The sequence below is a fragment of the Streptomyces sp. GQFP genome (genome assembly GCF_021545335.1).
GTDB lineage: Bacteria > Actinomycetota > Actinomycetes > Streptomycetales > Streptomycetaceae > Streptomyces.
The window spans coordinates 57,672-282,226 of record NZ_CP089312.1 but is presented as its reverse complement, the minus strand read 5'-3'; the positions used below and the strand labels follow the sequence as shown (position 1 = coordinate 282,226).

At 70.7% G+C, this 224,555-nt stretch carries 213 protein-coding genes and 5 pseudogenes (2 of these 218 cut by a window edge); 106 read left to right on the top strand and 112 right to left on the bottom strand.

Annotated features, from left to right (window positions below):
• Positions 1-744, bottom strand: partial view of an ABC transporter ATP-binding protein gene (locus LUX31_RS01345; protein WP_235472658.1) — the start only. 1,026 nt of this gene lie to the left of the window's left edge; 744 of the gene's 1,770 nt are visible here — the first part of the coding sequence; the start codon lies at positions 742-744; the stop codon falls past the left edge of the window.
• A gap of 92 nt (positions 745-836) precedes the next feature.
• Entirely contained in the window at positions 837-1,721 is an 885-nt protein-coding gene (locus LUX31_RS01340; protein WP_235472657.1) for an aminoglycoside phosphotransferase family protein, read from the bottom strand.
• Positions 1,722-1,877: 156 nt separating this feature from the next.
• Between LUX31_RS01340 and LUX31_RS01335 the strand changes: the two are divergent.
• Positions 1,878-3,338: pseudogene (locus LUX31_RS01335) on the top strand (ATP-binding cassette domain-containing protein); the annotation flags it as partial.
• Between the two features lie 158 nt (positions 3,339-3,496).
• Here LUX31_RS01335 and LUX31_RS01330 read toward each other — a convergent pair.
• From LUX31_RS01330 to LUX31_RS01320, 3 genes are all read right to left on the bottom strand, one after another.
• Positions 3,497-4,132, bottom strand: a complete 636-nt coding sequence (locus LUX31_RS01330; protein WP_235472656.1) for a DUF3105 domain-containing protein — start codon at positions 4,130-4,132, stop codon at positions 3,497-3,499.
• A gap of 112 nt (positions 4,133-4,244) precedes the next feature.
• Complete coding sequence (locus LUX31_RS01325; RefSeq protein WP_235472655.1) at positions 4,245-4,634, bottom strand: hypothetical protein; 390 nt, start codon at positions 4,632-4,634, stop codon at positions 4,245-4,247.
• Between the two features lie 85 nt (positions 4,635-4,719).
• On the bottom strand, positions 4,720-5,736 hold the full coding sequence (locus LUX31_RS01320; RefSeq protein WP_235479759.1) for a zinc-binding alcohol dehydrogenase family protein: 1,017 nt from the start codon (positions 5,734-5,736) through the stop codon (positions 4,720-4,722).
• Positions 5,737-5,855: 119 nt separating this feature from the next.
• Between LUX31_RS01320 and LUX31_RS01315 the strand changes: the two genes are divergently transcribed.
• From LUX31_RS01315 to LUX31_RS01295, 5 genes are all read left to right on the top strand, one after another.
• Complete coding sequence (locus LUX31_RS01315) at positions 5,856-6,656, top strand: VOC family protein (protein WP_235472654.1); 801 nt, start codon at positions 5,856-5,858, stop codon at positions 6,654-6,656.
• 46 nt (positions 6,657-6,702) lie between these two features.
• Complete coding sequence (locus LUX31_RS01310; protein ID WP_235472653.1) at positions 6,703-7,395, top strand: ribonuclease H family protein; 693 nt, start codon at positions 6,703-6,705, stop codon at positions 7,393-7,395.
• A 145-nt stretch (positions 7,396-7,540) separates the two neighbouring features.
• Positions 7,541-8,782 (top strand): FAD-dependent monooxygenase, encoded by a 1,242-nt coding sequence (locus LUX31_RS01305; RefSeq protein WP_235472652.1) that lies wholly within the window; start codon positions 7,541-7,543, stop codon positions 8,780-8,782.
• 106 nt (positions 8,783-8,888) lie between these two features.
• The gene (locus LUX31_RS01300; RefSeq protein WP_235472651.1) at positions 8,889-10,376 is read left to right on the top strand and encodes an MFS transporter; all 1,488 of its coding nucleotides are present in this window, start codon (positions 8,889-8,891) and stop codon (positions 10,374-10,376) included.
• Entirely contained in the window at positions 10,373-10,969 is a 597-nt protein-coding gene (locus tag LUX31_RS01295; RefSeq protein WP_235472650.1) for a TetR/AcrR family transcriptional regulator, read from the top strand. The genes LUX31_RS01300 and LUX31_RS01295 overlap by 4 nt, the downstream gene beginning before the upstream one ends.
• Positions 10,970-10,976: 7 nt before the next feature.
• Here LUX31_RS01295 and LUX31_RS01290 read toward each other — a convergent pair whose 3' ends face one another.
• A complete protein-coding gene (locus LUX31_RS01290) occupies positions 10,977-12,704 on the bottom strand; it encodes a cholesterol oxidase substrate-binding domain-containing protein (RefSeq protein WP_443045916.1) in 1,728 nt (575 codons plus the stop codon).
• Positions 12,705-12,977: 273 nt separating this feature from the next.
• On the opposite strand from LUX31_RS01290, the gene LUX31_RS01285 reads away from it, so the two are divergent.
• Positions 12,978-13,961: an aldo/keto reductase gene (locus tag LUX31_RS01285; protein ID WP_235472649.1), complete on the top strand. Its 984-nt coding sequence runs from the start codon at positions 12,978-12,980 to the stop codon at positions 13,959-13,961.
• A 28-nt stretch (positions 13,962-13,989) separates the two neighbouring features.
• Here the strand turns inward: LUX31_RS01285 and LUX31_RS01280 are convergent, their stop codons facing one another.
• Positions 13,990-14,337: a hypothetical protein gene (locus tag LUX31_RS01280; protein ID WP_235472648.1), complete on the bottom strand. Its 348-nt coding sequence runs from the start codon at positions 14,335-14,337 to the stop codon at positions 13,990-13,992.
• 152 nt (positions 14,338-14,489) lie between these two features.
• Between LUX31_RS01280 and LUX31_RS01275 the strand changes: the two genes are divergently transcribed.
• Positions 14,490-14,990, top strand: coding sequence for a DUF6328 family protein (locus tag LUX31_RS01275; protein WP_235472647.1), 501 nt, complete (start codon positions 14,490-14,492; stop codon positions 14,988-14,990).
• Here the strand turns inward: LUX31_RS01275 and LUX31_RS01270 are convergent.
• The 4 genes from LUX31_RS01270 to LUX31_RS01255 form a co-directional block, all read right to left on the bottom strand.
• The gene (locus LUX31_RS01270; protein WP_235472646.1) at positions 14,975-15,646 is read right to left on the bottom strand and encodes a DUF2238 domain-containing protein; all 672 of its coding nucleotides are present in this window, start codon (positions 15,644-15,646) and stop codon (positions 14,975-14,977) included. The genes LUX31_RS01275 and LUX31_RS01270 overlap by 16 nt on opposite strands.
• Before the next feature lie 92 nt (positions 15,647-15,738).
• A complete protein-coding gene (locus LUX31_RS01265) occupies positions 15,739-16,881 on the bottom strand; it encodes a hypothetical protein (protein ID WP_235472645.1) in 1,143 nt (380 codons plus the stop codon).
• Between the two features lie 169 nt (positions 16,882-17,050).
• Positions 17,051-18,733: a protein kinase domain-containing protein gene (locus LUX31_RS01260; RefSeq protein ID WP_235472644.1), complete on the bottom strand. Its 1,683-nt coding sequence runs from the start codon at positions 18,731-18,733 to the stop codon at positions 17,051-17,053.
• A 215-nt stretch (positions 18,734-18,948) separates the two neighbouring features.
• Positions 18,949-19,626, bottom strand: a complete 678-nt coding sequence (locus LUX31_RS01255; protein ID WP_235472643.1) for an AIM24 family protein — start codon at positions 19,624-19,626, stop codon at positions 18,949-18,951.
• Positions 19,627-19,807: 181 nt separating this feature from the next.
• Here LUX31_RS01255 and LUX31_RS01250 point away from each other — a divergent pair, with 181 nt between their 5' ends.
• Entirely contained in the window at positions 19,808-20,623 is an 816-nt protein-coding gene (locus LUX31_RS01250; protein WP_235472642.1) for an SAM-dependent methyltransferase, read from the top strand.
• 8 nt (positions 20,624-20,631) lie between these two features.
• On the opposite strand, the gene LUX31_RS01245 is transcribed toward LUX31_RS01250, so the two are convergent.
• The gene (locus LUX31_RS01245; protein ID WP_235472641.1) at positions 20,632-22,356 is read right to left on the bottom strand and encodes a CAP domain-containing protein; all 1,725 of its coding nucleotides are present in this window, start codon (positions 22,354-22,356) and stop codon (positions 20,632-20,634) included.
• A gap of 113 nt (positions 22,357-22,469) precedes the next feature.
• Positions 22,470-24,599, bottom strand: a complete 2,130-nt coding sequence (locus tag LUX31_RS01240; protein WP_235472640.1) for an alpha-galactosidase — start codon at positions 24,597-24,599, stop codon at positions 22,470-22,472.
• Positions 24,600-24,756: 157 nt separating this feature from the next.
• On the opposite strand from LUX31_RS01240, the gene LUX31_RS01235 reads away from it, so the two are divergent.
• The gene (locus LUX31_RS01235) at positions 24,757-25,938 is read left to right on the top strand and encodes an ROK family transcriptional regulator (RefSeq protein WP_235479757.1); all 1,182 of its coding nucleotides are present in this window, start codon (positions 24,757-24,759) and stop codon (positions 25,936-25,938) included.
• Between the two features lie 77 nt (positions 25,939-26,015).
• On the opposite strand, the gene LUX31_RS01230 is transcribed toward LUX31_RS01235, so the two are convergent.
• From LUX31_RS01230 to LUX31_RS01215, 4 genes are read right to left on the bottom strand one after another with little or no spacing between them, the layout of a single operon-like run.
• A complete protein-coding gene (locus LUX31_RS01230; RefSeq protein ID WP_235472639.1) occupies positions 26,016-29,015 on the bottom strand; it encodes a helix-turn-helix transcriptional regulator in 3,000 nt (999 codons plus the stop codon).
• 46 nt (positions 29,016-29,061) lie between these two features.
• Positions 29,062-29,412: a UBP-type zinc finger domain-containing protein gene (locus tag LUX31_RS01225; RefSeq protein ID WP_235472638.1), complete on the bottom strand. Its 351-nt coding sequence runs from the start codon at positions 29,410-29,412 to the stop codon at positions 29,062-29,064.
• Complete coding sequence (locus tag LUX31_RS01220) at positions 29,409-30,893, bottom strand: ATP-binding protein (RefSeq protein ID WP_235472637.1); 1,485 nt, start codon at positions 30,891-30,893, stop codon at positions 29,409-29,411. Before LUX31_RS01220 ends, LUX31_RS01225 begins: the two co-directional genes overlap by 4 nt.
• Positions 30,890-32,566: an FAD-dependent oxidoreductase gene (locus LUX31_RS01215; RefSeq protein WP_235472636.1), complete on the bottom strand. Its 1,677-nt coding sequence runs from the start codon at positions 32,564-32,566 to the stop codon at positions 30,890-30,892. Before LUX31_RS01215 ends, LUX31_RS01220 begins: the two co-directional genes overlap by 4 nt.
• Before the next feature lie 223 nt (positions 32,567-32,789).
• On the opposite strand from LUX31_RS01215, the gene LUX31_RS01210 reads away from it, so the two are divergent.
• Positions 32,790-33,662, top strand: coding sequence for a universal stress protein (locus LUX31_RS01210; RefSeq protein ID WP_235472635.1), 873 nt, complete (start codon positions 32,790-32,792; stop codon positions 33,660-33,662).
• A 1-nt stretch (position 33,663) separates the two neighbouring features.
• On the opposite strand, the gene LUX31_RS01205 is transcribed toward LUX31_RS01210, so the two are convergent.
• The 3 genes from LUX31_RS01205 to LUX31_RS01195 form a co-directional block, all read right to left on the bottom strand.
• Positions 33,664-34,917 (bottom strand): DUF4032 domain-containing protein, encoded by a 1,254-nt coding sequence (locus LUX31_RS01205; protein ID WP_235472634.1) that lies wholly within the window; start codon positions 34,915-34,917, stop codon positions 33,664-33,666.
• An 85-nt stretch (positions 34,918-35,002) separates the two neighbouring features.
• On the bottom strand, positions 35,003-35,743 hold the full coding sequence (locus LUX31_RS01200) for an MBL fold metallo-hydrolase (protein ID WP_235479756.1): 741 nt from the start codon (positions 35,741-35,743) through the stop codon (positions 35,003-35,005).
• 88 nt (positions 35,744-35,831) lie between these two features.
• Positions 35,832-36,461 carry an alpha-ketoglutarate-dependent dioxygenase AlkB gene (locus tag LUX31_RS01195; RefSeq protein ID WP_235472633.1) on the bottom strand — a complete coding sequence of 210 codons (630 nt, stop codon included), beginning with the start codon at positions 36,459-36,461 and terminating at the stop codon, positions 35,832-35,834.
• A gap of 125 nt (positions 36,462-36,586) precedes the next feature.
• Between LUX31_RS01195 and LUX31_RS01190 the strand changes: the two genes are divergently transcribed.
• Positions 36,587-37,228 carry a TetR/AcrR family transcriptional regulator gene (locus LUX31_RS01190; RefSeq protein WP_235472632.1) on the top strand — a complete coding sequence of 214 codons (642 nt, stop codon included), beginning with the start codon at positions 36,587-36,589 and terminating at the stop codon, positions 37,226-37,228.
• Positions 37,229-37,245: 17 nt separating this feature from the next.
• A complete protein-coding gene (locus tag LUX31_RS01185; RefSeq protein ID WP_235472631.1) occupies positions 37,246-38,919 on the top strand; it encodes an FAD-binding dehydrogenase in 1,674 nt (557 codons plus the stop codon).
• Here LUX31_RS01185 and LUX31_RS01180 read toward each other — a convergent pair.
• Positions 38,916-39,281 (bottom strand): DUF488 domain-containing protein, encoded by a 366-nt coding sequence (locus LUX31_RS01180; protein ID WP_235472630.1) that lies wholly within the window; start codon positions 39,279-39,281, stop codon positions 38,916-38,918. The two genes, LUX31_RS01185 and LUX31_RS01180, sit on opposite strands and share 4 nt — an antisense overlap.
• 160 nt (positions 39,282-39,441) lie before the next feature.
• On the opposite strand from LUX31_RS01180, the gene LUX31_RS01175 reads away from it, so the two are divergent.
• On the top strand, positions 39,442-40,866 hold the full coding sequence (locus LUX31_RS01175) for a M1 family metallopeptidase (protein ID WP_235472629.1): 1,425 nt from the start codon (positions 39,442-39,444) through the stop codon (positions 40,864-40,866).
• A 39-nt stretch (positions 40,867-40,905) separates the two neighbouring features.
• On the opposite strand, the gene LUX31_RS01170 is transcribed toward LUX31_RS01175, so the two are convergent.
• A complete protein-coding gene (locus tag LUX31_RS01170; RefSeq protein WP_235472628.1) occupies positions 40,906-42,123 on the bottom strand; it encodes a saccharopine dehydrogenase family protein in 1,218 nt (405 codons plus the stop codon).
• Between the two features lie 160 nt (positions 42,124-42,283).
• Between LUX31_RS01170 and LUX31_RS01165 the strand changes: the two genes are divergently transcribed.
• Together LUX31_RS01165 and LUX31_RS01160 are read left to right on the top strand one after the other, a co-directional pair.
• Complete coding sequence (locus LUX31_RS01165) at positions 42,284-43,024, top strand: TetR/AcrR family transcriptional regulator (protein WP_235472627.1); 741 nt, start codon at positions 42,284-42,286, stop codon at positions 43,022-43,024.
• A 33-nt stretch (positions 43,025-43,057) separates the two neighbouring features.
• Positions 43,058-44,359, top strand: coding sequence for an MFS transporter (locus LUX31_RS01160; RefSeq protein WP_235472626.1), 1,302 nt, complete (start codon positions 43,058-43,060; stop codon positions 44,357-44,359).
• Positions 44,360-44,377: 18 nt separating this feature from the next.
• Here LUX31_RS01160 and LUX31_RS01155 read toward each other — a convergent pair whose 3' ends face one another.
• The 8 genes from LUX31_RS01155 to LUX31_RS01120 form a co-directional block, all read right to left on the bottom strand.
• Complete coding sequence (locus LUX31_RS01155; RefSeq protein WP_235472625.1) at positions 44,378-44,833, bottom strand: cyclic nucleotide-binding domain-containing protein; 456 nt, start codon at positions 44,831-44,833, stop codon at positions 44,378-44,380.
• A 375-nt stretch (positions 44,834-45,208) separates the two neighbouring features.
• Entirely contained in the window at positions 45,209-46,102 is an 894-nt protein-coding gene (locus LUX31_RS01150) for a Gfo/Idh/MocA family protein (protein WP_235472624.1), read from the bottom strand.
• A gap of 102 nt (positions 46,103-46,204) precedes the next feature.
• Positions 46,205-48,112, bottom strand: coding sequence for an AMP-dependent synthetase/ligase (locus tag LUX31_RS01145; protein ID WP_235472623.1), 1,908 nt, complete (start codon positions 48,110-48,112; stop codon positions 46,205-46,207).
• A 172-nt stretch (positions 48,113-48,284) separates the two neighbouring features.
• Positions 48,285-50,501, bottom strand: coding sequence for a 1,4-alpha-glucan branching enzyme (glgB, locus tag LUX31_RS01140; protein WP_443045915.1), 2,217 nt, complete (start codon positions 50,499-50,501; stop codon positions 48,285-48,287).
• Positions 50,502-50,506: 5 nt separating this feature from the next.
• Complete coding sequence (locus LUX31_RS01135) at positions 50,507-51,883, bottom strand: maltokinase N-terminal cap-like domain-containing protein (RefSeq protein WP_235472622.1); 1,377 nt, start codon at positions 51,881-51,883, stop codon at positions 50,507-50,509.
• A gap of 28 nt (positions 51,884-51,911) precedes the next feature.
• The gene (gene treS, locus LUX31_RS01130) at positions 51,912-53,630 is read right to left on the bottom strand and encodes a maltose alpha-D-glucosyltransferase (protein WP_235472621.1); all 1,719 of its coding nucleotides are present in this window, start codon (positions 53,628-53,630) and stop codon (positions 51,912-51,914) included.
• Positions 53,631-53,634: 4 nt separating this feature from the next.
• Complete coding sequence (locus LUX31_RS01125) at positions 53,635-55,623, bottom strand: alpha-1,4-glucan--maltose-1-phosphate maltosyltransferase (RefSeq protein ID WP_235472620.1); 1,989 nt, start codon at positions 55,621-55,623, stop codon at positions 53,635-53,637.
• Positions 55,624-55,687: 64 nt separating this feature from the next.
• Entirely contained in the window at positions 55,688-55,984 is a 297-nt protein-coding gene (locus LUX31_RS01120) for a DUF5133 domain-containing protein (protein WP_235479754.1), read from the bottom strand.
• A gap of 256 nt (positions 55,985-56,240) precedes the next feature.
• Between LUX31_RS01120 and LUX31_RS01115 the strand changes: the two genes are divergently transcribed.
• Both LUX31_RS01115 and LUX31_RS01110 read left to right on the top strand, forming a co-directional pair.
• Entirely contained in the window at positions 56,241-56,744 is a 504-nt protein-coding gene (locus LUX31_RS01115) for a pep a2 (protein ID WP_235472619.1), read from the top strand.
• Positions 56,745-56,845: 101 nt separating this feature from the next.
• Positions 56,846-57,385, top strand: a complete 540-nt coding sequence (locus LUX31_RS01110) for a hypothetical protein (protein WP_235472618.1) — start codon at positions 56,846-56,848, stop codon at positions 57,383-57,385.
• Here the strand turns inward: LUX31_RS01110 and LUX31_RS01105 are convergent.
• The gene (locus LUX31_RS01105) at positions 57,368-58,183 is read right to left on the bottom strand and encodes a VOC family protein (protein WP_235472617.1); all 816 of its coding nucleotides are present in this window, start codon (positions 58,181-58,183) and stop codon (positions 57,368-57,370) included. The two genes, LUX31_RS01110 and LUX31_RS01105, sit on opposite strands and share 18 nt — an antisense overlap.
• Positions 58,184-58,348: 165 nt before the next feature.
• Between LUX31_RS01105 and LUX31_RS01100 the strand changes: the two genes are divergently transcribed.
• A complete protein-coding gene (locus LUX31_RS01100; RefSeq protein WP_235472616.1) occupies positions 58,349-58,696 on the top strand; it encodes an ANTAR domain-containing protein in 348 nt (115 codons plus the stop codon).
• Between the two features lie 154 nt (positions 58,697-58,850).
• On the opposite strand, the gene LUX31_RS01095 is transcribed toward LUX31_RS01100, so the two are convergent.
• On the bottom strand, positions 58,851-59,675 hold the full coding sequence (locus tag LUX31_RS01095) for a SigB/SigF/SigG family RNA polymerase sigma factor (RefSeq protein WP_235472615.1): 825 nt from the start codon (positions 59,673-59,675) through the stop codon (positions 58,851-58,853).
• A 309-nt stretch (positions 59,676-59,984) separates the two neighbouring features.
• On the opposite strand from LUX31_RS01095, the gene LUX31_RS01090 reads away from it, so the two are divergent.
• The 4 genes from LUX31_RS01090 to LUX31_RS01075 all read left to right on the top strand — a co-directional run bounded on the left by LUX31_RS01090 (position 59,985) and on the right by LUX31_RS01075 (position 62,906).
• Positions 59,985-60,440, top strand: a complete 456-nt coding sequence (locus LUX31_RS01090; protein ID WP_235472614.1) for a MarR family winged helix-turn-helix transcriptional regulator — start codon at positions 59,985-59,987, stop codon at positions 60,438-60,440.
• The gene (locus LUX31_RS01085) at positions 60,437-61,333 is read left to right on the top strand and encodes an ATP-binding cassette domain-containing protein (protein ID WP_235472613.1); all 897 of its coding nucleotides are present in this window, start codon (positions 60,437-60,439) and stop codon (positions 61,331-61,333) included. The genes LUX31_RS01090 and LUX31_RS01085 overlap by 4 nt, the downstream gene beginning before the upstream one ends.
• On the top strand, positions 61,293-62,144 hold the full coding sequence (locus tag LUX31_RS01080) for an ABC transporter permease (RefSeq protein WP_235472612.1): 852 nt from the start codon (positions 61,293-61,295) through the stop codon (positions 62,142-62,144). The genes LUX31_RS01085 and LUX31_RS01080 overlap by 41 nt, the downstream gene beginning before the upstream one ends.
• Positions 62,145-62,348: 204 nt before the next feature.
• A complete protein-coding gene (locus LUX31_RS01075; protein ID WP_235472611.1) occupies positions 62,349-62,906 on the top strand; it encodes a hypothetical protein in 558 nt (185 codons plus the stop codon).
• Positions 62,907-62,973: 67 nt separating this feature from the next.
• On the opposite strand, the gene hemC is transcribed toward LUX31_RS01075, so the two are convergent.
• Both hemC and LUX31_RS01065 read right to left on the bottom strand, forming a co-directional pair.
• Entirely contained in the window at positions 62,974-63,909 is a 936-nt protein-coding gene (gene hemC / locus LUX31_RS01070; RefSeq protein ID WP_235472610.1) for a hydroxymethylbilane synthase, read from the bottom strand.
• A gap of 31 nt (positions 63,910-63,940) precedes the next feature.
• A pseudogene (locus tag LUX31_RS01065) lies at positions 63,941-65,460 on the bottom strand (MFS transporter).
• A gap of 159 nt (positions 65,461-65,619) precedes the next feature.
• Between LUX31_RS01065 and LUX31_RS01060 the strand changes: the two are divergent.
• Together LUX31_RS01060 and LUX31_RS01055 are read left to right on the top strand one after the other, a co-directional pair.
• Complete coding sequence (locus tag LUX31_RS01060; RefSeq protein ID WP_235472609.1) at positions 65,620-66,270, top strand: TetR/AcrR family transcriptional regulator; 651 nt, start codon at positions 65,620-65,622, stop codon at positions 66,268-66,270.
• A gap of 89 nt (positions 66,271-66,359) precedes the next feature.
• A complete protein-coding gene (locus LUX31_RS01055; RefSeq protein WP_235472608.1) occupies positions 66,360-67,586 on the top strand; it encodes a cytochrome P450 in 1,227 nt (408 codons plus the stop codon).
• Between the two features lie 65 nt (positions 67,587-67,651).
• Here LUX31_RS01055 and LUX31_RS01050 read toward each other — a convergent pair whose 3' ends face one another.
• From LUX31_RS01050 to LUX31_RS01040, 3 genes are all read right to left on the bottom strand, one after another.
• Positions 67,652-68,689, bottom strand: a complete 1,038-nt coding sequence (locus LUX31_RS01050; RefSeq protein WP_235472607.1) for a zinc-dependent alcohol dehydrogenase — start codon at positions 68,687-68,689, stop codon at positions 67,652-67,654.
• A gap of 77 nt (positions 68,690-68,766) precedes the next feature.
• Positions 68,767-69,033 carry a hypothetical protein gene (locus LUX31_RS01045; protein WP_235472606.1) on the bottom strand — a complete coding sequence of 89 codons (267 nt, stop codon included), beginning with the start codon at positions 69,031-69,033 and terminating at the stop codon, positions 68,767-68,769.
• On the bottom strand, positions 69,030-69,419 hold the full coding sequence (locus LUX31_RS01040; RefSeq protein WP_235472605.1) for a hypothetical protein: 390 nt from the start codon (positions 69,417-69,419) through the stop codon (positions 69,030-69,032). The genes LUX31_RS01045 and LUX31_RS01040 overlap by 4 nt, the downstream gene beginning before the upstream one ends.
• A gap of 268 nt (positions 69,420-69,687) precedes the next feature.
• Between LUX31_RS01040 and LUX31_RS01035 the strand changes: the two are divergent.
• The 4 genes and pseudogenes from LUX31_RS01035 to LUX31_RS01020 form a co-directional block, all read left to right on the top strand.
• Positions 69,688-69,879: pseudogene (locus LUX31_RS01035) on the top strand (winged helix-turn-helix domain-containing protein); the annotation flags it as partial.
• A gap of 63 nt (positions 69,880-69,942) precedes the next feature.
• Positions 69,943-70,140, top strand: coding sequence for a ferredoxin (locus LUX31_RS01030; protein WP_235479753.1), 198 nt, complete (start codon positions 69,943-69,945; stop codon positions 70,138-70,140).
• Positions 70,137-71,324 (top strand): NAD(P)/FAD-dependent oxidoreductase, encoded by a 1,188-nt coding sequence (locus LUX31_RS01025; protein ID WP_235472604.1) that lies wholly within the window; start codon positions 70,137-70,139, stop codon positions 71,322-71,324. Before LUX31_RS01030 ends, LUX31_RS01025 begins: the two co-directional genes overlap by 4 nt.
• Positions 71,325-71,354: 30 nt before the next feature.
• Positions 71,355-71,876, top strand: coding sequence for a MarR family winged helix-turn-helix transcriptional regulator (locus LUX31_RS01020; protein ID WP_235472603.1), 522 nt, complete (start codon positions 71,355-71,357; stop codon positions 71,874-71,876).
• A gap of 427 nt (positions 71,877-72,303) precedes the next feature.
• On the opposite strand, the gene LUX31_RS01015 is transcribed toward LUX31_RS01020, so the two are convergent.
• Complete coding sequence (locus LUX31_RS01015; RefSeq protein WP_235472602.1) at positions 72,304-73,077, bottom strand: SDR family oxidoreductase; 774 nt, start codon at positions 73,075-73,077, stop codon at positions 72,304-72,306.
• A 112-nt stretch (positions 73,078-73,189) separates the two neighbouring features.
• Here LUX31_RS01015 and LUX31_RS01010 point away from each other — a divergent pair, with 112 nt between their 5' ends.
• From LUX31_RS01010 to LUX31_RS00995, 4 genes are all read left to right on the top strand, one after another.
• Entirely contained in the window at positions 73,190-73,903 is a 714-nt protein-coding gene (locus LUX31_RS01010) for a TetR/AcrR family transcriptional regulator (RefSeq protein ID WP_235472601.1), read from the top strand.
• A gap of 84 nt (positions 73,904-73,987) precedes the next feature.
• Positions 73,988-74,368, top strand: a complete 381-nt coding sequence (locus LUX31_RS01005) for a DoxX family protein (RefSeq protein ID WP_235472600.1) — start codon at positions 73,988-73,990, stop codon at positions 74,366-74,368.
• A complete protein-coding gene (locus LUX31_RS01000; protein ID WP_328285637.1) occupies positions 74,365-74,832 on the top strand; it encodes a peroxiredoxin in 468 nt (155 codons plus the stop codon). Before LUX31_RS01005 ends, LUX31_RS01000 begins: the two co-directional genes overlap by 4 nt.
• 127 nt (positions 74,833-74,959) lie before the next feature.
• On the top strand, positions 74,960-77,326 hold the full coding sequence (locus LUX31_RS00995; protein WP_235472599.1) for an ATP-binding SpoIIE family protein phosphatase: 2,367 nt from the start codon (positions 74,960-74,962) through the stop codon (positions 77,324-77,326).
• Positions 77,327-77,356: 30 nt separating this feature from the next.
• On the opposite strand, the gene LUX31_RS00990 is transcribed toward LUX31_RS00995, so the two are convergent.
• The 3 genes from LUX31_RS00990 to LUX31_RS37405 all read right to left on the bottom strand — a co-directional run bounded on the left by LUX31_RS00990 (position 77,357) and on the right by LUX31_RS37405 (position 79,655).
• On the bottom strand, positions 77,357-77,791 hold the full coding sequence (locus LUX31_RS00990) for a cupin domain-containing protein (protein WP_235472598.1): 435 nt from the start codon (positions 77,789-77,791) through the stop codon (positions 77,357-77,359).
• Between the two features lie 181 nt (positions 77,792-77,972).
• Complete coding sequence (locus tag LUX31_RS00985; protein WP_235472597.1) at positions 77,973-79,451, bottom strand: MFS transporter; 1,479 nt, start codon at positions 79,449-79,451, stop codon at positions 77,973-77,975.
• A gap of 81 nt (positions 79,452-79,532) precedes the next feature.
• The gene (locus tag LUX31_RS37405) at positions 79,533-79,655 is read right to left on the bottom strand and encodes a hypothetical protein (RefSeq protein ID WP_268828101.1); all 123 of its coding nucleotides are present in this window, start codon (positions 79,653-79,655) and stop codon (positions 79,533-79,535) included.
• Positions 79,656-79,764: 109 nt separating this feature from the next.
• Here LUX31_RS37405 and LUX31_RS00980 point away from each other — a divergent pair, with 109 nt between their 5' ends.
• Complete coding sequence (locus tag LUX31_RS00980; protein WP_235472596.1) at positions 79,765-80,394, top strand: MerR family transcriptional regulator; 630 nt, start codon at positions 79,765-79,767, stop codon at positions 80,392-80,394.
• A 170-nt stretch (positions 80,395-80,564) separates the two neighbouring features.
• Here LUX31_RS00980 and LUX31_RS00975 read toward each other — a convergent pair whose 3' ends face one another.
• A complete protein-coding gene (locus LUX31_RS00975; RefSeq protein WP_235472595.1) occupies positions 80,565-81,176 on the bottom strand; it encodes an HIT family protein in 612 nt (203 codons plus the stop codon).
• Positions 81,177-81,390: 214 nt separating this feature from the next.
• Between LUX31_RS00975 and LUX31_RS00970 the strand changes: the two genes are divergently transcribed.
• Complete coding sequence (locus tag LUX31_RS00970) at positions 81,391-82,392, top strand: TauD/TfdA dioxygenase family protein (RefSeq protein WP_235472594.1); 1,002 nt, start codon at positions 81,391-81,393, stop codon at positions 82,390-82,392.
• 13 nt (positions 82,393-82,405) lie between these two features.
• Here LUX31_RS00970 and LUX31_RS00965 read toward each other — a convergent pair whose 3' ends face one another.
• Together LUX31_RS00965 and LUX31_RS00960 are read right to left on the bottom strand one after the other, a co-directional pair.
• Complete coding sequence (locus tag LUX31_RS00965; protein ID WP_235472593.1) at positions 82,406-83,446, bottom strand: LLM class flavin-dependent oxidoreductase; 1,041 nt, start codon at positions 83,444-83,446, stop codon at positions 82,406-82,408.
• 137 nt (positions 83,447-83,583) lie between these two features.
• A complete protein-coding gene (locus LUX31_RS00960) occupies positions 83,584-84,468 on the bottom strand; it encodes an MHYT domain-containing protein (RefSeq protein ID WP_235472592.1) in 885 nt (294 codons plus the stop codon).
• Positions 84,469-84,701: 233 nt separating this feature from the next.
• Here LUX31_RS00960 and LUX31_RS00955 point away from each other — a divergent pair, with 233 nt between their 5' ends.
• The 7 genes from LUX31_RS00955 (at position 84,702) to LUX31_RS00925 (ending at position 93,157) form a co-directional block, all read left to right on the top strand.
• A complete protein-coding gene (locus LUX31_RS00955; protein ID WP_235472591.1) occupies positions 84,702-85,802 on the top strand; it encodes a substrate-binding domain-containing protein in 1,101 nt (366 codons plus the stop codon).
• A 102-nt stretch (positions 85,803-85,904) separates the two neighbouring features.
• Positions 85,905-87,254, top strand: coding sequence for an ABC transporter substrate-binding protein (locus LUX31_RS00950; RefSeq protein ID WP_235472590.1), 1,350 nt, complete (start codon positions 85,905-85,907; stop codon positions 87,252-87,254).
• 47 nt (positions 87,255-87,301) lie between these two features.
• On the top strand, positions 87,302-88,291 hold the full coding sequence (locus LUX31_RS00945) for a carbohydrate ABC transporter permease (protein ID WP_235472589.1): 990 nt from the start codon (positions 87,302-87,304) through the stop codon (positions 88,289-88,291).
• Positions 88,288-89,151 (top strand): carbohydrate ABC transporter permease, encoded by an 864-nt coding sequence (locus LUX31_RS00940; RefSeq protein ID WP_235472588.1) that lies wholly within the window; start codon positions 88,288-88,290, stop codon positions 89,149-89,151. The genes LUX31_RS00945 and LUX31_RS00940 overlap by 4 nt, the downstream gene beginning before the upstream one ends.
• A 65-nt stretch (positions 89,152-89,216) precedes the next feature.
• Complete coding sequence (locus LUX31_RS00935) at positions 89,217-90,248, top strand: hydroxyacid dehydrogenase (protein WP_235472587.1); 1,032 nt, start codon at positions 89,217-89,219, stop codon at positions 90,246-90,248.
• Positions 90,245-92,155: a DUF2264 domain-containing protein gene (locus LUX31_RS00930; protein ID WP_235472586.1), complete on the top strand. Its 1,911-nt coding sequence runs from the start codon at positions 90,245-90,247 to the stop codon at positions 92,153-92,155. Before LUX31_RS00935 ends, LUX31_RS00930 begins: the two co-directional genes overlap by 4 nt.
• 108 nt (positions 92,156-92,263) lie before the next feature.
• The gene (locus tag LUX31_RS00925) at positions 92,264-93,157 is read left to right on the top strand and encodes an IS982 family transposase (RefSeq protein WP_235472585.1); all 894 of its coding nucleotides are present in this window, start codon (positions 92,264-92,266) and stop codon (positions 93,155-93,157) included.
• A 77-nt stretch (positions 93,158-93,234) separates the two neighbouring features.
• Here LUX31_RS00925 and LUX31_RS00920 read toward each other — a convergent pair whose 3' ends face one another.
• From LUX31_RS00920 to LUX31_RS00910, 3 genes are all read right to left on the bottom strand, one after another.
• Positions 93,235-93,441 carry a hypothetical protein gene (locus LUX31_RS00920; RefSeq protein ID WP_235472584.1) on the bottom strand — a complete coding sequence of 69 codons (207 nt, stop codon included), beginning with the start codon at positions 93,439-93,441 and terminating at the stop codon, positions 93,235-93,237.
• Between the two features lie 80 nt (positions 93,442-93,521).
• Positions 93,522-95,045 (bottom strand): M81 family metallopeptidase, encoded by a 1,524-nt coding sequence (locus tag LUX31_RS00915; protein WP_235472583.1) that lies wholly within the window; start codon positions 95,043-95,045, stop codon positions 93,522-93,524.
• A gap of 17 nt (positions 95,046-95,062) precedes the next feature.
• The gene (locus LUX31_RS00910) at positions 95,063-96,268 is read right to left on the bottom strand and encodes an ROK family transcriptional regulator (RefSeq protein WP_235472582.1); all 1,206 of its coding nucleotides are present in this window, start codon (positions 96,266-96,268) and stop codon (positions 95,063-95,065) included.
• 184 nt (positions 96,269-96,452) lie between these two features.
• Here LUX31_RS00910 and LUX31_RS00905 point away from each other — a divergent pair, with 184 nt between their 5' ends.
• The 5 genes from LUX31_RS00905 to LUX31_RS00885 all read left to right on the top strand — a co-directional run bounded on the left by LUX31_RS00905 (position 96,453) and on the right by LUX31_RS00885 (position 103,376).
• The gene (locus LUX31_RS00905; protein WP_235472581.1) at positions 96,453-98,249 is read left to right on the top strand and encodes a peptide ABC transporter substrate-binding protein; all 1,797 of its coding nucleotides are present in this window, start codon (positions 96,453-96,455) and stop codon (positions 98,247-98,249) included.
• Between the two features lie 10 nt (positions 98,250-98,259).
• Positions 98,260-99,219, top strand: coding sequence for an ABC transporter permease (locus LUX31_RS00900; RefSeq protein ID WP_235472580.1), 960 nt, complete (start codon positions 98,260-98,262; stop codon positions 99,217-99,219).
• Complete coding sequence (locus LUX31_RS00895; RefSeq protein ID WP_235472579.1) at positions 99,216-100,100, top strand: ABC transporter permease; 885 nt, start codon at positions 99,216-99,218, stop codon at positions 100,098-100,100. Before LUX31_RS00900 ends, LUX31_RS00895 begins: the two co-directional genes overlap by 4 nt.
• On the top strand, positions 100,097-101,887 hold the full coding sequence (locus LUX31_RS00890) for a dipeptide ABC transporter ATP-binding protein (RefSeq protein WP_235472578.1): 1,791 nt from the start codon (positions 100,097-100,099) through the stop codon (positions 101,885-101,887). The genes LUX31_RS00895 and LUX31_RS00890 overlap by 4 nt, the downstream gene beginning before the upstream one ends.
• Before the next feature lie 532 nt (positions 101,888-102,419).
• Positions 102,420-103,376: an ROK family protein gene (locus LUX31_RS00885; RefSeq protein WP_235472577.1), complete on the top strand. Its 957-nt coding sequence runs from the start codon at positions 102,420-102,422 to the stop codon at positions 103,374-103,376.
• On the opposite strand, the gene LUX31_RS00880 is transcribed toward LUX31_RS00885, so the two are convergent.
• Complete coding sequence (locus LUX31_RS00880; protein WP_235472576.1) at positions 103,362-103,982, bottom strand: L-threonylcarbamoyladenylate synthase; 621 nt, start codon at positions 103,980-103,982, stop codon at positions 103,362-103,364. The genes LUX31_RS00885 and LUX31_RS00880 overlap by 15 nt on opposite strands.
• Before the next feature lie 58 nt (positions 103,983-104,040).
• Here LUX31_RS00880 and LUX31_RS00875 point away from each other — a divergent pair, with 58 nt between their 5' ends.
• From LUX31_RS00875 to LUX31_RS00860, 4 genes are all read left to right on the top strand, one after another.
• On the top strand, positions 104,041-105,585 hold the full coding sequence (locus LUX31_RS00875; RefSeq protein WP_443045914.1) for a helix-turn-helix domain-containing protein: 1,545 nt from the start codon (positions 104,041-104,043) through the stop codon (positions 105,583-105,585).
• 288 nt (positions 105,586-105,873) lie between these two features.
• Entirely contained in the window at positions 105,874-106,260 is a 387-nt protein-coding gene (locus LUX31_RS00870) for a DUF6479 family protein (protein WP_235472574.1), read from the top strand.
• Between the two features lie 18 nt (positions 106,261-106,278).
• Entirely contained in the window at positions 106,279-107,106 is an 828-nt protein-coding gene (locus tag LUX31_RS00865) for a methyltransferase domain-containing protein (protein WP_235472573.1), read from the top strand.
• A 95-nt stretch (positions 107,107-107,201) separates the two neighbouring features.
• Positions 107,202-107,834, top strand: coding sequence for a DUF6629 family protein (locus LUX31_RS00860; protein WP_235479751.1), 633 nt, complete (start codon positions 107,202-107,204; stop codon positions 107,832-107,834).
• 214 nt (positions 107,835-108,048) lie between these two features.
• Here LUX31_RS00860 and LUX31_RS00855 read toward each other — a convergent pair whose 3' ends face one another.
• On the bottom strand, positions 108,049-109,659 hold the full coding sequence (locus tag LUX31_RS00855) for a solute symporter family protein (RefSeq protein ID WP_235472572.1): 1,611 nt from the start codon (positions 109,657-109,659) through the stop codon (positions 108,049-108,051).
• A complete protein-coding gene (locus LUX31_RS00850) occupies positions 109,653-110,090 on the bottom strand; it encodes a DUF485 domain-containing protein (protein WP_235472571.1) in 438 nt (145 codons plus the stop codon). Before LUX31_RS00850 ends, LUX31_RS00855 begins: the two co-directional genes overlap by 7 nt.
• A 410-nt stretch (positions 110,091-110,500) precedes the next feature.
• Between LUX31_RS00850 and LUX31_RS00845 the strand changes: the two genes are divergently transcribed.
• Positions 110,501-110,824: a YkvA family protein gene (locus LUX31_RS00845; RefSeq protein ID WP_235472570.1), complete on the top strand. Its 324-nt coding sequence runs from the start codon at positions 110,501-110,503 to the stop codon at positions 110,822-110,824.
• An 84-nt stretch (positions 110,825-110,908) separates the two neighbouring features.
• On the opposite strand, the gene LUX31_RS00840 is transcribed toward LUX31_RS00845, so the two are convergent.
• Positions 110,909-112,273: an FAD-dependent oxidoreductase gene (locus tag LUX31_RS00840; RefSeq protein ID WP_235472569.1), complete on the bottom strand. Its 1,365-nt coding sequence runs from the start codon at positions 112,271-112,273 to the stop codon at positions 110,909-110,911.
• Between the two features lie 253 nt (positions 112,274-112,526).
• On the opposite strand from LUX31_RS00840, the gene LUX31_RS00835 reads away from it, so the two are divergent.
• Positions 112,527-114,530, top strand: a complete 2,004-nt coding sequence (locus tag LUX31_RS00835) for a DUF1996 domain-containing protein (protein ID WP_235472568.1) — start codon at positions 112,527-112,529, stop codon at positions 114,528-114,530.
• Between the two features lie 19 nt (positions 114,531-114,549).
• On the opposite strand, the gene LUX31_RS00830 is transcribed toward LUX31_RS00835, so the two are convergent.
• The 5 genes from LUX31_RS00830 to mhpD form a co-directional block, all read right to left on the bottom strand.
• Positions 114,550-114,831 carry a zinc-ribbon domain-containing protein gene (locus tag LUX31_RS00830; RefSeq protein ID WP_235479750.1) on the bottom strand — a complete coding sequence of 94 codons (282 nt, stop codon included), beginning with the start codon at positions 114,829-114,831 and terminating at the stop codon, positions 114,550-114,552.
• A gap of 309 nt (positions 114,832-115,140) precedes the next feature.
• Positions 115,141-115,503: a VOC family protein gene (locus LUX31_RS00825; protein ID WP_235472567.1), complete on the bottom strand. Its 363-nt coding sequence runs from the start codon at positions 115,501-115,503 to the stop codon at positions 115,141-115,143.
• A 166-nt stretch (positions 115,504-115,669) separates the two neighbouring features.
• Positions 115,670-116,713, bottom strand: a complete 1,044-nt coding sequence (gene dmpG, locus LUX31_RS00820; RefSeq protein WP_235472566.1) for a 4-hydroxy-2-oxovalerate aldolase — start codon at positions 116,711-116,713, stop codon at positions 115,670-115,672.
• Positions 116,710-117,669 carry an acetaldehyde dehydrogenase (acetylating) gene (locus LUX31_RS00815; RefSeq protein ID WP_268828097.1) on the bottom strand — a complete coding sequence of 320 codons (960 nt, stop codon included), beginning with the start codon at positions 117,667-117,669 and terminating at the stop codon, positions 116,710-116,712. Before LUX31_RS00815 ends, dmpG begins: the two co-directional genes overlap by 4 nt.
• Positions 117,666-118,508 carry a 2-keto-4-pentenoate hydratase gene (mhpD, locus tag LUX31_RS00810; protein WP_235472565.1) on the bottom strand — a complete coding sequence of 281 codons (843 nt, stop codon included), beginning with the start codon at positions 118,506-118,508 and terminating at the stop codon, positions 117,666-117,668. The genes LUX31_RS00815 and mhpD overlap by 4 nt, the downstream gene beginning before the upstream one ends.
• Positions 118,509-118,625: 117 nt before the next feature.
• On the opposite strand from mhpD, the gene LUX31_RS00805 reads away from it, so the two are divergent.
• Positions 118,626-119,348: an IclR family transcriptional regulator gene (locus LUX31_RS00805; RefSeq protein ID WP_235479748.1), complete on the top strand. Its 723-nt coding sequence runs from the start codon at positions 118,626-118,628 to the stop codon at positions 119,346-119,348.
• A gap of 96 nt (positions 119,349-119,444) precedes the next feature.
• Here the strand turns inward: LUX31_RS00805 and LUX31_RS00800 are convergent, their stop codons facing one another.
• On the bottom strand, positions 119,445-119,882 hold the full coding sequence (locus LUX31_RS00800) for a hypothetical protein (RefSeq protein ID WP_235472564.1): 438 nt from the start codon (positions 119,880-119,882) through the stop codon (positions 119,445-119,447).
• A 119-nt stretch (positions 119,883-120,001) separates the two neighbouring features.
• A complete protein-coding gene (locus tag LUX31_RS00795) occupies positions 120,002-120,859 on the bottom strand; it encodes an aldo/keto reductase (protein ID WP_235472563.1) in 858 nt (285 codons plus the stop codon).
• Between the two features lie 257 nt (positions 120,860-121,116).
• Here LUX31_RS00795 and LUX31_RS00790 point away from each other — a divergent pair, with 257 nt between their 5' ends.
• Positions 121,117-122,493 (top strand): DEAD/DEAH box helicase, encoded by a 1,377-nt coding sequence (locus LUX31_RS00790; RefSeq protein WP_235472562.1) that lies wholly within the window; start codon positions 121,117-121,119, stop codon positions 122,491-122,493.
• A gap of 115 nt (positions 122,494-122,608) precedes the next feature.
• On the opposite strand, the gene LUX31_RS00785 is transcribed toward LUX31_RS00790, so the two are convergent.
• From LUX31_RS00785 to LUX31_RS00735, 11 genes are all read right to left on the bottom strand, one after another.
• A complete protein-coding gene (locus tag LUX31_RS00785) occupies positions 122,609-123,277 on the bottom strand; it encodes a response regulator (RefSeq protein WP_235472561.1) in 669 nt (222 codons plus the stop codon).
• Positions 123,274-124,632, bottom strand: coding sequence for a sensor histidine kinase (locus tag LUX31_RS00780; protein ID WP_235472560.1), 1,359 nt, complete (start codon positions 124,630-124,632; stop codon positions 123,274-123,276). Before LUX31_RS00780 ends, LUX31_RS00785 begins: the two co-directional genes overlap by 4 nt.
• A gap of 26 nt (positions 124,633-124,658) precedes the next feature.
• The gene (locus LUX31_RS00775) at positions 124,659-125,495 is read right to left on the bottom strand and encodes an ABC transporter permease (RefSeq protein ID WP_235472559.1); all 837 of its coding nucleotides are present in this window, start codon (positions 125,493-125,495) and stop codon (positions 124,659-124,661) included.
• A complete protein-coding gene (locus LUX31_RS00770) occupies positions 125,495-126,424 on the bottom strand; it encodes an ABC transporter ATP-binding protein (RefSeq protein ID WP_235472558.1) in 930 nt (309 codons plus the stop codon). The genes LUX31_RS00775 and LUX31_RS00770 overlap by 1 nt, the downstream gene beginning before the upstream one ends.
• A 181-nt stretch (positions 126,425-126,605) precedes the next feature.
• Positions 126,606-127,484, bottom strand: coding sequence for an SDR family oxidoreductase (locus LUX31_RS00765; RefSeq protein WP_443045913.1), 879 nt, complete (start codon positions 127,482-127,484; stop codon positions 126,606-126,608).
• Positions 127,485-127,615: 131 nt separating this feature from the next.
• Entirely contained in the window at positions 127,616-128,188 is a 573-nt protein-coding gene (locus LUX31_RS00760; RefSeq protein WP_235472556.1) for a hypothetical protein, read from the bottom strand.
• 25 nt (positions 128,189-128,213) lie between these two features.
• Complete coding sequence (locus LUX31_RS00755; RefSeq protein ID WP_235472555.1) at positions 128,214-129,137, bottom strand: STM4011 family radical SAM protein; 924 nt, start codon at positions 129,135-129,137, stop codon at positions 128,214-128,216.
• Between the two features lie 10 nt (positions 129,138-129,147).
• Positions 129,148-130,503 (bottom strand): STM4012 family radical SAM protein, encoded by a 1,356-nt coding sequence (locus tag LUX31_RS00750; RefSeq protein ID WP_235472554.1) that lies wholly within the window; start codon positions 130,501-130,503, stop codon positions 129,148-129,150.
• Entirely contained in the window at positions 130,500-131,306 is an 807-nt protein-coding gene (locus LUX31_RS00745) for an STM4013/SEN3800 family hydrolase (protein ID WP_235479747.1), read from the bottom strand. The genes LUX31_RS00750 and LUX31_RS00745 overlap by 4 nt, the downstream gene beginning before the upstream one ends.
• A gap of 31 nt (positions 131,307-131,337) precedes the next feature.
• Positions 131,338-132,459: an STM4014 family protein gene (locus LUX31_RS00740; RefSeq protein WP_235472553.1), complete on the bottom strand. Its 1,122-nt coding sequence runs from the start codon at positions 132,457-132,459 to the stop codon at positions 131,338-131,340.
• A gap of 41 nt (positions 132,460-132,500) precedes the next feature.
• Positions 132,501-133,463, bottom strand: coding sequence for an STM4015 family protein (locus tag LUX31_RS00735; RefSeq protein WP_235472552.1), 963 nt, complete (start codon positions 133,461-133,463; stop codon positions 132,501-132,503).
• A gap of 246 nt (positions 133,464-133,709) precedes the next feature.
• Here LUX31_RS00735 and LUX31_RS00730 point away from each other — a divergent pair, with 246 nt between their 5' ends.
• The 3 genes from LUX31_RS00730 (at position 133,710) to LUX31_RS00720 (ending at position 135,983) form a co-directional block, all read left to right on the top strand.
• The gene (locus tag LUX31_RS00730) at positions 133,710-134,036 is read left to right on the top strand and encodes a hypothetical protein (protein ID WP_235472551.1); all 327 of its coding nucleotides are present in this window, start codon (positions 133,710-133,712) and stop codon (positions 134,034-134,036) included.
• Between the two features lie 95 nt (positions 134,037-134,131).
• Entirely contained in the window at positions 134,132-135,157 is a 1,026-nt protein-coding gene (locus LUX31_RS00725; protein ID WP_235472550.1) for a DUF6745 domain-containing protein, read from the top strand.
• A 58-nt stretch (positions 135,158-135,215) separates the two neighbouring features.
• The gene (locus tag LUX31_RS00720) at positions 135,216-135,983 is read left to right on the top strand and encodes a hypothetical protein (protein ID WP_235472549.1); all 768 of its coding nucleotides are present in this window, start codon (positions 135,216-135,218) and stop codon (positions 135,981-135,983) included.
• On the opposite strand, the gene LUX31_RS00715 is transcribed toward LUX31_RS00720, so the two are convergent.
• The gene (locus tag LUX31_RS00715) at positions 135,973-136,791 is read right to left on the bottom strand and encodes a PaaX family transcriptional regulator (protein WP_235472548.1); all 819 of its coding nucleotides are present in this window, start codon (positions 136,789-136,791) and stop codon (positions 135,973-135,975) included. The genes LUX31_RS00720 and LUX31_RS00715 overlap by 11 nt on opposite strands.
• 160 nt (positions 136,792-136,951) lie before the next feature.
• Here LUX31_RS00715 and LUX31_RS00710 point away from each other — a divergent pair, with 160 nt between their 5' ends.
• From LUX31_RS00710 to LUX31_RS00695, 4 genes and pseudogenes are all read left to right on the top strand, one after another.
• Positions 136,952-137,929 (top strand): ABC transporter substrate-binding protein, encoded by a 978-nt coding sequence (locus LUX31_RS00710; RefSeq protein ID WP_235472547.1) that lies wholly within the window; start codon positions 136,952-136,954, stop codon positions 137,927-137,929.
• Complete coding sequence (locus tag LUX31_RS00705) at positions 137,926-138,411, top strand: ABC transporter permease (RefSeq protein ID WP_443045912.1); 486 nt, start codon at positions 137,926-137,928, stop codon at positions 138,409-138,411. The genes LUX31_RS00710 and LUX31_RS00705 overlap by 4 nt, the downstream gene beginning before the upstream one ends.
• A pseudogene (locus LUX31_RS00700) lies at positions 138,354-138,746 on the top strand (ABC transporter ATP-binding protein); the annotation flags it as partial. The gene LUX31_RS00705 and the pseudogene LUX31_RS00700, both read left to right, overlap by 58 nt.
• Complete coding sequence (locus LUX31_RS00695; protein WP_235472546.1) at positions 138,746-139,258, top strand: hypothetical protein; 513 nt, start codon at positions 138,746-138,748, stop codon at positions 139,256-139,258. The pseudogene LUX31_RS00700 and the gene LUX31_RS00695, both read left to right, overlap by 1 nt.
• 12 nt (positions 139,259-139,270) lie before the next feature.
• Here LUX31_RS00695 and LUX31_RS00690 read toward each other — a convergent pair whose 3' ends face one another.
• Genes LUX31_RS00690 through LUX31_RS00670 form a run of 5 tightly spaced genes read right to left on the bottom strand, consistent with a single transcriptional unit; the run spans position 139,271 to position 144,529 of the window.
• A complete protein-coding gene (locus tag LUX31_RS00690) occupies positions 139,271-140,290 on the bottom strand; it encodes a Gfo/Idh/MocA family protein (RefSeq protein WP_235472545.1) in 1,020 nt (339 codons plus the stop codon).
• The gene (locus LUX31_RS00685; protein ID WP_235472544.1) at positions 140,287-141,312 is read right to left on the bottom strand and encodes a Gfo/Idh/MocA family protein; all 1,026 of its coding nucleotides are present in this window, start codon (positions 141,310-141,312) and stop codon (positions 140,287-140,289) included. The genes LUX31_RS00690 and LUX31_RS00685 overlap by 4 nt, the downstream gene beginning before the upstream one ends.
• 42 nt (positions 141,313-141,354) lie before the next feature.
• Positions 141,355-142,206, bottom strand: a complete 852-nt coding sequence (locus LUX31_RS00680; protein WP_235472543.1) for a carbohydrate ABC transporter permease — start codon at positions 142,204-142,206, stop codon at positions 141,355-141,357.
• On the bottom strand, positions 142,203-143,186 hold the full coding sequence (locus LUX31_RS00675; RefSeq protein ID WP_235472542.1) for a carbohydrate ABC transporter permease: 984 nt from the start codon (positions 143,184-143,186) through the stop codon (positions 142,203-142,205). The genes LUX31_RS00680 and LUX31_RS00675 overlap by 4 nt, the downstream gene beginning before the upstream one ends.
• Entirely contained in the window at positions 143,183-144,529 is a 1,347-nt protein-coding gene (locus tag LUX31_RS00670) for an ABC transporter substrate-binding protein (protein WP_235472541.1), read from the bottom strand. The genes LUX31_RS00675 and LUX31_RS00670 overlap by 4 nt, the downstream gene beginning before the upstream one ends.
• A 204-nt stretch (positions 144,530-144,733) precedes the next feature.
• Here LUX31_RS00670 and LUX31_RS00665 point away from each other — a divergent pair, with 204 nt between their 5' ends.
• Positions 144,734-145,960 carry an ROK family protein gene (locus LUX31_RS00665; RefSeq protein ID WP_235472540.1) on the top strand — a complete coding sequence of 409 codons (1,227 nt, stop codon included), beginning with the start codon at positions 144,734-144,736 and terminating at the stop codon, positions 145,958-145,960.
• A gap of 25 nt (positions 145,961-145,985) precedes the next feature.
• On the opposite strand, the gene LUX31_RS00660 is transcribed toward LUX31_RS00665, so the two are convergent.
• From LUX31_RS00660 to LUX31_RS00650, 3 genes are all read right to left on the bottom strand, one after another.
• A complete protein-coding gene (locus tag LUX31_RS00660; RefSeq protein WP_235472539.1) occupies positions 145,986-146,594 on the bottom strand; it encodes a DJ-1/PfpI family protein in 609 nt (202 codons plus the stop codon).
• Between the two features lie 24 nt (positions 146,595-146,618).
• A complete protein-coding gene (locus LUX31_RS00655) occupies positions 146,619-147,629 on the bottom strand; it encodes a Dyp-type peroxidase (RefSeq protein ID WP_235472538.1) in 1,011 nt (336 codons plus the stop codon).
• A 132-nt stretch (positions 147,630-147,761) separates the two neighbouring features.
• Positions 147,762-148,013, bottom strand: coding sequence for a hypothetical protein (locus tag LUX31_RS00650; protein WP_443045911.1), 252 nt, complete (start codon positions 148,011-148,013; stop codon positions 147,762-147,764).
• Between LUX31_RS00650 and LUX31_RS37765 the strand changes: the two genes are divergently transcribed.
• The 14 genes from LUX31_RS37765 (at position 147,906) to LUX31_RS00580 (ending at position 162,415) form a co-directional block, all read left to right on the top strand.
• Complete coding sequence (locus LUX31_RS37765) at positions 147,906-148,154, top strand: helix-turn-helix domain-containing protein (RefSeq protein WP_443045910.1); 249 nt, start codon at positions 147,906-147,908, stop codon at positions 148,152-148,154. The two genes, LUX31_RS00650 and LUX31_RS37765, sit on opposite strands and share 108 nt — an antisense overlap.
• Before the next feature lie 217 nt (positions 148,155-148,371).
• Positions 148,372-148,677 (top strand): MSMEG_0570 family nitrogen starvation response protein, encoded by a 306-nt coding sequence (locus tag LUX31_RS00645; protein WP_235472537.1) that lies wholly within the window; start codon positions 148,372-148,374, stop codon positions 148,675-148,677.
• A complete protein-coding gene (locus LUX31_RS00640; RefSeq protein WP_235472536.1) occupies positions 148,674-150,005 on the top strand; it encodes an MSMEG_0569 family flavin-dependent oxidoreductase in 1,332 nt (443 codons plus the stop codon). The genes LUX31_RS00645 and LUX31_RS00640 overlap by 4 nt, the downstream gene beginning before the upstream one ends.
• A 16-nt stretch (positions 150,006-150,021) precedes the next feature.
• On the top strand, positions 150,022-150,837 hold the full coding sequence (locus LUX31_RS00635) for an amidohydrolase family protein (RefSeq protein WP_235472535.1): 816 nt from the start codon (positions 150,022-150,024) through the stop codon (positions 150,835-150,837).
• A gap of 56 nt (positions 150,838-150,893) precedes the next feature.
• On the top strand, positions 150,894-151,424 hold the full coding sequence (locus tag LUX31_RS00630; protein WP_235472534.1) for an MSMEG_0572/Sll0783 family nitrogen starvation response protein: 531 nt from the start codon (positions 150,894-150,896) through the stop codon (positions 151,422-151,424).
• Positions 151,425-151,434: 10 nt separating this feature from the next.
• Entirely contained in the window at positions 151,435-152,517 is a 1,083-nt protein-coding gene (locus LUX31_RS00625; protein WP_235472533.1) for an MSMEG_0568 family radical SAM protein, read from the top strand.
• Complete coding sequence (locus LUX31_RS00620; protein WP_235472532.1) at positions 152,514-154,070, top strand: MSMEG_0567/sll0787 family protein; 1,557 nt, start codon at positions 152,514-152,516, stop codon at positions 154,068-154,070. Before LUX31_RS00625 ends, LUX31_RS00620 begins: the two co-directional genes overlap by 4 nt.
• Positions 154,067-154,927 carry a carbon-nitrogen hydrolase family protein gene (locus LUX31_RS00615; RefSeq protein ID WP_235472531.1) on the top strand — a complete coding sequence of 287 codons (861 nt, stop codon included), beginning with the start codon at positions 154,067-154,069 and terminating at the stop codon, positions 154,925-154,927. Before LUX31_RS00620 ends, LUX31_RS00615 begins: the two co-directional genes overlap by 4 nt.
• A complete protein-coding gene (locus LUX31_RS00610) occupies positions 154,924-155,760 on the top strand; it encodes a carbon-nitrogen hydrolase family protein (protein WP_235472530.1) in 837 nt (278 codons plus the stop codon). Before LUX31_RS00615 ends, LUX31_RS00610 begins: the two co-directional genes overlap by 4 nt.
• Positions 155,757-156,842 carry an MSMEG_0565 family glycosyltransferase gene (locus LUX31_RS00605; RefSeq protein WP_235472529.1) on the top strand — a complete coding sequence of 362 codons (1,086 nt, stop codon included), beginning with the start codon at positions 155,757-155,759 and terminating at the stop codon, positions 156,840-156,842. The genes LUX31_RS00610 and LUX31_RS00605 overlap by 4 nt, the downstream gene beginning before the upstream one ends.
• A gap of 96 nt (positions 156,843-156,938) precedes the next feature.
• Complete coding sequence (locus tag LUX31_RS00595) at positions 156,939-157,541, top strand: TetR family transcriptional regulator (RefSeq protein ID WP_268828095.1); 603 nt, start codon at positions 156,939-156,941, stop codon at positions 157,539-157,541.
• A 364-nt stretch (positions 157,542-157,905) separates the two neighbouring features.
• Entirely contained in the window at positions 157,906-160,686 is a 2,781-nt protein-coding gene (locus LUX31_RS00590; protein WP_235472528.1) for a cation-translocating P-type ATPase, read from the top strand.
• Between the two features lie 48 nt (positions 160,687-160,734).
• The gene (locus LUX31_RS00585) at positions 160,735-162,087 is read left to right on the top strand and encodes an NAD(P)/FAD-dependent oxidoreductase (protein WP_235479746.1); all 1,353 of its coding nucleotides are present in this window, start codon (positions 160,735-160,737) and stop codon (positions 162,085-162,087) included.
• Complete coding sequence (locus LUX31_RS00580; protein ID WP_235472527.1) at positions 162,074-162,415, top strand: hypothetical protein; 342 nt, start codon at positions 162,074-162,076, stop codon at positions 162,413-162,415. Before LUX31_RS00585 ends, LUX31_RS00580 begins: the two co-directional genes overlap by 14 nt.
• Positions 162,416-162,436: 21 nt before the next feature.
• On the opposite strand, the gene LUX31_RS00575 is transcribed toward LUX31_RS00580, so the two are convergent.
• Entirely contained in the window at positions 162,437-162,880 is a 444-nt protein-coding gene (locus LUX31_RS00575) for a hypothetical protein (protein WP_235472526.1), read from the bottom strand.
• A gap of 173 nt (positions 162,881-163,053) precedes the next feature.
• On the opposite strand from LUX31_RS00575, the gene LUX31_RS00570 reads away from it, so the two are divergent.
• Positions 163,054-163,974 (top strand): sigma-70 family RNA polymerase sigma factor, encoded by a 921-nt coding sequence (locus LUX31_RS00570; RefSeq protein WP_235472525.1) that lies wholly within the window; start codon positions 163,054-163,056, stop codon positions 163,972-163,974.
• Positions 163,975-163,983: 9 nt separating this feature from the next.
• Here LUX31_RS00570 and LUX31_RS00565 read toward each other — a convergent pair whose 3' ends face one another.
• The gene (locus LUX31_RS00565) at positions 163,984-164,853 is read right to left on the bottom strand and encodes an RNA polymerase subunit sigma (protein ID WP_235472524.1); all 870 of its coding nucleotides are present in this window, start codon (positions 164,851-164,853) and stop codon (positions 163,984-163,986) included.
• A 211-nt stretch (positions 164,854-165,064) separates the two neighbouring features.
• Here LUX31_RS00565 and LUX31_RS00560 point away from each other — a divergent pair, with 211 nt between their 5' ends.
• Positions 165,065-165,358: a WhiB family transcriptional regulator gene (locus tag LUX31_RS00560; protein WP_328285636.1), complete on the top strand. Its 294-nt coding sequence runs from the start codon at positions 165,065-165,067 to the stop codon at positions 165,356-165,358.
• A gap of 41 nt (positions 165,359-165,399) precedes the next feature.
• Positions 165,400-166,989, top strand: a complete 1,590-nt coding sequence (gene qcrB, locus LUX31_RS00555; protein WP_235472523.1) for a cytochrome bc1 complex cytochrome b subunit — start codon at positions 165,400-165,402, stop codon at positions 166,987-166,989.
• A gap of 20 nt (positions 166,990-167,009) precedes the next feature.
• Here qcrB and LUX31_RS00550 read toward each other — a convergent pair whose 3' ends face one another.
• Positions 167,010-167,699: a sigma factor-like helix-turn-helix DNA-binding protein gene (locus LUX31_RS00550; RefSeq protein ID WP_235472522.1), complete on the bottom strand. Its 690-nt coding sequence runs from the start codon at positions 167,697-167,699 to the stop codon at positions 167,010-167,012.
• A gap of 218 nt (positions 167,700-167,917) precedes the next feature.
• Here LUX31_RS00550 and LUX31_RS00545 point away from each other — a divergent pair, with 218 nt between their 5' ends.
• The 7 genes from LUX31_RS00545 to LUX31_RS00515 all read left to right on the top strand — a co-directional run bounded on the left by LUX31_RS00545 (position 167,918) and on the right by LUX31_RS00515 (position 176,621).
• Positions 167,918-168,901 (top strand): alpha/beta hydrolase, encoded by a 984-nt coding sequence (locus tag LUX31_RS00545; protein WP_235472521.1) that lies wholly within the window; start codon positions 167,918-167,920, stop codon positions 168,899-168,901.
• A gap of 113 nt (positions 168,902-169,014) precedes the next feature.
• Positions 169,015-169,974, top strand: a complete 960-nt coding sequence (locus tag LUX31_RS00540; protein ID WP_235472520.1) for a patatin-like phospholipase family protein — start codon at positions 169,015-169,017, stop codon at positions 169,972-169,974.
• Complete coding sequence (locus tag LUX31_RS00535) at positions 169,971-171,194, top strand: macrolide family glycosyltransferase (RefSeq protein WP_235472519.1); 1,224 nt, start codon at positions 169,971-169,973, stop codon at positions 171,192-171,194. The genes LUX31_RS00540 and LUX31_RS00535 overlap by 4 nt, the downstream gene beginning before the upstream one ends.
• A gap of 6 nt (positions 171,195-171,200) precedes the next feature.
• Complete coding sequence (locus LUX31_RS00530) at positions 171,201-171,686, top strand: hypothetical protein (RefSeq protein ID WP_235472518.1); 486 nt, start codon at positions 171,201-171,203, stop codon at positions 171,684-171,686.
• On the top strand, positions 171,683-172,624 hold the full coding sequence (locus LUX31_RS00525; protein WP_235472517.1) for a cutinase family protein: 942 nt from the start codon (positions 171,683-171,685) through the stop codon (positions 172,622-172,624). Before LUX31_RS00530 ends, LUX31_RS00525 begins: the two co-directional genes overlap by 4 nt.
• Positions 172,625-172,739: 115 nt before the next feature.
• Positions 172,740-175,511: an ATP-binding protein gene (locus LUX31_RS00520; protein WP_235472516.1), complete on the top strand. Its 2,772-nt coding sequence runs from the start codon at positions 172,740-172,742 to the stop codon at positions 175,509-175,511.
• Positions 175,512-175,628: 117 nt separating this feature from the next.
• A complete protein-coding gene (locus LUX31_RS00515; protein WP_443046040.1) occupies positions 175,629-176,621 on the top strand; it encodes an IS630 family transposase in 993 nt (330 codons plus the stop codon).
• A 17-nt stretch (positions 176,622-176,638) separates the two neighbouring features.
• Here LUX31_RS00515 and LUX31_RS00510 read toward each other — a convergent pair whose 3' ends face one another.
• The 8 genes from LUX31_RS00510 to LUX31_RS00475 all read right to left on the bottom strand — a co-directional run bounded on the left by LUX31_RS00510 (position 176,639) and on the right by LUX31_RS00475 (position 185,707).
• The gene (locus LUX31_RS00510) at positions 176,639-176,818 is read right to left on the bottom strand and encodes a hypothetical protein (RefSeq protein WP_235472515.1); all 180 of its coding nucleotides are present in this window, start codon (positions 176,816-176,818) and stop codon (positions 176,639-176,641) included.
• Between the two features lie 77 nt (positions 176,819-176,895).
• On the bottom strand, positions 176,896-177,642 hold the full coding sequence (locus tag LUX31_RS00505) for an SDR family oxidoreductase (RefSeq protein ID WP_235472514.1): 747 nt from the start codon (positions 177,640-177,642) through the stop codon (positions 176,896-176,898).
• A gap of 106 nt (positions 177,643-177,748) precedes the next feature.
• Positions 177,749-179,479, bottom strand: a complete 1,731-nt coding sequence (locus tag LUX31_RS00500; protein ID WP_235472513.1) for an L-aspartate oxidase — start codon at positions 179,477-179,479, stop codon at positions 177,749-177,751.
• Positions 179,480-179,572: 93 nt separating this feature from the next.
• Positions 179,573-180,808: an NAD(P)/FAD-dependent oxidoreductase gene (locus LUX31_RS00495; protein WP_235472512.1), complete on the bottom strand. Its 1,236-nt coding sequence runs from the start codon at positions 180,806-180,808 to the stop codon at positions 179,573-179,575.
• A gap of 70 nt (positions 180,809-180,878) precedes the next feature.
• Positions 180,879-181,376 carry an Ohr family peroxiredoxin gene (locus LUX31_RS00490; RefSeq protein ID WP_235472511.1) on the bottom strand — a complete coding sequence of 166 codons (498 nt, stop codon included), beginning with the start codon at positions 181,374-181,376 and terminating at the stop codon, positions 180,879-180,881.
• A gap of 99 nt (positions 181,377-181,475) precedes the next feature.
• Positions 181,476-182,225: a class I SAM-dependent methyltransferase gene (locus LUX31_RS00485; RefSeq protein WP_235472510.1), complete on the bottom strand. Its 750-nt coding sequence runs from the start codon at positions 182,223-182,225 to the stop codon at positions 181,476-181,478.
• Between the two features lie 64 nt (positions 182,226-182,289).
• Positions 182,290-184,941: a pyruvate dehydrogenase (acetyl-transferring), homodimeric type gene (aceE, locus tag LUX31_RS00480; protein WP_235472509.1), complete on the bottom strand. Its 2,652-nt coding sequence runs from the start codon at positions 184,939-184,941 to the stop codon at positions 182,290-182,292.
• 7 nt (positions 184,942-184,948) lie between these two features.
• Entirely contained in the window at positions 184,949-185,707 is a 759-nt protein-coding gene (locus tag LUX31_RS00475) for an SDR family oxidoreductase (RefSeq protein ID WP_235472508.1), read from the bottom strand.
• A 175-nt stretch (positions 185,708-185,882) separates the two neighbouring features.
• Here LUX31_RS00475 and LUX31_RS00470 point away from each other — a divergent pair, with 175 nt between their 5' ends.
• On the top strand, positions 185,883-186,269 hold the full coding sequence (locus tag LUX31_RS00470) for a cupin domain-containing protein (RefSeq protein WP_235479743.1): 387 nt from the start codon (positions 185,883-185,885) through the stop codon (positions 186,267-186,269).
• 80 nt (positions 186,270-186,349) lie between these two features.
• On the opposite strand, the gene LUX31_RS00465 is transcribed toward LUX31_RS00470, so the two are convergent.
• The 5 genes from LUX31_RS00465 to LUX31_RS00445 all read right to left on the bottom strand — a co-directional run bounded on the left by LUX31_RS00465 (position 186,350) and on the right by LUX31_RS00445 (position 191,687).
• Positions 186,350-186,823 (bottom strand): carboxymuconolactone decarboxylase family protein, encoded by a 474-nt coding sequence (locus tag LUX31_RS00465; RefSeq protein ID WP_235472507.1) that lies wholly within the window; start codon positions 186,821-186,823, stop codon positions 186,350-186,352.
• 87 nt (positions 186,824-186,910) lie between these two features.
• Positions 186,911-188,119, bottom strand: coding sequence for a globin domain-containing protein (locus LUX31_RS00460; RefSeq protein WP_235472506.1), 1,209 nt, complete (start codon positions 188,117-188,119; stop codon positions 186,911-186,913).
• 114 nt (positions 188,120-188,233) lie between these two features.
• Entirely contained in the window at positions 188,234-188,674 is a 441-nt protein-coding gene (locus tag LUX31_RS00455; protein ID WP_235472505.1) for an RrF2 family transcriptional regulator, read from the bottom strand.
• Positions 188,675-188,711: 37 nt separating this feature from the next.
• Positions 188,712-189,995 (bottom strand): alginate lyase family protein, encoded by a 1,284-nt coding sequence (locus LUX31_RS00450; protein ID WP_235472504.1) that lies wholly within the window; start codon positions 189,993-189,995, stop codon positions 188,712-188,714.
• A 48-nt stretch (positions 189,996-190,043) separates the two neighbouring features.
• Complete coding sequence (locus LUX31_RS00445; protein WP_235479742.1) at positions 190,044-191,687, bottom strand: glycoside hydrolase family 55 protein; 1,644 nt, start codon at positions 191,685-191,687, stop codon at positions 190,044-190,046.
• A gap of 416 nt (positions 191,688-192,103) precedes the next feature.
• Here LUX31_RS00445 and LUX31_RS00440 point away from each other — a divergent pair, with 416 nt between their 5' ends.
• Positions 192,104-192,613 carry a DinB family protein gene (locus LUX31_RS00440; protein WP_235472503.1) on the top strand — a complete coding sequence of 170 codons (510 nt, stop codon included), beginning with the start codon at positions 192,104-192,106 and terminating at the stop codon, positions 192,611-192,613.
• Positions 192,614-192,656: 43 nt separating this feature from the next.
• Here the strand turns inward: LUX31_RS00440 and LUX31_RS00435 are convergent.
• A pseudogene (locus LUX31_RS00435) lies at positions 192,657-193,145 on the bottom strand (DNA alkylation repair protein); the annotation flags it as partial.
• Positions 193,130-193,309 (bottom strand): hypothetical protein, encoded by a 180-nt coding sequence (locus tag LUX31_RS37760; RefSeq protein ID WP_443045909.1) that lies wholly within the window; start codon positions 193,307-193,309, stop codon positions 193,130-193,132. The pseudogene LUX31_RS00435 and the gene LUX31_RS37760, both read right to left, overlap by 16 nt.
• Here LUX31_RS37760 and LUX31_RS00430 point away from each other — a divergent pair.
• A complete protein-coding gene (locus tag LUX31_RS00430; protein WP_235472502.1) occupies positions 193,308-194,915 on the top strand; it encodes a serine/threonine-protein kinase in 1,608 nt (535 codons plus the stop codon). The genes LUX31_RS37760 and LUX31_RS00430 overlap by 2 nt on opposite strands.
• Before the next feature lie 19 nt (positions 194,916-194,934).
• Here LUX31_RS00430 and LUX31_RS37755 read toward each other — a convergent pair whose 3' ends face one another.
• The 3 genes from LUX31_RS37755 to LUX31_RS00415 form a co-directional block, all read right to left on the bottom strand.
• On the bottom strand, positions 194,935-195,771 hold the full coding sequence (locus LUX31_RS37755; RefSeq protein ID WP_443045908.1) for an SCO2400 family protein: 837 nt from the start codon (positions 195,769-195,771) through the stop codon (positions 194,935-194,937).
• Positions 195,772-195,955: 184 nt separating this feature from the next.
• Positions 195,956-196,615 carry a response regulator gene (locus tag LUX31_RS00420; RefSeq protein ID WP_235472500.1) on the bottom strand — a complete coding sequence of 220 codons (660 nt, stop codon included), beginning with the start codon at positions 196,613-196,615 and terminating at the stop codon, positions 195,956-195,958.
• Between the two features lies 1 nt (position 196,616).
• Positions 196,617-197,759 (bottom strand): sensor histidine kinase, encoded by a 1,143-nt coding sequence (locus tag LUX31_RS00415; protein WP_235472499.1) that lies wholly within the window; start codon positions 197,757-197,759, stop codon positions 196,617-196,619.
• A 221-nt stretch (positions 197,760-197,980) separates the two neighbouring features.
• Between LUX31_RS00415 and LUX31_RS00410 the strand changes: the two genes are divergently transcribed.
• On the top strand, positions 197,981-198,604 hold the full coding sequence (locus LUX31_RS00410) for a hypothetical protein (RefSeq protein ID WP_235472498.1): 624 nt from the start codon (positions 197,981-197,983) through the stop codon (positions 198,602-198,604).
• Here the strand turns inward: LUX31_RS00410 and LUX31_RS00405 are convergent.
• From LUX31_RS00405 to LUX31_RS00385, 5 genes are read right to left on the bottom strand one after another with little or no spacing between them, the layout of a single operon-like run.
• Entirely contained in the window at positions 198,531-199,634 is a 1,104-nt protein-coding gene (locus LUX31_RS00405; protein WP_235472497.1) for a DUF475 domain-containing protein, read from the bottom strand. The two genes, LUX31_RS00410 and LUX31_RS00405, sit on opposite strands and share 74 nt — an antisense overlap.
• 2 nt (positions 199,635-199,636) lie before the next feature.
• Positions 199,637-200,032 (bottom strand): universal stress protein, encoded by a 396-nt coding sequence (locus tag LUX31_RS00400; RefSeq protein ID WP_235472496.1) that lies wholly within the window; start codon positions 200,030-200,032, stop codon positions 199,637-199,639.
• 24 nt (positions 200,033-200,056) lie between these two features.
• The gene (locus tag LUX31_RS00395) at positions 200,057-201,556 is read right to left on the bottom strand and encodes a tripartite tricarboxylate transporter permease (RefSeq protein ID WP_235472495.1); all 1,500 of its coding nucleotides are present in this window, start codon (positions 201,554-201,556) and stop codon (positions 200,057-200,059) included.
• Positions 201,556-202,089: a tripartite tricarboxylate transporter TctB family protein gene (locus LUX31_RS00390; protein ID WP_235472494.1), complete on the bottom strand. Its 534-nt coding sequence runs from the start codon at positions 202,087-202,089 to the stop codon at positions 201,556-201,558. The genes LUX31_RS00395 and LUX31_RS00390 overlap by 1 nt, the downstream gene beginning before the upstream one ends.
• Positions 202,086-203,096, bottom strand: coding sequence for a Bug family tripartite tricarboxylate transporter substrate binding protein (locus tag LUX31_RS00385; RefSeq protein WP_235472493.1), 1,011 nt, complete (start codon positions 203,094-203,096; stop codon positions 202,086-202,088). Before LUX31_RS00385 ends, LUX31_RS00390 begins: the two co-directional genes overlap by 4 nt.
• A 166-nt stretch (positions 203,097-203,262) precedes the next feature.
• Between LUX31_RS00385 and LUX31_RS00380 the strand changes: the two genes are divergently transcribed.
• Both LUX31_RS00380 and LUX31_RS00375 read left to right on the top strand, forming a co-directional pair.
• Entirely contained in the window at positions 203,263-204,855 is a 1,593-nt protein-coding gene (locus LUX31_RS00380) for a sensor histidine kinase (RefSeq protein WP_235479741.1), read from the top strand.
• Positions 204,852-205,526 carry a response regulator gene (locus LUX31_RS00375; protein ID WP_235472492.1) on the top strand — a complete coding sequence of 225 codons (675 nt, stop codon included), beginning with the start codon at positions 204,852-204,854 and terminating at the stop codon, positions 205,524-205,526. The genes LUX31_RS00380 and LUX31_RS00375 overlap by 4 nt, the downstream gene beginning before the upstream one ends.
• A gap of 14 nt (positions 205,527-205,540) precedes the next feature.
• On the opposite strand, the gene LUX31_RS00370 is transcribed toward LUX31_RS00375, so the two are convergent.
• Positions 205,541-206,083, bottom strand: coding sequence for a hypothetical protein (locus tag LUX31_RS00370; RefSeq protein WP_235472491.1), 543 nt, complete (start codon positions 206,081-206,083; stop codon positions 205,541-205,543).
• Between the two features lie 215 nt (positions 206,084-206,298).
• Here LUX31_RS00370 and LUX31_RS00365 point away from each other — a divergent pair, with 215 nt between their 5' ends.
• Together LUX31_RS00365 and LUX31_RS00360 are read left to right on the top strand one after the other, a co-directional pair.
• Complete coding sequence (locus tag LUX31_RS00365; RefSeq protein WP_235472490.1) at positions 206,299-207,432, top strand: acyl-CoA dehydrogenase family protein; 1,134 nt, start codon at positions 206,299-206,301, stop codon at positions 207,430-207,432.
• 90 nt (positions 207,433-207,522) lie between these two features.
• Positions 207,523-208,566 carry a sulfotransferase gene (locus LUX31_RS00360; protein WP_235472489.1) on the top strand — a complete coding sequence of 348 codons (1,044 nt, stop codon included), beginning with the start codon at positions 207,523-207,525 and terminating at the stop codon, positions 208,564-208,566.
• An 8-nt stretch (positions 208,567-208,574) separates the two neighbouring features.
• On the opposite strand, the gene LUX31_RS00355 is transcribed toward LUX31_RS00360, so the two are convergent.
• Positions 208,575-208,928 (bottom strand): VOC family protein, encoded by a 354-nt coding sequence (locus tag LUX31_RS00355; protein ID WP_235472488.1) that lies wholly within the window; start codon positions 208,926-208,928, stop codon positions 208,575-208,577.
• A 78-nt stretch (positions 208,929-209,006) separates the two neighbouring features.
• Entirely contained in the window at positions 209,007-209,519 is a 513-nt protein-coding gene (locus tag LUX31_RS00350; RefSeq protein WP_235472487.1) for an HAD family hydrolase, read from the bottom strand.
• On the opposite strand from LUX31_RS00350, the gene LUX31_RS00345 reads away from it, so the two are divergent.
• The 3 genes from LUX31_RS00345 (at position 209,518) to LUX31_RS00335 (ending at position 211,799) form a co-directional block, all read left to right on the top strand.
• The gene (locus LUX31_RS00345) at positions 209,518-210,264 is read left to right on the top strand and encodes an alpha/beta hydrolase domain-containing protein (RefSeq protein ID WP_235472486.1); all 747 of its coding nucleotides are present in this window, start codon (positions 209,518-209,520) and stop codon (positions 210,262-210,264) included. The two genes, LUX31_RS00350 and LUX31_RS00345, sit on opposite strands and share 2 nt — an antisense overlap.
• A gap of 183 nt (positions 210,265-210,447) precedes the next feature.
• Complete coding sequence (locus tag LUX31_RS00340) at positions 210,448-210,690, top strand: DUF6411 family protein (RefSeq protein ID WP_235472485.1); 243 nt, start codon at positions 210,448-210,450, stop codon at positions 210,688-210,690.
• A gap of 143 nt (positions 210,691-210,833) precedes the next feature.
• Positions 210,834-211,799 carry a YihY/virulence factor BrkB family protein gene (locus LUX31_RS00335; RefSeq protein WP_235472484.1) on the top strand — a complete coding sequence of 322 codons (966 nt, stop codon included), beginning with the start codon at positions 210,834-210,836 and terminating at the stop codon, positions 211,797-211,799.
• 123 nt (positions 211,800-211,922) lie between these two features.
• Here the strand turns inward: LUX31_RS00335 and LUX31_RS00330 are convergent, their stop codons facing one another.
• On the bottom strand, positions 211,923-212,390 hold the full coding sequence (locus tag LUX31_RS00330; protein ID WP_235472483.1) for a winged helix-turn-helix transcriptional regulator: 468 nt from the start codon (positions 212,388-212,390) through the stop codon (positions 211,923-211,925).
• Between the two features lie 96 nt (positions 212,391-212,486).
• On the opposite strand from LUX31_RS00330, the gene LUX31_RS00325 reads away from it, so the two are divergent.
• The 5 genes from LUX31_RS00325 (at position 212,487) to LUX31_RS00305 (ending at position 217,304) form a co-directional block, all read left to right on the top strand.
• Positions 212,487-213,017, top strand: a complete 531-nt coding sequence (locus LUX31_RS00325; RefSeq protein WP_235472482.1) for a PaaI family thioesterase — start codon at positions 212,487-212,489, stop codon at positions 213,015-213,017.
• A gap of 71 nt (positions 213,018-213,088) precedes the next feature.
• A complete protein-coding gene (locus LUX31_RS00320) occupies positions 213,089-213,469 on the top strand; it encodes a VOC family protein (RefSeq protein WP_235472481.1) in 381 nt (126 codons plus the stop codon).
• Positions 213,470-213,514: 45 nt separating this feature from the next.
• Positions 213,515-214,519 (top strand): enoyl-CoA hydratase/isomerase family protein, encoded by a 1,005-nt coding sequence (locus LUX31_RS00315; protein WP_235472480.1) that lies wholly within the window; start codon positions 213,515-213,517, stop codon positions 214,517-214,519.
• A gap of 96 nt (positions 214,520-214,615) precedes the next feature.
• The gene (locus LUX31_RS00310) at positions 214,616-215,296 is read left to right on the top strand and encodes a class I SAM-dependent DNA methyltransferase (RefSeq protein ID WP_235472479.1); all 681 of its coding nucleotides are present in this window, start codon (positions 214,616-214,618) and stop codon (positions 215,294-215,296) included.
• Positions 215,297-215,534: 238 nt separating this feature from the next.
• Complete coding sequence (locus LUX31_RS00305) at positions 215,535-217,304, top strand: SpoIIE family protein phosphatase (protein WP_235472478.1); 1,770 nt, start codon at positions 215,535-215,537, stop codon at positions 217,302-217,304.
• Positions 217,305-217,387: 83 nt separating this feature from the next.
• Here LUX31_RS00305 and LUX31_RS00300 read toward each other — a convergent pair whose 3' ends face one another.
• Positions 217,388-218,845 carry a DUF1996 domain-containing protein gene (locus tag LUX31_RS00300; protein ID WP_235472477.1) on the bottom strand — a complete coding sequence of 486 codons (1,458 nt, stop codon included), beginning with the start codon at positions 218,843-218,845 and terminating at the stop codon, positions 217,388-217,390.
• 177 nt (positions 218,846-219,022) lie between these two features.
• Positions 219,023-220,945: an SMI1/KNR4 family protein gene (locus LUX31_RS00295; protein WP_235472476.1), complete on the bottom strand. Its 1,923-nt coding sequence runs from the start codon at positions 220,943-220,945 to the stop codon at positions 219,023-219,025.
• Between the two features lie 177 nt (positions 220,946-221,122).
• On the opposite strand from LUX31_RS00295, the gene LUX31_RS00290 reads away from it, so the two are divergent.
• Complete coding sequence (locus tag LUX31_RS00290) at positions 221,123-222,037, top strand: LLM class F420-dependent oxidoreductase (protein WP_443046039.1); 915 nt, start codon at positions 221,123-221,125, stop codon at positions 222,035-222,037.
• 139 nt (positions 222,038-222,176) lie between these two features.
• Here LUX31_RS00290 and LUX31_RS00285 read toward each other — a convergent pair whose 3' ends face one another.
• Complete coding sequence (locus tag LUX31_RS00285) at positions 222,177-222,461, bottom strand: MarR family winged helix-turn-helix transcriptional regulator (RefSeq protein WP_235479740.1); 285 nt, start codon at positions 222,459-222,461, stop codon at positions 222,177-222,179.
• A gap of 13 nt (positions 222,462-222,474) precedes the next feature.
• On the opposite strand from LUX31_RS00285, the gene LUX31_RS00280 reads away from it, so the two are divergent.
• Together LUX31_RS00280 and LUX31_RS00275 are read left to right on the top strand one after the other, a co-directional pair.
• Positions 222,475-223,149: a zinc-binding dehydrogenase gene (locus LUX31_RS00280; RefSeq protein ID WP_235472474.1), complete on the top strand. Its 675-nt coding sequence runs from the start codon at positions 222,475-222,477 to the stop codon at positions 223,147-223,149.
• Positions 223,150-223,349: 200 nt separating this feature from the next.
• A complete protein-coding gene (locus LUX31_RS00275) occupies positions 223,350-223,877 on the top strand; it encodes a GbsR/MarR family transcriptional regulator (RefSeq protein ID WP_235472473.1) in 528 nt (175 codons plus the stop codon).
• Here the strand turns inward: LUX31_RS00275 and LUX31_RS00270 are convergent.
• Positions 223,874-224,555, bottom strand: partial view of an ABC transporter ATP-binding protein gene (locus tag LUX31_RS00270; protein WP_235472472.1) — the 3' portion only. 125 nt of this gene lie beyond the right edge of the window; only the last 682 of its 807 coding nucleotides appear in the window; its start codon lies beyond the right edge, outside the window — the gene reads right to left on this strand; the stop codon is at positions 223,874-223,876. The two genes, LUX31_RS00275 and LUX31_RS00270, sit on opposite strands and share 4 nt — an antisense overlap.

The following is a 224,555-nucleotide window of genomic DNA, read 5'->3' as shown; positions in this document are numbered from 1 at the left end:
GCGGAGCCCGGAGGTCAGCACCTGGCGCAGGGTGCGGTCCATCCGGCCCAGGGCCTTGCCCTCAAGCCCGTGCGCCCGTGTGACGGAGATCAGCCGGGTCATCTCGCTCACCCGCGACGACAGTTGTTCGACCTCGTGCCGGAAACTCTCGTTCTGGGCGCGCAGCCGCGTCCGCAGCCGGACGATCAGCAGGGCCGCGACCGGCACCACCAGCAGGAACACGGGCAGGAACTCGGGCGTACGAATGCTGATGACGACCAGCCCGCCCATGAGCACGGTGAGCGCGCCGAGCCCCGAGTCGGAACTCTGCTGCATCATCTGCTCGACGGTCTCCACATCACGGACGACCTTGGCCTGGAGCACGCCCGCGCTGACCCGGGAGTGGTAGCCGATGGACAGCTGCTGCATCCGCGTGCACAGCGCGGACCGCAGATCGGTCCCCATGCGGCGCACGCTGCCGTACAGCAGCCGTACGTACAGCAGATGCAGCGGCGGATTGATCACCAGGATCAGCATGATGACCCCGGAGCTGAGCCAGAGCCCGCCGATCGGGCGGTGCTCGACGACGGTGTCGACGATGTTCGCCGTGATCAGCGGCAGCAGCCAGACCGGGCTGTGCTTGACGGTGAAGACGGCCAGTGCGACGCCGAGCCGCCACCGGTCGGCGCGGAAGAGGTAGGCGAGGGTGCGAATCGGGTGCTCGCCCCGGTAACGGTGGTCGAGTGGCTGCTCGGACGACGCCATGGACGGGGGTCCTCCTTGGGAACCTGGCATTGGGGCAAGCGCTTTCTGCCCTCTGTGTGTCGGCCTACACCACCCCGATGGGAGGATCTCCTTCACTGGGCCAGGATCTCCCTGATCACATGCCGGGAGTTCGCCGCGAGCACCGGATTCGTCTCCCGGTAGTACGGCAGCTGGATCAGCGAGATCGACAGCGCCCAGCCACGCCCGCGCGCCCACTCGGCGTCGTCGGCGCCCACCGCCTCGCGGAACGTGTCACGGACACCGGCGGGCAACAGATTCCACGCCACGATCAGATCGACGGCCGGATCGCCGACGCCGGTGCAGCCGAAGTCGATCACGGCACTGAGCCGCCCCTCGGTGACCAGCACGTTCCCCGGCGACAGGTCGGCGTGCGCCCAGAGCGCCGGTCCCGTGTGCTCGGGCGCCCGCATGGCCTGCTCCCACAGTGCCGTCACCGCCTCCGTGTCCACTTCCCCCCTCAGCTGGGCGAGGGCCGCGCGTGTGGGTGTGTCCCGCGCCGACAGCGGAACGGCCCGGTAGTGGGCCGGCCCGTTCCCGGCGTCGACGCGGCGCAGGGCGCGGATGAAGTCGGCGAGTTCCCTGGCCAGCGTCTCGGGCGCGTCGAGGGCGCCGGCCGCCGGATTCCGCCCGTCCAGCCAGCCGTACACCGACCAGCACCACGGGAACCCCTCACCGGCGCGGCCCCGCCCGACCGGCTCGGGCACGGCGACCGGCAGCCACGGCCCCAGCCGGGACAGCCAGCGCTGCTCGTGCTCGATGCTGTCCACCGCCCCGGGATGCCTCGGCAGCCGCACCACCAGCTCACCGCCGAGCCGGAACATGGCGTTCTCGGTCCCGGCGGACTCCAGCCGCTCCACGGGCAGCCCCGCCCACTCGGGAAACTGCCGGGCGATCAGTCGCTGGACCAGCGGGGCATCGATCTCCGCCTCGTCGGCATGCATCTTCAGGGCACACATACCGACCATCCCAGCGGCCGTCGGGCGCGCAGTCCACCGAATTTGGCGGTGCGGCGGGTGCGTGGGCGGCGGTCGAGACCGCGGGTCGGCTTGTTCGGGAGCCGTGGGTCGGCTTGCTGCAGGAGCCCGGGTTGGGTGTCCGGGGCTGGGGGCCGGATGGCGTCCCGCCGGGTCGCCCAGGGGCGGACACTGGCCCTCGTCGGCGAGTCCGGCAGCGGCAAGTCGACCGTCGCGGCGACCCTGTTGGGGCACCTGCGACACGGGTCGCGGGTCACCGGCGGCTCGGTCCTCGTGGACGGACAGGACGTGTTCGCCCTGCCCGCACGGGAGTTGAGGCGGCTGCGGGGCAGCACCGTCGCCCTGGTCGGCCAGAACGCGGGCCACGCGCTCACCCCCTCCATGCGGATCGGCCGACAGATCGCGGAGGCGGGCGGCGGCGTCCCCGTCGTCGACCTGCTGGAACAGGTCCGGCTGCCGCGCCCCGCCGAACTGGCCCGGCGCTACCCGCACGAACTGTCCGGCGGCCAGCAGCAGCGCGTCGCCATCGCCATGGCCGTCGCGGCCCGCCCCAAGGTCCTCGTCCTCGACGAGCCGACGACCGGCCTGGACGTGGTGACACAGCGCGGGGTCCTCGACCTGATCGCCGCCCTGCGCGACGAACTCGGCCTGGCCGCCGTCCTGGTGAGCCACGACCTCGGTGTCGTCGCCCAGATGGCCGACGAGGTGACCGTACTGCGCTCGGGCGGAGTGGTGGAGGCGGCGCCCACGCGCACGCTCTTCACGGCGCCACAAGACCCGTACACCAGACGCCTGTTGGCGAGCGTGCCACGCCTTGACGACACCGGGCTCGCGGTCGTCGGCGAGACGGGCGAGCGGGAGGTACACCCGAAGGCGACCGTGCCCGACGACTCACCCGTCGCCCTCTCGGCCGTCGACGTCACCGTCGACTACGGCTCCGCCCGGGCCGTGCACGGCGTGTCCTTCGACGTCCGGCGCGGCGAAGTCCTCGCCCTCGTCGGCGAGTCGGGCAGCGGCAAGTCGACACTCGCCTGGACCCTCGCCGGACTGCGCACCCCGTCCGGCGGCACGATGACCCACGAATCGGGCGACCTGGCCCGGCCTGCGGGGCGGCGTCCGCTGTCCCTGCGCCGCCGGGTGCAACTCGTCTTCCAGGACGCGGACACCTCCCTCAACCCCCGCCGCTCGGTGGGCGACGCGATCCGCCGCCCGCTCCGGTTCTTCGGTACGGCGGACAGCCGCACGGAGGCCGCCGAACGGGCCCGTCGGCTCATCTCCGACGTCCGGCTCGACCCCGCCCTCGCCGACCGCCTGCCCGCCCAGCTCTCCGGCGGCCAGCGCCAACGCATAGGCATCGCACGGGCGTTGGCAGGCGAGCCCGACGTCCTCATCGCCGACGAGATCACCACTGCCCTCGACGTCTCCGTCCAGGCCGACGTCCTGCGCCTCCTCGACGACCTGCGCCGGGAACGCCAACTCGCCTGCCTGTTCATCAGCCACGACCTGGCCGTCGTCCGGGGCATCGCGGACCGGGTGGTGGTGCTGCGGAACGGGGTCGTGGTCGAAGAGGGCCCGACCGACGCGGTGTTCGCCTCGCCTGGCCCTGCAACGGCTGCGCCAGGCACCCCCGTTGAGCACCCAGGACGCCCGCCGCCACCTCAACAGGCTGATCGGGACGGAACTTCGGCCGTCCGCGTGAGCGACGCGGGCGTCGGTGCGGGGCGTCCGGTGGGAACGCCCCGCGCCCGGCGCTCAGTTCACGGCGTCATCCCGTTGGTGCACGCGGCACCGGGCTCGGGCGTCTGCTCACCCTGGACGTACTTGTCGAGGAACTTCGTGACCCTCGGGTCCGAGGCCTTGTCCACCTTCAGCTGGTGCTCCCAGGCGCTCAGCACGATCGGCGACGACTGGTCCTCGTAGGGACTCATGAAGGTGTACGACGTGTTGGTCACGCGCTCGGACAGGGTCTCGACGTCGGCCTTGGCCGCCTTGTCGTTGTACGTGATCCAGACGGCGCCGTGTTCGAGGGCGTGCACGGCGTTCTCGTTGGGGACGGCCTTCGTGTAGACCTGCCGGTCGCAGTTCACCCAGACCTGGTTGTGGTCGCCGCCGACGGGCGGGCTCATTTTGTAGGTGACGGCCGTGTCGACGTGGTTCTGGGTGAGCTTGGACCAGCTCTTCACGCCCGATATCGGCGCGGCCTTCGCCTCCTCCTTGTCCTGGGCGTTGTCGATCAGGAGCCAGCCGCCGCCGGCCAGGCCGACGAGGATGACGGCGGTCGTGCCGAGCGTGAGCAGCCGCATACGGCGTTCACGGGCCTGCTCGGCCTTGCGCAGTTCTTCCATGTGGGCGCGGCGGGCCGCGGTCTTCGCCTTGGCATTGGATGTACCCATGGGATGTCCTTCTCCGGGCCGTACCGTCTCCGGGCACGGCGCTGCGAACTGGGGTGATGGTCGTGGTCGGGGCCGAACGGGCCGGGCCGGCGGGTGCGGGCCCGAACTCGGCCTAGACCCGGAGCAGTTGCAGCTCGTGGAGGTCGGGAGGGCGGGCGCCGCCCGGGATCCGGGACGGGCCGAGAGCGCGCCGGGCGGGCGCGGTGCTCAGCTGGTCCAGGGCGGCTGCCCGGTCCGCGCCGATGAAGGGCGCGTGGTTGAGGACACCATGGTGGCCCGGGGTGTGACAGCCGTGGAGCGGGCCCTCCTGACAGGGGTCCCGGTCGGCCGCGTGCACGACGTGCGCCGACGTCGACCGCGACGGCCCGGCGTCCGGCGAGGGCAGCGAGCCGGCACAGGAGAACGCGAAGGTCGCGAGGACGAGAACCAGGACGCCCAGCAGATGCGGGAGGCCGCCGCGGGCATGCCGCGTCGCGAGGCGACGCACCCGTGCAGCGGACATCGGGACACCTGAAGTTGAGGGAGGGGCCAAGGAGGCAAGCGCCGATGAAATTATCAGACCGCAGGGGGTGTGCTACTGCCGCGCCCTACCCCAGGTCATTGACCAGCACCGCCGCCCCGTCGAACCGCCCGCCCTTGAGATCCCGCAACGCCTCCGGCGCCCGCGACAGCGGATAGGTGTGCGTGGTCGCGTGTACGCCGTGCAGCGCGGCCAGCGACAGGAACTCACGGGCGTCCTCGCGGGTGTTGGAGGTGACGCTGCGCAGCTCCTTCTCGTAGAACAGGTCGGTGTCGTAGCGCAGCGGCGGGATGTCGCTGAGGTGGATGCCCGCGACCGCCAGCACCCCGCCCCGGTCGAGGGCCCGCAGCGCCACCGGCACGAGGTCGCCGACCGGCGCGAACAGGATCGCGCTGTCCAGCGGCTCCGGCGGCGGGTCGTACGCCCCCTGCGCCGAGGCCGCGCCGAGCGCGAGCGCCAGCCGCCCCGCGGCCGGGTCCCGGGTCAGGACATGCACCCTGGCGCCCTCGGCGAGCGCGACCTGCGCACACAGATGGGCGCTGCCACCGAACCCGTACAGCCCGAGCCGCCCGCCCGGCGGCAGCGCGCACCGGCGCAGCGCGCGGTGACCGATGATGCCCGCGCAGAGCAGCGGAGCCAGGGCGACGTCGTCGATGTCGCCGAAGGGCAGTCGGTGGGCGAACGCGGCCGGGACGGTCGTGTACTCGGCGTAGCCGCCGTCCGCGTCCCAGCCGGTGTACTCGGAGGCCGGGCAGAGGTTCTCCGCCCCGCGCAGACAGTGGACGCAGGTACCGTCCGTGCGACGCAGCCAGGCCGCACCCACCCGGTCACCTAGCGCGAAACCGCGCACGGCCGGTCCCGCCCCGGCCACCACGCCCACCACCTCGTGCCCGGGCGTCACCCCGGGCCGGTGCACGGGCAGATCCCCCTCGGCGACATGCAGATCGGTCCGGCACACCCCGCACGCGCGCACACGCACCAGCAGTTCGTCGGCGCCGGGCACCGGCACCGGCCTCTCGACCAGCCGCAACGGCCCCTCCCCGGGCCCCACCGGGCCGGGCCGCTCCACCGCCCACGCACGCATCGTCCCGTCGGCCATGCCCTCCAGTCTGTAACAGCCCGGGTCGCTCGGCGCGCGCCTCGGCCGAAGCCTGACTAGCGTGAGAATTCGGACCACCCGACGAGACCGGAGAGGCCGGAATCATGGCCGTGCAACCTGAGGGAACCCCCTGTTGGGCCGACGCGATGTTCAGCGATGTCGAGGGAGCCAAGAACTTTTACGGCGAGGTGCTGGGCTGGACCTTCGGCGAGTCGTCGTCGGAGTTCGGCAACTACACGCAGGCGTACGCAGACGGCAAGGCGGTCGCCGCCGTCGTCCCGCCCATGCCCGGGCAGGAAGGGCAGTCCGCGTGGTGTCTGTACCTCGCCTCGCCGGACGCCGCCGCCACCGCCTCCAAGATCCGTGAGAACGGCGGCGAACTGCTGATGGAGCCGATGCAGGTGGGCGACTTCGGCACCATGTGCCTGGCCCGCGACCCCGGCGGCGTCGTCTTCGGCGTCTGGCAGGCCGGTACCCACGAAGGCTTCGAAGCGGGAGCGGAACAGGCCGGCGCCTACTGCTGGGCCGAGGTCTTCACACGCGAGGTGGAGAAGTCGGACACCTTCTTCCCGGCCGTCTTCGGCTACTCGGCGAAGCAGATGCAGGACGACGCCATCGACTTCCGTATGTACGACCTGGGCGAGAACACCGTCCTGGGCCGGATGCGGATGACGGACGACTTCCCGCCCCAGATGCCGCCGTACATCAACGTCTACTTCAGCGTCGCCAACTGCGACGACGCCGTCGCCATGGCCACCAAGCTCGGCGGTGTGCTGCGCTTCGGCCCCATGGACAGCCCCTTCGGCCGGTTCGCCGCGCTGAGCGATCCGCAGGGCGCCAACTTCTCGATCATCGACGTGACGACGACGGCCGGTGAGATGCCCAAGTCGACGGACGTGGACTGAGCGAGGCACCTGACGGGGGCGGCCGGGGGCCCGGTTCGCGCATGGCATGATCGAGCGCATGCGTGAACGAGTGGTGGCCGCCTGCGACGGGGCCTCGAAGGGAAATCCGGGACCGGCGGGCTGGGCCTGGGTGGTGGCCGACGGCTCGGAGAGCCCCGCCCGCTGGGAGGCCGGGCCGCTCGGCACAGCCACCAACAACGTCGCCGAACTCACCGCGCTGGAACGCCTGTTGACGGCCGTCGCCCCGGACGTACCGCTGGAGATCCGCATGGACTCCCAGTACGCGATGAAGGCCGTCACCACCTGGCTGCCCGGCTGGAAACGCAAGGGCTGGAAGACGTCCGCCGGCAAGCCGGTCGCCAACCAGGAACTCGTCGTCCGTATCGACGAACTCCTCGACGGCCGCTCCGTCGAGTTCCGCTACGTCCCCGCCCACCAGGTCGACGGCGACAAGCTCAACGACTTCGCCGACCGCGCCGCCAGCCAGGCCGCGATCGTCCAGCAGTCGGCGGGCAGCGACCTCGGCTCCCCGGAACCCCCGGCCTCGCCGGACACCCCACGCCCCAAGGCCACGAAGACGCCCCGGCCGCGCAGCGGCAACTCCTCGAACAACCGCACCCTCAAGGCAAAGTTCCCCGGCCGCTGCGTCTGCGGCCGCGCCTACGCGGCAGGCGAAACGATCGCCAAGAACCCCCAGGGCTGGGGCCACCCGGAGTGCCGCACGGCCGAAGCGCCCTGAGGCGCCCCGCAGGGGCAGCCTCTCAGGGGCGCGGGGAACTGCGCGACCAGCCCCCACCGGCCCGCAGCGGAAATCCATCCCCACGCCCACCTACTGCTACTCTCCGACGCGAACTGACCACCTTCTGTAATCGCTAGGGGTGTGTGTGAAGGTCGCCTGTGTCGGAGGCGGGCCCGCCGGCCTGTATCTCTCGATCCTGCTGAAGCTCCAGGATCCGTCCCACGACATCACCGTGTACGAGCGCGACCCGGCGGGCTCGACCTACGGCTGGGGCGTCACCTACTGGCAGGGGCTGCTCGACAAGCTCCACGAGCACGACCCCGACTCCGCGCGGGCCGTCGCCGACGCCTCGGTGTCCTGGAACCACGGAGTCGCCCACGTGGGCGACAGTGCGACCCGGCACCCGGGCGACGAGGGCTTCGGCATCGGCCGCCACAAGCTCCTCGACATCCTCGCCGACCGGGCCCGACAGCTGGGCGTACGGCTCGAGTTCGAGCACGGCATCACCGACGCCGCCGAACTGGCCGACGCCGACCTCGTCGTGGCCGCCGACGGCGTCAACAGCGCGCTGCGGGAACAGCACACCGAACACTTCGGCGCCGGGCTGCGAGCCGGACGCAACCGGTACATCTGGCTCGGCACCACCAAGGTCTTCGACGCCTTCACCTTCGCCTTCAAGGAGACGGAGCACGGCTGGATCTGGTGCTACGGCTACGGCTACAGCCAGGACCACAGCACCTGCGTCGTCGAATGCTCCCCCGAGACCTGGAGCGGCCTCGGCCTCGACAAGGCCAACGAGGCCGACGGTCTTGCCCAGCTGGAGAAGCTCTTCGCCGACGTGCTGGACGGCAACCCCCTGATCGGCCGTTCCGCCGCCGACGGCGCCGCCCAGTGGCTCAACTTCCGCACGCTCACCAACCGCACCTGGCACCACGGCAACCTCGTCCTGCTCGGCGACGCCGCCCACACCACGCACTACTCCATCGGGGCCGGCACCACCCTCGCCCTGGAGGACGCCATCGTCCTCGCTGATGCCCTCCGCGTGCACGCCGAACTTTCCACGGCCCTCACCGCGTACGAGAAGCAGCGCAAGTCGGAACTGCTCTCCATCCAGAGCGCGGCCCGCTACAGCGCCCAGTGGTACGAGAACCTGCCGCGCTACATCCGGCTGCCCCCGGCCCGCATGTTCGCCCTGCTCGGCCAGCGTCACTCGCCGCTCCTGCCGTACGTGCCGCCCCAGCTGTACTACGGCATCGACCGGGCGGCGGGGCGCCTCGAAGCGCTGCGCCGGTTCAAGCGCTGGCTCGGGCCGAAGCTGGCCCGCACCGCGCAGAGCCGGGTGCTGGCCTCCCGTACCCGCGAAGAGGCCGAGGTCTCCGGCAAATAGCCTGGTCACGGCGGCTGTTATTGGGTGAATGGCGATTCACCGCTATGGTGAATCGCCATTCACCTCATTTCTTTGTCGCGCAGAGCGGCCGGCCGCTGGAGTACCGATGGACCAGCCTGTCCCGATATCCGATCCTTCGGCCCCGCCCGCGCGGAGCCTGCGCGAGCGGATGACCGTTCCGGCGCTGGCGTTCGGCGGGATGCTCTATGCGGTCATGCAGACCGTCGTCGTCCCGCTCCTGCCCGACCTGCCCCGGCTGACCGGCGCCTCGCCCGGCGCGGTCTCCTGGATGGTGACCGCGACGCTGCTGTCCGGCGCCATCCTCACCCCGGTACTGGGACGGGCCGGGGACATGTACGGCAAGCGACGGGTGCTCATCGCGGGCCTCGGGCTGATGGTCGTCGGCTCGGTGATGTGCGCCCTGTCGTCGGACATCGGTGTGCTCATCACAGCGCGGGCCCTGCAAGGCGCCGCGTCCGCCGTCGTACCGCTCTCGATCAGCATCCTGCGTGACGAACTGCCGCCGGAGCGTACGGGGAGCGCGGTCGCGCTGATGAGCGCCACCGTCGGGATCGGCGCCGCCCTGGGGCTGCCGCTCGCCGCGCTGATCGTCCAGTACGCGGACTGGCACGTCATGTTCTGGGCGACCGCCGGGCTGGGCGCCTCGGGCGTGGCGGCCGTGTGGTGGGCGGTGCGCGAGTCGCCCGTCCGGGAACCGGGGCGCTTCGACGTCGTGGGCGCGCTGGGGCTGGCCGTCGGGCTGGTGTGTCTGCTCCTCGGGGTCGTCGAGGGCGGCGAGTGGGGTTGGAGCAGCCCGCGCATCCTGGGACTGTTCCTCGGCGCGGTCGGGGTGCTGGGCCTGTGGTGGTGGCAGCAACTGCGCACCCGGGAGCCCCTGGTGGACCTGCGGCTGGTGGCCAGGCCCCGGGTCGGGCTGTCCCATGTCGCCGCCCTGCTGACCGGGTTCGCCTTCTACTCCAACTCCCTGGTGACGGCCCAGCTGGTGCAGGCGCCCGAGGCCACCGGGTACGGGCTCGGCCTGTCCATCGTCGAGACGGGCCTCGTCCTGCTCCCCGGCGGCATCGTCATGCTGGTGTTCTCGCCCGTCTCGGCCCGGGTCTCGGCGAAGTACGGGCCGCGCGTCACCCTGGTCATCGGCACGGCGGTCATCGCGCTCGGCTATGTGGTGCGCATCGCGGACAGCCGCGACCTGTGGATGATCGTCGTGGGCGCCTCGGTCGTCGGCCTGGGCACCACCTTCGCCTACTCGGCCCTGCCCACACTGATCCTGCGGGCCGTACCGCCCGGCCAGACCGCCTCCGCCAACGGCGTCAACGTCCTGATGCGCACGGTCGGCCAGGCCATGTGCAGTGCCGCGGTCGTCGCCGTGCTGGTACGCCACACCAGCCCGGTCGCCGGTACGCCGGTGCCCACCCTGCACGGCTATCTGCTGGCGTTCGGGATTGCGGGCGTCGTCGCCCTGCTGGCCTGCACGGCGGCCCTGACCATCCCCGGCGAACCGGCAACCGGCGGCACCCGGCGCGCCCGCGGCCGCACCAAGGGCGTCCGGGACGGGGCGATGGAGGGAGCATGAGTGTCGTGCGCACCCCACCGACGACCGACACCCCGACCGAACCGGCCCCGCGCCGGGACGCCGACCAGACGAAGGCCGCCATCCTGCGCGCCGCCCGGTACCTCCTCGCCCGCCACGCCCAGGCGGACATCACGCTCAAGTCCGTCGCCGAACGGGCCGGTGTCAGCCCGCCGTTGATCCTCAAGTACTTCGGCAACAAGGACGCCCTCTTCACCCGCGTGATGTCCTTCGAACAGGACGCCGAAGCCCTGCTGGACGCACCCCTCGACGAGCTCGGCCGCCACATGGTCCGTCTGCTCCTCACCGGCCATACCGAACGCGGCGCCGACCCCGTCCTGCGGATCGTGTTCGCCCCCCTCCAGGGCGACCGCGGCGACATCATGCGCGCCAACTTCCGCACCCAGGTGAGCGAGCGCCTCGCCGCCCGCCTCACCGGCCCCGACCCGGGCCTGCGCGCCGAACTGGCCGTCGGCACGCTGCTCGGCCTGGGCGTCATGTACGGCATCGCCCGGGGAACGCATCTATGGGAGGCGACGATCGACGACATCGTGGACCGGTACGCGCCCACCGTCCAGGCCCTGCTGACCCCTTGACGGAGTGTCAGCGCAACAGCCGGTCGAGGAACGCGTTCCCGAACACGCGGTGCGGGTCGAGCCGGTCCAGGGTGCCGACGGCCTGCTGCCACACGCCGTCCCCGTGGGAGGCAGGTACGGCCGTACCGATGACCTCCTCGTCGCTCCACGCAGCCGTGTCCGTGTAGCCCCACCCCTTGGACCACTCGACCCTGGTCAGCGCGTGCCCGCCGTCGTACGTCCTGAGCAGGAACTGTTCGAGTTCGCGGAAGAAGGCCTCCGCGTACGGCGTCCCGGGCAGCGTCAGGACGTCCAGCCAGACGGCGGTGTCCCACTCGGGGTGCCCGTCGACGGGCCGCAGCGCGGACAGCAGCGGGGCCCGGGCGCCGGCCGAGTCGGTGTCGCCAGGCTGGTCGAGGCCGGTGGCGCGGATCTCGACGGTGCCGTTGACCGGGAAGCGCCCCTGCGCGGCGTACGCGGCGAGGCGTTCCCGGTAGAACGCGGTGAACTCGGCGATCACGCGCTGCACTTGGTCCCGGCTGGTCAGCACCGCGTAGCCGTTCGCGGTGACCCGGAGAGTCGTCGGCTTGACGTACAGCAGCGTGTTCTTCGACGGCCCCCAGATGTCCGCCGACAGCGTCGCCACCAGCCCGAGCGCGGCCACGTCCAGCTGTGCGTTGCCGAGCACCGGCGCGAGATACCAGGCCCCGTCGGCCAGGATCCGCCCGGCGAGGTCCGCCACCAGGGTCGGGACGTTGTCGGAGAACGGATAGTTGTACGGTGACGACACGCGCCGTGAGGTGAGCGGTCTGGTCGGGGCGACGCTCCACACCTTCAGCCACGGGAACTCGGTGAAGGCGAACCAGATCGTCTCCACCCGCCCGGCCTCGTCGAGGAAGCTCGCGAAGGTACGCGCGCCGGAGTCGCCGCCGGGCGCCGCGAACAGCTCGGACGCCGGAATGTCCGTACGGCTGACGCAGCGCAGGTTCGCGTTGGCCCCCACCCGCAGGACGACCTCGACGACCAGGGAACGGCCGAGGTGGGTGAGCAGCGCCGCGCAGTCCGCGTCGTCGCGGTCGAACGTCCGCAGGACATAGGCGTCGGCGTCCTCGTCCCAGACGACCGCCGTGAGCGACAGCACGAGGTTGCTGAGCGAGCCGTACGTGTGTCCGGGCTGCCGGGTCTCGCCGTCGGCCGGTACGGCGGTGCCGTGGGCGTCGACGGCCAGCGCGCCGCCCAGTGTGAGGTCGCCGGGCGCGGGCGCGGCGGTGACCCCGAGTCCGTGCTCCTCAAGGTGGGTGAGCAGGGCCTCCAGGGTGATCCCGGTGCCGGCGCGCACGGCGGCGGGGCCGGTCGATTCCAGGGCGATCCCGGTGAGGTGGGGAGCGGTGTCGATCAGGAGCACGGGTGCGTCGGACTCCGTACCGTCGGTGATCGTCAGGGGCGACCAGCCGTGCGCGGAGCCCCGGGCGCGGACCGTCCAGCCGTGCCGCCAGGCCCAGTTGACGACCTCGACCACCTGACCGGCGTCGGCCGGGGCGCAGGCCCACAGTCCGTCGGCGGTGATCTCGCCGACCCAGTTGCGGTAGCCGGAGCGGTAGGGGGTGACGTCCGCGGGGAAGTCGGGCAACTCGGCTGCGGCGACCGCCGGATCGGCCGGGATCGCGACGAGGGCGAGGGCGGCGGCGCCGAGCAGGAAGCTCCTGCGCGTCCAGGGAGTGCCGGAGTCGTCGGTTCGCGCCAGTTGATCAGTCACCCGGTCACGCTAGGCGCTCCGGTGGAAGGGCGGTATATGGCCTGCGGGTCCGTCGTGGTCGCGCCCGCGCGGCGGAGCCGCAAGTCGATACAGCCCCGCGCCCCTTTGGGGCGCTGCCGAAGTGCACCGGAGCTTGCCAGGGCCGCCCGGACGTCTGCCGGCACGGATTCGTTGCGACTTTCACCAATTCACTCTTGTGGGTGACGTGAAGGTCTGAGACGCCGGCCCCCGCCCCTGTCCGTCCGTCCGCCGGACGGATGACAGACTGACGCCATGGACGAGCGTGTAATCGGTAGGTCGGGTCAGCGGGTGTCGGTCATCGGCCTCGGAACGTGGCAGTTGGGCGCCGACTGGGGCGACGTGGAGGACAAGGACGCCCTCGCGGTGCTGGACGCGGCGGTCGAGTCGGGAGTGACCTTCTTCGACACCGCCGACGTGTATGGCGACGGGCGCAGCGAACAGACCATCGCGACCTTCCTGCGTGGCAGGCCCGAGCTGGATGTGCTGGTCGCGACGAAGATGGGCCGGCGGGTCGACCAGATCCCCGAGAACTACGTCCTCGACAACTTCCGCGCCTGGAACGACCGTTCGCGGCGCAACCTCGGCGTCGACCGGATCGACCTGGTCCAGCTGCACTGCCCGCCGACCCCGGTCTACTCCTCCGACGAGGTCTTCGACGCCCTCGACACCCTGGTCGACGAGGGGCGCATCGCGCGGTACGGCGTCAGCGTCGAGACCTGCGAGGAGGCGCTCACCGCGATCGCCCGCCCGGGCGTGACCAGCGTGCAGATCATCCTCAACGCGTTCCGTATGAAGCCCCTCGCCGAGGTGCTTCCGGCCGCCGAGAAGGCGGGCGTCGGCATCATCGCCCGCGTCCCGCTCGCCTCGGGCCTGTTGTCGGGCAAGTACACCAAGGACACGGTGTTCCCCGAGAACGACCACCGCACCTACAACCGGCACGGCGAGTCCTTCGACCAGGGCGAGACCTTCTCCGGCGTCGACTACGCGACCGGCGTCGAGGCGGCGGCCGAGTTCTCCGCGCTGGCCCCGGAGGGGTACACCCCGGCCCAGCTGGCCCTGCGCTGGATCCTCCAGCAGCCGGGTGTGACCACGGTCATCCCCGGCGCCCGCTCGGCCGAGCAGGCTCTCGCCAACGCGGCGACCGCCGCCCTGCCGCCGCTGTCGCAGGAGACGCTCACCGCGATCCAGGACCTCTACGACCGCTGGATCAAGGCCCAGGTGGAGAGCCGCTGGTAGCGGACGGACGTACGCGTGTCACGGCGTGTCATGGCTCCAGGAGCAGCTGCTGTTGCTGCTCCTGGTCGCCGGAGACGCTGCCCCGGTCGTGGGCGGTGAACGTGCCGGTGAGGGTGGCGCCCGCGCAGCGGACTGCCTCGGGCGTGCCCTGCACGGTGACCGTCACGGGCGCCGACAGCGGCTCGTGTTTCGGATGACCGGGCGCGTGCGACTCCGTACCGACGGTGAACGCGGCTGTGTGCACCGTGGAGTGCCCGTCGTCGTCCCCCGGGAACTCGTCCGCCGGTCCGAAGGCCGACTCCAGGGCCCGTACGACCGTCTGCGCGTCGGCGGCGTTGCCGCCGCTGACCGTGAGGGTGAGCTGTGTTCCGGACATGGCCGGACCTCCTCCACTGTGGCCACCGTGGTGCACCTCGGGTAACCGCCCCGCCGATCATCCAAACCGTCCGGCCGGGATCTGATCGAACCGCGCTCGACGGGGCACTCGGAGCTGACAGACACGTCAGGACGCGGATGCCGGGAGGAACCATGTCGGACACAGATGGTGGGGGCGGCACGCGCGACCGGGGGCGGGAGGAGACCGAGGAGGAGCGCGCCGACCGCAGATGGGGCGAGCTGATCCAGGAGGTCCGGGTGGCCCAGACGGGCGTACAGATCCTGTTCGGCTTCTTGCTGACCGTCGTGTTCACGCCGAGGTACGAGCAGCTGGGCGACACGGAGCACACGATCTATATCCTCACCGTCGTCCTGGGCGCCGCCGCCACCGGCGCCCTGATCGGACCGGTCGCCCTGCACCGGATCGTCTCCGGCCGCCAGGTGAAACCCGAGGCTGTGCAATGGGCCTCACGTCTGACCCTGGCCGGTCTGGTGCTGCTGTTCGCGACGATGATCTCCGCGCTGCTGCTGGTCCTCCGGGTGGCCACCCACAACGACTTCGTGCCCTGGCTGGTCGCGGGCGTCGTCGTCTGGTACCTGGCCTGCTGGGTCGCGGTGCCGATGTGGACGCGCCACCGCTACACCGAGGACTGAGCGCGCACGGTCGCGAGCTGCCGGTCGTGGACGCGGCTCAGCACGAGCAGCGAGACGGTCGCCCCGATCAGCGCGCAGAACATGTCCCACTGGGTGTCCCACACATCGCCCTGCGTGGCCAGGAAGTCGTCGGCCGCGGCGCCGCCGATCACGGCCGCCGCCCACTCGAACATCTCGAACACCGCGCTGAAGGCGAGACAGGCGCACACCGTCAGCGGTGCGAGCCAGCGGCTGCCGCGCAGCGGTGACGTACGGCTCAGCAACTCCCGTACGAGAATCGCCGGGACGAAGCCCTGCATGAGGTGGCCGAGCCGGTCGTACGGATTGCGGTCGAGGCCGAACGTGTCGCGCGCCCAGTCGCCGAGCGGAACCTGCGCGTAGGTGTAGTGGCCGCCGACCATCAGGACGAGCGCGTGCAGGGCGAGGAGGCAGCACAGCAGGTTGGTGAGTGGGAAGCGCCGCCAGGTCAGGACGATCACGGGGAGTCCGACCATGATCCAGACCGTCTCCAGGAACCAGGTCATCAGATCGTGCGGCTGCCACACCGACACCGCGAGTCCGACGGCCACCAGCCCGGCGAGCAGCACGGGAAGGTGCCGTCGCGGGGCGCCGGTGGCCGCCGGGAGGGTGGGGGCGAGGGTGTCGACTGCGGGCATCGGGACGCTCCTTGTGGTGGGAGCATCATCGTGGGGGAGCGGCCCGGCCCCGGGCATGAGTACGAGTACTCAGCCCGGAGCGCTCCAAGTCCCTACGCGGGTGCGGTGCGTGACGCGCGCAGCGCCGAGATGCACGAGGAGATGGCCTCCTGGAGTTCCTCCAGCTGCTGGACCATGTCGTCCTCGGCGAACTCCTCGACGTCGTCGAAGGTCAGCTCCTCGAACGCCTTCGTCGCCTTCGACAGGCTGTTGTAGAACTTCGTCCGCCGTTCCTGGACGCGCAGTTCGGGGTCGGCCTCGACGGCCTCGACGACGAGGCCCTTGAGGGTGTCGTAGGCCTCGCTCGCCCACTCGCCGGTGTCCTCGTCCTCGTCCAGCTCGTCGAGGAGGGAGAGGTGACGCTCCGCCTCCTGGCGCAGGTCGACGGGCGCGTCGATGGTCTGCCCGGCGGGCGTCTTGACCTGGCCGGACTCGGCGATCTGACGGACGTATCCGACCCGGTCGGCCGACCGGGACTCGGTCGCGACGGCCTTCTTCAGGTCGTCGGTGCGGACGATGTCGCGCGCCAGCTCGGCCTGGAGATCCGGGTCCTCCTTGATCCGGTCGAGCAGGGCGTGCCGGGCGGCGCGGGCCGTCGAGGGGTCCGCCATGATCGCGGCCCGCAGCGCGGTCGGGTTCTCCGCGACCTCCAGCGCCTTCGTCGGCCGGATGCCCTCGGCCTCGGCGGCCTCCGTGATGGCGGTGCCGCGCTCCGAGCCTGCGCTGGAACGTGAGCTGTAGTACGTGAGCCACAGGTCGTAGCCCGGGAGTTCGACGTCCTGGCCCGGCGCCAGTGCCTCGAAGTGCGGGACGACACCGTCGTCGGCGGCCTTGTCCCAGGCCTTGTAGTAGCGCATGACCCGCTCGGGCGAGCAGTCGGCGAGCCCGGCGAACTCCTTGGCGGAGACCTTCGGCGTCTCCCCGGCGGACTCACCACCGGGCCGCACGCTGCGCGCCACCTTCAGCCCGAAGGCCCAGCCGCCGGTCCGCGCGTAGGCCCCGAACTCCTGCGCGTCACGCGCCACGAGCGGAGACACGTCGAGGCCGACGGAGGCCTCGGAGGAAACGTTGTCGGGCTCGGCGGCCGGCTCCGACCAGTCGGACCCGTCGAACTCCTCGGACACGGGGGACACCTCCGGTGTCTCGGACGGCTCGGGCATCTCCGATGCTTCGGACGGGGCGATCGCTACGGTCACAGGTGACTCTCCCGGGCAAGGCTGAACGGACTGCGAAGGTACAGACAGGCAGCCTATATGCGCTCATTGACGCTGCTTCGGCAGACCGGGCCCGACCCGGATGCCGGCCTGTCACCGGGCCCGCACACCCGGTGGTCGACACGTGTCCCCAGCCATGGCTGAACCCGGCTCACTCTCTGAAGGTACGCAGGAAGGTGTTCAGCGCCTGCCGGTTGGCGGTGTCGTTCCAGTCGGCCGCGGGTGTCGTCCAGCGCAGCGAGTAGCCCGTGTTCTGGCCGGTGAGGAAGCCCCGGCCGAACGTACGGATCCGGATGCCCTCGAAGTCGGACGTCCACTCCATGTCGGCGGCGCTCCGGCCGCGATAGTTCGTCGCCCGGATCTCGCCGATCCGCTGGAAGCCGATGCCCTCGGCAATCAGACCGGGCTGGACGTCGTCGCGCCACACGGCGACCGGGTCGGCCCGGAGCGCCTCGCTGTAGGTGACGGTCAGCGTGCGCGGGTCGTCGTCGGCGCCGAACACGATGCGATAGGCGACGTTGCCGGGGGAGACGTCCTCGCTCAGCCGCTTCCAGCCCTGGGGAAGCGCGACGGAGAACCCCTCCGGGGCGTTGTACACCCGGAACCCGGCGGGCAGCGCGTTGGCGTCGGTGACGGGGCGCGACGCGGTGGGTGTGGGCGAGGGCGCGGGAGACGTGGCCGGGGCCGACGGCGACGGTGAGACCGGCCCGGAGGCGGTGGCGCTCGGCTCGGGGGGCTGCTCGGGGAGGGCGGTGTTCCCGCCGGCGGAGGAGGCCGACGGAGGGACCGGGGCGGCGACCGACGGGCTGGTGTCCGCGCCGGACGCCGAGACGTCGAGGCCGGGCAGGTTGTCCGTCGTGGCGAGGACCGCGACGGTGACCGTGACGGCGGCCAGGGCCGTACCGGCGACAGCGAGCTTGTTCGTGCCGCGTCTGTTCCAGGTCCGGCCGGCACGCCGCGCGGCACCGGCACAGGCGTCGCGCAGCCGGGCGGAGGGCACCGGCTCGTCCGAGGTGTCGGGGTCCTCCCTGATGACCCGGATCAGGGCGTCCCGTACCACCGGAGCGGTCAGCCGTTCCCGGGCGTTCTTGCGCAGCAGCCCCGTGATGGCCTGGGTGAGGGGACCGGAACGCACCGGGCTGCGCAGCGGCAGCCGGTCGACCGCCTTGAGCGTGGCGTCGGGTCGGCCCCGGTCACGGAACGGCGGCCGCCCCTCGGCCATCGCGTAGAGGATCGCGCCGAGCGCCCACAGGTCGGCCGACGGCTCGGCGCGCCCCCCGTGGGCCTGCTCGGGCGAGGCGTACGAGGGTGCGCCGACCCGGGACGCGGAGGTGGCGCCGGCCAGGCCGAAGCCGGTCACCACGACCGGGCCCTGGTCCCGCACGAACACCTGGCCGGGGCTGAGTTCGCCGTGCACGATGCCCTCGCGGTGCGCCGCGTCCAGCACGTCGAGCACGTCGAGCGTGATGCGCGCCGCCCGCACGTAGTTGAACGTGCCCTGCCGCTCCAGGAGTTCGCTGAGCGGTGTGCCGTCGATCCACTCGGCGACCGTCCAGAGAGTGCCGAACTCCTCGACCACATCGATCACGACGCCCACCCGCCCGGGCAGCACCAGCCCGAGGATCTCGGACGCGCGCATCACCCGGGCGATGGTCCGGCGGGCGGTCTGCTCCCGGGGATCGGGCGGGAGTTGGATCTGGGTCAGGACGACCGGGCGCTCGGATGCGGTGTCCTCGCCGTACCAGGAGACCCGGTTCGTTTCGCGATGGACGACATCGAGAAGTCGGTACCTGTCGGCCACCAACTCGTGTGTGGAGACGTGCGCCTTGACCATGGCCATCCCTCGCTGAACCCCCGGCTCTCACCTTTCCCAGAGGTACGACGGGTGCGACGGGGTGTGTTCAATTATTCGGCAACTCCTGGGCCCGATTCCCCTTTTATTCATCTGCGCCGAGCACGTGTGCGAAGAATTGGGTGAATTCACTGGACCTGAGGTGTGGGCCCGCACACGATCTCGCCACGTGATCTCCCGCACAGCCCCCGCCGTCGTCAGTGCTGCTGGGGCTTCTGCGGGGTCGCCTCGCTCGGGCGTACGACGACGAACCCCTCGCCCTGGAGCATCAGTTGGGCGGCCTCGCCGGAACCGCCGCGGATCATCGAGCCGAAGGACTGCGAACGGTGCAGCGACGTCTGGAGGCTCGCCGTCCAGCCGACGACCGCGTCCGTGTCGACGTACACCGGATACTGCGGCGAGACCGGGATCACCAGCGGACTGCCCTCGCAGACCAGGCCGAGCTTCCCCTGCCCGGTGAAGACACTGTTGAACAGGCCCCCGCCGCTGATCCCCGCTCCCTTCACGGTCTTGATCTCGTACGTCAGTGACGCGTCGAAGCACAGCACGTTGCGGCCGTTGACCGTGAAGACGTCACCCGGGTCGATCTCGACGATGAAACAGCTCTGCGCCTCGTGCGCGAACCACGCCTCGCCCTGCCCGCGCACCGCCATCAGGGGCAGCCCCTCACCCGTGACCGCACGCTTCAGCATGCCGCCGACGCCCTGCCCCTTGCGCTCGAACTGGAGGTTGCCGCGGAAGGCGATCATCGCGCCCTGGCGGGCGAACATCTCCCCGTTGACCGCGTACTTGATGGACTTGGCGTTCTCGACGGTCATCCCGGGCGCTGTGGCCGGCTGCACCATGTACTGACTGGAAAAGAGGTCACCCTTCATGTGGGCATCGTGTCCCGCAGGGGGCCGTTCCGCCAGGAGAACGCGCGGAACGGGGAGAATCCGGGGGGAGTGACGCGGCCGGAAGCGCCCCCTTGCGCATCGGAAGACCCCCTGTCGGCAGGGCGGTGACGCTACGTTGTAGGGCAGGGCCAACTACGTTCCGCCACAAGGAGGTTGCCCGGTGACGCAGGACTCGTCCGCCCTCGGCACACAGACGCCGGAGAAGATCGACACGACGGTGCCGCACTCCGCCCGGATCTGGAACTACTGGCTCGGCGGCAAGGACAACTACCCGGTCGACCACGAGGCGGGCGACGCCTTCCGGGAGATCTTCCCCGGCATCACCGACCTCGCCAGTGACTCCCGTGCCTTCCTCGGCCGGGCCGTGCGCCATCTGGCCGGCGAGGTCGGGATCCGGCAGTTTCTGGACATCGGCACGGGCCTGCCCACGGCGGACAACACCCACGAGATCGCCCAGCGGGTCGCCCCCGACGCCCGCATCGTCTACGTGGACAACGACCCCCTGGTCCTCACCCACGCCGCGGCCCTGCTCACCAGCGCGCCCGAGGGCGTGACCGGCTACATCGACGCCGATCTGCACGACCCCGACGCCGTACTCCGGGAAGCGGCACGGACCTTGGACCTCAGCCGGCCGGTGGCGCTCACGCTGATGCAGGTCAGCGGGCACATCGCCGACTACGACGAGGCGCGGGCCATCGTCCGCACGCTGATGGACGCGCTGCCGCCGGGCAGTTGGTTCGCCTTCAACGACAGCGTGGACACCAACAAGGCCAACGCCGAGGCCACCCGGCTCTACAACGAGAGCGGGGCCGTGCCCTACTACCTGAGGAGCCCGCAGCAACTCGCCGGCTTCTTCGACGGGTTGGAACTGCTGGCCCCCGGTGTCGTCCCCATCACCGACTGGCGACCCGATCCCGACACGGCACGCGGTGTGGGGGACGTGATCGCTCTGGGCGGCGTCGCGCGCAAACCGTAGGCATCCCTTCAGGCGCCGAAGAGCTGCGTCCAGTACGTGCCCGCCTTGCCGCCGCCCGCGAAACCGATGCCTATGTGCGTGAAGTCCCGCTTGAGGATGTTGGCGCGATGGCCGGGGCTGTTCATCCACCCGTCCACGACCTCGGCGGGGGAGCGCTGCCCGCACGCGATGTTCTCGCCAATCATGCGCCGCGTGGACCCCGCCGCGGCGGCCCGGTCCCATGGCTGGCTGCCGTCGGGCCCGGTGTGGGAGTAGAACTGGCGGACCACCATGTCCGTACTGTGCGCCTGCGCGGCCCGGGTGAGCAGGGCGTCGGCGGCCAGCGGCGGCAGCCCCGCCCGGGCCCGTTCCCGGTTGGTGAGGTCCGTGACCTCGGCGGCCGTCCGGTCCAGGTCTCCGGGCAGGAGGGGCCGGGCCCAGAGCGCGGTCCAGTACGTGTCCCCCGTACGGGACCCGGTGACGTACGCCAGGCCGACCTGGGTGAACGCCGGGTCGTACAGGGTCCGTCGGGCCTGGTCCGTGCGCAGGCAGTAGTCGACGAACTCCTCGGGCGTACGCGGCCCTGAGACCAGGTGCTCGCCGATGGTCAGATACGTGTACCCGGCGGCGGTGACACGCTGGTGGACGGAGGTGCCGTCCCGGCTCTCGGTGCCGAGGCGGCCGGCCGAGGCCATGTCGGCGGCGTGCGCCTGAGCGGCGGCGCGGAGCCGCTCGTCGAGGGAGACGGGCGGGGAACCGGCGGCGGCACGGGCGGAGTTGACGAGGGTGAGGAAGCCGTCGGCGGGGGAGAGCGGGCCCGGTCCTGCGGCCAAGGCGCCCGGGGACACCGACCCGGGGCGCGCACCGGCGGCAGGCGCGGCGGCCGGTGACGGGGTGCCCGTCGACCGGGACCGGCGAGAGGCCGCCGCCTCCGACAGGCGCGAAGCGGCCCCCGACAACCGCGAGGCCGCGTCGGACCAGCGGGACGGCGTACGCGGGGCCGCGCCTGCTGCCGGGAGAGGCGAGCCCGACCCGGCCGACCCAGATCCGGCCGTGCCAGATCCGGCCGTGCCAGATCCGGTGCCAGATCCGGCCGTGCCCGACCCGGTTATGCCCGACCTGGCCAACCCAGACCCGACCGAGCCAGACCGGGCTGACCCATTTCCGGCCGTGGCCGACCCGGCCGAGCCGGATCCGGCTGCGCCCGCCCCAGCCGTGCCCGACCCGGCCGACCCAGACCCGGCCATGCCTGATCCGGCAGAGGCCGAAGGCCCGTCGTCCGCGACATCCACCCCGAAGTCCCGGGCCAGGCCCGCCAGCCCGTCCGCGTACCCCTGCCCCAGCGCGCGCAGCTTCCAGCCCGTGCCCCGCCGGTACAGCTCCGCGAGCAGCAGCACCGTCTCCCGCTGCGGACGCGCCGGTGTGAACCGAGCCAGCGTGCGGCCACCGGGGCCGGTGACCTGGAGCGTGGGTGCGGGCAGCCCGCCCAGCGCTGTACCGGGATCGGCCGCGCTGACGACCACCGTGACGCGCGTCGCGCCGGGGCGCAGGCCCGCCGGGTCGACGGTGAGGGTGTCGCCGTGCAGCCGGGCTCCCGGTGCCGTCGGCTGGTTGTAGAACACGAAGTCGGCGTCGCCGCCGACCTTGCCACCGTCGTCCGTCACCAGTGCGCTGACATCGAACGGGCCCGGCACCCGGAGCGTGAGGGTGCCGCCCGGCAGGGGCGTGTTGCCCCCGGGAACCAACTCGCTCATCGCGCCTGCCCTGGGGTCGTCGTTCGTGCCCCATGGGGGCGTTGCCCCTATAACGCCCGGCCAGGGCGCCGCAGTTCCCCGGCCGACGACAGCCGACCGGGGAAAGCGGGCGGCTACGACTCCTCGACGCGCACCAGATGCACAGCGGTGCTGGACCAGTCGCCGGGCGCGAGATCGAGCCGCATCCCGTACTCGCTCAGCACGTTCGCATGGTGCACTGCACCCGTGCGCGCGTCCCGGTACCGGGCGCCGGGCGTAAGACCCCGCAACCGCACCGGAATGCGAGGCAGACCGTGCCGGGGCCCGTACCGGAAGCCCAGCACCAGAGCCTCCGCCCCGCCCTCACCGACGTACTCCACCACCGTCGGCTCCTCACCGAGCGGCCCCGACAGCCGGTACAGCTCCCCGTGCTGCACGACATGCCGCACCTTCTTGTACTCGGCCACCAGCGCCGCGCCCTCCGCCAGTTCCTCCTCGGACCAGCGCGTCAGATCACCGCCGATGCCGAGCAGCCCGCACATCGCCGCGTGGAAACGGAACCGCAGCGGCACCGAACGCGCCGTGAGCTGATTGGGCACGTCGGTCACCCACGCCGACATGGCACGCGCCGGATACACCTGCCCGAACCCGTGCTGGATCACCAGCCGGTCCACGGCGTCCGTGTTGTCGGACGTCCACGCCTGATCCGTACGGGACAGGATGCCGAGGTCGATCCGGCCACCGCCGCCACTGCACGTCTCCACCCGCAGCCCGGGATGATCGGCGCGCAGCCGGTCGATGACGCCGTACAGATTCGCCACGTACCGCGTCCACAGCCGGTCGTTGCCGTCCCGCTGCTCCGGCCAGCCCGACTCGCCGAACGCCCGGTTCATGTCCCACTTGAGGAAGTCGACCCCGTGGTCCCCGACCAGCCGGGTCAGCCAGCCGTACGCCCACTCGGCCACGTCGTCCCGCGCGAAGTTCAGGACGAGCTGGTTGCGCATCTCGGTACGCGCCCGCCCGGGTACGTGCAGCACCCAGTCCGGGTGTTCGCGGTACAGCGCGCTGTCCGGATTGACCATCTCCGGCTCGACCCAGATCCCGAACCGCATCCCGAGCCGGTGCACGGCGTCGGCCAGCGGACCGAGCCCCTCGGGGAACCGCTCCGGAGTCGGCGTCCAGTCGCCAAGACCCGCCCGGTCACTGCGCCGCGCCCCGAACCAGCCGTCGTCCACGACATACAGCTCCACCCCGAGTACGGCGGCCCGCTCGGCCAGCGACTTCTGGCTCGCCTCGTCGACGTCGAAGCCGGTGGCCTCCCACGAGTTGTAGAGCACCGGCGCCAACTCCCGCGCCCGGGGCAGCACATGGGTCGTCGTGTACGAGTGCCAGGCACGGCTCGCCGCCCCGAACCCGCCGTCCGTGCACAGCCCGGCGAACACCGGCGTGGCGAACTCCTCACCCGGCGCGAGGGGTACCGACGTCCCCTCGTGGCCGACGCCTCCGGTGAAGCCGGCCAGCCCGTCGGGGGTCCGCTGGGCCGTGATCCGCCAACTCCCGCTCCAGGCAAGGGCCGCGCTCCACACCCGGCCGTGCTCCTCGCTCGCCTCGCCCGAGTCGAGCATCACCCAGGGGTTGGCGTGATGGCTGGTGATACCGCGCCGACTGGTCAGCACCGTCTCGCCGAACGGCAGCGCGTCGCGCCGCAGTTGGCTCTCGGCCGACCACTGGCCGGTGACATGGCTGAGCCGGTAGCCGGGGAGCGGCGGCAGCGTCCAGGCGGCGGAGTCGGCGCGCAGCAGGTCGAGGTGCTCGTCACCGGCGTTGCGGATCACGGTCCGGCGCTCGATGACGTCGGTGTCGGCGCGGACCGCGTAGTGCAGTGCGACATGCAGGGGGTAGCGGCGGTCGCGGAACTCCAGCACCAACTCGCTCGCCCCGGACGCCGGTTCGAGGATCTGGTGGCCGATCGGCTCCCACTCGAAGCCACGGGAGGAGTCCGCGTACCGGACCTGGAGCGAGGGCGGGCCGTAGCGGGTGCCGCCGTCGACGGGGAGCTCCTCGCCCACCGGAGGCCGCCCCTCGAAGCTGCTCGCCGTCTCGACCGCCGGAACGATGAGCGCGCCCGCCTCCGACAGGGTCAGCCGCGGTCCCCACGCGAGATGACAGGGCGCGCCGGTCTCGTCGATCCGCAGCGCGTACGACGTGCTCGGGGTGGTCAGCAGCCAGACCCCGGTGTCCGGGTCGTGGGAGATCAGCGGCATGGTGCCTCACGTTCGCGTGACCATCGATCATGTGTCAATGGGGTGCTGGTTTCGGTCTTTCGTAAGTCTAGGGGCGGCCACAGCGGTACTTCATGCCATCCTCGCTTCTTTCATTGACAGCGGAAAATAAGCGACCTAGGTTCCGGCCATGCCCTCGATGTCCTCGACACCCTCGACCTTCGGTGCCGAGGTGTTTCCGGCCCATACGCCCGCCGCCTCGCAGATCTTCACCACGGTCCTGTCCCACGGCCCGCTCACACGCGCGGACGTCGCCCGGCGCGCGGGGCTGTCCGCCGCCGCCGTCACGAAGGCGGTCCGCCCGCTGATCGAGGCCGGCTATCTGGTCGAGGACGCGGACGACGAGGTACGTCCTGTCGTGGGGCGGCCCGCGAGCCTTGTCCGCGTCGACGGCGGGCGGGCGCTGTTCATCGGCATCAAGATCACCGGCGACGAGATCTTCGGCGTCCTCACCGACCTGTGCTGCCGGATCTTCGTCGCCCGGCACCTTCCACTGCCCGCCCGTGCGCCCAAGGCGGTGCTGGCCTCGGTCGCCGAGCTGGTACGGGAACTGCTCACCGAGGCGGACGGCTTCGGGGTGCCGGTGCTGGGCTGCGGCATCGCCGTCGCCGGAGAGGTCGACCGCGTCCAAGGGGCCGTTCGCTACTCGCCGTTCCTGGAGTGGCGTGACGTGCCGCTCGCCGAACTCGCCGCCGTGACCACGGGGCTGCCGGTCACGGTCGACAACGACGTGCGTGCGCTCACCGTCGCCGAGCAGTGGTTCGGCGCAGGCGTGGGCCTCTCCGACTTCGCCGTGGTGACCGTCGGCGCGGGCATCGGCTGCGGGCTCGTGGTCCACGGTCGCGTGGTCGCGGGGGCGCACTCGGTGGCCGGCGAGATCGGGCATGTCACCATCGATTCGGCCGGCCCGGTCTGCCACTGCGGCAAGCGGGGCTGCCTGCAGGCGTACGCGGGGGACGCGGAGATCGTCGCCAGGGTCCGGGAGATCACGGGCACGTCGATCACCGACAGCGCCGAGGCCGTCGCCATGGCCCACGCCGGCCACCCCGGAGTACGGGAGGTGTACGCACGGGCCGGCGAGGCGATCGGGCGGGGCATCGCCACCGTGGCCAATCTGCTCGGCCCCGAGCGGGTGATCATCTCCGGCGAGGGGCTGGCCGCGTACGACCTGTTCGCCGAGCAGATCCGCGACGCGTTCACCGCCACGGCGTTCGGCTCCGCCGCCCGCTGCGACCTGGTGACCCGGCCGCTGCCCTTCGAGGAGTGGGCGCGCGGGGCGGCGGCGACGGCGATCCGGTCCTTCATCCGGGCGGATCAGTAGTAACGGGTCAGCAGCAGCGAACCAGTGGCAGCAAGTCAGAAGTTGCAGGCCAGTAGCAGCAGGTCAGGACCGCGCGGTCAGCGCGAACCCGGTGTCGGCCCCGCCCCGGTCCCTGCCTCCCCGCCCGCCGGGATCAGCCCCTCCCGATAGGCGACCGCCACCGCCTCACCCCGGCTCCCGACGCCCAGCTTGGCCAGGATGTTGGAGACGTGGACACTGGCCGTCTTGCCGCTGATGAACAGTTCCTCGCCGATCCGACGGTTGCTGCGGCCGAGGGCGAGCAGCCGCAGGACCTCCTGCTCGCGGGCGGTGAGAGGCGTCGAGGCGGTGCGGAGAGCCTGGGCGGGGGAGAGGGCCGTGGTTCCGCTGCGTCCGATCAGGACGTCCAGCTCCTGGAGCAGGGGCGCGGCGCCCAGCCGTACCGCCGTCTCGCGTGCCGTCCGGGCCTGTGCGGCAGCCTCCTCGCGGCGGCCGTCCGCCAGCAGGGCCTCGGCGAACCGCCTTCTGCAGCGTGCCTGTTCGTACACCTCACCGAAACCGAACGCGGTGACCGCCCGCTCCCACGCCTCGACCTCGGGACCGCCCGTCGCCCGGGTCCACTCCGCCTCCGCACGGGCCAGCCACGCCAGCCCTTCCGGGCCCTGCGGGGTGCCGTCCCGGCCGCTCAGGGCCTCGGACCGGGCCAGCTCCAGCAGCTCCGTCGCCGTGTCCGTCCAGCGAAGGGTCCCCGCCTTGTCGCCGGACCCGCGCAGCCGTACGGCCGTGTCGGCGACGGCGGCCAGGGCGAGGGCGGCGAGCCGGACCGCCACCTCCGGGCGCGCCCCGGCGTCGTCGGTGAGCGCCTTCACCGTGCTGTGCACGCGCTCCACGGCCGCCTCCGGGGCCCCTGCCTGGGCTGCGGCGTCCGTGAGTACGACGCTCGCGACCAGCGTGGCCATCCAGTCGAACGGGCCGTCCAGCAGGGCCCGCGCACGGTCGACGGCCCCCAGGTCACCGCGTGCCAGTGCCACGTACAGCGAAGGCCCCGACACATACCCGGTGGCCGCGGGGAGCACCTCGGTGTCGGCCGTCGCCGCGCGGACGCACTCGTCCCAGCGGCCCAGCGTGTACAGCACCAAGGACTGCAGGTAGCGCATCTCCCGGGGATAGGGCGAGGAGAGGAGGCCCGCGCGACGGGCGCGGTCCAGGCCCTCGGAGAGCCACGGCAGGCACTCGTCCAGCATCCCTGACTCGTAGTAGCCGATCGCGAGACTGAACAGCGCGCGCATCTCCACCGGCGAACTGCCCGCCCGCCGGGCCAGTTCACGGGCCTGGCGGAGCCGCTCGCGACCCTGGGGCGTACGGCGGCCCCCGGTTTCGAGAGCCGCCAAGGAGATCAGGAGATCGGCCTGCGCGTCCAGGATCTGCAGCTCCTCGGCGACAGAGAGGGCCTGCCGGGCCACCCGCAGCGCGGTGTCGTTGTCGCCCATCTGGCGTGCCGCCATGACATGGGTGGCCGCCGCCCACACCCACGTCCGCGACGGAGGATCGGCCGGGATCATGGCCAGCGCCTCGCTGCTGTACGCGAACGCCGCCGCCAGATGGTCGACGTTCATGAGGTTGTCGGCGAGCGTGTAGCGGACGCGGGCCGCGAGTTCGGTGTCCGTGTCCTGGCCGACCCCGGCGAGCGCGGCCCGGGTGAGCGACACCGCGCGGTGCGACTCCCCGGCGTGCGCCGCGGCGGCGGAGGCCCGCAGCATCAGCGTCACCGTGTCCAGGCCCTCACCCTTGGGACGCGCGCTTGCCTCCACCGCCGGCCACATGTCGAGGGCGGCCTCCAGATGCCGTAGCTCCTCCGCGGGCGCGCCCACGCAGTCGGCGTGCTCGGCGGCCTCCAGCGATGCCGTGAGCGCCTCGGCCAGGTCGTGGCTCTCCCGGTAGTGATGGGCGCGCTCCGCCGCACTCTCGGCAGGCCGGCCCCGCCCGGACAGCAGCCGCGCGAACGCCCCGTGCAGCCGCGACCGCTCGCCGGGCAGCAGATCCGCGTAGACGGCCTCGCGGGCCAGCGCGTGCCGGAAGGAGTACGTGTCGCCCTCGCCGGAGACGAGAAGCTGCCGTTCCACCGCCTCGCGCAGCGCCGACTCCAGCTCGTCCTCCGGCAGTTGGACGGCGTCGCTCAGCAGATCGTGCTCGACCCGCCGCCCGGCGACGGCGGCCGTCCGCAGCACCTGCTGGGCGGTGTCGGACAGCTGCTCGAAGCGGATGAGAAGAACGTCGGCGAGCCCGCTGGGTACGCCCCCCGACTCCGCGTCGGTGGCCGCGAGCAGCTCCTCCGCGTAGAAGGCGTTGCCCTCGGCACGCTCGACGATCCGCCGCACGGTCGTGTCGGGCAGCGGCCCCTCGCCCAGGGCACGCACCAGCCGGGCCACCTCGGCGTCGCCCATCGGCCGCAGCTCCAGCCGCTCCACGGCGGGCAGCCGCACCAGTTCCGCGAGGAGCGGGCGCAGCGGATGCCGGCGATGGAGATCGTCCGCGCGGTACGACGCGAACACCGCGAGCCGATGGCCCGGCGCGCCGCTCGTGGGCCCCTGGAGCACGCCCCGGCTGAGCAGGAACCGCAGCAGATCCCGGGACGACTGGTCGGCCCAGTGCAGGTCCTCCAGGACGAGCAGCAGCGGAGCGACCTCGGTGACATCGGCCAGCAGCCCCGCCATGCCCTCGAACAGCCGCAGCCGCCCACCGGCGTCCCGCACCCCCTCCTCGGCCCCGCTCCCGAGCAGCCGTCCGACCACGGGATGCGCGGCAAGCGCCCCCGCGAACCGCTCGTCGGCGGCCAGCACCCCGAGAACCTCGGTGAACGGCAGGTAGGGCAGACCGACGTCACCGAGATCGACACAGTGCCCCGTGAGTACGGTCATCCCCCGCTCCGAGGCCTGCCCGGCAACCTCCGCGAGCACCCGAGTCTTGCCGACCCCGGCGTCTCCGGCGATGAGCACGGCACGAGCCTCACGGACGCGGGCACGGTCCAGCACACCGGCGAGACGGCTCAGCTCGTCGTCCCGGCCGATGAGAGGGGTGTTGAAGAGGTTTTGAGACACGAACGAATCCTGACAGACACCACTGACAACCCAGGCCCACCAAGGCTCAGCGCAAGGTCTCCGCCCAGTTCGCCGGTACCCGCCCCGCCGGCCCCGGAGCAGGCTGGTCGGCCGGGTGGCTGGCCGGGGGAGCCAGGGCCGGGCCGGATCCGGACAGTTCGCTCGTCTCGAAGTTCCAGAACCAGTTTTCGCCCGGCTCGTAACTGGCGATCACCGGATGGCCGGTCTCCCGGAAGTGGCCGGTGGCGTGCTTGGCCGGGGAGTCGTCGCAGCAGCCGATGTGACCGCACTGGGCGCAGCGCCGCAGATGGAACCACCAGCCGCCGACGGCGTCGCACTCGACGCATCCGGCACCGCTGGGCGGGACGCTGGGGTCGATTCCGGTGTCCTTGGTCATGACGGCTCCTCGGCCGGGGCGGAGTCCCCGGCTGTGTCGGTATCGGGGTCGACGGCTGTCAGAGGCAGCAGCACCTGGAAGCGCGTGTCGCCGGGGACGGACTCGACCTTCAGGTCGCCGTGGTGCTTGTTGACGACGATCCGCCAGGAGATGTCGAGCCCCAGCCCCGTGCCCTCGCCCACCGGTTTGGTGGTGAAGAACGGGTCGAAGATCCGGCCGCGGATCTCCGCCGGCACCCCCGGACCCGTGTCGCGGAACTCCACCAGCAGCCGGTCGTGCACCAGCGCCGTGCGTACGGTCAACGTCCCTTCCCCGCCGCCCTCGCCCTTGATCGCGCAGACCGCGTTGTCGATGAGGTTGGTCCACACCTGGTTCAGCTCGGCGGGGTAGGCCGGAATCCGCGGCACCGAACGGTCGTACTCCTTCACGACCTTGACCTGTGCGCCGATCTTGCCGGACAGCATCAGCAGGGTGCTGTCGAGGAGTTCGTGCACGTCGGCCACCTGGTAGGGGGCGCGGTCGAGCTGCGAGTACTGCTTGGCGGCGTCGACGAGGTGCGAGATACGGGTGGTGGAGTCCTCGATCTCCGTCATCAACAGCTCGGTCTCGACCGTGTAGTTGAGCCACCCGATGGCGTTCGGGAGCATCTCCTCGTCCACGGCCGCCGCGACCTGCTCCAGCCAGTCGACGTCGAGGCCGCCCTGCACGAAGGTCGGCGCGATCTGCCAGCCGCCCTGGACACCGTGGTCGTCGAGCCAGTCGGCGAGTTCGTCCTCCCGGTCGGACGCTTCGAGCGGGCTCAGTGGCTGCGCCTTGGCGACCCGCTCGGCCGTCCGCTCCTGGATGGCGACCAGGCTCTTCAGGGAGTCACCCTGGTAGGGGCCCGAGGCGATGATCCCGAGCTTGTGCCGCATGTGCGCGACCCGGTCCCGCAGCGACGAGGTGGCCCGTACGGCCGCCGCGGCCGGGTTGTTGAGTTCATGCGTCAGGCCGGCGGACAACGAGCCCAGCGCCAGCAGCCGTTCACGCTGCCCGATGGCCCGCTGAGTGGTCTGCGAACCGAGGAACAGCCCCTCCAGGAGATGGACCGCCATCGGGAACCACTCGTGCATGATGTCCGCGAACGAGTCGGCGGGCAGCACGAAGAACCGGGTCGGTTCCTGGACCCGCAGCGAGTTCCGGTACACCTGTGGCTTCCGGTCCCCGAGATACGCCTGCACGGCCCCCGCGTACACCCCGGTCTGGGACGTACGGCTCACCTCGACGTCGTCGCCGCCCACCCGGCGCGACATCACGACCGTGCCCTCGATCATCACGTAGAAGCAGGTGGCCGGGTCGCCCTCGGCGAACACCGGCCCGGGGTCGAACAGTTCGACCCGCCCCTCGCCGCACAGCCTGCCGAGCTGCTCGGCGGTGAGCTTCTCGAACAGGAACAGCGCGCCGATCTCCGCCGGGCTGCACGGCATCAGCCGGCCGCTCACGACTGCTCCAGATACCGGTGTACGAGCATCACGGCCATGGCTCCCTCTCCGACGGCGGACGCGACCCGCTTTGCGGACTCCGCGCGGGCGTCCCCCGCGACGAACACCCCGGGGATGTTGGTCTCCAGGTGGTACGGCGGCCGGTCCAGCTCCCAGTCCGCCGGGGGCCGCCCGTCGGCGGTCAGGTCGGGCCCGGCCCGGATGAAGCCGCGCTCGTCGCGCAGCACCGTGCCGTCCAGCCAGTCGGTCAGCGGGGCCGCGCCGATGAACACGAACAGCCACTGAGCGTCGACCAGTTCGGTCTGTCCGCTCGCCGTGTCGCGCAACGTCAGCTGCTCCAGGTGGTCGCCGCCGTGCGCGGCCTCGACGACCGTGGCGGCCCGCACCGAGATGTTCGGCGCCTCGGCGATCTGCTGGATCAGGTAGTGCGACATCGATGCGGTGAGGTCCGCCCCGCGCACCAGCAGCGTGACCGACTTGGCGCCCCTGGACAGGTACATCGCCGCCTGTCCGGCCGAGTTGGCGCCGCCGACGATGTACACGTCATGGCCCTGGCAGGCGGCGGCCTCGGTCAGCGCCGACCCGTAGAACACCCCGCAGCCCGACAGATCGGTGGCCCCAGGCGCCTCCAGCTGCCGGTACGACACCCCGGTCGCGAGGATCACGCTGTGCGCGGCGATCGCCGACCCGTCCGCGAACCGCACGAGCCGTGCCGCACCGCTGACCTCGAGTCCGGTCACCTCCCGCGCGGAGAGGATCTCGGCGCCGAACTTCGTGGCCTGCCGCCGCGCCCGGTCGGTGAGCTGGGCGCCGGACACCCCGTCCGGGAACCCCAGGTAGTTCTCGATCCGCGAACTCTGCCCGGCCTGCCCTCCGGTCGCCGACCGCTCCACCAGCACCGTCCGCAGCCCCTCCGAGGCCCCGTACACGGCCGCGCCAAGCCCTGCAGGCCCACCGCCGATGACGACCAGGTCGTAGAAGTCGGCCGTGGGCGTCGTAGCCAGCCCCACCTGCGCGGCCAGCTCCGGCACCTCGGGCTCGACGAGCGGCGTACCGTCCGGCGTGATCACGACCGGCAGCCGCTGCCCGTCCTCACCGCAGGCCGCCAGCAGCCGCTGCCCCTCGGGCTCCTCGGTGGAGTACCAGCGGTACGGCACCTGGTTGCGGGCCAGGAACTCCCGTACGTCCGACGAGCGCGCCGACCAGCGATGCCCGACCACCTTGGTGCTCGGCACCGGCCGGAAGTCACTGCACCGCCACGCCTCAAGCAGATCGTCGAGCACTGGGTAGAGCTTCTCCTCCGGCGGATCCCAGGGCTTGAGGAGGTAGTGGTCGAGGTCGACGACGTTGATCGCGTCGATCGCCGCGTTGGTGTCCGCGTACGCGGTCAGCAGCACGCGCCGCGCGCCCGGATAGACGTCCAGGGCCTGTTCGAGGAACTCGATGCCGTTCATCTGCGGCATCCGGTAGTCGGCCAGGATCACCGCCACCAGATCCCCGCGCAGCTTCAACTCCCGCAGCGCGTCCAGCGCGGACTCGCCGGACTCCGCGCGCACGATCCGGTACGACTCGCCGTAACGCCGCCGCAGGTCACGGGCGACGGCCCGGGACACTCCGGGGTCGTCGTCCACGGTCATAATGACGGTCCGCGCTGCGTCCGCGGCCTGTGCCATACGTCTCCCACCCCGAGCGGTCGGATTCACCGGGCGGCGTCACCGGTGCGGCGCGCCGCCTCCGCCCCATCGTATGTTCGACGACCCCGCTTCGCTCCGGTTCGGCTCCCCGGCGCGACCGGGTCCGCCGCGTCCACGATCACCTGTTCCCACTCCGAAGTCGGGGGCACACGGTAGGGGAGACTGGGCCCGGTACGCCCGATCACGACACGGAGGGAACCGTATGACGCGCCCGATCACGGCAGGGGTGGACGGAACGCCCGAAAGTCACGCGGCACTGGACTGGGCGGCCCGCGAGGCCGTACGCCGGAACCTCGCGCTGCGCGTGCTGCACGCCTGGCAGCTGGTGCCGGACCAGGCGTTCGGGGCCGCCTCCCGGGAGACCCACGACGCGTGGGTGCGGGAAGGGGTGGACGAGGCCGCGCGGACCGTCGCCGAACGGCATCCCGAGCTGGACGTGACCGTCGACGTGATCGAGGGCAGCACGACGCACACCCTCGCCGAGGCGGCGTCGGAATCCGAGCTGCTGGTGCTCGGCTCCCGCGGACACGGGGCCGTCGTCGGGTTCCTGCTCGGGTCCGTCGGGCAGCACGTGATCGCCGAGTCCACGCGGCCCGTCGTCCTCGTACGGGCGGAGGACCGCGCCTCCGACGAGGCCGGCGGGCGCGAGGTCGTCGTGGGGCAGCACGGCGACCCGGAGGAGAGCGCACCGGCCCTGCGGTTCGCGTTCGAGGCCGCGGCGGCTCGCGGCGCCTCCGTCCGTGCCGTACGGGCGTGGAGCCTGCCGCCGGTGTTCGCGTACAGCCCGGGCTCGCTGAAGCTCCTCGACGAGGCCGGCGGCATGGAACCGTACGAGAAGAACGCGCTCGCCGCCGCGCTGGAACCCTGGATCGAAGGCTTCCCCGACGTGCCGGTCACCCAGCACGTGGAGATGGGCAGCGCGGGCGAGGTGCTGCTGTCGGTGGCCTCGCGGGCGCAGCTGCTGGTCGTCGGGCGGCGCGCCCACCGCTCGGCCGTGGGCGCGCGGATCGGCTCGGTCGCCCACGGTGTCCTGCACCACGCGCACTGCCCGGTGGCCGTCGTCCCGCACGAGTGACTCAGTCGGGCGGCGCCGCCTCCTCGTCCGTCGGAAGGGGCAGCGACTGGCGGGCCTTGGGCAGGATGTTCGCGATGTAGTCCTTGACCGCCTCGTCCAGGCCGATGTCGTGCTGCGCCCGCTCGGACAGGTACCAGCGGTGTTCCAGGAGCTGGTGGTAGATCTCGGCCGGGTCCACGTTGCCGCGCAGTTCGCGCGGCACCTCGCGCACGGTCGGCCGGAACACCTCCCGCACCCAGCGGTGCGCGAGCACCTCGGGGCTGGCGCCGAGGGGGTCGCCCGGCTCGTAGTCGTCCTGGGTGGCCATCCAGCTCTCCAGGTCGCTGAGGAGCCGCCGCGCCTGGTTCTCCTCGGTGTCGAGCCCGGTCAGCCGCAGCAGTTGCCGCTGGTGGTGGCCCGCGTCGACGACCTTCGGTACGAAGGTCACGGTGTCGCCGTTCGAGGAGTGCTGGATCTGCATCTCGGCCACGTCGAAGCCGAGTTCGTTGAGGCGCCGGATGCGGCGCTCGATGTAGTGGTACTTGCCCGCCGGATAGACGGAGGTACGGGTCAGTTCCTGCCACAGCCGCTGGTAGCGGGCGCAGATCTCCATGCCGAACTCGATCGGGTCCACGGAGGGGTGCAGCGCCCCGGACGCCTCCAGGTCCAGCAGCTCACCGCTGATGTTGACGCGGGCGAGGTCGAGGTCGTACTCGCGCTGTCCGTCGCTGAGCTGTGGGTGCAGATCGCCGGTCTCGGCGTCGACCAGGTAGGCGGCGTACGCGCCCGCGTCGCGCCGGAAGAGGGTGTTCGACAGGGAGCAGTCTCCCCAGGCGAACCCGGCGAGGTGGAGGCGGACCAGCAGGACCGCCAGCGCGTCCATGAGGCGGTGCATGGTGGCCGGACGCATGGTCGTCTCGAACATCGAGCGGTACGGCATCGAGCCGCCGAGGTGCCGGGTGATCAGCACCGGCTCCAGGGCGTCGCCGTCCTCGTCGGTACGCCCGGTGACCACGGCCAGGGGGTCCACGGCCGGGATGCCGAGCCGGTCCAGGTCCACCAGCAGCTCGTACTCGCGCAGGGCCGGGCGCTCCGCCAGCTCCTTGACGGCGATCACCTCGTCGCCGGCGCGTGCGTAGCGCACGACGTGCCGGGAGATACCGCGCGGCAGCGGAACGAGATAGCGGTCGGGCCACTCCTCCAGAGGGAGGTGCCAGGGCAGTTCGAGCAGCAGTACGGGGTGCTCGGGGTTGGTGGCGCTGATCTGCAATGCCATGGCTTGACCGTTCTCGTTCGTTCTCGTCCCGCCGGTGATCGTCAGCTCACTCTAGAACGCCACCTTGCCGCCTTGCCGTGCCGTCTCACAGGGCCCGCTCCCGCGCCTGCCCGGCGGCCTCCCGCACGCTCCCGTGGTGCACGGGACCATGCCCGGGGAGTACGACGTCAGCCGCGAGTCCCTCCAGCAAGTCCAGCGAGGCCACGGCACGGGCGCGCTCGCGGTGGAACATGTCGGGCAGCAGTTGCGGGCCCTTGAGCCGGGACGTCGGGTGCCCGCTGACCAGCGCGTCGCCCGAGACCACGACCCCGGCGTCGGGCAGAAGGAACGCGCAGTGCCCGTCGGTGTGCCCGGGCGTGTGCACGGGCACGGGCCCGCCCGGCAGGTCGAGCACCTCCGGGAACGGCTGCGGCTCGATGACCGGCACCTGCGCCGTACCGCCGGAGCGGATCGCGTGCACCGCCCACGGCAGTACACCGGGCCGCCACCCGTTCTTCAGCACGTCCCCGACGCTCACCTGGTGCAGGAAGTCCCGCCGCGCGTGCGGCACTTCGGCCTCGTGCGTGAGCACCGGCGTGCCGTACGTGGAGCGCAGGTACTCGGCCGAGCCGATGTGGTCGTTGTGGGCGTGCGTCACGAGTATCGCCGTGACCGCCTCCGGTGAACTCCCCACCTGGGAAAGCGAGTCGAGCACCAGCTGTCGGTCGCCGGGGTACCCCGTGTCTATCAGGGTGACGGCGTCCCCCTCGCTGAGGATCACCCAGTTGGTGTTGCTTCCGTGCACGAGGTAAATGCCATCGGCGACTTGCTGGACGTCTGCCCGCATGATCTTCCCGTTCTGCTTCGCTGCCGGATGACGCACAGCAAAGCAGACGGCGCCGGAGTGGATCACCACCGGGCGGACCCCTGTTGTCCTACTGCACCCCGTGCGGCCGGAACTGGACGCTGATCCGCGGACCCGTGGCCCGCGCGCTCTTGGGTACGGCGTGCTCCCAGGTCCGCTGGCAGGAGCCGCCCATCACGATCAGGTCACCGTGCCCCAGCGGACGCCGTACCGTCTCGCCGCCGCCGCGCATCGGCCGCAGCAGCAGGTCGCGCGGTGCGCCCACGGAGAGGATCGCGACCATGGTGTCCTCCCGCGCACCACGCCCGAACCGGTCCCCGTGCCAGGCGACGCTGTCCCGTCCGTCGCGGTAGTAGCAGAGCCCGGCCGTGGTGAACGGCTCCCCGAGTTCGGCGGCGTAGTGCGCGCCGAGCGCGTCCCGCGCGCGGGCCAGCACCGGGTGCGGCAGTTCGTCCCCCTCGCCGTAGAAGGCCAGCAGCCGGGGTACGTCCACGACCTGGTCGTACATCTTGCGGCGCTCGGCCCGCCAGGGGACCTCGGCGGCCAACTGTTCGAACAGGGCGTCGGCGCCGCCGAGCCAGCCGGGCAGTTCGTCGATCCAGGCGCCGTGACCGAGCGGTGTACGGCGCATCCCGGTCAGCGCACCGAGCCGCAGCTCGTCGGTCTGGTCGAAGAGGGAACCTTGGAGGTGCGCGGTCATGGGGTCAGCGTACTCCGCTATTCGAATATGTGTTCTTATTTGCGGGTGGCGAGATCTCGTCCTTCCCGACCCCTTTGGATACATGGATGTATCGGATACATTCCCGTATCGAACGGAGGTCCGGGATGGCGGTCGAGGGAACGACAGGGCGCGTGACCAGGCGCCGGGTCCGCACGCGCGCCAATCTGCTGGAGGCCGCGTTCGTGGTGTTCGCCGCGAAGGGGTTCGGGCGGGTCTCCATCGAGGAGGTCTGCGAGGCCGCCGGCTACAGCAGAGGCGCCTTCTACTCGAACTTCGACAGCCTCGACGAGCTGTTCTTCGCCCTCTACGGGGAGCGCGCCGGTCTGATCGCCGACCAGGTCGCGGGCGCGCTCGCCCTGGACGGCCCGGACCTCGACGTGCCCGCCGCCGTCGACCGGGTCACCGAGGTCCTGCTGCTCGACCTGGACTGGCTGCTGGTCAAGACCGACTTCCTGGTCCACGCGGCCAGGTCCCCAGCCGTCGCCCAGACCCTCCTGGAACACCGCGAGCGCCTCCGGGGAGCCATCGCGGACCGGCTCGCCCGGGCCACCGGACACACCGAACTGCCCGCCGTACTAGGCGACGCCGAGGGCGCAGCCCACGCGGTGATCGCCGCGTACGACGGGGTCACGACCCAACTGCTGCTCGACAAGGACGTCGAGCACGCGCGCGTGTGGCTGGGGCAGCTGCTCACCGCACTGCTCACCCACGGCAGCGACAACCCGGCCGCGCGCAGCGGCGAATGAGAAAGGGAACGGTCGCCATGGATGCGGACGTCATCGTCGTCGGAGCCGGCCTCGCCGGACTGGTCGCGGCACACGAGCTGACCAGCAAGGGCCGGCGGGTCGCACTCGTCGACCAGGAGAACGCCGCCAACCTCGGCGGGCAGGCCTTCTGGTCCTTCGGCGGGTTGTTCCTCGTCGACTCGCCCGAGCAGCGGCGCGTCGGCATCAAGGACTCCTTCGACCTCGCCTGGAGCGACTGGCAGGGCAGCGCCCAGTTCGACCGCGTCGACGACGAGGACTCCTGGGCGGTCAAATGGGCGCGCGCCTATGTCGAGTTCGCGGCGGGGGAGAAGCGGTCCTGGCTCGCCGGGCACGGCATCTCGTTCCTGCCGACGGTCGGCTGGGCGGAGCGCGGCGACCTGCGCGCCCACGGCCACGGCAACTCCGTACCCCGTTTCCACGTCTCCTGGGGCACCGGAACGGGTGTTGTCGAGCCCTTCGTGCTCAGCGCCAAACAAGCCTCCCGCGCCGGACTCCTGACCTTCTACCACCGCCACCAGGTCGACGAACTCGTCGTCACGGACGGCGCCGTGCGCGGGGTAGGCGGCACGGTCCTCGCCGAGGACACCTCACCGCGCGGAGTGGCGTCCAACCGCGACCGGATCGGCGACTTCGAACTCACCGCCCAGGCCGTGATCGTCACCACCGGCGGCATCGGCGCCAACCACGACATCGTGCGCCAGTACTGGCCCGAACGCCTCGGCACGGCACCGGCCAACATGGTCACCGGTGTGCCCGCCTACGTCGACGGCCGCATGCTCGACATCAGCGCCGAGGCCGGCGTCCGGCTGGTCAACCGCGACCGCATGTGGCACTACACCGAGGGCATCCAGAACTGGAACCCGATCTGGCCAGGACACGGCATCCGCATCCTGCCCGGCCCGTCCTCCATGTGGTTCGACGCGCTCGGCCGCCGCCTCCCGGACCCCTGCCTGCCCGGGTACGACACCCTCGGCACCCTCAAGTACCTGCGCACCACCGAGGATCTCGCCGAGCACGACCACTCCTGGTTCATCCTCACCCAGCGGATCATCGAGAAGGAGTTCGCGCTCTCGGGCTCCGAGCAGAACCCCGACATCACGGCCAAGAACCGTAAGGCGTTCCTCAAGGAGCGCATCCTGGGTAAGGGCGCCCCCGGCCCGGTGGCCGACTTCGTGAAGCACGGCGCGGACTTCGTGGTCGCCGACAACCTCGACCAACTCATCGGGAAGATGAACGGGTTGACGGACAAGCCGCTGCTCGACACGGCCCAGGTGCGCCGCCAGATCGAGGCCCGCGACCTCCAGATCGCCAACCCGTACAGCAAGGACGCCCAGATCCAGGGAATCCGCAACTCCCGCCGCTACATCGGCGACCGGCTCGGCCGCACCGCCACCCCGCACCGCATCCTCGACCCCGAGGCCGGCCCGCTCATCGGCGTCAGACTGCACACCCTCACCCGCAAGACCCTCGGCGGCATCCAGACGGACCTCGACTCACGCGCGCTGGGCGCGACGGGCGAACCCGTCGAGGGCCTGTACGCGGCGGGCGAGGTGGCGGGCTTCGGCGGCGGTGGCGTACACGGCTACAACGCCCTGGAGGGCACCTTCCTCGGCGGCTGCCTCTTCTCGGGCCGCGCTGCGGGCCGGGCGGCGGCGCGGGCGACGGCCTAGGGTTCGGCGCCGGACGTCAGCAGCTCGACCAGTACCGAAGCATGGCTCCGCTCAAGGGACTTGGTGGCGCTCACGAGCGTCACGGGGCCCTTGGCGGCCAGTTCGCGCAGCGCGTCGAGGGGCTCGGCCGCCTCAGGTGCGGCCAGCTCCGCCTCGTACCGGCGCCGGAACTCCTCGTACGCGTCGGCTTCCTGGGCGTGGTACCAGCGGCGCAGCTCGGTCGACGGGGTGAGCGCCTTCGGCCACTCGTCGACTTGCGCCGCGTCCTTGGACAGGCCGCGCGGCCACAGCCGGTCGACCAGGACGCGTACGCCGTCGTCCGGCTCGGGAGGGTCGTAGACGCGGCGGACACGGACGGTCACGAGCGGCCTCCGGCTGGGAGATACGGGTGCACTGGCCGAAAGAATGATGCGGTCGGTCGCCGGGGCTCGCAACTTGACCAAAAGGGGGAGGATTCCGTGCGGTGGCGCCTCTAGGGTGAAAAGCCTGAAGATGATCAGACCCAACACCGTAGGAGCTGGCGTGAGACCCCCCAGGAAGTACTCCGGCACACGCACCGCGGTCCTCCGCCGGGACGCGGTCCTCGCGACCGTGCCCGTCGCCCTCGCGGCCCTGCTGGCCGCCGCCGGACCGGCGGGAGCCGCGACGACCGGCAGCTCCGGTGTCGGGGACCCGTACTTCCCGCTGTCCGGAAACGGCGGCTATCACGTCGGCCACTACGACCTGAACCTCCGCTACGACCCCACCAGCCGCCGCCTCGACGGCAAGGCCGTGCTCACCGTCCGCGCCACCCAGAAGCTGACCCGCTTCAACCTCGACCTCAGCGGCCTGAAGGTCACCGCCCTCACCGTCGACCGCGTCAAGGCGGGATTCCGGCGCTCCGGGCAGGAACTGATCGTCAGCCCGCGCCGCGCCCTGAACAAGAACCAGACCTTCCAGGTCGCCGTCACCTACAGCGGTGTCCCCAAGGCGGTCATCGACCCGGACGGCTCGAAGGACGGCTGGATCGCCACCGACGACGGAGTGTTCGTCGCGGGGGAGCCGCAGGGCTCCATGAGCTGGTTCCCCGGCAACAACCACCCCAAGGACAAGTCCTCGTACGACTTCACGATCACCGTCCCCCAGGGGCGCACCGCGGTCGCCAACGGCGTCTTCCTGGGCCAGAAGACCGCCGGCGGCAAAACCACCTTCCGCTGGCGCCAGTCCGAGCCGATGGCCGCCTACCTGGCCACGGCCACGGTCGGGAAGTTCAAGGTCGAGCAGTACACCACCCGGAGCGGCATCAAGGTCTACAACGCCGTCGACCCCCGCGAGGCCGCTGCCGCCGCTCCCGTACTGAAGAAACTGCCGTCCGTCCTGGAGTGGGAGGCCAAGCTCTTCGGCCCCTACCCGTACAAGGCCGCCGGATCCATCGTCGACCGCGCCCCACAGGTCGGCTTCGCGCTCGAGACACAGACCCGTCCCGTGTACGACCAGGCACCCGACCTGAGCACCCTCGTCCACGAGAGCGCACACCAGTGGTTCGGCGACTCCGTCACGCTCACCAGCTGGAAGGACATCTGGCTCAACGAGGGCTTCGCGACCTACACGGAGTGGCTGTACGCGGAACAGCACGGCGGCCCGAGCGCCCAGAAGACCTTCGACGGCCTGTACGCCACGGCCGCGAGCGACGACCTGTGGTCCTTCCCGCCCGCCGACCCGGGCAGCGGCGCGAACATCTTCGGCAGTCCCGTCTACCAGCGCGGCGCCATGGCCCTGCACAAGCTCCGCCAAGCGGTCGGTGACACGGCGTTCCTCAAGATCCTGCGCACCTGGGCCGCACAGCACCGCAACGGTCACGGTACGACCGCCCAGTTCACCGCCCTCGCCGAGCACGTCTCCGGCAAGGACCTGGACTCGCTGTTCAAGACCTGGATCGGCACGAAGGGCAAGCCGTCCGCTCCCTAGGGCTCCTGCCTCCCCGGGTTCCGGCCCGGGGAGGGCACCTCACTGCTCGCGCATGCCCCACGGCGAGCCGTACGCCTCCAGCAGGTCCAGGAAGGGGCGGGCCGGGAACGCCTCCGGGCCGAGGACTCCCGAGCCGGTCCAGGCGCCGGTGGCGACGAGTTCCAGGGCGACGACCGGATTGACGGCCGTCTGCCACACCACCGCCTGGGAGCCGTACTCCGCCATGGACCACTGGTTGTCGACCACGTGGTACAGGTACACCTCGCGCGGCGCCCCGTCCTTCGTGCCCTTGACCCACGTCCCCGCACAGGTCTTGCCGTGCATGCGCTCGCCCAGCGTCGCCGGGTCGGGCAGACACGCGGCGACGACGTCCCGGGGCGACACGGCGACCGGTCCTGAGGTGCTCGGGACGGTCACGGGGTCGGTGCGGTCCAGGCCGAGCAGGTGCAGTGTCTTGAGGGTCTGGATGAACTCGTCGCCCAGGCCGTACTTGAAGGTGACGCGGCGCGCGTCGATCCAGCGCGGCACGAGCAGCACCTCCTCGTGCTCCACGTTCACGCACTCCACCGGGCCGATGCCCTCGGGGAAGTCGAACACCTCCGGCTCGCTGAAGGGCTCCGTGGTGAACCAGCCCCGGCCGGACTCGTAGACGACCGGCGGGTTGAGGCACTCCTCGATCGTCGTCCAGATGCTGAAGGACGGCGCGAAGTCGTAGCCGTCGACGGTGAGGTTCGCTCCGTCGCGGATGCCGATCTCCTCGATCTCGTCGAAGAGTTCGTCGGCGGCGTGCCGGGCGAACACATCGGACATGCCCGGCTCCACGCCCATCCCGACGATGGCCAGCGCACCCGCCTTCGCCCACTCGTCCGCCGCCGCGAACTGCTCGTCGCCGAGCTTCACCCCGCACACCTCGTACGGCCGCTCGGCATCCGGACGCGACAAGGACATCGCCATGTCGACATAGGTGGCCCCGGCGGCGCGGGCCGCGCGGAACAGCGGCATCACGAAGCGCGGGTCCGTCGCGTTGAGCAGCACATCGCACCCGTGCCGGGCCAGCAGCTCCGCCACCGCGCCCTCGTCGGACGCGTCGACCCGCTCCGCCACGAACCGGTCCCCGTCCCCGAGCGCCGTGACCGCCGCCTCGGCCCGCGCCGGGTCGTAGTCGGCCACGACCATCCGGTCGAAGAAGGAGCGCCGGGCGGCGATCCGGGTGATCGCGGTCCCCACCCCGCCGGCGCCCACGAGCAGCACACGCATGGCAAAACTCCCTGTTTACGAAGGATTCGAAGGATCAGGTGGTTACGGCGGTTCCGATGCCGTTGTCCGCCGATCCAACGCCCTGCCGTCGTCTAAGGTCAATGGCGTTGGCATAAGACCCCGCGAACGGACCACGAACGAACCACGGAGGCGAGCGACCATGCCGAAACCGGTGGTACCGGAGGAGAAACGACGGCGCCGCCGCCCCACCAGAAGCGGCACCGTGCTGTCCGAGCGGCTGATCGTCGACACCGCCCTGCGCATGCTCCGCGAACACGGCAGCGCCGGCCTCACCGCCCGCCGCCTCGGCCTCGCCCTGGACGCCGACCCCAGCACCCTCTACCGCTACTTCCGCGGCATGGACGACCTGACCCTCGCCATCGGCGACGCCCTCATCGGCCAGGCACTCCACGGCTGGCAGCCCACGGGGGAGTGGCTGCCGGACCTGCGGGCCATCGGGCTGCGCATCCACGCCGTGTACGTCGGCCATCCGCAGGCCGCCGTCCTGACTGCCAGCCGGGTCACGGGCCGCGCCAACGAACTGGCCGCCGACGAGGCCATCCTCGACGTCCTGCGCACGGCCGGCTTCCCGCTGCCGGAGACCGTACGGATCTACCACGCCTTCATCGACCAGACGCTGGCCTTCGCCGCCCTCGACGCCGCCTCCCTGGCCCTGCCGCGCGCCAGCCTCACCGCCGACGAGGACATGTGGCGCTCGACCTACGCCCGCCTGCCCCGCAGCACCCACCCGCGCATCGCCGAGGCGGCCCCGCTGCTGGCCGCCCGCATGGTCGCCAGCGCCTATCCGACCGCCCTCGACATGCTGCTGGACAGCGCCGCCCGGACGCTCGCCGCGGAAGACCCCGGCAGCCCCTGCGGGACCTGTGATATTGAAAGCTGAGCCGATTGGATGTAACTAGCAACCAGGACATCAGTGGACCCCAGCGAGAGCAGTACCGGCAGCGACGAGGACTCCCAGCCGAAGACCCCGACGGCCGAGCCCCGTCCGGCCGGACGCCGCTGGGCCATGGACACCCGGCCCCTGCGCCGCCCCGCCTACCGCCGCCTGTGGTCCTCGACCGCCGTCACCGCCGTCGGCAGCCAGCTCACCGCCGTCGCCGTGCCCAAACAGATCTACGACATCACCGGCTCCTCCGCCTGGGTCGGCTACGCGAGCCTCGCCGGACTCCTGCCCCTGGTCGTGTTCGCCCTGTGGGGCGGCGCGGTCGCCGACAGCATGGACCGCCGCAAGCTCCTGCTGATCACCAACGCCGGCATCGCCGTCACGTCGCTGCTGTTCTGGATCCAGGCACTCGTCGGCCTCGACTCGGTGGCGACCCTGATGGTCCTGCTCGCCCTCCAGCAGGCATTCTTCGGCCTGAACTCACCGGCCCGCAGCGCCGTCGTCGCCCAGCTGGTCCCGCAGGAGGAACTCGCCGCCGCCAACGCCCTCGGCACGACCGTCATGCAGACCGGCCTGGTCGCGGGACCGCTGCTCGCCGGCACCCTCATACCCGTCGTCGGCCTCGCCGAGCTGTATCTGATCGACGCGCTCGCCCTCTGCGTCACCCTGTGGTCCGTCGTACGGCTCCCCGCACTCCCGCCGGGCCCTGCGGCCTCCCGGAAGGCGGGCGCACGGGAGGTCCTGGCCGGATTCCGCTACATCGCCCTGCACACGGTGCTCCTGCTGTCCTTCCTCGCGGACATCGTCGCCATGGTCTTCGGCATGCCCCGCGCCCTGTTCCCACAGCTCGCCGCCCAGACGTACGCCCCTTACGGGGAGGGACTCGCCCTCGGGCTGATGTTCGCGGCGATCCCCGTGGGCGCGGTGGTCGGCGGCCTGTTCTCCGGCACCTTCTCGCGGGCGCGGCGGCACGGCTGGATGGTGATCGGGGCGGTCGTCGCGTGGGGTCTGGCGATCACGGGCTTCGGGCTGAGCACCAGCCTGTGGGTGGCGGTGGCGTTCCTGGTCGCCGCCGGGGTCGCCGACATGGTCTCCAGCGTCTTCCGGGTGGCGATCCTGCTGTCGGCGGCGACCGACGAGATGCGCGGCCGGATGCAGGGTGTCTTCACGGTGGTCGTCGTGGGCGGTCCCCGTCTGGCCGACCTGCTGCACGGCACCACGGCATCCGCCCTGGGCACCCGCACGGCCGTCGCCGGCGGCGGACTCCTGGTCGTCGCCGTCACCCTGGCCCTGGCGGCCGCGATGCCGGCGCTGCGCCGCTACCGCGTCTGAGCACCGGACCGGCACTGTCTACCCGGTGGCACGCTTGTGCAGGGAGTAGTGGTCCATCAGCTTGCCCCGGGTCAGCTCCAGCCGGTAGGCGAGGATCTCGGCGATGATCCGGACCAGCTGCAGCCCGAGGGCCGGTTCCTCGTCGCAGAGCCTGAGCACCGCCTCGGCGTCGAACTCGTACGCGCGTACGGGACTGAAGGCCTCGGCACCGAAGTCCCACTGATGGGGCGGGAAGAGCCAGGACCAGCCGAGCAGATCGCCCGCCCCGAGGCTCGCCACGGTCACCCGCTGCACCGGCGTCACCTGCTGGACCAGGGAGACCGCGCCGGAGCGGACGACCCAGAAACGGTCGGCGGTGCCGCCCGCCTCGAAGATCGTGTGGTCCTCGGGAAAGGACACCTCGGTCGCGAGCGCCAGCAGCCGCTCACGGCGGGGCGGGGGAAGGGCGGACAGCAGCTTTGTCGCTTTGGTCATGAGCAGGGCTCCTCGCCGGCGATCTGGATGCTTCCCCTACCCCCATTTGAGCCGTTGCGGACGCCTCGGGCACCTCGACGACGGGAACAAGACCGATTTTTGACATGAGAAGGCCCTGGCTGGACGGGGGAGACCAGCCAGGGCCGTAGGTGGTGGCACGCGGAGGGCGGTCGCCTCTCGGCGAAAGGCTCCATGGGGCTTCAGCCGAACGATCTTCCCCATGGGCTATAGGTGAGGCCCGGGGACACTGTCCCCTCCGCAGCCACGTAGGTAAGAACGGCCGACCTCCCCGGGTTGTTCCGCATCGGCCCCGAAGTGGAGCGTGATCCACATCACGTCGGGTTTCGGGGGATGAACAGGGGTGTCCGGGGGTGCTCAGCCCTCCGACGCCTGCGCGATCAGGGTCTGCAGATGCAGGCCCCGACGGGCGTCCAGCTCGCCGGAGACTCCGGTGCGTACGGCGGTCGCGAACTCGCGGCGCAGCACCGGCCAGCTCTCCTCGTGGTCGAGGTCGGTGCTGTCGAACACCAACTCCGGGCCGGAACCGAAGAGTTCGAGGCGGGAGACGCCCCGTTCGACGTTCACCGAACCGGACAGGGAGGCCTGGCTGACCGCGCCGTTCTCGTGCTCACAGGTCAGTTCGATCCAGCGGCGCGGATCCCCTGCCCCGCGCACCCGGACGATCCGCCCCACGGCCGCGTCGAGCAGATCGAGGGCATGCGGCCCGAGATCGAGCAGCGCGCCGTGTTCGAGCCGCCAGGGGGTGGAGAACGCGCCGCCCAGGAAGGCCCCGTTCAGAATGGCCGCCCGCGCGCCGAACACGTCCGCCTCGCCCGCCGCTTCCAGGAACCGGCGGGTCTCGGGGTGGTAGCGGTTGGTCAGGGTGACCTGGGAGACGACCCCGGCCTCGTCGATCGCATCGACCAGTCGCCGGGCTGCCCCGAGGTCCTCCGCGATCGGCTTCTCCAGCAGCAGTGCCTTGCCCGCCTTCGCGGCGCGCAGGGCAAGCTCGGCCTGTACGGCGGGCGGCACGGCGAACGCCAACGCCTCGCAGGAGCCGAGCAGTTCCTCGAACCGGGCGGCGACCGGCGCCCCGTACGGAGCCGCCGTCTCCTCGGCGGCCTCGGGGCGGCGCGCCCAGACCCCGGCCAGCTCGGTCTCGGGCCCGGCGGCCAGCACACGCGCGTACACCCCCTGCGCCCAGGGTCCGGCGCCGACGAGCCCGACCTTGACGGGCGGATGCGACCACGGTGCGGCGGTACTGGTCACGACAGGGTCCAATCCGTACGGGAGGGGCCGATACGGAGATCACTCTGCGGGCCCGCCCGCCGTACCGTCAACCAACATCAGCCCCGTCTACGCGCCGTCAGCTCAGCGGAACATGTTGTCGGCGTCCTCCCAGCGCGCCAGTTCCTCCGCCGCCGGGTTGGGCCGGGGAATGGGCGCCCGGGCCTGGTACATCGCGTCGATCTCGACGGCGTAGTGCCGCACGATCGCGTCCCGGCGCAGTTTCATCGAGGGGGTCAGCAGACCGTTGCTGAGGGCGAAGGGCTCCCCGAGGACCCGGAACACCCGGATGGACTCGGACCGCGACACCGTGCTGTTGGCGGCGGCGACGGCCCGTCCGATCTCCTCCCGCAGGGCGTTCTCCTCACGTCCCTGCCGTTCCGGGGCGTCGTCCTGGAGAGTGAGCGAGCCCCGCCAGTGGGCCAGGAACTCCGGGTCGAGGGTGATCAGGGCGCCCACGCAGGGCCGGTTGTCTCCCACGATCACCGCCTGGTGCACCAGCGGATGCATCCGCAGCCGCTGCTCCAGGGCGGCCGGCGCGACGCTCTTGCCGCTGCTGGTGATGATGATGTCCTTCTTGCGCCCGGTGATCGTCAGATACCCGTCCTGGTCCAGCCGCCCGATGTCCCCGGTGGCCAGCCAGCCGCCGTACAGCGCGGCCCGGGTGGAGGCGTCGTCGTTGACGTACCCCTGGAAGACGGAGGCGCCGTACACCATGATCTCGCCGTCGTCCGCGACCTGGATCTCCGAGCCGGGCAGCGCCTGCCCGACCGTCCCGAACTTCTCCCGGCCCACGGGCTGCGCGGTGATGCCGCCGCTGGTCTCGGTGAGGCCGTAGCCGTCGTGGACGAGGATGCCGATACCCGCGTAGAACAGGGCCAGTTCGCGGTTGAGGGGCGAGCCGCCCGAGACCGCGCCGCACACCCGCCCGCCGAGGGCGGCCCGGAGCTTGCGGTACACCGTCCGCTCGTAGAGGGCGTGTTGGAGCCGCAGATCGAATCCGGGTCCGGAGCCGGTGCCCAGCCGCTGCCGTTCGACAGCCGTCGCGAAGTCCCGCGCGGTGCCGACGGCCCGCTCGAACAGGGTGCCCCGGCCGGCCTTCTGGGCGGCGCGCAGGAAGTTCTTGTAGATCTTCTCGAACACCGAAGGCACCGCGTACAGATACGTCGGCCGGAAGGAGAGCAGCGCCGACGACAGCGACTCCCCGCTCAGGTCCGGCTCGTGCCCCATCAGCATGCCGCCGCGCAGACACAGGCCCTGGATCATCAGGCCGTACACGTGCGAGAAGGGCAGGAACGCGAGGACGCTGGGCTGCTCGCCGGGCGGTGCCGCCGTCTGCCGCCAGCCCGCGAGCAGGGTGTCGCAGGGGCTGGCCAGGTTGCGGTGGCTCAGGGCGCAGCCGCGGGGATGCCCGGTCGTGCCGGAGGTGTAGGCGATCACCGCGGTCGAGTCCGGCAGCACGATCCGGCGCAGGGAGTCGATTGTGGCCATCGGCACCGGCCGCCCCAGCTCCACGAGTTGGGGCAGGGCTCCGTCGTCCAGCTGCCACACGTTGCGCAGCAGGGGCAGTGAGGTGCACACCGAGCCGACGGTCATCAGGCCCTGTTCGTCCTCGACGACGACGGCGCTGCACTGCGAGTCCGAGAGGATCCAGGCGACCTGGTCGCGCGAGGACGTCGGGTAGATCGGCACGACCTCGGCGCCCACGGCCCAGAGCGCGTAGCAGAGCACCGTCCACTCGTAGCGGGTACGGGCCATGATGGCCACGCGGTGGCCTGGTGAGATGCCGGAGGCGACGAACCCCTTGGCGAGATCGACGACCTCGTCCCGCAGATCGGCGGCCGTCACCTCGGTCCAGTCCGGTTTGGCCGGGTCGAGGCGGCGCGCGAGCTGCGGCAGGTCGGGTTCCCGCAGCGCAGTGTCGAAGACACTGTCGGCGAGACCGCCCGTCAGCGGTGCGGTGGTGGGGGGAGCGAGGGCGAAGTCGCGCATGCGCTGCTCCTGGATCGTACTGACTGTGACCGCGCCGACGAGTGGAGTTATCGACGGTGAACGAATCTAGCTCAGGTGGCGGACGTTGTTGTCGGGAACTGTGAAGTACGTTTCCGGAAGAGGCTCAGAAAGTGGTTTCGGAAGAGGGTTTCCGCACTCGACCCGCGTCACCTCACCCACGCACCGGCATCAGCCACACCGTGGCGAGCGGCGGCAACGTAAGCCGGACACTCGACGAACGGGGCTTCAACTGCCCGGAGTTGCGGACGTCACCGCCCCCGTAGCTGGCGGCATCCGTGTTGAGGACCTCCTGCCAGGCGGGCACCGAGCCGGGCACGTCGAGACGGTAGTCGTGGCGGACGACGGGCGAGAAGTTGCTGACGGCCAACAGGGGCGCCCCGGCCGCGTCGTAGCGCAGGAACGCGAAGACGTTGTCCTCAGCGGCGTCCCCGGCCACCCACCGGAAGCCGGCGGGGTCGGTGTCGCGTTGCCAGAGGGCGGGGGTGTGCCGGTAGACGGTGTTGAGATCGCGGACCAGATCGCGCACGCCCCGGTGGTCGGGCTCGGCCGCGTACTCCTTGTCCAGCAACCACCAGTCGGGCCCGTCGGCCTCGGACCACTCCGAGCCCTGGGCGAACTCCTGCCCCATGAAGAGGAGTTGCTTGCCGGGATGGGCCCACATGAAACCGAGGTAGGCGCGGTGGTTGGCCCGTTGCTGCCACCAGTCGCCCGGCATCTTCGACACCAACGACTGCTTGCCGTGGACGACTTCGTCGTGCGAGATGGGCAGGACGTAGTTCTCACTGTACGCGTACACCATGGAGAACGTCATCTCGTGGTGGTGGTACTTGCGATGGACCGGTTCGTGCGCCACATAGCCGAGCGAGTCGTGCATCCACCCCATGTTCCACTTCAGCCCGAAGCCGAGCCCGCCGCTGTCGGTGGGCTGTGTCACCCCGCCCCAGGCGGTGGACTCCTCGGCGATCGTCATGACCCCCGGAACCCGCCGGTACACGGTGGCGTTCATCTCCTGGAGGAAGGCGACCGCGTCCAGGTCCTCCCGCCCGCCGTACACGTTCGGCGTCCACTGCCCGGAGTCACGCGAGTAGTCGAGGTACAGCATCGAGGCAACCGCGTCGACGCGCAGCCCGTCGAGGTGGAACTCCTCGCACCAGTACACGGCGTTGGCGACCAGGAAGTTCCGCACCTCGGTCCGCCCGAGGTCGAACTCGTAGGTCCCCCAGTCCGGATGCTCGGCCCGCCGCCAGTCGCCGGGTTCGTAGAGGGGCTCCCCGTCGAACCTGGCCAACGCCCAGTCGTCCTTGGGGAAATGCGCCGGAACCCAGTCCAACAGCACACCCACACCGGCCCGGTGCAGCGCGTCGACCAGATACCGGAAGTCGTCGGGTGAACCCAGCCGGGCGGTCGGGGCGTAGTACGAGGTGACCTGATACCCCCAGGAGCCGCCGAAGGGATGCTCGGCGACCGGCATGAGCTGCACATGGGTGAAGCCCAAGTCCCTGACGTAGGCGGGGAGTTCATCGGCGAGTTGACGGTACGTCAATCCGGGCCGCCAGGAGGGCAGATGGACCTCGTACACGGAGAACGGCTCCTCGTGCACGGCACTGCCGGAGCGGCGCGCGAGCCACTCCTCGTCGCCCCACTCGTAGTGCGAGACGGTGACGACGGACGCCGTCGCGGGCGGCACCTCGGTACGCCGGGCCATCGGGTCGGCCTTCATGACCCGGCCGCCGTCCCGCGCCACGACCTCGAACTTGTACCGCTCGCCCTCCCCGACGCCGGGCACGAACAGCTCCCACACCCCGGAGGAACCGAGCGACCGCATCGGATACCCGGTGCCGTCCCAGAAGTTGAAGTCCCCGGCGACCCGGACCCCGCGTGCGTTGGGTGCCCAGACGGTGAACCGGGTGCCGGTGACGCCCTGGTGGGTCATCGGCTCGGCACCCAGGGCACGCCACAGCTCCTCGTGCCGCCCCTCACGGATGAGCTGCAGATCCAGCTCACCGAGGGCGGGCAGGAAACGGTACGGATCCTCGGCCTTCGACTCACCGCCCTCGTACGACACCAGCAGCGTGTAGTCGGGAGTCTCGGCGAAGGGCCGATCGAGGGGGATCAGGGCGCTGAAGAACCCGTCACCGTCGTCGTCGAGCGCACTGACCCGCCCGTCCACGACCACGCTCACGCCACGCGCGAGCGGGCGCAGGGCACGGAAGACGACCCCGCCGCCCGGCACAGGATGCGCGCCGAGCAGCGCGTGCGGGTCGTGATGGGTGCCGGAGAGCAGGCGCTGCCGTTCGCCCGGTTCCCAGAGGGCATCGGGTCTGCCCAGGGAGGACGGGTCGGGGAGGGCGGAGTCGTGCAGGGCCACAGCGGTCAGCCTCCTCGGACGGCGAGTCGTTCGATCGCCGCCATGGGGACAGGGAGCCAGTCGGGGCGGTGCCGGGCCTCGTAGACGACCTCGTACACGGCCCGGTCGGTCTCGTACGCGCGCAGCAGCCCGGGGATGCGGCGCGGGTCCCAGCCGGCCCGTGCCGCGTACCCCGCGCAGTAGGCGTCCCGGCAGCGCAGGGCCCATTCGGGGCGCCACGGCCGACGCGTACGGGCGGCGTAGTCGAAGGAGCGCAGCATGCCCGCGATGTCCCGCACCGGCGACTGGGCGCTGCGGCGTTCGGACAGGGGACGGGACGGCTCACCCTCGAAGTCGATCACGAACCAGCCCCCGCCGGTACCCCCGGTGCACAGCACCTGTCCGAGGTGCAGATCACCGTGGACGCGCTGCGCGTCCGGACCGGCGTCGAACCCGGCCGGCGTGTCGAACGCGGCCCGTAGCCCCCGGGCGTACGGCCGCAGCGCCGGTACATGGCGTACGGCGGCATCGAGACGCTCGGCCATGGCAGCCGCCGTACGCGTGTCGTGCCGCATGCTGCGGGTGTCGCCGGGGAAGGCGGTCGCGAGGGCCAGGTGTACGTCGGCGGTTGCGCGGCCCAGTTCGTGGGCCTCGTCGGTGAACGGGTGCCCCGAGGCGAGGGCGCGCAGGGCCAGCGTCCAGCCGTCGGAGGCACCGGGCAGGAACGGCTGGAGCACGCCGAGGGTCGCGTCTTGCGGCAGGTCGGTCCGGAACCAGGCGGCGGGGGCGGGTACGCGGGCGCAGCCCTGGCGGGCGAGGGCGGCGGGCACCTCCAGGTCGGGGTGGACACCCGGCTGGACGCGTCTGAGCACTTTCAGGATGAACGAGTCGCCGTACACGAGCGAGGAGTTGGACTGCTCGACGTCGAGGAGCCGCGGGGCGAGTCCGGCGGGCACGGTGACACCGGGGTCGGCCTCGAAACGCAGGGGGCCGGCCGTGCCGGGGCGCCGGAGCCGCTCCAGCAGCAGTTCCGCCGCCCGGGGGTCCTGGAGGGCGTCGTAGACCAGCAGCCCCGCCAAGGGCCCTTCCTCCGCGCGGCCGAGGAGGGCCCGGCGGAGGTGCGGTGACATTCGGTCCCGTACGCCGAGGAGCAGTTGGTAGCAGTCGCCGGGCGGGGGAGTGCCGCCGGGTGCGGGGACGGGCGTGTGGCCGGTGCGGACGAGCAGATGCAGACAGCCCGGAAACAGCTCGGTCATCGACAGCAGGCCCAGGTCCGTGACGGGCCGGTCCTTGCCCGCGAACCAGCGCTGCTGGGGCAGCCATTCGCGCAGCAGCCCACCGAGCGAGGTCAGCGGCCGGGCGAGGTCCGTCCTGCTCGGGCGAAGAGAAGCGGTCTTCGGCATGGTGACGCGTCCTTTCGCGGGCACACGCTCAATGTCGTCGGCCAGTGCGCGGGGTGACTCGGGTGAGCCTGAACCAGTAGAAGCCGTGTCCTGCGAGGGTGAGCAGGTAGGGGAGTTCGCCGATTGCGGGGAAGCGGACTCCGCCGATGAGTTCGACGGGGTGGCTGCCACTGAACGCCCGTAGGTCGAGTTCGGTGGGCTGGGCGAAGCGGGAGAAGTTGTGGACGCACAGGACGAGGTCGTCCTTGTATTCGCGCAGGAAGGCGATCACGGCGGGGTTGGAGGAGGGCAGTTCGGTGTACGAGCCGAGGCCGAACGCCGGGTTCTGCTTCCGGATCTCGATCATGCGCCGGGTCCAGTGCAGGAGCGAGGACGGCGACGACATCGAGGCTTCGACGTTGGTGACCTGGTAGCCGTAGACCGGGTCCATGATCGTGGGCAGGAAGAGGCGGCCCGGGTCGCAGGAGGAGAAGCCGGCGTTCCTGTCCGGGGTCCACTGCATCGGTGTGCGGACGGCGTCGCGGTCGCCGAGCCAGATGTTGTCGCCCATGCCGATCTCGTCGCCGTAGTAGAGGATCGGCGAGCCGGGCAGCGACAGCAGCAGGGCGGTGAAGAGTTCGATCTGGTTGCGGTCGTTGTCCAGGAGCGGGGCGAGGCGGCGGCGGATGCCGATGTTGGCGCGCATGCGCGGGTCTTTCGCGTATTCGGCCCACATGTAGTCGCGTTCCTCGTCGGTGACCATTTCGAGGGTGAGCTCGTCGTGGTTGCGCAGGAAGATGCCCCACTGGCAGTTCGAGGGAATGGCGGGGGTCTTCGCGAGGATTTCCGAGACCGGATAGCGCGATTCACGGCGCACTGCCATGAAGATGCGTGGCATGACCGGGAAGTGGAACGCCATGTGGCATTCGTCCCCGCCACTTTGGTAGTCGCCGAAGTAGTCGACGACGTCCTCGGGCCACTGGTTCGCTTCCGCCAGGAGCACGGTGTCGGGGTAGTGGGCGTCGATCTCCTTGCGCACGTGTTTGAGGAACTGGTGCGTGGCCGGGAGGTTCTCGCAGTTGGTGCCCTCGGCCTGGTACAGGTAGGGAACTGCATCGAGACGGAAGCCGTCGATTCCGAGATCCAGCCAGAATCGGAGAGCCGCCAGAATTTCCTCCTGGACCGCCGGGTTCTCGTAGTTGAGGTCCGGTTGGTGGGAGAAGAAGCGGTGCCAGTAGTACTGCTTGCGGACGGGGTCGAAGGTCCAGTTGGAGGCCTCGGTGTCGACGAAGATGATCCGCGCGTCCTGGAACTGTTTGTCGTCGTCCGCCCAGACGTAGTAGTCGCCGTACGGGCCTTCGGGGTTGCTCCGGGACTCCTGGAACCACGGGTGTTCGTCGCTGGTGTGGTTCATGACGAAGTCGATGATGACGCGCATGCCGCGTTGGTGGGCGGCGTCGACGAATTCGACGAAGTCGGCGAGGTCACCGAATTCGGGGAGGACGGCGGTGTAGTCGGAGACGTCGTAACCGCCGTCGCGCAACGGTGACTTGAAGAAGGGCGGGAGCCAGAGGCAGTCGATGCCGAGCCACTGGAGGTAGTCGAGTTTCGCGGTGAGGCCTTTGAGGTCGCCGACTCCGTCGCCGTTGCTGTCCTGGAAGGAGCGGACGAGGACCTCGTAGAAGACGGCGCGTTTGAACCACTCGGGGTCCCGGTCCTTGGCGGGAGTGTCCTCGAAGGTGTCCGGGACGGGATCGTTGACGGTCACGGCGTTACTGGCCTCCAGTCGAGTACCGCAGCAGGTGGAAGACGTGTGCGGGCGCCCTGCCTGGTTCCAGACGTACGTAATTGGTCCGGCCCCAGTGGTAGGTCTCGCCGCTCAACTCGTCATGCACCGTCAGGGAATGCCGTTCGGTTTCCCGCTCGTCCAGGCCGAGTTGCGGCATGTCCAACGAGACCGTCGCCTCCTGGGTGTGGTGAGGGTCGAGGTTCACGACCACCAGAACCGTGTCGTCGCCGGTGCGCTTGCTGTACGCGATCACCGCGTCGTTGTCGGTCCGGTGGAAGTGCAGATTCCTGAGCCGGCGCAGGGCGGGATGGTCGCGCCTGATCCGGTTGAGGGCGGTGATGAGCGGGGCGATCGACAGCCCGTTCCGCTCGGCCGATTCCCAGTCCCTGGGCCTGAGTTGGTATTTCTCGGAGTCCAGGTATTCTTCGCTGCCCTCGTGCAGAGGGGTGTTCTCGCAGAGTTCGTAGCCGCTGTAGACGCCCCAGGTGGGGGAGAGGGTGGCGGCCAGGACGGCACGGGCCTCGAAAGCGGGACGCCCGCCCTGCTGAAGGTACGCGTGGAGGATGTCGGGGGTGTTGACGAAAAAGTTCGGGCGCATGTACGCGGCGGCGTCACCGGACAGTTCGGTGAGGTATTCGGTGAGTTCGGGTTTGGTGTTGCGCCAGGTGAAGTAGGTGTAGGACTGCTGGAAGCCGGTCTGGGCGAGGGTGTGCATCATCGCGGGCCGGGTGAAGGCCTCCGCCAGGAAGATGACGTCGGGGTCGGTGCGGTTGATGTCCGCGATGACCTGTTCCCAGAAGACGACCGGTTTGGTGTGCGGGTTGTCGACGCGGAAGATCCGTACCCCGTGGTCCATCCAGTGCCGCAGCACGCGCACGGTCTCGGCGATGAGGCCGGGGAGGTCGGCGTCGAAGGCGATGGGGTAGATGTCCTGGTACTTCTTCGGCGGGTTCTCCGCGTAGGCGATCGTGCCGTCCGGGCGGTGGTGGAACCACTGGGGGTGTTTCTGCACCCAGGGGTGGTCGGGTGAGCACTGGAGGGCGAAGTCGAGGGCGATCTCCAGGCCGTGGCGGGCGGCCTCGGCGACGAAGAAGTCGAAGTCGTCGAGGGTGCCGAGGTCGGGGTGGACGGCGTCGTGGCCGCCGTCCTCGGAGCCGATCGCCCAGGGGACGCCGACGTCGTCGGGGGTGGCGGAGAGGGTGTTGTTGGGGCCCTTGCGGAAGGTGTGGCCGATGGGGTGGATCGGGGGGAGGTAGAGGACGTCGAAGCCCATCGCGGCGATCGACGCCAGCCGCCGGGCGGCGGTGCGGAACGTCCCGTGGGGTTGCTGCACGGTCCCCTCGGAACGGGGGAAGAACTCGTACCAGGCCCCGTACAGAGCCCGCTCCCGCTCCACCACCAGCGCCAACGGCTCACTTGACGTGACCAGTTCACGCAACGGGAACCGGGCCAGCACCTCGTCCACCGCCGGGGTCAGCGCCGGTGCGAGACGATCCGGGACCGAGAGCGAGTCGTCGCCCAGGGCCCGTGCGGCGGCCAGCACGGCAGCACGGGCCGCCTTCTGCGGCACACCCGCGGCTGCACGCTCGTACAGCAGCGCGCCCTCCTCCAGCACCAGCCCGGTGTCGATCCCGGCCGGGATCTTGATGCCCGCATGGTGCCGCCAGGTGCTGATCGGATCGCCCCACGCCTCGACCCGGTAGGTCCAGTGGCCCGTCGCGTCCGGGGTGACGTCCGCGCCCCAGCGGTCGGAACCCGGGGCGAGTTCACGCATCGGCGTCCAGGGGCCCGGGCGGCCCTCCGGGTCGCACAGCACGACGTTCGCACCGACCGCGTCATGGCCCTCGCGGAAGACCGTCGCGGTGACCTCGAAGGTCTCTCCCGCGACGGCCTTCGCCGGGCGTCTGCCGCCCTCGACGGCCGGGCGCACGTCCCGGACCGGGATGCGGCCGATGGCCGGAGTCGGGCTCATGGGTCTCACCTCTGCCGTACTGGGGTTGGGGGTCGGGACGGGCGTCGCGAGCGGTGCCGGTGGGCTATCCGCCTGCGACGGAGCGCTGGACGGTGGGCGGAGAGTGCCCGGTGAAACGGTCGGTGTGGGTCCAGCCGGCCTGCTCGCGCAGGTAGGCGACCAGGCTCGTGCGGAGATAGCGTTCGGCGGCGTGTGCGGCCTCTCGCGCGCACCGCTTCCCCATCAGTACGCACAAGGTGTAGCCCGAGTCCTCGAAACTGTCGCGCGCCGAACGGTCGGACGGGGCCGCGAGCATGACGCGCTCCCACGCCCGGTACTTGTTCAGCTGTCGGGCGACCTCGGCTTTGGCGGGCAGCAGCATGGCGCTGGTCCCCTTCCTCATGACTGACTCCGTGACGGACTGCTTCTACAGCGAGACCTTGACTCATGGTGCACGTGTGGCGACCCAACGTCTTGTTGGGTCTTCAACGACCACAGGGGGCGCTCGTGTTGCACGAATGGACTAGCGCTCCCACTCTGGAGCTGACTCAGAAGCGAACAGTGCTCACGCTTCGCGTTCGGGGCCCGGCCCCGCAGCGCGTGCAGAAGCGTGAGTCCGCCGTGAGGAGCCAACGACGATGAAGACCGCAGAGCCCTGCTACTACCACCTCGACGTGGAGGTCTGCCCCGAACGGGTCGGCCAGGTCGAGCGCATTCTGGCCGCTCACCTCCGCCTGTGGGACCTGGAGCACCTCGTCGGACCCGTCTGTCATGGCACCGAAGTGCTGCTGCGCGCAATCGACGAGCACGCGACCGACAAGCGCGCGGTGATCGAGATGTGGTGGAACGGCCAGCACCTCATCACCGCCATCGCCGAGCACGACCGCGACCTGCGTCCCGACCAGGAACTGCGCGGCTGTCTGGCGTGGATCGCCGCCCTGAGCGACGGCTGGGGCTGCTGTGCCACGGACACCGGCGCCAAGATCATCTGGTTCTCGCGCCGGGCCCGCTCCTGCGAAGGCGTCCCGCTGGTCTCGACCGGACCCGCGCCGACCCTGCGGGAGGCGCGCCGGGTACCCCGAGAGGTCCCGTCCTTCGCCGGTGCGACGGGCAGGGCGCGGGACTCCCTCGTGAACGTGTAGGAGCGGCACATTCCGGACTCCCCCGGGGCATAGTGGAGTTGACACTCTGTCTCGGGGCCGGGGTGGGGCACAGGGGGAGCATCGTGCGCAGGGGGAACACCGTGTTCAGGTACGTCCACTACGAGGTGACGTGCGCGCTCCTCGCGGTCTGCGCGGCGCTGGTGAGCGCGGGGGTGGTGTTCGGGGTGGAAGGCGCCCCCGAGACGCCGGGGGGTGTCGGCCGGGCGATCGCCCTCGGGCTGACCTATCTGGTGCTCGTTGCCGGGTTCGGGGTGCTCACCGTCTCCCGGATCAAGTGGTTCGGTGAGGGGCGGGACTTCGACAAGGCGGTTCCGCTGCAGGAGCCGGCCGCGGTTCTGCCGACGCGGGGCAAGGAGTACCGCAACTGCGTCAACGTGTTGCTCTTCGTCTTCCTGGCCGCGTCCGCGGTCGGCGGCGGTCTGTTCTGGGAGCGCGATCTGGCTCTCTTCCCGCTGATCTTCGCGTCGGCGTGGTCGGCCCGCGCATGGTGGGTCTCCCGCTGGGAGCGGCGGCACGGCCTGCTGCTCTGGAACGGCAGGATCCGAACCCAGCCGCTGGCGGACGACCAGTACCTCTACTCGTCGGTCCGGCAGCCGGAGGGCTCAGCGCGGGACGCGTGAGGTCACCGTGAACTGTGCCCCGTCCGGATCGCGCAGCACCGCCTCGAACGGCACCGAACCGGCGTCGTACCGCAGCACACTGCCGCCGTTGTTCTCCGCGGCCTTGACACAGGCCGCCACGTCCTCGACCGCGAAGTGGACCTGCCAGTGCGGCCGGATCGTGGGGTCGGGCGCCGCCTCCAGGGCGCCCGAGACGATACGGGCCACGACATCGCCCCGACTGCGCAGCACGACCTCGTCGGCCTCGTAGTGGACCTCGCAGCAACCGGGGCGGTCCGAGGCCCAGTCCAGGATCTCCCCGTAGAAGATGGCCGCGTCGAACGCGTCGCGGGTGTGCAGCCGTACGAACGCCGGTGCCGCGCGTCGCCAGGCCTCCCAGCCGGCCAGCAGCTCGCCCTCCCAGATCCCGAAGATCGCCCCGTCCCGGTCGGCCAGCAGAGCCGCCCGGCCGGGCGGGAAGGAGAGCGGTCCGACCGCCGTCGTACCGCCGCGCTCACGGGCCCGGCCCGCCGCCTCGTCCGCGCTCGGCACGGCGAAGTACGGGATCCAGGCGACCGCCACCTGCCATACGGAGGCCACCGCGGCGATCCCCGCGACCGGTGTGCCCTGCACCAGCGCCACCCGGAAGCGGTCGCCGAGCCGGGCCGAACGCCACCGCCAGCCCAGTACGGCGCTGTAGAACGCCTCGGTGGCCCGCAGATCGCGGCTGGTCAGACTCACCCAGCAGGGGGCGCCGAACACGGAATGGGTCGAGACGACGTCCGTCGCGCCGCTGGGCTGTGTCGTGTCGTGGTTCATGGCACTCGCGTCCTGGTTCCGTCCACCGGCGTTCGCCGGCCGGACACCAGTCTCCGGCCGAACCCCGTCCCGGTGCCTGTCGAGTACCCCGATCGGGCCTGTTGGCACCCGGCAGGCCCAGTGGCGACGATGGGGGAGTACGTTTGACGTGACCCGGAGGTGACCATGTCCATGCCCATGGACGGCGGCCCGAGCGAGGACGACCAGGTCGTCGCCCTGCGGGCCGAGGTCGACCAGCTCAAGGAGGCCGTCACCTCCCATGCCGTCGTGGACCAGGCGATCGGCATGATGGTCGCGCTGGGGCGGGTCACACCCGACCAGGGCTGGGAAGTACTGAAAGAGGTCTCCCAGCACACCAACATCAAACTCCGCAATCTCGCGGAGATGATTCTGATCTGGGGACGGAACGGAGAAATGCCGTCCGACATCCGTGCCGAACTGGAGGACGCGCTGGACCGCTTCGGACCCACCCGGATTCCGGGTGACACGGCGGACACGGAGCGCTATTCCTGACCGGGGGTGTTTCAACCCCGCCCCTGCGGTGACACCGGGGAGCAGGGCACGCTGGGGAATCGCTCCCGGGAGGGTTCGGCAGTGAGCCCGCCCCTCAGTCGCCCGGCTGTGAATGACCTGCCCGGGCGACTGGGGTGTACGGGGCCGCCGCTCCTCAGCAGGCATCGGCGAGCAGTTCTCCGTCGGACGGTTCCTCGTCCACGTCGAGTTCCTCGCGTACGCGTGCGCAGCAGGCGCTGAGCAGCCGGGAGACGTGCATCTGGGAGATGCCGAGCTGCCGGGCGATCCGGCTCTGTGTCATCCCGCCGAAGAACCGCAGATAGAGGATGGTCCGCTCCCGTTCGGGCAGAGCCCGCAGACAGGGGCTGACGGCCGCGCGGTCGACGATCAGGTCGAAGCCGGGATCGGCTCCGCCGACCGTGTCCGCGAGCGCGTACCCGTCGGTGCGCGGCAGTTCCGCCTCCAGCGACAGCACGGAGAAGCACTCCAGGGCCTCCATGCCCGTACGCACCTCGCTCTCGCTCAGCTCGGTGTACGCGGCGATCTCGGCGACGGTCGGGGGCCGGCCCGGGACGGTGGCGGACAGCTCCTTCGAGGCGACGCGTACCCGGTTGCGCAGGTCCTGGACCCGGCGCGGCACATGCAGTGCCCACAGGTGGTCGCGGAAGTGGCGCTTGATCTCACCGGTGACGGTCGGCACGGCGTAGGCCTCGAAGGCGGCGCCGCGCGTGGGGTCGTAGTGGTCGACGGCCTTGACGAGGCCGACGGCCGCGACCTGGTAGAGATCCTCCAGCGCCTCGCCGCGGCCCCGGAACCGGACGGCGATCCGCTCCGACATGGGCAGCCAGGCCCGTACGAGATCGTCGCGGAGGGCGCGGCGCTCCGGCCCTTCGGGCAGGCGGACGAGCCGTTCGAAGTCGGCGGCGGTGTCGGGGGCGTCGTCGTGCGGATGGCGATTCGTTCTCGTGGCGATACGCATCGCGCGCACCTTCCTCGGTCGGTGCCGGCTGGACAGACACCGCGGGAGGGTGCGCTCACGGACCGCACGGAGGACGGCCGAAGGCCCGGCGAACCGGCTCCCACGGACGTGCCTCCTGTCCGAAGCACTGAAAGGGAAATTCCCGCTCCCGGCGACATGGAAACAAATCACCATAAAGAGTGACCTGCTGCTTCTCGCTGATCGCTGTGCGAATTCGCGGCGGCGCGGAAGATGCCGCATACATGTTCTTGACTCGTCCTTTCCATCCCCGTTCCCCGGATACCTCTGACACAGAGCTAATCTCGGCGTGTGGAACCAGCGACCTTCGCGGACGAACTGGCCGACGCGCTTCTCGGAGTGCAGCGGCTCATCCGGCGCCGACTGCGCAGCGGGACGAAAGTGCCCCGGCTGCGGGGCGCCGAGGTCGAGCTGCTGCGCCTGGTCATGGACCGCCCCGGCATCGGTATCTCGGACGCGGCCAGGGAGCTGTACCTCGCGGGCAACTCCGTGTCGACGCTGGTGAACCAACTGGTCAAGGACGGCTATCTGATCCGCGGTACGGACCCCGCCGACCGGCGGGCCGCCCGGCTGCTGCCCACCCCGGCGGCCGAGGCACGCCTCAGGGACTGGCGGGAACGGCGCACCGCTCTCGTACGACGGCACGTGGCGCGTCTCGACGACGCCGACCGGGAAGCCCTGCGGGCCGCGCTCCCGGCCCTGCGGAAACTGGCCCGGAACCTGCGCGAGGAGGCGGAGGAGTCATGACGTACGACAGGACCACCGAGATCACCGAGACCACGGAGAACGCTGACATCCCCGAGAGCCGGGAAGCCGTCAGCTGTACGGGACTCGTGTACGCCTTCGGTGAGACCAACGCCGTCGACGGGCTCGATCTCGGCGTCCGGGAGGGGGAGGTGTTCGGCCTCCTCGGGCCCAACGGCGCGGGCAAGACCACGGCGATCCGCTGTGTCACCACGTTGCTGCCGGTGCCCGCCGGCATGGTCCGCGTCTTCGGGCACGACGCCGCCGGGGACCGGATGGCGGTGCGCCGACTGCTCGGGTACGTACCGCAGCAGCTGTCCGCCGACTCCGGGCTCACCGGACGCGAGAACGTCGTCCTGTTCGCCCGGGTCTTCGACGTCCCGCGCCGCGAACGCGCCGAACGGGTCGGCCAGGCCCTGGCGGCGGTCGGGCTCACCGACGCGGCCGACCGGCTCGCGAGCACCTACTCCGGTGGCATGGTGCGCCGGCTCGAACTCGCCCAGGCACTGGTCAGCGCGCCCCGGCTGCTGATCCTCGACGAACCGACCATCGGACTCGACCCCATCGCCAGAACGGGCGTGTGGGAGCACATCGACGCCGTGCGCGCCGCCACCGGCATGACCGTCCTGGTCACCACGCACTACATGGACGAGGCCGACCAGTACTGCGACCGCGTCGCCCTGATGCACCACGGCCGCATCCGCGCCCTCGGCACCCCCGACGAACTCCGCGCGGGGCTCGGTGAACGACGCCGGGCCGAGGGCGCGTCCGACACCGCCCCGCCGCCCACGCTGGAGGACGTCTTCCGGGACATCGCCGGCAGCGGCCTCGACGAACGGTCAGGAGACTTCCGCGATGTCCGCAGCACCCGCCGCACCGCGTCCCGCGTCGGCTGACCCCACCGCCCTGAACCTGCTGCTCGTACCGCCCACGCCCAGAACGGGCTGGCGGCTGCTGCCCGCCCGGGTCGGCGCCATGTGCGCAGTCGAACTGCAGAAACTCCGCCACGACCGCACCGAGCTGTACACCAGGGCAATCCAGCCCGCCCTCTGGCTGCTGATCTTCGGCGAGACCTTCACCCGGATCAGGGCGATACCGACCGGTGGCATCCCCTACCTCGACTATCTGGCGCCCGGCATCATCGCCCAGTCCGCGATGTTCATCGCCATCTTCTACGGCATCATGATCATCTGGGAGCGGGACGCCGGAATCCTCACCAAACTCCTCGTCACCCCCACCCCGCGCGCGGCCCTCGTCACCGGCAAGGCCTTCGCGGCCGGTGTGAAGGCGCTGATCCAAGCCGTCGTCGTGATCGTCATCGCCGCCCTCCTCGGAGTGGCCCTGACCTGGAACCCGCTCAAGCTGCTCGGCGTCGCGGTGGCCGTCGTCCTCGGCTCCGCCTTCTTCTCGTGTCTGTCGATGACGATCGCCGGGATCGTCCTCACCCGCGACCGGCTGATGGGCATCGGCCAGGCCATCACCATGCCGCTCTTCTTCGGCTCCAACGCCCTCTACCCGGTGAGCGTGATGCCGGGCTGGCTCCAGACGGTCAGCCGGATCAACCCGCTGAGCTACCAGGTGAACGCCCTGCGCGGACTCCTCCTCGGCACCCCGTCCAACCTCGCCGTCGACTTCGGGGTCCTGCTGCTCGCCGCCGTCATCAGCATCGTGGCGGCCTCCTCGCTCCTCGGTCGCCTGGCCCGCTGAACGCGCCGGTCACGACCATGCACCGGAACGTGATGTGCGGCACGCGGCCGACCATGGTCGGGGTGCCCTTCGGCGGATTTCCGCTGCACACCGCTTGATCAGTGATCAAGGGGGCGAATTCGCTGGCCACAGCGCATTCCGCTCATTTGACTGTGCGCCGGGCACAAGGATAGGAAGCAGCCATCCGAGGTCGAGAGGTGGACTGTGCGCGAGCCGAACGTGGTCGGGGACTGGCACGAGTACGACGAGCATGCCGGCCTGCGTGTCCGCGTACACCGTCTGGTGGCGGCCGAACCGCCACGCGGGCGCGACGACGCCGCCGAGGGGCTGACCTATTTCAGCCTCCGGGTGACCGTCGAGAACCGTGGCGAGCGGCACTACGGCGTCCATCTGGAGGACGGCCAGGTCGACGTCCGGCTCGGCCCCGACGGCGAGGGCGCCTTCATCGACTGGCGGAACTCGCAGTTCATCGAGGGCTTCGACGTCCACCCGCTGCGCCGCGCCACGGCCGTCCTGTACGCCGCAGGCCCGGAAGCGTCCCTGGCGCAGGTGGACGTACAGATCCAGCTGCGCGTCGAGGAGGAGTGGACCGCCCGGCACCTCTGGGCGGGCGGGATCGGCCTCCCCGAGGACTTCACCGGCACCGGCGCGCACCACGGAACGGCCCGGGACGGCGTGGCCGTCCAGGCGAGCGACTTCCTGAAGGAACAGCGGGACCTGAGGGAACAGCGCGACCAGAAGGGCCAGACGGAACCCACCTGAACGACCGAACCGCCCGGCGTGCCGGGCGGTATCGATTCCCGCTTCCTGTTCCTCAGCGTGTCATTCCTCAGTGCGCGATGTTGTCGATCAGCTCGCGCGCGCCCTGCCGCAGCAGCGCCACCGCCACGGACGTGCCGAGCGTGGCCGGATCGAGCCGGCCCGCCCACTCGTGGGCGTTCAGCTGGACCTTGCCGTCGGGGGTGAACACGCAGGCGCGCAGGGAGAGTTCGCCGTTGCGGGACACCTTCGCGTACCCGGCGATCGGGCTGTTGCAGTGCCCCTGGAGAACGTGCAGGAACATCCGCTCGGCCGTCGCCTCCCGATGCGTGTCCGGGTCGCCGAGGCCGCTGACCGCGTCGATCAGCTCGTGGTCGCCCTCACGGCACTGGAGGGCGAGGATGCCCGCGCCGATCGGCGGCATCATCGTCTCGGGGGAGAGGACCTCGCTGACCACGTCCATCCGGCCGATGCGCTCAAGGCCGGACACCGCGAGGAGCAGCGCGTCCGCCTCACCGGCCGCGAGCTTCTCCAGCCGCCGGTTGGCGTTGCCACGGAACGGCACGCACTCCAGGTGCGGGTGCGAGGCGGCCAGCTGGGCGATCCGGCGCACCGAGGACGTACCGATCCGGGTGCCGTCCGGCAGCTCGTCCAGGGTCAGACCGCCCGGGTGGATCAGGGCGTCGCGGATGTCGTCCCGCTTGAGGAACGCGGCGAACATCGTCCCCTTCGGGAGCGGCCGGTCGGCGGGCACGTCCTTGACGCAGTGCACCGCGAGATCGGCCTCACCGGCCAGCAGCGCGGCGTCGACCTCCTTGGTGAACGCCCCCTTGCCCTCGACCTTGGACAGATCGCCCATCCACTTGTCGCCGGTCGTCTTCACGGGGACGACCTCGGTGCGGGTGTGCGGGTGGACGACGGCCAGCTCTGCACGTACCCGCTCCACCTGGGCCAGGGCCATGGGCGAGTCGCGGGAGACGATACGGATCAGTTCAGGGACGGACATGCCGACACGATAGACCCTCCGGAGCCCCCTCCTACTCCGAACCGGTCGCTTGGTCGCGGGAGTTCGTACCCGGCGCGGAAGCCACCAACCGCCCCTCGGCCAGCTCCACAGCCGGTGCGCCGGCCTGTCCGCGGGGCAGGAAGGACGCGAAGCCGAAGGCCAGCACCGCGGCCCCGGCACCGATGCCCATCACCACCCGGAACCCGTTCTCGGCGGGCAGCGGCACTCCGCCGAACGAGGTGGTCATCCGGGCCAGTACGACGCCTGCCACCGCGCTCGACACCGCCGTACCGATGGACCGCATCAGCGTGTTCAGGCTGTTCGCGGCGGCCGTCGCCGAGACCGGGACCGCCCCCATGACGAGCGCGGGCATCGCGCCGTACGAGAGTCCGACGCCCGCCCCGATCACACAGGAGACCAGGACGAGCTGCCAGACGGTGGTCATGAGGAAGAGGCTCAGGCCGTAACCGGCGGCCACCACGAGGGCGCCCGTCATCAGGGTCACCTTGGGGCCCTTGGTCCTCGACAGACGGGCCGAGAGCGGGGCCGTCGCCATCATCACCAGGCCCTGCGGGGCCAGGACCAGGCCGACGGTCAGCATCGTCCGGCCCAGACCGTATCCGGTCGCCTCGGGCAACTGCAGGATCTGCGGAAAGACCAGCACCATCGCGAACATCGAGAAGCCGAACACCAGCGACGCGAGGTTGGTGAACAGCACCTGGCGGCGGTGGTGCGCAGGTCCACCAGCGGCTGCCCGGCGCGCAGCTCCCAGCGGCCCCAGGCCAGCAGCACCGCGACCGCCGCGAGCAGCAGACCCAGGGTCCGGGCGCTGCCCCAGCCCCAGCCGGCGCCCTTGGAGATCGCCAGCAGCAGACACACCAGCGCCGTCGACAGCCCGGCCGCGCCCACCACGTCGAAGCGCCCGCCCGTGCGCACCGGCGACTCCGGCACGATCCGTACGACGAGCGCGGTGGCCACGACGCCCGTCCCGGCGGAGGCCCAGAACAGGACATGCCAGTCCGCGTGATCGGCCAGGAACGCGGCGGCCGGCAGACCGAGGGCGCCGCCGACCCCGAGCGAGGCGCTCATCAGCGCGGTGGCGCCCGAGAGCCGCTCGCTCGGCAGCTCGTCGCGCATGATGCTGATCCCCAGCGCGATCACCCCGGACGACATCCCCTGCAGGGTCCGCCCGACCAGCATCGGGGCCAGGCTGTCGCTGAGGGCGCAGACCACCGAGCCGGCCACCAGCAGGGCCAGGCTCGCCAGCAGCATCCGGCGCTTGCCGTACATGTCGCCGAGCCGCCCGACGACCGGCGTCGCGACGGACCCCGCCAGGAGGGTCGCGGTGATCGCCCAGGTGGCGTCCGAGGGCGAGGCGTCGAGCAGCTTCGGCAGCTCGGCCAGCAGCGGGATCACCAGCGTCTGCATCAGCGCCACGACGATCCCCGCGAAGGCCAGGACCGCCACGACGGCGTCCGCCCGCAGCGGGCCGGGCACCCCCGATTCGGACGGTCCGGCCGAATCCGCAGGTCGGGCAGGTGCTTCGGACATGTCGTCGCCTCCGGGCGAACGGTTTCCGTCAAGTTAAGTCAGTTGCTTGACTTAGGCCAGCCACAGGAGTTGCCTGATCGTGCGGGGTTGAGGAAACGCCCGGCGACCGGAGGGACCGCTCGTCGCGGGCCGCGCGAAGTCCCAGTGAGGCGGTGGACCATGCTGGCCAGAACGGTGCGGGAAGAGCCGGTCGGCGCGACCCGCGAGCTGATCCTCACCGCGGCGGAGCGGCTCTTCGCCGAACGCGGTGTGTACGCCGTGTCCAACCGCCGGGTCAGCGAGGCGGCCGGACAGGGCAACAACGCGGCGGTCGGCTACCACTTCGGCACCAAGGCCGACCTCGTACGGGCCATCGTCCGCAAGCACGCCCAGGAGCTCGAGGAGGTGCGCCTGCGGCTCCTGGCCGGTCTGCGGGCCGACGCCGACCTGCGGGACTGGGTGGACTGTCTGGTCCGGCCGATCCCCGAGCACCTCGCGGCCCTGGGCAACCCCACCTGGTACGCGCGGTTCTGTGTCCAGGTCATGGCCGACCCCGCCCTCTACGAGATCATGACCGAGGAGGCCCTCGCCTCCCCGAGGCTGCGGGAGATCATCGACGGCCTGAACCGCTGTCTGCCCCACCTCCCGGCCGACGTCCGGGCCGAACGGGGCGACATGGCCCGCCACCTGGTCCTGAACATGTGCGCCGAGCGCGAACGCGCCCTGGCCGACCGCAGCACCACCCCCCGCGCCAACTGGCACGACACGGCCACCGGTCTGGTGGACGCGGTCGTCGGCCTCTGGCTGGCACCTGTCACCCACACCGGATGAGAGCACCGCGAGCAGCACCGAAGGGAAGCAGGAGGAAACCACGTACGAGGCACCGTTCCCCCCTCACTCACGGAGTACCGGAGTACGTCATGACGAGCACAGCCCATCCCCCCACCGCACACCCGGCCGAGGTCCCGGAGTTCCCCATGTCCCGGGCGGCCCGCTGCCCCTTCGACCCCCCACCCGTCCTCAAGGACCTCCAGCAGGACGCCCGGCTGCGCAGGGTCCGGCTGTGGAACGGCAGTACGCCCTGGCTGGTGACCCGCTACGAGGACCAGCGGACCCTGCTGGGTGACCCCCGGGTCAGCTCCGACCCCGCGACCCCCGGCTACCCGCCGGCCAACGCCGTGACCGGCGAGACGAACGTCAGCTTCATCCTCAAGGACGACCCGGAACACGCCCGGCTGCGCCGGATGGTGACAGCGGCGTTCACCGTGAAACGCACCCGGGCGATGCGACCGGGCATCCAGAAACTCACGGACGACCTGATCGACGGCCTGCTGGCCGGTCCCCGACCGGTCGACCTGGTCGAGGCGTTCGCCCTGCCGCTGCCCTCCCTGGTGATCTGCGACCTGCTCGGAGTGCCGTACGCGGACCACGACTTCTTCCAGGACAACAGCAAGAACCTGATCAAGCGGGATATCGATCCCGAGGAGCGGCTGACCGCCAGCACCAATCTGCTCGACTACCTCGACGACCTGATGGGCGCGAAGATCGCCGCCCCGGGTCACGACCTCCTCTCCGGCCTGGTCGGGCGTATCGAGGCGGGGGAGCTGAGCCGCAACGAGGCGGCCCAGATGGGCGTCCTGCTGCTGATCGCCGGCCATGAGACGACCGCCAACATGATCGCCCTCGGCACCCTCGCCCTGCTCCAGAACCCCGGCCAACTGGCCCTGCTGCGCGACTCGGACGACCCGAAGCTGATCGCTTCGGCGGTGGAGGAACTGCTGCGGTACCTCAACATCACCCACAACGGACGGCGTCGGGCGGTCCTGGAGGACATCGAGTTCGCGGGGGAGGTCATCCGGGCCGGCGAGGGCATCATCGTGCCGAACGACATCGCCAACCGGGACGCCGACACCTTCCCCGACCCCGACCGCCTGGACCTCACCCGCGACGCCCGCCGGCACATCGCCTTCGGCTTCGGGGTGCACCAGTGCCTGGGCCAGCCCCTGGCGAGGCTGGAACTGGAGGTCGTCTACGGCACGCTGTACCGCCGCATCCCCACCCTGCGCCTGGCCACAGACCTGGAGAACATCACCTTCAAGCACGACGGCTCGGTGTACGGGGTCCACGAACTCCCGGTCGAGTGGTGACACCCCGTACGTGACGGCGGGGCCCGGGGAGCCGTGTCTCCTCGGGCCCCGCCGTACTTCATGCCTTACTCGTCGAAGGTGACGACGACCTTTTCGGCGGCTCCGGGGGTGAGGGCGAGGGTGAAGGCGGTGTCGACCTCGTTGAACGGGATGCGGTGGCTGATGAGCTTGGCGAAGCGTCCGTGGTGCTCGACGATCTCGGGGGTCACTTCGAAGATCTCGGTGGGGTAGCCCTGGGAGGCGATGAGGGTGAGTTCGCTGCGGAGCATGCCGCCGAGGTCGATGTCGGATCCCTTCTTCTGTACGGCGACCATGACGAGCTTGGCCTTCCATTTGGCGTTGTCGACGACGGTCTGGAAGACGGCGGGGGCTCCGGCGGCGTCGATGTAGATGTCGGTGCCGGGGCGGGGCTGGCCGAGGGCGTTGGTGGCCTGGCCGTGCAGTTCCGTCAGCCGTTCCGTCACGTTCTCGGTCTTGGAGTTGATGACGCCGTCGGCGCCGACGGCGAGGGCGGTCTCCAGGCGTTCGGGGAGGACGTCGGCGACGACGACGTGCTTGACGCCGCGCAGCTTGAGCCAGATGGTGGCGCCCAGTCCGATGGGTCCGGCGCCGAAGACGACGACCGTGTCGTCGGGGGTGGCCTCGGACCGGTTCACGCAGTGCCGGGCGACGGCCATCGGTTCGTTCAGGGAAGCGATGTCGAAGAGGACGGTGTCGGGGAAGACGGTGACCGTCTTGCCGACCTCGCAGTCGTCGAGGAGCAGGTACTCGCTCATCGCGCCGTGCGCGCCACCACAGCCGATGATGCCCGACGACACACCCTGCGGATTGACGACCACCCGGTCACCCGCCTTGAGGCCCTCGACCTCGGCACCGACCTCCACCACCTCACCGGCAGGCTCGTGGCCCAGTGGGATGGAGACCATCGAACCGTCCGGACCGAACGGGCTGCCGCCGATGTGGACGAAGAACGTGTCGGTGCCGCAGATACCGCAGGCGCGGATGCGCATGAGGACGTCCTTGGGCCCGGGGACCGGACGCTCGACCTCGACGACCTCGATCTTGCCCTGGGCGCCGGTCTTGACGGACTTCATGGTGGCCATGGGGTAACTCGCCTTCTGAGTAAGGGAATTGCTGTTCTTGTGTGTGTGTGGGGGGGAGATCCGGGGGTCGGGTGCGCTCACCCCGAAGACCTGAGGGCGCGTACGACGGCATCGGCCATACCGCGCTCACCGCGCTCGTTGGGGTGCACCGGGGCCGCGTCCGCCGCCGGCATCAGGGGTTCGATCCAGCGGGTGTCCCGAGCCGCACAGGCGTCACGGCCGACGGAAGGCCCGTAGGTGTCGAGGTACACCGCCCCGGCGGCCTCGGCCCGCTCGCGCAGCACGCTGTTGAGCTGCCGTTCCTTGGCGTCGAGGAACCGCATGTCATCGGGGGCGAGGGTCATGTCGTCGGCGCAGCGGTTCCCGCCGGACGGCAGGATCGCCGGATAGCCGGATAGCCGACGACGTACACCTCGGCCCGTGGCGCCCGGCGCCTGACCTCGGAGAGCGCGCCGGCCAGCCGCTCGCCCGCCGCGTCGATCCGCGCCGTCACCTCATCGGCGCCGTCGGAGACGTACAGGGAGGGGTAGTTGCCGTCGGAACGGTCGCAGCCGGCGGGCTTCCCGGTCTGGGTGGGAATCCTGGGGCCGGAGGTGTAGGAGTCGCCCAGCGCGACGTACGGGCCCTGCGGGGGAGCCGGGGCGTCGCCGCCTCGTCCGACGGTGAGCACGGTGACCAGCGCGCCGCACGCGAGCGCACCGGCCAGCCCGGCTCGTACGAAGGTCCTCATCGGGGAGTCCCGCCTTCCGTCTGCTGGTGTCCTGGGACCCGGCGCCGGACGGGGGAGTTGTCCGGCGCCGGGTCCGAGGACTGCGCCGTTCCCCGTCCCCACGGGTGCGGCGCGGCGGGGCCTCCTCCGCTCAAGGCGGCCCCGGTCTCGGTGCCTGCGGGTTCTTTCGCTTCGCGGGCTTCGGTGATTCGCTTTTACTTGAGTTAGGCAAGCACGTGTGAGTTACTTGAGTCAAGCAAGCTAAATATCGAACCCGGGAGGAGGGTGCCATCTGCTGGTCAACTCCGGGAAGGTGCTGTCGAAGGAGCAGATCGCCCGGCACGTCTGGGGCGAGTACCGCGGCGGCAACGCGATCGAACAACTCGTCTCCCGGCTGCGCCGCAAGGTGAACCAGGAGAGACCGGCGCTGATCCACACGCGCCGGGGTTTCGGCTACTGGCTCGGCGGTTCCACGCCGTGACCGGGGCCGGCCGTTCAACCCGTACACACAACGACGAACACAATCAGGAGCACTTACATGACCATGCGTGTGGAACTGGACGAGCCCAAGTGCGTCGCCTCGGGCCAGTGCGTGATGGCCTCGCCGGAGGTCTTCGACCAGCGCGACGAGGACGGCATCGCCATCGTCCTTCAGGAGACGCCCGAGGACGGTCTCCTCGACGGCGTCCGGGAAGCCGTCGCGATCTGCCCGGCGGCGGCCATCCGGCTGGTCGAGCAGTGAGGCGAATCCTGATCGTCGGTGCTTCGGCCGCCGGACTGGCGGCGGCCGAGACGCTCCGGCGCCAGGGCTACGACGGCACACTGACCCTCGTCGGGGACGAGCCCGAGGCCCCGTACGACCGTCCGCCGCTGTCGAAGCAGATCCTCGCGGGGGAGTGGCACCCCGACCGGCTGGCGCTGCGCGAGCAGTCCGACCTCGCCGCGCTCGACCTCGATCTGCGTCTTGGCACCGCCGCGACCGCCCTCGAACCGGCCGACCGCACCGTGACGCTCGCCGACGGCGCCCGGATCCCCTATGACGGGCTGATCGTGGCCACCGGAGTCCGCCCGCGCCGGCTGCCCGGCGAGGGCGCGCACGTCCTGCGCACCGTCGACGATGCCCTGGCCCTCCGTGACCGGCTCGCGCCGGGGCGACGTCTGATCGTGGTGGGCGCCGGTTTCCTGGGCGCCGAGGCCGCGGCCGTGGCCCGGGGGCTCGGCGCCGAGGTCACGCTCCTCGAACCGGCGCCCGTGCCGCTGGCCCACGCGGTCGGCGAGGAGGTCGGGCGGGTGCTGTCCACGGCCCATCTGGACCACGGCGTCGACCTGCGCACCGGTGTCGGTGTGAGCGAGGTGACCGAGGACGGGGTACGCCTCGCCGACGGTGAACTCCTCGACGCCGAGGAGGTGTTGGTGGCCGTCGGCTCCAGCCCCAACACCGAGTGGCTGGCCGGCAGCGGACTGACCCTGAACGACGGTCTGGTCTGCGACGAGTACTGCGCGGCGGCACCGTACGTGTACGCGGCCGGTGACGTGGCCCGCTGGTACAACCCCCTGTTCGGCACCCGGATGCGGATCGAGCACCGCACCCACGCCGCCGAACAGGGCATGGCGGCGGCCCGCAACCTGCTCGCCCCGGACGCCCGCAAGCCCTTCGCGCCGGTCCCGTACTTCTGGTCCGACCAGTACGACATGAAGATCCAGGCGTACGGCTATCTGCGCGGCCACGACGAGGTCGCGGTCGTCGAGGGCGACCTGACGGAACGGCGGTTCCTGGCCGCCTACCGCACGGGTGACCGGCTGGTAGGCGTACTGGCCGTCGGTATGCCGCCGAAGGCGATCCGCCGGTGGCGCCAGGCCATCGCGGTGGGCACCGCCTGGCATGATGCCGTGGCGGGAGCGGCCCCGGCGGCGGAATTTACTTGAGTTACGCAACGAGATGGTAAAGTTGAGGGTATGTCCACACCGCCACCCAAAACCCCTCCTGCCCCGAAGGATGTGGCCGAGATCGAGCGAGCTCTCACCCGCATCTCCTATCTGGTCAGCCGTGCCCGGCAGCACGAGCGTCTGATGGCGGTCGCCGGAGTCCCGCTGGACCGGGCCGCGACCGCGCTCCTGCGGCAGATCGCCGACTCGGAACCGATGCGCCCCGGCGAACTCGCCAACCGGCTCGCGGTCGAGGCCTCCCATGTCACCCGCCAGGTACAGCAGCTCCAGAAGGCCGGTTACGTCACCCGCGTACCCGACCCCGACGACCGTCGCGCCCAGCGCATCGAGCTGACCGCCACGGGCGAGGAGGCCGTGGAACGCATCCGGGAAGCGAGCATCCGCGGTATGCGGATGGCCCTCGGCAACTGGTCCGCCGAGGAACTCCAGCAGCTCGCCGGCCTGTTCCACCGGATGGTCGACGACTTCCTCACCTACTCCTTCGAGGAGGAGGGCGAGGCGGGCGCCGCCGAGCCGCTTCCCAGCGCCTGACACGCCGCCCTGTGCCGTGTCGCACCGTTCCCGCGGTGCGATCGGCCAGGGCCTGTCCCGCAATCCCTTGTTGCGGTCGGACATATCCGTGAGCGTGGACGCGTAGAGCCTGCCGAGTCGTCGTTGGGTGGCTGGGGCGTCGAAGGTGAGTGAGGGCATGGTGTCCTCGATCCTGGAGGTCACGGCATGGGTGCGGGCGGCGGTGGCGGCTGGTGCGGCGCCGACTCCGGCCGCCGTGAGCGCCGTACCGCTCGCGGCCTTGAGGAATCCCCGTCGGTGGACCGGGCCTCCCTTGCCGTCCCGGTCACCGGTGTCTTGCTCCGCGGCCGCCATGGTCATTCCTCTCCGCACCCCGTGAGCCGTCGGCTCCCCGAGCCTGGAGGACGACGGCACCGCGCGGACGGTGACGTGCCGGGGCGCGGGCGGATCAGGCGATGCCTCCGTTCGCGCGCAGTACCTGGCCGTTGACCCAGTGGCCGGTCGGGCCGACCAGGAAGGACACGACCGAGGCGATGTCCTGCGGTGTGCCCAGGCGTTCCAGCGGGGGCTGGGCGGCCAGGCGGGCGACGGTCTCCTCGTCCTTCCCGTCGAGGAACAGGTCGGTGGCCGTCGGTCCGGGCGCGACGGCGTTGACGGTGATGTCCCGGCCGCGCATCTCCCGGGCGAGGATCAGCGTGAGGGCTTCGACGGCTCCCTTGCTCGCCGCGTAGGCGCCGTATCCCGGGAACGACAGTCCGAGGACCGACGTGGAGAAGTTGACGAGCGCTCCGCCCGGCCGCAGCCGGCGCGCCGCCTCCCGGTCGACGACGAACGTGCCCCGGATGTTGGTGCGGTGCACGGCGTCGAGTTCGTCCAGGTCGAGGTCGGCTATCGGCGACAGGGCCATCCGGCCGGCCGCGTGGACGACGGCGTCGACACCGCCGTACGTACTCTCCGCGAGGTCGAACAGGGCGCTCACGTCGTTCTCGTCGGCGACATCGGCGCGGGCGGAGAGTGCGGTGCCGCCGGCGGCCTCGATGGTGCTGACGGCGTCCTCGGCGGCCTCCTTGTTGCCCGCGTAGCCGACCACCACGGCGAATCCGTCGGCGGCGAGCTGCTGGGCCACCTGACGCCCTATGCCGCGCGAGCCGCCGGTGACGATCGCGACGCGCGGGCCGGTGAGGGGGCGGTCGGACGGAGGCGTGCTGGGCTGACTGGTCATGACGGTTCCCTTCGTAGCGACGTTACGGTCGATTCGTATCGACGGTATCACGGGATCGTAGCGATGTTAAGTGGTGCTCGTAACGCCGCTACGAATGGCGTACCGTGAACGCATGGACGCGAGAGGGAAGATCCTGGACGCCGCCACGGAACTGCTGGCCGGGGCGCCGGCCGCCGATGTCTCGACGCGCGCCGTGTGCGAGGCCGCGGGCGTGGGCGCGCCGATGCTCTACCGGCTCTTCGGCGACAAGGCGGGGCTGCTTGCCGCAGTGGTCGACCGGGGTTTCGAGCAGTACCTCGCCTCCAAGCGCGCCGCCCGCCCCAGCGCCGACCCCGTCGCCGACCTCAAGCGCGGCTGGGACAACCACATGCGGTTCGCACTGGACCACCCCAACCACTACCGCCTGATGTACTCGCCCGAGCTGACCGCACCCCCCGCCGCCGCGAAGGAGGCCCACGCCCTGCTGCACGGCGTGCTGGAGCGGTGTGCGGCGGCCGGGCTGCTGACCGTCCCCCCGGAGGCCGCCACCCGGATCGTCATGGCGGCGAACGTCGGCGCGGCCCTGTCCATGCTGACCAGGCCCGAGCAGTACCCCGACATCCGCTTCGCCGCCCGGCTGCGCGACTCGGTGATCGACTCCATCACCCGCCCCCCGGACACCGGCGAACCACGCGACACCGGCTCGGGGAACGCCGTACCGACAGCCGCGGCCACCCTCGCGGCGCGGCTGCGCGCCGAACCCCCGCAGCAGCTCACCGTGGTGGAGGCGGCCCTGCTCCAGCAGTGGCTGGGCACCCTCGCGGAACCCGGCGAGCCCCCGGCCTGATCACGGGTGACAGTCGAACACCCGCTTCTCCGCCCGTAATTGCCGTCCCGTAGGATCGCCCGGCACACCATCCGAGGAGGAAGCGTGCCACGGTCCCAACGCTCGCCCCTGCTGCTCGCCGGGCTGCTGGCCGCCGCCGGGGTCACCCACTTCGTCGCGCCCCGCCAGTACGACGCGATCGTGCCGCGCGCACTGCCGGGCACGCCCAGGACCTGGACGTACGCCAGTGGTGTCGCCGAACTCGCGCTGGCGGCCGGGGTGGCGCTGCCGCGCACCCGGCGGGTCGCCGCGCTCGCCACGGCGGGCTTCTTCGTCGGGGTGTTCCCGGCCAACGTGAAGATGGCCGTCGACTGGCGAAACCGGCCCGCACCCCTGCGGGCCGGTGCCATCGCGCGGTTGCCGCTCCAGGTGCCGCTCGTCCTGTGGGCACGCAGTGTCGCGAAGAACGGAGAGGGCTGGTCATGACACGCAAGGTGAACGTCGGAGACAAGATCGAGGACTTCGAGCTGCCCGACGAGAGCGGAGCGCCCAGGCGGCTGTCCGAACTCCTCGCCGACGGGCCGATCGTCCTCTTCTTCTATCCCGCCGCCCTGACGCCCGGCTGCACCGCCGAGGCCTGCCACTTCCGGGACCTGGCCGCCGAGTTCGCCGCCGTCGGCGCGCGGCCGGTCGGGATCAGCGGGGACTCGGTCGACAAGCAGCAGGAGTTCGCGCAGAGCCACACGCTCGGCATGCCTCTGCTGTCCGACGCCGACGGGACGGTCCGTGAGCTGTTCGGTGTGAAGCGCGGCTTCTCGATGATGCCCACCAAGCGGGTCACCTTCGTCATAGCCCAGGACCGCACGGTCCTGGAGGTGGTGACGAGCGAGCTGCGGATGAACACCCACGCGGACCGCGCCCTCGAAGCACTCCGAGCCCATCAGAGCTGACCTTTCTGCCCGGGGAGTCGCCCGGCCGTCCCTCCTGTCCGGCGGAGGGACAGGTTCCGCGGACTCACCGTGCCGAGGTGGTTCATCTGGGTTGATGCCAGGGAGCCCAGGGACCATCCTGGGGCGTATGAAACAAGTCGCCGCCGCGGTGATCATCGATGCCCGAGGCATGGTGACGGGATGGAGCGAGGGCGCCCGGCGGTTGACGGGACACATGGCCGAGACCGTCGTCGGACGCCCGGCCGCCGAACTGCTCGCCGAGCCCCTGCCGCCGACGGCGCTGACCGAGCCGACCGGAGTGGTCGCTCTCCGCCACCGGGACGGCCACCGCGTCGAACTCGCCGTCAGCGCCTGCCCCGTACTGGGCGAGGACGGCGACGTCCAGGGATTCGTCGTCACCGCCCTCCCCGAACCGACGGCACCGGAGCCGCAGGCGACCGCGCAGCGGCCCGCCTCGCTGGAGCGGGCGATCCGCCAGGCCTCCGTGGCGATGTCCGTCTTCGACACGGACCAGCGCTACATGTGGCTCAACGACGTCGCCTGCGGCCTGATGACGGCCGAGGAGCAGGCCCTGGTCGGACAGTTCTACGCGGACGGGAAATTCGTGCCCGACGAGCGGATCAGCGAGGGATTCCTGCTCAACCTGCGCGAGGTCACCCGCACCGGCGTCCCCGTGCGCTACGAGACCTTCGGCCTAAACGCGGACGACGGCCTGGAATACGCCTGGAGCCTCGAAATGTGGCCGGTGCGCGACGACTCGGGCGCGATCATCTCGGTGGGCATCGCCGCGTTCGACAGCAGCGAGGAGCACTGGGCACGGTGGCGGCTCGCCCTGCTCAACGAGGCCGCGACCACCATCGGAACCACCCTCGACGTGGTCCGCACCGCCGAGGAACTCGTCGAACTGGCCGTGCCCCGGTTCGCCGACTTCGTCAGCGTGGACCTGCTCGACTGGGTCCTCGGCGCGGAGGAACCCCCGACGGCGGCCGACGAGATCGTGCTGCGCCGGGTCGCCCACGGATCCGTCACCGAGGGCACCCCCGAGGCCGTCATACCGCTGGGCGCGAAGGACACCTATCCGCCGTCCAGCCTGCCCGTGCGGGCGATGGCGGAGGGCCGGGCGCTGCTCGGCCGGGCCGGCGAGCAGGCGTTCGACGAGTGGGTGGCGGAGCGCAACGCCCGCGAGCCCGTCGGCCGCCCGTACCGCAAGGGCGTCCACTCCATGGTCGCCGTGCCGCTGCGGGCCCGCGGCACCACGCTGGGCGTCGCCGTCTTCCTGCGCATCGCCCGCCCCGACCCCTACACCGACGACGATGTCGTCCTCGCCGAGGAACTGGCCAGCCGTGCCGCCGTCTGTGTCGACAACGCCTGCCGGTTCGCCCGTGAACGCACCACCGCGCTGGCCCTCCAGCACAGCCTGCTGCCCCGGGGACTGCCCGGCCAGGCGGCCGTCGAGGTCGCTCACCGCTATCTGCCCTGCGGCTCGGTGGCCGGCATCGGCGGCGACTGGTTCGACGTCATCCCGCTGTCCGGCAGCCGCGTCGCCCTCTGCGTCGGAGACGTCGTCGGCCACGGCATCCAGTCCTCCGCGACCATGGGACGGCTGCGGACGGCCGTACGGACCCTCGCGGACGTCGATCTGCCGCCCGACGAACTCCTCACCCACCTCGACGACCTGGTCACCCATCTGGCCGACGAGGAGGACGGCGACGACGTCGCCGAACTCGGCGCCACCTGCCTGTACGCCGTCTACGACCCGGTCTCGCGCCGGCTGACCCTCGCTTCCGCAGGACACCCGCCGCCCGCTGTCGTACCGCCCGGCGGTGTCCCCGAGCTGATCGAGGTGGCGGCCGGACCGCCGCTCGGCGTCGGCGGCCTGCCCTTCGAGGCGACCGAGCTGAAACTGCCCGAGGGCTCGCTCCTCGCCCTCTACACGGACGGGCTGATCGAGGACCGCGACCGGGACATCGACCACGCCACCGCCGAGCTGTGCCGCGCCCTGGACCTGCCCGGCGCCTCGCTCGACGCCGTGTGCGACGCGGTGCTCAAGGCCGTGCTGCCCGAGCAGCCGGGGGACGACGTGGCCCTGCTGCTCGCCCGTACGCACGGGCTCGGTGCCGGCCGGGTGGCCACCTGGGACGTCCCGCAGGACCCCGCGCACGTGGCCGTCGCCCGTCAGGGCGCGCTGGAGCAACTGGCCGTCTGGGGGCTGGAGGAGGAAGGCTTCGTCACCGAACTCGTCGTCAGCGAACTGGTCACCAACGCCATCCGGTACGGCGAACCGCCCATCCAGCTCCGGCTGATCCGCGACCGCGCCCTCATCGTCGAGGTCTCCGACGGCAGTTCGACCTCACCGCATCTGCGCCGGGCGCACGCCTACGACGAGGGTGGCCGTGGTCTGCTGCTCGTCGCCCAACTCACCCAGCGCTGGGGCAGCCGTCAGACGGGCACCGGCAAGACCATCTGGGCGGAGCAGCCCCTGCCCGCCGAGTGACCTCCGAGGCCGGTCCGGCTCAGCCGGCGGTCACTCGAAGTCGCACCCGGGGTTCGGCACGTCCTCCGAGAAGGGCGAGCCGTGCGGCAGCACGTACAGGACGTCCAGTACGAGGGGTTCGGTGCCCAGATTCCGGCCGAGGTGGACGTCCCCGGGACCGCCCGGCTCGCTGAGGGCGCTGCCCTTCGGATACACGCCGTCCGACGCGCAGGTGGCGTCGAAGTGGCTGAGGGTGCCCTGTTTGACGACGGCGTACACCGGGCCGTCGTGGTAGTGCCAGCCGGTGGCCTGACCTGCGGGAATAGTGATCTCGCGCAGGGTGTAGTCGGTGTCGCCTATGGTCTTCTGGGCGATGACCACGCCCGAGACTCCCGGCCCCGGCGGCGTCGCCTGGGCGGTGCCGCCGACGAGGACCGCGGCGACGGTGACGGCTCCGGCCGTGGCGGTGCGAAGCAGGTTGCGCATGGTGGGGGTCCCCTCAAGGCGAGAGTGTGAGCGCGTCCATGACATCTCAGGATGACCTTAAGGGGCGGCGCGGCCGGCGGAAAGGGGGGATGGGAGGGGCGCCCGGTGGACGGGTCGTGCCGGTGACCGCCCGTCCGTCACGTACGGGCAGTCACCGGCACAGGGCTCCCGGCCGGGGTGGTCAGGCCCGTTCGGCCACCGCCCCGGCCGGGACCTGGACCTCCGCCGCCGCTTCCGGCCGTGGGTGACGCGGAATCCCCAGTGCGCACACCGCGCCCGCGAACACCACGACGACGCCGACCCAGACCGCCGGGTGCAGCCCGTCCACGAACTGCTGCGGCGAACCCGTGCTGCCGTGCGCCACGAACACCGTGCTCAGCACGGCGATTCCGAGGGCCCCGCCGATCTCCCTGACGGTGGTGTTGGCGCCGGACGCCTTGCCCGCGTGCTCGCGGCTGACCGAGCCCAGCACGACGGCCGCCGTCGGCGCGAACACGAAGCCCATGCCGATCCCGGCCACGATCATCGGCCCGACCAGGGAGGGGTACGCGGTGTCGGTGCCCGCGACCAGGTTGATCCAGCCGAGCCCGACACCCTGGAGGAAGAGGCCGAGCGCCATCAGCCGCCCGCCGCCCACCCTGTCGGTGAGGAGGCCCGCGACGGGCGCGACGAACATCGGCATCAACGTCCAGGCCAGAGTGCGGACACCGGCCTCGAACGGGGTGCGCGGCGGCACGATCTGGAGGTACTGGGCGAGCAGGAAGAGGGACCCGAAGACACCGAAGTACATGGTCGCCGAGACGATGTTGGTGAGGGTGAACGCCCGCACCTTGTAGAAGGACAGCGGCAGCATCGGTTGCGGGACCCGCGCCTCCCAGGCGACGAACACCGCGAGCAGCACCGCACCCGCGGCGAACGCGCCGAGCACCTCGGCGGAGGTCCAGCCGTCCGTCTCGCCGTTCACGATGCCCCACACCAGCGCGAACAGGCCGACGGCGGCCAGCACCATGCCGACCAGGTCGAGACGGGTCCCCGGCAGCGAGCTTTCGCGGAGCGTCAGCAGGATCAGCGGCACGGCTATGACGCCCACCGGCACGTTGATCCAGAAGATCCACCGCCAGTCCAGCCCGTCGACCACCGCGCCGCCCACCACCGGGCCCATCGCGACGGCGAGGCCGCTGACGCCCGACCACAGACCGAGCGCCAGCCCGCGCAGCCGGTCCGGGACGGCCTGCGAGAGCAGGGTCAGCGACAGCGGCATCACGGCCGCGGCGCCGAAGCCCTGCACGGTACGGAACGTGATCAGCTGCGCGCTGGTGTCGGAGAGGCCGCAGCCGACCGAGGCCAGCGTGAAGACGACGACGCCGACCACGAAGACGGTGCGGCGGCCGAAGCGGTCACCGAGCGCGGCTCCGGTCATCAGCAGACAGGCGAAACTGAGGACGTATGCGTTGACGAACCACTGGAGCTGCTGGGTGTCCGCCTTCAGGTCGACGGCCAGGGTGTGCAGGGCGGTCGAGACGACCAGGTTGTCGAGCGCGACCATGAACATGGGCACGCTGCACGCGACGATCGCGAGCCACAGCGGCACACGCCGGCCGCCGACCGACGGCGCGTCGGCCGAGTCCTCCAGGGCCGGGTTCTCTTCGGACAGGGTCATGGCGGGGGAGTCTCCTAGGGAAGGGGAGTGGCTGATCCAGTGATCCGGTGGTGGGGTCGTGGGGCGGACGGGCAGGTGGGGTCAGGTGGCCGGGGAGCTGCCGTCGGCGTCCGCCCGCTCCTGGGCGGCCAGCCGGTCGCGTGCGTCCGACCAGTCGATGGGCAGGCCCGCCGACGGTGTCTCCCAGAAGGTGAAGGTGGGCATGGCTGCGGCCTTCTTCTGAGAGTCAGGGTGAAGCAGGGGCATTATTGGATACCTCCACTATCCATGTTAGACAGTGTAGGTATCCAATGACCAGAGCGGAGCCCGACCGATGCGTATGTCCGAGCTGAGCCGCCGTAGTGGTGTCTCTGTCCCGACGATCAAGTACTACCTCCGCGAAGGTCTCCTCCCGGCCGGCCGCCAGCTGTCGGTGACCCAGGCCGAGTACGACGAGAACCACCTGCGCAGACTCCGGCTGATCCGTGCGCTGATCGGCGTACGCGGCCTGTCCGTCAGCACGACCCGGGAGGTGCTGGGCGCTCTCGCCGAGGACACCACAGACACCCACCGCCTTCTCGGACTCACCCTCGGGGCGATCCGGTTGGCTGACGAGACCGAACCGGACTCCTCGGAACCGGCCGAAGTCGACGCGCTGATCGGGAAGTTGGGCTGGAACGTGCACGGGTCCGCACCCGCCCGCGCCACCCTGGCCGAGACCCTGGCCTCGCTACGAACTCTCGGCTTACCGCTGGATTGGCGGGTGCTCCTGCCGTACGCCCGACTGGCCGAGCAGACCGCGGTCCTCGACCTCGACCAACTGGACGGGATCGAGGACCCGTTGGAGGTCGCCGAGCGCGCCCTCCTGCTCACCGTCCTCCTGGAACCCGCGCTCTTGGCGCTGCGGCGCATGGCCCAGGAGAACGAGTCAGCCCGGCGGCATGCGGACGGGTCGGCCAACTGACGTGCCTATCCGGCCAGTTCGCGGAGCAACTGGGCCGCCGCCTCGGCGTGCGTGGCGAGGACGACGTGGTCGAAGCGTTCGGACCCGGCCGCCGTACGGTCGGTGGCCCGCCCTCCCAGCACGACCGGACAGAAGGGTGGCGGATGGCGGGGGTGGGCGCGTAACCCGCCCTACGGCACGTATGCCGTTCCGCCCCCGGCGGCCAGTGTCGTGGCGATCCGCCGATGGGCCGACAGCCGTTCCGACTCCGGTACCGGGGGCAGGAGTTCCTCCCACAGGGGGAGGAACGTGCCGCGCAGCTGGGTCAGCCCCGCGGGCCGGGCCAGCAGCCAGAAGTGCAGGTGGGCGCCGCCGTCGCCCCACCGGTTGACGTGCACCCGGGCGACGCCGTCCACGGCGAGGACGGCCCGCTCGGCGCGCTGCAACAGTGGGCCCAGCTCGGCCGACCGGGCGGCGGGCAGATCGGCCAGGTCGTAGTGCCCACGCGGCTGGAGCAGCACGACAGCGGGCAACCGCGCCCCGCCGACCGCGTCCACCCGCCAGTGCTCGTCCGCCCAGAGCGCCTCCACCACGGGCTTACGACAGACCACGCACTCCCCGGCCCCACCCTCCCCGTCCCGCTTCGGCTCGGGCAGCACGGGCGCCAGCAACGGCTTGACCACCAACTCCCCGTCCACCACCTCAAACGGAAAGGTCTCCCACCCGCCGACCGACTCAACGGGCACAGACAGCCGCTCCCCGACAGCCAGCCGCCGAACGAACTCACTGGGCTCGAAGGTCACCCGAGCAGTCTCCACCAGCGCCAGCCAGGCCGAAACCCCAGTCGTACGACCGGCGCTTGTGAACCCGCCCGGCCGGGGCGCCCCTTCAGGGGCGCGGGGAACTGCGCGACCAGCCGCGACGGACCCGCAGCAGACGAACCACCCTCCCAGCGGAGCGCCTACGCTCACCAGCGAGGCCGACAGCCCGAGACAAGCCCCCACGATCGGAGCGTGCATGACGACGGACCACGCCACGAACGGCGAAGTGCAGCCGCCTGCCCAGGAGTCGAGGCCGAAAGCCACCTCCGCCGTGGAGGTGAGGCCCGTCGCCGGACACATCGGCGCCGAGATCTCGGGCGTAGACCTGACCGAGCCCCTCGACCACACGGCGGTCGCCGAGATCAGGGCGGCCGTCCTGCGCTGGAAAGTGGTCTTCTTCCGCGGCCAGCGGCTCGATCACGCCGCCCACATCGCGTTCGCGCGAAGGTTCGGCGAGCCGGTAGTCCTGGGCCGCCGCGGCAGCGCCTCCCCGCCCGACTTCCCCGAGATCGAGACGACCGCCGACCGCCTGGAACTGGGCGGACGCTACGGCATGGAGCACGCCGAATGGCTGGAGCGCCGCCGCCACTCACTCCTGCGCGGCTGGCACTGCGACCACGGCGCCCGTATCGACCCGCCCGCCGCGACCATCTTGCGCGCCGAGACCGTACCGCCGTACGGAGGCGACACCACCTGGTCCAACCTTGCCGCCGCGTACGCCGGACTCTCCGCGCCCGTACGGGAGTTCGTGGACGGACTCAGGGCCGAGCACCGGCTCGGCGTCGGCTACCAGTCACGCCCCGGCGACGACGCCTACCTCCGGCATCTGCTGGACCACCAGGTCGCCTCGGTGCACCCCTTGGTGCGGGTCCACCCGGAGACGGGGGAGCGGGTGCTGTTCGTCAACGGCTACTACCTGGAACAGATCACTGACGTCTCCCGCGCGGAGAGCCGCCTGCTCCTGGAGATGCTTCTCGAACAGGCGACCAGGCCCGAGTACACGGTCCGGTTCCGCTGGGAGCCCGGCAGCGTCGCCTTCTGGGACAACCGGGCCACCATCCACCTCGCCCCCAGCGACAACGCCCACCTCGGCCACCCCCGGGTCATGCACCGGGTGATGCTGACCGGCGACATCCCGGCAGGAGTGGACGGCAGGCCGTCGGAGCCGGTAACCGGCACCGAACCCGGGCGCTGGTGAAGGCTGCCGCCGATCAGCCGGCGGCCGGCTTCCAGCCCAGTGCGGGGCCGAGCCGGGTCGCGATGTCCGTGAGGATCTGGACGTAGTCCTCGTGGTCGAAGGTGAACGGCAGCGCGAAAGCCACCTCGTCGACCTGCTGGAACGCGACGTGCGCGTACAGGCGTTCGGCGATCTCGGCCGACGTCCCGACGAGGTCCGGCGCGAACATCAGCCGCGCCGGACCCTGCGGGGTCGCGGTCCGCGGCAACCGCTTCGCCGCGTACTCCTCGTACTTCGCGCGCTGCTCGGGCGAGGCACTGTCGGTGGGGATCACGACGAGCCCCTGGGAGACCCGGGCCCGCTCGCCGTCCGGATGACTGTCACGGAACGCCCGGATCCCCGCGAGCTGGATCTCGGCGAAGTCCGGCGACCCCTCGCCGCCCTCGCCCCCTTCGGCCTTCACGACACTGCTGGTCAGGAAGTTCATCCCGTGCTCACCGGCCCACTTCGCCGACCGCACACTCCCGCCGCCGTACCACAACCGGCGCCCCAGCCCCGGGGAATGCGGCTGCACCCGGTCGGAGAACACCTCGAACCCCTCGACCCCGCTGAAGTCGGTGGCAGGCTTCCCGCGTACGAGGTCCAGGAAGCGCTGGACACGCTCGTAACTGAAGTCCTCGGCGTCCGCCGTGTCGGGGTAGAGGGCGTCCTTGACCTGGTCGTAGTGCATCGGCGGGCCCACGCTCATACCCGGGTTGAGCCGGCCTCCGGACAGGATGTCGACGGTCGCCAGATCCTCCGCGAGGCGCAGCGGGTTCTCCCAGCCCAGCGGGATCACCGCGGTGCCCAGCTCGATCCGGCGGGTGCGCTGCGAGGCCGCCGCCAGGACGGCGACGGGGGAGGAGATCCCGTACTGGAGATGGCGGTGGCGCAGCCACGCGCTGTCGAAGCCCAGTCGCTCACCCAGCTCGATGATCTCCAGCGTCGACTCGTGACCCGCCCGTGGATCGTCCCCGTCGAACAGCCCGATGGTGAGAAAACCCAGTTTGCGCAGCGGCTGTGAGGGGGACGGCACGAGCTCCTCCAACGATCGTCGTACGGACGTTCACACCCCCACGATTGTGCCAGGCGGCCGGGTCAGCGGCCTGGTCACCTCGGTCCCCGAACCAGGAGGCCAGTAGGTACCGTGCCAAGGTCCTACAGGCGTATGTCCTACAGGCGAAGATCCGTCCGCGTCGAGGTCGGGGTCCGCTGCCAGCTGGGGGACGACTGTCCCGTGCCCCGCTTGGCCGACGGCTGCCTGTGGATCTGCCGTGGGTCCTGCGCGGGTTGCTGCTGGGCACCCTCTCCGCCCCACTCGCCGTCGCCCAGGACCAGCAGCGGGTCGAACATCACCACGACCGCGGCCAGCAGCAGGAAGATGGCCGGGCCGATCAGCATCGGCAGCAGCAGCGAGGTCGGTGAGTCACCGGCCCAGGTGGTGCCGCCCGAGTCGTGCAGATGCACGCTGACGGCGGCCATGCCCGTGTAGTGCATCCCGCTGACGGCGACCCCCATCACCAGGCTCGCCCCGAGGCTGGTCAGAAAGCCCCGGATGGAGACGGCCGCCCACAGCGCGGCCGTCGCGGCGACGACCGCGATCACCACGGAGAGCGCCACGGTCACCACGGCGTAGTGGATCTCTCCGTTGAGGTGGAGCGCCGCCATGCCGAGGTAGTGCATCGCGGCGACGCCGAGACCGGTGATGGTGCCCGCGACGGAGAGCGCCCCGGGTGTGGCGCCGCGATAGCCGACGACGAACACCCCGATTCCGACGACGACTATCGCCACGGCGAGACTGGTGACCGTCAGTCCGACGTCGTACCGGACCGCGGTCTCCTCGACCTGGAACCCGATCATCGCGATGAAATGCATGGTCCAGATTCCGCACCCGATGGCCGCCGCCCCCATCGCCAGCCAACCCGGTTTCCGCGAAGCCTGGTTGAGCAGTGATCTGACCACACAGCGCAGTCCGAGTGCGCCTCCCAGACAGGCCATGACAAACGCGGCCACTGGGGTGACAAACCCGTAACTGAATCCGTCAATTGTTCCTTGCATATGCCAATTCCCCCCGAGGTGCAGCGCGTTGAGGGGGAAATTCTCGCCTCGCGTGCGATCAAAGCAAGTGGTTACCGCGAGTAGTCTGTGAATTTTGTTTGACCGAAGGTCAGGGTCGATTGGAAAAGGTGAGACCCGGTCGGAATCCCTTGTTCCGGTAGTGGTGCCGCCGTCCGGCCCGCCGATCGCTATGCTGCGCGACAAAGCGTTCAAACGAACATGGAGCGAACGGTATGCGCGAGCCGGTCGAACTGAGGCGGCAGCGGATCCTGGCCGCCGTGCAGGCACGCGGTGCCGCCCGGGTGACCGATCTCGCCGCCGAGCTGGAGGTCTCGGTGGTCACCGTCCGCCGGGACGTGGAGGAACTCGCCCGCGAGGGCAGGCTCAGGCGCGGCCACGGCATCGCCCGCTCCACCCTCCCCGTACCGGACGCCCCGCCCGAGCGCGTCACCGCACCCGGCGACGGCGACACCGTCGTCCTGGTCGTACCCGCCCGCCACTCCTACCTCTACGAGACCCTGCACGGCGCCCGACCCGTCCTGGAGGAGGCCGGCGTACGCATCGCCCTGCACATCGCCCCGCAGGTCGCCGGCGCCGAACACCCCCTGGTGGAGCGGGCGTTGGCGGACGGCGCCCGGGGTGTGCTGATCGCCCCGCGCTGGCGCACCCTCGCCGACGAGGAGGCCGACGCGAAGTGGCTGTGTGGACTGGACGTACCGACCGTCCTGATGGAACGCAGACCACGCCCCGGCAGCGCGCTGCACGCCCTGGACTCGGTCTGCTCCGACCACTGGTACGGCGCCCATCTGGCCGTGGAGCACCTGATCGCCCTCGGCCACCGCAGGATCGTCTTCGCCACCCGCGACGACAGCCCCACCGCACGGGCGCTGCGCGCAGCCCTCACCGAGATCGCCGGGGCCCACCCGAAACTCGACGCCTGGACCCTCACCCTCAGTTCCCCCGACGCGGGCCCCGACCGCTCGGCCGGCGCGGACCGTCCGGCCGTCGACCTGCCCGGCGTCCTGCGCGAACTGGACGCCACGGCCTGTGTGCTGCACGGCGACGTGGACGCCCTGATGCTGGTCCAGGACCTGGCGGCACACGGCGTACGGGTGCCGGAGGACTGCTCGGTCGTCGCGTACGACGACGTCGTGGCCGCCCTCGGCAGCACCCCCCTCACCGCCGTCTCCCCGCCCAAGGGTGAGGTCGGCCGGGCCGCCGCCGAACTGCTCCTGCACCGGCTGAGGGATCCGCGCGGCGGTGGGGCGGTACCGGCGAGGCGGATCGAACTGCTGCCGGAGCTGAAGGTTCGCGGGTCGACCCGCAGCGTGTAGCGATCGTTTGACCGCTTTATTTTCTTCTGATCGCTCTATTGACCGTTTCTGGTGTGCCGATGAGGATTCCCGTATCTCGATCGAACAGGACGGGAGGCACCCATGCCTGGTCGACAGAACCCCCGTCGACGAAGCCGTCGTTCCGTGCTCGCCGCGGCGGCCGCATTACCGCTGGCAGGAGCCGTGAGCGCCTGCAGTGGGGGAGCGGACTCCGCCTCGCGCGCCGGGAGCGGGCAAGTCGCCCGCGTCACCTTCTGGTCCGCGCTGCGCGGCAGCCAGGAGGTGGTGGACGCCTTCAACAGCACCCACGACAGCATCCAGGTCGACTATCAGCAGGTCCCGTCCGGCGGTCAGGGCGGCTACGCCAAACTCAGCAACGCGGCCCGCGCGGGCAACGCCCCCGACGTGGCCACCATCGAATACCCGCAGGTGCCTGGCTTCGCCATCGACGGCGTCGCCCGCGACCTCACCTCGATGGTCAGCGACGAACTGCGCGCCAAGCTGCTGCCACAGGCCCTGGGCCTCACCACCTTCGAACAGCGTGTGTTCAGCGTCCCGTTGGACGTCGAACCGATGGTGATGCACTACCGCGCCGACCTGTTCGCCGAGCACGGCTTCGAAGTGCCGGGCACCTGGGCGGAGTTCGAGGAACTGGCCCGCGCCGTCCGCCGCAAACTCCCCGGCCGACGGTTGGTGCTCTTCCCCACGGACGGCGGCACCCAGTTCGCCGCCTACTCCTGGCAGGCGGGCGCCCAGTGGTTCGACACCGCCCGCGGCGCCTGGAACGTCTCCCTCGCCGACGCCCCCACCCGGCGCGTCGCCGCCTACTGGCAGCGCCTCATCGACGAGGACCTCGTCTTCATGAACGCCGTCGAGAGCAGACAGTCCGACGCGCAGATCGCCGACGGACTCGTCCTGACCCGGCTCACTGGGGCCTGGGAGGCAGGCGCCCAGATGAAGGCACGGCCCGCGCAGGCCGGCCAGTGGCGGATCGCCCCGCTGCCCCAGTGGGATCCCGGCCGCCCGTCCGTCGGCACCCACGGCGGCTCCACCTTCGCGGTCACCAAGGACAGCCAACACCCGGAAGCCGCCCTGGAGTTCATCGCCTGGCAGGTCTCCCACCCCGACGCGCTGCGCGCCCGCCTCTCCAGCGGCACCAGCAGCCAGTACCCGGCCGCGTCCGAGCTGGTCGCCGTGGGCCGCGAGGCCTTCGACCGCTCCTACTACGGCGGCCAGGACATCTACACCCTCTTCGAGGAGGAGGCCCACAAGATCCGCGACGGCTGGGTCTGGGGACCCCGCTTCACCGCCACCCAGCGGGTGATGCAGGACAACTTCGCCCGCGTCGGCGGCGGCCAGGGCTCCCTCATCGACTCCGTACGCGCGGCCCAGGAGGGCACGATGCCCGACCTGAAGGCCCTCGGCCTGTCGACCACGCAGCACAGCACATGAGCCAGAAACTCCTTACGGTCCGCCGCCCGAAAGGCAGGTGACACCCCATGACCGCGACCACCCAGGCCCACCACCCCGCGCCTGCCGCCGCCTCCCGCGCCGCCGCTCCCGTCTCGACCCTGCGCGCCCGCAAGGCGGCCCGCCGACGTCAACTCGCCGCGTGCGCCGTCCTGATGGCCCCCTTCTTAGCCCTCCTCGTCACCGTCTTCCTGATCCCCGTCGGCACGGCGATCTACCTGAGCTTCTTCAGCGACGACCAGCCCGGCCTCGGCTTCGGCCCCGAACGCACCATCTTCGTCGGCCTGCGCAGCTACGCCGCCGTCCTCACCGACCCGACGTTCCTGTCCGGGCTCGGCACGGTCGCCCTGTACTGCCTGATCTACATCCCCCTGATGGTGATCGGCGCGCTCGCCCTCGCCCTGCTCCTCGACTCCGGCGTCGTACGGCTGCGCGCCTGGGCCCAGCTCGGCCTGTTCCTGCCGCACGCCGTGCCCGGCATCATCGCCGCCCTCATCTGGCTGTACCTCTACACACCCGGCATCAGCCCGGTCATCGACCTGTTCGCCAAGGCCGACATCACCATCGACTTCCTCGGCATCCACACCGTGCTCCCGTCGATCGTGAACATCGCCCTGTGGAGCAACCTCGGCTACAACATGGTCGTCTTCTACGCCGCCCTCCAGGCCGTACCACGCGAGGTCATCGAGGCGTCGGTCGTCGACGGCGCGGGCCCGGTCCGTACGGCACTCCAGGTCAAGACACCCCTGGTCCGCACATCGATCGTCATGGTCGCCATCTTCACCCTCATCTGGGCGCTGCAGCTGTTCACCGAGCCCATGCTGCTCAGCCAGTCCTCCCCGATGATCAACTCCCGCTTCTCGCCCAGCATGTACATCTACGACGCCGCCTTCACCCGCAACAACTACAGCCTGGCGGCAGCCGCCTCGGTCGTCCTGCTCGTCTGCACGATCGCCCTGTCCTACGGCGTCACCCGCTGGACCAGCCGCGCCAACACCCCCGAGGAGACGGCCCGATGAGCACCGGCGACAGCACCCTCATGCGCCCACGCCTGCTCGGCCGGGCCACGGTCAACGTGGTCGTCGCGCTCTCCGTCCTCTACACCCTGCTGCCCGTCCTATGGCTGGTCCTCGCCGCAGGGAAGAACCGGGACGCGCTGTTCAGCAGCAACCTGCTGTCGCTGAGCGACTTCTCCTTCGTACAGAACCTGCGCGACCTGTTCGCGATGGACGACGGCCTGTACAGCCGCTGGTACGGCAACAGCCTGCTGTACGCCGTCCTCGGTGCCGGGATCGGTGCCCTGGTGAGCGTGGCCTGCGGTTACGCCTTCGACAAGTTCAGCTTCCGGCACAAGGAGAAACTGTTCGGCCTGGTCCTGGCGGCCGTCATGGTGCCGCAGACGGTGCTCGCGCTGCCGCTGTACCTGATGGCCTCGGAGGCCGGCCTCGTCAACACCTACTGGGCCGTGTTCATCCCCGTCCTGTTCAACCCGTTCGGCGTCTACCTCGGCCGGATCTTCAGCCAGGGCTATGTCCCCGACGAGGTCCTGGAGGCCGCGCGCGTCGACGGAGCGGGCGAACTCACCACCTACGTACGGGTGGCGCTGCGGATGCTCGGCCCCGGCCTGGTCACGGTCTTCCTCTTCCAGCTCACCGCCATCTGGAACAACTTCTTCCTGCCCATGGTGATGCTCTCCGACCAGGACCTCTATCCCGTCAGCCTCGGCCTGTACCAGTGGAACAGCTCGGCCTCCGTGTCGCCCGAGTACTACCCCGTGGTGATCATGGGCTCCCTGCTCGCCGTCATTCCGCTCATCCTCGCCTTCGCCCTGCTGCAACGCTTCTGGCGCAGCGGCCTGACAGCGGGCTCGGTGAAATGAGCAAGTAGCGGTCGTCGTACCGGAGTTGTCTAAGTTGTCGACCAGTAAGGAGTACCCGACCCCGAATGACCGTGTCCTCGCCGGGCCCCGGCTTCCGCCCCCGCGCCGCCCTCGCCATGTCCCCGGACGCCGCAGCCGCCGTCCTCGACCCCGCCTCGCTGGACGCTCTCGCGACCGTCTGTGACCTCGCCCCGCTGCCGGTCCTGGACGACTTCGGCACCGAACGCGCCCGCAAGATCCTCGCCGACGTCGACCTCCTCGTCACCGGCTGGGGCTGCCCCGCCCTCGACGCCGACGCCCTCGCGGCGGCACCCCGGCTGCGGGCGGTCGTACACACGGCGGGCAGTGTCCGCCCGCATGTCACCGAGGCCTGCTGGGAGCGCGGCATCGAGGTGTCGTCCGCCGCCGCCGCGAACGCCCTGCCAGTCGCCGAGTACACCCTCGCCATGATCCTGCTCACCGGCAAACACGTCCTGGAACGGGCCCAGGCGTACGTCACCACCCAGACCCGGGACGACTGGCTGCGCACCTCCCGCACGATCGGCAACTACCGCCGCACCGTGGGCATCGTCTCCGCCTCCCTGGTCGGCCGCCGAGTCATCGAACTCCTGCACCCCCACGACTTCGAGATCCTCCTGTACGACCCCTACGTCACCGACGCCGAAGCGGCCGAACTAGGCGTGAAACGCGTCGAGTTGGACGCCCTGTTCGCCCGCTCCGACACGGTCAGCCTGCACACCCCCCTGCTGCCCGCCACCCGGGGCCTGGTGAGCCGCGCCCTGCTCGACTCCATGCGCCCGGGCGCCGTGTTCATCAACACCGCCCGAGGAGGCGTCGTCGACCAGGACGCCCTCACCGACGCGGTCCGGGAACGCCGCATCCGGGCCGTGCTCGATGTCACCGACCCCGAAGTCCTGCCGCCCGAGCACCCGTTGTGGACCTGCCCCGACGCTCTCCTCACCCCCCACCTCGCCGGTTCCCAGGGCAACGAGTGGCGCCGCCTTGCCGACCTCGCCGTCGGCGAGACGGAACACTGGGCGTCCGGCGCCGGATTCCGCCATCCCGTACGACGCGAAAGGCTGGCCTTCCTCGCATGAGCAGCACGACCCGCAACAGCAGCAGCGGTATCCCCTTCGAACTCCCGCCCGAGGACCGCGAGTCGAGCCCGCACACCGGCTACACGCGGGCCCACTGGGAGGCCGTGGCCGACGGACTGCTGGCCGCCGCCTGGCGCTGGAGCACCCCCGGCGGCGCCCTGCTCGACCTGCCCGGCGTGCCGTCACGCTCGGGCGTGCGCTCCGACGGACTCGAAGGCTACGCCCGCACCTTCCTCGCCGCCGCCTTCCGTGTCGCGGGCGCGGACGGCGACGACCCGCACGGCTGGCTCGACCGCTACGCCCAGGGCCTCACGGCGGGCACCCGCACCCCCGGCCGCGCGGACACCGAGTCCTGGCCGCTCATCCTCGACCACGACGTCCAGGGCCAGCCGATGGTCGAGTCGGCCTCAGTGGCGCTCGGGCTGCGCCTGACGGCGCCCTGGCTGTGGAAACGGCTCGACTCAGCCGTACAGGACCGCGCGGAGGAATGGCTGCGCGGCTCACTGCGCCACACGCCGGCCCCGAACAACTGGTACCTCTTCCCGTACACGGTCGCCGGTTTCCTCGAGTCGGTCGGGCGCGGCGACGCGGAGACGACGAGGTCCCGCGAACGCGCCCAAGAGCTGATGGAGACCTGGTACCGGGGCGACGGCTGGTACGCGGACGGCGACGGCCGGGCCTTCGACCACTACAACGGCTGGGCCCTGCACCTGTACCCGGTGCTGGACGCGTACCTGGGCGACGACCGGGACCTGTCGGCGTTGTACGGCCCCCGCCTGCGAGAACACCTCGACGGCTTCGCGCTGATGTTCGGCGGAGACGGCGCGCCGATCCACTTCGGCCGCTCCCTGTCGTACCGCTTCGCCGCCTCTGCTGCCGTAGGCCTGGGCGCCCTCACCGGCGACACCCCGCTCACCCCCGGAACGAGCCGCCGCCTCATCAGCGGCAGCCTTCGCCACTTCCTGGACCGGGGCGCCCTGACCGAGGACGGCCTGCTGACACTCGGCTGGCACGGCGCCCACCAGGCGACCCTCCAGACGTACTCGGGCCCGGCATCCCCGTACTGGGCCTCGAAGGCCTTCGTCTCCCTGCTCGCACCCGCCGACGCCCCCCTCTGGACGGCCCGCGAGGAACAGGCACCGGTGGAGGAGAGCGACCGGGTGCTGGCGTTGCCCGCCCCCGGCCTGCTGGTGCAGTCGACCCGCGCGGACGGGATCGTACGACTCCACAACCACGGCAGCGACCACGTCCGCCCGCACGAGGGCGAGACGGCGGCCGAGAACGACCCGCACTACGGCCGCCAGGCCTACTCGACCCACTCAGGACCGACCGCTCCCGCCAACATCGCCGACAACCATCTCTCCGTGGAGATCGCCGGCCGGGGCAGCGTGCGCCGCCGTATCCACCCCCTGGGCGCGGGCCACGGCGACGACTGGGGCTGGGCGGCCTCCTGGCACCGTCCGGTCTTCACCGCGGGCCCGCCGATGGTGCCGGGCCTGCGGGTGGAGAGCATCACGGTCGTACGAGGCCGCCACGAACTGCGCGTACACCGGGTGATCGGCGCCCCGCCCGGGGCGCGCGTCACGCACACCGGCTGGGCGACGGGCCCGGAGGAGGCGGTGACGTCGACCCTGCACGGCCTGTACGGCTGGACCCCGGAGGCGGAGGAGACCCGAGCCCCCCAGGGCACGGCCTACACCCGCTGGGCCGTCGTCCCCCGCCTGACGGGCGAGGGCGCGTCCCTGTACGTGGCTCTGGCGACTCTCACGGCGGACCCGACCCCGCTGGTACCCGAGCAGGTGATCTCCGAGGTCGAGGTGACGGACACGACGGTCGAGGTGACCTGGGCAGAGCACGGCGTACGTACCAGGATCACCTTCGATCCGATGGCGGTGCAGCAGAACTAGGCGGCCCGTCGAAGTCGCGCAGTCCGACAACGTGCCTGCTTCTAGACGAGTCATTCCGAATGTTGACGGTGCGTCCGGGAACGCAGACAGGGCGTCCAAGATCGTTGTGTGACGAACAACCTAGACGCCCTGCTGACCGCACTGTACGTGAAGATCGACGACGAGATCGGAGGTACCCGATGGCTTGGCCGACCGCCGCGGCTGACGGATTCCGAGCTGGTCACCCTTGCGGTCGCACAGGCGCTGCTGGGCTTCACCTCGGAGTCGCGCTGGCTGCGGTTCGTGGACTCCCGGCTGGGAGCGATGTTCCCCTACGTTCCCAGGCAGCCGGGCTGGAACAAGCGGCTGCGGGCCGCGTTGCCGCTGGTCAAGAAGGCAATACGACTGCTGGCCGTCGACACGGACTTCTGGTTCGACAACCACTGGATCATCGACTCCACGCCGGTGGAGTGCGGCCGCTCGCGTCCGACGGTGAAGCGGTCGGACATGGCCGGCTGGGCCGGATACGGGTACTGCGCCTCGCACTCCCGGTTCTTCTGGGGCCTGCGCCTGTTCCTGGTGTGCACCCCGACCGGGATGCCCGTCCTGTGGGCACTGGCGAACCCGAAACTGGACGAGCGGGAGGTGCTGTCGGCGATGCTGGACCGCGAACCGCACCTGGCCACGGACCGGCCGGGCCTGCTGGTCATCGCGGACAAGGGCTTCGCCTCCAGGGAGTTCGAGGCCGATCTGGCCTTCCGGGGCTCGGAGTTGCTGCGGCCGTCGTTCAAGCGCGAGAGGAAGCGCAGAGGGGAGAGCCTCCTGAAGTCGGTGCGGCAGCTGATCGAGTCGGTCAACGACACCCTCAAAGGCCAGCTCGACCTGGAACAGCACGGCGGCCGGACCTTCGAAGGTGTCGCCGTCCGCGTCGCCCAACGCATCCTCGCGATGGCCGCCGCGATCTGGCACAACCACAAGACCGGCCAGCCCGTCATCCGGTCCTTGATTGCTTATGACCACTGATCACATCGGAATGACTCGTCTAGGGGCGCGGGGAACTGCGCGACCAGCCCCCACCGGCCGCAGCCGAAAATGAACCCCTACGGCAGCAACTTGTCCAACGCAGCAGACCCCTCCTCCGCCAACTTCCGCTCCGCCCACGCCAGACTTCGCGGAGTCACATCACGTCCCGTCGCAAGCACCAGATCCTCGGCGGACGCCCCGTGCTCGGAACCGGTGTGCAGCAGGGCGTCCGGGGTCGTGCTGTCGTCGGACGGAGAGGACGAATCAGAGCGCTTGATCGGCATGACGTCTCCTTGCTCGACCGGACTCCCTACCACCATGCACAGCCCACGCCCCGCGCGCACCCCGCACCGCCACGAGGCCCCTATTCGTCGGCCCCGCCCAGCGGCTCGTCGGACGGCGGAATGATCCTTGCCGCGAGGTCAGGCGCCTCCATCTCCGGATCGAACGGAAACATGGGCCGCCGAATCCGCCGGTGCCCCAACCGCCCCAGATCCTGGTCAACCCCACCGGGGGTCAACGCCAGCTTCCACCCCACAGCCATGTCGAACAGCTCAGGCTCGAGATAGCCGATCTTGACGAGGACAAGATCGGCACCGCGCGGATCAAGATCCAGGTCGGTGAAGTCGTGCTCGTGGTGGTACGGCTTCCGCAGCCGCGTGAGGATCACGTGCACGCTGCCGACCCGCAGCACGACCTCGGTCCCGGCGTCCCGGTCCCCGTGCCGCACCGCGTGCACGACCCCGGTCATGGTGAGCGGCCCGGCATGCCGGTCGTCCACCTCCGCACCGGCGGTGACCGTGACAACCGCCCCGACGCCCGCCGCCACCGCTGCCTCGACGGCGGCGGGCCCCGGCACGGATGCGTAGATCACGGCCGGCCCGTCCGGGTCCTTGAACTCGGGCCGGTCCAGGACGCGCCCGAGCCCCCAGGTCACATCCCCCGCACCGCCCGCCGTCGGGTTGTCGCCGGTGTCGCTGATGAAGTACGGCCGGGCGTCCGACGCGAGCGCCTCGTCCAGACACGCGTCCAGTGAGCCCGTCGGCGCGACGAACGCGAACCTGCTCCGCGCCTCCCAGAAGCCGCGTGCCAGCCGCTCGGCACCGGCGGAAACCGCTGCTTCGTCGAACCCGGTGACGACGACCGCCGCCCGGTTGCGCGGCTCGTCCGCCCACGCGTATCCGACCCAGATCGCGGCGTCCAGCACACCGTCGGTCGCCTCGACCTCGTCGACGGCCGCGTACACGCTCCGCGCGGGCTCGATCCGCGTCGAGGTCTGCTCACCGGCCAGCAGCACCGGCACCGGGATCCAGGCCTTGACCGGCCGAGGGGCGCCGCTGACCAGGACGTCCACCAGGTTCCGTACCGCCCGCTCCTTCGTCTCCATGTGGTCCTCGTGCGGGGCCATCCGGTAGCAGGTGATCAGATCGCTCTGGTGGGCGAGTTCGCGCGACACATTGCCGTGCAGATCCATGGACGTGGACACGATCGCGTCCGGGCCGACGACCTCCCGGATCCGCTCCAGCAGGACCACCTCAGCGTCGTCGACGCCCTCCACCGTCATCGCGCCGTGGATGTCGTACCAGAGGCCGTCGACGGGACCCAACTCCCGCAAGCAGTCGATGAGTTCGTCGGAGAGCAGAGCGAAGGCGGCAGCCGTCACCGTCCCGCCGGGGAGTGCCTTGCCGACCAGCGCTCCCCGCCACTCGGCCGCCTCCCGCAGCGGTTCACCGGGAGCCAGGAACGGGTAACGCGTGAGGACGTCCGCGCCGCGCTGCGGATGGAAGGCGGGCGCCTCGGTGCGTGCGGGGGAGAAGGTCGACGACTCGATACCGAGCCCGGCGACGGCGATCACCGGGCGGGCTATGGCGGTACGGGACTGGGGCATGGCTCCTCGGCAGGGGTTCAGGAGTGAGGGGAAGGAGAGGGCCCGGTGAGGGCCTCCAGAGCACGCGCCAGCGCCCGTTGCAGCGCGAACTGGCCCGCGCCGACCAGTCCGGCGTCGGCGCCGAGACTCGCCCGCTCGATCACCAGCTGCTCGGTGACGAGGGGATGGCAGCCCTCGTACAGCTGACTGCGCACCGCTGCCACGAACGGCTCCAGCGTCGACAGCAGACCCCCGAGATACACCGCGTCGGGGTTGAAGAAGTTGACGTTCGCCGACAGGACCGTGCCGAGATAGCGGCCCGCCCGGCGCACCGCACCCGTCGCCTCCGGGTCGGCGTCCATGGCCAGCTTGACCACGTCCTCGATGGAGTCGACCCGGGCGCCCCGCTCCCGCAGGATCCGCACCAGCGCCGCACCCGACGCGACCGTCTCCAGGCAGCCGGTGTTGCCGCACGAACAGGGTGTGCCGTTCTCGTTCTCGACGCGGACGTGGGTGATCTCGCCGGCCGCTCCGGTGCCGCCCCGGTACAGCCGGCCGTCGGCGATGACACCGGCGCCGATGCCGGAACCCATCTTCACCATGATCGACTGGCGCCGTTCGGCGGGCTGGACGCTGTGCTCGCCGACGGCCATGCAGTTGGCGTCGTTCTCGATCGCCGCCGGGACACCGAAGCGGTCCTCCAGCCAGGCCCGCACCGGAAACCTGTTCCAGCCGGGCATCCGGGCCGGGAGGGTGACGACGCCCGACTCGACGTCCACCGGGCCCGGCAGACACAGCCCGACACCCCGCAGCAGCTCCCGGCCGTGCCGGGCTGCCAGTGTCTCCAGGGTCTCGGCGAGACCGGGCAGCGCCGCCTCCGGGCCCTCGGCGGTGGCGAACGGCACCGTCGACACATCGGTGAGCCCGCCCCCGGGGAACACCACCCCGACCCGGGCATGCCTGCTGCCCAGGTCCGCCGCGACCGCGAACCCGTCGCTGCCGCCGAGCCGCAGCACCTTCCGGGGCCGCCCGCCCGTGGAGGACCGGGTGCCGTGCTCCGCGACCAGCCCGTGGGTCACCAGCTGGCCGACGGTGAAGGAGATCGTCGAGGGCGCGGCGCCGAGCAGATCGGCCAGCTCGGTCCGGGTCGTCGCCTGCCCGGAGGACAGCAGTTCGAGCACGCGCTCGGCCAGCGAGGAGACACCGGGGGAGGTCCTTCGGTGCGGGGCACTTTTTTCGGTCATGGGCGAAGTAACTTCCGACGACGGGGCTGCGGGTGACGAGCATAGGTCGCCGATCGCGCCCTTCGGCTTTTTCCAGAACAGCAGAAACAGGCTTTTTACAGCGGGGCGCCTGTTTCTTCGTACCCGCGAGTCGTTGACTGGCTCATCGATCGCACTTCACATCTCCGGTGATCCGAGGAGAACCATGTCGTCCCCTGCTCGCACCGCGCTCGTCGCCGGTGTCATCGTCTCGGCGAGCGCGCTGCTGCTCGCAGGCTGTTCCGGCACGAGTGACACGTCGTCCGCGTCGAAGGACTCCATCAACTACGCCCTGCCGGCGAACTTCACCCCGAACTGGATCCTGCCGATCGGCACGGCGGCGCACCTCAACACCAACAACAACTCGATAGCGGCCAGCCTGTGGGAGCCGCTCATCGCGTACGACGGATCCACCGGGAAGATCGCCTGGAACAAGAAGGCGTCGATCGCCACCGCCGCGGACTTCGCCGCCGACGGAAAGAGCGTCACCATCACGCTCGGCGACCGGAGTTGGAGCGACGGCAAGCCGATCACGGCACGGGACGTCGAGTTCTGGTTCAACGTCATCAAGGCGAACAAGGCGGAGTGGGCCGGCTACAACCCCGGCAAGGCCCCCGACAACTGGACCGCGTTCAAGACCGTCGACGACCGGCACTTCACGATCACCTTCGACCAGGCCTACAACTCCCAGTGGATGCTGGCCAACGAACTGAGCCAGATCACCCCGCTGCCGCAGCACGCCTGGGACAAGACCGGCGCCTCGGCCGCCGTCTCGGACGCCGACCGTACGGCCGCGGGCGCCAAGCAGGTGTGGACGTACCTCAACACGGCCGCGAAGAACATCTCCGGCTACGACAGCGACGCCCTGTGGAAGACCATCAGCGGCCCCTACTCGATCAAGTCGTTCGCCACGTCCGGGAAGGTCGTCCTCGCAGCCAACACCAAGTACGACGGCGGTGAGAAGGCGAACATCGCCACCGTGAACCTGCTGCCGTTCACGACGGCCGACGCCGAGAAGAACGCCCTGCGCTCCGGAAGCGTCGACTACGGCTACATCGAGGCCACCGACCTCGACCAGAAGGACAGCTTCACCAACCGGGGCTACGCCGTGCAGCCCTGGTCCGGCTGGGCGATCACCTATCTGCCGTACAACTTCAACAACCCCACCATGGGCGCCGTGTTCAAGCAGCTGTACGCCCGCCAGGCCGTTCAGAAGTCCATCGACCAGGCCGGTCTCGCCAAGGTCATCTTCAACGGCACCGCCGTGCCGGGCTACGGCCCGATACCGCAGGCCCAGTCCTCCGACTTCCTCTCCGCCACCCAGAAGAGCAACCCGTACCCCTTCTCCACCGAGGAGGCCAAGTCCCTTCTCACCGGCCACGGTTGGACGGAACAGGGCGGGGTCATGGTCTGCACGGACGCGGGCACAGGAGCGGCCCAGTGCGGTGAAGGCGTCGCCAAGGGAACGAAGTTCGAGATGCAGGTGCTGTCGCAGTCCGGTTCGACCGTGACCGACAACATGATGAGCGCGATCCAGTCGTCCCTCGCGAAGACCGGCATCAAGTTCTCCATCAAGACCGCCCCCGTCAACTCCGTGCTGGCGCAGACCCCGCAGTGCACCGCGAGCCAGGCCATCTGCAAGTGGCAGCTGTCCTTCTTCGGCACGGCGGGCAGCTGGTACTTCAACGCCTTCCCGACCGGCGACTCGCTCTTCCAGACCAAGGGCGGCTCGAACTTCGGCAACTACTCCAACCCGGACGTCGACAAGCTCATCACCGCCTCCACCACGTCCACGTCCAACCAGGCCATCCAGGACTACAGTTCGGCCCTCGCCAAGGACCTGCCCGTGGTCTGGCTGCCCGAGCCCGTCTACCAGATCTCCGTCGTCAAGAACGGCCTCGGCGGCTTCTCCCAGGACTCGCTCGCCAACTTCCACCCCGCCCAGTGGAAGTGGACCAGCTGAGGCCCCTCGCATGGACACCTTTCTCTACCTGACCCGGCGGATCCTCCAGGCACTCGCGGTGATCCTCATCGTGACCGTGGTGGTCTTCTGCCTCCTGCACGCGCTGCCCGGGGGTCCCGCACGCGGGATCCTCGGCCCGCAGGCCACCGCCCAGCAGATCGCCGCCTTCAACCACGAACAGCGCCTGGACCAGGCGCTGCCCGTCCAGTACGTCCACTACCTGGGCACCCTGCTCCACGGCGACCTGGGCACCTCGTACACCCTCAACGAATCCGTCTCCACCCTCATCGAGCAGCGCCTGCCCAAGACCCTCGTCCTCACAGTCCTGTCCGCGTTCGTCGGGCTGCTGCTCGCGATCCCGCTCGGCATGTGGCAGGCGGTCCGGCGCAACAAGCCCGTCGACTACGTCATCACCACGCTCGGCTTCGTCGCGTACGCGACACCCGTGTACTTCCTCGGCCTGATCCTGGTGCTGGTCTTCACCCAACTGCTGCCCTGGTTCCCGTCCCAGGCACCTCAGGGCGAGACGCTTGGGCAAGTCCTCTCCCAGCCGAACGCGTTGGTCCTGCCGGTCGTCGCCGGCGCCGCCTCGATGGTCGCCGTCTTCAGCCGCTACATGCGTGCCGCGACTCTGGAGAACCTCTCCGAGGACTACGTCCGCACCGCGCGGGCCGGTGGCTCACGACAGGGCGCCATCCTGCGCCGGCACGTCTTCCGCAACTCCCTCACGCCCGTCGTCGCGATGCTCGGCTACTACGTGCCCGTGCTCTTCGGCGGCGCCCTCGTCGTCGAGCAGCTCTTCAACTACCCGGGAATGGGGCTGCTGTTCTGGAGCGCGGCCCAGTCCTCCGACTATCCGGTGCTGCTCGGCTGTGTCCTCGTCATTTCGGTCGCGACCGTAGTCGGCACGCTGCTCGCCGACATCGCGCAGCGACTGGTCGACCCCCGAGTGAAGGCAGGCCGAGCATGAGCGCCGTACTGCAAACGACGACCCCACCGACGGAGGCGGTCGCCGGATACCGCCTGCCGCTACGCCGGTTCACACGCAACCGACTCGCGGTCGCCGGACTGGCAGTGGTCGTCCTCTTCCTCCTCTTCTGCTTCGTGGGCCCGCTCCTCTACTCCACCGACCAGACCCACACCGACCTCACCCAGGTCAACCTCGCCCCGAACGGCTCCCATTGGCTCGGCACGGACGCCGTCGGCCACGACGAACTCGGGCGACTGATGTACGGCGGGAAGGTGTCCCTCCTCGTCGGGCTCGCCGCCGGGATCCTCGCCACCGTCATCGGCACGTTGTGGGGCGCGGTCGCGGGGTACGCGGGCGGCTGGATCGACGCGGTGATGATGCGGGTCGTCGACGCTGGCATCGCGATCCCGGCGCTGTTCATCCTGCTCGTGGTCTCCGCGATCACGACTCCGGACACCCTGGGCCTGATCGTCATCCTGGGCCTGGTGTCGTGGCTCGTACCGTCCCGCCTGATCAGAGCGGAAACCCTGACCCTGAAGAATCGGGACTACGTCCTCACCCTGCGCGCGATCGGCGGCACTCACGCCCGCGCCATCGCCCGGCACATCCTGCCCAACTCGGTGTCGACGATCGTCGTCGCGGCCACCTTCCAGGTCGCCGATGCGATCCTGCTCGTCGCGTACGTCTCCTATCTCGGGCTCGGTGTCCAGCCGCCGTCGACCGACTGGGGCGGCATGCTGTCGGCCGGCCTCACCGCCGCGTACTCGGGCCGCTGGTGGCTCATCGTTCCGCCGGGCCTCGCCATCATCCTCGTCGTCTGCGCGTTCAACGCGATCGGCGACGGGCTGCGCGACGCCTTCGACGTCAAGGGGCGTGGATGAACATCCTGGAGATCGAGAACCTGGACGTCACCTTCACCACGGAGACCGGCGACGTACCCGCCGTCCGCGAGGTGTCGCTGCACGTCCGCCCCGGTGAAACCCTCGCCCTCGTCGGCGAGTCGGGCTCCGGCAAGTCGACGGTCGCGCTCGCCGCCCTGGGGCTGTTGTCGGGCAACGCCCGGGCGTCGGGCCGGGTCGACATCGGGGGAGTGGACGTCGTCGGCGCCGGCGAGGCCGACCTGTCCCGCCTGCGTGGCCGTACGGCGTCGATGGTGTTCCAGGAACCCGCCACCGCCCTCGACCCGCTCACCCGGATCGGCGCGCAGATCGCCGAGGTCGTACGCAACCATCGCCCCGTCTCCGCCAAGGAGGCCGCGGCGGAAGCGATCGCCCTCCTGCGCCGCGTCGGCATCCCCGACCCCGAACAGCGGGCCTCCGCCTTCCCCTTCCAACTGTCCGGCGGCCAGCGCCAACGCGTCGTCATCGCCATGGCCATCGCCAACTCGCCCGGCCTGCTCATCGCCGACGAACCGACCACCGCCCTCGACGTCACCGTCCAGGCCGAGATCCTCGACCTCCTGCGCGCCCTGGCCGCCGACTCCGGCACCGGCGTCCTGCTCGTCACGCACAACATGGGCGTGGTCGCGGACTTCGCCGACCGGGTCGCCGTGATGCTTCAGGGGGAGATCGTCGAGACGGGACCGGTCGAGGAGGTGCTGCTGCGCCCCGCGCACGAGTACACGCGCCGATTGCTGTCGGCTGTGCCGCGACTCAGGGTTGCTGAGTCGGGGGAGGGACTGGGGCGGTTCTCCGGTTCTGGCTCCGAGGGCATGACGGTGGCTGAGTCGGGGGACGGCCCGGAGCGGCTCCCGGGCGCCGGTCCCAAGAGACTGACGGTCGCCGATCCGGGAGATGCGCCTGCGGCGGCACCCGGGGTCCCCACCGCCCCTCCGGTGGTCGAACTCCGGGACATCTCCGTCCACTTCGGCCGAGGCCGCCGTGCCGTACGGGCCCTCCAGGACGTCTCCCTCACCGTCGCCCCCGGCGAAACCGTGGGCCTGGTCGGCGAGTCCGGCTCCGGCAAGTCGACGGCCGCCCGGGTCGCCCTCGGCCTTGTCCCGCCGACGTCCGGCTCGGTCGCGCTCTTCGGCACCGACCTGGGCCGGGCCCGGGGACGCGCAAGGCGCGCCCTGCTGGCCGGGGTCGGTGTGGTCCTCCAGGACCCGGTGGCCTCCCTGGACGCCCGGATGAGCGTCGGCGAATGCGTCGCCGAGCCGCTGCGCGTCCACCGCAGGGGCATGCCGGCGGCGGAGCGCCGGGCGAGGGTGGCGGAGGTGCTCGAACGGGTCCGCCTGCCAAGGGAGTTGGCGGGGCGCGGCCCGCGCGAGCTGTCCGGCGGGCAACGGCAGAGGGTCAGCCTGGCCCGCGCGCTCGTCCTCGAACCACGGCTTCTGGTGGCCGACGAACCGACCAGTGCCCTCGATGTGAGCGTCCAGCAGACGGTCCTCGAAGTCATCACCGAACTCCAGGACGAACTGGGCTTCGCCTGCCTGTTCGTGTCCCACGACCTCGCCGTGGTCCAGCAGTTCGCACAGCGCGTGGTCGTGATGCGGGCGGGGCAGGTCGAGGAACAGGGCCCGACGGAGACGACCCTCCTGCACCCCGGCACGGACTACACACGGCGCCTGATTGCGGCCGTGCCGGTGCCGGATCCGGTGGTGCAGCGCCATCGTCGGATGCAACGGCGGCCCGCGTCGGCGGTGGGCGGAACGGGGACCTCGGCATGACGACCTCTCTGCGTCCCGGTGCGGGCCACGCCCGGCGTCCCATCGGCGAAGCCCCGGTCCCGCAACGTCGGCGTCGCACGGAATGCCGGGCCGCCCTCGTCCTCGGCGGAACGGGGCTTGGGCGTGACGAATCTCCTGCGCCCCGGCGCGGACTGCGCCCGGTGCCTGATCGCCGCGGTCCCGGTGCCCGACCCGATTCCGCAGCGCCGGTCCCGCAACATCGGTGTCCCACGGAATGCCGGGCTGCCCTTGTCCTCGGCGGAACGGGGCTTGGGCGTGACGAATCTCCTGCGCCCCGGCGCGGACTGCGCCCGGTGCCTGATCGCCGCGGTCCCGGTGCCCGACCCGATTCCGCAGCGCCGGCGCCGGACGGAGCACCGGGCTGCCCCGGCGGGCGGTGGAAGGAGGGCTTCGGCGTGACGAGTTCCCGGTGTCTCGGTACGGACTGCACCCCGCGCCTCATCGCCGCAGTGCCCGACCTGGTCCCGCAACGCCGGGCCACCGCCACCCCCAGTGCAACGGGGGCCACCGCGTGACCCTCCCCCTCCCTGAGGTCTACGCCGGTGTCGACATCGGCGGGACGACCACCCAGGTCGTGCTGTGCGCGCCCGACCTCGCGGTTCTCGCTCGGGCCGAGGTGCCCACCCCGGCGGCGCACGGCGGGCAGGCCATGATCGACGCGGCGTTGGGCGCGCTCGCCGGGCTCCTCGCCCGGACACCGGCCCGGTTGCTCGGTGTCGGGGTCGGTGCGGCGGGGATCGTGGACGCGGACACCGGGCGTGTGCTCGTCGTCAGTGACTCCTTCCACGGCTGGGCCGGGTTCGAGGTGACGGCGGCTGTCCGGGGCGCGCTCGGGGTCCCGGCGTACCTCGACAACGACGTCAACGCGTTCCTGCGGGGCGAGGCGACCAAGGGCGCCGTGGCGGGCGTACCCCATGTGCTCGGTATGACGCTGGGCACCGGGGTCGGCGGTGCGCTGTGGATGGGCGGGGCGCTGTACGAGGGTCCGCACGGGGCCGCCGGGGAGATCGGGCACGTACCCGGCTTCGGCGACCTGCCCTGTACGTGCGGTGGCCGTGGGCATCTGGAGACACTCGCCTCCGGGCGGGCGATCGGGCGGCGGTACGGGGAACGCACCGGACGCGCCGGGCTCACCGCGAAAGCGGTCGCGGCAGCCGCGGACGGCGGTGACCACGACGCCGCCGTCGTCTACGAGGAGGCGGGGGCCGCCCTCGCCCGGGCGATTCTCATCACCGCCGGGCTGGTGGACGTCACCGTCTACGTCGTCGGCGGCGGTGTCAGCCGTGCCTGGCATCTGCTCGAACCGGCCGTCCACGCTGCCCTCGCCGCTGAGCCGCCCGTCAGCGGACGGCCCGTCAGCGTCGTACGGGCCCGGCTCGGCAGCGACGCCGTGGCCGTCGGGGCGGCCTCCCGCGCGCGGGACGAACTCGGGGCGTACGGGGTCAGGGAGCCGTCACTCGAACCGTGACGTGTCGCCCGCGCCCCGGCGGACGATCTCGGCCTCGCCGCTGGAGAAGTCGATGACCGTCGTCGGCTCCGTGCCGCAGTCGCCGGAGTCGACGACCGCGTCCAGGACATGGTCGAGCCGCTCCTTGATCTCCCAGCCCTGCGTCAGCGGATCCTTCTCGTCGGGAAGGAGGAGGGTGCTGGACAGGAGCGGTTCGCCCAGCTCGGCCAACAGGGCCTGCGCGACCGTGTGGTCGGGGATGCGCACGCCGACGGTCTTCTTCTTCGGGTGCAGCAGCTTGCGCGGCACCTCGCGCGTCGCCGGGAGAATGAACGTGTAACTGCCCGGCGTGGACGCCTTCACGGCCCGGAACACGTCGTTGTCGACCTGCACGAACTGGCCGAGCTGGGCGAAGTCCCGGCACACGAGAGTGAAGTGGTGACGGTCGTCGAGCTGCCGGATCGACCGGATACGGTCGATGCCGTCACGGCTGCCGAGCTGACAGCCCAGCGCGAAGCAGGAGTCCGTCGGATACGCGATCAGCGCACCGGAGCGGATGCTGTCGGCCACCTGACTGATCGTGCGGGGCTGCGGGTTGTCGGGATGGACGTCGAAGTACCTTGCCATCCGCCGAGCCTATGCCCTCCGTGAGGTAAATTCCGGACCGAGAAGCGGTGTGAACGTGATGGACCAGGGGAGAGGCGTCGTGGCAGGCAGCAGGACCGACTACGGGCACGACGGCGTAGGCGCCTCCGGCAGCTGGGCGGACGAACTCCTCGACCAACTGCGGCCGGCCGCCCGTGACATCGGCAGGGTGGCCGCCTGGCTCGCCGCAACCATCGACGCGGAGGTCTCCCTCCAGGACGTCACCGGCACCCTCCTCGCAGGTGACCGGCTGCCCGCCGCCGACGACCTCGTGATGGACGTGGCCACGGGCAGAATCGCTTCTGCGGCGGTGCACGCCCAGGGACGTCATGTCCGGCTGGCCGGACTCGGCCACCCCGTCACCAAGGGCGTCCTCGCGGTGGCCCGCAGCCGGCCCTTCGACCGGCGGGCCACCGACATCGTCGCCCGCACGGTCTGGGTGCTCGAAGTGCTCCTGCGGGAACGCGAGACGATCAGCGCCGAACGCCGGCTCGACCGGGCGACCTCGGACCTCCGGCTCGCCATCCTCCAGCTGCTGATGGTGGGCGACATCATCGCGGCCCGCCGGGTCGCCGCCGGCTTCTGGCCGGGTCTGTTCGACACCGACTCCGCCTGCGTCTACGTGCTGGAAGTCCACGCCGCACGACGTGACGACCTGGCCGAGGAGTGCCAGGCGGCGACCGAGGGACACGCGCTCATCGTCCGCTGCCCGGCCGTGGACGAGCATCTGATCGTCGTGGCGCCGGTCAACCGGGGCCAGGAGAAGGCGGGCACGGCACTGCGCTCGCTCGTCGGCGAACGACCCGACACGTTCATCGGCGGCAGCGTCCGGCAGAACCTGGTCCAGACCGTCACGGCGTACGGACAGGCCGTCAGCGCCCTCGCCGTGGCCCGCTTCCGCCCGGACCGGGCCGCCGTGTACGCCGAACGCACCCACCCCGAGCGGCTGATGAACCCCGTCGCCCTGCGCGGCTGGGCCGACCGGCTGCTGAAGCCGCTCGACGACCTGCCCCACCACACCCGCGCCGAACTCCTCGCCACCACCCGCCTCGGCTTCTCGTTCACCGCCGTCAAGGCGGCGATCATCCTCGGCGTCAGCCGCAACACCGTGCGCGCCCGGATGGAACGCGTGGAAGGCATGCTCGACGCCGACTTCGCGGACCTCACCACCCGGGCCGCCGTCCAACTGGCCCTGAACAACGAGGCCGCCGTCCCGGACGAACCGCGCCCGCCCATGGTGCCGCCGACCGGACTGACCGAACTGCTGCGCACGGACCCGCTCCTGGTCTGGGCGGACAGCCTCGTCGGCCGCCTCACCTCGGACACCCGGGACCTGCGGCGGACCGTCCGCACCTGGATCGCCGCCGGCGGCAACGCGGAACGCACCGCACAGATGCTCGGCATCCACGCGCAGACCGTGCGCGACCACGTACGCAGCGCGGAACCCGTCCTCGAACGCCAGCTCCTCGCCGGCGGCAGCGACCTGTACGAGGTCGTCCTCGCCCATCTGGCCCTCGGCGACCTCGACGAACCCGCCGTCGGCCGGGCGAAGCGGGACCATCCGGACGTGACCGTGCACGAGTGAGTCCTCGGCGCACAAGAGAGGGCACCGGCGAGATACACACCGCGACTCGACGCGCGTAGGTTCATCTGGACGCCGGTGCTCCGATACGCGCGCCTCCCCGAGAGGTGTGCCCGGGCGCCGGTGCCCATGGCGGGTGCCCGGCCGGAAACGGCCCTCGGGACCCGCGGGTGCGGGGGCGCGGCCGGCACGGGGGTCCGGCCGTTTCCCGCGCCCGAGGCATTCACCCCCGTACGCCGGGTTCGGGTGGGCCGCGTGAGTAGCCGACGGTTTCGTGGGCACTCGGCGGCCATGGACACGGCACGAGCAGCAGCAGACACGGGACAGGTACTCGCCGCATCGAGCGACGTACTCAATGTGATCGCCGCCTTCGCCGGTGGCTTGATCGTGGCGGGCCTGCTGATCTGGGCCGTCCGGTTCGGAGTGCGGGTGAAGGACGCGGAGGCGCCCCGGCCAAGGCCGGACGAGCAGCCCAGGCTGCCGGACTCCGGGGCGGTGCACGAGCAGAGCGAGCGGCGCGAACCCAACGAGGTGCCGCACACCTCGGACGAGGACGAGCGCCTCAGGCCGCACAACCTCCACCCCTCCGGCACCAAACGCGGCGAGGACCAGACCCGCCCGCGCTGGTCGCCCGGCAACAGCGGCTCTTTCGGGAGCGGTGGCTCGGGCCGGACCTGACTGCCTAGAGTGGGCCGCATGGGGGAAACATCTGATATCCGGCCCACCTCGGAGTTCCACGCCCGCAACTTCGCCACGGCGGACGTGGACAGGCTCGTTGAGGGCCTGGACGCACAGGACGCGGCCGATGGCGTACGACGACTGCGCGCCTGGGCACAGAACGCGCTCGACCCGCGTCCGGGCGAACACGTGATCGACGTCGGAAGCGGCACGGGAACGCAGACGCTGGCCCTGGCGGCGGCCGTGGCCCCGTCCGGCGACGCGCTGGGCATCGAGGCGAATCCCGTGATGCGCGAGGTCGCCGAGCGGCGGGCGACCGCGGCCGGCAGCCCGGCCCGCTTCCTGGACGGTGACGCGCTAGTCCTCCCGGTGCCCGATGCCACGGTGGACGTGGTCTGGTGCGAGCGGGTCCTGCAACACCTGTCCGAGCCGGACAAGGCCGTCGGGGAGATCGCGCGGGTCCTGCGGCCCGGCGGCCGGGTGGCGCTCATCGACTCCGACTGGGGGACCGCCCTCCTACACCCCGGTGACCCCGACACAGTGGCCGCGCTGACGGCGGGAGTCCTGGCCATGGCGGCCAACCCGTACTCCGGGCGCCGGCTGCTGAGCCAGCTGACCGACGCGGGGCTGGTGGTCGACGACCAGGGCTCGCAGGCGCTGATCCAGGACAGCGGGACGGTGACCTGGCCGCTGGTCCGCATGATGGCCGAGTCGAGCGTACGGAGCGGACTGATGACCGACGCCCAGCGCGACCGCCTGTACGCGGATCTGACCGAGGCGGCGGAGCGGGGCGCGCTGCACATGTCGGTGACGATGTTCGCCGTGGTGGCACACAGGCCCGTCTGACCCGTCTGCCCCGTCGGTGCTCGGCATGCGGCCGGGGCCGGGGCGTGATGCGCTGTGAGGCCGAGGCGTGCGACGACGGACCCTGTGGCGGCGCGATGTGCTGGAGTGCGACGGCGGACCTGGTGGCGGGTGTGGGCATCGCCGCCGTGGGCGTGGCCTGCGTGACGACGGTGACGCGGGCGGGCCGCAGCCGTGATCTGCCGCTGGCCGCCCTGCCGTTGCTCCTGGGCGCCCACCAGATCGTCGAGTCCCTGGTCTGGCGGGCGGACGGCGGAACCGGCCCGGCGACCGTGGCCTGGGCCGTCATCGCCCTCCCGTTGCTGGCCCTCTGGGTACCGGTGGCCGTCCTGTGCGCGGCCCCCAGGAGGGCGAGGGCCCGTCTTCTGCTGCCGCTGGGCGCGGGCATCGTGACGAGCACGGGACTCGCGTACAGCCTGTCGGACCACCATGTGACGGCGGACATCCGGGGCCACACCGTCGGGTACGCCGTTGACCTGTCCCACTCCGGGCTGCTCGTCGCGGGCTATCTGCTCGCGACGGTCGGCTCGCTGCTCCTCTCCGGCGACCGCCGTCTGGTCCTGTTCGGGATGCTGGCCGGCGTGGGCGCGCCGGTGTGCTGGGCACTGTGGCGCCTGGAGTTCGTGTCCACCTGGTGCGCCCTCGCCGCACTCTGCTCCCTGGTCCTGCTGGGCTGGACCAGGGGCCGCGGCCCGCTGCCGGGGCACTGACGTAGGTGAGTTTTCTCGCCCCCGCCGCCCCTACCCGTCCCATCCCTGGGGGCTGCGCCCCCAGACCCCCCTTTGTCCTCAAACGCCGGACGGGCTGACTACCCAGCCCCTCCGGCGTTTGAGGAGCGGGGGTTCGGGGGCGGAGCCCCCGAGGATGGGAACGGGTAGGGGCGGCGGGGGCGAGAATCTCCCCCTGCCACCACACGTGTCCGTGCTATTCGGTGTCGGCTCCGGCGCCGACGAGTGCGCGGACCTCGAACTCCTCGTACGCGGACGTCTCCTGGCGGGGTGCCAGAACCGTGCCCAGCCAGCCCAGGAAGAAGCCCGCCGGGATCGAGACGATGCCGGGGTTCTGCAGCGGGAACCAGGCGAAGTCCGACGACGGGTAGATGGAGGACGGGGTCGACGAGACCACCGGTGAGAACACCACGAGCAGCACCGAGCAGACCAGCCCACCGCACAGACTGAGCAGCGCGCCCCGGGAGTTGAAGCGCCGCCAGAACAGGCTGTACAGGAGCGTGGGCAGCAGAGCGGACGCGGCGATCGCGAAGGCGAGGAAAGCGAGCGTCGAGACGTTGGTCTCCCACGACAGCAGGGCCAGCCCCATCCCCAGCACGCCGATGAGGACCGCGGCCAGCCGGGCCACGCCCAGTTCCTCGGTCTGGGTGGCGCGCCCCTTGCGGATGACCTCGCCGTACAGGTCGTGCGCGAGGGACGAGGCCGCGGCGAGAGTGAGACCGGCCGCGACCGCGAGCAACGTGACGAAGGCGAGGCAGGACAGGAGCGCGGTGAGCACCCCACCGCCGATGGACTGCGCGAGCAGCAGAACGGCCGCGTCGCCCTTCGGGTCGGTGTCGACGATGGAGTCGCGGCCCACCAGGGCGGTCGCGCCCAGACCGAGAATGCCGGCCGCCACACAGACGAAGCCGACCAGACCCGCGGCCCACACGACCGAGGAGCGCAGGACGTTGGTGGAGAGCGGGGCGAGCAGCCGCATCATCACGTGGGGGAGCGCGGCGAGGCCGAGCACGATGGCCAACTGGAGGCTGAGGAAGTCGAGTTTGCTGGTGGTGCTCCCGCCGTAGCGCAGCCCGGGTTCGAGGAACCGCTGGCCGATGCCGCTGTTCTCGGTCGCGGCCTCCAGCAGCGCGTTGACGTTCCAGTCGAAGCGGTGCAGCACCATGACGGCCGTGACGGCGATGCCGGAGACGAGCATCACGGCCTTGACGATCTGGATGAACGTCGCGCCGGGCATACCGCCGAGCGAGGCGTACACGATGACGACGGTGCCGATGACGACGACGCACAGGGTGCGGGTGGTGGAGCCGGGGACACCGGTGAACTGGGTCAACAGGGCGACACTGCCCACGAGTTGTGCCACCAGATAGAGGCAGCAGATGGCCAGGGTGCAGATCGAGAGCGCGAGCCGGACCGACCGTCCGCCCTGCGGCAGTCGCAGCGCCAGCGTGTCCCCGAGGGTGAACTTGCCCGAGTTGCGCAGCGGTTCGGCGATCACCAGGAGCACCATCATCCAGGCGACCGTCGTGCCGCACAGATACAGCAGCCCGTCGTAGCCGGTGAGCGCGACCAGCCCGGTACTGCCCAGCAGGGTCGCCGCCGAGAGATAGTCCCCGCACATCGCAAGCCCGTTGCGCAGCGGCGACATCTCCCGGTTGCCGAGATAGAACTCGCCGACCTCGTCGCGCTGCGGGGCGGTCAGCAGCGCGGCGAACAACGTCACCACGACCACCGACAGGAACAGCACGAAGGTCAACTGCCGGCTGAACGGATCGACAACACCGGCGGCGATGGTCGTCGTCACCACGTACGGAACTCCCTCTTGCTCTGCGGGCGGGGACCGGCCTGCTCGGCCGGACGGCGCTGTCCGGGCAGACGCTGCTGCTCCAACTGGGAGCGCAGCCCCCGGGCGACCGGATCGAAGTGGGTGCGCATGCGCCGTACATAGAGCCAGGCGGTCACCCCCATCACCACGAACTGCCCCACTCCGAGGGCCAGCCCGAGCGTCAGGTGTCCGACGAGTGGCTGATTCATGAATCCTGGTGCGAAGCTCGACAAAAGGACATAGAGCAGGAATCCGCCGACGGCGAGCGCCGTCGATACGGCAGCGAAGCGGCGGTAGTCGTTCCGCAACGACTGGAATTCGGGACGGCCGTGTATCGCCTGCCCGGGTGTGGGTTCGGTGTACGTCGGGCTGTATGCGGGCGACTCGTCGGGCCGTGTGAAATAATTGGACATAAACGCACCTTCTTTGCTGCTTTATGTCGGTCCGGACCCGCGCTCACGTGCGAAAATGGTGGGGGAATCGTGAATCCGGACGTTTCGGGGGGCGAATTCCGATACAGAGCCCCCCAAGGGGGTGGCGGGTTGGGAAGCGGATTATGACAGCGCTGCTCCGGAACAATCAACTCTCTGTGAATTACTCTTGGGTACTGGCTCGTTCGCGTTCTTCGTGATCGCTTTGCCACCCGATGCAACCTGCGGAAATCTTCTGCGGCGCAATAAGGTCCGTACCATTCCCTTCCTGCGGCTTGTCTCGAATGTGCCGTGCCCGGGAGTGACGGAGACTGCGGTGTGGAGACACCGTGAAGGGGAAGTCGAACGGTGAGAAGGACGGAGCGGGGCGAGCGCGGAATGGCGGAGGATCGATGGATTCCACCACGACAGTGATCCTGGTCGTCGCGGTCCTGGCGGCGGCCGTGCTGGCCGTGGCGGGCACCGTGCTGGTACGGCTGGTCCGCACTCGCCGGGAGCTGCGCCGCGCGGGCCTGCCGACGGGCCCGCGCTGGATCTTCTGGGGCGCGGTCGCCTACCTGGTTCTCCCGACCGACCTCGTGCCCGACCCTGTCTACCTGGACGACATCGGCGTACTCCTGCTGGCCCTGCGCTCCATGCGCGCACAGGCGCGCGAACTCGACGCCGGCCCGTCGCCGGAATCCGCCCCGACCGGCCGCGCCGGCAAAACGCGGTGAGGAACGGGAAAGGCCCGGCTCGCGGTGTCCCGCGAGCCGAGCCCTGTGGTTCCTGGTCTTTCCTGGTTGTTCCCGGGGTGCCGCTTACGCCTCGCTGGCCCGGAGCATGTCCTCGCGCTCGACGATCTTGATGCGCTCGCGGCCATCGGGCTCGCCCAGGGCCTTCTCCGCGGCGTCCAGCTTGTACCAGCCCTCCCAGGTGGTGAAGCGGACGTTCCGCTCGCCGAGGAACGCGTCCACGGCCTCCGGGTCGGGTGAGACGGGCGTGCGGAGACGGCCGTTCGCGTGGTCGTCCAGCAGATTGGCGACGGTCTCGTTGGCGTCGCCCTTCGTGTGCCCGATCAGCCCCACGGGGCCGCGCCGGATCCAGCCGGTGACGTATGTCGACGCGAGGTGCTCGCCGGTCTCCTCGATGACCCGGCCGCCCTCGTCGGGGACGGTGCCCGACTCGACGTCCCAGGGCAGCTTGGGCAGCTTGTCGGAGAGGTAGCCCACCGCGCGGTAGACCGCGCCGAGGTCCCAGTCCTTGAACTCGCCGGTGCCCTTGACGTTGCCGGTGCCGTCGAGAGCGGTGCGCTCGGTGCGCAGGCCGACGACCTTGCCGTCCTCGCCGAGGATCTCGGTGGGCGACTCGAAGAAGTGCAGGAACAATTTGTGCGGGCGGTCGCCGATGTCGCGGATCGCCCAGTTCTCCAGCGTCTTGGCGACCATGTCGGCCTGCTTGTTGCCACGCCGGGTCGCGATCGAGCCGTCGTCGTAGTCGATGTCCTCGGGGTCGACGATGACCTCGATGTTGGGGGAGTGGTCCAGCTCGCGCAGCTCCATCGGGGAGAACTTCGCCTGCGCCGGGCCACGGCGGCCGAAGACGTGGACCTCCAGCGCCTTGTTGGCCTTCAGCCCCTCGTACACGTTCGCCGGGATCTCGGTCGGCAGCAGCTCGTCCGCCGTCTTCGCCAGCACCCGCGCCACGTCGAGCGCGACGTTGCCGACACCGAGGACCGCGACCTTCTCCGCGTCGAGCGGCCACGTGCGCGGCACGTCCGGGTGGCCGTCGTACCAGGAGACGAAGTCCGCGGCGCCGTACGAGCCGTCCAGCTCGACGCCCGGTATGTCGAGCGCCCGGTCGGCCGTGGCCCCGGTCGAGAAGATCACCGCGTCGTAGAAGGCACGCAGATCGTCGAGGTTGATGTCGCCCGGGTAGTCGACGTTGCCGAAGAGGCGGATCTGCGGCTTGTCGAGCACCTGGTGCAGGGCGGTGACGATGCCCTTGATGCGGGGGTGGTCGGGGGCGACGCCGTACCGGATCAGACCGAAGGGGGCGGGCATCCGCTCGAAGAGGTCGATGGACACGCCGGGCTCCACGGCCACTGCGGACTTGAGCAACGCGTCGGCGGCGTAGATCCCGGCCGGGCCGGCTCCGACAATGGCCACCCGCAGAGGGCGAGGCATGATCAGGTTCCCTTCGAACGATGAGTAAGAGATCTTCGAAGGAAGCCTAAACTAAGGCAAGCCTAAGCTGGTACGGGGGTCCGGGTTATGGGCTCATAAGGCGGACTTATGGGGCTTGGGGGACCGCTGCTCACCCAGGCTCTCTTAGAGGTTTCTATGAATCTGTGGGGCGCTTGAACGCCCGGGGGGCCGGCTGCGTATGGCACTGGGGGCATTTCCATGTCGATCCGGCCATGCAGTGCAGGAGTACTCCGTGGGACGCAACACACGCAGACGCCCAACAGGTCCACGCCGCGCCACCTTTGCGGCGGTCGCGCTGATGCTGGGCGGAGGTGGACTGGTGGCGGCGAACGTCTACGCCTCGGCCACCGAAGGCGGCACGGGCGGTGACTCGGCCCAGCAGACGCTGTATTCGGGAGCCGCCACGATCGACTGCCCCGATGTCGGCGACCAGTTGGCGGCCGTACCGGACGAGGCGCGGTCGGAGGTCGACAAGGAGCTCGCCGCCCTGGACCAGCAGACCGCCGAGGCCTACCAGCGCCTGCAGAACTCGACGCAGGCCATGCAGCAGGACAGCGGCTTCGCCGACTCCGCGATCATGAACCCGCTGAAGGAGAAGCGAACCGCGACCATCGAACGGATCGCGATCGCCATCGACCGGGTGGGAGACCGCCCCGAGGGGCTAGAAGCCCTGGCCGCCTGCACGCTCCGGGACTCCGGCAACCAGACCGAGGGGGAATGGCAGGGCGGGGAAGGCCAGGACGGTCAGGACGGCCAGGAACAGGGCGACGACCAGAGCGGCGATCAGGACGGCGAGGACGGCCAGCAGGAGGGCGACGGCAATGGCGGTCAAGCCGGAAACGGTCCGGTCGCCGACGACTTCGCGGACATCACCACCGTCCAGCCCACCGCGCAGAGCGCGCAGGAGCAGAGCGACGCCTCCCGTGGCACCTTCACCACCAGCTGCGGAGTGAACGCCAACGGGCTGTTCAACTCGGACAACGTCATCGTGGCCCCCGGTGTCTCCAACGGCGCACACCACTTCCACGACTACGTCGGCAACCAGTCCAACAACGCGTTCGCGAGCGACGAGGACCTGGCCGCCGCACAGACCACCTGTGAGGACCAGGGCGACAAGTCCTCCTACTTCTGGCCCGTCCTGCGCCTGCAGAACGGAACGCAGGAGCAGGACGCCAACTCTCCCGGCGGCGGCATCGAGGGCAACGCCGGTGAGATCGTCACGCCCAAGCAGGTCACGATGACGTTCGTGGGCAGCCCGCGCGGCGAGGTCGTGGCCATGCCCCGGCTGCTGCGCATCATCACCGGCGACGCCAAGGCGTTCGTCAACGGCACCGCCAACGCGAACGCCTCCTGGAGCTGCACCGGCTTCGAGGACCGGCAGCTCAAGGACAAGTACCCGCTCTGCCCGCGCGGCAGCGACGTGGTGCGCACCTTCAAGTTCCAGAGCTGCTGGGACGGCACGAACATCGACAGCGCCAACCACCGCGCCCACGTGGCGTTCGCCGACGCGGCCGGAAACTGCCCGACCGGATTCAAGGCCATCCCGCAGCTGGTGCAGCGCATCGTGTACGACGTCGACGCGCCGAGCCTGCGGGACGGCGGCCGTACGACCCCGTTGTTCGCGGTCGACTCCTTCCCCGAGCAGTTGCACAAGCCGGTCACGGACCACGGCGACTTCATCAACGTCTTCGACGAGAACCTGATGCGGGAGATGGTCGACTGCATCAACGCCGGACGGCAGTGCGAGGCCGGTGCCCCGAACGGCGAGGACCCGGAGAACAGCCCGTCACCGACGCCCGACCCGCCGGCCGAGGAGACCGACGAGCCGGCCCCGGACCCCACGGACACCCCGGGTGAGGACGAGACGGCGGAGCCTTCACCGTCCCCGACCGTGAGCACACAGGCCCCGGACCAGGCGAGCGCCACTCCCACGCCCACTCCGACGAAGGAGCCCGCCGAGGCGGAAGCGGAGCCCAAGGCCTACACGTCACCGCCGGCCACCCAGCGGGCCGAGTCGGAGGTGTCGCCGACGGACGACGGTGGTGCTGGCGAGGTCGGCAGTGCGGCGACCGCCGACGAGGGCACCGGCGACGATGCCGTCGCGCAGCCCGCGCCGCAGGCGGTCACCGGTGATCTCGCCGACACGGGAGCCCAGTTGTGGCCGGCCGCGGTCGGAGCGGTTCTCCTGATCGCCGGCTTCCTGATGCTGCGCCGCGTCAGGAAGGCGTCGCGATGACGACCGTGGGCGCCTCCGCTCAGGGGCGGTAGGACTGCTGCTGGGGCGGCGTGTTCGTCGGGCCACCGACGGCGCCGCCCTGCAGCTGTTCCGCCTGCTCCTTGGTCACCTTCTGCTCGGCACCGCAGAAGGTGCACTGCGTCTGGTACTTCGTGGAGAAAGGGAACAGGGGCACGAAGAACAGGGTGAACTTCGTGACGCGTTTCCTGAGGGTGTGTGCGGAGGGATTGCCGCACTGCCCGCACACCAGCGTCAGTATCGCGAGCTGGTAGAGGTACCCCTTGGTGCCGAAGATGATCATTTCGCAGGTGTCCCGTCGTCGGTGCGTCTGTCGTCGGTCGACGGTATCCTCCGGCATCCGGGCCGCTCCAGCAGCGCGTGTCCCCTGTGTTCCGCCTATGCCTTGAGAAGTGCCGCGGTGAGTTCGTCGGGGCGGGTGAACTGGGCCTCGTGGGTGCCCGCGTACTCGATGACGGCGGCTGAGGAAGTGAGGTCTGCCGTGACGATCACGCAGGAACGTGCCGCGTTGGAGAGGTTCTACGCCGACTTCGAGGCCACGCACCTGACACCGCTGTGGACCCACCTCGGTGAGGAGCGCGGCGCGGCAGGGCTACTGGCCCTCGGGCGGCTGGTGCAGTCCGAAGGCGGAGCCCTGGTCGTCGCGGCACAGCTTGAACCGGCCGAACCGGGCGACCGACTCCTCATCCCCTTCCTCGCCCATGTCCTCGACGGTGCCGCCCAGTTCCCGCAGTCTGGTGACCGCGGCGTCCAGGTCGTCGACGCGGAAGAACAGGTAGGGGGAGGCATCGGCGTCGCCGCCGTGCATGCCGCCCGGCAGTCCGCCGGTGGCGATGGAGAAACCGTGTCCGGAAGGGCCAGGTTCGAATGACCAGCCGAAGAGGGCTCCGTAGAAGGCCCGCCCGCGCTCGGGGTCGGCCACGCCGAGTTCGAAGAAGCTGGGCTCGCTCGCCATGTCACGCTCCTCTCCATGGTCCATGGAGCACATGCGCCCGCCACGAGCACCGTACGCGGGCTACGGTGGCGCCGCGACTTCGTACGCTGCCGAACCGGCTTGCCCGGACGCCCGCCGGCTCACCGTCGGCGGTGAGCCGGGCAAGATCGTCGTCTTGCGCCCGGGGTCAGGTCGCGCTCCGGGTGTCGGCGGTGAGGTCGAGTGCGATGTCGGTGATCATGTCCTCCTGGCCGCCCACCATGCCGCGTCGGCCCGCCTCGACGAGGATGGCGCGGGTGTCGAGACCGTGGCGGGTGGCGGCGATCTCGGCGTGGCGCAGGAAGCTGGAGTACACGCCCGCGTAGCCGAGGGTGAGGGTTTCGCGGTCGACCCGTACCTCGCGGTCCTGCAAGGGGCGTACGAGATCGTCGGCGGCGTCCATGAGCGGGAACAGGTCGCAGGCGTGGTCCCAGCCCATCAGGTCGGCGACCGCGACGAAGGCCTCCAACGGGCAGTTGCCCGCCCCCGCGCCCTGCCCGGCGAGCGAGGCGTCGACCCGCACTGCGCCGCTCTCCACGGCGACGACCGTGTTGGCCACGCCCAGGGCGAGGTTGTGGTGGGCGTGGATGCCCAACTCCGTTGCCGGGTCGAGGACTTCGCGGTAGGCGCGGAAGCGGTCGCGGACGTCGTCCATCGTGAGCCGGCCGCCGGAGTCGGTGACGTACACGCAGTGGGCGCCGTACGACTCCATCAGCTTGGCCTGGCGGGCGAGTTCGGCCGGTTCCGCCATGTGGGACATCATCAGGAACCCGGCGACGTCCATGCCCAACTCCCGTGCCGCGGCGATGTGCTGGGCGGAGATGTCGGCCTCGGTGCAGTGGGTGGCGATCCGGACGCTGCGGATGCCGAGGGCGTGGGCCCGCCTGAGATCGTGGAGCGTGCCGATGCCGGGCAGCAGCAGGGTCGTGGGCACCGCGTGCACGGTGGCGTCCACCACGGCCTCGATCCACTCCCAGTCGGTGTGGGCGCCGACGCCGTAGTTGATGCTGGAGCCGGCCAGACCGTCGCCGTGGGCGATCTCGATCGCCGCGACGCCCGCCGAGTCCAGGGCGGCGGCGATCGCGCGGGCCTGGCCGACGGTGTAGCGGTGCCGGATGGCGTGCATACCGTCCCGCAGGGTGACGTCCTGGACGTACAGACGGGTGGTCGTCGTGGTTGGCGTGCTGCTCATCGGGCGGCCCCTTCGGTGGCGCCTTGTGCGGTCAGGCGTTGTGCGGTGATGCGTTGGGCGGTGCGCAGCGCGGCCGAGGTCATGATGTCGAGGTTTCCGGCGTAGGCCGGGAGGTAGTGGGCGGCGCCCTCGACCTCCAGGAAGACCGACACCTTCAGCGTGTCGGCCGTGCCCGGGGCGAGGGTGCGCAGGGGGTCGTCGGCGGCGACCCGCTCGTACTGCACCTTCTGCTTGAGCCGGTAGCCGGGCACGTACGCCTGGACCTGGCCGACCATCTCCTCCACGGACGCCGTGACGGCCTCGGTGGCGCAGTCGGAGACCAGGCAATGCACGGTGTCCCGCATGATCAGCGGGGGTTCGGCCGGGTTGAGGACGATGATCGCCTTGCCGCGGGCGGCCCCGCCGACCTTCTCGATCGCGGCGGAGGTGGTCTCGGTGAACTCGTCGATGTTGGCGCGGGTGCCGGGACCGGCCGAGCGGGAGGCGATGGAGGCGACGATCTCGCCGTAGTGGACCGGGGTGACCGCGCCCACGGCGGCGACGATCGGGATGGTGGCCTGGCCGCCGCAGGTGACCATGTTGACGTTCGGCGCGTCCAGGTGGGCGTCGCCGTTGACGGGCGGGACCACATACGGGCCCAGGGCGGCCGGGGTGAGGTCGACGAGGGTGCGGCCCAGCGGGCGCAGTACCGCGTCGTGGTGCCGGTGGGCCCCGGCGGAGGTGGCGTCGAAGACGATCTCCACGTCGGCGAACTCGTCCAGGGCGACGAGCCCCTCGACACCCTTGTGGGTGGTGGCCACCTTCAGGCGGCGGGCGCGGGCCAGTCCGTCGGAGTCGGGATCGATGCCGGCCATGGCGGCGATCTCCAGGGTCTCCGACAGCCGCAGCACCTTGATCATGAGGTCGGTGCCGATGTTGCCCGAGCCGATGACGGCCACCTTGGTCTTGCCGCTCACTGGTCGTCTCCCTCGGTGTCCGAGGCGAAGGCGGCCCGTACCGAGCCCAGGCCCGAGATACGGGCCTCGAACACATCACCGGCGGCCGCGGGCGCCATCGGGCCCAGGGCCCCGGTCAGCACCAGGTCGCCGGCGCGCAGCGGGTCGCCGCGCTCGGCGAGCGCCGAGGCCAGCCACACCGCCGCGTTGAGCGGGCTGCCGAGACAGTCGGCGCCGGTGCCCTCGGAGACGGTCTCGCCGTTCCGGGTCATGGTCATCGTCACGGCGCGCAGGTCCACGGCGGTGAGGGGGACGGGGGTGGCGCCGAGGACGTACAGCCCGCAGGAGGCGTTGTCGGCGACCGTGTCGAGGAGGGAGATGTCCCAGTCCCGCACCCGGCTGTCCACGATCTCCAGCGCGGGCAGCGCGAAGTCGACCGCCCGCAGCACGTCGACGACCGTGCACTCCGGGTGCGGCAGATCGCGCCCGAGCACCAGGGCGACCTCCGCCTCCACCTTGGGCTGCAGCAGCCGCCCGGCGGGCACCGTGCCGCCGTCGGGCACGGCCATGTCGGCGAACAGCGCGCCGAAGTCGGGCTGGTCCACGCCGAGTTGGCGCTGTACGGCGACCGAGGTCAGGCCGATCTTCCGGCCGACGATCCGGCGTCCGGCGTCCGAGCCGCGCCGGACGTTCAGCTGCTGCACGGCGTAGGCGGTCCGCAGATCGGCGCCCTCCTCGAACAGATCACGGACGGGCGGACAGGGGACGCCGGTACGGGTGGCCTCCGCCAGCAGATCGGCGGCCTTGAGCACGGCCGGTGACACGGGGTCCGGGTGGACACCGTCGGGAACGGTCGACATGGGTTGCCTCCAGGGTTCCAAGAGGGGTGGGGAAGCGGCGGTTCGATACCGATATAGACAGCGTCCGGGCGAAGGGACAAACTTTGTTCCGTGACACGGAACAACGCGGGCGGCAGCATGCTGGAAAAGGCCGCGCTCATCATCGAGAGCTTCCGTCCGGACGGTGGTTCTTTCCGTCTGTCGGAACTTTCGGAGCGTACGGGTCTGCCCAAGCCCACGGTGCACCGGCTGGCGGCGGATCTCGTCGGGCTGGGCTGGCTGGAGCGCTCGGGTGCCGAGTACCGGCTCGGCGCCAAGCTGTTTGAGCTGGGTTCGCTGGTGCCGCACCGGCTCGATCTGCGGGAGACGGCCCTGCCCTTCCTCCAGGATCTGTTCGAGGCCACCCGCGAGACCGTCCACCTCGCTGTCCGTGAGGGCCTGGAAGTGGTCTACCTGGAGCGCATCCACGGCCACGAGGCCTCCTGGCTGCCGTCCCGCATCGGCGGCAGTCTGCCGCTGACCTGCACCGGCGTGGGCAAGGCCCTGCTGGCCTTCTCGGGTACGGAGCTGATGGAGGAGGTGCTGTCCCGGCCGCTGCCGAGCCTCACCCCGCACTCGATCACCGACCCGGCCCGGATGCGGACGGTCCTGGAGAAGATCCGCGTCTCGGGCCTCGCCTACGAGGAGCAGGAGGCCGCGCTGGGCATGAGCTGCATCGCGGCCCCGGTCTTCGCGGGCGGCACCACGGTCGCCGCCCTGTCGGTCGCGGTACCGCGTGCCCGCTTCAGCCCGGCCCAACTGGCACCCGCCGTACGGACGGCGGCCCTCGGACTGTCCCGGGTCCTGCGCAGGGGCGGCTGACAGTCACGGGGCCTTCGGTTGGTCAGTTGGTCCCGGGTTGGACGATCTTGAAGAGGAGTCGGGAACCGGCCCACTGGGCGGAGTGGCGCAGCCGACTCACCCTCCGAAGCGCGACGAGCCGAGCGTCACCTGGTGACCGACGAGGCCGATCTCGACACCGTCCGCGCCGGCCCGCGCCGATTCGAAGCCGACGCCTTCGGGGAGGCCGACCCGCCAGACCGGTCCGGCCTGTTCGACGCCGGGGACCGTCAGGGAAAGCTCCGTGCCCTGCGCCAGGAGCGTGCCCGTGGCGTTCATCGCCGTCCCGCCGACCGTGCCCGCGACCTTGACGCGTGCCGCCTGGCCGTTCGATCCCGCCGCCCGGGAGACCTGCAACGGGCCGCCGTTGCCCGCGAGTCGGGTGACCGCTCCGGACAGTTCCTTGTACGTCACCCGCACATCACGCAGGTCCAGGTGGAGACGGTCGACGTGCAGAAAGCCGCCCTGGGCGTTGTTCGTGGTGTCGATATAGAAGCGGTGAGCGGTCAGGGTCATGTGACCGAACTCCTCGCCGGCTGCCATGAACGGACGTGCGAATGTTCAAGGCCGCGTCAAGGTGCCCGCGCCGGATGGTGGAGAGGGAGCCCTGCCCACCCGGGCCGGGCTCCAGCGGCTCAGACGGCGTCCAGCTCGGTCAACTCCTCGGCGGAGAGCACCAGTTCCACGGCGGCAGCCGAGTCGCGGATGGTCTCCGGGCGGGAGGAACCCGGGATCGGGACGACCACCGGGGACTTGGCGAGCATCCAGGCCAGGCACACGCGCTGCGGACTCACACCGTGGGCCTCGGCGACCCGGGCGAAGGCGGCGTACGTCGAACCGAGCCCGCCGGCCCGGGAGATACCGCCGAGCGGGCTCCAGGGCAGGAACGCGATGCCCAGCTCGTCGCAGAGCCGCAGTTCCGGCTCGCTGGAGCGGAAGGCCGGGGAGAACTGGTTCTGCACGGATACCAGACGCCCGCCGAGGATCTCGTTCGCCTGCCGGATCTGGTCCGGGTTCGCGTTGGAGATACCGGCCAGACGTATCTTGCCCTCGTCCAGCAGGTCCCGGATCGCGCCGACCGACTCCCCGTACGGGACCTTGGGGTCGGGCCGGTGGAACTGGTACAGCCCGATGGCCTCCACGCCGAGGCGCCGCAGCGAGGCCTCGCACGCCTCCTTGATGTACGCGGGGGAGCCGTTCAGGGTCCAACTGCCGTCACCGGGACGCAGATGCCCGCCCTTGGTGGCGACCAGCACGTCCGCGCCGCGCTCATGTGTGGCGAGCGCCTTCGCGATGAGGGTCTCGTTGTGGCCGACCTCGTCGGCGTCCCGGTGGTAGGCGTCCGCCGTGTCGATCAGCGTCAGGCCCGCGTCGAGCGCGGCGTGGATGGTGGCGAGAGAACGGGCCTCGTCCGGCCGGCCCTCGATCGACATGGGCATACCGCCCAGACCGATCGCACTGACCTCCAGGTCACCGATACGTCGAGTCTGCATGTGCTCGTTACCTCTTCCGGGGGTCGCGGTCGCGGAGCAAGGCTTGCACTCCAGCCTTGCCCGCCGGACGCCCCGGGGTCCAATAGAGGAATACGAACGCATTCAGCACCCGGGGAGCTGAATCCCGGTGACCGGAGGTCCGGAAGCCCGGAAGTCCACCGCTGGTAAAATGGGGTCACGCTTCGACACCGCTGGGGCCCGTACCGGATGGGTACGGGCCCCAGCGCGTTGCAGGCGCCAGACCAGGAAGGCTCCTCATGAACCCCGAACCGTCAGCTCACGGACACCCCGGTGCCGGTACGCCCGAGGGGGCGACAGGCCTGCCGCCGGCCGAGTCCTTCGACGCGCTCGGGCTGCCGCCGAAGCTGCTGGCGACGATGACGGACCTCGGGGTGACGGAGCCCTTCCCGATCCAGGCGGCGACCCTCCCCAACGCGCTCGCCGGCCGCGATGTCCTGGGCCGCGCCCGCACCGGCTCCGGCAAGACGCTCGCCTTCGGGCTCGCGCTGCTCGTCCGTACGGCGGGACTGCGCGCCGAGGCGAAGCGGCCCCTCGCGCTGGTCCTGGTGCCGACCCGGGAACTCGCCCAGCAGGTCGGCGACGCGCTGGAACCGTACGCGCGGACACTGAACGTACGGCTGGCGACGGTGGTCGGCGGACTGTCGATCAACAAGCAGCAGGCGGCGCTGCGGGCCGGTGCCGAGGTGGTCATCGCGACGCCGGGGCGGCTGACCGACCTGGTGTCGCGCCGGGACTGCCTCCTGAACCATGTCCGGATCACGGTGCTGGACGAGGCCGACCAGATGTGCGACCTGGGCTTTCTGCCGCAGGTCTCGGACCTCGTCGACCAGGTACGCCCCGACGGACAGCGGCTGCTGTTCTCGGCCACGCTCGACCACAACGTCGACCAGCTGGTACGCGATCACCTCCACGACCCCGTGCTCGCCTCGGTCGACCGGCTGGCGGGCTCGGTCACCACGATGGAACACCACGTCCTGAACATCCACGCCGCCGACAAGTACGCGACCGCGACCGAGATCGCCGCCCGGGACGGCCGCGTCCTGATGTTCCTGGACACCAAGACCGGCGTCGACCAGTTCACCCGGCACCTGCGGGCCAGCGGAGTCCGCGCCGGCGCCCTGCACAGCGGGAAGTCGCAGCCCCAACGCACGCACACGCTCGGCCAGTTCAAGGACGGCGAGATCACCGTGCTGGTGGCCACCAACGTCGCCGCGCGGGGCATCCACATCGACGCGCTGGACCTCGTCGTCAACGTCGATCCGCCCGCCGACGCGAAGGACTACCTGCACCGCGGCGGACGTACGGCACGCGCGGGGGAGTCCGGGAAGGTGGTCACCCTGGTCACCCCCAACCAGCGGCGCGACGTGAACCGGATGATGTCGGACGCCGGAATCCGGCCGACGGTCGCCCAGGTGCGCTCCGGCGAGGAGAAGCTGACCGCCATCACCGGCGCGAAGCGCCCGCCGACCGCGCCGAAGACCACCACCGGCAACGCCCCCTTCCGAGGCATCGGCACCCGCCCGGGCCGCCCCGCGAAGGAGTCCCGCAAGGCCGCCGAGGTCCGCAAGACGGCGGAAGCACGTGCGGCGGCCCGGGTACGCAAGGGCCGCTGACCCGGAACGGACCGCGGTTCGCCGCCGCGTAGGCCCGCACGCCCGCGCGATGGGAGTCCACGCTCGGGGAGATCGTGCCATGCCCCGCGCCTGCGGCGCGCTCCGATCGACAGCCCTACGGCTTGGCCCTGACCAGTCCGGCGTCGTACGCCGTGATCACGGCCTGGATGCGGTCGCGCGCGCCGATCTTGGCGAGGACGCGGCCGACATGCTTCTTGACGGTGGACTCGGTCAGGACGAGCCGCTCGGCGATCTCGCTGTTCGTCCAGCCCTGCGCGATGGCGACCAGCACCTCGCGTTCACGGTCGCTGAGCGTCCGCAGCCGGGGGTCGACGGCCGCCGGGGCGCCGGGCGGGGCGAGGACCTGGTGGGCGTAGGCGTCCAGGAGGCGGCGGGTCAGGCGGGGTGCCACGACGGCGTCGCCGGTCGCGACCGCGTGGATGCCGGCGACGAGTTCCTCGGGGCGGGCGTCCTTGAGCAGGAAGCCGCTGGCGCCGGCGCGCAGGCCTTCATACGCGTACTCGTCGAGGTCGAAGGTGGTCACGATGAGCACGCGCGTGCGACCGCCGGAGGCGATGATGCGGCGGGTGGCCTCCAGACCGTCCATGCCGGGCATACGGATGTCCATCAGGACGACGTCGGGGCGCAGTTCCGAGGCCAGCCGGACGGCCTCGGCGCCGTGCGCGGCCTCACCGACCGGCGTCAGGCCGGGGGTGCCCTCGATCAGCATGCGGAAGCCCATGCGCTGCAGGGGCTGGTCGTCCGCGATCAGCACGGTGGTCATGGCAGCTGCTCTCCCGGTGCCGACGCGGCGGGCGCGGACGGTGCGTCGAGCACGACGTCCACGAGCCAGCCGTGGCCGCTGTCGCGCGGTCCGATGGTGACGGCACCGCTGTACATGGCGGCCCGCTGGCGGATGCCGACCACCCCGTGACCGGCGTCGCCGGTGTGCGGCGCCGGCTCCGGGGACGCCCCCGGGGGCAGGCCGGTGTCCTCGACGCGTACCCGCACCCGGCCGGCGTCCGCAGCCACGGTGACCTCGGCGGTGGAGCCCGTACCCGCGTGCTTGAGGGTGTTGGTCAGGGCCTCCTGGACGATGCGGTACACGGTGAGCTGGACGCCGCTGGTCAGCGCGTCTAGTTCGCCCACCGTCCGGTAGGTCACCGTCAGCCCGGCCGCCCGGACCCGGGTCAGCAGGAGGTCCAGGTCGCGGATGCCGGGCTGGGGGTTGAGCAGCCGTACGTCGTCCTGGTCCTCGCGCAGGACGCCCAGGACGCGGCGGAGTTCGCCCATGGCCTGGCGGCCGGTGTCGCCGAGGATGCGCAGCGCCTCGGCCGACTGCTCGCCCCGGTTGGTGGCGAGGGTCGCGGCGCCGTCGGCGACGCTGACCATGACGGAGAGGTTGTGGCCGACGATGTCGTGCATCTCGCGCGCGACCCGGGACCGCTCGGCGGCGGCGGTCAGCCGGACGCGTTGGTCGCGCTCGATCTCCAGGCGGGCGGCGCGGTCCTCCAGTGCCGCCAGGTACATCCGGCGGATCCGGAGGGTCAGGCCGACGGCGATGGCAGCGGTCGCCGTCCCCAGCAGGAAGAACATGGCGAGCAGCGGAGGCTTGACGGGCACCAGGACGAACACGGCCAGAGCGACCTGGACGCCGGTCAGCGCGGCGGCCCAGCCCAGGATCCGCAACGACCCGTGCAGGGCCAGCGTGTACAGGGCGACGAGGGTGCTCATTCCGGCCTGCTGCCAGATGCCCAGGATCCCCTGGGCGACGGACACCAGCGCGATCACGAAGAACGTGGCGGCCGGGGCTCTGCGCCGCCACCACAGCGGCACGATGAGCGCGAGGGCGAAGGCCAGCAGGACGACGGTCGGACGGTCGCTGTTGCGGGCCGTCTCCTCGAAGGGACCGTTCCTCTCGTCGGAGAACACGTCGGGCAGGCTGGTGAGGGCCACGAACACCACCACCGCGGTGTCGAGCAGCCACGGATGCCGCCGGTCCAGCCGCTGACGCCGGTTCTGGTCGCGCAACAGACGGCCCAGCAGTGGGTGCGTCCAGGCGGCGTCGAACCCGGAGGACGGCTCGAGTGCCGTCCCCCGGTCCGGATGCGCGGCGGGTGCCGTCCGCTCGGGGCTCATGGCCCTCATTGTCCCCGCCCCGCGACTCACGCGTCGCTGCGGACCAGCCGGTAGGCCGCCCCGGCGAGGGTCAGCGCCACCCAGCCGGCGAAGACGGCGAGTCCCGCGCCGGGGGAGAGGGCGTCGGACGAGTCGTGCAGGGCGTAGATGGCCGAGCCCGCGTTGCTGGGGAAGTACGGGTTGATGCTGTCGTACAGGGAGTCGGGCAGCAGCGAGGCCAGGCCGGGCAGGATGAGCAGGACACCGACGAGGACCGCGATGGCCCCGGCGGAGGAGCGCAGCAGCACACCCAGGGCCACACCGAACACGGCGACCAGACCGAGGTAGACACCGGCGCCGGCCAGACTGCGCAGTACGCCGTCGTCGCTCAGCGACAGGGCGATCTTCTCGCCGTCCAGGCCGAAGGTGCCCAGCTGGAAGGCGGCCAGTGCGCCCACAGCGGTGACGACCAGGGCGATGGACCCGATCACGGCGGCCTTGGACCACAGGACGGGCAGCCGCCGCGGTACCGCGGCGAGGGTGGAGCGGATCATGCCGGTGCTGTACTCGCCCGCTGACAGGAGTACACCGAGGACGCCGACAGCCAGCGAGGCGAAGGTCACGCCGAGCAGCGCCAGGCTGACCGCGTCCTGGGTGCCGGAGCCAGGGCCGCCGGGCGCGCCTCCGTCGGCGACGACGTCCGGGCTGTAGGTGGCGGAGGCGATGGCCCCGAGGGCGACGAGCAGGAGCAGGGAGACGCCCAGGGTGATCCAACTGGAGCGCAGCGACCAGAACTTGGCCCACTCCGAACGCAGTACCCGAAGGCCGGTCACCTTGTGCACCGTCGTGCGGGCGGGAGCCGCGGAAAGGGTGTCGGTGGTCATCAGGCGGCCTTTCGTGCGGTGTCGGCGGGGGCGCTCTGGTACTCGACGGCGTCGTGGGTGAGGGCCATGAAGGCCTCCTCCAGGGAGACCGACTGCGGGGTGAGTTCGTACAGCGCCACCCCGTGCTCGGCGGCGACGGCCCCGATCTCCCGGGCGCTCCGCCCCGACACCACCAGCTCCTCGGCGGAGGACGAGCTGATGGTGACGTCCGGGCCCGCCAGCAGCGAACGCAGCCGCACAGCCTCGGTGGTGGCGACCTTCACGCCTCCGCCGCCCGCCTCCCGGGTGAAGTCGTCGACCGTGGTGTCCGCGAGGAGGCGGCCCCGGCCGATGATCACGAGGTGGTCGGCGATCAGTGCGGTCTCGCTCATCAGGTGGGAGGAGAGCATCACGGCCCGGCCCTCGTCGGCCAGGGACCGCAGCAGGTTGCGTACCCACAGCACGCCCTCGGGGTCGAGGCCGTTGACCGGTTCGTCGAGCATGACGATCGCCGGGTCGGCGAGCAGCGCCGAGGCGATACCGAGCCGCTGGCCCATGCCGAGCGAGAAGGCGCCCGCCCGCTTGCCGGCCACGCTGGTCAGCCCCGCCAGCTCGATGACCTCGTCCACCCGGCGGCGGGAGATGCCGTGGGTGTGGGCCAGCGCCATCAGATGGTTGAACGCGGTACGCCCCGGGTGGACGGACTTGGCCTCAAGGAGGGAGCCGATCTCGTGCAGGGGCGCCGCGTGCTTCGCGTAGGAGCGTCCGTTGACCGTGACCGAGCCGCCCGTCGGGGAGTCCAGCCCGATGATCATGCGCATGGTCGTGGACTTGCCCGCTCCGTTGGGCCCCAGGAAGCCGGTCACCTCTCCCGGTTTGACGGTGAAGCTCAAGTGGTCGACGACCGTCTTGTCGCCGTACCGCTTTGTCAGCTCACGCGCTTCGATCATGGAAGTGGCCTCTCCTGCCGCGAACACGGCCGCACACACAGCGCGGCGCCTGATGTCGAAGCTACGAGAACGGCAGGCCGCGGCCGTGGGACCACAGGGGACACTTCGGTGGCCGGGTGGTACCGCGGTACCACTGGCGTGTCCTTCGTAGGCGGTACGTCGAGGCCAGGCGGTGGCGGGTTCAGCCCTTGGTGGCGCGAACGACGTCCGCCAGGGGCGTGGCCGGGCGGCCGGTGAGGAAGGGCACCGCGTCGCTGACACCGTCGAGCTGGCCGGCCGCGATGGCCGTGTAGGTGGACACCCACGCGTCGAGCTGCCAGGGTGGCGCGCCGTAGGAGGCGCGGGAGGCGTACGCCTCCTCGACCGTCTCCGGCTCATAGGTGATGCTGCGGCCGAGCACCTCGGACACGATGCGGGCGGCGTCGTCCAGCGTCAGGGACTCCGGCCCCGTCAGGTCGTACACGGCTCCCGAGTGGTCGCCCGGGCGTGTCAGGACCGCGGTCGCCGCGTCGGCGATGTCGTCCTGCGAGACGAAGGCGGCCCGCCCCTGCCCGGCCGGACCACGGATGACACCGTCCGCACCCGCCAGTTCCGGGACGAACTCCGCGTACATGTTGTCGCGCAGGAAGGTGTACGCCAGCCCGCTGGTGCGGATGTGCTCCTCGGTGTGGAAGTGGTCGCGGGCCAGCGTGAACGTCGCACAGGGCGCGGCGCCGAAGAACGACACGTACACCAGGTGCTCGACACCGGCCTCCGCCACGCTGTCCACGAAGGCCTTGTGCTGGTCGAGCCGGTCGGCGCTCTCGGAGGCGGACACCATGAACACGGTCTTCGCGCCGCGCAGTCCACGGACGACGGCGTCGTGGTCGCCGAAACCGCCGCGGACCGCCGTGGCACGGGGGAGGTCGGGCGCCCGCTCGGGGCTGCGCACCAGCAGCCGTTGCGCGATGCCCCGCTGGGCCAGGCGGCGGGCGACACGTCCGCCGAGGCGTCCCGTGGCCCCGGTGACCACCAGCGCCGATGCGGAGAGTTCGGTGGGCAGTTCGGTCATGGCTGGCATCACTTCCGGTCGGGTCGGGGTGAGCGGCTCGGGCGGGGGATCGCGCCGGGTGTATTGAATCCGGCGCGGATCCGCAGGACGGGCAGCCCGGCACCGCTGGGCGCGTCGTCGCCCCTCTCCGGGGAGCAGCTTCAGAGGGCGAACGCCTCGGTCAGGCGCACGTTGTAGCCGTCCTCCTCCATCAGGATGACGGTGACCCCGAAGGGGGAGGGATGGTCGATCTCGAGCGGGACGAAGGAGTAGTCGACCGCGGCCCGGACCGGCGGGATCAGCTCGCCGCCCGGCTGGGGTTCGGGTGCGAGCAGCCACTGCGGCTCGATCGCGGCCGGGCCCTCGGGGGTGTGGCCGAGGGGCTGCTCGGCGTACGGGAACCGGTGCAGGGTGTGGCCGTCCTTCGTGGCGTGCACCAGGTTCAGGCACGGCGCCGGGCCGGTGACCGGCGACTCGCACAGGGCGGCGACGTCCCGGGTCTCCCAGGCGAGGACGACCTCGTCGGCACCGGCCGCCGCGGCGATGTTCGACAGCTGGGCGATGCCGGTGAGCGCGTCCTTGCCGGTCTCGACGGGACGCAGCCAGACCAGGCCGACCAGTTCACCGCGGACCAGCGGCATGATGACCGGACGGGGCACCGCCCCCTCGCCCAGACCCGCGGTGTACGCGTTCCTCATCGATGCGGCCAGTGCGTCCCAGGTCTGCGTGTCCACGAACTTCCTCTCACCCACAGCACGTTCACGACTCGGGCGACCCTGTCACGCCGGCCGTCGTCGACGCCAACTCGGACGGGACCAGCGGCAGGAGCGCCCGGTCCGGGAGAGCCCTCGGCACGCGCTCCAGGATGCCGCCCGCGAACACGTCGTACAGCGGCAGTGTCTCCAGATGCACGTAACCGATGTGGCAGTCGCACACGGTCAGCGGGCAGGCCCGGGGGCCGAGCGCGGCGCGGTACGAGCCGTCGTACAGATTTCCCAGCTCCGTACGGACGAAATGGCAGCGGCGCACCGTGCCCTCGCCGTCCACCGAGAGCACCGACTCGCCGGTGCGGCACGGCAGGCCCGCCGAGCGGTGCGGGTGGCGGCTGAACGGGAAGAGCGGGTCCAGCGCCGTCCACCGGCCGGCCTCCTCGTCCGTGTAGGTGTGCCCTTCGGCCGCGTTCACCCACAGATAGACATGCTCCGGCAGCGCCTCGCGCAGCCGTCGCGCGTGCTCCAGATGGTCCGGCACGCCGACGACACCGACGCTGAAACGGACCCCGAGGGCGGACAGCTCATACGTCTTGGCCAGGAACCGTTCGTACGGCGTCTGCCCGGGGTGGTAGGTGCACCACAGGGCGACGGTGTCCCGGTCCGCGTCCGCCAGCCAGTCGGTGCGGCAGCTCAGGTTGGTCTGGATGGCGACCCGCCGTATGTGCGGCTCGTGCGAAAGATCGACGAGGGCGCGCCGGTACCAGGAGCGGACCAGTCCCTCGCCCCACGGGGTGAAGAGCACCGACAGCCGGTCCTCCCGCTGCCCGCGCGCCCACCCGGTGAACCGCTCCAGCGCCGCGCGATCGGCGCGGAGCTGCGCCGTGCTGTCGCGCCGCTTCGCGAACGGGCAGTAGGGACAGTCGTAGTCGCAGGAGGAGAGCGGCCCCCGGTACAGCAGCGTCAGATCCACGGGACCCCGCTCACTTCGTCTCGTAGGCGGCCATGGCGGCGCGTACGTCCGGTGAGAAGAACTCGGGCCCGATGGCGTCCGAGTGGGCCAACCCCTCGGCGGACAGCCGCAGTTGTCTATCCTGACCGTGGTCGAGCCAGCCACGGGCGTCGAGGGTGTCCAGCTCGGCGGGAAAGTCGGCGTACGGGTCGGAGCCGAACCGCAGCCGGTACTCCGCGACGGGCATGCCCTGGGCCTGGAGCAGCGACTGCAGCAGATGCCGGCGCCTCGCCTCGTCCTCGTCGACCCAACGCCCGTGCAGTGCCCGGGAGAAGTCGGTGGTGGCGGTGTAGTCGTCGATGATGCCGCGTATCTCGCCCATCGACACGGCGTAGTCGAAGGAGTAGTGCAGCCGGGAGGTGTACGAACGGGCGCCGCAGCCCAGGCCGATCATGCCGTCGGTCTGGCAGGCGTAGTTGTCCGGACCCTGCGGCGGCGCGTCCGAGCGCCGGAACATCCGCATCGACACCTGCTCGTAGCCCTGGGAGAGCAGATGGTCGCGGCCCTCCCGGTAGCGGCGCAGGCGCTGCTCGTCCCACTCCCGGTCGGCCGCCGCCGGGTCGACACGGCGGCCGAGTCCGGTGAGCGGGCGGATGTAGAGGGGGTAGAGGTAGATCTCCTCGGGGCGCCAGGCCAGGGCCGCGTCGAGGGAGTAGCGCCAACTGGCCGCTGTCTGCCCGTCGATGCCGTAGATCAGATCGATGTTGAGGACGGGCACGGCCGCCTCACGGATCCGGGCGAGCGCCGCCTCGACGTCGGACCTGTGCTGCGGGCGTACGGCGGCCCGCGCCTCCTCCTCGACGAAGCTCTGCACACCGAGGCTGAGGCGGGTGGTGCCCCGCTCGGCCAGCACCGCCAGCCGGTCGGCCGTGGCCGTGGACGGCGACGCCTCCACGGACAGCGGGACGGCCCGCAGATCCACGCCCATCTCCCGCTCGGCGATGTCGCACAGCCGTTCCAGCTCCGGGGCTTCCAGGAACGTCGGAGTCCCGCCGCCGAAGGCCGCGTTGGCGAATCGCGGGGGTTCCGCATCGCCCAACGCCTCGCGGACGGCGGCGGCCTGGCGCTGTACGGCGTCCAGATAACGGCCCGTCAGTCCGTCGGGCGCGCCGATGCGGGTGAACAGGTTGCAGAAGCCGCACCGGATCTCGCAGAACGGGATGTGCAGATACAGCGACAGGGACTGGCGGGACTCCCCGGCCCATAGGTCCGCGAGCCCGGGCTCGGGCGACAGCGGCCGGTAGGCGGTCTTGTGCGGGTACGCGTACGTATAGCTCTGGTACGGGCGAGGTGAGCGGACGGTGGTGTCCATCGCGGTGACGGTCATACGGACGGCTCCAGGAAGAAGTGGCCGTAGGGCACGGTCCACACGGACTCGTGGCCGAGGCGGTGGCCGGTGTAACCGTCGTCCCCGTAGGCGGTGCCGTGGTCGGAACAGACGATGGCGAAACAGCGGCGGCGCGAACTCATCGCCGCGAACAGCCGCCCGACATGACGGTCGACGTACTCCAGCGCGGCGGCATGGGTGGCCCGGCTGTCGCCCGCCTCCCGGGTCGCGCCGGGCAGATGGAACCAGTTCGGCTGGTGGAGCGCGGAGGCGTTCAGGAAGAGGAACAGCCGCTGCTCGGGCGGCAGTTCGGACACCGTCTTCTCGGCACGCGCCACCTGCGCCTCGAAGGAGGTCGGGGAGGCCACGGAGAACTCCGGCTCCCAGTGGCTCTCCTGGAAGAACCCGGGCAGGACGTCACCCAGGGCGCCCTGTTTGTTGAAGAAGCCGACGCCGCCGATGCACACCGTGCGGTACCCGTGCGCGGCCAGGCCGGACACGAGGTCCGGGGTGTCGAAGACGTACGTGCCGTCCGCCGTCGTCTCGCTCCCCGCGAACTTGGCGGCGAACAGGCGCGGATGCGGTCCGGGTCCTGCCGGGGTGGGCAGGAAGCCCGCGAACATCGCCTGGTGGGAGGCGTACGTGAAACTCCCGGGAGCGTGCCGCTTCTCCCAGACACCGCCCGGCAGACGCGCGGTCAGGTTGGGCAGCCGTCCGGCGGCGGCGAGTTCGACGGCCACGTCGTACCGGAGGGTGTCCAGGGTGAGGAGGAGCAGGTCGTCGCGGCCCACCACCTCGTTCATGTCCGGCCCGACGGCCGGGGCGGGGGAGGGCTCAGACGGTGGCATGGGTGGTCCTTGGCAGTGAGAAGGAAGGGGCCGCCGCGACCTGTGCGGCGTACGTGTCCATGCCCTCGGCCCCGCTGCCCGGCAGGCCGGTGAGGCGTGGAAGCAGGTCACCGAACGCGTTGACCTCCCCGACGGCGAAGCGGCGCCAGCCGACGGCCGGCAGGAGGTCGACACCTACGCACAGGGTGCCGGGGAAGCAGGCCGCGGCCCGCTCGCCGGCTTCGAGGGCCGTGGCCCACCGGTCACCGGCCAGCGCCCGTACGGCCGCCAGATCGCCGCGTGTCCCGCCGAGATGCAGATTGGTCAGCGGGGAGCGGCTCGTGCGGACGACGGCGTGGGTGGCCCGGCCGCCCACGACGACAATCCGCAGGTCCGCCGACCGGCCGCCGAGCGAGGCCTTCGGCAGCCATCGCTCGATGTGCAGCCCGTCCGGGGCGAGCGCGTCGACGATCGCGGCGATCTCCCGCTCCTCCGTATAGCGGCGCACGCGCAGGGAGTTGTGGAGCCGTCCCTCCTCGGCGCGCTCCACGGACGTGGTCGCGCGGATCCGCCCCGACGCGGCCGTCTCGATCGCCAGCACACCGGAGGCGGAGGAACCGTGCGCGAGCTTGACGAAGACGCGCCGCAGGCCCGCCTCCGCCATGAGGCGCCGTACGTCCGTCCAGTCCCGTACCGGCGGTACGTACCCGGAGGTCGGGGACGGCGGCACAGGGACGCCCGCCCGGGCGAGCCGGTCGTGACACAGCCGTTTGTCGAACATCACCGCCAGCTCCACCGGGTCGTCGAGCCGTCGCCCGCCGCGCAACGAGGCCACGCCCTCCAGGAACCGCCCGTACCAGCGCGCGGACCCCTCCACCCGCGTCGGATCGTCGATCCCCCGCAGCAGGACATCCACCTCGGCGCTCTCCCCCGGAGAGTCGAGGCGGACCAACTCGTCGTCCGCGAAGTCGTGTCCGCCCGCACGCAGCACGTCGTGCCACTCGACCACGCGAGGCGTGCCGTGACCGGCGGCCTCCGCAGCCGCCGCGAACAGGCTCACCCGACGGTTGTCCCCATTGGCGACCACCGCCCACCTCGGCGGGGCATCCCCCGGACCCCTGCGCCCCATGGTGCTCACCTTCCCCCCTTCGTTCCCGACTCCGGAGCGCGCTACTCGCCCACCGCGACGAACCGATAGACCGTGCCGTCGTCCTCCTCGTCGGAGTCGGCGTCGCCGGGATCGGCGTCGACCTCCACACCGGCGGGCACGAGGGTGTCCACCAGGCGGGTGCGCAACTCCTCGCTGAGGTAGTTGTGGCGCAGGTCGAGCTTCTTCAGATGGGTCAACGGCTGACCGGTCAGCAGCGCCGTCGCGCCGTCGTCGGTGAGTACGCCCATCGAGACGTCGAGAACCTCCAGCCGCGCCACCACCGGCGCGGACGCGAGCGCCGTACAGATTTCGTCCTGGATCTCGCTGTTGTGCAGGGCGAGATGCGTCAGGCTCGGCAGCCTCGTGCCCGCGAAGAAGGGCTCCAGGTCGGCCACGTCCGCGTTGCCCCCGTACTCGGACGTGCCCAGCCACAGGTCGAGTTCGACGAGGGCGGGCAGATCACTGCCCGCGATGCCCCGCACCACCTCGACGAACAAGCCGCCGCTCTCCACGGTCAGCTTGCGCAGCCGCTCGTGCCGGACGGCGGAGAGGACCAGCCCGTTGCCCCCGCGGACGGCGAACTCCTCCAGGTCGGGAAAGGCCGCCAGGAGGGGAGTGACATCGCCCTGGGTGATCCAGGAGATCTCGGCCTCCTCCATCACGATGTCGCCCAGGAACAGGCCGCGCAGGGCGGGCAGCCGGTCGCGGGCCGCCACCAGCGCCTTGATCACCTCCTCCGGGCCGTTCTCGTACACCTCGCTCCACGCGCCGACGATCAGGGCGCGGACCTGGTGGGTGTCCACGGCCTCCAGGAAGCGGGCGAAGGCGTCCTCCCACTCCTCCTTGGAGTCGTAGGAGTCCACGCCGACCCGCCAGGCGACGGACTCGGGCGACGGAAGATCGGACTCGTCCTCCAGCGTGTCACCGGCCTCGGGGAAGGCCGGCAGGCCGTGGAATTCCTGGAGGTGGCTACCGATGGTCATGCGTGCCTGCTCCCTGATACTGGGGCCGTTGGATCGGCGGTCGTGATTCCCGTCCTGGCGCGCGCCGATCGCGTCCAGGTAGAGGAGTTCTACCAAGCCCCACTGACAACGCGGCCAACTGGGGCCTCCCACACGGCGAATGGGCCCTCGGCGCCCCGTGGACGACCGCTGCGAGGGCCGATTGTCAGTGCCCGCCCCTACGGTCGTTCCCATGGCACACGGCGTGCCGCAGCGGGAGGGAGACCCATGTACCGGCAGGGAGACGTACTGATCGTGGCGCTGGCGGAGGGCGCGGTGCCGGAGTACGCGGTCGACGCGGAGTCCGAACCGCGTGACGGCCGCGGCAGGCTCGTCCTGGCGCTCGGCGAGGTCACCGGGCACGCCCATGCGGTGGCCGGTCCGGGGCGGCTGATCCGCGAGGCCGGCGTGTTCGGCCCGATGCTGCTGCACGTGCCCGAGGGAGCGCGCGTCGTCCACGAGGAGCACGCGGCGATCACGCTCCCGAAGGGCTGGTACCGGGTGATCCGGCAGCGGGAGTACGTGCCGGGCTCGGTGCGCGTCGTCGCCGACTGACCACGCCCGGGCACATGTGCGGGACGAACGAAGCGGAAGGGCCGGACGGCACGGGGATGCGGGCCGGCGACAGCACTTGGAGAGGAACGGCACTGATGGACCAGGGCAGTTGGCGGGCTGCGGCGACAGCGACGGGACCGGGCGACCGGGCGGCGGCCGAGGAAGGCGTCCGGCTCGCCTACCGGCGCGCGGGGCTGGCGGAACCCGAGCGCATCGTGTGGGCGCGCTCGCCCCTCGAAGCCGTACGGATGCTCATGACGGCGACGCACCCGGACGGTTCGCCGCTGGGCAGCCTCGGCGCCGGTGTCCGCAACGCCGTGTGGAGCGCGCCCTGGGCGGCCGAACGGGCGCGGCTGCACACGCAGTTGGGCCCGGAGCGGTGGAGCGGGCACTGGCGTGCCACGGGAGCCGGTCTGTGGGAGTCGACCAGCATGCTGGTCGACCGGGTGCGGGCGGGAATCGTCGAGGAACTCGCCGCCGACCGCAAGGAGGAGGCGCGGGTCCGTCTGCTGCTTCTGGACGCCGCGCTGGGACAGCACGACGCGGCCTGGCTGTGCGCGTTCGAGCCTGGCGACGACAGCCCACTGGCCGGCCTCGCCGCCGTGGCGCGCGACGCGGGCTGGTGGTGGCCCTACGAGAAGACGGCGATCCTCAGCGAACGCCCGCTGACCCTGCACCGCGACGAGGCGGGCCGCCTGGACCGGGGCGACGGGCCCGCCCTCGGCTACGCGGACGGGTTCGAGCTGTACGCCTGGCGCGGCATGCCCGTCCCGAAGGACTTCCTGGACGAACTGACCGCACTGACCCCGGAACGCATCCGCGACGAGGAGAACGCTGAACTCCGGCGCGTGATGCTGGAGTTCTACGGCTACGACCGCTACCTGGAGGAGTCCGGCGCGGTCCCTGTCCACCGCGACGAGACGGGCGTGCTGTGGCGCGTCCAACTTGTCGGCGACGAGGACGTGGTGATGGTCGAAGTCGTCAACTCCACACCTGAACCGGACGGGTCGAGCCGTACGTACTGGCTGAGGGTGCCGCCGACGACCCGTACGGCCCGTGAGGGAGTGGCCTGGACGTTCGGTGTCGACGCGGAGGTGTACGAGCCTCTGCGGCAGACGTGAACGGGGGCAGTGCTGCGATCATCCTGACGAAGGCGGAAGGCACGGCCGAAGGAGCAGGATGATTTCTGAGCCGGAGATGGCGGGGGAGTTCGGTGGAGTCGACACCCGCGAGGTGGTGGGCGGCTTCGACGAGGAGCCCGGTGGGGAACTCCGGCCGCGCAGGCCGTGGCAGTGGGCGCTGGGAGGGGCGGTGATGGCGTCGGTCCTCTGGGCAGCGGCGCTGTTCCTGTACGGAGGGGGCGATCGAAAGCCGGACCTGAGCGGGTACCAGCTGAAGCAGGACCCTTGCCCGTCGCTGCGGTTGAAGGCGATCGGCGAGGTGATCGCGCCGCGAGAGCCCACCACCAAGGTCGATTCAGGGCTGCTGCGCCATGCCGCCCTCGACCAGATCCAGTGCTCCATACCTCTCCGGTTCCTGGCCGGCGCGGGGGAGTCCGGGAAGGGCTGGTTCACCGGCTACACCGTCGGAATAACGGTGGCACTGCACAAGAAGACCGACCCCGGCGCGGAGTTCGAGGCACGACGACGGGTGACCGATGACGGCGTTCTGCCCGAAGAACAGGTCGAGACAGTTCCGGACCTCGGCGACAAGGCGTATCTCCTGACCCGGGACAACGGCAATGCGGAGTTGCGGGTGCTGGAGGGCGGAGCGGTCCTCTCGCTGGATCTCTCCGTCTTCACGTACTACCAGAGCGAGCGCGATGGTGAGGGCGAGGGCCAGGACGAGAACGCGGTCGGTGGCGGGCCGGAACTCCCCGACCTGTCCTTGTACCGGTCGGCCATGATCACTGACATGCGTGACCTGATGTCGAGCCTCAAGCGGTGACGGCGGCGCCGGGGGGCCGTCTCGTGGTCTCCAGGAACTCGATGGCAGTCCGGCGGGCGGGGGCCTCGGTCTGTCGCGCGATGCGGTGGAAGGTCTCCTGGGCCGCGCGGGCCGGCCAGTCGGAGGGCAGGTGGCGGGCGGGCAGCCGTGGGTCCGTGCGGATGATGTCCAACCACTCGCTGATCACCCGTAGTCGGATGCCGAGCGGATCGCCGTAGCCTGCGGCGGGCCAGGTGGACCAGCGCTCGTCGAAGTCGGCGTACCGGGCGCCGATGCCGCCCAGGTCCCAGGTGTCACGGATCATCAGGCCGATGTCGGTGGTGTCGTCGGCCGTGGCGTGGAAGATCTTGACGTGGGCGGCGAGGCCCAGCTCGGACACGAGCGAGGAGGCGTCGACCTCACCGGGCGCGATCCATAGTCCGCTGTACAGGGCGCCGAACCCCGACCAGGTGAGCCGGGAGCGCAGATGGTGCCGCTGGCGCTGCCAGGACTCGGGCAGCGAGAAGCCGAGCAGTGTCCAGGTGCCGTCCCAGTCGTCGTTGACGGCACCGGTCTGCCACAGGCGTCGCTTTCCGTTCCAGAGGACCTGCTCGGCCTGCGGGGTCAGGCCGAAGTGCATTCTGCGGCCCTGGCGCTGACGCTGCAGCAGACCCCGGTTGACCATGCGGGTGAGGGTGGACCGGACAGCCGGTTCGCCGACTCCGGTGCGGGCGAGGACATCGATGATGCTGCCCGAGTACACGTGTCCGAGCCCCTCCTCCAGCACATAGCTGCCGAAGAAGGCGAACAGGAGCGACTGAGGGCGCACTGAACTCCCTTGTGACTGGGCCTTGTTGGGTGGTGGCCGCGCTCGTCGAAGTTGTCGGGGCCTCTCTTGTCCGGAGTGCTGACGGCGCGAACGTAGGTGTGTACATTGCGGCCGTCAAGAAGGTGCCCAACATTCGGTGTTGCTTCCTCAGGAGGAGCCCATGCAAAGGCGCATTCTCGGGCTTGCCGCAGTAGTGATCACGGTCGTCGGCGCGGCCGGATGCGGGTCGTCGGACCCGGCGGGCAGTGGTTCGTCGTCCTCGGACGGCAGCGAGACCACGCAGGTCAAGGTCGGCATCATCCCCATCATCGATGTCGCCCCGCTCTATCTGGGCCAGAAGAAGGGGTTCTTCAGCAGCCGGGGCATCGAGCTGGAGATGGTGAGCGCCCAGGGCGGCGCGGCGATCATCCCCGGTGTGGTGAGCGACCAGTTCCAGTTCGGGTTCAGCAACACCACGTCGCTGATGATCGCCCAGGTCAAGGGCGTACTGATCAAGTCCGTGGTCAACGGCGCGGCCTCCAACGGGAAGGTGGGGGGTGATGTCACCGGAGTGGCCGTCAAGAAGGACAGCTCGATCAAGTCGGCCAAGGACCTCGCCGGGCGGACGGTCGCCGTCAACACCCTCCAGAACATCGGCTCCACCACCGTGCGCGAGTCGGTCCGGCTGGCAGGCGGCGACCCGTCGAAGGTCAAGTTCGTCGAAATGCCGTTCGACCAGATGCCGGCCGCACTGGACGGCGGGCGGGTGGACGCCGCCTGGATGGGCGATCCCGCGATGAACGCCGCCAAGGCGCAGGGTGCCCGCATCGTGGCCTCGCCGTTCGCCGAGACGGACCCGAAGCTCACCGTGGCGACGTACTTCACCTCCACCCAGCTCACGAAACAGAAGCCCGACCTGGTGAAGAAGTTCGCCGAGGCCATGACCGAGTCGCTGAAGTACGCCACCGACCATCCGGACGAGGCACGCCAGATCCTCACCACCTACACGAAGATCAGCGGCGACGTCCTGAACGAGCTCACACTGCCCGCCTGGCCGGCGGAGATCGACATGGCCTCGCTGGAGAAGCTCGCCTCCCTCGGTGCGGAGGACGGCCTCTTCGACAGCAAGAAGCCCGACCTGACCGCCCTGTTCTCATGACCCGCCCCGCCGTCACCACCGCCAATGCGGGCCCCGCCGGGACCGGCACCGGTCCCGGCGGGCTCCCCGCCCGGCGGCGACTCCCTGAGCGGGCCGTCACCCCGCTTCGGGGACTCGCCGGACTCGCCGGGCTGGTCGCCGTACTCGAAGTGCTCCCGCACACCGGCCTGGTGTCGGCCTACTGCCTTCCACCGGCCTCCGAGACCCTCCGCGCACTGTGGGCGCTGCTCGCCGAGCAGACCTTCTGGACCGCGCTCGGCGACACCCTCACCGGCTGGGGCCTGGGCCTGGCCATCTCCGTGGTGGCGGGCGTGGCCGCCGGACTCGTCATCGGCTCGATCCCCGTACTGCGCGCGGTCACCACCTCCACTATCGAGTTCCTGCGCCCCATCCCGTCCGTCGCCCTCATCCCCGTCGCCGTCCTCCTCTACGGCGCCGACCTCCGGTCGAAGCTGCTGCTCGTCGCGCACTGGAAGTGGTAGGCCTCGGTGACGCCCACGAGGCCTACCCCTGGCAGCTGTCCGGAGGCATGCAGCAGCGCGTCGCCATCGCCCGCGCCGAACTGGAGGATCTGATCCGCGAGTTGTGGTGCGAACTCGGCGTCACCGTCCTGTTCGTCACCCACGACATCGACGAGGCCGTCTATCTCGGCCAGCACACTGTCATCCTGTCCAAGTCACCGACCGTCGTACAGGAGGACCTCACCATCGACCTCCCCGACGAACGCGATCAGCTGCACACCCGCTCCAGCCCCCGCTTCGCCGAACTGCGCGCCCTGGTGGACCGGGCCCCCGAGCCCGCAGAGACACGGAGTTGATGACCACGATCGACGACATCGCCGGCATCGAGGCACAGGTCGCCCTGGTCGACGCGGCTGTCCGGCCCATTGCCGAGCGGCCGGTGGACATCATGGATCCCGACTGGGTGACGAAGATGCGGGAGGGTCCCGACCCGCTGGACGAGGTGGGCGTCCGGGCGGAGGCCGAGTCCGCGCTGCTGGCCCTGATCGCCGTCTACGCGCAGGGCGACGAGACGGCTCGGGTGTCCGTGCGCGGGCTCTTCTCCCGCTACACCTCCTTCCGTTGGGCCACCCACCTGCCCGTCGAACCCACCCCGGACGGCTTCCGGCAGAAGCTGCTGCACATGTCCGCCGTCGACCAGGGCAACGACACCCGCGACGAACTGCTCTCGCTGCGCGACCTGTGCGCGGACGCCCGGACGGCGGGGATCGACCTGGGGCCGATCCTGCGCGAGGTGGCCGAACTGTCCAGCCGGGAGGACAAGTTCGGGTGGGGGTCCATGCGGGACATCCTGCTCCGCGTCGCGTAGCCCCGGCGGGCCCTACCCTGTCGGCAGCGCGACCGGCTGGCCGGTGCGCAGTGACTCGTAGGCCGCCAGCACGATCCGCAGGGTGCGCAGGCCCGCCTCGCCATCGGGGGAGGGGCGCCGCCCCGTGCGTACCGCGTCGAGGAACTCGTCGAGCATGGCGGCATCCAGATTCGCCCCGCCCGCCTCCCAACGGCCGCGTCCGGTAACGGAGTTGAAGCCGCCGAGCAGCGGGGGGAAGGCGTCGAACTCCACGATCGCCTTCTCGGCGACGCAGGTCATGGCGAGCCCGCCCCAGGTCGGGTGGTCCGGCGGATGGCTCCAGCTGGCGTCCACGGCGGCCACCAGTCCGCCTGGGTACCGGATGGTGACAAGGCCCGCCGTCTCCACGTCCGGCGTGGGGCCGCCGCCGTCGAGGACGCTGTTCGCCTGGGCGTACACTTCCGCCGCCTGCTCGCCGTCCAGCAGCGCGTCCACGAGGTCGGCGATATGGACGGTGTGGTCGGCCAGCGCTCCGCCCCCCGACAGCTCCGGGTCGGCGAACCAGGGGTGCGAACGGGCCGGATTCGAGCCGTTGTTGGCGCCGTGGACGCTGATCAGCCCGCCGAGCGAGCCATCGGCCAGAGCCCCGCGCAGGGCGGTGAACGCGGGGCTGAACCGTACGGGATAGGCGGTCATCAACCGCACCCCGGCCCGGGCACAGGCGTCGATCATGGCCAGGGCATCCGCCTCCGTCGTCGCGAGGGGCTTCTCGCACAGCACATGGGCCCCGCTCGCGGCGGCCCGTTCGACCAGGTGCCGGTGGCGGGCGTTCTCACTGGTGACCACGACGGCGTCGGGGCGCAGCGTGAACACCTCGTCCCAGGTGTCCGAGTAGTCGGCGCCGAGCCTCTCGGCGAGGGCCCGGCCACGGGTGGGGTCGCCGGGCGGGGCCTCGGGGTCGGCGGTGATCAGTTCGATGCCGTCGCGGTCGCGCAGCAGCCTGATGTAGGTCGCGGCGTGCAGATGGGCGAAGGACAGTACGGCGACTCTCACTGCTCGATTCCCTTCGTGCGTACGGTGGTTGCCTGCGGGGCGATCGACACGGCCCGTCCGGTACGCGCGGACTCGGCTGCGGCTTCCGCGATACGGACGGCCGCCACACCGTCCCGGCCGCTCACCCGGGGTTCCGGACCGCCAGCGAAGGCCTCGGCGAACTCACGGATCTGGGTGACGTAGGGCGACTCCCCGAAGTCCCCGGCCGGTATGCCCGCCGCCGGGCCACTGGACAAGGCGCCGGTGATCCGCAGATTCAGGTGGGCCAGGGAGTCGTGCTCGACGGTGCCGCCGGTGCCCGACACATGGAACGTCGTACGGAACGGTGTCGCCGGTGGCCCCCACACCCCCACGATCTGGGTGACGGTGCCGCTCTCGTGGGTGAGTACGGCGGTACCGGTGGCGACCGCCCCTTCCGGCGCCGGGGCGGTGAGATGCCCCTGCTGCCGGGCGTGCACCCGGACGACGTCGCCGAAGAGCCAGCGGGCGATGTCCATGTCGTGGATCATCTGGTCCGTCAGGATTCCGCCGGAACGTGCCGGGTCGGCGAACCAGCCGCTCCAGGTGGGATAGCGGCCGGTACGGGTGAACCGGGCGACCGCCACCCGCCCCAGGCCGCCCCCGGCGACGAGGCCGCGCAGTCTGGCGTACGCGGGGAAGAACCGCACGACATGACCCGGGTACAGGCGCACCCCGGCCGCCTCCGCCGCGTCGGCCATCTCCTCCGCCTCGGTCGCGCCGAGCGCCAGTGGCTTCTCGCACAGGACATGGGCGCCGGCCGCCACGGCGGCCAGGGTGATCTCCCGGTGGGTGTCGGTCGGGGTGCACACGTCCACCACACCTGCCCGGTCGAGCGCCTCACCCAGGGAGCCCACCGATGTCGCGCCGAACTCGTGGGCCAGGGCGGGGGCTTGGCCGTCGAGCGCGTAGATGCGTACCCGCGCGCCGAGGGCCGTCCACGCGGGCAGATGAGTGCGGGCGATGCCGCCCGCGCCGATCAGCGCGACTTCGAGTTCTGCCATGGAAATCTCCGACCTCCTGTGCGTACGTTTCCGGGTGCGGGGTCAGCCCTTGAGGGCGCCGCTGAGCACGCCACTGATGAAGTGCCGCTGGAAGAACAGGTAGACGAGCACCACCGGGGCGATCACGATCAGGGTCGCGGCGGCGAGCAGCGGCACGTCGACGCCGAACTGCCCGGTGAAGAAGCCCAGTCCGGCGGGGGCCGTACGGCGGGCCGGGTCCTGGATCAGGATCAGCGGGAGCAGGAACTGGTTCCAGCTCCACACGAAGTACAGAACACCCAGCGTGGTCACCGCCGGACGGGAGCTGGGCAGCAGGATCCGCCAGAGCGTCGCCCACGACGAGGCACCGTCGAGGCGTGCCGCCTCGATGAGACTGCGGGGCATGGTCGCGAAGTGGGCGCGCATCCAGAACACCCCGAACGGCATGAACGCCCCGATCTCCGCGAGCGCCAGCCCCGGCACCGTGTTCGTCAGCCCCACGGCACGCAGGTCGTAGTAGAGCGGGATGACCGTGCCCTCGGTGGGGATGGACAGACCGAGCAGCAGAAACGCGTAGAACCGCCCCCGGCCTGGAACCTCCAGGGTCGCGAGCGCGTACCCGGCGAGCGTCGCGCACACCACCGCGGCCGGCACCACACACACCGCGATCACCACACTCGACCGCAGCAGCGTGCCGAACCCCGCCGCCGACCAGGCCCGGGAGAAGTTCTCGAAGTGCAGCCCGTCCGGCAGGGCGAAGCCGGTCAGCGGGGCGCCCGCGGGCTGGAGCGCCGCCAGCAGCAGGGACGCGAACGGCACGAGTACGGCGGCCATGAAGAGTACGAGGACGACGGGCGCCGCCAGCCGCCCCGCGAGCGCCCGCGCGGGTGGAGCCGTTGAGGTCAGTGACGTCACGGTGCCTCCCTGGACAGCCGGTTGATCACCAGGACGGCCACCGAGATGACCGCCGTCAGCACGATCGCCAGCGCGCTGGCCACCCCGACCGCGCCGCCCCCGAACGCCAGCCGGTAGATGAGGATGCCGGGGACGACCGTGCTGTTGCCCGGGCCGCCTCCGGTGGTGATGTAGATGAGGTCGAAGCTGGACAGGGCCGCGATCACGGTGATCGACAGCGCCACCGCGAACTCCGGGCGCAGCAGGGGGACGGTGATCGACCAGAACTCCCGTACCGGGCCCGCCCCGTCCATCCGCGCCGCCTCGTAGATCTCCTGGTCGATGCGCTGGGTCCCCGACAGGAACAGCACCATGCACAGGCCCGACACGACCCACGTCCCGATCAGCCCGACGGCCGGCAGGGCCCAGGTGAAGCTGCCCAGCCAGGCGTCGGCGAACCCGCCCAGACCGACCGCCCGCAGCCCCTGGTTGAGGATGCCGTCCTCGGCGTACACCCAGCGCCACAGGATGCCGACCGCGACCAGCGGGATGACCTGCGGCAGGAACAGCACCGTACGGACCAGTCCGGTGCCCCGGCGCCCGGCTCGCCGGGACACGATCGCCGCCGCGACCAGGCCCACACAGATCGGCAGCACGGAGAAGAACAGGATCAGCGCGCCGGCGTGCCAGGCGGCGGCGCGCAGTTGCGGATCGGTGCCTATACGGCGGTAGTTGTCGAGGCCGACGAAGGAGGGGAGGGTCACGCCGTCCCAGTCGAAGAACGAGAGGTAGGCGGTGTGCAGCAGCGGCAGGACGGCGAACAGCGTGTAGGGGAGCAGGGCGGGCAGCAGGTACAGCAACGCCACGGCCCGGCGTCGGCGGCGGCCGGACCGTGCCGTACGGCGGCCCCCGCGCCCGGCGCGGTCCGGCCCGCGCTCCGTCGGACGCGGGGCGACGGGAGCGCGGGCGGGCTCGGTCAGTCGCCGGTCGGCAGTGGTCATTTGTGGTAGTTCTCGTAGTCCGTCTGGAGCCCGGCCAGGAACTTGTCGGGAGTGACCTTGCCGCCGACGAGCAGTTGCAGCTGGGTGGTGAGGGTGTCGCCCATGGTCGGGCTTGAGGCGTTCTGGATGAACGGCTGCAGCCCGGCGTCCTTGACGATCGTCTGCCAGCCCGCCTGGACATCGCCGATCAGGCCGCTCTGGCTCGGCATGGCGCCCGCGTCGGGAGCCATGAAACCCGCCTTGGCGGTGACGGCGGCTGCCTGCGCGCTCGCGGTGAAGTCGAGGAAAGCAGCGGCTGCGGCCGCGTTCTTCGACTTGCTGGACACGCAGTAGTACACGCCGGCGCCGGTGGTGCGAACCTTTCCGCCGGCCGTGACGGGCGGCATGTTGAAGTAACCGGCCTGCTCGCCCAGGCCCTTGGCCACCGCTGCCGCCGCCCAGTTGCCGCTGATCCGGAAGACACCCTCGCCCTTGGCGAACGCGGCGGTGGCGTCGTTGTCGCTGACCCCGTTGACCTTCGGGGTGACATATCCCTTGTCCACCCACCGCAGCAGCGTCTCGGCCGCCGTCTTCGCCTCGGGCAGCTCGATGGTGGCGCTCTGGTGGCCGTAGGCCCACGCCTCGCGGTCCTTCGGCGTCAGATAGGCCGAGAGCAGCACGTTGAAGGGGTGGTTGAGACCGCCGTCGAGATTGCCTGCGACGAGCGCGGTCTCACCGGCCGCCTTGGCCTTGGCGAACAGGGCCTCCAGCTCCGCGAGCGTGGCCGGGGGAGTGGTCAGGCCCAGTGCCTTCGCCTTGGTCTTGTTGTAGTAGACGCCCTCGAACGACAGGCCCGCGCCCACCCCGTACAGGTCACCGGTGCCGACGGTCTTGCCGTCCTGGGTGAGGGTGATCTGGTCCAGGCCGGGGAACTTCTCCGCCCAGCCGTACGCCTTGCCGTACTCGCCGACCTTGAGCAGCAGCCGCCCTGGGACGAGGTTCTGCATGCCCGATGTGAACTGGGCGATGTCGGGGGCGCTGTCGGCGGACATCGTGGTGTTGATGCTCTTGAGGTAGTCGTCCCAGCCCGTGTACTGGCGCTTGACGGTGATGTTGGGGTGCTTCGCGCGGAAGGCCGCGAGCAGACCCGGGGTCATGCTGGTGTCGTCGGCGTCGGCGACCACCAGCGTGATCTTGTCGGCCGGTACGGCGGTGGAGACCGGGCCGGTGCTGCTCTCGTCGGACGACGAGGCGCCCGGGGTCAGCTCACTGCACGCGGTGAGCGCCAAGGCGCCGATCGCGCCGGTGGCCGTGAGGAACGTACGTCTGGACAGGGACGACGGACTGGGGCTCATGGGGCTCATGAGATCTCCTTGGCATGACGGGACAGGGGAGCCGAGGGAGAGGGCGTGCGGGGGGAAGGAGAAGAAGGCGCTGTAGTTCGATAACGCAATTGCGTTTTATAATCGGAGCGGGTCCGGTCCGCGTCAAGCACTCACGGCTGGATTGTTATCGTCGGGATGATCGGTGCCGGTCCCCGATGTGCCCGCTGTTCAGGAGGTTGATCATTGGTCCCGCAGACGTGGTGGCCGCTCGGCGGACTGCCGGAGCCGTCCCCGCCCGGGCGTGAACTCCCGGCGGTGGTGGGCGTCGCGGACCTGCGTGCCACGAACGCGGCGGCCGTCCTCGCCGCCGTCCGCTCGACGGACCCGCACCCCCGGCTCGCCGCACTGGCCGAGGCGACGAAGCTCTCCCGGCCCACGGTCGAGGCGATCGTCGAGGAACTCACCGACTGCGGCCTCATCGAGGTCGCCCCGGCCGTCTCCGCCCGAGGCCAGCGCTCACCCGGCCGCCCGGCCCGCCGGTTCCGCTTCCGCCCGCACGCGGGCTTCGTCGTCGGCGTGGACGTACGGGCCCGCTCGGTGAGCGCCTGCCTGGCCGACCTCGACGGCAAACCGGTGGCCGTCGAACGGACGGCGGTGCGCGCCGACTTGGGCGGCCAGGCCCGCGCCCGTGCCGTGACCGCCGTAGTACAGCGCGCCGTTGACCGCTCGGGAGCCGACGCCCCGCAGGTGTGGGCCGCGACGGTGGGCACGCCCGGTCTGGTGAACCGCGGCAACACCCGTATCCGGCAGGCCGACAACCTCAAGGGCTGGGCCGAGGCGGACATCGTCACCGTCCTGAGCGACACCCTCGGCTGCCCGGTGGCCGTCGAGAACGACGCCAACCTCGCCGCACTGGGCGAGCAGTGGCGCGGGGTCGGCGGCGCGGCCGACGAGATGGTGTTCGTCCTGCTCGGCGAACGCCTCGGCGCCGGTGTCATCACCGGGGGACGGCTGCTGCGCGGACACCGGGGCGCGGCCGGTGAGATCGGGTTCATCCGCTTCCCCGGCAGTACGTCGTCCCAGCCCGGCCTCGAACCCCTGGTCCCGGACAGTGTCCGTGGCGCCGCCTCGGGGGACCCGGAAGCGGTCGCGGCCATCACCTCGTACGGCCGGAGACTCGCCGCCGGGATCGCGCCCGTGCTGCTCGCGCTCGACCCGGCGCTGGTCGTGCTCGGCACCAGCCTCTTCCCCGTACCCGGTCTGCTGCCGGCGGCGGAACTCCTGCTGACGGCCGCCGAGGAGGAGGCAGGCAGTCTCCTCGTCGACCTCCCGCAGTGGCGGCTGTCCGCGCTGGGCGACGAGGCCGTGATCACCGGCGCGGTGCGGTTCGCCCTCTCCTCCGTCGAAGAGGTCCTCCGCACCCGGCCCACCAGCCTTCCGGCGCGGAGCACGCTCGTAGAACACGTGTAGAACATGTGTAGGGCTCGGTACGGCGTCAGCGCAGTGCGGCCTCGCCCGCGTGGACGGCACGCAGGGCGCGCTCGACGCTCTGCTGGTTCTCGCCGACCGGAGCCACGTAGTCGAGGACGGCTCGCGCGGCGGCCTCCCCGAGCGTCCGGGTGATCACCCAGGTGGCGAGGTACTGCGACGCCATGCAGCCGCCCGCCGTCGCGATGTTCCCCTCGGCGTGGAACGGCGCGTCCAGCACGGTGACGCCACGCGCCTCGACGAAGGGGCGGCTCGTCCGGTCCGTACAGGCGGGCATGTCACCCAGCAGACCGAGCCGGGCGAGGACCAGCGCGCCGGAGCACTGGGAACCGATCAGCTGACGTGAAGGGTCGAGCGGCAGCCTGGCGATCAGCCCGTCGTCGGCGACCACCTCGCGCGCCTTCACCCCACTGCCGATCAGCACGACATCGGCCTCGGTCACGAACTCCATCGGACGCTGCCCGGTCACCTCGACGCCGTTCATCGACGTGACAACCGGCGTCGGAGTCGTGACGAAGGCCTCCAGGCCATCATTGCGGCAGCGGTTGATCAGCGCGGACGCGATGAAACTGTCGAGTTCGTTGAACCCGTCGAAGGTGACCACGGCTACCTGCACGACAACCCCTTTCAGTACGGCTGTCTATTGTTCCGCAGACAGGAGACCGTCGGCGGCCCGGACGCGGACCGCCGCTTCCGGGGCGGCGGGCGGGTCGTCGAGGAAGTCGACGGTCGGTACGTGGAACAGCGTGCCGGTGACCGCCGTGGAGAAGTCGAGCAGCCGGTCGTGGCTGCCCGGGGGATCGCCGATGAACATGTTCTCCAGCATGCGCTCGATGACCGACGGGGTGCTGGAGTAGCCGATGAAGTACGTGCCGAACTCCCCGCGCCCGGGCGCCCCGAAGGGCATGTTGCTGCGCAGGATCTCCCGTTCGGTGCCGTCGGGGTGGGTGATCGAGGTGAGCGCGACATGCGAGTCGGCGGGCTTGACGTCGTCGGGCAGCTCGATGTCGGAGAGCTTCTCGCGGCCGACCGCCCGTTCCTGCGCCTCGACCGGCAGGGCGTTCCACGCCGGCAGGTCGTGCAGGTACTTCTGCACGATGACGTAGCTGCCGCCGGTGAAGTCCGGGTCCTGGCCCGGGTCGGCGTCACCGATGACGACGGCGGTGTTCGCGGCGGGCCCGGTGGGGTTCTCGGTGCCGTCGACGAAACCGAGCAGGTCCCGTTCGTCGAAGTACTTGAAGCCGGACACCTCGTCCCGGACGGTGACCGAGCCGCGCAGCCGGTCCATCAGCTGGGTGGCCAACTCGAAGCACAGGTCCGGCTGGCGGGCCTTGATGTGGAAGAGCAGGTCACCCGGGGTGCCGGGCGCGGTGTGCTTGGCGCCGACGACTTTTCGGAAGGGATGCAGCTCGCCCGGCCTGGGACCGGTGAACAGCCGGTCCCAGGCCTCGGAGCCGATGCCCGCGACGCAGGTCAGCTCCCCTTCCGGAATCCTGAAACCGACGGCCCGCACCAGACCGGAGAGGTCGGTGAGCAACTCCCGTACGACCGGCTCCCCGCCGGGATCGACGGTCACGACGAGGAAGACGGCGGAGTTGGTGAGCGGGCTCAGTACCGACTGCGGGACGGGCTGCGGCTCGGGCACGGACATTCCCCAATCCTTCGGCGGGCTTCTTCGACGAGACGCTTTGTCGAACACGGAGACCGGACCTGATCAGCCTCTCACCGGAGCCCGCTCCTTGGCGGCGTCATCGATGATCCGTCGGCCTGTCCGCCGTGATGGTCAGGCGGGGGTCTCGGCGGTGGCGGTCAGGATGGCGCGGCCGAGGATGTGACGGGCCATGGTGAAGCCGAGGAAGGCGGGGGTGGAGTCGGCCTGGATGCCGATGCTCTCGACATCGAGGGCGTGCACCACGAAGACGTACCGGTGAGCGCCGCCCCCGTCCCGCGCGGCCCGGAACCGCTCGGCGCCGGTGTCACCCTGGCCGGCCGCTGCTGCCGCCTGCTGCGCGGGCTCGGGGTACGGGCCCTGCACATCCACACCAACACGCTCCTCAAACGGATCGAGCGCATCGGCGGCCTGCTCGGGCCCGAATGGCAACAGCCCGACAACGCCCTGAAGCTTCAGCTCGCGGTCCATCTCCATGAATTGGCCCGACAGGTCGAAAAGCCCTGAGCGGCGCGGCAAGTCCCTTTCTCCGTGGCAGCACGGTGTTCGGCCCCTTCGAATTGCCTCAGAGGCAACTCTGCGTGCATGTAAGGGTACTTGGCGTGAGGGCTATGTAACTCCGCCTTATTCCGGATGACGCCGTTCGGTAATTCGCGCTGGCTGAAGTGGTCGTCAGAAGCAGCGGCGAGGTGACCGAACCTCGGCGCCCCGCATGGAGGATTTCATGCCTGAGCTGTATTTCCATGTGCGCTGGCCCGACGGAGAGACCCAGCGCTGCTATTCACCTTCCACGGTAATCGAGGACTACCTCGCCCCCGGCGGCGTCTACGAACTCGGCGACTTCCTGGAGCGAAGCCGGACCGCGCTCGGAATCGCGAGCGACAGGGTGCGCGAGAAGTACGGATTCGCCTGCACCGGGGCCTCCGACCAACTGGCGCAGCTCGAACGGACCGCAGCCGCGTACGCCTCCGTCGACGGGGCCGAGGTCGCCGTCGAGGCACTGAGCAACGCCGACGGGAGCATGCGGTGAGCGCGCCGCGGCTGGCCGGGGCCCACTTCCCGGTGGCGGTCGTCGGCGGAGGCCAGGCCGGTCTTTCGGTCAGCTACTGCCTGCGTGAGCGCGGCATCGAGCACGTCGTCCTCGAGCGGAACCGGGTCGGCCACGAGTGGCGCGAGCGCCGCTGGGACTCCTTCTGCCTGGTGACGCCCAACTGGCAGTGCAAACTGCCCGGTTACCCCTACCAGGGGGACGACCCCGACGGCTTCATGGTCCGCGACGAGATCATCCGCTATCTGGAGGGGTACGTCGCCTTCTTCCAGCCCCCGCTCAGGGAGGGCGTCGCCGTCACCGGACTGCGCCGGGGCGCCGGCGGCGTCTTCGAACTGTCCACCGGGGAAGGGGAGTTCACGGCCGACCAGGTGGTCGTGGCCGCCGGTCCGTACCACACCCCGTCCATTCCGAGGATGGCCGAGCGGCTGCCCGCAGGCGTCGAGCAGCTCCACTCCTCCCGCTACCGCAACCCGGATCAACTCCCCGACGGAGCCGTCCTGGTGGTCGGCACCGGACAGTCCGGCTGCCAGATAGCCGAGGACCTCCATCTGACCGGCCGGCAGGTCCATCTCGCCGTCGGCAGCGCACCCCGTGTCGCCCGCTTCTACCGGGGCCGGGACTGCGTCGCCTGGCTGGACGACATGGGGTACTACGGGAAGAGCATCGACGAGTTCGACGACGCGAGCGCCGTCCGGATGCGGGTCAACCACTACGTCACCGGGCGCGACGGAGGCCGTGACATCGACCTGCGCGCCTTCGCCCGCGACGGAATGCGTCTGCACGGGCGGCTGACGGGCATCGGCGGTAGTGACGGTACCGACGGTACGCGCCTGGAGTTCGCCGACGACCTCAAGGTCAACCTCGACCGGGCGGACGCCGTGGCCGAGGGCATCAAGGACAGCATCGACGCCCACATCACCGCACGGAAGATCACGGCCCCCGACGAACCCCGGTACGTGCCGGTGTGGGAGCCCGCCGAACAGGCGCCCGACCTGGACCTGGAGGCAGCCGGCATCACCTCGGTCGTCTGGTCCACCGGGTTCACCCGCGACCACCGCTGGGTCGAGATCCCCGCCTTCGACGGCCGTGGCTACCCCATGCACTGGCGGGGCGCCACCAGCACCCCCGGCCTGTACTTCCTGGGTCTGCCCTGGCAGTACTCCTGGGGCTCCGGACGCTTCGAAGCGGTGGGCAGGGACGCCGAGTTCCTCGCGAACCACATCGACGTGTCCCGCCGTATGGCCGATGTCTGCGGCACGCTCACCGGCGCCCCCAGCGGACTCGCCTCCGCGCTCCCGATCGGCTGAAGGAGGTATCCCGACCATGGTCTTCGACGCACACCGCCACATCGGCGTCCTGCCCGCGTACCCCTTCTACGGCGGACCGCCCGTCAATCCCGACACCACCGCCCGCGCCACCGTCAAGCAACTCGTCGCCGACATGGACGCCGAGGGCACCGAACGCGCCCTGGTCATCCCCAACTACGGCGTCCCCGACCCCGATCTCGCCTTCTCCTTCAACGAGTTGGCGATCGAGGCCGCCCAGACCGACGACCGGATCCGGGCCGGACTGTGGGTGTCCCCGCGCCCCGAGGACGAGCACCGCACAGCGCGGGCCCTCGCCCTGGCAGGCGAACAGGGCGTGAAGGCACTGAAGTTGAGCTTCCTGCTCGGCGCGCGCCCGACCGACCCGGCCTGCCGCCCGATGCTGGACCGCATCTTCCAGGTGGCCGAGCACAACAACCTGGTTGTCCACGTCCACACCTCACCCGGCGCCGCATCCGACATCGACGAGGTCGGCCACCTCGTCGACTGGTACGCCGACCGGGTGCCCGTCCATCTCGTGCACTTCGGCGGCGGGATGAGCGGCCACATCAAGCTCGTCGGCTCCCGGTTCTTCGACTGGATCACCGCCGGCAAGCGCGTCTACACCGACCTCTCCTGGGCCATCGGCTTCACACCCCGCTGGCTGGCCCAGGAGATCGAGCGCCGCGGCATCGGCCACGACCGCGTGCTCTTCGCCAGCGACCAGCCGTGGGGCGACTTCACGGGCGAGTACGCCCGGCTCGCCGAAGCGACCGGCGGCGGCGAACTCGGCGAACTCGTCTTCAGGGACACGTTCGCCGCGCTCTACGACTGACACCACCGATCCCCAGCCCCCAGCCCTCAACCCCTACCGCCTACAGGGAGACAGCCATGTCCGAATCCGTCGTCACCGCCGAACTCTCCGACGTCGAGCAGAAGTCCCTCGACGAGATCCCGCACCCCTCGCTCGCCGACGGCACCAGCATCTACGGCTCCACGAAGGTCTTCCCCGACTACCAGGCCGAGAACGGCGAGACCTACTTCACCCTCGTCCACGGCATCGCCCACGAGTCCTCGGTCTCCTTCGTCGCCGTCCTCCAGGCGACCCGCGCCCTGCGCAAGGGCTTCGAGACCGCCATCTACTTCTACGGCCCCGGTTCGCTCAACTGCCTTGCCACCCGCGGTTTCCCGACCGTCGGCAACTCCGCCTTCCCGGGCGAGCACAACATCAACAACCAGCTCAAGACGTTCATCGCCGAGGGCGGCAAGGCCTACTGCTGCCGCTTCGGACTGTCCCTGCACGGCGCCCGCGAGGAGGACCTCATCGAGGGCGTCATCCCCACCCACCCCCTGGACGTCCAGGACGCGCTGATCCACTACGCGCGCAAGGGCGCCATCATCAACTCCACCTACCAGCTGTAAGGGGCAGACCGTGAGCGTTGGCACCAACACAGCGGTGGACGTGCGGATCATGACCCGCGCCGAACTCGCCCTGCACGGCGTGGCGTTGGACGCGCCCGTGCGGCGGCCGGACGGCGCGGGGCCCAGCGACGACGGGCACGTCCTTGTCGACGGTGCCAACGCCGCGCTGCCCACCAACCCCGACAGCCCCTACTCCGTACGCGACGGCAAGGTCTGGCTCGGCGAGGAAGACACCGGCCTGACCCTGACCGCCGTACGCCGCCCGAAGTTCTACGACCTGACGACCGCCGACGGCATCCGTTACGAGCAGATCGCCCGTCTGCACGGCGCCGACGTCCTCGCCACCACCGTCGTCCAGACCTGTATCCGCTACGCCGAGTCCGACCGCTGCCGCTTCTGCACCATCGAGGAGTCCCTGCGCTCCGGTGCGACGGTCGCCGCCAAGACACCCGCCCAGCTGGCCGAAGTCGCCGAGGCAGCCGTGCGGTTGGACGGCGTCAGGCAGATGGTGATGACCACCGGCACGACGGCCGGCCCCGACCGGGGCGCCCGCAACCTCGTACGGTCGGTCAGGGCGGTGTTGGAAGCCGTACCCGGCCTGCCGATCCAGGTGCAGTGCGAGCCGCCCGGAGACCTGGTGTGGATCCGGGAGCTGTACGACGCCGGAGCCACCGCCATAGGCATCCACGTCGAGTCGCTGGACGACGAGGTGCGAGGGCGCTGGCTGCCCGGCAAGTCCACCGTCCCCATGGGCGAGTACGAAGCCGCGTGGGACGAGGCGGTACGGGTCTTCGGGCCCAACCGGGTCTCCACCTACCTCCTCGTCGGCCTCGGCGAGAATCCCGACGAACTCGTCGCGGGAGCGGGGGAGTTGATCGACCGGGGCGTGTACCCCTTCGTCGTCCCCTACCGCCCGATGGGCGGCACACTCGCCGCCCGTGACGGGATCGCCGCCCCGAGCGCCGAGTTGCTGCGGTACGTCACCGAGGGCGTCGCGGCGAAACTGCGCGCGGCCGGGATGAGCGGCGCCGACCAGCGGGCGGGCTGCGCGGCCTGCGGGGCGTGCAGTGTCCTGCGGACTGCGGGCGGGTGAGCGCCGTGTACCTCGACGGTTCCGTCGTCGTGCCGGCCGGGGACGTGCCGCAGGACATCCTCGCCCTGCTGGGCGACCGCAGCACACTCGCCCGGATGCTGCCCGCCTTCCGCGTCGAGGAGGCGGACGGCACGGCGGATCTGGTCGCCTACCGGCGGCTCCGCCGCGACGCCTTCGTCCACGAGCAGGGACTCTTCGCCCACCACGACCTGGACGACCGCGACAGCGACCCCCGGACCGTCGTCCTGGTCGCGCGGGACCCGGAGGGCACGGTGGTCGGCGGGGTACGTCTCGGCCCGGTCGCCGACGGCCCCGACATCGGCTGGTGGGCAGGCGGCCGGCTCGTCGTCGCCCGCGGCGCCCGTGGCCCGCACGGCATCGGCGCGGCCCTGGTCCGCGCGGCCTGCGCACGGGCGGAGACCGAGGGCGTACTCCGCTTCGACGCGACCGTCCAGGCCCGCAACGAAGTCCTCTTCAGACGTCTCGGCTGGCGCAGGATGCGACCGACAACGGTCGCGGACACACCGCACGTCCTGATGCGCTGGCCGATCAACCGGATCACGAACCTCGTGACGACCACCAAGGCACCCCTCGGACACCTCCTGACGGTTCTGCCAGGGCAGGCGGGTCCGGACACGCGCCCCGAAAGGGGCGCGGGGAACTGCGCGACAAGCCCCCACCGGGTCGCAGTGAACGAACTGCCGGGCGGCCCCGGCGACGCAGGCATCCTCGGCGGCCCCGGATTCATAGGCGACGACGGAGCCCCAGTCCCCGGCACCGACCTCATCGCCGCCTGCGACGCCATCGTGCCGTCCATGGTCGAGCGCGACCCCGAATGGGCGGGCTGGTGCGCGGTCCTCGTGAACGTCAACGACCTTGCCGCGATGGGCGCTTCACCGGTCGGACTCCTCGACGCCGTGGGCGCGAAGGACGTGGCCCACGCCCGACAGATCCTCGCCGGACTCGCCCGCGCCGCACAGACGTACGGCGTCCCGGTGCTCGGCGGACACACCCAACTCGGCGTGCCCGCAGCCCTTTCGGTGACCGCACTCGGCCGCACCCGACACCCCGTCCCGGGCGGCGGCGGACGACCAGGACACGCCGTACGGCTCACCGCCGACCTCGGCGGCAACTGGCGCCCGGGATACCGGGGCCGCCAGTGGGACTCGTCAAGTCACCGTCGTACGGACGAACTCCGCGCCATGACCGGCGCGGTGGCCGCCGCACGGCCCGCCGCCGCCAAGGACGTGTCGATGGCCGGGATCGCCGGCACCCTCGGCATGCTCGCCGAGGCGAGCGGCTGCGGAGCCGTCCTCGACGTGGCCGCCGTACCCCGGCCGGGGACCGCGACCACCGGCGACTGGCTGACCTGCTTCCCCGGCTTCGCGATGCTCACCACCGACGAGCCCGGCGCCCCACCGCTCCCCGCGGGGCCCGCGACGGGCGCCGTCTGCGGGGAGCTGACAGACGGACAAGGCGTCGGGCTGCGCTGGCCCGACGGAGAGATCACCGAAGCGGTCACCTCCACGGTGACCGGGATGGGGACCGCATGACCACCCTGCGTATGGCGGCCGTGGCCGCCGAGTTCGGCCGCGACCTCGAAGAGGACTTCGCGATCGCCGAGCGGCTGATCAAGGAGGCCCGGGAGGAGGGCGTACGGCTGCTCGCGCTCCCGGAAGCCTGCCTCGGCGGATATCTGCTCAGCCTCGACGACGACAGCGCCCTGGACGAGGGCCCGCCCGCGCTCGCCCTCGACGGCCCCGAGATCGCCCGACTGGCCGCCCTGGCCGGGGAGATGACCGTCGTCGCGGGCTACTGCGAGGCGGCTTCCGAGCAGGGCGTCGACACCCGCTACAACAGCGTGGTCTGCGTCAACGGCGACGGCGTGCTCGGCAACCACCGCAAGGTCCACCAGCCGCTCAGCGAGGACGCCAGCTACGCCTCCGGGGACCGGTTCCACGCCTTCGACACACCGGTCGGCCGGATCGGCATGATGATCTGCTACGACAAGGCATTCCCGGAGTCGGCCCGCGCGCTGGCCCTCGACGGCGCCGAGATCGGCGTGGTCGTCTCGGCCTGGCCGGGCGCACGGACCAACGCCGTCACCGATCTCGCGGGCGACCGCTGGAAGCGCCGTTTCGACCTGTTCGACCGGGCCCGTGCCCTGGAGAACCAGATCGTGTGGATCTCCGCCAACCAGGCGGGTACCTTCGGGTCGCTACGCTTCGTAGGCAGCGCCAAGGTCGTCGACCCCGGCGGCGAGATCCTCGCCGACACCGGAGTCGAGGCGGGCCTGGCGGTCGCCGAACTCGACGTCGCCCAGGCCCTGGAGACCGCCCGCCGCTCCATGGGGCACCTGCGGGACCGGCGCCCGGAAACCTATACGTACGCAGGAGCAGTCACCGCATGAGCAGTATCCGGATCGCGGCCGCCGCCGCCCACTTCGGCCGCGACCTGGAGTTCGACCTCGCCCGTATCGCGAAACTCATCGACGACGCGCGCGGCTCAGGCGCCGGACTGCTCGTCCTGCCCGACGCCGCCCTCGGCGGCTACCTCGCCGACCTGCGCCACCCCGACCCCGAGGCACTGCCCCCGGCGCTCAAGCCCGACGATCCCGTGATCCACCAGGTCGCCCGCCTGGCCGCCGAGATGGTGGTCTGCGTCGGCTACTGCGAGGACGGCGGCACCGAGCGCTACAACGCCGCCGTGTGCGTCAGCGGCGACGGCGTCCTCGGCCGTCACCGCAAGGTCCACCTCCCGGCGGGCGAGGTCGCCGCGTACGCGCCCGGCGACCGCTTCGACGCCTTCGACACCCCGGTCGGCCGGATCGGGATGCTCATCGACTACGACAAGACGTTCCCCGAGTCCGCCCGCTCCCTGGCCCTGGACGGCGCCGAGATCCTCGCCTGCCTCTCCGCCTGGCCCACCAGCATCACCAACCGCGCCCCGCGCATGGCCCAGGACCGCCAGGCCAAGCTCTTCGACCTGTACGACCAGTCCCGCGCCGCCGAGAACCAGGTCGTCCTCGCCTCCTCCAACCAGACCGGCGCCATGGGCGGCATGCGCTTCCTCGGCCAGTCCAAGGTCGTCGGACCCGGCGGCGACATCCTCGCCCGCACCTGGGCCAAGGCGGGCCTCGCGGTCGCCGAGGTGGACGTCGCCGCCGAGATCGACCGCGCCCGCCGCGTCCTGCGCCACCTCGACGAACGCAGGCCCGCCGCCTACCGGGAGACCCCGTCATGAAGACGATGAGGATCGCCCTGCTCAGCTATTCGACCAGGCCGCGCGGCGGAGTCGTCCACACCCTCGCCCTCGCCGAGGCACTGGCCGCCGCCGGACAGGACGTCACGGTGTGGTCCCTCGGCCGAGGCGGCGACGCCACCTTCTTCCGGCCCGTGGACCCGGCCGTACGCGTACGGATCGTGCCCTTCCCCGACGGACCCGAGGACGAGACGGTCGGCGAACGCGTCCTGCGCTCCATCGCGACCCTGCGCGCCGCCTTCGACCCCGCCCCCTACGACATCGTCCACGCCCAGGACTGCATCAGCGCCAACGCGGCGGGCCCCTGTGTCCGTACGGTCCACCACATCGACCACTTCACCACCCCCGAACTGGCCGCCTGCCACGAACGGGCCATCGTCGAGCCGTACGCGCACGTGTGCGTCTCCCGGTCGGTCGCCGACGAACTCGCCCGTGGCTGGGGGCTCAAGGCCGAGGTCATCCCGAACGGGGTGGCGTACGAGCGGTTCGCGACCACGGATCCGGCGGCGCGGGCGGCCTGGCGCGCGCGTCTGGGCCGGTACGTCCTGACCGTCGGAGGCATCGAGCCCCGCAAGGGCTCCCTCGACCTCCTGGAGGCGTACGCCCTGCTGCGCGCCGAACATCCCGACGTACGCCTGGTAGTCGCGGGCGGGGAGACCCTGTTCGACTACCGCGACTACCGGGCCCGCTGGGAGACCCGGGCGTCGGAACTCGGCGTCGAGCCCGTCGTCCTCGGCCCGGTCCCCGACCACGAACTCCCGGCCCTGGTCATGGCCGCCGGAGCGTTCGCCTTCCCCTCCCTCAAGGAGGGCTTCGGGCTCGCCGCGATGGAGGCGCTGGCCGCCGGGGTCCCGCTGGTCGTCCGCGACCTCCCCGTCCTGCGCGAGGTGTTCGGCCCCGCCGCCCGCTTCGGCACCACCCCGCAGGACCTGGCCGACGAACTCGCCCTGGCCCTCACCCACCCCGACCCGGCCAGACAGACCGCCGGCCGCCGACTGGCCGCCCACCACACCTGGGCCACCGCCGCCCGGCTCCACCTGGACTTCTACCGGTCCCTGAGCTGATCGGCAGGCGTGCGCTGTCTCAACGGCTCGTGCCGGGGCCCGCGTGTCAGAATGGGGCGGGCCCGTTCTTCGTCCGTTCCCCATTGAGGTTCCTCCGTGTCCCAGCCCGTCGGTCGTGTGCCGGCCACCGCGCGCCAGGCACTCGGGCGGAACCCCGACATCACCCTGGAGGAGCTGGCCCGCGCCTCCGGTGTCGTACGGCGCACTCTGTTCGGGCACTTTCCCGGCCGGGCGGCGCTCCTGGACGCGCTGGCCGAGGAGGCCGCCGAGGCCCTCCGGGACGCCGTGGCGGTCGGAACGCGGGGGACGGAGTCGGCCGAGCGGGCGCTCGCGGACTTCTCGTTGTCGATGTGGCCGGTGGGCGACCGCTACCGGATGCTCCTCGCGCTCGCCCAGCGGGACCTGGGCATGGCCAGGGTCGCCGAGCTGCTCCGACCCGCCCGTGTCACGGTCACGGCCATCGTGGAGCGGGGCCAGCGGGACGGCGTCTTCCATTCCCATCTGCCGCCGGGGGTACTGAGCGCCGGCCTGGAGGCGATGACGATCGCCCTGCTGGAAGAGGTCAACACCGGGGCGCTGGAGGACGACGGCACCGGGGTGGCCGTCGCCACACTCATCGCGGCCGGGGTACCGGAGAAGCGGGCGAGTGCCGTGGTCGAGGAGGCGGCGGCCGAGTCGGGGTCTGCGGCCGAGGACTGAGCCTCGGCCCGGCGAACCCCTGTACTGGGAGCCGCCGTTGAGCGTGCACCGTGCTCTGGAGCGACGCACGGGACACCGACCGGTCGAAGGGCCACGTCTACGAGTGGGGTCCGGAAGCCGCCGACCGGAGCCCTCAACCGACCGTGGGCCCCGTCGCGTCGACGCCTCGGGTGCGGTCCACTCCCGCGCACCGGAGTGCCGTTCAGCCGTACTGACCCTGGCGGCGGTGGCCCACGCCGGGGTGACGGTGGCCGTCGGCTGACGGTCCGCGACGGGTGTCCCCGGCCGTGCGTGTCACATCCCCGTCCCACGCCCGGTCATACGGCTGGAAGCATCCACGAGCCCGCTGACCCGAGGAACGCACATGACGACGCTGGACGGGCAACCCGAGAGCAAGGTCGCACGCGCAGCCACCGCCACGCAGGTCTCCGCAGGTCAACCGGACGCCTACCGACAGACCGCCGCCCAGGTGGCCGACCGGCTCGGCGTCGTGCCGGGGGTGGGGCTGAGCACGGGACAGGTCTCCGAGCGCACGGCGGTCAACGGCACCAACCAGCTGTCCGAACCGGCCCGGCGCCCCGAGTGGCTGAAGTTCCTGGACCAGTTCCGCAACTGGCTCATCGTCATCCTGCTGATCGCCGCCGTGGTGGCCGGAGCGATCGGTGACATCAGGGACGCGGTGGTGATCACCGTCGTCCTGCAGATCAACGCCGTGCTCGGCTACTGGCAGGAGCGGCGCGCCGAGCGCAGCCTGGAGGCGCTGCGCCGGATGCTCGTGCCCATGGCGAAGGTCCGCCGCGACGGCACCGAGCAGGTGGTGAAGGCAGAACTCCTCGTGCCCGGGGACGTGGTCCTGCTGGAGGCAGGCGACCGCGTACCGGCCGACGGCCGGCTGACCGTCGCGGAGACCGTCGAGGTGGACGAGGCGGCCCTGACCGGCGAGTCCCAGCCGGTCACCAAGAGCGTGACGGCAGTTGACCCCGCCTCGACCGACCAGATACCGCTCGCCGAGCGCACCGACATGCTGTTCATGAACACCGCCCTGACCCGGGGCCGCGCCGAGATGATCGTCACCGCCACCGGGATGCGCACCGAAGTCGGCGCCATAGCCGAGGCGTTGCGCACCGGGACGGAACCGCCCAGCCCGCTCCAGGTCCAACTGGACAGCCTGGGGCGGCGGTTGGCGTTGCTGAGCGGAGTCGCGGTCGTCGCCTACGCCCTGAGCGCCTGGATCCGCGGCGAGCCGCTCTCGGACATCGCGCTGCAGGCCGTGGCCCTGGCCGTCGCCGCGATCCCCGAGGGGCTGCCCGCCGTACTGGCCCTGACCCTGGCACTCGGCGTGCACCGCATGGCCCGGCGCGGCGCCATCGTCAAACGGCTCGCCTCGGTGGAGTCGCTCGGTGCGGCGACCGTCGTGTGCAGCGACAAGACCGGCACGCTCACCCTCAACGAGATGACCGCGCGCACCTTGTGGAGCGCGGGCAGGCTCTACGACGTCACGGGGGAGGGGTACGGGACGACAGGCGCCGTTCGCGTCCATGGCGCCGACGGCACTCCTCCGGCCGACGGCACGCCTCCCGCCGACGATCTGCGTGACGCCGTACTCCCCTTCGCCCTGTGCAACGACGCCCGCCTGACCGGCGGTTACTTCATCGGCGACCCGACGGAGGCCGCGCTGGTCGTCCTGGCCGCCAAGGCCGGGGTGGACGCCGAATGGACCCGTGCGGAGCTGCCCCGCGTGGGCGAGCTGCCCTTCGACGGTGCCACCAAGTACATGGCCACCTTCCACACCGAACCCGACGGCCGCACTCGCGTCCACGTCAAGGGCGCGGTCGACGTCCTGCTGGGCATGTGCGTCGATGTCCTCACCGGGGAAGGCCCGCGTGCCCTCGACGAAGAGCGCCGGGACGAGGTCGTCGCAGTGGCGGAGCGGTTCGGCAGCTCCGGACTACGGGTGCTGGGCGCGGCCACCGCTGTGTTGGACGGTTCGCCGAGCGCGTTCACCCCGGCCGTACTGCCCGGGCTGACCCTGGTGTCGATCGCCGGGATCGCCGATCCGCCTCGGCCACAGGCACGGGACGCGATCGCCCTGTGCCGTACGGCGGGAGTGGCCGTGAAGATGATCACCGGTGACCACGCCGACACCGCGGCGGCCATCGCCCGTGAGCTGGACATCGCCGGTGACGTCGTGACGGGCGCCGACCTGGACCGGATGACCGACGAACAACTCGCCGGGCGCGTCGACGACATCGGTGTGTTCGCCCGGGTCGCCCCGGAACACAAGGTGGCGATCGTCCAGGCGCTGACCGAGCGGGGACACGTCGTCGCCATGACCGGTGACGGTGTCAACGACGCCGCCGCGCTCAAGGCCGCGCACATCGGTGTGGCCATGGGCATCACCGGCACGGACGTGGCCAAGGAAGCCGCCGACATGGTCCTCACCGACGACGACTTCTCCACGATCGTGCGGGCCGTCCGCGAGGGACGGGCCATCTACGCCAACATCGTCAAGTTCGTCCGCTTCCAGCTGGCCACCAACATCGGCGCGATCCTCACCCTGCTCAGCGCCTCCCTCGCCGGACTGCCCTCCCCGCTCACGGCGGCCCAACTGCTGTGGATCAACATCATCATGGACGGTCCGTCCGCTATGGCCCTGGCCGTCGACCCCGCCCGCGACGACGTGATGCGCCACCCGCCGCGCGACCCCGGGGAACGGATCCTGGACGGCCGCCGACTCCTCGCCATTGGCTGGGCCGGCGCGGTCATGGCCGCGGGCACCGTGACACTCTTCGCCGTCGCCCGCTCGTACGTCGACCCGGACACCGCACTGACCATGGCGTTCACCACGTTCGTCCTGTTCCAGCTGTTCAACGCCCTCGGCGCCCGCACCGACGAGGGGCCGGTGCTGGGCCGCTTCCAGCTCCGCAACCGCGCGCTGTGGCTCTGCCTGGCCGGTGTCCTCGTCGTACAGGTCGTCGTGGTCCAACTGCCCTGGGCGGGCTCGGTCTTCGGGACAGTGCCGCTGACCGCGGCTCAATGGGCGCTGAGTCTGGGCACCGCGTCCACCGTGCTGCTCGCCGAATACGCCCTCCGCGCCGTACGGTCGGCGCCCCGCAAACACCGTTGTCACACCGTGGCGCGCTGAACTGTCTATGTGACTGACGGACGAGAAACAGAGGAAGCCATGGGAACCATGCGTGAGATCCTGATCGTCGGCGGCGGCTACGCGGGCTTCTACACCGCGTGGGGCCTGGAGAAGTCCCTACGGGCGGGCGAGGCCCGGGTGACCGTCGTCGACCCGCGCCCGTACATGACGTACCAGCCCTTTCTCCCGGAGGTGACGGCCGGTTCGGTCGAGGCACGCCATGCCGCCGTGTCGTTGCGGCGGCATCTGCGCCGGACCCGGCTGATCGCGGGGAGCGTGACGGAGGTCCGGCACGCGGACCGGGCGGTCACGGTCCGGCCTGCGGACGGGAACGACTTCGAGCTGAGCTACGACATCCTCGTCGTCACCGCCGGTGCGGTGACGCGTACCTTCCCCATACCCGGTCTGGCGGAGCACGCCATCGGTCTGAAGCACGTCGAGGAGGCCGTGGCCATTCGCGACCGGCTGCTCACCGCGTTCGACCAGGCCGCGTCACTGCCGCCCGGCGCCGAGCGCCGCAAGCTGCTCACCGTCACCTTCGTGGGCGGCGGGTTCTCCGGCGTCGAGGGCTTCGGCGAACTGCTGTCGCTGGCCACGGCGATGCTCAAGTACTACCCGGAGCTGAGCGCGGCGGACCTGTCCTTCCATCTGGTCGAGGCCAGGGACCGCATCCTGCCCGAGGTGAGCGACGGGCCGGGGGAATGGGTGGTGCGCTCCCTGGAACGCCGTGGCGCGCAGGTGCACCTCGACGCACAGCTCGTCTCCGCCGTCGACGGGCACGTCGTGCTCTCCACCGGCGAGGGGTTCGACTCGGAACTGATCGTCTGGACCGCGGGCAACGCCTCGAACCCCGTCGTGCGCCGCCACACGGACCTGCCGGTCGACGAGCGGGGCCTGCTCGTGGTCCGCCCCGACCTGCGCGTGGGCATCGACAGCGAACCGCTGCCCGACGTGTGGGCGGCCGGGGACGACGCGGCCGTGCCCGACCTGGCACTGCCGATACCGGGGGCGCGCACGGTACCGAACGCCCAGCACGCCGTACGGCAGGGCAGGCTCCTCGCGAAGAACATCGCGGCCGCCCTGCACGGAGGCAGGGTCCGGAACTACCGCCACGGCAGCCTGGGAGTGGTGGCGACGCTCGGACTGGGGCGCGGCATCTTCCAGTACCGGAACATCGTCATCAAGGGATTCCCCGCCTGGCTGATGCACCGGGGATATCACGTCCTGGCCGTGCCGACCTGGGAGCGCAAGATCCGTGTGCTCACCGTCTGGCTCACCGCGGCCCTGTTCGGCAGGGACCTCGTCTCCCTCGCCTCCGTCCAGCACCCACGGGACGCCTTCGTGACGAGCGGCGACCCACGCACCGCTTCCCTCTCTGGAGCAGACCATGGACGCGCGTGAAGAGGCCGCACGCGGCCTGACCGACATCGAGACCTTTCTCTACCGCGAGGCCCATCTGCACGCGGCTCACCAGCGCGTGGCGGACTTCGTCTCTCGGGAGCCCGGGCTGACCCCGGCGCAGAGGACCCACATCGAACGCTGGTATCTCGACGAACAGACCTACGTGGCCCGTATGGTGACGGACCACATCGCCGACAGCATCAGCGCGGTGCACGCTCAGCACCGCGTCCGCCTCGGGCGCTGGCTGCGGGGCACCATGGCCGCGATGACCCTGATCACCTTCGTGATGGCCGCGCTGTGCGTGGTGATCGTGGCGACGGTGAGCTGAACCACCGGGCGTCCAATACGTTTACGAACGCCCGGCGCGGTACAGGCCCCGGCCGGCCCGCTGCACGCGGGAGGCACCGACCAGGCGGTCCAGGGTGCTGCGGACACCGTTGATGCTTCCGCTGTCGGTGTCACGGCCGAGAGCCGCGGCGACATCGCGGGCCCGTACGGCGGCGTCACCGATGCCGGCGAAGTACTCCATGATCTGCTCGGTGAGCCTGCCGTACGACTTCTGCCCCTCCGAGTCCGCGGGCTCGGCGGAGACACCGTTGGTCTGCGGTTCGGGGGAGGGCGCCGTCCGCATCAGGGGCTGCAGGGCACTGAGAGTCCGCTGCACGGAACCGAGATGGGCCACGACGGCTGCCAACTCCCTTTCCAGCGCCTGCTTCTGGATCCGCAGGCGGGCCAGGTCCTCCTGAAGGCTCTCAGCGGTGATCTCGATGCTGTGGGCTGTTCCGGAGACCATGTGTTCCTCCCAGTGACCGTGACTCGCGCTGCCGCGCAGTGCGCCGGGCAGCCTCCACAGTTTACCCACGGTCGCACCCACACAGTGTGTCCGCGGAACGCCACTGTCACAAAAGCGGCTCCTGCTCGGTCTAGTGGAGCAGACGCAACCGGAGGAACGGAGACCGCTGGACCATGGATCTCGAACCGTCCCCCACGACGAGCGACCTGGAAGAGGCTGTTTCTGTCTTTGTGCAGCACCGGAACCGTCTCTTCGGGATCGCCTACCGTGTGCTCGGCAGCGCGGTCGAGGCCGAGGACGTGGTCCAGGAAGTGTGGTTGCGCTGGCAGAAGACCGACCGTTCCGTCGTGCTCAGCCCGGTGGCCTTCCTGTCGAGCGCGACGACCCGCCTGGCCATCAACGTCGCGCAGTCCGCGCGAGTGCGCCGGGAGACCTACATCGGGCCGTGGCTGCCGGAGCCCGTCGACACCAGCTCGGACCCGGAGCTGGGCGCGCAGCGCGCCGAAGCTCTCGAAATGGCGCTGCTGCTGGTGCTGGAGAGACTGAGCCCCGCCGAACGTGCCGCGTACGTACTGCGCGAGGCGTTCGACTACGCCTATCCAGAGATAGCCGAGATCCTTCAGCTCAGCCTCGTCAACGTACGGAAGATCGTGAGCCGGGCCCGCAAGCATCTGTCGGAGGAGCAGCGGGGGAGCGTGGACGCGGCGGAGCACCGGCGTCTGCTCAACGTCTTCGTCGCGGCTGCGCAGACAGGGGATGTGGCTTCGCTGGAGGCCCTGCTGACACCCGGCATCGTCAGTCTGTCCGACGGCAACGGGATGCGGGGCTGTGCCCGTATCCCGGTGCTGGGGCGTGCGCGGGTGGCCAAGATGGTGACGTATCCGAAGCTCTGGCGGGGGGCGGAACCCAGGCTGGTCGACGCCAACGGTTCGACGGGCGTGCTGGTCCAACGGGACGGCCAGGCCATCGCGTTCATGACCCTGGCCGCCTCGGAGGAAGGTGTCCATCAGCTGATGTGGGTGTTCAGCCCCAGCAAGATCGCCGCGTTCATCGACTCGGGTTCGCGTTTCTCGGCCGCCGGCAACCGGAAGTGACCGGTCGCGTCAGGCTCCGGTCGGCCGGTTCCAGGAACGGAGTTTGTCGGGGTTGAGGACGACCCAGACCTGGGCGACGTGATGGTCGGCGATGTCGAGGCTGATGACGGCGGCGACCTGACGGTCGTACCGCACGACGAGCCCCGTGGTGCCGTTGACGGGATGCGTGGTCACCGTGGTGCGCGGACGGTGGGCCAGGAGCGTCAGCAGGCTGTCGGCTACCTGCCGGTCGCCGTGGACGGGCCTGGTCAGGGCCCGTACCTTGCCGCCGCCGTCGAAGAACGCGGTGGCGTCCGCGGACAGCAGCGAGGCCAGCCGCTCGGCGTCCTCGGCCGCGCAGGCCTGGCGGACGGCGCGGGCGAGGCCGTCCTGCTCCGCCGGCGTCGTGGGACGTGAGCGCCGCTGCCGCAGACTGTGGCGGGCCCGGTCGGCCAGTTCGGCGCACTCGGGTTCGGTACGTCCGACGACGTCGGCGATCGCGCCGGGGGCCAGCCCGAACACGTCGTTGAGGACGAATGCCGCCCGCTCGGCGGGCGAGAGCAGGTCCAGCGCATGGAGCAGCACCTGACCCACCTCCTCCTCAAGCCCCTCCCCGTCGGCCTGCGCGCGAGGCATGTCCGACTCCGCCTCCGTGGCCGTGCCCCGGCCGGGGAGGGTGAGCCGGCCCAGACAGATCCCGCCTGCTGTCTTCGCGAGCCAGGACCGGGGCGCGGTGATCCGGCCGTGTTCGGCGTCGGACAGCGCGTACCACTGGCGGTAGGTCTCGTCGACGACACTCTCCGCGGCGCCGGGACTGCCCAGCATCCAGTACGCGACATCCAGCAGATACCGACGCTCGTCGAGCAGCTCCGCGATCGGCACCGCGTCAGCATGGTCCATACAGCGGCCTTCCTCTCACACCATATTTCTCGGCTCCGTCCGATTGACCGGACACCCACGGATCTTGTGACACGGGGGCGGGTGTCACACCTGTGCCGCTTGCCCGGTCTCAGTGACAAAACCCCCGGCGCCTTCTCGTGGAGCCGAGAAACTCCATGATCGAATTCCGGGGCCTCCTGTCGGACGACGAACTCCGGAGGTCTGATCTCTCATGACTGCTGAACGCGGGGACTATGCCGTGCGGTGGCGCGAACGGGCAGCCTGTCTGCGCGTCGACGACCCCGATCTGTTCTTCCCCATCGGAATAAGCGGCCTGACGCACGTACAGGTCGACGAGGCCAAGGCTGTCTGCCGGCGCTGCCCCGTCGAGGAACAGTGCCTCAACTGGGCCATGTACGTGGGACATGTGGAAGGCATCTGGGGCGGTACGACGGAGAGCGAACGCCGTGCGATGCGGCGACGCGGGGCCCGCCGGGACGAGGACACGGTCTCCACGGCGGCGTGAACGCCGCACCCATTGAGCGATTCATGAATGGTGGTACGGATATGGGTGACGGGGTAAGAGTCGCCGAATGGTTCGAAGGGCGCCTGGGATTTTCCGGTTCGCTCCGGAAGAAAGCGCGGAGAGCCTTCCCGGACCACTGGTCGTTCATGCTCGGCGAGATATGCCTCTACAGCTTCCTCATCATCATCGTGACGGGCGTGTATCTGACGCTGTACTTCCATCCCTCGATGGAGAAAGTGGAGTACCAGGGCAGTTATGCGCCGCTCCGGGGCCAGTTGGTGTCGGAGGCGTTCGACTCGACCATGCACATCTCCTTCGACGTCCGTGGTGGCCTGCTGATCCGGCAGGCCCACCACTGGGCAGCGCTGGTCTTCGTGGCCGCCATGCTCGTCCACATGATGCGGGTGTTCTTCACCGGCGCCTTCCGTAAACCCCGCGAACTCACCTGGGTGTTCGGATTCCTGCTGCTGATCCTCGGGATGTTCGGAGGGCTGACGGGATACGACCTTCCGGACGACCTTCTCTCCGGAACGGGGCTCGCGGTCGTCAACGGAACGATCCTGTCCATCCCGGTCGTCGGCACCTACCTTTCGATGTTTCTCTTCGGGGGCGAGTTCCCGGGGGAGGATCTGGTGGCGCGCTTCAACACGATCCACGTTCTGATCATTCCGGCCATCATGGTGGGACTGCTCGTCGCCCATCTGATCCTGGTCCTGCGCCACAGGCACACGCAGTATCCGGGCCGAGGGTGGACCAACAGGAATGTGGTGGGCCTGCCGCCGAAGGTGCGTGCCGTGAAGTCGGCGGGGTTCTTCTTCCTGGTCTCCGGTGTCATCTTCGTCATGGCCGCGATCGCGCAGATCAACCCCATCTGGGAATACGGCCCCTACCGTGCCGACCAGGTCTCCGCCGGATCCCAGCCCGACTGGTACATGGGTGTGGCGGACGGGCTGCTGCGGGTCATGCCCGGCTGGGAAATCACCTTCGGGGGCTACACCTTGGCCCTCGACAACCTCATCCCGCTGTTGGTCGGCGTCGGTCTCTTCCTCGCCCTGGGCGCATACCCGTTCATCGAATCCTGGGTGACCGGCGACGACCGTGAGCAGAACCTCCTCGACCGACCGCGAAACAGGCCCGTGCGAACGGCACTCGGGGTCGCCTGGATCAGCTTCTATCTGGTGGCGCTGATCGGCGCTGCGAACGACATCATCGCGCTACGCCTCCATGTCTCGGTCAATGCCGTGACATGGGCGGTTCGCATCGGCCTGCTCGTCGTACCTCTCGCCGCCTACGCCATCACGAAGAGGTGGGCTCTCGGTCTCCAGCGCCGGGACCGGGACAAGGTCCTGCACGGCCGCGAGACCGGCATCGTCAAACGCCTCCCGCACGGTGAGTTCGTCGAGGTGCACGAGCCGCTCGGCCAGGAACAACTGCACGCGCTCACCCAGCACGAGCAGTACAGGCCGATCGACGCCCGCCCCTCGGTGAACGGCGAAGGCCCGAACGCCGGATCACGTGCTGCCCGGCGCCTGCGGGCCAGGCTCAGCCGAGGCTTCTACGGCGAAGGGGCGCAGATCACCAAGCCGACCGCGCAGGAGTACCAGGAGATCACCGGCGAGCACCGGCACTGACACCCCCGGGCGGGCGACCCTCAGGACCTGCCGTCCACGTCCGAGCCGGCCTCGGAAAGGACCCGCTCCAGGCCGGCAAGGTCGCCGGACCGGGCTGCCGCGAGGAACGCCTGGACGAGCCGCCGGTGCGCGACGGAGTCCACCGGCCGCCTGCAATGGCCGGTGGCGAGACGCTGCTGGGCGCGGGTGACCTGCTGCCTCGCGTTGGCGATGCTCAGGCGCAGCACCTCGGAGATCCGCCCGTACGGATAGCCGAAACCCTCGCGCAGGACATAGGCCGCCCGTTGACTCGGCGTCAGTGTCTCCATCAGCAGGAGCACCGCCGCCTCGACGGCGTCCCGCTGCTCGGCCACCGTCTCCGGGGTCACCCGGTCGTCCAGGAGTTCCGGGAGCCAGGGGCTGGCGCAGGACTCCCGGCGCCTCCAGGCGGACTGGACGACGTTGAGGGCCAGCCTGCTGGTGGTCGTCCTGAGCAGCGCCGACGGGTTCAGGACGAGCGTGCGGTCCGTGCCCTGCCAGCGGAGCCACGCCTCCTGGATGACGTCCTCGGCCTCGTTCGCGTTGCCGACGATCCGGCCCGCGATCCTGAGCAGTCCGGGTCTGGCGCGGACGAACACCGACGTCGCGGCGTCCAGGTCACCGGTCGTCGGGCGGGTCGTCGTACCGGCCGTCTCCCGACCCTGTCTGCCTTGGACCGGATACGTGTACACGACCGGCTCCTCTGCTCGCTCCGGGGGCAACGGCTTGAAGGGTTGCGATGGCCAGCGTCCCGCCCGGAGGCAGCCGAGCGCGCCCGTAGGAACCCGTAGGAGACCCCGTGGTCCTGCCACGGCGGATCCGTGGCCGGGCGGGCCTGTCACACCTTCCGCACGTGCCCTGTCATAGAGGTGACAGTGGGCACGAGCCTGCCGACCCAAGGAGTGCCGTGATGACGAAGCACGTTCTTGAGACCGCGGCTCAGGAACTCGCGGACACGACGTCCCTCCCGCCGTTCCTGCACGAACTGGGTCCGGAAGGTGCCCGCAAGTTCCTGGACGAACTGCAGGCGGAGCCGGTGGAGATGCCGGACGTGGACGAGAAATGGATCACGGTGCCCGCCGAGGTGGGCGACGTGCCGGTCCGCATCGTGAGGCCCCTCGGTGGTCGCGGCACACTGCCGGTCGTCCTGTACGTGCACGGCGGGGGCTGGGTCATGGGCAGCGCCGGCACCCATGACCGTCTGGTGCGCGAGCTGGCCGTCGGGACGAACGCCGCCGTCGCCTTCGTGGAGTACGACCGCGCGCCCGAGGCCAGATACCCGGTCGCCGTCGAACAGGCCTACGCGACGGCCCGGTGGATCACCGCGAACGGCGCCGAACTCGGCCTGGACTCCTCCCGCCTGGCCGTGGCCGGCGACTCCGTCGGCGGCAACATGACCGCCGCCCTGACCCTCATGGCCAAGCGACGCGGTGATGTGACCTTCGTGCACCAGTCGCTGTACTACCCCGTCACCGACGCGGCCCAGAACACCGACAGCTACCGGGAGTTCGCGGACGGCCCCTACCTCACGGCCAGAGCCATGGCCTGGTTCTGGGACTGCTACACCCCCGACCCGGCCCGCCGGACGGAGATCACCGCCTCACCACTCCTCGCGAGCCTGGAGGAACTGCAAGGACTGCCGCCCGCACTCGTCATCGTCGACGGCAGCGACGTACTGCGGGACGAGGGAGAGGCGTACGCCCGCCGGTTGACCCAGGCCGACGTACCCACCGTCAGCATCCGAATCAACGGCGCCCCGCACGACTTCATGATGCTCAACGCCCTCCGGGCCACCCAGGCCGCGGCCACCGCGGTGGACCAGGCGATCCACACCCTGCGCACCGCTCTGCACGGCACGGACGCAGACGTTCATGGCCGACAAACACGGTGGTAGCCCGGGACTCACACGCTGTGATCGTGGCGGCGGTGTCACAGATCGAGTGGTAGCCCGGTCCTCCTTGCGGGACCACATCCGATTCAGCGCCATGGGAAGAAAGGTTGATCACCGTGAGGGTCACTCGTCCCCCGTCATCGAACCGGCCGCCCGGGGAGCCGACATCGGCGGGTCTGCGCGCCCTTCCCCGCCCCGTGGCGGTGGTCGTGGGCGCCGGTGGGGTGCTCGGGGCGGCCCACGTCGGTGTCGGGTACGCGCTGGAGCAGCGCGGATTCGTCCCGGACATGATCATCGGGACCTCGGTGGGCGCCCTCAACGGGGCGATCGCGGCGACCCACCCCGAGCGGGCCGCCCCATGGCTGGACCACGTGTGGACCCAGTTGCGACGCCGTGAGGTGTATCCGCTCGGCTATCTGTCCTCACGGGCCAGCCTCTTCACCGACCGCGGCCTGCGCCGCCTGATCGCCCGGGCCGGACTGCCGTCGCGGATCGAACAGCTGGCCGTCCCCTTCACCGCGGTGGCCATGGACCTGGTCACCGGCACTCCGGTGCTGCTCGATCACGGAGACCTCGAATCCGCCCTGCTGGCGAGCGCCGCCATTCCCGGCGTACTGCCCCCGGTGGAACGCGGGGGCCGCACCCTCGTCGACGGCGGAGTGGTCGCCTACGTCCCGGTACTGGCGGCCCAGCAGGCCGGGGCGGCCAGCATCGTCGTGGTGGCGACCGGGCCGGAGAGCTCGCCCCTGCAACCCATCGACCCGCGCCGACGCGCCGGTGCGATCGCCGCCAGGGCCGGGCTGCTCCTGCTGCGCCACCAGATCGAACGTGACCTGCACGAGGTGTCCAAGCACCTGCCGACCGTGGTGCTTCCCACCGGCATCGAGGCCTGGCCCGCCCCCTGGGACTTCCGCCACTCCCAGCGCCTGATCAACACCGCCTCCCGCACGGCGGGGCACTTCCTCGACGGGCTGCACATCGACGGGCCGGGCCTGTACCGCGTCGACGCCCCCTCGACGGCACCCGCCCTTCGTGGCGGGGCGACAACTTCGTCCCCATTGGAGGCAGGCCTGTGAGCACCATCGCGTTCCTCAACATCGGCATGCACGGCCATGTCAATCCGACGCTGCCGCTCGTGGCCGAACTGGTCCGGCGCGGCCACACCGTCAGCTACCACACCACGCCCGAGTTCCAGGACGAGATCGAGGCCGTCGGCGGGACCGTGCACCTCTACCGCGGGGGCGACCAGCCGTTCCCCGACCCGCCGACACCGCTCACCTGGATGGAGGCGCTCGCGACCACCGCCGTACGCTGGCTGCCCGCCGTGCTGAGCGACCTCCGGCGCGAGCCACCCGACCTGATCGTCCACGACAGTGCCTGTCTGTGGGGCGCCGTCGCCGCCCGCGAACTCGGGGTTCCGGCGGTCTCGTCGTTCACCACGTTCGCCTTCAACCGCGAGGTCCCCAGTCCCACCCACGGCTCGAAGGAACTGCTGGACGCCGCGCGGAAGCGGCCCCGCAGCCTCCAGGGCTATCTGCGGTCCCGCTGGGAACTGCACCGGCGCTTCGCCGCCGGTGGACTGCCGCTGATCGACGTGGCGAACATCCGCCAGCCGCTCAACCTCGTCTACACCTCGCGGGAGTTCCAGCCCGCCGCCGAGGACTTCGACCGCTCCTACCGCTTCGTCGGCCCGAGCATCGGCGCCCGCCCGGCCGACCCGTCGTTCCCGTTCGACCGGCTCCAGGACCCCGTCCTGTACGCCTCACTGGGCACGGTGTTCAACGCCGACCCGCAACTGCTGCGCACCTTCGCGACCGCGCTCGCCCCGCTGGGCGGCACCGTGATCGTGTCCACCGGCCAGTCCGACCCCGACGCGCTCGGGCCGCTGCCCGCCAACGTCCTCGCCCGCCGCTTCGTCCCGCAGCCGGACGTACTGGCCCGCGCGGCTCTGTTCGTCACCCACGGCGGCATGAACAGCGTCAACGAGGCCATGTACGCCGGGGTTCCGCTCCTGGTGGTCCCGCAGGGCGCCGACCAGCCGATGGTGGCCCGACGTGTCGTCGAACTCGGCGCCGGTCTGTCGATCCGTACCGAGGACGTCGAAAGGGGCGCCGTACGTGCCCTCGCCCGGCGGCTGCTCCACGAGCCCGGGTTCCGGGCCGCCGCGACCGAACTGCGGGCCGCCCAGCACAAGGCGGGCGGCTATCGGCGGGCCGCCGACGAACTCGAGGAGTATCTGCGGGAGGCCGGCCCGGTCCGGCAGCCGGTGCCCGTCGACCCGTCACCGAGAGGCTGAGCGGCGATGTCTCCCGTCCTCGTGCTGCTGCTGTTCGCCGGGCTGTCGGAGGCGGCCGGACGCATCCTGCCCCTGGTGTCCCGCCGGCCCGGCATGTCCCGCACCTTCGTGGCCGGGCTGCTGGTGGCCGCCGGCCTCGTCGAGGCCACGGTGTTCGCCCTGTGGCCGCTGACCGCCTGGACCCTGGCCGAACTGGTGCTGTCCACCCCGCCACCGGGCACCGGCCTGGAGTGGACGCCGAGCCTGGTCGCCCCGCTGGTGCTCTCCGCCGTCCTCGCCTTCCCGCTGCTCGGGCCCTTCCTCCACCTGGTGGTCTTCGTGGGCGTCGGAGCCGGTCTGGTCGAACCGCTGGCAACCGCGACCGGGCTCGGCTGGTGGAGCGCCGCCGGATGCGTGACCGTCGCGGGAGCCGGTCTCGGCGTCACCGTGGAGGGCGTACGACGGCTGGTCGTACGGGTCAGTGCGACCCGGCCGCCGGAGGTGACCGTATGAACGACTTCCTGCTCTGGGCCTGTCTGCTCGGACCCGCCCTGATCGCCGAAGCCCTGCTGGCCCGCTACGAGGTGCTCGCCTACAGCGCCGGCTGGCGGGCCCCCGTCACCGAACTCCCGGCGGGCACGCCCTACGCCCGCGGCGCGGCCCCCGACAGCCCCCCGGACGCCTACCTCGTCTACCTCGACGGCATCGGCAAGCGCCGCGTCCGCGACACCCGGGACGGCGGCCAGCTGGTCAAGGCCGTGCTCGCCGGGGCGCCGGAGCTACGGGTACTGGGCCAGGTGCAGCCGTACTCGCCCCTGGCCGACCCGCTCGCCGACCGGCCGGCGTGGACGTGGTGGCTGCGCCACCATGCCGGGCTGCTGCTGTTCCTGCACAACGTCATGCAGGTCTTCGTCGCCGCCGACCGCCGGTACCGCCCCTTGTACAACAGGGCCGTCGGCTCACAGATCGCCACCCAGCTCCGGCTCGCCGGGTACGAGCCCGGCAGCGGCATCCCCGTCGTGCTGCTCGGCTACAGCGGCGGCGCCCAGGTCGCCACCGGCGCGGTCGAGGAACTCCACGCCCAGCTGCGCTGCCCGCTCACGGTGATCATGCTGGGCGGGTTCCACAACGGCGCCAACGACCTCGCCCACGCCGACCACGTGCATCAGCTCACCAGCGCGGGCGACCGGATCGAACGGGTCGGTACCTGGATCTTCCCGCAGCGCTGGCGACATTTTCGCGGCAGCAAATGGAATCGCGCCGACCGTGCCGGGAAGATCACCGTGCACCGGCTCGACCCGGCCACCCACCTCGGCCCACGCAGCTACATCAGCCCGGCGGGCCGACTGCCCGACGGCCGCAGCTACCTCGACCGCACCACCGAGACCGTGATCGCGATCGTCCGCGCCCAGCGGGGCGCGAGCGCGGAGACGGACCTCCCACGACCGTAGGGGAACAGGTCCGGCCGGCAACAAGTGCCTGTCTTTGCTTCCACAACCACACCAGCACGGCGATCGGGAGGCGTATTACGATACCGACCGGGGTGTGTCAGACAGGAGAACTGCCATGGCGAGGAGCGGTGCGGGCGCCGGACTCCTCGGAAGGCAGCACGAATGCCAGGCCCTCGACGCCCTGCTCGCCGGCGCCAGGGCCGGGCGCAGTGGGGTACTGGTCCTGCGCGGTGAGGCGGGGATCGGCAAGACCGAACTGCTGAAGTACTTCCTCGGCCGGGCCACCGGATGCCGCACGGTCAGGTTCTCCGGCGTCCAGTCCGAGATGGAACTCTCCTACGCCGGACTGCACCAGCTCTGCGCTCCGCTGCTGGCCGGCCTCGACCAGCTGCCCGAGCCGCAACGCGACGCACTCGGAACGGCGTTCGGACTGCGGGGCGGCGCCGCGCCCGACCGGTTCCTCGTGGGCCTGGCGACGCTGAGCCTCATCGCGGACGCCGGCGGGAACCGGCCGCTGGTCTGCCTCGTCGACGACGCGCAGTGGCTGGATCGCGCCTCCGCACTGACCCTGGCGTTCGTCGCCCGCCGGCTGCTCGTGGAACCGGTCGCCCTGGTCTTCGCCGTCCGTGAACTGAGCGCAGGTGAGGCTCTGGACGGTCTGCCCGAGCTGCCCGTGACGGGCCTGTCCGAGAGCGACTCCCGCGAACTCCTCGACTCGGTCGTCACCGGGCCGCTCGACCAGCGGGTGCGCGACCGGATCGTCGCCGAGTCGCGCGGCAACCCGCTGGCCCTGCTGGAACTGCCTCGCGGGGCGACCGCGACGCAGATGGCGGGCGGCTTCGGGCGCCCCGACACGCTGTCCCTGCCGAGCCAGATCGAACAGGACTTCCTCCGCCGCGTCCAGGCGCTGCCCGCCGAGACCCGGCGCCTGCTGTTCACCGCCGCCGCCGAACCGATCGGCGACGTGACGCTGCTTCGGGGCGCCGCCGAACGGCTGGGCATCGACGTCGACACCGCAGCCTCCCACCCCGACGCGGCGGAGTTGATCACGCTCGGCACCTGGGTACGTTTCCGGCACCCGCTGGTGCGCTCGGCGGCCTATCGCGCGGCGAGCCCGCAGGACCGGCGCGCGGCGCACCAGGCACTCGCCGACGCGACCGACGCCCGGCTCGACCCCGACCGCAGGGCCTGGCATCTCGCCGCCGCGACCCCGGGACCCGACGAGACGGTCGCCGCCGAACTGGAGCGCTCCGCGGACCGGGCACAGGCACGCGGCGGCATCGCGGCGGTGGCCGCGTTCCTCCAGCGCGCGGCCACACTCACGCAGGATCCCGCCCGGCGGGCGCAGCGCGCGGTCGACGCCGCACAGGCGACCCTCCACGCCGGCGCCTTCGAACCGGCGGCGGCCCTCCTCACCACGGCGGAGGCCGGCCCCCTCGACGAACTGGGGCGCGCCCGGATCGACGTTCTGAACGCCGGGATCGCGTTCGCCCAGAACCGTGGCAGCGAGGCACCCGAGCTGCTGCTCGCCGCCGCCCGCCGGTTCGGGCCGCTCGATGCCGCACTCGCCCGCGACACCTACCTGGACGCCGTCGCGGCGGCGATATTCGCCGGCCGGCTGGCACACGGACCGGGACTGCCGGAGGTGGGCGAGGCAGCGCGCGCCGCGCCGCCGCCCCAGCGGCCGTCACGGCTGCCCGACCTGCTGCTGGACGCCGTCGCCGTGCGCCTCACCGACGGGTATCCGGCCTCGGTGCCGATGATGGGACGCGTCGTCGAAGCGTTCTGCGACGAGGAACTCCCCGTCCAGGACGCCCTGCGCTGGCTCTGGCTCGCCGGGGTCCTCGCCGCGGATCTGTGGGACGACGAGCGGGGGCACCTGCTCGCGGCCCGTCATCTGACGATCACTCGCAACGTCGGCGCGCTCAGCGCCCTGCCCGACGTACTGGATTCCCGCGCACACGCGCACCTCTTCGCCGGGGAGCTGACGGCGGCCGCGTCGCTGGTCGACGAGGTCGAAACGGTGTGCGCGGCGATCGGGAGCACGCCGATGCGCGTACTGCCGCTCGGCCTGGCCGCCTGGCGAGGCCGCGAGAGCGAGGCCCGGGCGCTGATCGACGCGATCATGGCCGAGGCGGTACCGCGGGGGCAGGGGGCCGCCGTCACCGTCACGCACTGGTACCGAGCGGTGCTCTGCAACGGCCTCGGCCAGTACGCGGAAGCGCTGACCGCGGCCCAGGAGGCAGCCGCCCACCCGTACGAGTTCGCGTCGCCGCGCTGGGGTCTGGTCGAGCTGATCGAGGCAGCCGTACGCAGCGGCTCGCCCGAGTCGGCCACCGACGCGCTCGACCAGCTCTCCGTGGCGACCCGGGCCAGCGGCACTGACTGGGCGCTCGGTGTCGAAGCGCGCTCGCGGGCCCTCCTGAGCGAGGGCGACGCGACGGAGCTGCTCCACCGCGAGGCGATCGAACGGCTCGCCCGGACCCGGGCCCGCGTGGAGCTGGCCCGCGCACACCTCCTGTACGGCGAATGGCTGCGCCGCGAGAACCGCCGCGTCGACGCCCGTGCCCAACTGGGCGTCGCCCACGACATGTTCGGCGAGTTCGGTGCCGAGGCGTTCGCCGAACGCGCGCGAAGCGAGCTGCAGGCCGCAGGGGCGAAGGTGCGCAGCCAGGTCGTCGCGACGCCCGCGGCCCTCACCGCCCAGGAGGCGCAGATCGCCCGCCTCGCCGGCGAAGGGCTCACGAACTCCGAGATCGGCGTCCAGCTGTTCATCAGCCGCCACACGGTCGAATGGCACCTCCGCAAGGTGTTCTCCAAGCTCGGCATCTCCTCCCGCAAGGAGATCCGAACCCTCAGCCTCGAAGGCGAGGCGACACCGGCCTAGTGTTGCGTGTTTGAAGTAGATTTACGTTTGCAGTTTCGGGACAATGGAGCTGTGTATCTGGCCGCTGCGTTGCAGCTCCGTGAGGGTGACCGGTCGCGCCTGGAGGCGTTGACGCGGATGTCGACGGCCCCGGCGGGGTTGGTGCAGCGGGCGCGGATCCTGCTGCTGGCGGCGGAAGGTGTGCCCAACACGGACATTGCCGTCCGGTTGGGGACGTCGCGTCCGACCGTGCTGAAGTGGCGTGGCCGCTACGAGGAGTCGGGCATCGAGTCGCTGGGCGACCTGCCGCGCCCGGGCCGGCCCGGGACGGTGGACGAAGTTGCCGTGCTGGTGTCCACGCTGGCTGAGGACGGCAGGCCGCCGGCGCACCTGGCGGTCACGCACTGGTCGTCGCGGCTGCTTGGGAAGGAGCTGGGGCTGGCCTACTCCACCATCGCCAAGATCTGGCGCAAGTGGGGCATCCAGCCTCATCGGGTGGAGACGTTCAAGTTCTCCACCGACCCCGCGCTGGAGCCGAAGATCCGTGACATCGTCGGTCTCTACCTGGCGCCGCCGGAGAAGGCGGTCGTGGTCTGCGTGGATGAGAAGACGCAGATACAGGCGCTGGACCGCACCGCCCCGATCCTGCCGCTGCGGCCGGGCCTGCCGGAACGGCAGACCCATGACTACAAGCGCAACGGGACCACCTCTCTGTTCGCCGCCCTGGAAGTCGCCACCGGAAGGATCAGCGCCGACGCGTGCTTCGAGCGGCACACCAACGCCGAGTTCCTGGCCTTCCTCAAGCAGGTCGCCAAGGCCCACCCACGCGTGAAACTGCACGTCGTGGTCGACAACTACGCCACCCACAAGCACGCCAACGTAAAAGCGTGGCTGGCGAAGAACCCGCGGGTGACCCTGCACTTCACGCCCACCTCCTGCTCGTGGCTCAACCTCGTCGAGGTCTTCTTCGGGATCATCACCCGCCAGGCCATACGACGCGGCACCTTCGAGTCCGTCCCCGACCTCAAGGCCGCCATCCGCGCCTTCATCGACGGCTACAACACCCGCTGCGAACCCTTCACCTGGACCAAAACCGCCGACCAGATCCTCGACAAGATCAAACGTAAATAGACTTCAAACACGCAACACTAGCGCAGCCGGTGCAGAGCGTCGGAAATGGCTTCCATCCGTTTGTCGACGTCCACGAGTTCCCGGCGCAGTTCGGCGGCGCGGGTTTCCAGTTCGGTGGCTTCGGCGGTCAACGACACGACTGTGGCCGCCATTCCTTCCCGGTTCTCCGAAATCGTCAATTCCCTGTGGTCGGGCATGGAAGGCCATTTCCTCGTGAGCGGAGTTCACAGCGGAATGTGGTCCCCTGCCCGCGGGCAGGGGACCACCGGCAGGACTACTGCTGCCGCGCGAGCCAGTCCGTGAACCGGGTCTCGGCGATCTGCGCGCCCGGTCCCGGGACGAGCGTGTTCTCCTGCACCTCGGCACCGGAGTACGGGGCGTGCGGGTCCGTGACGACATGGCGGGGGTCGCCCTTGGCGGCGAGCCCCTTGCGGATCAGCTCGTCGAGCTGGAACACGTCGGGTCCCGCGACCTCCACGAGACCGTTGAGCGGGGAGCCGACCGCGGTGCGGCCGACGGCCGCGGCCACGTCGTCGGACCAGATGGGCTGGATCTTGACCGGGGCCAGGCGCACCCTGTCGCCCTCGGTCGACATGTCCGCGATGCCCTTCATGAACTCGAAGAACTGGGTGGCGTGGACGATGGACCAGGGGATCCCGGACTCCTTGATCAGGTCCTCCTGGACCTGCTTGGCGCGGAAGTAGCCGCTCGCCTGGAGGCGCTCGGTGCCGACCACGGACAGTGCCACGTGGTGGGTGACACCGGCCTCGGTCTCCGCCTTGAGGAGGTTGGTCGTGGAGGTGCGGAAGAACTCCATGACGGCGTCGTCCGCGAAGGAGGGCGAGTTGGACACGTCGACCACGACCGACGCGCCCTCCAGGACCTCGGCCAGACCCTCGCCCGTCAGCGTGTTGACGCCGGTGTTGGGCGCCGCCGCGACCGCCTCGTGGCCGTGCGCGTTGAGCTTGCCGACCACCTTCGAGCCGATGAGTCCGGTTCCACCGATCACTACGACCTTCATAACGGATTCCTTCCGGAGGTTCATTCTCTGTACTAGGAGAGACAGGGCAGTGGCCCCAGGTGTGACAGGGATTTCCCGGAATCGGGAAAACTTCTCACTCGACTTCTCACTCGACGAGCTTTCCCTCGGTCGAGACTTCCCCCATCAGCGAGGAAATCTCGTCAGGGATGGCCGGAATGCTCTCGCGGGTGATACCGGTCGTCGGCGACCAGAGGAGATTGACCTGCAGAGCGGGATCCAGGTCGGGATAGTCGCTGCGGTTGTGGCAGCCACGGGTTTCGCGACGTTCCAGAGCCGCTTCCAGGGTGGCCCGGGCGGCCAGCGCGGCGGACTTGAGGTCGAAGGCGTGCGCGAGGTCCTGGTAGCCGGCGATGTCCGGGTGCACCCCGACGTCCTCCATCCGCTTCTCGATCACCGACAGCTCCGCCAGCCCGGCGCTCAGGCCCTCCTCGTCCCGGACGACTCCCGCGTGCTCCGTCATCGTGTTGCGGATCGCGCGTTGCAGGGCGCGTACGTTCTCGGGTCCGTCGGCCGCGAGGAGGTCGTCGATGTCCGCGCGGGCCTGGGCGACGGCCGACGCCGACCGTGGCTGCGCCGTCAGGGACCGCGAGTAGGCGGCGGCCGCCTGCCCGGTGATGCGGCCGAAGACCAGCAGCTCGATGAGGCTGTTCCCGCCGAGACGGTTGGCGCCGTGCAGCCCGCTCGACGCCTCGCCGATGGCGTACAGCCCCCGCACGTCGGTGCTGTGGTCCTCGGGCCGCACCCACACCCCGCCCATCGAGTAGTGCGCGGTGGGCGCGATCTCGATCGGCTCGCGGGTGATGTCGAGCATCTGGAGGTCGAGGAGGGTCTGGTAGACCCGGGGGAGTCGCGTCATGACCGTCTGCCGTGGCAGGTGGGAGACGTCGAGCCAGACGCCCCCCTTGGGCGTTCCGCGTCCTTCCTTGATCTCCGTGTAGGAGGCCAGGGCCACGCGGTCTCGGGTGGACAGTTCCATGCGGTCGGGGTCGTAGCGGGCCATGAAGCGTTCCCCGAGCGCGTTGCGCAGGATCCCGCCCTCGCCCCGGGCTGCCTCGCTGACCAGGGTGCCGGCCGCGTTCTCCGGCTCGATGATCCCGGACGGGTGGAACTGCACCAGCTCGGCGTCGCGCAGCCGGGCACCGGCCTCGACGGCCAGTCGGAAGGAGTCGCCCGTGTTCTCGTCCCGTCGTGAGGACGTACGCCGCCAGATACGGGTGTGGCCGCCCGCGGCGAGGATGACCGCGTCCGCGTGGATCAGGTAGCGCTTGCCGTCGGTGAGGTCGAAGCCGTAGGCGCCGAAGACCGCGCCGTCGTGCACCAGCAGCCGGGTGATGTAGACGCCGTCGAGCACGGGGAGCTTCAGCTGTTCCGCGCGCCTGATGAGCGTGCGCTGGATCTCCAGGCCCGTGTAGTCGCCCGCGAAGGCGGTACGCCGGAAGGTGTGCGCGCCGAAGAAGCGCTGGGAGATCCGGCCGTCCTCCTCCCTGGCGAAGGCCATGCCGTAGCGCTCCAGGTCGTCGATGCCCCGGGCGGCACCCTGGGTGACGATCTCGGCCGTGCGGGGGTCGGCCAGCAGGTAGCTCTCCTTGAGGGTGTCGGCCGCGTGCTGCTGCCAGCTGTCCTCGGGGTCCATGGTGGCCAGGGCCGCGTTGATGCCACCGGCGGCGAGCGCCGTATGCGCGTCGTCCTTGGGACGCTTGCCGACCGCGAGGACGTCGACACCGGCCTCGGCGAGTTCGATCGCCGCCCGGAGCCCGGCACCTCCCGTGCCGATCACCAGCACCGTCGTGGAAAGCTGTTGTTCGTCGATAGCCACCGTTCACTCCGATCGCGGGGGTTGTCACTCAGTACGACCAGGTCGTCCCGGGATCTGTGACACGCATGGTGGGTGACACCGTGTGTTCCGGTGTCACGGCAGGATGCGGTCCAGCGGTACGTCCGGGTCGGCGAGGACCGTGCCGTCGAGGTCGGCCCCGGACGCGGCGAGGGCCCGGATCGGTTCGATGACGTCCCAGACATTGACGCTCATGCCCGCCTGGACCCGCTTGCCCGCCATCCAGAAGCAGACGAACCGTCGTTCGGACGGCTCCCCACGGAAGACGACCCGGTCGTAGCCCCCGGGCTCCGTGTAACCCGTGTACTCCATCCCGAGGTCGTACTGGTCCGTGTAGAAGTACGGCAGCCTGTCGTAGACGGCGTCCTCGCCGAGCATGGAGAGCGCCGCCACCTCCGGCTGCCGCAGGGCGTTGGCCCAGTGCTCGACACGGAGATGGCGACCGAGCAGCGGGTGGTAGGCGTTGGCGACATCGCCCGCCGCGTGGATGTCGGCCACCGAGGTCCGCAGACGCTCGTCGGTGACGATGCCGTTGCGCACCTCCAGGCCCGCCTCCTGGGCCAGCTGGACATTGGGCGTGATCCCGACGCCCACGACGACGGCGTCCGCGTCCAGATGTCTGCCGTCGGCCAGCCGTACGCCGTCCACGCGCCCGTCCGTCCCGGTGAGGGACTCCACCTCCACGGTGGGCAGTATGTCGACGCCGTGATCGGCGTGCAGCGCCGCGAACACCTCGGCCGCCTCCCGCCCGAGCACCTTCAGCAGGGGAAGCTCCGAGTGGTTGAGCACCGTCACCTCGGCGCCGGCCATGCGGGCGGCAGCGGCGGTCTCCAGGCCGATCCACCCGGCCCCGACCACCACGATCCTCGCCCCCGGCCGGAACACGGACTTGAGCCGTTCGCTCTGTCCCACCCGGCGCAGATACAGGACGTTGTCGAGATCCGCACCCGGGACGGACAGCCGACGCGGGGACGAGCCGGTGGCCAGGAGCAGTTTGGCGTACGGGACTTGACGGCCGTCGTCCAGTTCCACCGTCCGCGCCCGCGGATCGACCGCGCGGGCACGCGTGTCCAGCAGCAGGTCGACGCCGTGCTCCCGGTACCAGTCGTCGGGGTGCACGAAGATCGAGTCGCGCTCCTCCTTCCCCAGCAGATACCCCTTGGAGAGCGGCGGCCGGATGTACGGCTTCTCGGCCTCGTCGCCGATGATGACGAGCGGCCCGCTGTGGCCGTGCTTCCGCAGTGCCTCCGCGGTCCTGCCTGCGGCCAGACCGCCACCGACGATCACGAAAGTGTTCACGGGGTTCCTCATCTCCGATGCGGCGTGGGACACCCATGAGACCGCGCAGCGCCCTGTCCTGTGACAGTGGACGGCTGGACCGCTACGGAGCCAACGTGATGGTCGTCGGCGTTCCCTGCCAGGCCATTTTCGCGTACGGGCACAGCGAATCGGCCTTCTCCAGCAGCGGGGCGGCGGTCTCCGGATCGATGCCCGGCCACCGGACCAGCAGGTCGACGCGCAGCAGATAGCCGCCGTCCTCCGGGTCCCGCCCGAAGGCCACCGTCGCCTCCACGGAGATCTCGGTGGGATCCAGCGGCACCTGCCGTGCCACCAGGCTCAACGCCCCGTGGTAGCAGGCGGCGAAGCCGGCGGCGAACAGCTGCTCGGGATTCGTGCCCCGACCGTCGCCGCCCAGTTCGGCGGGCATCCGCAGATCGAGATCAAGGGCTCCGTCGGCCGAACGCGCCCTGCCCGAGGCCCGCCCATGACTCGCTGTCCCGCCGCTCACGGTCACTGTCGTGGTGTAGATGGGGGCGAAGGACTCTCCGCCGAAGTCCATCTCGGTGGACAGATCGGGCAGCGGACTCTGGTCGGTCATCGCGCGACTCCGTCGATGTGCTGGGGGAAGGCCTGGGCCCCGGACATCCGGTTGACCGACAAGTAACCCCGCTTGTGACAACCGTCCGGTACGGACTCCTCAGCGCCGCACGAGCCGCACCGCCAGCACGGCGGGATCGGTCCGCCCGGACAGCGGAGCGAAGCCGCACTCCGCCAGTTCCCCGATCACCTCCCCACGGGTGGTCGGCCACATCCAGAACGTCTCGTGGTGCTCCCGCAGCACCCCGCCCTCGCCCCGCACCCAGTAGTGGAAGCGGGTCCGGATCCGGTTCGCGTCGGCCGACGCGACCATGCGTCCGCCGTACTCGTGCTGGCCGATCCGCTGCGTCGGCAGATCGTGCGTGGTCTCACGGCGCGGGAGACGGGCGGGCGGGAGCTGGACGAGCAGCACACCTCCGGGTACGAGTGCTCCGGCGACGGCCGGCCACAGGGCGCGCCGTGAAGCCGGGTGGAGACAGGCGATCGTGTTGTGGCACACGGCCACGTCGGCCACCCCGTGCAGTTCGGCCTCGTCGAGCCGATGGGGGTGCACGGTGACCCGCCTCCGCAGGTCGGCGGGCAGCGACGCGAGGCGCGTCATCAGCGGGGACCGCATGGAACGGGTGGGCTCGACGGCATGCACCGGGACCCGCGATTCGAGCAGGCTCATCAGCGTGACCCGTCCGGTGCCGGCGCCGACGTCCAGCACACCGAGACGGGCCCTGCCGACAGCGTCGCCGTACAGCCGGTGCACACGGGCCCCGTCCCGCTCCGCCTGCAGGACGTCGTAGAACTCGGCGCTGATCGCGTAGTCGTCCGACTCCTCCCGGCCGGGAGGAGCGACGGACACCGCTGAGGGGAAAGGGTGCATGTCACTGGCTCACTTTCGACGCGCCGTGCCTTCGACGAGGTGTTCAGCCCTGCCAGTCGTAGCGGTCGCGCGCTCGCACGACCGTTTCCGCATCGACCGCGCCGGTCCGCGCCAGCTGGTCCAGGGCGGCGACGACGATCGATTCGGCGTCCACGCGGAAGTAACGGCGTACGGCGTCACGGGTGTCCGACAGTCCGAAGCCGTCCGTGCCGAGTGACGAGTAGTCCTGCTCGACCCACTGGCTGATCTGGTCGGGCACCTGCCGCATCCAGTCGCTGACCGCGAGCACGGGCCCCTGTACGCCGGACAGCGCGGCCGTCACGTACGGGACGCGCTCCTCGCCCCGCAGCCGCGCCCGGTCGACGCACAGGGCGTCGCGGCGCAGTTCCGTCCAGGACGTCACCGACCAGACGCCGGCGTGGACTCCCCACTGGGAGAGGAGGAGTTCCTGGGCCTTGAGGGCCCAGTGGATGGCCGTGCCGGACGCCAGCAGCTGGATGCGCGGGCCCGTGACGTGCGGCTGCACCGGCCGGAAGGGATATATGCCCCGCAGGACGCCTTCCTCGACGTCCGGCCCGCCGGGCATCGCCGGTTGCCGCTTGGGCTCGTTGTAGACCGTCAGGTAGTAGAAGACGTCCTCGGGCGCCTCGCCGTACATGCGCCGCAGCCCTTCCCGGACGATCACCGCGATCTCGTACGCGAAGGCCGGGTCGTAGCTCACGGCGGCCGGATTCGTGGAGGCCAGCAGATGGGAGTGCCCGTCGGCGTGCTGGAGTCCCTCGCCGGTCATCGTCGTACGGCCCGCCGTCGCCCCGACGACGAAGCCGCGGCCCATCTGGTCCGCCAGGGCCCAGAACTGGTCGCCCGTGCGCTGGAATCCGAACATGGCGTAGAAGATGTAGAAGGGGATCATGGGTTCGCCGTGCGTGGCGTACGACGTCGCGGCGGCTGTGAACTCGGCCAGCGACCCGGCCTCGGTGATGCCCTCGTCGATGAGCTGGCCGTCCGTGGCCTCCCGGTAGTGGAGCAGCTGGTCGACATCGACCGGCTCGTAGGTCTGGCCCTTCGGCGAGTAGATCCCGGCCGTTGGGAACAGGGACTCCATGCCGAACGTCCGTGCCTCGTCGGGGATGATCGGCACCCAGCGCGGCCCCGTCCCCTCGACGCGCATCAGGTCCTTGACCAGCCGGACCAGGGCCATGGTGGTGGCCACTTCCTGCTTGCCGAAGCCCTTTCGGAGGACGTCGAACGGGTCGGTCGGCGGCTCCGGCAGTGGCTTGGCCACCACCCGCCGCAGCGGAACGGGGCCTCCCAGCGCGGTACGCCGCTCGCGGAGGTAGCGCACCTCCTCCGAGTCCTCACCGGGGTGCCAGTACGGCACCAGGTCACCGCTCAACGCGCTGTCCGGGATGGGGAGTTCCAGCGCGTCGCGCATCTCACGGAACTGGGCCATCGTCAGCTTCTTCATCTGGTGGTTGGCGTTGCGGGACTCGAACGCCGACCCCAGGGTGTGGCCCTTCACCGTCTGGGCGAGGACGACGGTCGGCTGCCCCCTGTGCTCGACGGCGGCCCGGTAGGCGGCGTACACCTTGAGCGGTTCGTGACCGCCCCGGGAGTTCTCGAACAACTCGGTGAGCTGCGCGTCGCTCAGACCCGCGGCGAGGTGCGACAACTCGTCGCCGACGAAGAAGTGCTTGCGGATGTACGTGGCGTCCCGTGCGGCGTACGTCTGGAGCTGGGCGTCGGGTGTCTCGCCGAGCCGGCGGACGAGGGAGCCGTCCACGTCCTGCCCGAGCACGGAGTCCCAGGCCTCGCCCCACAGGGTCTTCACGACATGCCAGCCGGAGCCCCGGAACCGTGCCTCCAGTTCCTGCACGATCTTGGAGTTGGACCGCACCGGACCGTCAAGGCGTTGCAGATTGCAGTTGACGACGAAGGTGAGGTTGTCGAGGTCCTCACGGGCGGCGAGTTCCAGCGCGGCCGTCGACTCGGGCTCGTCCACCTCCCCGTCGCCCAGGAAGGCCCACACCCGCGACCCGGACGTGTCCTTGATCCCCCGGTTGAGGAGATAGCGGTTGAACCTGGCCTGGTAGACGGCGGCGAGCGGGCCGAGCCCCATCGAGACCGTCGGGAACTCCCACAGCCACGGCAGCCGCCGGGGATGCGGGTACGACGGCAGCCCGTGACCGTCGGCCTCGCGCCGGAAACCGTCCAGCTGCTCCTCGCTCAGCCGCCCCTCCAGGAACACCCGTGCGTAGATCCCGGGGGATGCATGCCCCTGGAGATACAGCTGGTCCCCAGAACCATCGCCGTCCTTGCCCCGGAAGAAATGGTTGAACCCGACCTCGTAGAGCCAAGCCGCCGACGCGTAGGTCGCGATGTGGCCGCCCAGCCCCAGACGTGAACCACGGGTCACCATCGCGGCCGCGTTCCACCGGTTCAGCGCGGTGATCCGGGACTCCATGGCGAGGTCACCGGGGAAGGCGGGCTGGGCGGACGCCGGGATGGTGTTGATGTAGTCCGAGGACAGCAGCCCCGGGAGGGCCACCCCGGACCTGGCCGCGTACTCGTGCACGCGCCGCAGCAGATACACGGCGCGCTCGGGCCCGGTGTGCCGGATGACGGCGTCGAGCGACGCCTGCCATTCGGCGGTCTCCTCCGCGTCACGGTCGGGCAGTTGGTCGAGTTCGCTCACGACGCGATCACCCCTGGGCGTGCACGACGGGCCGCGCCAGCCACTCGGCGAACGACAGATGGCCCACGCGGGGGTTCGTCCGGGGCACCAGGGTCCGTTCCCTCAACTCGGCACCGAAGTACCGGGCCTGCGCGTCCGGGACGACAACCCGCTTGTCACCACGGGCGACCAGCACCTCGTCCGCCAGCTCGTCGAGGTGACGCATCTCGGGCCCGGCGACCTCTGTGACGCCGAACAGCGGGAGCCCTACGGCGACATGGGCGACGGCGACAGCGACGTCCTCTGTCGACACGGGAGGGACGAGGACCGGCGCGACGTGTACGTGGTCGTAGACCGTGTTCTTCTCCACCATGGCCTCGATGGACTCGAAGAACGGTGTGGCCCGCACGATCGAGTGCGGAACCGGCGAACTGCGCACCATGTCCTCCTGGAGCAGCTTCGCGCGAAAGTAGTCCGACCACAGCAGATCGGCCCCCACGGCAGAGAGGACCACATGGTGCTCGACACCGGCCGCGACCGCCGCGCCCAGGAGGTTGGTCGTGGCGGTACGGAAGAACTGGAGCCCCGCCCCCTCGGTGCGCGCGGGCGCGTCGGTGACGTCCACCAGTACCTCGGCGTCCCGCAGTGCCTCGTCGAGACCGTCCCCGGTGATCACGTCGACACCGTGGCGGCGGGACACGGGCACGACCTCCACACCGTGGTCCCGGAGCCGCATCATCGTCCTGGAGCCGATCCGGCCGGTGGCTCCCGCGACAACTACCTTCATCTGGATCCCCTTTCTCCTGCCCATACGACAGGCCACGTACCACTGTTGTGACATCGACTCGCACGGCGACTGTCACAGGACCGGGGCGTATCCGGTCTCCTCGTCGAGAAAGGGTGTGAAAACACCGGATGCAGGAGTCCACGGAGGTGCAACAGTGTCAACCAACGAGGCCTGGATGACCGCGGCGAAGGTGATCCAGGACGTCACGCCGCCCCATATCCCCGAAGGCGCCTCGGGGATGACCCTTCTGGTCGAGTGGCCGCCCGGCAACGTCGGCAGCCCGCCGCACCGTCACTCGGGACCGGCCTTCGGGTACGTGATCGAGGGCGCGGTGCGCTTCGAGCTGGAGGGTGAACCGGAGCGGGTGGTCAAGGCCGGGGAGACCTTCTGGGAGCCGGGCGGCGACGTCATCCACTACCAGGACGGCAACGCCCTGACGGACGCGCCCTGCCGGTTCGTCGTGACCATGCTCTGCGCACCGGGCCAGCCGATGCTCACGTTCGTCGACGAGGACGAACTGGCCGCGCGGGCCCATCTGCGGGCACCGCGTCCCGCGGTCTGACCCGCGCACGACTGAGTCCGTCTCCACGCCGTAGGTCGGGGCGGCGTGGAGACGGACCGTGTGCGCCTGGCCGGAGGGGGTTAGCCGAACTGACCAGGCTGGTAGTCCCCGGCAGGCTGCTGGTTGATGACGTTGATGCGGTTGTAGGCGTTGATGACGGCGATGAGGGAGATCAGGGCGACGAGCTGGTCCTCGTCGAAGTGCTTGGCCGCGTTCGCCCAGGCCTCGTCGGTGACCCCGCCGGCCGCGTCGGCGATACGGGTGCCCTGTTCCGCCAGTTCCAGTGCGGCGCGCTCGGGTTCGGTGAAGACCTTGGCCTCACGCCAGGCGGCGACCAGGTGGAGGCGCTGCGGGGTCTCTCCGGCCGCGGTGGCTTCCTTGGTGTGCATGTCGGTGCAGAAGCCGCAGCCGTTGATCTGGCTCGCGCGGATCTTCACCAGCTCCTGGACCGTGGTCGGCAGGGTCGAGTCCTGCACCAGCTTGCCGGCCGAGTTGATGTGCTTGAGCACCTTCCCCGCGAGCGGGTGGCCGAAGTAGTTGAGACGCGATTCCACGTTGATCTCCCTCGCCGTGTTACGGATACACACGTATGACCGGGTGACCCGGCAACGTGTGACAGCAAGGTGGGCGAGAAGTGGGTCTCATCCCTTGCTGAGCCAGAGGTCGGGTCCGAACACCTCGTAGTGGATGGCGGCGGGGTGCAGCCCCTTGGTCAGCAGCTCACCCCGCACCGCACGCATGAACGGCAGTGGTCCGCAGAGGAAGGCGGTGGTGTCGGGAGCGGGGGTGAGGTGGTCGAGCGTGGCACGGCCGGCGAAGACGTTGGTGCCGGGGGAGCGATGGGCGTCGTTCTCGTACCACAGATGAAGATCCGCGCTGGTCAGACGGCTGATCAGGTCGGCCTGTTCGTCACGGTGGACATGGTCGAGGGGGCTCCGGTCGGCGTGGACGACGGTGACGCGACGCGAGGAGGAGGTGAGGGCGAGATGGTCGAGCATCGACAGCATGGGGGTGATCCCGATCCCGGCGGAGGCTAGAAGGAGAGGGGTGCCGGTCGTCGGCAGTACGAGGTCACCGGCGGGCAGCGAGACGTCGAGGACGTCGCCCACCTTGGCGTTGGCGTGCAGCCAGGACGACACCTCGCCGTCGGGGACGGTGCCGTCGGCGGCCTGCTCCCGCTTGACGGTGATGCGCCAGGTCTTGTGATCGGGCGCGGTGGACAGGCTGTACTGCCGGATCTGGCGGGCGCCGTCGGGCAGTTCGACGCGGACACTGACGTACTGTCCCGGCCGGAAGGGCGTCGTGGGACGGCCGTCGGTCCGGCGCAGGACGAGGGAGACGGCGTCGGCGGACTCCCGGCGGCGCTCGGCTATCTCCAAGCGCCGCCACACCTCGCCGTTCTCCACACCTGCCTCGGCGTACAGCCGGGCCTCGATGGCGATCAGGGCGTTGGCCATCAGCCAGTAGACCTCGTCCCAGGCGGCGCCGACCTCGGGGGTGACGGCATCGCCGAGGACCTCGGCGACCGCTCCGAGGAGGTGGCGTCCGACCAGGGGGTACTGGTCGGGGGTGATCCCCAGGGAGACGTGCTTGTGGGCGATGCGCGAGAGGACGACGTCCGGGCGTTGGTCGGGCCGCTCGACCAGGAGGGTCGCGAAGGCCGCCACCGAACCGGCCAGTGCCTCGCGCTGGGCGCCGGTGGCCTGGTTGGTCCGGTTGAACAACTGCCGCAGCAGCTCCGGGCGTTCCTCGAACAGCCGCCGGTAGAACAGCTCCGTGATCGTGGTCAGCGAGGCTCCCACCACGGGAAGCGTCGCCCGTACGACGGGGACCGACTGAGCAGAGAGCATGGGACACACTCCTTGTTGGATGCCATGGGCAGATGAATTGGTATGTGAGATGCGTATTTTTGATCGCCATGGCCGCCGGGGTCGCGATGTCCGAGCGGTGATAGCGAACAGGCTTCAGTTCGGGGGAGTGCCCAGCGCCAGCAGCACCGGTCCTGTCGGTGACGTCACCAGATCGGCCACGGTCACGCCGTTCAGCGAGGAGTAGAACGCCTCCTGTGCTTGCCGCAGTGCCCGCCGCAGTCGGCAGGCGCCTGCGAGCGGACACGGGGCGTCACCCTCGCAGGTCACGGTCTCCCGGTCCCCCTCCAGCGTCCTGACCAGGTCCCCCACGCGAGTGCTCCGCCCCGCATCGGTGAGCGTCAGCCCACCGTTGCGCCCGCGCCGCGCCTCGATCACCCCCAGGTGCTGCAACTGGGCGATGGCCTTCGCCATGTGCGTATAGGGGACGTTCATGGAGTCGGCGATCTGCCTTGTGGTCAGCAGCTCTTCGCCGTCCACGACGGCCAGGCGCATCACTGCCCGAAGGGCGAGATCCGTGTATCTGGTCAGCCTCACGGTGACACCCTATCAATGTTGCATTGGAGATGCGTATTTAGGGTCCACTCGGGGGCGATGTTATGGAGTCCAGCTGTTCCGCCGCCGGACGCAGCACCCACAGATCCCCGCCCGGCGGCGCCTCCAGCGACGGAACCGCCCGCCGCGCCCGCGCGTCACCGGCGTCGGCGGCCGCGTGGACGACATCGGTCGCCGCGTACCGGAGGAACCCGAGTTCCGGATGCGGCCAGGCGGCGGCCCCCGTCGCGGAGGGCAGCAGATAGTCCACCGCCCTGAACAGGCTCTGCCCGTCCGGGCCCCGGTACGCCCACAGGTTCACGCCGACATGCCGACCGATGGCCGCGAGCCGCGTGTGGGCGACCAGCGAGAACGTCGAATAGTGCCAGCTCCTGGTCCGGGTCAGCTCCTGCGGCTGGCTTCCGTCGGACGCGATCTGTGACGCGATGCGGGTGCTCCGGACGTTCAGGACCGTGCGACGGGCCAGGTCCCTGTCGCCGGTGGCGTAGGCGAGGGCGGCGAGCTGCATGTCGTAGAAGGTGCCGTGGTTGTTGGTCGCGGCGGCCTCCTCCTTGCCGAAGTCGCTGTTCCTGAGCCAGCCGAGGAAGTCGCTGTTCCACCGCGCCATGCCCACGCGATCCGTCCTGGTCCAGCCCGGGGCGCCGGTGTCGAGCAGGGCGAGCGCGTCGAGGACGCTGGTGAAGGACTGCGAGAAGTCGATGATGCCGATGGCCCGGCCGTCGAACCTGCAGGGGATGAACTGGGCGTGGTTCAGGTTCGGGTTCATCCTTGTTGCCGGGTCGAGGAACCAGGTGCGCAGCACCTGCCCCGCCTTCTCGGCATACCGCTTCTGGCCGGTGTAGTACCAGGCGAGGGAGAGGTCGTAGACGGAGTCGAAGGTCTTCTCGACGTCCTGGCGGTCGGTGCCGGAGTCGACCTCGGGATTGCGCTCGCCGTCGCGCTGCACGTACGGGCAGCCCCAGGGGTTGTCGGCGGTCGGGGGAGTGGTGGGCCACCAGTACGGGGCCTGGCTGAGGTAGTCGTGGACGTCGCCGCCGGGCGCGGGCCGTGGCTTGTCGACGACCGTCCAGGGGCCCTGGTTCAGCCATTTGTCGGCGCGGGTCGTCAACGCCCTTACGGCTTGTCGCAGTTGACGGTCGCCGCGATCGAGGCGGAGCTTGGTCTGCTGGAGCCGGGTGCCGTCCAGTACGGCGGTGTGCGGGACCTTGGGCATGGCATGCGCCGAGGCGGCGGGGACAGCGGCGCCGGTGGCGAACGCGGTGAGAGCCACCAGGAGGACGCTCAAGCGTGACAGTGCGCTCATGGATCCACTCCGTTCAGATGGGTGAACGTGCGGTGAGGTGCTCCGGCGCTACAGCGCGCGCTGCGCCGCGTGCAGATTCCTCGGCCGGACCGCGTGCGGGCTGCCGTACAGCTCCAGTCGCGTGTGCAGATCACCGGCGAAATCCGGTACGTCGATCTGCTCGAACTCCCTGACCTCGTCGATGCCGACGGTCGCGGAGTACGGCGCCAGGCCGTCGATCCTGACCAGGCCCGCCCGGGCGTTGGTGACGCGGATGTTCCAGTGGGTGAAGCGCGCGCCGAACAGAGGGCCGGCGCTCGCGTCACCCCCGTGGCGGCCGTTGTTGTTCAGGGTGATGTCGGTGCGGACGTTGGCGAAGGGCAGACCGCGGTGACTGTCGAAGGTGCCCGCCTGCATGTCGCCGCGTGACCAGACGTTGTACGAGGACAGCCCCTCGACGTTGATGCCGTGCAACTGGGTGCCGGACGGCGCCGGGCTGGTGCGCTCGTCGATCGTGAAGTCCTCGACGAGGTTGTCGTGCGAGCCCTCGCGGCAGAAGTACGGATGATGGGCGCCGCGGCCGGTGACACGTGTCCGGCGCAGGGTACACGCGGAGGCGGCCACCAGGCCGAAGCCGTTGTCGACGTGACGGACCGTCACGTCGTCCACCCAGCAGTCGTACGCGCACTGCAGGACGACACCGTTGTGCCCCTTGTCCAGCAGATGCGGCTGCTGCGGAGTCTCCACGGCCTCCAGGGTCAGCCCTTCGACACCTGAGCCGGTCAACTCCGGTACGTGCGTGGTCAGTCGGGGATCCCACTCGGGGCGTACGTCGAGCGGGAGGGGCCGCTCCAAGGTGACCTGTCGGCCACGGACCCGGGCGATGCGGACCGGCCATTCGTAGGGGACGTACGACGTCAGCTTGGTCTTGTCGTCCCAGACGTAGGTTTCCGGTCCGGGCCCGCCGCCGCACATGTGCTCCAGGAGCGTGTGGTCCGGGTCGTCGGCGAGGCGCAGCAGCACCAGCGTGCCGGGGCGCAGCCGGGACGGGTCCGACACCGTCACCGTCCAGGACCCCTGCCGCGCCGGAGCGACCTTGGTGAGCGTCCGCCACTCGTCGCGCCCGTTGCCCGTCCAGCCCTCGAAGGGCCAGGCCTTCGCCCTGATCGCGGCGACCAGGGAGTTCCAACGGACCTCGGGGGCCAGCCAGATCAGACCGCCCGCCCATGACCAGCCCGACTTGTCGCCGCCGTAGCGGGAGCCGTACACGCCGATGAGTTCGGTGAGGTTCTTCGTCGCGTACAACGTCGTACGGCCGCTGCCGGCACCCTTCAGGGTCACGTTCGAGCGGTTCACGCGAATGATGTCGTCGATCCGGAACGTGCCCGGCGGGACGGTCACCGTGCCGCCACCGGCCCTGCCGACAGCGGCGATGGCGCGGTTGATCGCGGGAGCAGAGTCTGTCGTACCGCCCGCCATGGCGCCGAAGTCCCGAACGTCGGCGACGGCGGGGCGGCGGGGGAAGTGCGCCGCCCCGCCGCGGAAACCGGCTCGGCCGATGTACGGGATCTGCGGGTGGGTGAAGGGAGTGCGGCTGAACTCCCGCCACAGGAGCGGGATTTCGGCCGAACCCGCATCGGCTGCCGCCGAGGTCCCGGCACCGGCCGCGACGGCGACCGCGCTTCCCAGCAGAGCCCGTCTGGTCATGCCCATGACATCCCTGATGACGGGTGTGTCCGTGTGCGCGTTTCTCATGTCCGTTCGCCCTTCCCATGGATCCGGTCATGGATGTGAACGACGTTCAGGATTGCGTCGACCGGTGAGCATGCCATGGACGCCTGTGAGTGGGAAAGGGGTCGCGCAGGGCTATTTCCCGTGGACCTTTACATGGACGGCAGGACTGCCGGTTCAGATCGCTGAACGGGCAGGGGTGCGGGACCGAGGCGCTCCAGGAGGCCGGCGCGCAGCGGACCCGTGTCCGGGCGGCCGAGATCGGGGGTGGATGAACGCCGAGTTTCCGGTGGGCCGCACGGGCGGACAATGCGGACTTCGCGCAGGTGGGACGTGGTTCATGTGATCCCCGTACACTCGCAAAATCTTCATACGGGCACGGACGAGGAGCACGACCGGTGACCAGCGACACCCGCACAGGACCGCCCAGTTTCGGCAGCGAACGCGAGATGCTGCGGGCCTTTCTCGACTACCACCGGGCGACCCTCGCCATGAAGTGCGAGGGGCTCACCGACGAGGAGTTGAAGCAGCGCTCGATGCCCCCGTCCACGCTGTCGCTGCTCGGCCTGGTGCGGCACATGGCGGAGGTGGAACGTGCCTGGTTCCGCCGGGTGTTCGAGGACAACGACGCCCCCATGGTCTGGTCCGACCGGATCGACTTCCAGGCGGCGTACGACGCGAGCGCCTCGACGAGGGAAGAGGCGTTCACTGCCTGGGAGGCCGAGGTGGAGAACTCGCGCCGTATCGAGCGGGAGGCCGACTCCCTGGACCTGGCCGGGTATCAGCCGCGATGGGAGGAGGAGGTCTCGCTGCGGATGGTGATGGTCCATGTGCTCCTGGAGTACGGCCGCCACAACGGGCACGCGGACTTCCTGCGCGAGGGCGTCGACGGCACGGTGGGAGCCTGAACCGGCCCCGTCAAGGACTCGGAAGGGACTTGGATACGAGGACTCAACGGGCTTCCTGCTTGACCTCCTGCCGACGCACCATCTCGGCGATCCAGGTGGGCGCGAACGGAGACGTACAGCCCGGCGAGGTCGGATAGTCCTTGAGCACCTCCAGGCGCTCACCGATGTCGAGGGCACGGGCACGGAGTTCGGCGTGCTCGATCCCGATCTGGGCCAGGCAGTGGTTCATCGCCCACTGCAGCCGCTCGGGGGCGTCCTTCATCTCGGCCTCGATCACGTCGAGCAGCCCCGTCAGGTCGAGACTCTCGGGCTTCTTCGCGACACGTTCCGTGGTCAGCGCCCAGCCGGCACTCGCGACCACGGGATCCGGATCGGCGAACCAACTCACGCGCAGCTCTTCGGCGTACGGGCTCTTCTTCACCACGTAGTTCACGAGCCAGTCGTGCACCTTGGGGGTGCGCGCGTCACGCAGTATGGCGTCCAGTTCGTCCCGCTCGAACGCCTTCGGGCGGCAGATCAGGAGCGCCAGGAGGTGGGGTCCTCCAGCGAGGCCAGTTCGGCCATCACCTCGGCCAACGCCGTCTCGGCCATCGCGGCCTCCTCTCCGTCCGTGCGGGAGTCAGCGTACGACGGGGATCGGGGCCGGTGAGGGGTGCGGTGAGCGTTGTCGGTGGTGGCGTCTAGGCTCCCGTCCATGAGTGAGGCAGACAGAGGCTCCGGACGGCGGATCGTCGACGGGCGCTTCGAGTTGGAGGCCCGTCTCGGCGGAGGCGGGATGGGGACCGTCTGGCGGGCCAGGGACGTGGTGCTGCACCGACTGGTGGCCGTCAAGGAGGTCCGCCCGCCCGACCGGGACCTCGCCGAGTACGACCCCGAGGGCGCGCGGATGCTGCGCGAGCGGGTGCTGCGCGAGGCCAGGGCCCTGGCCCGGATCGACCATCCCAACGTCGTCACCATCCACCACATCGTCGACGGCGGCGAGGGCACCTACCCGTGGCTCGTCATGGAACTGGTCAGCGGCGGCTCGCTGGCCGACCGGCTGGCCAAGGGCCCGATGCCGACCGACGAGGCGGCACGGACCGGCCGGGGAGTACTGGCCGCGCTGACCGCGGCGCACGACGCCGGTATCCAGCACCGGGACGTCAAGCCCGCCAACGTCCTCCTGCGGCCCGACGGGCGCCCGGTGCTCACCGACTTCGGCATCGCCGCGATCCGCGAGGCGACCGGCCTCACCGCCACGGGCTCCATCATCGGTACGCCCGACTTCATGGCCCCCGAGCGCATCTCGGGCCACGAGGGCGGCGCCGCCTCCGACCTGTGGTCGCTGGCGATGATGCTGTACACCGCCGTCGAGGGCCACCACCCGCTGCGCCGCGCCAGCACCCTGGCCACCCTCGCCGCGGTCCTCCACGACGACGTGCCACCGCCGGTCCGGGCCGGAGCCCTGGGCCCGGTGCTGATGGGCGTCCTCGTACGGGACCCCGCGGCACGGCCGTCCACAGCGGTGCTGGACCGACAGCTGGCCGCCATCGAATCGGCGCCCCCGGCCCAACCGACGGCCGAGCGGCACCAACCCACCTCCTACCCGCTGGCCCCGCCGTCCCCCGCCTCGGCCCCGCGGACCACCGCACCCGTACCGCCGGCACACAGACGTGTGCCCGGCCTGACAGCCCTGCTCGGCGTGTCGGGAACCACGCTCACGGCTGCCCTGCTGTGGTGGCTGCTGCCCTTCGGCGGCGACTCGGGTGACGCGGCATCGGGCGCCCCGACATCCACATCGTCTCCAGGGTCGAGCGCGTCACAGACCATCGCCGCCCCGGATGCCGAGCAGTCCGGGGGTACCGAGAGCGCCTCGCTGCTCACCCCGGACGGCGTCCGCACCGCCATCAAGGCGCTCAAGGAGAAGAGCGGGCGGAACAGGTTCGGTTCCTTCCTCGCGTACCCGGACTCCGTGACGGCCAGCATGATGGTCAACGGCAGCGACACCAAGTACGACGAGTACTCGTACCATCCCGGCGAAGGCGTGGAGAAGGGCACATCCGCGGGCACCCTGTCCACCAGTGAACAGCCGGTCGATCTCGACATCTTCAACTGGGACAGGCTTCCCGTGCTCCTCGCGGAGGCGGACAAGAAGCTGAACGTCGACGATCCGGAGTACCGCTACCTGTCGCTGAGGCTGCCCGACACCTCGCGCGACACCCCTGCCGAGATAGCCGTCTACCTCTCGGACGAGTACGGAGCTGGCTTCCTGGAGGCGGACACCCAGGGCAGGGTGACCGACGTGTCACCCGCCAAGGACTGACCGACTCCGCGCCGTGGGATCAGCTGATGCAGACCAGCCCGAGCAGACAGATCTCCGACGGCGAGGACGAGGACGACTCGGACGGCGAGGGAGTCGCCGACGAAGTGCCCGTGTCCGACGTACTGGTGCTGTCGGTCGCCGCGGGGGTGGGCGAGGCCGTCGTCTCCGTGACGGTGTCCGTGGCACCGGACACCGCGGAGGCCGTCTGCGACGCGGCCGAGGTCGTCGCCGCCGTCAACGGAACCTTGACGCTGTCCTGCTGGACCGCCGTCGGGGCCGTCGGCGTGGCCACGGGCGTGACGGCGGACTGTTCGTGCGGCGCGTTCGCCGTGGAGGAGCCGGTGGTGAGCGGCGAGGTGCGCTCGGCCCGCTGGGTGGTGTCGGTCGGCGTCGAAGGGACCGGAACGGAGTCCGTGGCCTCCTCCTCCGCGATCCCCATGACCTCCCGGTCAGGCGCGGTGGCCGCCTGCGTCCGCTCCGTGGACTGGCGGTTCAGCGAGGAGACGGTCATGCCTCCGCCGACCAGGGCGACCGCGGTGGCGACCAGGGCCCTGCGCTGCGTCTTCTTCCAGCGTTCCCGCTGACGACGCCGTGCCGCCCGGCCCACAGGCGCGGGAGGAACCGGGACGTCCGAGTCGTCGTACGGCTGCTCCCGCGGCGCCCGGCCGGGGGCCTCGGCGCCGGAATCCACCTCGTTCCACGGGGCGGCGGAGGCCTGCCGTTCTGCCCCACCCGTCGTGGAGTATGGGGCCCGCGTTCCGACGGCGAGGGGAGCGATGTCCGGGGCGTAGGCGCCGCACCCGGGGCATACGAGGGCGCCGTTGAGATGCCGACGACACGTGGAGCAGTAGTCCATCTGGGGTCTTCCTGTGTTCACTTTCGCACGGGGGAGCGAGTCGCGAGCAAAGGTAGCGAGGCTTTCCAGGGGGTGTGTGCAGCCTGTGTGACGCTCCTGCGCAGATGCGGCCTGACCATGGCCGCCGTACGACACATCCGCGTGCCGTTTCCGTCGTTTGCACTGCATTTGGCCCGTACGAGCTTCACAAAAGGCCGAGGTCCCGCGCCCGGAGCGCCGCCTGGGTGCGGTCGCGCAGAGCGAGGCGCGTGAGGATGCGGGAGACGTGGTTCTTGACCGTGCCCTCGCTGACGTACAGACGGGCGGCGATCTCACGGTTGGTGTGGCCGTGTGCCAGGAGCCGCAAGATGTCCGTCTCGCGCGGGCTCAGCGACACGGCGGGAGGTGCGCCGACGGGGGAGGGGGACGGCAGGGCGGCTGTGAGGTGACGGGCGACGGAGGAGTCGAGCTGGGTGACGCCCGCGTGTGCCAGGCGTACCGCGTGGGCGAGTTCCTCCGCGGGGAGGTCCTTGAGGAGGTAGCCGTGGGCTCCGGCGCGCAGTGCCTGGACGACGTACTCCTCGTCGTCGAACGTCGTCAGCATCACCACGCGGCACTCCGGGGCCCGGCCGCGCAGGACGGCCACCGCCTCGACGCCGTCCATCTGCGGCATCCGTACGTCCATGAGGACGACGTCCGGGCCCAGTTCGAGGGCCTTCGCGACGGCGTCCCGGCCGTCGACCGCCGTACCGACGATCTCGATGCCCGGCCGGATGGACAGCAGGGAGGCGATGCCGTCCCGGATGAGCCGCTGGTCGTCCACCACCAGCACCCGTACCGGCGTCGGTGCCAGCTCTTGGGCCATGTCACGTCACCCCCGTCCGCCTGCGCGGAACCGTCACCGTAAGCCGGGTACCGGCACCCGGCCCGCTGTCGATCTCCACCCTCCCGGCCACCAGTTGCACCCGTTCCCGCATCCCGACGAGCCCGAACCCGCCGGCTGCTGTGGCCGGTGCGAAGCCCCGGCCGTCGTCCGTCACCACCAGCCGCGCGGCGTCCCCGGTCAGCCGGACCACCACCGTCACCCGCGAGGCCAGCGCATGGCGGCGCGCGTTGGTCACACCCTCCTGCGCGGCCCGGTACAGGGCCGTCAGCTCGGCCGTGCCGTAGCCGTCCTCGTCGCCGCTCACCTCGACGGTGACCTGCGGCGGCGGGCCGCCTTCGCGTGCCAGGCCGACCAGCGCGTCCGACAGCGCGGGCCGCACGGTCTCGTCGCGCAGCGCGTGCACCGACTGCCGTACGTCGCCCAGCGCGAGCCGCACCGATTGCCGCGCCTCGTTCAGTGCCCGCTGGGCCGCGTCGGGGTCCAGGGCCCGGAAGTCCGAGGCCATCTCCAACTGCACGGACATCGCGGTGAGATGGTGACCGAGGCTGTCGTGGATGTCCCGGGCCAGCCGGTTGCGCTCGGCGGCGGCGGACAGCGCGGCGACCCGGTCGGCGTACTCCTGCAGTTCGAGCCGCGCCCGCTGCTCGCCGACGGCCACGGCGGCCATGGAGAGCGCCAGCACCAGACCGACGGTGAGCATCAGCAGATCGGAGACGTGTTCGAGGTCGCGGTACCAACCCGGTGCGGTCAGCACGTACGAGGTGAGCAGCCCCGCAAGACAGAGGGCGCCCAGGGTGAGCGCGGTCGTGCGGCCGAAGGCGAAGTAGGCGGTGAACGGCAGCAGCACGAACAGCACTTGGGACAGCCCTGAGGCGTCGAGGAGCACCACCGTGACGATCAGACCGCACCGCGCCAGCAGCGCCGGCACCCGGGACGCGGGCCGTCGCCGAACCGCCGCCTCCAGGGCGAACAGCGCCCCGATTGCGGCGACGAACCCGGCCGTCCGCCACCCCGACGGCCCCGGGCCCTCGCCCAGACCGGCCGCCGCGTAGTACAGACCGCCGACGAGCACCGCGCCGTACAGCAGCGGCGCCACCCACCGCACGGGCACATACGCCGCCATGACACCCCCTCACCCGCTGTCGCCAGGCTAAGGCGCAGGCCGCCCCCGAGGGACCCCGGTGAAGGAACCCTGGCCGATCGGCACATGCCGAACGGCCGTACACCGCCTGGGAGATGGTGACCTCCGGCTCCCGATGTCGCCGCCCCGCACCTCCCGCCGCAGGTCGCCCGCTCCCTACGGTTGCCGCCCTGACCCACTGTCCGAGCAACCGGAGCGGTCCCATGTCCTCGCCCATCACGTCAACCACACTGCGTGCCGGCGCCCTCTGCGGAGTGCTGGCCGGTCTGCTGATCGCCCTGCCCGCGCTGGTCGAGATCTTCACCGGGGAGACCTCCGCGACCAGCGTCCCGCTCGCCCTGTCCCCGGCGTTCGCCCTGCCGCTGCTCACCGCGCTGCACCGGCGGCAGAGCCCGGCCGCCGACCGCTTCGGGGACATCGCCCACACCGTGAACCTCGTCGGGCTCGGCCTGTTCGGCGGGGCCGCGTTCGCCGGGAACCTGGTGCTGTTCTACTTCGACGAGGAGGTCCTGGACGAGACCCTGACCGGCCCCACGGTCCCCGTGCTCATCGGCTCCGCGGCCGTCTTCGCCGTGGGCTGCGCCCTGTTCGGGGCGGCCATGCTCCGCGCGCGGGTGTTCCCGAGGGTCCCGTCGTGGGGGTACGCCGTCGTCCTGCCCCTGTTCGCCTTCCTGACCTCGCTGCCGGAGTCCCTGCTCACGAGTTCGCTGCACATCCTGGTCGGCGCCATCCTGATCCGGCTCTCGGTCGCGCTCAGTTCCCCTCCGCCGTCGCAAGAGCCCGGTTACGACGTACCGACGACAGGAACGAGGCCGCGATCAGGATGACGCCGACCAGGCCGGTGATGATCTCGCTGATCTCGTACTGGATGGTGACGAGGAGGATGCCGGCGAGGGCGCCGATCGCGTAGTGGGCGCCGTGCTCCAGGTAGACGTAGTCGTCGAGGGTGCCCTGGCGGACCAGGTAGATGGTGAGTGACCGGACGTACATCGCGCCGATGCCCAGGCCGAGCGCCATCCAGAAGATGTGGTTGGTGATGGCGAAGGCGCCGATCACACCGTCGAAGGAGAAGGACGCGTCGAGGACTTCGAGGTAGAGGAAGAGGAAGAAGGCGGCCTTTCCGGCGAGGGCGGCCACCGAGACCGGTTTGCCCTCGGCCCTGGCCTTCTCCTCTTCCTCGTGTTCGTGTTCCTCGTCGTCCTCGAGCCTGTCCTCGAAGTATCCGGAGAGACCGCCGACGACCATGTATGTGATCAGCCCGGCGACTCCGGAGAGCAGCACCGTGGCCGACTTGTCCGCGTGCCCCGTGCTGATGTGCGCGTGGGTGGCGACGGTCGTCGCGGAGACCAGCAGCACGATCAGCGCGACGCAGACCGACAGCATGTCGACCTTGCCGAGCCTGGCCAGCGGGCGCTCCAGCCACCCGAGCCATTTGATGTCGCGGTCCTCGAAGATGAAGTCGAGGAAGATCATCAGCAGGAACATGCCACCGAAGGCGGCGATCGCCGGGTGGGCATCGGTGACGAGGTCCTCGTACCGGCCGGGGTTGTCGATGGCGAGTTCGACCGCCTCGACGGGACCCACCTTCGCGCTGATGGCGACGATCACGACCGGGAACACCAGCCGCATACCGAACACCGCGATCAGAATGCCGACCGTGAGGAAGAGCCTCTGCCAGAAGGCGTTCATCCTCTTGAGGATTCCGGCGTTGACCACCGCGTTGTCGAAGGACAGCGAGATCTCCAGGACCGACAGGATCAGCACGATCCCGAACGCCTCCCACCCCCACTGCCACGCGGCGAAGACCAGGCCCGCCACCGTGACGGCGAACGACCACCCGAAGGTTCTCCACACCATGCCTACACCGCCGCCTTCACGGCGAGGACCGGGCATTCGGTGCCCAGCAGGATCTGCTGCGCGGCCGAGCCCGTGATCAGCTTGCCGACCGCGCTCCGGCGCCGCAGGCCGATCACCACGAGGGACACGTCCAGCTTCTCCGCCAGCTCGATGATCTCCGCGGCGGCGTCGCCCCCGCCCAGCACCTGGCGGATGTCGAACTCGATGCCCAGCGCGGCGAGATCCTCCCGCACATGAGCCAGATCCGGCTCCTGCGCGAACCGCGGGTCCACATAGGCGTCGCCGCGCGAGGTGTTCACCACCAGCAGTTTCTCGCCGCGCAGCCGGGCCTCGTCGATCCCCGCCCGTAGCGCGGCCTCACCCTCGGGTGAGGGTACGTATCCGACCAGTACGGTCATGTCTGCTCTTCCTCTCAGGCACTCTCAGGCAGTTCGCTCGGGCAGCCGACGTACGGCAAGCCGCCGCACCAGCGGCCAGACCAGCACCAGCACGATCACCGCGTACACCGCGTAGGAGACCGGTCCGCCCACCAGGCCCGACAGTTCGCCGCCCGACAGCTGCAGCGAGCGCCGGCCCTGCAGTTCGGCTCGTGGGCCGAGGATGACGCCGATGATCAGCGGCAGCACCGGCAGCCCGAACCGTCGCATCGCGAAGCCGAGGAGCCCCAGCGTCAGCAGCAGGAACAGGTCCAGGGGCTGGGCGTTGACGGCGTACGCGCCCATCGACGCGAAGAACAGGATCCCCGCGTAGAGATAGGGGCGAGGTATCTGCAGCAGTTTCGCCCAGGCCGGTGCGAGCGGCAGATTCAGCAGGAGCAGCATCAGGTTGCCGACGAACAGGCTGGCGATCAGTACCCAGACCAGGCTCGCCTCCCGCTCGAACAGCAGCGGCCCTGGCTGGATGCCGTACGACTGGAAGGCCGCCAGCATGACCGCCGCCGTCGCGTTCGTCGGGAGGCCGATGGCCAGCATCGGGACCAGCGTGCCCGCCGCCGAGGCGTTGTTCGCGGCCTCGGGACCGGCGACGCCCTCGATGGCGCCCTTGCCGAACTCCTCCGGGTGCTTGGTCAGCCGTTTCTCCGTCGCGTACGACAGGAAGGTCGGGATCTCGGCGCCGCCGGCCGGGAGTGCGCCGAACGGGAAGCCGAACGCCGTACCGCGCAGCCACGGCTTCCAGGACCGCTTCCAGTCCTTCCTGCCCATCCACGGCCTGCCGACCGGGATGATCTCGACGGGCTTGCGCCGCAGATGCGCGGCCACCCACAGTGCCTCGCCGACGGCGAAGATCCCGACGGCGACGACGACCACGTCGATGCCGTCGGCCAGTTGGGGCACGCCCAGGGTGAGCCGCTGCTGCCCGGACACCGTGTCGATGCCGACCAGACCGATCGTCAGACCCAGCAGCAGGGAGATCAGGCCGCGGATGCGGGACGCGCCCAGCACGGACGTGACCGCGATGAAGGACAGCAGCATCAGAGCGAAGTAGTCCGGCGCGCCCAGACTGACCGCGAAGTCCACCACGAACGGGGTGACCAGCACCAGCAGCAGGGTGCCGATCGTGCCCGCCACGAAGGAACCGATCGCGGCGGTCGCGAGGGCCTGCGCCGCCTTGCCCGCCTTGGCCATCTTGTTGCCCTCGATGGCCGTCACCACCGAGGACGACTCCCCGGGAGTGTTCAGCAGGATCGAGGTCGTCGAGCCGCCGTACATACCGCCGTAGAAGATCCCGGCGAACATGATGAACGCCTGCACCGGCTCCATGCCGTAGGTGATCGGCAGCAGCAGGGCCACGGTCATCGCCGGGCCGATGCCCGGCAGCACGCCCACCGCGGTGCCGACCAGGACGCCGATCAGCGCCAGCAGCAGGTTCATCGGGGCGACGACGTCCTCGAAGCCCTGCATCAGGTTGTTCAGGTTGTCCATCAGAGGATTCCTTGCAGCACACCGGCCGGGAGGTTCACACCGAGCCCGATCGCGAAGGCGTAGAACGAGGTGAGCGACAGCGTCACCGCGATCAGCAGATTGCGTACGTAGTGCCGGTTGCCGAGGGCGAACGCCGTTCCCCAGAACAGCAGTGCGCCGCTGATCACCCAGCCGAGCCGTTCGATCAGCACCGCGTTCACCACGAACGCGCCGATCAGCAGCAGTACCGTGCGCCAGTCCGTGCCCTGCGACAGGTCGACGTCCTCGCCTGCCTCCGGCTCACCATGGCCGCCCCGGGCCACGTCGACCGCGTACGCCACCGCGACCAGCAGGAGCAGTACGCCCAGGATCACGGGGACCGCGCGCGGGCCCACCGGGTCGGTGCTGCTGGTGATGTGCGGGATGCCGAGGCCGTCCACGATCACCGCGATGCCCACCAGGACGAGGAACGCGCACACGCCGTACTGCGCGCGGTCCTTGCCCTGCGGCGGACGGGCGTCCTCGACGCTCCGTTCGTCGACCTGGGAACTCATGCCAGACCGAGCTCGGTCAGCAGGTCGGCGACGGACTTGTCCTGCTCCGTGAGGAAGGAGCCGAAGTCGTCACCGGTGACGAACGCGTCGGTCCAGCCACGCTTGGTCAGCTCGGACTTCCACTGCGCCGAGTCGTGCATCGTGGTGAGGGAGTCGATCCAGGTCTTCGTCTGCTCGTCGGTGATCCCGGGAGGGGCGACGATCCCGCGCCAGTTGGTGAAGACCAGGTCGATCCCCGAGTCCTTGAGCGTAGGGGCGTCCTTGACGGCGTCGATCGGCTTCTCGCTGGTCACCGCCAGCACCCGCACCTGCCCGGCCTCGATCTGGTCGAGGAACTCACCGAACCCGCTGGCACCGAAGGCGATCTTGTTGCCGAGGATGGCGGGCAGCAGCTCACCGCCGCCGTCGTACGAGACGTAGTTGACGTCCTTCGGCTCGATGCCGACCGCCTTCGCCAGCTGCATCGGCAGGAGGTGGTCCGGACCGCCCGGCGACGAGCCGCCGCCCACGGCGACCTTCTTGGGGTCCTTCTTCCACGCGGTGACCAGGTCGTCGATCGTCTTGTAGGGGGAGTCCTTCGACACGACGATCGCGCCGGCCTCCTCGATCAGCTTGGCGAGCGGCGTGGTGTCGGTGAGCGTCGCCGCCGACTTCGAGGTGTACGAGGAGCCGACGACCCCCAGCCCCATCTGCATGGCGAGCTTGCCGTTGCCCTTCTCGTTCACCAGCCGCTGGAGGCCCACGGTGCCGCCGGCCCCGGGCAGGTTGTACACCTGGGCCCCGGACGCCACCTTGGAGTCCTGCATCACCTGGGCGACGGTCCTGGCGGTGACGTCGTACCCGCTGCCCGGGGTGTTGGGGACCATGATCCGCAGACCGGTGACGGGCTTGCCGCCCGTGCTTCCGCTCCCGGAGTCCTCCTTCTCCGCGGTGGCACCGCAGGCGCTCACGGCGAGTATCGACACAGTGGCAAGAGCTGAGAGAAGTGCGGCTCTGCGAGTTCTCATGGCTCATCTCTTTCGCTTGGGCGAGTCCGGCGCCATGATTGTGCGGCTCGGGGGACACCCCGTCTGCCTTGTGTGACCATTGAAGGTTGAGTTCATAGTGGTCGTTGTGTCACGCCGTCATACGCTCGCCGGTGAGCTGCTGGTTTTGCAGCTCACGGGCGTGGTGATGGTGCTGTTCGCGGTCGCCGCGGTGTCGCTCGCGCAGTCGCGGGCGACGTTCGACCGGGTCGAGGGCCGACGGGTGAGTGCCCTCGCCGAGGAGATGGCCGGAAACCCACTGTTGCGCACCCAGCTCGTCCGTCCCGCCCCCGGTGAGACCCTCGCCCCGCTCCTGCAGACCACACTGACCCGGTCGAACGTCACCTCCGTCACGGTCGCCGACGAACACGGCAGGATCGTCGCCTCCACCAACCCCACCCTGGTCGGGACCCGGCTCCCGGTCGACGGGCCCAGCGTCGCGCAGGCGCGCGGCTGGTCCGGGGAGCTGCCGGTGGACGGGGTCCGCGAGCTGGTCGCCCAGGTCCCGGTGCTCGGCGAGGACCTGGATCACGTCGGCGAGCATCTCGGCACGGTCATGATCGGACGCGTCTCACCGACGGTTTGGCAGCGGCTGAGCGGAGCCTCGTCGTATCTGCTCGCCTATCTCGGCATCGCGAGCGTGCTGGGGGTCGCCGGGTCCTGGCTGCTGGCCCGGCGGATCAAACGCCAGACCTTCGGCCTCGAACCCCGCGAGATCGCGGGCCTCGCCGAGCACCGGGAGGCCATGCTGTTCGGGATCGCCGAGGGCGTGATCTCGCTCGACCCGCACCTGCGGCTCACCCTGGTCAACGAGGTCGGCCGCAAACTGCTCGACCTGCCCGAGGACTGCGTCGGGATGAGCCTCGCCGACCTCGGCATCGAGGGCAGGCTGTACGACGTCCTGGCCGGGACCGGCGGCGAGCAGGACGCCGAGCACGACAGCGAGCGACGCGACGAGGTGGTCGTACGCCGGGGCCGGGTACTGGTGATGAACCGGATGGACGTCACCAAGGACGGCCGCCGGCTCGGCTCGGTGACGACCCTGCGCGACCGCACCGAACTGGCCCAGCTGGAAAGGGAGTTGGGCTCGTTCCGCAGCAGCACCGAACTGCTGCGCGCCCAGGCCCACGAGTTCTCCAACCAACTGCACACCATCTCCGGGCTGATCCAGATCGGCGAGCACGACGAGGTCGTACGGTACGTCCGCGCCCTGCGCAAGCACCGCGAGTCGCTCGACCTGACCCTCACCAGCCGGGTCCGTGACCATGCCGTCGCCGCGCTGCTCACGGCGAAGTCGGCGCTCGCGGCGGAGCGCCGGGTGCAGTTGCGCATATCGGAACTGACGGCCCTGGACCGGCTGGAGCCGACGGACTCCGCGGACGTGGCGACGGTGGTCGGCAACCTCGTCGACAACGCCCTCGACGCCGCCGCGGCCCCGGACCACGCGGACGAGGCCTGGGTGGAGGTCGAACTGCGCCAGGACGCGTCGAGCGTGGAGATAGTGGTGCGCGACTCGGGCCCGGGTGTGGCCCCCGAGCTGGCCCAGGAGGTGTTCTCCCAGGGCTTCACCACCAAGGCCGCGCAGGGCGGCGACCGGGGGATCGGTCTGGCGCTCACCCGGCTGGTCTGCACCCGCAGAGGGGGCGAGGTGTCGGTGGCCAACACCCATCCCGGTGCCGTGTTCACGGCCCGGATGTCCGTGGGTCAGCTCACCGATCGGGAGACGGAGGAGGTCCGATGATCGACGTCCTGGTGGTCGAGGACGACTTCATGGTGGCGCGGATCCACCGGGGCTTCGTCGATGGCGTGGAAGGCTTCCGCGTGGTCGGGTCGGCGAACTGCGGGGAACAGGCACTCTCCGCCGCCGCCGAGCTGCAGCCCGACCTGGTGCTGCTCGACCTGTATCTGCCCGACATGTTCGGCCTGGATGTCATCCCGAGGCTGCGGACGGCGGCCCAGGACTGCGACGTGCTGGTGATCAGCGCGGCCCGCGAGGCCGAGGCGGTCCGGGGCGCCGTACGCCAGGGGGTGGTCGACTACCTGCTCAAACCCTTCGACGCCGACGACCTCAAGCACAGGCTGGAGCGCTACAGCGCCCGGCGCGGCAATCTGCACGCCGCCACGGTCAGCGGGCAGGCCGACGTGGACCGCGCGCTGGGACGGGTGGCGGCGCCGACGGTGACGCCGACACTGCCGAAGGGCATGAGCGTGGAGACCGCCGAACTCGTCCAACGCGCACTGCGCGCGGCCGACGGAACCCTGTCCGCCGCCGAGTGCGCGACGCGGGTCGGCATCTCCCGCGTCAGCGCGCGCCGCTACCTCGAATACCTCAGCGTCACGGGCCAGGCGGTGGTGACCCTGCGGTACGGGCAGACGGGACGCCCCGAGCGGCGCTACCACTGGCACACCTGAGCGGACACCGCGCGTCAGTCCAGGTCCTCGTCCGCCCTGGACAGCGCGTCGGTGATCAGACGGGTGGCGTAGTCGTGGTCCTCGGCGATCCGGTTGATGTGCTCCGCGAGCAGGACCGCCGTGGCCTCCAGGGGATTCATCTCGGCGTCGGTCCAGAGCCCGTACTGCGCACGCCACAGGTTGGGGCTCAGACCGGTGCTGGCCGCGACGACCAGGCCGGCCATGGTGGGGATGACCTCGGGCCGGAAGGTCTTGGGCATCATGCGCATCGTGGCCACGAGGGTGGGCACCACGTACTCGATGACGTCCTTGTCGTGGTCCTCGTGGGCCTTCCTCAGCCACTCCATGAACATGTAGATGAGGGTGCACGCCCCGTCCACCAGCGCGTCGACTCCCTCGGGACCCAAGGTGGCGGCGTACTGCTGGATCAGCTGCTGCTGTTCCGGGCCCGTGTCGGTCTTGCCGTCGTGGATCGCTTTGATCCGGGAGTCGACCACCATGAGCGCCGCCCCCACGTCGCCGGCGGGAGCGTACTGGGGGTCACAGGGCGATGACACGGGATTCCTCCTCGTCCGACCGCGGCGGGCAGCGCGGCATGTCTGTACGGTAGACCGCCGAACGGACGAGGGTCCGGCGAATCCGGATGTGCCGCCTTGCGGTGTTTGCCCCCTCGAATCTTTGATCGGGCTCCACCGAACGCGGCCGAGCCGCGCGTTGACGAACAGACGACGAACTTGGCGTCCTGGCAGGGCGATACGAGGGGGTTGTTCTCATGACACAGGCGCCGGACTCCTCAGGGCCGAAGCTGGACCGGGTGCTGGCCGTGGTCGAGGAGCGGCGGGCCGAGTTCGAGGAGAAACGGCATGTTCCGCGCGAGGTGATCGCCGTGTTCAAGGACGCGGGACTCTACCGGGCGAGCGTGCCCCGGCGCTTCGGCGGCGACGCCCTTCCGCCCGCGGAGTTCCTTCGCCTGATCGAGCGGATATCGGTCGTCGACGGCTCGGCCGGCTGGGTCGCGAGCTTCGGCTGTTCCGGCGTCTACCTGGCCGGCCTGCCGCTCGACACCCAGGCCGAGTTGTACACCGACGGACCCGATGTCGCCTTCGCGGGCGGCCTGTTCCCCGTACAACCCGCCGAACGTGTCGAGGGCGGCTACCGGGTCTCGGGCCGATGGAGGTTCGCCAGCGGCTGCATGGGCGCGGACCTCCTCGGCGTCGGCATCAAGGCCGGTGCGGACAAGGCGGGACGGCCCCTCACCGCCGTACTGCGACCCGACCGGGTGAGGATCGCCGAGAACTGGGACGTCATCGGCCTGCGCGGTACCGGCAGCCATGACCTGGTGGTCGAAGGGGCCGTCGTACCCGAGGAGTGGACGTTCGTCCGCGGCGGCGCCGCCACCGTCGACGAACCCCTCTACCGCTACCCGACCGTCCCCTACGCCTCCCAGGTCCTGGCCGTCGTCGGCCTCGGTGTCGCCCGCGCCGCCCTCGACCACGTCATCGCACAGGGCGGCAGGTCCGGCTACACCGGCGCCCCCAAACCCGCCGAACGCGCCACCTACCGCATCGCGATCGGCCGGGCGGAGGCCCAACTCCGGTCCGTACGCGCCTTCTTCTACGAGGCCACGGAGGAGGCATGGGCGATGGTCAGCGCGGGCGACCCCGTCACCGCCGACCGGGCGAGCATGCTGCGCCTGGCCTCCGCGCACCTCGCCAAGACCTCCTTCGAGGTCGTCCGGACCGCCTACCAACTCGGCGGCATCGACGCCGTCGCCGAGGACAGCCCTCTCCAGCGCCACTTGCGCGACGCCTCGGTCGTACCGCAACACGCCTTCCTCCAGGAGGGCATGTACGACGGCGCGGGCGCGGTGCTCATGGGCGTCCAGCCCTTCCCCGGCTACCCCTAGAACTCGCGGGGGTGCGCAACCTGCCGGGCCGGGCAGAGTTGAACAGCGCGCACCGTCCACCACGTGAAATCCACCAGTCGAAAGGGGATCATGCGTTCTCTGACCTTCGTCTTCGGTACGGGCCGCAGCGGCTCCACGGCGCTGTCCCGCATCCTCAACTCCCACCCGGACGTGCTGAGTCTGAACGAGTTCATGGCCTCGGTGGGCGACGCGTCCTTCCCCCGGGGCGAAGTGGGCGGCGAGGAGTTCTGGCAGGCGCTCTCCGACCCCGCGCCGCATTTCGAGCGGATGATCCGCAGCGGGCTGCCGCTGCCGGAGTTCCTCCACACCAGCCGCCCCGGCAGATACTCGGGGCGGACCACGGCCGGCATTCCCGCACTCTCCCTGATGGTGCTGCCCCACCTCACCGACGACCCGGACGGACTCCTCGACGAACTCGGCGCGGCGGTCGTCCACTGGCCGAGGCGTACCGCCGTCGAGCATCACCGGGCCCTGTACGGTCTGCTCTGCGCCCGCTTCGGACGTACCGCCGTCGTGGAGCGCTCGGGCTACTCGACCGGCTGGGCACCGGGCCTGCGGGAGACCTTCCCGGAGGCCCGGTTCGTGCACATGTTCCGCGACGGCCCGGACTGCGCCCTGTCCATGAGCCGCCATCCCGGATACCGCGCGATCTCCCTGCTCCGCGAGATCAAGACCCGCGCCGGCATCGACAGCTTCGGCGACCTGACCCCCGAGCACGTCCGCGCACTGCCCCCGGACCTGGCACCCCTGCTCGACGACCGCTTCGACCCGGCCCTCGTACGCGACCGCGACATCCCCCTGCGGACCTTCGGGACCCTGTGGTCCCAACTCGTCACCGAGGGAACGGAGTTCCTCACCGGGCTGCCCGCCGACCGGCGCACCACCCTCGCCTACGAGGACCTCCTGGACCGCCCTGCCGAAGAGCTGACCCGCCTGGCGGAGTTCATCGGCGTGGACCCCGTGCCGAGCTGGCTGAACGCAGGGACGGCCCTGCTCGACCACAGCCGGCGAGGCTCCGCCCTGAGTCTGCCCGCCGCCGAACTCGCCGCACTGCGGGAGAGCTGCGCCCCGGGCACCCGCGTCCTGGAGGGCCGAGTGTCACCGTCTGCGTGAGCGTGCGGTCAGGCGGGCTGCCACAGCTCGATCCGGTTGCCCTCGGGGTCGGTGACCCAGCCGAACCGACCGACACCTTTCATGTCCTGTGTCTCCTCGGCCACGTCCGCTCCCTGGGCGCGTAGTTGCGCGAGCATCGCGTCCAGGTCGCGGACCCGGAAGTTGAGCATGGTCTGCTGGGTAAGGGACCCGAAGTAGTCGGTGTCGGACTCGAACGCCGCGAACACCGTCGGCCCGGCCGCCTGCTCCCACAGGCCGTGCTCGTCGGCGTCCAGGCCCAGACAGTCGCGGTACCACGCGCTCAGGGTCGCCGGATCGGCCGCCCGCATGAAATGTCCACCGATGCCAAGCACACGTTCCATGCGGTCATCCTGCCAGCCCGGTCATGGGTCCGCCCCCGCTGTCAGTCCACGAGCCGCAGCACGTCCGCCAGGCCGCGCTCACCGGTCCGGTGCTCCGCCGGGAGGATGTAGGTGCGCAGACCGCAGACCGCAGGCCGCCGCGCCCCCGTCACGGACCGGGTTGTCACCGACCATGAGGGTGGCCCGCGGGTCATCGCCCAGGTCGGCGCGTGCCTTCAGGAACAACTGCGGATCGGGCTTCTCGCGGCCCTGCTCGTACGAGACGACGCAGGTGTCGATCAGGGCGTCCAGCCCGTGATGGGCGAGGTGGATGCGCAGATCCCACGCGAAGTCGCTCACGACGGCGACACGCAGTCCGCGATCACGCAGGGCGCGCAGCACCGGCTCGGTGTCGGGGTACGGGACCCAGGCGTCCGGGGCGGTGAGTTCCCGGTACGCCGCCTCCTCCGCGCCGCGCAGGAAGTCCACCCGCTCCCACCAGCCCCACATGGCACGGCGGTGCTGCTCGCAGGAGAGATCCCGGCCCTCCTGGAGCGCGACGACGGACGGCAGCCGGAAGGCGGCACGCAGCTGGTCGGAGAACCACGGCATGACCCTGCAACCCACGAAGGCCAATTTCGCCACGTCCATCCCCGTGGCGGCCGGCCTCTACGACGACCTGAACCGGTGGGCGTACCCCACCGTCGCCCGGATGCTGGGCATCTCCACCATCCCGTACGACCTGCTGGCCTCCGCCCCCTACACGTCCTCCCGCCTGTTCCAGGAGACCGCGCCGAAAGCGGGCCTGACCCCGTTCAAGGTGCCGCTGCCCATCGACTGGAGCTACGCCCGGGGCGAGTTGACCGGCCAGTACGAGCACATCGGCCTCGGCACGATCAACGACGGCAGCGGCACCGCCGGCCTCCAGGGACTGAAGGCCATGCTCAGCCCCCCGACCCGGACCGGCTGCGGCTCGCCGATCAACACCGGCCAGGCGCACTACGTCCTGGACACCGCCGAGTTCGCACTCAACCGCTGGGTGAAGACCGGCATCCCCCCGGCCAAGGCACCCCGCCTCCAGGTGGACACCTCCGGTTCCGCGCCCGCCTTCGTCCTGGACACCCACGGCAATGTCGTGGGCGGCGTCCGCACACCGTCGGTCGAGGCACCGGTCGCCGTCCTGTCCGGCCTCGGGCAGACCGGGGCGTCGTTCTGCTTCCTGTTCGGTACGACCACCCCCTTCTCCGCCGAGAAACCGGCGACCCTGTACCCCGACCACGCCACGTTCGTCGCGAAGGACGGCCGCGACCGTACGAGGGGCCGCCGCGGGTTTCATCCGCCCGGCCGACGCGGCTGAACTGATCGGAGCGGCCACCGAGTCCGGCATCGGCGGCTGACACACGACGGGCGGGGCTCCCCAGCGGGCGAGAGACGAGGCGTCAGATGCCTCAACTCCCGTCGCGGGGAGCCTCGCCCGTTACGAGTAGGTGCCTGGGCCCGGGGCACCCGTGTCGTCCCGACCAATCAAGGGAGCAGACTCGTGATCATCGCCGTAGTTGTCGGAGTATGTGTGGTCCTGGCCGTGCTGGCCTTCCTCGTCCCGCGTCTCTCCCGCCACCCCGAACGCGGCACACAGCGTTCGCTCGGCGCCGGCGCGCGGACCGGCGGCAAGGCGCCCGGCTTCCTGGGCAGGCTGTTCAGCAAGCCGTTCCGGACGAGTTCCCGTGCCGTGGGCCGTAGCGGCTCGGCCGGTCGCCGCGGTCGTGGCCGCATGCCCTTCTGACGCCCCGACCCGCTCATCGTCGGCGCTGCCACCCCGAATCCCCCTGACGACCGACCCGTACAGCTGTCCGGCTGTACGGTTCTCCCCGCGGCAAGATCGCGTTCCTCGTCTCGCCGTACGGACGACAGGAGGAGACGTTCTCGATGGGGACCGTCGTACACGTTCCGCAGACGCGGGACATGATCGGGGAGGAGCTGTCCGGAGACGAGGCGCTCACCGCGCTGAGGCACTACGGCGGCCGCCGACTGCTCCTCGACGCGTTCTCCCGTTTCCGCTACGCCGACGGCTTCACCAACTCCCGTTCGCTCGCGTTCCAAATCGTCCTGGGCCTGGTGCCGTTCACCATCGCGCTGGTCGGCGTGGCCACCACCGTGCACACGGAGAGCGTGGGGCGGATCATCGAACTGACCCTGGGCCAGATCGTGCCGGGCGCCAGCGCGAGTCTGGTCGAGGACGCCCTGGACGCCACCGCGCGCAGCGCCGGTTCCGGCGCCTGGAACGCAGTCGCCATGTGGCTGGGACTGGCCTTCGCCGTGCTCAACCTCGCCTCGGCGATGGGGCAGGTCGAGCGGGGCGCCAACCGTATCTACGGCATCGAGCGCGACCGGCCGTTCCTGGCCAAGTACGGACGTTCCCTGCTCCTCGCGCTCACGGCGGGCATGCCGATGGTCCTGGGATTCCTCGTGCTCGTCGCGGGGGACGCCATCGGGAACGCGGTGGTGGAGGCCCTCGGCTGGCCCCAGGAACTGCTCGACTGGTGGCGGCCCCTGGAAGTGCCCCTGGGCGTGGTGCTCGCCTGGGTCGCGTCGGCGGTGATCTTCCGCTGGGCGCCGCGCAGGGACCAACCGGGCTACACCTGGCTCGCGTTCGGCTCGGCGGTCCACCTGGTCCTGTGGATCACGGCCACGTGGCTGCTGGCGCTCTACGTCGCCAAGAGCGGGTCGTTCGGCGCCGTGTACGGACCCCTGACGGCGTTCGTCGCCCTGCTGCTGTGGGCCAACCTGACCGGTGTGGCCCTGTTCCTGGGCATCGCGTTCGCCGCACAACTCGAAGCGGCCCGGGCCGGGATCACCGAGGCGGTGCAGCCGGATCCGGGGCCAGGGCCGTGAGCCGGGCCCGGGAGAACGTGTCGTGTTCCGAGGCGGACTCACTGACGCGGCCGGCTTGGGCGGACGCGCATACGCCGAGTGCGGCGGCGCCACAGGACTTGATCGAGGCGCCGGGGCGCAGGCTCACGACCGGGGACGGGCACCGGGCCCCAGCCGGGCGGTGATCTCACCGGGCGTGAGGGCCGAGTGCTCGGCTGAGCACTCGACGACGACGCGGACCGGGGCGTCGCAGTCGGCGTGGCGGATGTCCAGTACGGGGCCCTCGGAGCCGAGGGCGTGCTTTTCGCCCCACTGGCTCAGCGCCAGCAGGACCGGCCACAGGTCCCAGCCCTTGCGGGTCAGGCGGTACTCGTTGCGAGCGCGGCTGCCCGGCTCCCGGTAGGGGACGGTCTTGAGGATGCCCGCCGAGATCAGCTTCCGGAGGCGGTCGCTGAGGACGGCTTCCGACAGGCCGATATGGCGGTGGAAGTCGTCGAAGCGGCGGACCCCGTTGACGGCGTCGCGCAGGATCAGCAAGGTCCATTTCTCTCCGACCACGTCGAGCGTGCGCTGGACGGGACAGTTCTCCGTGCTCGCCTCAAGCCACTCCATACCGCCATCATAAGGGGCTGGCTTCGTCATTGACAGTCAGGTGAAGGCGCAGCTAGCTTCATTTGTAAAAGTCAGAGGACGGGAAGGTACTCGGTCGTGGGACGGACACGTACGTATCAATGGGAAGATCCCGCGATCCTGGCGGAGGCCGCCGGACGCATGGCCGGTATCGACTTCCTGCGCGAGCTGCAGGAGGGGCGTCTGCCGGGGCCGCCCATCAACCACTCCATCGACTTCACCCTCGTCGAGGTGGAGCCCGGCAGGGCGGTCTTCTCCCTGACGCCGGGGGAGGAGCACTACAACCCCATCGGCAGCGTGCACGGCGGTATCTTCGCCATCCTGCTCGACTCGGCGGCGGGCTGCGCCGTCCAGTCCACCCTCCCGCAGGGCATGGCGTACACCTCGCTCGACCTGACGGTGAAGTTCCTGCGCCGGATCACCGTGGACACGGGCACGGTGCGCGCCATCGGCACGGTCGTCAGCAAGGGCCGTCAAACCGCCCTCGCCCAGGCCCAGTTGGTCGACGGGACGGACCGCCTGCTCGCCCACGCCACCAGCAGCTGCATGCTCTTCCCGGCGCCTTCTTCCCGCGCGGCTGTGCCGAGCCCCGGACCGGATCGCCCCTGAAATCAGTTCGCCCGCGCTCGCCTCATCCGGTACGTTCGCGGGGTTGTTTTCGCTGAGAGTAGGTTTCGTCCATGGCATGCCGTATCAGTGAGCTGGTCCTCGGTTGCCGCGACCCTGAGGTGCTGGCGCGGTTCTGGTGCGAGGTCCTGGACTACGTCGTCCTCGACCGCGAGGACGACGGCACGCTGGAGATCGGGCCGCGCGAGGGATTCGGTGGTCCGCAGCCGACGATCATCCTCAGTCGCAGGGACGAGCCGGAGAAGGGGAAGTCCCGGCTGCACATCGACGTCAACGCCACCGACCGCGACCAGGACGCCGAACTCGAACGCCTGCTGAAGCTCGGCGCGCGCCCGGCCGACATCGGCCAGACGGGGGAGGAGCAGTGGCATGTCCTGGCCGACCCCGAAGGCAACGAGTTCTGCCTGCTCAGGGCCCGCCTCGCCCCACTCTGACCGGCATCGGTCACGCCGCCTGCCCCCGACGAGTGAGGAACAATGATGGCCACGACAACCGGAGCCGTCGGCGGTGCGGACGAGGTGCTCGCCCACGTCGACCGGGGCGTCGGCCGGATCCTGCTGAACCGGCCCAAGGCGCTCAACGCCCTGACGACGGGCATGATCGCCGCCATCGAGCGTGCGCTCGCCGGGTGGGAGCAGGCCCCGCTGTCCGCGGTGGTGCTCGCCAGTACCAGCCCCAAGGCCTTCTGCGCCGGGGGAGACATCCGTACGATCCGCGAGCACAGCCTCGCCGGGGATGCCGAGGCCAGTGAGCGGTTCTTCGCGTCCGAGTACCGGCTCAACGCCCGGATCGCCGAGTATCCCGTGCCGGTCGTGTCGCTCATCGACGGCGTGTGCATGGGCGGCGGTCTCGGGCTGTCAATCCACGGAAGTTTCCGCGTCGTGACCGAGCGTGCGGTGCTGGCGATGCCCGAGACCGGGATCGGGTTCTTCCCGGACGTCGGGGCAAGCTACTTTCTGCCGAGGCTGCCCGGCGCGATCGGCATGTACCTGGGCCTGACCGGACACCGCCTTGACGCGGCCGACGCCCTGTACACGGGGCTGGCCACGCACTTCGTCCCCGCGGACGGACTCGACACGGTCGCGGACGCCCTGGTCGGCAACCCCGGCGACCCGGTGGACGTCGTCCTGAACCGCCTCGCCGGCCGTTCCCCGGTGACGGAGAGCGGGCTGGCGGCGGTACGCGGGGACATCGACCGGGCGTTCGGCGCGCCGACCCTCGGCGAGATCGAGAAACGCCTGCACCACCTCGACACCCTGTGGGCGGCAGCCGCACTGACCGCCCTGGAGTCCGCCTCGCCCCAGAGCCTGGAGATCACCCACGCCCTGCTGGCCCGCGGCAGACAGCGCACCTTGCGCGAGTGCCTCGACGCCGAACTGGCCCTCACGCGCACGACCATCCGTACGCCGGACTTCCTGGAGGGCGTCCGTGCGGCCCTGGTCGACAAGGACCGCAGTCCCACCTGGGCACGTCCCGCCGGTTGATACTGGCGGCCATCGCGGGCGATCTACGCCTAAGCTTGGATAACTGTGAAAAAATTACTCACAAACTGTTACATACAGGGCTGAAGGAGAATCCTCGTGACCAACCCCGCCGACGAGGTCGGCTACGGGAGCATATGGCTCGACCGCACCGGTCAGGCCGAGGCCTTCGACGCCATTGGTGATCGCTACGACGAGGCCTTCCCGCACAAGGAAGGGCAGGTCGCGTCCGCCGCATGGCTCGTCGGGTCGCTGCCGCCCGGGGCCCGGGTGCTGGACCTGGGGTGCGGCACCGGCCTTCCGACCTCCCGCCAGCTCGCGGAGGCGGGCTTCCAGGTCGTCGGGGTCGACCTCTCGGAGCGGATGGTCGCGATCGCCCACAAGTACGTGCCCACCGGGGTGTTCCACCAGGCGGACATCGCCGATCTGCGGCCCGGAGGCCCCCGAGACCTCGGCCGCTTCGACGCGGTGACCGCCTTCTTCTCCCTGCTCATGCTGCCGCGCGCCGAGATTCCCCTCGCGCTGCGCACCATCCACCACCTGCTCCTGCCGGACGGTCTGTTCGCGCTGTCGATGGTGGAGGCCGATGTCGACGACTTCTCGATCCCGTTCATCGGAAGCACCATCCGGGTGTCCGGCTATCTGCGGGAGGAACTGCGCGAGGTCGTCGAGGAGGCGGGCTTCGAGATCGTCGAGGAGTCCTCGTACTCGTACGCTCCGGCGAGCGCGGACGTCCCGCCCGAGGTGCAGATCTTCCTGCGCTGCAGACGGTCCGCCTGACGCCCTCTGATCACCCCGCCCCTGCGGCGGGGTCCGCACGGTCGGAAGGAAACGCGTGACGAAGCACCTCGGAGCCGATGGAGGCACCGGCGGGCAGGCGGCCGACGGGCACGAGGCTGCTGCGGCTCGCGCGGGTCGGCCCCAGTGCGCGGCCCCGTCGCCCGGCTCCGGCGCCCGATCCGATGGGGCACGCGCGCAGTCAGGTGTGAATCCCGGCTCCGAGGGGAGCGGCCGAGCGATGCGTGCGGCAGCCCCTGCCGTACGACCGGGCGGTCCCCGGCCCGACACCGCCGAGCCGCAGACCGACAGGCTCCGCTATCTCGACGCGGCGACCCGGCAGATCGCCCGCGGCATGGACCTCGACGAGATGTTGCAGGAACTGTGCCGGGCGGCCGTGCCGGCCTTCGCCGATGTGGCGCTCGTCCATCTGTACGACCCGCTTCCGGTCGGCGACGAGGTTGCCGACCCGCCCGGCGTCCTACGACTGCACGCGATGGACCACGCACCCCTGCCCAAGGCGGCCGTCCGCGGTTCCGGCCCACTCCCACCGGTCGCCGACACCGCCCGGGCGGCCGAGGTCGTACAGCTGTCTCCCACCGGTCCGCTCGCCGGACTGCTGCGGGCCGGGCGGCCGGTGTTCGGGGACCTGCCGGGCATCCGTTCCGTCGTGGCCGAGCTGCTGGGCGTGGCGAACTCTCCCGGCACGGTGCCGCCAGGACGACGGCTGATCCTCGCCCCGCTGCACGGCCGCAGCCACGCCATGGGCAGCGTCGTCCTCATCCGCGGCCCCGGCAGGGCGGACTTCACCGGCGACGACCTGCTCGTCGCCTCCCAACTCGCCACCCACACCGCCCTCGGCATCCACAAAGCGGTGCTGTACGCGCGGGAGGCATCCGTCGCGGACGCGCTCCAGCGCATGATGCTCCCGCCCTCGCTGCCCAAGCCCGCCGGGGTCCAGCTGGCCAGCCGCTATCTGCCGGCCTCACGGACCGCGCAGGTCGGCGGCGACTGGTACGACGCGATCCTGCTGCCCGGCAACCGTGTCGCCCTCGTCATCGGCGACGTGATGGGCCACTCCATGACCTCGGCCGCGATCATGGGCCAGCTGCGCACCATCGTGCAGACCCTGGCCGGCCTCGACCTGCCGCCCGACGAGGTCCTGCACCACCTCGACGAACAGGCGGAGCGGCTGGGCAGCGAACACACGGCGACCTGCCTTTACGCCATGTACGACCCCGTACTGCACCGGCTGCTGGTGTCCAACGCGGGGCATCTGCCGCCGGTACTCCTGCACCCCGACGGCAGTACGGAGGTCCTGCCGGTGCCGCCCGGAGTACCGATCGGCGTGGGCGGCGGCGGATTCGAGTCCACCGAGATGCACGCACCGGCCGGATCGACCCTTCTCCTGTACACCGACGGCCTGGTCGAGTCCCGCGACTCGGACGTGCTGACCGGGGTGGACCGGCTGCGCGCACGCCTGCGGGCCGCCGCCTCCGGTTCCGGGCCCCCGGCGCCGGCAGAGGTGTGCGACCAGGCGCTCGGCACACTGGGTGCGGGGAACCGGGACGACGACATCGCCCTGCTCGCCGCCCGGTTCGAGGGCATCCTGCCGGAGACCGTCGCCTACTGGTACATGGCTCCCCGTCCGCAGACCGCGCGACAGGCCCGTCGGCTGACCCGTAGGACACTGCGCGACTGGGGGCTCGATGCCCTGGTGGAGTCCACCGAACTCATGGTCAGCGAGGTCGTGGCGAACGCCGTACGCTTCGCCTCCCGGCCGATCACCCTGCGACTGCTCTGCACGGACGTGCTGCGCTGCGAGGTGGGCGACAACTCGCCCCTGGTGCCGAGGATGCGACACGCCCGGCTCAGCGACGAAGGCGGCCGGGGGCTCTTCCTGGTGGACCAGCTGGCACAGAGCTGGGGGGCGACACGGGTGAGCACGGGCAAGGTGGTCTGGTTCGAACAGCCACTGCCCGGACCGCTCGGCGACCAGGAACACACCTGAAGGCTCGGAGGACTCCGTACATGGCGGTGGGCGCCGTCAGTTACTACGACGACGCCCACCGCTCGGTAACTCTTCCGGACTGCTCAGCTGCACTTACGTCCGGTGTTGATGCACTGGACCGCCTTGTTCATCACCTTCGGGTCGAAGACGTTGATGAAGTCACCGTGGTCGGTGACCGGCTTGTGCTGCTGCTCCGGGAAGCCGTCCAACGCGTAGAACGGAGTGGTCTTCCCGTTGTCCTTCACGCTGGGCGCCTTCACCGCGTACACCAGTCGCTGCACCAGCTGCGGGATGGCCTTGAAGCCGGTCGGGCAGTTTCCGGCCGCGTCGGCGAACGCCACGTGGGTGCGGTGGTTGGCGCTGTCGATGTTCGTGCCGTCCCAGCAGCTCTGGAACTTGAAGGTGCGTACCACGCTGCTGCCACGGGGGCAGAGCGGGTACTTGTCCTTCAACTGCACCTTGTTCTCGAAGCCGGTGCAGCTCCAGGAGGCGTTGGCGTTGGCCGTGCCGTTGACGAACGCCTTGGCGTCACCGGTGATGATGCGCAGGAACTTGGGCATCGCGACGACCTTGCCGCGCGGGCTGCCCACGAAGTCCAGCGTGGCCTGCTTGGCCGTCAGGATCCGGCCCGTGTTGCCCTCGGCGCCGCCGCCCAGCGCGTCGGCGTCGAACTCCTTGGTGCCGTCCTGCAGACGCAGCACCGGCCAGTAGTAGGACGACTTGTCGCCCTGGTTCTGGCAGCTGGTCGCGGCGTTGGCGAAGTCCTGGTCGCTGGAGAAGGCGTCGTTGTCCTGGTTGCCGACGTAGTCGTGCACGTGGTGCGCGCCGTTGGTGACACCGGGCGCGACGATCACGTTGTCGCTGTTGTACAGCTTGTTGGCGTTCACCCCGCACTTGGTGACGAAGGACCCCTTCGAGGCCTTCGCCGACCTGGCCGGCGCGCTCACGTTGGCCTTCACCTTGGTGATGTCGACGAAGTCGGCGGCGACGGGGCCGTTGCCGACCACGCCGGCATTGGTGTTGTTGCTCGGGCTCGCGCTGGCGCTGGGCTGACCGGCGGCGGGCTGGTTGCCGGTGGCCTTGAGCGTGCAGGCCGCCAGGGCGTCAAGGCCCTGCGGCTTGGCCGCCACCCGGCCGATGGCGGTGGCGATCCGGTCGATCGTCGCCTTCCGCTTGTCCTTCAGCGGGCCGATGATCGCGTTCTGGGCGAAGTTGGGGTCCTGGGCGATCGCCCTCTGCGAGGTGGAAAGGCGCTGGTACGCCTCGGAGATCTGCTTGTCGAGGAGCGCCAGCTCCTTGTCGACCTGGGCCTTCGCCTGGGCGGGCACGGAGGTCAACTGCTGGCCGACATCGGGGCAGTCGATGGTGGAGCTGCCGGCCGCGAGCACCTGGTTCTGGGCAGAGCCCTTCGACGCGCCGGTCTCGTCGGCCGAGGCGTAGATGTTGACCGCCACCAACCCACCGGCGCCGATGGCCAGTGCGGCCGCCGCGCCTACCGCCCGGCGGGCAGTCTTCGATCTTCTTCGCGTGTTGCGTGTCATCGGGCCTCTCAAGGACATCTGCCGGAGTCGACAGGACTTCCGGCATGGGGGAAGCGCGTCCATAGATACGGATGTGAGCGCGGAATACTCAGCGGATTCTCAGGTTCGTAGGTTTCTCCATCCATAAACGGGGCATGGGTCCGCAATCCGGGCTGGTTCTCCGGGCTGGTTCGGCGTCTACCGGTCCATGCGGATCACCGTGTACGTCTCGCCGTCCCTCGGCGGTCGTGTCCAGGAGTGGGTGGTGAACGTGTGCAGCCGCCCGTTCACGATGGCGTGCCGTGGCAGAGACGCACCGAACTCCCCGGCCACCGCTTCGAGTAGTGACCGTTCCGCCGCAGCCGCGTCCTCCGGGTCGCCCGGGTCGCCGAAGAACCGGCTCGGATCCAGCGCCCGCGGTATCTCCCCGGTCTGCTCGATCTCTCCGTCCACGTACGTGAATCCGTACCGCTCGACACCGTCCCGTGCCACCGAGAGGTGGAAGAACGGTTCCCCGTGCCATGTCCTCAGGCCGCTCCACACCACCACCGCGCGGGTGCCGGCGCTGGCGGCCGCGGCGGGGGAGACGAAGCGCCGCCGGTCGAACGGCGCCGGATCGCCGTCGAAGGCGAAGCTCCAGTCGGTGCCGGCCCGGCCGACCGCCATGAGGGCCCTGTCGTCGTAGGACGAGAACTCCCTTTGGCCGTCCGACGATCCGTGACGTGCCTCCCAGAAGGTCATGGGCTCGTTCAGCGCGCTGCCGGCCTCGTTCCCGTCCTCTTCCCCGTCGGTGAGACGTCCGGGCAGTTCCTCCGGCTCCGCGCCCTCCACCAGGACGAACCGGTAGGACGTGCGGTTGTTGCCCGGGTCCGGTACCGCGAGCCACGCCAGGGTGTTCGGGTCGAGCCCGGCCGTCGGTTCCGGTGCCTCGCCGGTCTGCCCGCCCCTCGGCGTGGACAGCAGCTCGCGGCCCCGCTCCGGGGTCAGCAGCGGCCCGAGCACGGGGTCGGCCACCCACCCCAGCGGCGCCAGGTGGTCCGGCCCCAACGGCTCCCAGAGGGGGAGAGCGCTCAACAGCGTCCGCCAGGCCCCGTCGGAGTCTCCCCACCGGGCCAACTCCCGCGCCCGCTCGACCGCTTCCCCGAACGGTCCCGCCGCCGTGTACCGGTACGTGCCGTTCCTCACCTGATCCAGCGTCGCGTAAGCCAGCGACACCAGGTCGTCGTCGGCACCCCGCAGATGGAACGTCAGCGTGGAGTCGCCCCGGTACGAGTGCGCCGCGTGCTCGGCGACCAGCGGCGGCAGCAGGTCGGGAGCGTATCGAGGGTTCGTCACCAGTCCGTCGAAGTACACCGAGTAGGTCTGTCCCAGCAGACGGCGTATCTGGTCGCCCAGACCGACGGCCCGCGGTCTGCCGTACCCCTTCGCCTCGTCCAGCGCCTTCCCGGCCCGCTCCCAGCCGCCGCGCAGGGCATCCAGCCGGGCCTCCTCCACGAGGGCGTCCAGCTTTCGCGTCGTGTCGTTGGCGAACACCGGCTCCTCGTCGCTCCGGTGGGCCCGCAGACTGTGGAACTCCCGGAACATGTCCCGCATGAACTCCAGGAAGTTCGCGTGCCGTTCGGGCGGCGCGGCCCGCCAGCCCGCCCACGTGTAGACGGCCCACTCGCCGTCCTCGTCCACGTCCTCGGGATCCAGGAGGACGTACATGGCATCGGACTCGACGTCGAGCTGAAGCCCGCGCCGCCAGATGTCCACCTCCAGCCGCTCCTCGGGCCCCGCATCCTCGTCCAGGTACTCCTCGAACATGCCCGCGAGCCCCGACTCGTTGGCGTGCCAGTGCGCACCCTCGGTCCCCGCCAGCAGCCACACGAACCCGCCCGCGTGCCGCCACCCGTCGCTGACCTGGAGGAATCCCCGGTACGACGGGGGCATCCGCCGGCCGAGGCGCTCCTCCATGGCTGCGATCCGCTCCTCCGACGCGGGGGAGAACCCCAACCACCGCGCCCGTCGCGCGGTTTCGTCGTCCTCGCCCCGCGCCCCGCCGTCCGGCAGGGAATCCGCCCACTCCCCGCTCCACCTGAGCAGGAAGGACCGCCAGTCGAATGCCGTGGTGTCCGTCATACGCCCGATGCTGCCACCCACCACTGACAACGCCGCGCTGCTCGCTGCGGCCGACGGGACCCTCTCGTACGCGCCTCACTTTTCACGCACTCCTCGTGCACAAGAGCGGCCTAGCGTGGGCCGCCCGCAGGCCCGTCGGGCCGTTGCCACGCGAAGGAGTCTCCCCAGATGCCCCAGATGCGGATAGGTCTGGCCGTACCTCAGTACGGCGCGTTCGCCACACCCGAAGCGATCGTCGAGGTGGCTCGCGCCGCGGAGAGCCTGGGCTTCGACAGTCTGTGGGCCGCGGACCGCATCCTCGCGCCGCACGAACCCAGCGACCCCTATCCGGGCGGCGACGGCACGATGCCGGAGCAGTACCGCACCTTCCTGGACCCGCTCACCGTCCTGACCCTGGCCGCGGGCGTGACGACGCGCGTACGGCTCGGCACCAGCACGCTCAACGCCCTGTGGCACACCCCTGTCCTGCTCACCCGGACACTCACCTCCCTCGACGTCGTCAGCCACGGAAGGCTGGACGTCGGCCTGGGCATCGGCTGGCTGCGGGACGAGTACCGGGCAGCCGGTGTGCCGTGGGAGGGGCGTGGGGCCCGTCTCGAGGAGTGGCTGGACGTGGCGGAGGCGATCTGGACCCGCGAGACCGTACGGCACGAGGGCGAACGGTGGACGATCCCGCCCTCGGCCATCGAACCCAAGCCCGTGCAGCGTCCCCATCCGCCCGTGCTGCTCGGCGGCTTCTCGCCCAGCGCCCTCGAACGGATCGGCCGCCGCGCGGACGGCTGGCTCGCGGTGGGACTGCCCCTGCCCGCGCTGACAGCGATGTGGAACACCATCCGGCTCGCCGCGGACGCGGCTGGACGGGACGCGTCCGCACTGCGCATGGTTCTACGCGTCAACCCTCGACTGACCCAGGACGAGGCCCCGGCGGAACTCGTGCCGGACACGGGAACGATCGACCAGATCGCCGACTACCTCCTCAGTTCGGCCGAGGCGGGCGCCGACGAGGTACTGATCGACCTCCAGCAGACGACGACCACGACGGACGAACTCCTCACCACCGCCGAGACGTTGATCAAGCGACTGCGCGCGTAGCCCTGTTCGACATCTCGGCAGGGCGGGCCTCCCGTGCGGTGGCCCGGCCCGCAGACTTCCGGAAGACAACAGCGCCGGCCGGAGCCATCCCACACGGGGCAGGACGTACGTCTACCCTCCTCTCCTGAACCGGCCCGGCTCACTTCACGTCGAGGATCTTCGCCACCAGCCGGGCCAGGGTCTTGCGCTCGGCCGGGGTGAGGGCATGGAACGCGTGGTCCAGGAGCTGCGGCACGCCGCTCTCCACCTCGGCGAGCGCCACCAGGCCCTCCGGGGTCAGCGTGATCGCGTTGGCCCGGCGGTCCTTGGGGTGCCGCTCGCGGCGGACGAGCCCCGAGTCCTCCAGACCGTCGATGCAGCCCACCATCACGCTGCGGTCGATGCGCAGTTGCTCGCTCAGCTCCTGTTGGGAACACGGGCCCACATCGCTCAAGCACGTGACGCCCATTGATCGTCTGGCCGCCCGGCTGCGGAACCTTTCGCCCAGGGCCGTGGGCCTGCTCGTGGTGGCCGTGGTCGCGTGGTTCACCGGGCTGGACGCGTGGTCGAACGACCCGGAGTACCGCCAGGCGGACTGGTTCACCTGGCTGCTGCTGGCCGCTTCGCTGCCGGCGCTGGTGTGGCGGCGGCGGTGGCCGGTGGCGGTCGCGGTGCGGGGCGACCGGCGTCGCACCGTGCGGACCGGGCTGATCGCCTCGCTCACCGCGGGTGCGGTCGCGCTGTTGGCACACGCCATGGGCTGCCGGGTGACCGCGCTGGCCCGCGACCGCCACGCCAAGCTCCTCACCGGCCTCGGTGCCGACGAAGTCCTGGACTACGGCTCCACCACCTCGGACCGGATCGGTCCCTTCGATGTCATCGTGGACACGGTCGGCTCGGAACTGCACTGCTACCGGAGCCGGTTGGCCAAGGGAGGCCGGATGGTCACGGTAGGACACCGCCGTACTGCGCGACCTGGCCGACCACGTCACATCGGGTGCGCTGCGCCCGGTGGTCCACAGCGTGTACACGCTCGCGGACATCGCCGCCGCACACGAGGCGTTCGAACGCGGCGGCGTCGTGGGGGGCAAGCACGTGGTCACGGTGGCCGCGTGACCTCGTCGTTCCCGTGAACCGTCCGCTTCGGCGGGCGCCATCGCGACCACATCGCAGCAGGACGGCCCGGACCCGGCACCGTGGATCGCGGTCTTGCGGAGGGTCCGGTCGGTGCCACCGTCGGCCGACGCAAGGAGCGTCCGTCCGTCCGTCGTTTGCCCCGTCGTGGCATGTTCCCTAGGCTCCCCGGAAGATCATGCGCCGGGGAGGCAGAGCAGTGGAACCGCAGGACGGCGGGCCGAAGGGCGAGATGGACGAGCGGGCCGGGGAGACGTTCCCGGACTGGTTCATCGAGAGCTTCGCGGACTACTGGCAGAGCATGGGGTCCTCGCGCATCGAAGGCCGGATCGCCGCGTATCTGATGGTCAGCGACGCGGCCGAGGGCGTGTCGGCGGAGGAGCTGGCCGAGGTGGCGGGAGCCAGTCGCGGTTCGGTGTCGACGTACACCCGCAGTCTCATCGCGGCGGGATTCGTCCGCCGGGTGCGGCGCCCCGACGACCGTGCCCACTACTACGTCATGGACGAGGACGTCTGGGGCGGCTTCCTGGACAAGGAACAGGGCTATCTGCGCAGCCAGCGCGACCTCGCCGCGCGAGCGCTGGCCGGGACCGTCCCCGGTGGCCCCGCCCACCAGCGCATCCGCAACATGCGGGACTACCTGGGCTGGCTGCTGGAGGTACAGCAACTGCCCGCCGCCTGGCGCAAGTACAAGGCGGAGCGGGACGACCAGGACAGGAAGGGTTAGGCGCTTCGCGTGTGGTGTCTGCCCACGGGCAGGACCAGTGGGGCGCCCGACACCGGGTCCTCGATGACCTCGGCGCGCAGGCCGAACACGTCCGCCACGGTCCGCGGGGTCACCACCTCGGCCGCGGCGCCCGTCGCGTACAGGGCGCCGTCCTTCACGGCGACGAGGTGGTCGGCGTACCGGGCGGCGAGGTTGAGGTCGTGCAGGACCATGACGACGGTCGTGCCCCGGTCGCGGTTGAGGTCGGTGAGCAGGTCGAGGACCTCCACCTGGTGGGTGACGTCGAGGTAGGTGGTCGGCTCGTCGAGGAGGAGGACATCCGTCTCCTGGGCCAGGGCGGTCGCGATCCAGACGCGCTGGCGCTGTCCGCCGGAGAGTTCGTCGACGGGACGGTCGGCGAGGTCCAGTACGCCCGTCGCCGTCATGGCGCGTGCCACCGCCTCGTCGTCGGCCGGTGTCCAGCGGCCCAGCAGTCCGTGGTGCGGGGTACGGCCACGCGCGACCAGGTCGGCCACCGCGATGCCCTCGGGCGCCGTGGGTGACTGGGGCAACAGGCCCAGCGCGCGGGCCACTTGACGGGTGGGCGTGCGGTGGATGTCCTTGCCGTCGAGCAGCACCGCCCCGCGCTCGGGGGCCAGCAGCCGGGCCATCCCGCGCAGCAGCGTGGACTTGCCGCAG

Coding starts and splice junctions, on each gene's coding strand:
- LUX31_RS01340 (WP_235472657.1), bottom strand. CDS start 1,721: ATGTGTGCCCTGAAGATGCATGCCGACGAGGCGGAGATCGATGCCCCG.
- LUX31_RS01330 (WP_235472656.1), bottom strand. CDS start 4,132: ATGGGTACATCCAATGCCAAGGCGAAGACCGCGGCCCGCCGCGCCCAC.
- LUX31_RS01325 (WP_235472655.1), bottom strand. CDS start 4,634: ATGTCCGCTGCACGGGTGCGTCGCCTCGCGACGCGGCATGCCCGCGGC.
- LUX31_RS01320 (WP_235479759.1), bottom strand. CDS start 5,736: ATGCGTGCGTGGGCGGTGGAGCGGCCCGGCCCGGTGGGGCCCGGGGAG.
- LUX31_RS01315 (WP_235472654.1), top strand. CDS start 5,856: ATGGCCGTGCAACCTGAGGGAACCCCCTGTTGGGCCGACGCGATGTTC.
- LUX31_RS01310 (WP_235472653.1), top strand. CDS start 6,703: ATGATCGAGCGCATGCGTGAACGAGTGGTGGCCGCCTGCGACGGGGCC.
- LUX31_RS01300 (WP_235472651.1), top strand. CDS start 8,889: ATGGACCAGCCTGTCCCGATATCCGATCCTTCGGCCCCGCCCGCGCGG.
- LUX31_RS01295 (WP_235472650.1), top strand. CDS start 10,373: ATGAGTGTCGTGCGCACCCCACCGACGACCGACACCCCGACCGAACCG.
- LUX31_RS01285 (WP_235472649.1), top strand. CDS start 12,978: ATGGACGAGCGTGTAATCGGTAGGTCGGGTCAGCGGGTGTCGGTCATC.
- LUX31_RS01280 (WP_235472648.1), bottom strand. CDS start 14,337: ATGTCCGGAACACAGCTCACCCTCACGGTCAGCGGCGGCAACGCCGCC.
- LUX31_RS01275 (WP_235472647.1), top strand. CDS start 14,490: ATGTCGGACACAGATGGTGGGGGCGGCACGCGCGACCGGGGGCGGGAG.
- LUX31_RS01270 (WP_235472646.1), bottom strand. CDS start 15,646: ATGCCCGCAGTCGACACCCTCGCCCCCACCCTCCCGGCGGCCACCGGC.
- LUX31_RS01260 (WP_235472644.1), bottom strand. CDS start 18,733: ATGGTCAAGGCGCACGTCTCCACACACGAGTTGGTGGCCGACAGGTAC.
- LUX31_RS01255 (WP_235472643.1), bottom strand. CDS start 19,626: ATGAAGGGTGACCTCTTTTCCAGTCAGTACATGGTGCAGCCGGCCACA.
- LUX31_RS01245 (WP_235472641.1), bottom strand. CDS start 22,356: ATGAGCGAGTTGGTTCCCGGGGGCAACACGCCCCTGCCGGGCGGCACC.
- LUX31_RS01240 (WP_235472640.1), bottom strand. CDS start 24,599: ATGCCGCTGATCTCCCACGACCCGGACACCGGGGTCTGGCTGCTGACC.
- LUX31_RS01235 (WP_235479757.1), top strand. CDS start 24,757: ATGTCCTCGACACCCTCGACCTTCGGTGCCGAGGTGTTTCCGGCCCAT.
- LUX31_RS01225 (WP_235472638.1), bottom strand. CDS start 29,412: ATGACCAAGGACACCGGAATCGACCCCAGCGTCCCGCCCAGCGGTGCC.
- LUX31_RS01215 (WP_235472636.1), bottom strand. CDS start 32,566: ATGGCACAGGCCGCGGACGCAGCGCGGACCGTCATTATGACCGTGGAC.
- LUX31_RS01210 (WP_235472635.1), top strand. CDS start 32,790: ATGACGCGCCCGATCACGGCAGGGGTGGACGGAACGCCCGAAAGTCAC.
- LUX31_RS01205 (WP_235472634.1), bottom strand. CDS start 34,917: ATGGCATTGCAGATCAGCGCCACCAACCCCGAGCACCCCGTACTGCTG.
- LUX31_RS01200 (WP_235479756.1), bottom strand. CDS start 35,743: ATGCGGGCAGACGTCCAGCAAGTCGCCGATGGCATTTACCTCGTGCAC.
- LUX31_RS01195 (WP_235472633.1), bottom strand. CDS start 36,461: ATGACCGCGCACCTCCAAGGTTCCCTCTTCGACCAGACCGACGAGCTG.
- LUX31_RS01190 (WP_235472632.1), top strand. CDS start 36,587: ATGGCGGTCGAGGGAACGACAGGGCGCGTGACCAGGCGCCGGGTCCGC.
- LUX31_RS01185 (WP_235472631.1), top strand. CDS start 37,246: ATGGATGCGGACGTCATCGTCGTCGGAGCCGGCCTCGCCGGACTGGTC.
- LUX31_RS01170 (WP_235472628.1), bottom strand. CDS start 42,123: ATGCGTGTGCTGCTCGTGGGCGCCGGCGGGGTGGGGACCGCGATCACC.
- LUX31_RS01165 (WP_235472627.1), top strand. CDS start 42,284: ATGCCGAAACCGGTGGTACCGGAGGAGAAACGACGGCGCCGCCGCCCC.
- LUX31_RS01155 (WP_235472625.1), bottom strand. CDS start 44,833: ATGACCAAAGCGACAAAGCTGCTGTCCGCCCTTCCCCCGCCCCGCCGT.
- LUX31_RS01145 (WP_235472623.1), bottom strand. CDS start 48,112: ATGCGCGACTTCGCCCTCGCTCCCCCCACCACCGCACCGCTGACGGGC.
- LUX31_RS01135 (WP_235472622.1), bottom strand. CDS start 51,883: ATGCCGAAGACCGCTTCTCTTCGCCCGAGCAGGACGGACCTCGCCCGG.
- LUX31_RS01125 (WP_235472620.1), bottom strand. CDS start 55,623: ATGAGCCCGACTCCGGCCATCGGCCGCATCCCGGTCCGGGACGTGCGC.
- LUX31_RS01120 (WP_235479754.1), bottom strand. CDS start 55,984: ATGCTGCTGCCCGCCAAAGCCGAGGTCGCCCGACAGCTGAACAAGTAC.
- LUX31_RS01115 (WP_235472619.1), top strand. CDS start 56,241: ATGAAGACCGCAGAGCCCTGCTACTACCACCTCGACGTGGAGGTCTGC.
- LUX31_RS01105 (WP_235472617.1), bottom strand. CDS start 58,183: ATGAACCACGACACGACACAGCCCAGCGGCGCGACGGACGTCGTCTCG.
- LUX31_RS01100 (WP_235472616.1), top strand. CDS start 58,349: ATGTCCATGCCCATGGACGGCGGCCCGAGCGAGGACGACCAGGTCGTC.
- LUX31_RS01095 (WP_235472615.1), bottom strand. CDS start 59,675: ATGCGTATCGCCACGAGAACGAATCGCCATCCGCACGACGACGCCCCC.
- LUX31_RS01085 (WP_235472613.1), top strand. CDS start 60,437: ATGACGTACGACAGGACCACCGAGATCACCGAGACCACGGAGAACGCT.
- LUX31_RS01080 (WP_235472612.1), top strand. CDS start 61,293: ATGTCCGCAGCACCCGCCGCACCGCGTCCCGCGTCGGCTGACCCCACC.
- hemC (WP_235472610.1), bottom strand. CDS start 63,909: ATGTCCGTCCCTGAACTGATCCGTATCGTCTCCCGCGACTCGCCCATG.
- LUX31_RS01060 (WP_235472609.1), top strand. CDS start 65,620: ATGCTGGCCAGAACGGTGCGGGAAGAGCCGGTCGGCGCGACCCGCGAG.
- LUX31_RS01055 (WP_235472608.1), top strand. CDS start 66,360: ATGACGAGCACAGCCCATCCCCCCACCGCACACCCGGCCGAGGTCCCG.
- LUX31_RS01050 (WP_235472607.1), bottom strand. CDS start 68,689: ATGGCCACCATGAAGTCCGTCAAGACCGGCGCCCAGGGCAAGATCGAG.
- LUX31_RS01045 (WP_235472606.1), bottom strand. CDS start 69,033: ATGACCCTCGCCCCCGATGACATGCGGTTCCTCGACGCCAAGGAACGG.
- LUX31_RS01040 (WP_235472605.1), bottom strand. CDS start 69,419: ATGAGGACCTTCGTACGAGCCGGGCTGGCCGGTGCGCTCGCGTGCGGC.
- LUX31_RS01030 (WP_235479753.1), top strand. CDS start 69,943: ATGCGTGTGGAACTGGACGAGCCCAAGTGCGTCGCCTCGGGCCAGTGC.
- LUX31_RS01020 (WP_235472603.1), top strand. CDS start 71,355: ATGTCCACACCGCCACCCAAAACCCCTCCTGCCCCGAAGGATGTGGCC.
- LUX31_RS01015 (WP_235472602.1), bottom strand. CDS start 73,077: ATGACCAGTCAGCCCAGCACGCCTCCGTCCGACCGCCCCCTCACCGGC.
- LUX31_RS01010 (WP_235472601.1), top strand. CDS start 73,190: ATGGACGCGAGAGGGAAGATCCTGGACGCCGCCACGGAACTGCTGGCC.
- LUX31_RS01000 (WP_328285637.1), top strand. CDS start 74,365: ATGACACGCAAGGTGAACGTCGGAGACAAGATCGAGGACTTCGAGCTG.
- LUX31_RS00995 (WP_235472599.1), top strand. CDS start 74,960: ATGAAACAAGTCGCCGCCGCGGTGATCATCGATGCCCGAGGCATGGTG.
- LUX31_RS00990 (WP_235472598.1), bottom strand. CDS start 77,791: ATGCGCAACCTGCTTCGCACCGCCACGGCCGGAGCCGTCACCGTCGCC.
- LUX31_RS00985 (WP_235472597.1), bottom strand. CDS start 79,451: ATGACCCTGTCCGAAGAGAACCCGGCCCTGGAGGACTCGGCCGACGCG.
- LUX31_RS37405 (WP_268828101.1), bottom strand. CDS start 79,655: ATGCCCACCTTCACCTTCTGGGAGACACCGTCGGCGGGCCTGCCCATC.
- LUX31_RS00980 (WP_235472596.1), top strand. CDS start 79,765: ATGCGTATGTCCGAGCTGAGCCGCCGTAGTGGTGTCTCTGTCCCGACG.
- LUX31_RS00970 (WP_235472594.1), top strand. CDS start 81,391: ATGACGACGGACCACGCCACGAACGGCGAAGTGCAGCCGCCTGCCCAG.
- LUX31_RS00960 (WP_235472592.1), bottom strand. CDS start 84,468: ATGCAAGGAACAATTGACGGATTCAGTTACGGGTTTGTCACCCCAGTG.
- LUX31_RS00955 (WP_235472591.1), top strand. CDS start 84,702: ATGCGCGAGCCGGTCGAACTGAGGCGGCAGCGGATCCTGGCCGCCGTG.
- LUX31_RS00950 (WP_235472590.1), top strand. CDS start 85,905: ATGCCTGGTCGACAGAACCCCCGTCGACGAAGCCGTCGTTCCGTGCTC.
- LUX31_RS00945 (WP_235472589.1), top strand. CDS start 87,302: ATGACCGCGACCACCCAGGCCCACCACCCCGCGCCTGCCGCCGCCTCC.
- LUX31_RS00940 (WP_235472588.1), top strand. CDS start 88,288: ATGAGCACCGGCGACAGCACCCTCATGCGCCCACGCCTGCTCGGCCGG.
- LUX31_RS00935 (WP_235472587.1), top strand. CDS start 89,217: ATGACCGTGTCCTCGCCGGGCCCCGGCTTCCGCCCCCGCGCCGCCCTC.
- LUX31_RS00930 (WP_235472586.1), top strand. CDS start 90,245: ATGAGCAGCACGACCCGCAACAGCAGCAGCGGTATCCCCTTCGAACTC.
- LUX31_RS00920 (WP_235472584.1), bottom strand. CDS start 93,441: ATGCCGATCAAGCGCTCTGATTCGTCCTCTCCGTCCGACGACAGCACG.
- LUX31_RS00915 (WP_235472583.1), bottom strand. CDS start 95,045: ATGCCCCAGTCCCGTACCGCCATAGCCCGCCCGGTGATCGCCGTCGCC.
- LUX31_RS00910 (WP_235472582.1), bottom strand. CDS start 96,268: ATGACCGAAAAAAGTGCCCCGCACCGAAGGACCTCCCCCGGTGTCTCC.
- LUX31_RS00905 (WP_235472581.1), top strand. CDS start 96,453: ATGTCGTCCCCTGCTCGCACCGCGCTCGTCGCCGGTGTCATCGTCTCG.
- LUX31_RS00900 (WP_235472580.1), top strand. CDS start 98,260: ATGGACACCTTTCTCTACCTGACCCGGCGGATCCTCCAGGCACTCGCG.
- LUX31_RS00895 (WP_235472579.1), top strand. CDS start 99,216: ATGAGCGCCGTACTGCAAACGACGACCCCACCGACGGAGGCGGTCGCC.
- LUX31_RS00890 (WP_235472578.1), top strand. CDS start 100,097: ATGAACATCCTGGAGATCGAGAACCTGGACGTCACCTTCACCACGGAG.
- LUX31_RS00880 (WP_235472576.1), bottom strand. CDS start 103,982: ATGGCAAGGTACTTCGACGTCCATCCCGACAACCCGCAGCCCCGCACG.
- LUX31_RS00875 (WP_443045914.1), top strand. CDS start 104,041: ATGGACCAGGGGAGAGGCGTCGTGGCAGGCAGCAGGACCGACTACGGG.
- LUX31_RS00870 (WP_235472574.1), top strand. CDS start 105,874: ATGGACACGGCACGAGCAGCAGCAGACACGGGACAGGTACTCGCCGCA.
- LUX31_RS00865 (WP_235472573.1), top strand. CDS start 106,279: ATGGGGGAAACATCTGATATCCGGCCCACCTCGGAGTTCCACGCCCGC.
- LUX31_RS00860 (WP_235479751.1), top strand. CDS start 107,202: ATGTGCTGGAGTGCGACGGCGGACCTGGTGGCGGGTGTGGGCATCGCC.
- LUX31_RS00850 (WP_235472571.1), bottom strand. CDS start 110,090: ATGTCCAATTATTTCACACGGCCCGACGAGTCGCCCGCATACAGCCCG.
- LUX31_RS00845 (WP_235472570.1), top strand. CDS start 110,501: ATGGATTCCACCACGACAGTGATCCTGGTCGTCGCGGTCCTGGCGGCG.
- LUX31_RS00840 (WP_235472569.1), bottom strand. CDS start 112,273: ATGCCTCGCCCTCTGCGGGTGGCCATTGTCGGAGCCGGCCCGGCCGGG.
- LUX31_RS00830 (WP_235479750.1), bottom strand. CDS start 114,831: ATGATCATCTTCGGCACCAAGGGGTACCTCTACCAGCTCGCGATACTG.
- LUX31_RS00825 (WP_235472567.1), bottom strand. CDS start 115,503: ATGGCGAGCGAGCCCAGCTTCTTCGAACTCGGCGTGGCCGACCCCGAG.
- dmpG (WP_235472566.1), bottom strand. CDS start 116,713: ATGAGCAGCACGCCAACCACGACGACCACCCGTCTGTACGTCCAGGAC.
- mhpD (WP_235472565.1), bottom strand. CDS start 118,508: ATGTCGACCGTTCCCGACGGTGTCCACCCGGACCCCGTGTCACCGGCC.
- LUX31_RS00805 (WP_235479748.1), top strand. CDS start 118,626: ATGCTGGAAAAGGCCGCGCTCATCATCGAGAGCTTCCGTCCGGACGGT.
- LUX31_RS00800 (WP_235472564.1), bottom strand. CDS start 119,882: ATGACCCTGACCGCTCACCGCTTCTATATCGACACCACGAACAACGCC.
- LUX31_RS00795 (WP_235472563.1), bottom strand. CDS start 120,859: ATGCAGACTCGACGTATCGGTGACCTGGAGGTCAGTGCGATCGGTCTG.
- LUX31_RS00790 (WP_235472562.1), top strand. CDS start 121,117: ATGAACCCCGAACCGTCAGCTCACGGACACCCCGGTGCCGGTACGCCC.
- LUX31_RS00785 (WP_235472561.1), bottom strand. CDS start 123,277: ATGACCACCGTGCTGATCGCGGACGACCAGCCCCTGCAGCGCATGGGC.
- LUX31_RS00780 (WP_235472560.1), bottom strand. CDS start 124,632: ATGAGCCCCGAGCGGACGGCACCCGCCGCGCATCCGGACCGGGGGACG.
- LUX31_RS00775 (WP_235472559.1), bottom strand. CDS start 125,495: ATGACCACCGACACCCTTTCCGCGGCTCCCGCCCGCACGACGGTGCAC.
- LUX31_RS00770 (WP_235472558.1), bottom strand. CDS start 126,424: ATGATCGAAGCGCGTGAGCTGACAAAGCGGTACGGCGACAAGACGGTC.
- LUX31_RS00765 (WP_443045913.1), bottom strand. CDS start 127,484: ATGCCAGCCATGACCGAACTGCCCACCGAACTCTCCGCATCGGCGCTG.
- LUX31_RS00750 (WP_235472554.1), bottom strand. CDS start 130,503: ATGACCGTCACCGCGATGGACACCACCGTCCGCTCACCTCGCCCGTAC.
- LUX31_RS00745 (WP_235479747.1), bottom strand. CDS start 131,306: ATGAACGAGGTGGTGGGCCGCGACGACCTGCTCCTCCTCACCCTGGAC.
- LUX31_RS00740 (WP_235472553.1), bottom strand. CDS start 132,459: ATGGGGCGCAGGGGTCCGGGGGATGCCCCGCCGAGGTGGGCGGTGGTC.
- LUX31_RS00735 (WP_235472552.1), bottom strand. CDS start 133,463: ATGACCATCGGTAGCCACCTCCAGGAATTCCACGGCCTGCCGGCCTTC.
- LUX31_RS00730 (WP_235472551.1), top strand. CDS start 133,710: ATGTACCGGCAGGGAGACGTACTGATCGTGGCGCTGGCGGAGGGCGCG.
- LUX31_RS00725 (WP_235472550.1), top strand. CDS start 134,132: ATGGACCAGGGCAGTTGGCGGGCTGCGGCGACAGCGACGGGACCGGGC.
- LUX31_RS00720 (WP_235472549.1), top strand. CDS start 135,216: ATGATTTCTGAGCCGGAGATGGCGGGGGAGTTCGGTGGAGTCGACACC.
- LUX31_RS00710 (WP_235472547.1), top strand. CDS start 136,952: ATGCAAAGGCGCATTCTCGGGCTTGCCGCAGTAGTGATCACGGTCGTC.
- LUX31_RS00705 (WP_443045912.1), top strand. CDS start 137,926: ATGACCCGCCCCGCCGTCACCACCGCCAATGCGGGCCCCGCCGGGACC.
- LUX31_RS00695 (WP_235472546.1), top strand. CDS start 138,746: ATGACCACGATCGACGACATCGCCGGCATCGAGGCACAGGTCGCCCTG.
- LUX31_RS00685 (WP_235472544.1), bottom strand. CDS start 141,312: ATGGCAGAACTCGAAGTCGCGCTGATCGGCGCGGGCGGCATCGCCCGC.
- LUX31_RS00675 (WP_235472542.1), bottom strand. CDS start 143,186: ATGACCACTGCCGACCGGCGACTGACCGAGCCCGCCCGCGCTCCCGTC.
- LUX31_RS00670 (WP_235472541.1), bottom strand. CDS start 144,529: ATGAGCCCCATGAGCCCCAGTCCGTCGTCCCTGTCCAGACGTACGTTC.
- LUX31_RS00655 (WP_235472538.1), bottom strand. CDS start 147,629: ATGTCCGTGCCCGAGCCGCAGCCCGTCCCGCAGTCGGTACTGAGCCCG.
- LUX31_RS00645 (WP_235472537.1), top strand. CDS start 148,372: ATGCCTGAGCTGTATTTCCATGTGCGCTGGCCCGACGGAGAGACCCAG.
- LUX31_RS00635 (WP_235472535.1), top strand. CDS start 150,022: ATGGTCTTCGACGCACACCGCCACATCGGCGTCCTGCCCGCGTACCCC.
- LUX31_RS00630 (WP_235472534.1), top strand. CDS start 150,894: ATGTCCGAATCCGTCGTCACCGCCGAACTCTCCGACGTCGAGCAGAAG.
- LUX31_RS00615 (WP_235472531.1), top strand. CDS start 154,067: ATGACCACCCTGCGTATGGCGGCCGTGGCCGCCGAGTTCGGCCGCGAC.
- LUX31_RS00610 (WP_235472530.1), top strand. CDS start 154,924: ATGAGCAGTATCCGGATCGCGGCCGCCGCCGCCCACTTCGGCCGCGAC.
- LUX31_RS00605 (WP_235472529.1), top strand. CDS start 155,757: ATGAAGACGATGAGGATCGCCCTGCTCAGCTATTCGACCAGGCCGCGC.
- LUX31_RS00590 (WP_235472528.1), top strand. CDS start 157,906: ATGACGACGCTGGACGGGCAACCCGAGAGCAAGGTCGCACGCGCAGCC.
- LUX31_RS00585 (WP_235479746.1), top strand. CDS start 160,735: ATGCGTGAGATCCTGATCGTCGGCGGCGGCTACGCGGGCTTCTACACC.
- LUX31_RS00580 (WP_235472527.1), top strand. CDS start 162,074: ATGGACGCGCGTGAAGAGGCCGCACGCGGCCTGACCGACATCGAGACC.
- LUX31_RS00575 (WP_235472526.1), bottom strand. CDS start 162,880: ATGGTCTCCGGAACAGCCCACAGCATCGAGATCACCGCTGAGAGCCTT.
- LUX31_RS00570 (WP_235472525.1), top strand. CDS start 163,054: ATGGATCTCGAACCGTCCCCCACGACGAGCGACCTGGAAGAGGCTGTT.
- LUX31_RS00565 (WP_235472524.1), bottom strand. CDS start 164,853: ATGGACCATGCTGACGCGGTGCCGATCGCGGAGCTGCTCGACGAGCGT.
- LUX31_RS00560 (WP_328285636.1), top strand. CDS start 165,065: ATGACTGCTGAACGCGGGGACTATGCCGTGCGGTGGCGCGAACGGGCA.
- qcrB (WP_235472523.1), top strand. CDS start 165,400: ATGGGTGACGGGGTAAGAGTCGCCGAATGGTTCGAAGGGCGCCTGGGA.
- LUX31_RS00545 (WP_235472521.1), top strand. CDS start 167,918: ATGACGAAGCACGTTCTTGAGACCGCGGCTCAGGAACTCGCGGACACG.
- LUX31_RS00530 (WP_235472518.1), top strand. CDS start 171,201: ATGTCTCCCGTCCTCGTGCTGCTGCTGTTCGCCGGGCTGTCGGAGGCG.
- LUX31_RS00525 (WP_235472517.1), top strand. CDS start 171,683: ATGAACGACTTCCTGCTCTGGGCCTGTCTGCTCGGACCCGCCCTGATC.
- LUX31_RS00520 (WP_235472516.1), top strand. CDS start 172,740: ATGGCGAGGAGCGGTGCGGGCGCCGGACTCCTCGGAAGGCAGCACGAA.
- LUX31_RS00515 (WP_443046040.1), top strand. CDS start 175,629: ATGTCGACGGCCCCGGCGGGGTTGGTGCAGCGGGCGCGGATCCTGCTG.
- LUX31_RS00510 (WP_235472515.1), bottom strand. CDS start 176,818: ATGCCCGACCACAGGGAATTGACGATTTCGGAGAACCGGGAAGGAATG.
- LUX31_RS00505 (WP_235472514.1), bottom strand. CDS start 177,642: ATGAAGGTCGTAGTGATCGGTGGAACCGGACTCATCGGCTCGAAGGTG.
- LUX31_RS00495 (WP_235472512.1), bottom strand. CDS start 180,808: ATGAGGAACCCCGTGAACACTTTCGTGATCGTCGGTGGCGGTCTGGCC.
- LUX31_RS00490 (WP_235472511.1), bottom strand. CDS start 181,376: ATGACCGACCAGAGTCCGCTGCCCGATCTGTCCACCGAGATGGACTTC.
- LUX31_RS00475 (WP_235472508.1), bottom strand. CDS start 185,707: ATGAAGGTAGTTGTCGCGGGAGCCACCGGCCGGATCGGCTCCAGGACG.
- LUX31_RS00470 (WP_235479743.1), top strand. CDS start 185,883: ATGACCGCGGCGAAGGTGATCCAGGACGTCACGCCGCCCCATATCCCC.
- LUX31_RS00460 (WP_235472506.1), bottom strand. CDS start 188,119: ATGCTCTCTGCTCAGTCGGTCCCCGTCGTACGGGCGACGCTTCCCGTG.
- LUX31_RS00450 (WP_235472504.1), bottom strand. CDS start 189,995: ATGAGCGCACTGTCACGCTTGAGCGTCCTCCTGGTGGCTCTCACCGCG.
- LUX31_RS00445 (WP_235479742.1), bottom strand. CDS start 191,687: ATGGGCATGACCAGACGGGCTCTGCTGGGAAGCGCGGTCGCCGTCGCG.
- LUX31_RS00430 (WP_235472502.1), top strand. CDS start 193,308: ATGAGTGAGGCAGACAGAGGCTCCGGACGGCGGATCGTCGACGGGCGC.
- LUX31_RS37760 (WP_443045909.1), bottom strand. CDS start 193,309: ATGGACGGGAGCCTAGACGCCACCACCGACAACGCTCACCGCACCCCT.
- LUX31_RS37755 (WP_443045908.1), bottom strand. CDS start 195,771: ATGGACTACTGCTCCACGTGTCGTCGGCATCTCAACGGCGCCCTCGTA.
- LUX31_RS00420 (WP_235472500.1), bottom strand. CDS start 196,615: ATGGCCCAAGAGCTGGCACCGACGCCGGTACGGGTGCTGGTGGTGGAC.
- LUX31_RS00415 (WP_235472499.1), bottom strand. CDS start 197,759: ATGGCGGCGTATGTGCCCGTGCGGTGGGTGGCGCCGCTGCTGTACGGC.
- LUX31_RS00410 (WP_235472498.1), top strand. CDS start 197,981: ATGTCCTCGCCCATCACGTCAACCACACTGCGTGCCGGCGCCCTCTGC.
- LUX31_RS00405 (WP_235472497.1), bottom strand. CDS start 199,634: ATGGTGTGGAGAACCTTCGGGTGGTCGTTCGCCGTCACGGTGGCGGGC.
- LUX31_RS00400 (WP_235472496.1), bottom strand. CDS start 200,032: ATGACCGTACTGGTCGGATACGTACCCTCACCCGAGGGTGAGGCCGCG.
- LUX31_RS00395 (WP_235472495.1), bottom strand. CDS start 201,556: ATGGACAACCTGAACAACCTGATGCAGGGCTTCGAGGACGTCGTCGCC.
- LUX31_RS00390 (WP_235472494.1), bottom strand. CDS start 202,089: ATGAGTTCCCAGGTCGACGAACGGAGCGTCGAGGACGCCCGTCCGCCG.
- LUX31_RS00385 (WP_235472493.1), bottom strand. CDS start 203,096: ATGAGAACTCGCAGAGCCGCACTTCTCTCAGCTCTTGCCACTGTGTCG.
- LUX31_RS00380 (WP_235479741.1), top strand. CDS start 203,263: ATGGTGCTGTTCGCGGTCGCCGCGGTGTCGCTCGCGCAGTCGCGGGCG.
- LUX31_RS00375 (WP_235472492.1), top strand. CDS start 204,852: ATGATCGACGTCCTGGTGGTCGAGGACGACTTCATGGTGGCGCGGATC.
- LUX31_RS00365 (WP_235472490.1), top strand. CDS start 206,299: ATGACACAGGCGCCGGACTCCTCAGGGCCGAAGCTGGACCGGGTGCTG.
- LUX31_RS00360 (WP_235472489.1), top strand. CDS start 207,523: ATGCGTTCTCTGACCTTCGTCTTCGGTACGGGCCGCAGCGGCTCCACG.
- LUX31_RS00355 (WP_235472488.1), bottom strand. CDS start 208,928: ATGGAACGTGTGCTTGGCATCGGTGGACATTTCATGCGGGCGGCCGAT.
- LUX31_RS00345 (WP_235472486.1), top strand. CDS start 209,518: ATGACCCTGCAACCCACGAAGGCCAATTTCGCCACGTCCATCCCCGTG.
- LUX31_RS00350 (WP_235472487.1), bottom strand. CDS start 209,519: ATGCCGTGGTTCTCCGACCAGCTGCGTGCCGCCTTCCGGCTGCCGTCC.
- LUX31_RS00335 (WP_235472484.1), top strand. CDS start 210,834: ATGGGGACCGTCGTACACGTTCCGCAGACGCGGGACATGATCGGGGAG.
- LUX31_RS00330 (WP_235472483.1), bottom strand. CDS start 212,390: ATGGAGTGGCTTGAGGCGAGCACGGAGAACTGTCCCGTCCAGCGCACG.
- LUX31_RS00320 (WP_235472481.1), top strand. CDS start 213,089: ATGGCATGCCGTATCAGTGAGCTGGTCCTCGGTTGCCGCGACCCTGAG.
- LUX31_RS00315 (WP_235472480.1), top strand. CDS start 213,515: ATGGCCACGACAACCGGAGCCGTCGGCGGTGCGGACGAGGTGCTCGCC.
- LUX31_RS00305 (WP_235472478.1), top strand. CDS start 215,535: ATGCGTGCGGCAGCCCCTGCCGTACGACCGGGCGGTCCCCGGCCCGAC.
- LUX31_RS00300 (WP_235472477.1), bottom strand. CDS start 218,845: ATGACACGCAACACGCGAAGAAGATCGAAGACTGCCCGCCGGGCGGTA.
- LUX31_RS00295 (WP_235472476.1), bottom strand. CDS start 220,945: ATGACGGACACCACGGCATTCGACTGGCGGTCCTTCCTGCTCAGGTGG.
- LUX31_RS00290 (WP_443046039.1), top strand. CDS start 221,123: ATGCGGATAGGTCTGGCCGTACCTCAGTACGGCGCGTTCGCCACACCC.